192 protein-coding genes, 1 tRNA gene, 1 other RNA gene and 11 pseudogenes (2 of these 205 only partly in view) are annotated in these 230686 nt (G+C 61.4%); 117 read left to right on the forward strand and 88 right to left on the reverse strand.

Translation table 11 applies throughout. The annotated features are described in order from the left end of the window. The 12 genes from ftsW to ligA all read left to right on the forward strand — a co-directional run. Positions 1-1070, forward strand: the 3' portion of a protein-coding gene (ftsW, locus tag V1290_RS28340) for a putative lipid II flippase FtsW (RefSeq protein WP_334367425.1). It extends 82 nt beyond the left edge of the window; the window shows 1070 of its 1152 coding nt (coding positions 83-1152); the start codon falls outside the window, past its left edge; it ends in the stop codon at positions 1068-1070. A gap of 38 nt (positions 1071-1108) precedes the next feature. Beyond that, positions 1109-2209: an undecaprenyldiphospho-muramoylpentapeptide beta-N-acetylglucosaminyltransferase gene (murG, locus tag V1290_RS28345; protein ID WP_334367426.1), complete on the forward strand. Its 1101-nt coding sequence runs from the start codon at positions 1109-1111 to the stop codon at positions 2207-2209. A gap of 186 nt (positions 2210-2395) precedes the next feature. Then, positions 2396-3799 (forward strand): UDP-N-acetylmuramate--L-alanine ligase, encoded by a 1404-nt coding sequence (murC, locus tag V1290_RS28350; RefSeq protein ID WP_334367427.1) that lies wholly within the window; start codon positions 2396-2398, stop codon positions 3797-3799. A gap of 301 nt (positions 3800-4100) precedes the next feature. Then, on the forward strand, positions 4101-5021 hold the full coding sequence (murB, locus tag V1290_RS28355) for a UDP-N-acetylmuramate dehydrogenase (RefSeq protein WP_334367428.1): 921 nt from the start codon (positions 4101-4103) through the stop codon (positions 5019-5021). Positions 5022-5075: 54 nt separating this feature from the next. Continuing rightward, positions 5076-6068, forward strand: a complete 993-nt coding sequence (locus V1290_RS28360) for a D-alanine--D-alanine ligase family protein (protein ID WP_334367429.1) — start codon at positions 5076-5078, stop codon at positions 6066-6068. Between the two features lie 310 nt (positions 6069-6378). After that, positions 6379-7368, forward strand: a complete 990-nt coding sequence (locus tag V1290_RS28370) for a cell division protein FtsQ/DivIB (RefSeq protein WP_334367430.1) — start codon at positions 6379-6381, stop codon at positions 7366-7368. After that, positions 7365-8684 carry a cell division protein FtsA gene (ftsA, locus tag V1290_RS28375; RefSeq protein WP_065749606.1) on the forward strand — a complete coding sequence of 440 codons (1320 nt, stop codon included), beginning with the start codon at positions 7365-7367 and terminating at the stop codon, positions 8682-8684. Before V1290_RS28370 ends, ftsA begins: the two co-directional genes overlap by 4 nt. Before the next feature lie 88 nt (positions 8685-8772). Further along, positions 8773-10563 (forward strand): cell division protein FtsZ, encoded by a 1791-nt coding sequence (ftsZ, locus tag V1290_RS28380; RefSeq protein WP_334367431.1) that lies wholly within the window; start codon positions 8773-8775, stop codon positions 10561-10563. 351 nt (positions 10564-10914) lie between these two features. Then, positions 10915-11874: a UDP-3-O-acyl-N-acetylglucosamine deacetylase gene (gene lpxC / locus V1290_RS28385; protein WP_334367432.1), complete on the forward strand. Its 960-nt coding sequence runs from the start codon at positions 10915-10917 to the stop codon at positions 11872-11874. A gap of 298 nt (positions 11875-12172) precedes the next feature. Further along, entirely contained in the window at positions 12173-13081 is a 909-nt protein-coding gene (locus V1290_RS28390; RefSeq protein ID WP_442894073.1) for an outer membrane protein assembly factor BamD, read from the forward strand. A gap of 179 nt (positions 13082-13260) precedes the next feature. Further along, complete coding sequence (gene recN, locus V1290_RS28395) at positions 13261-14949, forward strand: DNA repair protein RecN (protein ID WP_334367434.1); 1689 nt, start codon at positions 13261-13263, stop codon at positions 14947-14949. A 191-nt stretch (positions 14950-15140) separates the two neighbouring features. Beyond that, a complete protein-coding gene (gene ligA / locus V1290_RS28400) occupies positions 15141-17291 on the forward strand; it encodes an NAD-dependent DNA ligase LigA (RefSeq protein ID WP_334367435.1) in 2151 nt (716 codons plus the stop codon). 220 nt (positions 17292-17511) lie between these two features. Here the strand turns inward: ligA and V1290_RS28405 are convergent, their stop codons facing one another. The 3 genes from V1290_RS28405 to V1290_RS28415 all read right to left on the reverse strand — a co-directional run bounded on the left by V1290_RS28405 (position 17512) and on the right by V1290_RS28415 (position 21651). Continuing rightward, the gene (locus V1290_RS28405) at positions 17512-18246 is read right to left on the reverse strand and encodes a WG repeat-containing protein (protein WP_334367436.1); all 735 of its coding nucleotides are present in this window, start codon (positions 18244-18246) and stop codon (positions 17512-17514) included. Position 18247: 1 nt separating this feature from the next. Then, positions 18248-19525: a multidrug effflux MFS transporter gene (locus V1290_RS28410; protein WP_334367437.1), complete on the reverse strand. Its 1278-nt coding sequence runs from the start codon at positions 19523-19525 to the stop codon at positions 18248-18250. A 290-nt stretch (positions 19526-19815) separates the two neighbouring features. Beyond that, entirely contained in the window at positions 19816-21651 is a 1836-nt protein-coding gene (locus V1290_RS28415) for an aminopeptidase P family protein (protein WP_334367438.1), read from the reverse strand. 189 nt (positions 21652-21840) lie between these two features. On the opposite strand from V1290_RS28415, the gene V1290_RS28420 reads away from it, so the two are divergent. Further along, positions 21841-22029, forward strand: coding sequence for a hypothetical protein (locus tag V1290_RS28420; RefSeq protein ID WP_334367439.1), 189 nt, complete (start codon positions 21841-21843; stop codon positions 22027-22029). A gap of 4 nt (positions 22030-22033) precedes the next feature. Here the strand turns inward: V1290_RS28420 and V1290_RS28425 are convergent, their stop codons facing one another. Then, positions 22034-22924, reverse strand: coding sequence for a 50S ribosomal protein L11 methyltransferase (locus V1290_RS28425; RefSeq protein WP_334367440.1), 891 nt, complete (start codon positions 22922-22924; stop codon positions 22034-22036). A gap of 259 nt (positions 22925-23183) precedes the next feature. Beyond that, positions 23184-24785, reverse strand: a complete 1602-nt coding sequence (locus V1290_RS28430; RefSeq protein ID WP_334367441.1) for a phytoene desaturase family protein — start codon at positions 24783-24785, stop codon at positions 23184-23186. 245 nt (positions 24786-25030) lie between these two features. Here V1290_RS28430 and V1290_RS28435 point away from each other — a divergent pair, with 245 nt between their 5' ends. From V1290_RS28435 to V1290_RS28445, 3 genes are all read left to right on the forward strand, one after another. Beyond that, positions 25031-27292, forward strand: a complete 2262-nt coding sequence (locus V1290_RS28435) for a fused MFS/spermidine synthase (protein ID WP_334367442.1) — start codon at positions 25031-25033, stop codon at positions 27290-27292. A gap of 63 nt (positions 27293-27355) precedes the next feature. Continuing rightward, on the forward strand, positions 27356-27775 hold the full coding sequence (locus V1290_RS28440) for a YeeE/YedE family protein (protein ID WP_334367443.1): 420 nt from the start codon (positions 27356-27358) through the stop codon (positions 27773-27775). 9 nt (positions 27776-27784) lie between these two features. Next, positions 27785-28243, forward strand: a complete 459-nt coding sequence (locus V1290_RS28445; protein ID WP_334367444.1) for a DUF6691 family protein — start codon at positions 27785-27787, stop codon at positions 28241-28243. Between the two features lie 46 nt (positions 28244-28289). On the opposite strand, the gene V1290_RS28450 is transcribed toward V1290_RS28445, so the two are convergent. The 4 genes from V1290_RS28450 to V1290_RS28465 all read right to left on the reverse strand — a co-directional run bounded on the left by V1290_RS28450 (position 28290) and on the right by V1290_RS28465 (position 33819). Then, the gene (locus V1290_RS28450) at positions 28290-29066 is read right to left on the reverse strand and encodes a L,D-transpeptidase (protein ID WP_334367445.1); all 777 of its coding nucleotides are present in this window, start codon (positions 29064-29066) and stop codon (positions 28290-28292) included. A 310-nt stretch (positions 29067-29376) separates the two neighbouring features. Then, entirely contained in the window at positions 29377-30138 is a 762-nt protein-coding gene (locus tag V1290_RS28455) for an ABC transporter permease (protein WP_334367446.1), read from the reverse strand. Next, positions 30135-31067 (reverse strand): ABC transporter ATP-binding protein, encoded by a 933-nt coding sequence (locus V1290_RS28460; protein ID WP_334367447.1) that lies wholly within the window; start codon positions 31065-31067, stop codon positions 30135-30137. The genes V1290_RS28455 and V1290_RS28460 overlap by 4 nt, the downstream gene beginning before the upstream one ends. 130 nt (positions 31068-31197) lie before the next feature. Beyond that, complete coding sequence (locus V1290_RS28465) at positions 31198-33819, reverse strand: ATP-dependent helicase (RefSeq protein ID WP_334367448.1); 2622 nt, start codon at positions 33817-33819, stop codon at positions 31198-31200. A 291-nt stretch (positions 33820-34110) separates the two neighbouring features. On the opposite strand from V1290_RS28465, the gene V1290_RS28470 reads away from it, so the two are divergent. Continuing rightward, positions 34111-34284, forward strand: coding sequence for a DUF1328 domain-containing protein (locus V1290_RS28470; protein WP_028350352.1), 174 nt, complete (start codon positions 34111-34113; stop codon positions 34282-34284). Positions 34285-34360: 76 nt separating this feature from the next. Here V1290_RS28470 and V1290_RS28475 read toward each other — a convergent pair whose 3' ends face one another. Next, positions 34361-35203 carry a class I SAM-dependent methyltransferase gene (locus V1290_RS28475; protein ID WP_334367449.1) on the reverse strand — a complete coding sequence of 281 codons (843 nt, stop codon included), beginning with the start codon at positions 35201-35203 and terminating at the stop codon, positions 34361-34363. A 161-nt stretch (positions 35204-35364) separates the two neighbouring features. On the opposite strand from V1290_RS28475, the gene V1290_RS28480 reads away from it, so the two are divergent. Further along, positions 35365-36900: a helix-turn-helix domain-containing protein gene (locus V1290_RS28480; protein WP_334367450.1), complete on the forward strand. Its 1536-nt coding sequence runs from the start codon at positions 35365-35367 to the stop codon at positions 36898-36900. Positions 36901-36908: 8 nt separating this feature from the next. Here the strand turns inward: V1290_RS28480 and V1290_RS28485 are convergent, their stop codons facing one another. Beyond that, positions 36909-37433, reverse strand: coding sequence for a thioesterase family protein (locus V1290_RS28485; protein WP_334367451.1), 525 nt, complete (start codon positions 37431-37433; stop codon positions 36909-36911). A 105-nt stretch (positions 37434-37538) separates the two neighbouring features. Between V1290_RS28485 and V1290_RS28490 the strand changes: the two genes are divergently transcribed. Beyond that, positions 37539-38933, forward strand: a complete 1395-nt coding sequence (locus tag V1290_RS28490) for an FAD-binding oxidoreductase (protein ID WP_442895079.1) — start codon at positions 37539-37541, stop codon at positions 38931-38933. A 50-nt stretch (positions 38934-38983) separates the two neighbouring features. On the opposite strand, the gene V1290_RS28495 is transcribed toward V1290_RS28490, so the two are convergent. Then, positions 38984-40177 carry a lanthionine synthetase C family protein gene (locus tag V1290_RS28495; protein ID WP_334367454.1) on the reverse strand — a complete coding sequence of 398 codons (1194 nt, stop codon included), beginning with the start codon at positions 40175-40177 and terminating at the stop codon, positions 38984-38986. A 445-nt stretch (positions 40178-40622) separates the two neighbouring features. Between V1290_RS28495 and V1290_RS28500 the strand changes: the two genes are divergently transcribed. After that, positions 40623-41321 carry an outer membrane protein gene (locus V1290_RS28500; RefSeq protein ID WP_334367455.1) on the forward strand — a complete coding sequence of 233 codons (699 nt, stop codon included), beginning with the start codon at positions 40623-40625 and terminating at the stop codon, positions 41319-41321. A 66-nt stretch (positions 41322-41387) separates the two neighbouring features. Here the strand turns inward: V1290_RS28500 and V1290_RS28505 are convergent, their stop codons facing one another. The 9 genes from V1290_RS28505 to V1290_RS28545 all read right to left on the reverse strand — a co-directional run bounded on the left by V1290_RS28505 (position 41388) and on the right by V1290_RS28545 (position 49271). After that, a complete protein-coding gene (locus V1290_RS28505; protein WP_334367456.1) occupies positions 41388-42374 on the reverse strand; it encodes a hypothetical protein in 987 nt (328 codons plus the stop codon). Further along, positions 42371-43159 (reverse strand): creatininase family protein, encoded by a 789-nt coding sequence (locus tag V1290_RS28510; protein WP_334367457.1) that lies wholly within the window; start codon positions 43157-43159, stop codon positions 42371-42373. The genes V1290_RS28505 and V1290_RS28510 overlap by 4 nt, the downstream gene beginning before the upstream one ends. Before the next feature lie 17 nt (positions 43160-43176). Further along, entirely contained in the window at positions 43177-43962 is a 786-nt protein-coding gene (locus V1290_RS28515) for a DNA-binding domain-containing protein (RefSeq protein ID WP_334367458.1), read from the reverse strand. After that, positions 43959-44864: an MNIO family bufferin maturase gene (bufB, locus tag V1290_RS28520; RefSeq protein WP_334367459.1), complete on the reverse strand. Its 906-nt coding sequence runs from the start codon at positions 44862-44864 to the stop codon at positions 43959-43961. Before bufB ends, V1290_RS28515 begins: the two co-directional genes overlap by 4 nt. Positions 44865-44973: 109 nt before the next feature. Next, the gene (bufA2, locus tag V1290_RS28525) at positions 44974-45231 is read right to left on the reverse strand and encodes a BufA2 family periplasmic bufferin-type metallophore (protein WP_057846977.1); all 258 of its coding nucleotides are present in this window, start codon (positions 45229-45231) and stop codon (positions 44974-44976) included. 195 nt (positions 45232-45426) lie between these two features. Next, positions 45427-45690, reverse strand: coding sequence for a BufA2 family periplasmic bufferin-type metallophore (gene bufA2, locus V1290_RS28530; protein ID WP_334367460.1), 264 nt, complete (start codon positions 45688-45690; stop codon positions 45427-45429). A gap of 385 nt (positions 45691-46075) precedes the next feature. Further along, entirely contained in the window at positions 46076-47860 is a 1785-nt protein-coding gene (locus tag V1290_RS28535; RefSeq protein WP_334367462.1) for a thioredoxin domain-containing protein, read from the reverse strand. A 90-nt stretch (positions 47861-47950) separates the two neighbouring features. Further along, complete coding sequence (locus V1290_RS28540; protein WP_334367463.1) at positions 47951-48415, reverse strand: DoxX family protein; 465 nt, start codon at positions 48413-48415, stop codon at positions 47951-47953. A 124-nt stretch (positions 48416-48539) separates the two neighbouring features. Further along, positions 48540-49271 (reverse strand): cytochrome c biogenesis CcdA family protein, encoded by a 732-nt coding sequence (locus tag V1290_RS28545; protein ID WP_334367464.1) that lies wholly within the window; start codon positions 49269-49271, stop codon positions 48540-48542. Positions 49272-49469: 198 nt separating this feature from the next. Between V1290_RS28545 and V1290_RS28550 the strand changes: the two genes are divergently transcribed. Next, a complete protein-coding gene (locus V1290_RS28550; RefSeq protein WP_334367465.1) occupies positions 49470-51512 on the forward strand; it encodes an adenylate/guanylate cyclase domain-containing protein in 2043 nt (680 codons plus the stop codon). 104 nt (positions 51513-51616) lie between these two features. Then, positions 51617-52594 (forward strand): hydroxyacid dehydrogenase, encoded by a 978-nt coding sequence (locus V1290_RS28555; protein WP_334367466.1) that lies wholly within the window; start codon positions 51617-51619, stop codon positions 52592-52594. A gap of 71 nt (positions 52595-52665) precedes the next feature. On the opposite strand, the gene V1290_RS28560 is transcribed toward V1290_RS28555, so the two are convergent. The 3 genes from V1290_RS28560 to V1290_RS28570 are packed head-to-tail and all read right to left on the reverse strand — an operon-like array spanning position 52666 to position 54492. After that, entirely contained in the window at positions 52666-53202 is a 537-nt protein-coding gene (locus V1290_RS28560; protein WP_334367467.1) for a hypothetical protein, read from the reverse strand. 11 nt (positions 53203-53213) lie between these two features. After that, entirely contained in the window at positions 53214-53399 is a 186-nt protein-coding gene (locus V1290_RS28565) for a PqqD family protein (RefSeq protein ID WP_334367468.1), read from the reverse strand. A 49-nt stretch (positions 53400-53448) separates the two neighbouring features. Then, a complete protein-coding gene (locus V1290_RS28570; protein ID WP_334367469.1) occupies positions 53449-54492 on the reverse strand; it encodes a radical SAM protein in 1044 nt (347 codons plus the stop codon). Positions 54493-54615: 123 nt separating this feature from the next. Between V1290_RS28570 and V1290_RS28575 the strand changes: the two genes are divergently transcribed. Both V1290_RS28575 and V1290_RS28580 read left to right on the forward strand, forming a co-directional pair. Continuing rightward, positions 54616-57960: an adenylate/guanylate cyclase domain-containing protein gene (locus V1290_RS28575; RefSeq protein WP_334369201.1), complete on the forward strand. Its 3345-nt coding sequence runs from the start codon at positions 54616-54618 to the stop codon at positions 57958-57960. 146 nt (positions 57961-58106) lie between these two features. Next, entirely contained in the window at positions 58107-59408 is a 1302-nt protein-coding gene (locus V1290_RS28580) for an MFS transporter (protein ID WP_334367470.1), read from the forward strand. Between the two features lie 19 nt (positions 59409-59427). Here the strand turns inward: V1290_RS28580 and V1290_RS28585 are convergent, their stop codons facing one another. Next, entirely contained in the window at positions 59428-60453 is a 1026-nt protein-coding gene (locus V1290_RS28585) for a M23 family metallopeptidase (protein WP_334367471.1), read from the reverse strand. A 101-nt stretch (positions 60454-60554) separates the two neighbouring features. Further along, positions 60555-61166: a TetR/AcrR family transcriptional regulator gene (locus tag V1290_RS28590; RefSeq protein WP_334367472.1), complete on the reverse strand. Its 612-nt coding sequence runs from the start codon at positions 61164-61166 to the stop codon at positions 60555-60557. A gap of 108 nt (positions 61167-61274) precedes the next feature. On the opposite strand from V1290_RS28590, the gene V1290_RS28595 reads away from it, so the two are divergent. Together V1290_RS28595 and V1290_RS28600 are read left to right on the forward strand one after the other, a co-directional pair. Beyond that, a complete protein-coding gene (locus V1290_RS28595; RefSeq protein WP_334367473.1) occupies positions 61275-62507 on the forward strand; it encodes a cytochrome P450 in 1233 nt (410 codons plus the stop codon). Between the two features lie 182 nt (positions 62508-62689). After that, the gene (locus V1290_RS28600; RefSeq protein ID WP_334367474.1) at positions 62690-66331 is read left to right on the forward strand and encodes an AsmA family protein; all 3642 of its coding nucleotides are present in this window, start codon (positions 62690-62692) and stop codon (positions 66329-66331) included. Here the strand turns inward: V1290_RS28600 and V1290_RS28605 are convergent. Further along, positions 66328-67905: an ABC-F family ATP-binding cassette domain-containing protein gene (locus tag V1290_RS28605; RefSeq protein ID WP_334367475.1), complete on the reverse strand. Its 1578-nt coding sequence runs from the start codon at positions 67903-67905 to the stop codon at positions 66328-66330. The two genes, V1290_RS28600 and V1290_RS28605, sit on opposite strands and share 4 nt — an antisense overlap. A 390-nt stretch (positions 67906-68295) precedes the next feature. On the opposite strand from V1290_RS28605, the gene V1290_RS28610 reads away from it, so the two are divergent. After that, positions 68296-68874: a tetratricopeptide repeat protein gene (locus V1290_RS28610; protein WP_334367476.1), complete on the forward strand. Its 579-nt coding sequence runs from the start codon at positions 68296-68298 to the stop codon at positions 68872-68874. Positions 68875-68926: 52 nt separating this feature from the next. Here V1290_RS28610 and V1290_RS28615 read toward each other — a convergent pair whose 3' ends face one another. The 5 genes from V1290_RS28615 to ssrA form a co-directional block, all read right to left on the reverse strand. Further along, positions 68927-69184 carry a ribbon-helix-helix domain-containing protein gene (locus tag V1290_RS28615; RefSeq protein WP_028350320.1) on the reverse strand — a complete coding sequence of 86 codons (258 nt, stop codon included), beginning with the start codon at positions 69182-69184 and terminating at the stop codon, positions 68927-68929. Then, the gene (locus V1290_RS28620; RefSeq protein ID WP_334367477.1) at positions 69181-69369 is read right to left on the reverse strand and encodes a DUF4169 family protein; all 189 of its coding nucleotides are present in this window, start codon (positions 69367-69369) and stop codon (positions 69181-69183) included. Before V1290_RS28620 ends, V1290_RS28615 begins: the two co-directional genes overlap by 4 nt. Before the next feature lie 269 nt (positions 69370-69638). After that, positions 69639-71054 (reverse strand): class II fumarate hydratase, encoded by a 1416-nt coding sequence (gene fumC, locus V1290_RS28625; protein ID WP_334367478.1) that lies wholly within the window; start codon positions 71052-71054, stop codon positions 69639-69641. 71 nt (positions 71055-71125) lie between these two features. After that, on the reverse strand, positions 71126-71641 hold the full coding sequence (locus V1290_RS28630; RefSeq protein ID WP_334367479.1) for an SspB family protein: 516 nt from the start codon (positions 71639-71641) through the stop codon (positions 71126-71128). Between the two features lie 144 nt (positions 71642-71785). Then, positions 71786-72143, reverse strand: a transfer-messenger RNA (tmRNA) gene (gene ssrA, locus V1290_RS28635). A gap of 396 nt (positions 72144-72539) precedes the next feature. On the opposite strand from ssrA, the gene V1290_RS28640 reads away from it, so the two are divergent. From V1290_RS28640 to V1290_RS28685, 10 genes are all read left to right on the forward strand, one after another. Beyond that, complete coding sequence (locus V1290_RS28640; RefSeq protein ID WP_334367480.1) at positions 72540-73040, forward strand: tripartite tricarboxylate transporter TctB family protein; 501 nt, start codon at positions 72540-72542, stop codon at positions 73038-73040. Between the two features lie 7 nt (positions 73041-73047). Next, positions 73048-74613: a tripartite tricarboxylate transporter permease gene (locus tag V1290_RS28645; protein ID WP_334367481.1), complete on the forward strand. Its 1566-nt coding sequence runs from the start codon at positions 73048-73050 to the stop codon at positions 74611-74613. Positions 74614-74725: 112 nt separating this feature from the next. Continuing rightward, positions 74726-75706, forward strand: a complete 981-nt coding sequence (locus V1290_RS28650; RefSeq protein WP_334367482.1) for a tripartite tricarboxylate transporter substrate binding protein BugD — start codon at positions 74726-74728, stop codon at positions 75704-75706. Positions 75707-75881: 175 nt separating this feature from the next. After that, entirely contained in the window at positions 75882-76676 is a 795-nt protein-coding gene (locus V1290_RS28655; protein WP_334367483.1) for a thymidylate synthase, read from the forward strand. 19 nt (positions 76677-76695) lie between these two features. Then, complete coding sequence (locus V1290_RS28660; protein ID WP_334367484.1) at positions 76696-77181, forward strand: GNAT family N-acetyltransferase; 486 nt, start codon at positions 76696-76698, stop codon at positions 77179-77181. After that, positions 77181-77693 carry a dihydrofolate reductase gene (locus tag V1290_RS28665; protein ID WP_334367485.1) on the forward strand — a complete coding sequence of 171 codons (513 nt, stop codon included), beginning with the start codon at positions 77181-77183 and terminating at the stop codon, positions 77691-77693. Before V1290_RS28660 ends, V1290_RS28665 begins: the two co-directional genes overlap by 1 nt. 171 nt (positions 77694-77864) lie before the next feature. Beyond that, positions 77865-79004, forward strand: coding sequence for an FtsH protease activity modulator HflK (gene hflK / locus V1290_RS28670; protein WP_334367486.1), 1140 nt, complete (start codon positions 77865-77867; stop codon positions 79002-79004). Beyond that, a complete protein-coding gene (gene hflC / locus V1290_RS28675) occupies positions 79001-79909 on the forward strand; it encodes a protease modulator HflC (protein WP_334367487.1) in 909 nt (302 codons plus the stop codon). Before hflK ends, hflC begins: the two co-directional genes overlap by 4 nt. 98 nt (positions 79910-80007) lie before the next feature. After that, positions 80008-80208 (forward strand): DUF2065 domain-containing protein, encoded by a 201-nt coding sequence (locus V1290_RS28680; RefSeq protein WP_213287716.1) that lies wholly within the window; start codon positions 80008-80010, stop codon positions 80206-80208. A gap of 278 nt (positions 80209-80486) precedes the next feature. Further along, positions 80487-81992, forward strand: a complete 1506-nt coding sequence (locus tag V1290_RS28685; protein WP_334367488.1) for a Do family serine endopeptidase — start codon at positions 80487-80489, stop codon at positions 81990-81992. Positions 81993-82152: 160 nt separating this feature from the next. On the opposite strand, the gene serB is transcribed toward V1290_RS28685, so the two are convergent. Then, entirely contained in the window at positions 82153-83058 is a 906-nt protein-coding gene (gene serB, locus V1290_RS28690) for a phosphoserine phosphatase SerB (protein ID WP_334367489.1), read from the reverse strand. On the opposite strand from serB, the gene miaA reads away from it, so the two are divergent. From miaA to ilvC, 8 genes are all read left to right on the forward strand, one after another. After that, positions 83057-83986: a tRNA (adenosine(37)-N6)-dimethylallyltransferase MiaA gene (miaA, locus tag V1290_RS28695; RefSeq protein ID WP_334367490.1), complete on the forward strand. Its 930-nt coding sequence runs from the start codon at positions 83057-83059 to the stop codon at positions 83984-83986. The genes serB and miaA overlap by 2 nt on opposite strands. A gap of 337 nt (positions 83987-84323) precedes the next feature. Next, positions 84324-86099: an acetolactate synthase 3 large subunit gene (locus V1290_RS28700; protein WP_334367491.1), complete on the forward strand. Its 1776-nt coding sequence runs from the start codon at positions 84324-84326 to the stop codon at positions 86097-86099. A 197-nt stretch (positions 86100-86296) separates the two neighbouring features. After that, positions 86297-87283: a threonine dehydratase gene (locus V1290_RS28705; RefSeq protein ID WP_334367492.1), complete on the forward strand. Its 987-nt coding sequence runs from the start codon at positions 86297-86299 to the stop codon at positions 87281-87283. Positions 87284-87309: 26 nt separating this feature from the next. After that, positions 87310-87852 (forward strand): acetolactate synthase small subunit, encoded by a 543-nt coding sequence (gene ilvN, locus V1290_RS28710; protein ID WP_334367494.1) that lies wholly within the window; start codon positions 87310-87312, stop codon positions 87850-87852. 2 nt (positions 87853-87854) lie between these two features. Then, positions 87855-88550 (forward strand): class I SAM-dependent methyltransferase, encoded by a 696-nt coding sequence (locus tag V1290_RS28715; protein WP_334367495.1) that lies wholly within the window; start codon positions 87855-87857, stop codon positions 88548-88550. A gap of 5 nt (positions 88551-88555) precedes the next feature. Further along, positions 88556-89446, forward strand: a complete 891-nt coding sequence (locus V1290_RS28720) for an EamA family transporter (RefSeq protein WP_334367496.1) — start codon at positions 88556-88558, stop codon at positions 89444-89446. 7 nt (positions 89447-89453) lie between these two features. Beyond that, positions 89454-90056, forward strand: a complete 603-nt coding sequence (locus tag V1290_RS28725) for a LysE family translocator (RefSeq protein WP_334367497.1) — start codon at positions 89454-89456, stop codon at positions 90054-90056. A gap of 146 nt (positions 90057-90202) precedes the next feature. Next, a complete protein-coding gene (gene ilvC / locus V1290_RS28730) occupies positions 90203-91222 on the forward strand; it encodes a ketol-acid reductoisomerase (RefSeq protein WP_334367498.1) in 1020 nt (339 codons plus the stop codon). Between the two features lie 487 nt (positions 91223-91709). Here the strand turns inward: ilvC and V1290_RS28735 are convergent, their stop codons facing one another. Beyond that, on the reverse strand, positions 91710-92813 hold the full coding sequence (locus tag V1290_RS28735) for a DUF2336 domain-containing protein (RefSeq protein ID WP_334367499.1): 1104 nt from the start codon (positions 92811-92813) through the stop codon (positions 91710-91712). 456 nt (positions 92814-93269) lie between these two features. Here V1290_RS28735 and V1290_RS28740 point away from each other — a divergent pair, with 456 nt between their 5' ends. Together V1290_RS28740 and V1290_RS28745 are read left to right on the forward strand one after the other, a co-directional pair. After that, a complete protein-coding gene (locus V1290_RS28740; protein ID WP_334367500.1) occupies positions 93270-94121 on the forward strand; it encodes an SDR family oxidoreductase in 852 nt (283 codons plus the stop codon). Positions 94122-94140: 19 nt separating this feature from the next. Further along, a complete protein-coding gene (locus V1290_RS28745; RefSeq protein ID WP_334367501.1) occupies positions 94141-94380 on the forward strand; it encodes a hypothetical protein in 240 nt (79 codons plus the stop codon). Here V1290_RS28745 and V1290_RS28750 read toward each other — a convergent pair. Then, the gene (locus V1290_RS28750) at positions 94377-94994 is read right to left on the reverse strand and encodes a hypothetical protein (RefSeq protein ID WP_334367503.1); all 618 of its coding nucleotides are present in this window, start codon (positions 94992-94994) and stop codon (positions 94377-94379) included. The genes V1290_RS28745 and V1290_RS28750 overlap by 4 nt on opposite strands. A gap of 152 nt (positions 94995-95146) precedes the next feature. On the opposite strand from V1290_RS28750, the gene V1290_RS28755 reads away from it, so the two are divergent. From V1290_RS28755 to V1290_RS28765, 3 genes are all read left to right on the forward strand, one after another. After that, on the forward strand, positions 95147-95845 hold the full coding sequence (locus V1290_RS28755; RefSeq protein ID WP_334367504.1) for a TetR/AcrR family transcriptional regulator: 699 nt from the start codon (positions 95147-95149) through the stop codon (positions 95843-95845). Positions 95846-96025: 180 nt separating this feature from the next. Continuing rightward, positions 96026-97735, forward strand: a complete 1710-nt coding sequence (locus V1290_RS28760) for a sulfatase-like hydrolase/transferase (protein ID WP_334369202.1) — start codon at positions 96026-96028, stop codon at positions 97733-97735. A gap of 35 nt (positions 97736-97770) precedes the next feature. After that, the gene (locus tag V1290_RS28765; protein ID WP_334367505.1) at positions 97771-99498 is read left to right on the forward strand and encodes a sulfatase-like hydrolase/transferase; all 1728 of its coding nucleotides are present in this window, start codon (positions 97771-97773) and stop codon (positions 99496-99498) included. Between the two features lie 35 nt (positions 99499-99533). Here the strand turns inward: V1290_RS28765 and V1290_RS28770 are convergent, their stop codons facing one another. The 3 genes from V1290_RS28770 to V1290_RS28780 all read right to left on the reverse strand — a co-directional run bounded on the left by V1290_RS28770 (position 99534) and on the right by V1290_RS28780 (position 102295). Next, positions 99534-101093, reverse strand: coding sequence for an ABC transporter permease/substrate-binding protein (locus V1290_RS28770; RefSeq protein WP_334367506.1), 1560 nt, complete (start codon positions 101091-101093; stop codon positions 99534-99536). Then, a complete protein-coding gene (locus V1290_RS28775) occupies positions 101090-101878 on the reverse strand; it encodes an ABC transporter ATP-binding protein (RefSeq protein ID WP_334367507.1) in 789 nt (262 codons plus the stop codon). The genes V1290_RS28770 and V1290_RS28775 overlap by 4 nt, the downstream gene beginning before the upstream one ends. Before the next feature lie 147 nt (positions 101879-102025). Then, positions 102026-102295 (reverse strand): hypothetical protein, encoded by a 270-nt coding sequence (locus V1290_RS28780; RefSeq protein WP_334367508.1) that lies wholly within the window; start codon positions 102293-102295, stop codon positions 102026-102028. 191 nt (positions 102296-102486) lie between these two features. Here V1290_RS28780 and V1290_RS28785 point away from each other — a divergent pair, with 191 nt between their 5' ends. The 10 genes and pseudogenes from V1290_RS28785 (at position 102487) to V1290_RS28830 (ending at position 111797) form a co-directional block, all read left to right on the forward strand. After that, positions 102487-103314: an ABC transporter ATP-binding protein gene (locus V1290_RS28785; RefSeq protein WP_334367509.1), complete on the forward strand. Its 828-nt coding sequence runs from the start codon at positions 102487-102489 to the stop codon at positions 103312-103314. Continuing rightward, positions 103314-104102 carry an ABC transporter permease gene (locus V1290_RS28790; protein ID WP_334367510.1) on the forward strand — a complete coding sequence of 263 codons (789 nt, stop codon included), beginning with the start codon at positions 103314-103316 and terminating at the stop codon, positions 104100-104102. Before V1290_RS28785 ends, V1290_RS28790 begins: the two co-directional genes overlap by 1 nt. Before the next feature lie 209 nt (positions 104103-104311). Continuing rightward, positions 104312-105340, forward strand: a complete 1029-nt coding sequence (locus tag V1290_RS28795) for an ABC transporter substrate-binding protein (RefSeq protein WP_334367511.1) — start codon at positions 104312-104314, stop codon at positions 105338-105340. Between the two features lie 38 nt (positions 105341-105378). Further along, positions 105379-106095, forward strand: coding sequence for an NUDIX hydrolase (locus V1290_RS28800; RefSeq protein WP_334367512.1), 717 nt, complete (start codon positions 105379-105381; stop codon positions 106093-106095). A gap of 101 nt (positions 106096-106196) precedes the next feature. Next, positions 106197-107507: an ABC transporter substrate-binding protein gene (locus V1290_RS28805; RefSeq protein WP_334367513.1), complete on the forward strand. Its 1311-nt coding sequence runs from the start codon at positions 106197-106199 to the stop codon at positions 107505-107507. Between the two features lie 33 nt (positions 107508-107540). Further along, the gene (locus V1290_RS28810; protein ID WP_334367514.1) at positions 107541-108308 is read left to right on the forward strand and encodes an ABC transporter ATP-binding protein; all 768 of its coding nucleotides are present in this window, start codon (positions 107541-107543) and stop codon (positions 108306-108308) included. 2 nt (positions 108309-108310) lie between these two features. Continuing rightward, the gene (locus V1290_RS28815; protein WP_065749526.1) at positions 108311-109015 is read left to right on the forward strand and encodes an ABC transporter ATP-binding protein; all 705 of its coding nucleotides are present in this window, start codon (positions 108311-108313) and stop codon (positions 109013-109015) included. 12 nt (positions 109016-109027) lie between these two features. Continuing rightward, positions 109028-109909, forward strand: a complete 882-nt coding sequence (locus V1290_RS28820; RefSeq protein WP_334367515.1) for a branched-chain amino acid ABC transporter permease — start codon at positions 109028-109030, stop codon at positions 109907-109909. Continuing rightward, positions 109906-110917, forward strand: a pseudogene (locus tag V1290_RS28825) (branched-chain amino acid ABC transporter permease). The gene V1290_RS28820 and the pseudogene V1290_RS28825 overlap by 4 nt, the downstream one beginning before the upstream one ends. After that, complete coding sequence (locus tag V1290_RS28830) at positions 110883-111797, forward strand: polyphosphate kinase 2 family protein (RefSeq protein WP_334367516.1); 915 nt, start codon at positions 110883-110885, stop codon at positions 111795-111797. Before V1290_RS28825 ends, V1290_RS28830 begins: the two are co-directional and overlap by 35 nt. 387 nt (positions 111798-112184) lie before the next feature. Here V1290_RS28830 and V1290_RS28835 read toward each other — a convergent pair whose 3' ends face one another. Beyond that, the gene (locus V1290_RS28835; RefSeq protein WP_334367517.1) at positions 112185-113699 is read right to left on the reverse strand and encodes a CYTH and CHAD domain-containing protein; all 1515 of its coding nucleotides are present in this window, start codon (positions 113697-113699) and stop codon (positions 112185-112187) included. A 449-nt stretch (positions 113700-114148) separates the two neighbouring features. On the opposite strand from V1290_RS28835, the gene V1290_RS28840 reads away from it, so the two are divergent. The 9 genes from V1290_RS28840 (at position 114149) to V1290_RS28880 (ending at position 122574) form a co-directional block, all read left to right on the forward strand. Beyond that, complete coding sequence (locus V1290_RS28840) at positions 114149-115711, forward strand: 2-isopropylmalate synthase (RefSeq protein ID WP_334367518.1); 1563 nt, start codon at positions 114149-114151, stop codon at positions 115709-115711. Between the two features lie 349 nt (positions 115712-116060). Further along, positions 116061-116453 carry a thioredoxin family protein gene (locus V1290_RS28845; RefSeq protein WP_334367519.1) on the forward strand — a complete coding sequence of 131 codons (393 nt, stop codon included), beginning with the start codon at positions 116061-116063 and terminating at the stop codon, positions 116451-116453. A 51-nt stretch (positions 116454-116504) separates the two neighbouring features. Then, entirely contained in the window at positions 116505-117227 is a 723-nt protein-coding gene (locus V1290_RS28850; protein WP_334367520.1) for a cytochrome c biogenesis CcdA family protein, read from the forward strand. Between the two features lie 72 nt (positions 117228-117299). Further along, on the forward strand, positions 117300-117761 hold the full coding sequence (locus V1290_RS28855; protein ID WP_334367521.1) for a DUF302 domain-containing protein: 462 nt from the start codon (positions 117300-117302) through the stop codon (positions 117759-117761). 845 nt (positions 117762-118606) lie between these two features. Further along, positions 118607-119608 carry a TRAP transporter substrate-binding protein gene (locus tag V1290_RS28860; protein ID WP_334367522.1) on the forward strand — a complete coding sequence of 334 codons (1002 nt, stop codon included), beginning with the start codon at positions 118607-118609 and terminating at the stop codon, positions 119606-119608. Between the two features lie 117 nt (positions 119609-119725). Further along, entirely contained in the window at positions 119726-120301 is a 576-nt protein-coding gene (locus tag V1290_RS28865; RefSeq protein WP_334369204.1) for a TRAP transporter small permease, read from the forward strand. Next, positions 120298-121623, forward strand: coding sequence for a TRAP transporter large permease (locus V1290_RS28870; RefSeq protein ID WP_334367523.1), 1326 nt, complete (start codon positions 120298-120300; stop codon positions 121621-121623). The genes V1290_RS28865 and V1290_RS28870 overlap by 4 nt, the downstream gene beginning before the upstream one ends. A gap of 130 nt (positions 121624-121753) precedes the next feature. Then, a complete protein-coding gene (locus V1290_RS28875) occupies positions 121754-122320 on the forward strand; it encodes a Spy/CpxP family protein refolding chaperone (RefSeq protein ID WP_334367524.1) in 567 nt (188 codons plus the stop codon). A 178-nt stretch (positions 122321-122498) separates the two neighbouring features. Then, positions 122499-122574, forward strand: a tRNA-Lys gene (locus V1290_RS28880). Between the two features lie 397 nt (positions 122575-122971). On the opposite strand, the gene V1290_RS28885 is transcribed toward V1290_RS28880, so the two are convergent. Further along, entirely contained in the window at positions 122972-123871 is a 900-nt protein-coding gene (locus V1290_RS28885) for a LysR family transcriptional regulator (RefSeq protein ID WP_334367525.1), read from the reverse strand. Between the two features lie 158 nt (positions 123872-124029). Here V1290_RS28885 and V1290_RS28890 point away from each other — a divergent pair, with 158 nt between their 5' ends. After that, a complete protein-coding gene (locus V1290_RS28890; RefSeq protein WP_334367526.1) occupies positions 124030-125031 on the forward strand; it encodes an NmrA/HSCARG family protein in 1002 nt (333 codons plus the stop codon). 88 nt (positions 125032-125119) lie between these two features. Here the strand turns inward: V1290_RS28890 and V1290_RS28895 are convergent, their stop codons facing one another. Further along, positions 125120-125269 carry a hypothetical protein gene (locus tag V1290_RS28895; protein ID WP_334367527.1) on the reverse strand — a complete coding sequence of 50 codons (150 nt, stop codon included), beginning with the start codon at positions 125267-125269 and terminating at the stop codon, positions 125120-125122. A gap of 309 nt (positions 125270-125578) precedes the next feature. Here V1290_RS28895 and V1290_RS28900 point away from each other — a divergent pair, with 309 nt between their 5' ends. The 4 genes from V1290_RS28900 to V1290_RS28915 all read left to right on the forward strand — a co-directional run bounded on the left by V1290_RS28900 (position 125579) and on the right by V1290_RS28915 (position 129280). Continuing rightward, positions 125579-125875 (forward strand): putative quinol monooxygenase, encoded by a 297-nt coding sequence (locus V1290_RS28900; protein ID WP_334367528.1) that lies wholly within the window; start codon positions 125579-125581, stop codon positions 125873-125875. Positions 125876-125962: 87 nt separating this feature from the next. Continuing rightward, on the forward strand, positions 125963-126457 hold the full coding sequence (locus tag V1290_RS28905; RefSeq protein ID WP_334367529.1) for a hypothetical protein: 495 nt from the start codon (positions 125963-125965) through the stop codon (positions 126455-126457). Between the two features lie 128 nt (positions 126458-126585). Then, complete coding sequence (locus V1290_RS28910; RefSeq protein WP_334367530.1) at positions 126586-127578, forward strand: substrate-binding domain-containing protein; 993 nt, start codon at positions 126586-126588, stop codon at positions 127576-127578. A 97-nt stretch (positions 127579-127675) separates the two neighbouring features. Continuing rightward, positions 127676-129280 (forward strand): sugar ABC transporter ATP-binding protein, encoded by a 1605-nt coding sequence (locus V1290_RS28915; protein WP_334367531.1) that lies wholly within the window; start codon positions 127676-127678, stop codon positions 129278-129280. A 687-nt stretch (positions 129281-129967) separates the two neighbouring features. Here the strand turns inward: V1290_RS28915 and V1290_RS28920 are convergent. Then, on the reverse strand, positions 129968-130846 hold the full coding sequence (locus V1290_RS28920; RefSeq protein ID WP_334367532.1) for a LysR substrate-binding domain-containing protein: 879 nt from the start codon (positions 130844-130846) through the stop codon (positions 129968-129970). A 136-nt stretch (positions 130847-130982) separates the two neighbouring features. Between V1290_RS28920 and psrA the strand changes: the two genes are divergently transcribed. The 6 genes from psrA to phnY all read left to right on the forward strand — a co-directional run bounded on the left by psrA (position 130983) and on the right by phnY (position 137538). Further along, complete coding sequence (gene psrA, locus V1290_RS28925) at positions 130983-132074, forward strand: iron-containing alcohol dehydrogenase PsrA (protein ID WP_334367533.1); 1092 nt, start codon at positions 130983-130985, stop codon at positions 132072-132074. Positions 132075-132156: 82 nt separating this feature from the next. Next, the gene (gene phnD, locus V1290_RS28930; RefSeq protein ID WP_334367534.1) at positions 132157-133032 is read left to right on the forward strand and encodes a phosphonate ABC transporter substrate-binding protein; all 876 of its coding nucleotides are present in this window, start codon (positions 132157-132159) and stop codon (positions 133030-133032) included. A gap of 50 nt (positions 133033-133082) precedes the next feature. Further along, positions 133083-133904 carry a phosphonate ABC transporter ATP-binding protein gene (gene phnC, locus V1290_RS28935; RefSeq protein WP_334367535.1) on the forward strand — a complete coding sequence of 274 codons (822 nt, stop codon included), beginning with the start codon at positions 133083-133085 and terminating at the stop codon, positions 133902-133904. Positions 133905-133917: 13 nt separating this feature from the next. Further along, positions 133918-134715, forward strand: coding sequence for a phosphonate ABC transporter, permease protein PhnE (gene phnE / locus V1290_RS28940; RefSeq protein ID WP_334367536.1), 798 nt, complete (start codon positions 133918-133920; stop codon positions 134713-134715). Positions 134716-134830: 115 nt separating this feature from the next. Beyond that, a complete protein-coding gene (gene phnA / locus V1290_RS28945; RefSeq protein ID WP_334367537.1) occupies positions 134831-136075 on the forward strand; it encodes a phosphonoacetate hydrolase in 1245 nt (414 codons plus the stop codon). A gap of 11 nt (positions 136076-136086) precedes the next feature. Continuing rightward, a complete protein-coding gene (gene phnY, locus V1290_RS28950; protein ID WP_334367538.1) occupies positions 136087-137538 on the forward strand; it encodes a phosphonoacetaldehyde dehydrogenase in 1452 nt (483 codons plus the stop codon). A 190-nt stretch (positions 137539-137728) separates the two neighbouring features. Here the strand turns inward: phnY and V1290_RS28955 are convergent, their stop codons facing one another. After that, positions 137729-138001: a hypothetical protein gene (locus V1290_RS28955; RefSeq protein ID WP_334367539.1), complete on the reverse strand. Its 273-nt coding sequence runs from the start codon at positions 137999-138001 to the stop codon at positions 137729-137731. A gap of 88 nt (positions 138002-138089) precedes the next feature. On the opposite strand from V1290_RS28955, the gene V1290_RS28960 reads away from it, so the two are divergent. Further along, positions 138090-139142 (forward strand): IS630 family transposase, encoded by a 1053-nt coding sequence (locus V1290_RS28960; RefSeq protein WP_334369205.1) that lies wholly within the window; start codon positions 138090-138092, stop codon positions 139140-139142. Between the two features lie 376 nt (positions 139143-139518). Here the strand turns inward: V1290_RS28960 and V1290_RS28965 are convergent, their stop codons facing one another. After that, a complete protein-coding gene (locus V1290_RS28965) occupies positions 139519-140337 on the reverse strand; it encodes a Crp/Fnr family transcriptional regulator (protein ID WP_334367540.1) in 819 nt (272 codons plus the stop codon). A gap of 893 nt (positions 140338-141230) precedes the next feature. Here V1290_RS28965 and V1290_RS36615 point away from each other — a divergent pair. Together V1290_RS36615 and V1290_RS28975 are read left to right on the forward strand one after the other, a co-directional pair. After that, positions 141231-141308 (forward strand): annotated as a pseudogene (locus V1290_RS36615) (zinc-ribbon domain-containing protein); the annotation flags it as partial. Between the two features lie 150 nt (positions 141309-141458). Beyond that, a complete protein-coding gene (locus tag V1290_RS28975; protein ID WP_334367542.1) occupies positions 141459-144599 on the forward strand; it encodes an AAA family ATPase in 3141 nt (1046 codons plus the stop codon). Positions 144600-144891: 292 nt separating this feature from the next. Here the strand turns inward: V1290_RS28975 and V1290_RS28980 are convergent, their stop codons facing one another. Both V1290_RS28980 and V1290_RS28985 read right to left on the reverse strand, forming a co-directional pair. Continuing rightward, positions 144892-145473 carry a hypothetical protein gene (locus V1290_RS28980; RefSeq protein WP_334367543.1) on the reverse strand — a complete coding sequence of 194 codons (582 nt, stop codon included), beginning with the start codon at positions 145471-145473 and terminating at the stop codon, positions 144892-144894. Between the two features lie 73 nt (positions 145474-145546). Further along, on the reverse strand, positions 145547-147001 hold the full coding sequence (locus tag V1290_RS28985; RefSeq protein WP_334367544.1) for an acetamidase/formamidase family protein: 1455 nt from the start codon (positions 146999-147001) through the stop codon (positions 145547-145549). A gap of 1007 nt (positions 147002-148008) precedes the next feature. Between V1290_RS28985 and V1290_RS28990 the strand changes: the two genes are divergently transcribed. Together V1290_RS28990 and V1290_RS28995 are read left to right on the forward strand one after the other, a co-directional pair. Next, positions 148009-148569, forward strand: coding sequence for a phosphatase PAP2 family protein (locus V1290_RS28990; RefSeq protein WP_334367545.1), 561 nt, complete (start codon positions 148009-148011; stop codon positions 148567-148569). Positions 148570-149053: 484 nt separating this feature from the next. Then, positions 149054-149407, forward strand: coding sequence for a DUF2200 domain-containing protein (locus V1290_RS28995; RefSeq protein ID WP_334367546.1), 354 nt, complete (start codon positions 149054-149056; stop codon positions 149405-149407). A 567-nt stretch (positions 149408-149974) separates the two neighbouring features. On the opposite strand, the gene V1290_RS29000 is transcribed toward V1290_RS28995, so the two are convergent. Further along, positions 149975-150253 (reverse strand): hypothetical protein, encoded by a 279-nt coding sequence (locus tag V1290_RS29000; RefSeq protein ID WP_334367547.1) that lies wholly within the window; start codon positions 150251-150253, stop codon positions 149975-149977. 475 nt (positions 150254-150728) lie between these two features. Here V1290_RS29000 and V1290_RS29005 point away from each other — a divergent pair, with 475 nt between their 5' ends. From V1290_RS29005 to V1290_RS29040, 9 genes and pseudogenes are all read left to right on the forward strand, one after another. Beyond that, positions 150729-151286, forward strand: coding sequence for a hypothetical protein (locus tag V1290_RS29005; protein ID WP_334367548.1), 558 nt, complete (start codon positions 150729-150731; stop codon positions 151284-151286). 326 nt (positions 151287-151612) lie between these two features. After that, a complete protein-coding gene (locus V1290_RS29010; RefSeq protein WP_334367549.1) occupies positions 151613-152452 on the forward strand; it encodes a substrate-binding periplasmic protein in 840 nt (279 codons plus the stop codon). A gap of 218 nt (positions 152453-152670) precedes the next feature. Continuing rightward, a complete protein-coding gene (locus tag V1290_RS29015; RefSeq protein ID WP_334367550.1) occupies positions 152671-153108 on the forward strand; it encodes a hypothetical protein in 438 nt (145 codons plus the stop codon). A gap of 114 nt (positions 153109-153222) precedes the next feature. Next, positions 153223-154254 carry an IS110 family transposase gene (locus tag V1290_RS29020; RefSeq protein ID WP_334367551.1) on the forward strand — a complete coding sequence of 344 codons (1032 nt, stop codon included), beginning with the start codon at positions 153223-153225 and terminating at the stop codon, positions 154252-154254. A gap of 422 nt (positions 154255-154676) precedes the next feature. Then, positions 154677-155507, forward strand: a complete 831-nt coding sequence (locus V1290_RS29025) for a class I SAM-dependent methyltransferase (RefSeq protein WP_334367552.1) — start codon at positions 154677-154679, stop codon at positions 155505-155507. A 170-nt stretch (positions 155508-155677) separates the two neighbouring features. After that, on the forward strand, positions 155678-157117 hold the full coding sequence (locus V1290_RS29030; protein WP_334367553.1) for an IS1182 family transposase: 1440 nt from the start codon (positions 155678-155680) through the stop codon (positions 157115-157117). 211 nt (positions 157118-157328) lie between these two features. Next, positions 157329-157685, forward strand: a pseudogene (locus V1290_RS36620) (adenylate/guanylate cyclase domain-containing protein); the annotation flags it as partial. Between the two features lie 99 nt (positions 157686-157784). After that, positions 157785-158687, forward strand: a pseudogene (locus tag V1290_RS36625) (tetratricopeptide repeat protein); the annotation flags it as partial. A 257-nt stretch (positions 158688-158944) separates the two neighbouring features. Further along, on the forward strand, positions 158945-159397 hold the full coding sequence (locus V1290_RS29040; RefSeq protein WP_334367554.1) for an SgcJ/EcaC family oxidoreductase: 453 nt from the start codon (positions 158945-158947) through the stop codon (positions 159395-159397). A 139-nt stretch (positions 159398-159536) separates the two neighbouring features. Here the strand turns inward: V1290_RS29040 and V1290_RS29045 are convergent, their stop codons facing one another. From V1290_RS29045 to V1290_RS29055, 3 genes and pseudogenes are all read right to left on the reverse strand, one after another. Then, positions 159537-160376, reverse strand: coding sequence for an alpha/beta hydrolase (locus V1290_RS29045; RefSeq protein WP_334367555.1), 840 nt, complete (start codon positions 160374-160376; stop codon positions 159537-159539). Between the two features lie 215 nt (positions 160377-160591). Beyond that, a pseudogene (locus V1290_RS29050) lies at positions 160592-162246 on the reverse strand (amidase). A 609-nt stretch (positions 162247-162855) separates the two neighbouring features. Beyond that, on the reverse strand, positions 162856-163614 hold the full coding sequence (locus V1290_RS29055) for a winged helix-turn-helix transcriptional regulator (protein ID WP_334367556.1): 759 nt from the start codon (positions 163612-163614) through the stop codon (positions 162856-162858). A 113-nt stretch (positions 163615-163727) separates the two neighbouring features. On the opposite strand from V1290_RS29055, the gene V1290_RS29060 reads away from it, so the two are divergent. Next, a complete protein-coding gene (locus V1290_RS29060) occupies positions 163728-164204 on the forward strand; it encodes a cupin domain-containing protein (protein ID WP_334367557.1) in 477 nt (158 codons plus the stop codon). 895 nt (positions 164205-165099) lie between these two features. Further along, complete coding sequence (locus V1290_RS29065) at positions 165100-165315, forward strand: hypothetical protein (protein WP_334367558.1); 216 nt, start codon at positions 165100-165102, stop codon at positions 165313-165315. 606 nt (positions 165316-165921) lie between these two features. Here the strand turns inward: V1290_RS29065 and V1290_RS29070 are convergent. Then, complete coding sequence (locus tag V1290_RS29070) at positions 165922-166953, reverse strand: IS110 family transposase (RefSeq protein WP_334367551.1); 1032 nt, start codon at positions 166951-166953, stop codon at positions 165922-165924. A gap of 360 nt (positions 166954-167313) precedes the next feature. On the opposite strand from V1290_RS29070, the gene V1290_RS29075 reads away from it, so the two are divergent. Both V1290_RS29075 and V1290_RS36630 read left to right on the forward strand, forming a co-directional pair. Continuing rightward, positions 167314-167673, forward strand: coding sequence for a cupin domain-containing protein (locus tag V1290_RS29075; protein ID WP_334367559.1), 360 nt, complete (start codon positions 167314-167316; stop codon positions 167671-167673). A gap of 981 nt (positions 167674-168654) precedes the next feature. After that, a pseudogene (locus V1290_RS36630) lies at positions 168655-169095 on the forward strand (Mom family adenine methylcarbamoylation protein); the annotation flags it as partial. A 190-nt stretch (positions 169096-169285) separates the two neighbouring features. Here the strand turns inward: V1290_RS36630 and V1290_RS29080 are convergent. The 4 genes from V1290_RS29080 to V1290_RS29095 form a co-directional block, all read right to left on the reverse strand. Further along, the gene (locus V1290_RS29080; RefSeq protein WP_334369206.1) at positions 169286-170065 is read right to left on the reverse strand and encodes a Crp/Fnr family transcriptional regulator; all 780 of its coding nucleotides are present in this window, start codon (positions 170063-170065) and stop codon (positions 169286-169288) included. 325 nt (positions 170066-170390) lie between these two features. Beyond that, positions 170391-170672 (reverse strand): hypothetical protein, encoded by a 282-nt coding sequence (locus tag V1290_RS29085; RefSeq protein WP_334367560.1) that lies wholly within the window; start codon positions 170670-170672, stop codon positions 170391-170393. Between the two features lie 15 nt (positions 170673-170687). Continuing rightward, on the reverse strand, positions 170688-173255 hold the full coding sequence (locus V1290_RS29090) for an MASE1 domain-containing protein (protein WP_334369207.1): 2568 nt from the start codon (positions 173253-173255) through the stop codon (positions 170688-170690). A gap of 739 nt (positions 173256-173994) precedes the next feature. Further along, positions 173995-174369 (reverse strand): hypothetical protein, encoded by a 375-nt coding sequence (locus tag V1290_RS29095; RefSeq protein WP_334367561.1) that lies wholly within the window; start codon positions 174367-174369, stop codon positions 173995-173997. 281 nt (positions 174370-174650) lie between these two features. Here V1290_RS29095 and V1290_RS29100 point away from each other — a divergent pair, with 281 nt between their 5' ends. Next, positions 174651-174974, forward strand: coding sequence for a hypothetical protein (locus V1290_RS29100; RefSeq protein WP_334367562.1), 324 nt, complete (start codon positions 174651-174653; stop codon positions 174972-174974). 73 nt (positions 174975-175047) lie between these two features. On the opposite strand, the gene V1290_RS29105 is transcribed toward V1290_RS29100, so the two are convergent. Together V1290_RS29105 and V1290_RS29110 are read right to left on the reverse strand one after the other, a co-directional pair. After that, positions 175048-176487 (reverse strand): IS1182 family transposase, encoded by a 1440-nt coding sequence (locus V1290_RS29105; protein ID WP_334367563.1) that lies wholly within the window; start codon positions 176485-176487, stop codon positions 175048-175050. 241 nt (positions 176488-176728) lie between these two features. Further along, a pseudogene (locus tag V1290_RS29110) lies at positions 176729-177957 on the reverse strand (serine hydrolase domain-containing protein). A 703-nt stretch (positions 177958-178660) separates the two neighbouring features. Here V1290_RS29110 and V1290_RS29115 point away from each other — a divergent pair. Next, a complete protein-coding gene (locus V1290_RS29115; RefSeq protein WP_334367564.1) occupies positions 178661-179269 on the forward strand; it encodes a hypothetical protein in 609 nt (202 codons plus the stop codon). Positions 179270-179331: 62 nt separating this feature from the next. Continuing rightward, a complete protein-coding gene (locus V1290_RS29120; RefSeq protein ID WP_334367565.1) occupies positions 179332-179790 on the forward strand; it encodes a nuclear transport factor 2 family protein in 459 nt (152 codons plus the stop codon). Positions 179791-180149: 359 nt separating this feature from the next. Here the strand turns inward: V1290_RS29120 and V1290_RS29125 are convergent, their stop codons facing one another. Continuing rightward, positions 180150-180620, reverse strand: coding sequence for a cupin domain-containing protein (locus tag V1290_RS29125; protein ID WP_334367566.1), 471 nt, complete (start codon positions 180618-180620; stop codon positions 180150-180152). A 381-nt stretch (positions 180621-181001) separates the two neighbouring features. On the opposite strand from V1290_RS29125, the gene V1290_RS29130 reads away from it, so the two are divergent. Continuing rightward, entirely contained in the window at positions 181002-181190 is a 189-nt protein-coding gene (locus V1290_RS29130) for a hypothetical protein (RefSeq protein WP_334367567.1), read from the forward strand. Between the two features lie 584 nt (positions 181191-181774). Then, positions 181775-182029 (forward strand): hypothetical protein, encoded by a 255-nt coding sequence (locus tag V1290_RS29135; protein WP_334367568.1) that lies wholly within the window; start codon positions 181775-181777, stop codon positions 182027-182029. A gap of 174 nt (positions 182030-182203) precedes the next feature. Here the strand turns inward: V1290_RS29135 and V1290_RS29140 are convergent. Then, positions 182204-182281, reverse strand: a pseudogene (locus tag V1290_RS29140) (transposase); the annotation flags it as partial. 403 nt (positions 182282-182684) lie between these two features. Between V1290_RS29140 and V1290_RS29145 the strand changes: the two are divergent. The 3 genes from V1290_RS29145 to glgX all read left to right on the forward strand — a co-directional run bounded on the left by V1290_RS29145 (position 182685) and on the right by glgX (position 186048). Next, a complete protein-coding gene (locus tag V1290_RS29145; RefSeq protein WP_334367569.1) occupies positions 182685-182897 on the forward strand; it encodes a hypothetical protein in 213 nt (70 codons plus the stop codon). Positions 182898-182972: 75 nt separating this feature from the next. Further along, complete coding sequence (locus V1290_RS36635; protein ID WP_442895080.1) at positions 182973-183167, forward strand: putative zinc-binding metallopeptidase; 195 nt, start codon at positions 182973-182975, stop codon at positions 183165-183167. Positions 183168-183816: 649 nt separating this feature from the next. Continuing rightward, complete coding sequence (gene glgX / locus V1290_RS29150) at positions 183817-186048, forward strand: glycogen debranching protein GlgX (RefSeq protein ID WP_334367570.1); 2232 nt, start codon at positions 183817-183819, stop codon at positions 186046-186048. Here the strand turns inward: glgX and V1290_RS29155 are convergent. The 3 genes from V1290_RS29155 to V1290_RS29165 all read right to left on the reverse strand — a co-directional run bounded on the left by V1290_RS29155 (position 186045) and on the right by V1290_RS29165 (position 190169). Then, a complete protein-coding gene (locus tag V1290_RS29155) occupies positions 186045-187628 on the reverse strand; it encodes a putative maltokinase (protein ID WP_334367571.1) in 1584 nt (527 codons plus the stop codon). The genes glgX and V1290_RS29155 overlap by 4 nt on opposite strands. Further along, the gene (locus tag V1290_RS29160) at positions 187616-189550 is read right to left on the reverse strand and encodes an alpha-1,4-glucan--maltose-1-phosphate maltosyltransferase (RefSeq protein ID WP_334369208.1); all 1935 of its coding nucleotides are present in this window, start codon (positions 189548-189550) and stop codon (positions 187616-187618) included. The genes V1290_RS29155 and V1290_RS29160 overlap by 13 nt, the downstream gene beginning before the upstream one ends. Before the next feature lie 283 nt (positions 189551-189833). Continuing rightward, positions 189834-190169 carry a hypothetical protein gene (locus V1290_RS29165; protein WP_334367572.1) on the reverse strand — a complete coding sequence of 112 codons (336 nt, stop codon included), beginning with the start codon at positions 190167-190169 and terminating at the stop codon, positions 189834-189836. 716 nt (positions 190170-190885) lie between these two features. Between V1290_RS29165 and V1290_RS29170 the strand changes: the two genes are divergently transcribed. Together V1290_RS29170 and V1290_RS29175 are read left to right on the forward strand one after the other, a co-directional pair. After that, complete coding sequence (locus V1290_RS29170) at positions 190886-192295, forward strand: phenylacetate--CoA ligase family protein (RefSeq protein ID WP_334367573.1); 1410 nt, start codon at positions 190886-190888, stop codon at positions 192293-192295. A gap of 62 nt (positions 192296-192357) precedes the next feature. Then, the gene (locus V1290_RS29175; protein ID WP_334367008.1) at positions 192358-192741 is read left to right on the forward strand and encodes a hypothetical protein; all 384 of its coding nucleotides are present in this window, start codon (positions 192358-192360) and stop codon (positions 192739-192741) included. 335 nt (positions 192742-193076) lie between these two features. Here the strand turns inward: V1290_RS29175 and V1290_RS29180 are convergent, their stop codons facing one another. From V1290_RS29180 to V1290_RS29215, 7 genes are all read right to left on the reverse strand, one after another. Further along, positions 193077-193565: a hypothetical protein gene (locus V1290_RS29180; RefSeq protein WP_334367009.1), complete on the reverse strand. Its 489-nt coding sequence runs from the start codon at positions 193563-193565 to the stop codon at positions 193077-193079. A gap of 17 nt (positions 193566-193582) precedes the next feature. Further along, positions 193583-193810 carry a hypothetical protein gene (locus tag V1290_RS29185; RefSeq protein ID WP_334367010.1) on the reverse strand — a complete coding sequence of 76 codons (228 nt, stop codon included), beginning with the start codon at positions 193808-193810 and terminating at the stop codon, positions 193583-193585. 222 nt (positions 193811-194032) lie between these two features. After that, complete coding sequence (locus V1290_RS29190) at positions 194033-194755, reverse strand: metallophosphoesterase family protein (RefSeq protein WP_334367011.1); 723 nt, start codon at positions 194753-194755, stop codon at positions 194033-194035. Continuing rightward, complete coding sequence (locus V1290_RS29195) at positions 194745-195539, reverse strand: hypothetical protein (RefSeq protein ID WP_334367574.1); 795 nt, start codon at positions 195537-195539, stop codon at positions 194745-194747. Before V1290_RS29195 ends, V1290_RS29190 begins: the two co-directional genes overlap by 11 nt. A gap of 742 nt (positions 195540-196281) precedes the next feature. Further along, on the reverse strand, positions 196282-196461 hold the full coding sequence (locus tag V1290_RS29200; protein WP_334367205.1) for a hypothetical protein: 180 nt from the start codon (positions 196459-196461) through the stop codon (positions 196282-196284). A 1187-nt stretch (positions 196462-197648) separates the two neighbouring features. After that, entirely contained in the window at positions 197649-198617 is a 969-nt protein-coding gene (locus tag V1290_RS29210) for a metallophosphoesterase (RefSeq protein WP_334367575.1), read from the reverse strand. 246 nt (positions 198618-198863) lie between these two features. Next, positions 198864-198989, reverse strand: a complete 126-nt coding sequence (locus tag V1290_RS29215; RefSeq protein WP_334367576.1) for a hypothetical protein — start codon at positions 198987-198989, stop codon at positions 198864-198866. A gap of 87 nt (positions 198990-199076) precedes the next feature. On the opposite strand from V1290_RS29215, the gene V1290_RS29220 reads away from it, so the two are divergent. Continuing rightward, positions 199077-199856, forward strand: a complete 780-nt coding sequence (locus V1290_RS29220) for a class II aldolase/adducin family protein (protein WP_442895081.1) — start codon at positions 199077-199079, stop codon at positions 199854-199856. A gap of 355 nt (positions 199857-200211) precedes the next feature. On the opposite strand, the gene bfr is transcribed toward V1290_RS29220, so the two are convergent. Next, positions 200212-200694 (reverse strand): bacterioferritin, encoded by a 483-nt coding sequence (gene bfr, locus V1290_RS29225; RefSeq protein WP_334362650.1) that lies wholly within the window; start codon positions 200692-200694, stop codon positions 200212-200214. Positions 200695-200926: 232 nt separating this feature from the next. Here bfr and V1290_RS29230 point away from each other — a divergent pair. From V1290_RS29230 to V1290_RS29240, 3 genes and pseudogenes are all read left to right on the forward strand, one after another. Then, positions 200927-201250: pseudogene (locus V1290_RS29230) on the forward strand (VOC family protein). An 82-nt stretch (positions 201251-201332) separates the two neighbouring features. After that, positions 201333-202082: a cupin domain-containing protein gene (locus tag V1290_RS29235; RefSeq protein WP_334367578.1), complete on the forward strand. Its 750-nt coding sequence runs from the start codon at positions 201333-201335 to the stop codon at positions 202080-202082. Positions 202083-202197: 115 nt separating this feature from the next. Then, the gene (locus V1290_RS29240; RefSeq protein WP_334367579.1) at positions 202198-202503 is read left to right on the forward strand and encodes an SDR family oxidoreductase; all 306 of its coding nucleotides are present in this window, start codon (positions 202198-202200) and stop codon (positions 202501-202503) included. A gap of 746 nt (positions 202504-203249) precedes the next feature. Here V1290_RS29240 and V1290_RS29245 read toward each other — a convergent pair. From V1290_RS29245 to V1290_RS29255, 3 genes are all read right to left on the reverse strand, one after another. Then, positions 203250-204689 carry an IS1182 family transposase gene (locus V1290_RS29245; protein ID WP_334367580.1) on the reverse strand — a complete coding sequence of 480 codons (1440 nt, stop codon included), beginning with the start codon at positions 204687-204689 and terminating at the stop codon, positions 203250-203252. A gap of 354 nt (positions 204690-205043) precedes the next feature. Continuing rightward, positions 205044-205742: a universal stress protein gene (locus V1290_RS29250; protein ID WP_334367581.1), complete on the reverse strand. Its 699-nt coding sequence runs from the start codon at positions 205740-205742 to the stop codon at positions 205044-205046. Positions 205743-206355: 613 nt separating this feature from the next. After that, complete coding sequence (locus V1290_RS29255; RefSeq protein ID WP_334367582.1) at positions 206356-207489, reverse strand: M20 family metallopeptidase; 1134 nt, start codon at positions 207487-207489, stop codon at positions 206356-206358. Between the two features lie 297 nt (positions 207490-207786). Here V1290_RS29255 and V1290_RS29260 point away from each other — a divergent pair, with 297 nt between their 5' ends. Next, entirely contained in the window at positions 207787-208146 is a 360-nt protein-coding gene (locus tag V1290_RS29260; protein WP_334367583.1) for an NUDIX domain-containing protein, read from the forward strand. Between the two features lie 647 nt (positions 208147-208793). Here V1290_RS29260 and V1290_RS29265 read toward each other — a convergent pair. Then, entirely contained in the window at positions 208794-209141 is a 348-nt protein-coding gene (locus V1290_RS29265; protein WP_334367584.1) for a hypothetical protein, read from the reverse strand. A gap of 1685 nt (positions 209142-210826) precedes the next feature. Then, positions 210827-211621 (reverse strand): hypothetical protein, encoded by a 795-nt coding sequence (locus V1290_RS29270; protein ID WP_334367585.1) that lies wholly within the window; start codon positions 211619-211621, stop codon positions 210827-210829. Between the two features lie 720 nt (positions 211622-212341). Here V1290_RS29270 and V1290_RS29275 point away from each other — a divergent pair. Continuing rightward, positions 212342-212938 carry a hypothetical protein gene (locus V1290_RS29275; protein ID WP_334367586.1) on the forward strand — a complete coding sequence of 199 codons (597 nt, stop codon included), beginning with the start codon at positions 212342-212344 and terminating at the stop codon, positions 212936-212938. Positions 212939-214244: 1306 nt separating this feature from the next. On the opposite strand, the pseudogene V1290_RS36640 reads toward V1290_RS29275, so the two are convergent. The 3 genes and pseudogenes from V1290_RS36640 to V1290_RS29290 all read right to left on the reverse strand — a co-directional run bounded on the left by V1290_RS36640 (position 214245) and on the right by V1290_RS29290 (position 220568). Beyond that, a pseudogene (locus tag V1290_RS36640) lies at positions 214245-215605 on the reverse strand (tyrosine-type recombinase/integrase). Between the two features lie 287 nt (positions 215606-215892). Beyond that, a complete protein-coding gene (locus tag V1290_RS29285) occupies positions 215893-217362 on the reverse strand; it encodes an MATE family efflux transporter (protein WP_334367588.1) in 1470 nt (489 codons plus the stop codon). After that, the gene (locus V1290_RS29290) at positions 217359-220568 is read right to left on the reverse strand and encodes a condensation domain-containing protein (protein ID WP_334367589.1); all 3210 of its coding nucleotides are present in this window, start codon (positions 220566-220568) and stop codon (positions 217359-217361) included. The genes V1290_RS29285 and V1290_RS29290 overlap by 4 nt, the downstream gene beginning before the upstream one ends. Positions 220569-220656: 88 nt before the next feature. On the opposite strand from V1290_RS29290, the gene V1290_RS29295 reads away from it, so the two are divergent. The 3 genes from V1290_RS29295 to V1290_RS29305 all read left to right on the forward strand — a co-directional run bounded on the left by V1290_RS29295 (position 220657) and on the right by V1290_RS29305 (position 222119). Continuing rightward, on the forward strand, positions 220657-221187 hold the full coding sequence (locus V1290_RS29295) for a hypothetical protein (RefSeq protein WP_334367590.1): 531 nt from the start codon (positions 220657-220659) through the stop codon (positions 221185-221187). Positions 221188-221204: 17 nt separating this feature from the next. Further along, complete coding sequence (locus tag V1290_RS29300; protein ID WP_334367591.1) at positions 221205-221444, forward strand: YybH family protein; 240 nt, start codon at positions 221205-221207, stop codon at positions 221442-221444. Between the two features lie 240 nt (positions 221445-221684). Then, positions 221685-222119 (forward strand): hypothetical protein, encoded by a 435-nt coding sequence (locus V1290_RS29305; RefSeq protein ID WP_334367592.1) that lies wholly within the window; start codon positions 221685-221687, stop codon positions 222117-222119. A gap of 94 nt (positions 222120-222213) precedes the next feature. Here the strand turns inward: V1290_RS29305 and V1290_RS29310 are convergent, their stop codons facing one another. The 10 genes and pseudogenes from V1290_RS29310 to V1290_RS29355 form a co-directional block, all read right to left on the reverse strand. After that, entirely contained in the window at positions 222214-223191 is a 978-nt protein-coding gene (locus V1290_RS29310; RefSeq protein ID WP_334367593.1) for a tripartite tricarboxylate transporter substrate-binding protein, read from the reverse strand. A gap of 51 nt (positions 223192-223242) precedes the next feature. Further along, positions 223243-223959 carry a GntR family transcriptional regulator gene (locus tag V1290_RS29315; protein WP_334367594.1) on the reverse strand — a complete coding sequence of 239 codons (717 nt, stop codon included), beginning with the start codon at positions 223957-223959 and terminating at the stop codon, positions 223243-223245. Positions 223960-224039: 80 nt separating this feature from the next. Beyond that, complete coding sequence (locus V1290_RS29320) at positions 224040-224141, reverse strand: hypothetical protein (protein WP_334369209.1); 102 nt, start codon at positions 224139-224141, stop codon at positions 224040-224042. A gap of 143 nt (positions 224142-224284) precedes the next feature. Further along, positions 224285-224809, reverse strand: a pseudogene (locus V1290_RS29325) (SDR family NAD(P)-dependent oxidoreductase); the annotation flags it as partial. Positions 224810-224826: 17 nt separating this feature from the next. Next, positions 224827-225210, reverse strand: coding sequence for a 4-carboxymuconolactone decarboxylase (gene pcaC / locus V1290_RS29330; RefSeq protein WP_334367595.1), 384 nt, complete (start codon positions 225208-225210; stop codon positions 224827-224829). A 32-nt stretch (positions 225211-225242) separates the two neighbouring features. Beyond that, the gene (locus V1290_RS29335; protein WP_334367596.1) at positions 225243-226463 is read right to left on the reverse strand and encodes an ABC transporter substrate-binding protein; all 1221 of its coding nucleotides are present in this window, start codon (positions 226461-226463) and stop codon (positions 225243-225245) included. Between the two features lie 40 nt (positions 226464-226503). Next, positions 226504-227763 carry an ABC transporter substrate-binding protein gene (locus V1290_RS29340; RefSeq protein WP_334367597.1) on the reverse strand — a complete coding sequence of 420 codons (1260 nt, stop codon included), beginning with the start codon at positions 227761-227763 and terminating at the stop codon, positions 226504-226506. 33 nt (positions 227764-227796) lie between these two features. Next, positions 227797-228504 (reverse strand): ABC transporter ATP-binding protein, encoded by a 708-nt coding sequence (locus V1290_RS29345; RefSeq protein ID WP_334367598.1) that lies wholly within the window; start codon positions 228502-228504, stop codon positions 227797-227799. After that, positions 228491-230263, reverse strand: coding sequence for a branched-chain amino acid ABC transporter ATP-binding protein/permease (locus V1290_RS29350; protein WP_442895082.1), 1773 nt, complete (start codon positions 230261-230263; stop codon positions 228491-228493). The genes V1290_RS29345 and V1290_RS29350 overlap by 14 nt, the downstream gene beginning before the upstream one ends. Positions 230264-230265: 2 nt before the next feature. Further along, positions 230266-230686 carry the 3' portion of a branched-chain amino acid ABC transporter permease gene (locus tag V1290_RS29355; RefSeq protein WP_334367600.1) on the reverse strand. Its footprint extends 530 nt past the window's final position, so 421 of the gene's 951 nt are visible here — the last part of the coding sequence; its start codon lies off the right edge, out of view; its stop codon occupies positions 230266-230268.

Consider the following 230686-nt stretch of genomic DNA (forward strand, 5'->3'; position numbering starts at 1 on the left):
TGATGTTGGGCGGCGTCATCCTGTCGCTGGCGGCGAGTCCGCCGGTGGCGACGCGGATCGGGCTTGATCCGTTCCACTTCTTCAGCCGGCACATGCTGTTCCTGCTGCCGTCCCTCCTGGTGCTGATTGGGGTATCGTTCCTGTCGCCCAGGCAGGTCCGCCGTCTTGCGCTATTGGTGTTCGTGGTGAGCGTTCTCTTGATCGTCGCGACGCTCGTCTTCGGTGCGGAGGTGAAGGGATCGCGGCGCTGGATCACGCTGCTCGGCGTCAACATCCAGGCTTCCGAATCCGCCAAGCCTGCCTTCGTCGTTATGGCGGCTTGGCTATTTGCGGAATCGACCAAGCGGCCGGAAATGCCGGCGACCTCGATGGCGATGGTGCTGCTGCTGACGCTGGTGTCGCTGTTGGTGATGGAGCCGGATTTCGGCCAGACCATGCTGATTCTGATGGTGTGGGGCGCGCTGTTCTTCATCGCAGGCATGCGGATGATCTGGGTGGCCGGCCTAGCTGGCGTCGCGATGGCCGGGTTGTTCAGCGCCTATCTGTTGGTTCCGCACGTCGCGGGCCGCATCAGGCGCTTCCTGAATCCGGCCTCCGGCGACACCTTCCAGGTCGACATGGCAATGGAAGCTTTCTGGAACGGCGGCTGGTTCGGGCTCGGCCCCGGCGAAGGCATCGCCAAGCGCAGCCTGCCGGACAGCCATACCGATTTCGTGTTCGCGGTGGCGGCGGAAGAATTCGGCATCATCCTGTGCCTGGCGCTGGTTGGGCTGTTCGCCTTCGTCGTAATCCGCACGTTGACGCGCGCCTATGCCAGCGAGGACATGTTCTCGCGCTTTGCGGCATCGGGACTTGCGATCCTGTTCGGCATGCAGGCTGCCATCAACATGGCGGTCAATCTGCAACTGATCCCCGCCAAGGGCATGACGTTGCCCTTCATCTCCTATGGCGGTTCGTCGATCATTTCACTGGCCTATGGCGTCGGCATGATGCTGGCGCTGACGCGGCAGCGCCCGCGCACCGAAGTGGAATCGATGAACGCGGCCGGCGTGGCGCGCGGCTACGCCTGAGGGCGTGACTAGCGCCGCGGCGTCGGCTATTTGAAGCCATGGACAACACGCCCCTCATTCTGCTGGCTGCCGGCGGCACCGGCGGCCATTTGTTTCCCGCTGAAGCGCTCGGGGTTGAGCTCATCAAGCGGGGCTTGCGCGTGCGGCTTGCGACCGATGCCCGCGCGTTGCGCTATAGCGGGCTCTTTACCCGCGACAATATCGACGTGGTGCCGAGCGAGACCGTGCGCGGCCGTAATCCGTTGTCGCTGGCGCGCACCATTATCATGCTCGGCTATGGAACGGGCGTAGCGCTCAACCTGGTGCGGCGGCTGAAGCCCGCGGCCGTGGTCGGCTTCGGTGGCTATCCGACGCTGCCGCCCTTGATCGCGGCACGGCTGCTCGGCGTGCCCGGCATCATTCATGATGCCAACGCCGTGCTCGGCCGCGCCAACCGTTTTCTCTCCAGGCGCGTCAATGCGATCGCGACCTCGCTGCCCGGCGTGCTCGATCGTGATCCCTCGCTCGCGGGAAAGACCACGACGGTCGGCACGCCGATGCGCCCGGCGATCCTTGCCGCCGCCGCGCAGCCGTTTGCGTCTCCGGAACCGAACGGGCCGCTGCGCTTGCTGGTGGTCGGCGGCAGCCAGGGCGCGCGGGTGATGAGCGACATCGTGCCGGGCGCGATCGAACGGCTCGAACCGGTGCTGTGGAGCCGCATCGCCCTGACGCAGCAGGTGCGCGAGGAAGACATGGCGCGGGTGCGGGCGATCTACGACCGGCTCAAGATCAAGGCCGAACTTGCGCCGTTCTTTACCGATCTGCCGGCGCGGCTGGCGTCCAGCCATCTCGTGGTCTCGCGCTCCGGCGCCGGCACCGTGGCGGAACTCGCCGCGATCGGCCGGCCCTCGATTTTGGTGCCATTGCCCGGGGCGATCGACCAGGACCAGTTCGCCAATGCCGGCGTATTGGCGAAGGTGGACGGCGCTTTGCGGATTCCGCAAGGAGAATTCACCCCCGACCGGCTGGCCGCCGAAATCTCTGCCTTTGCCGCCGAGCCCGCCCGGCTGGCCGCGATGGCCGCCGCTGCCCGCCAGGTCGGCCGGCTCGATGCCGCGGAACGGCTGGCCGATCTGGTCATGAAAACGGCCGGAATTTGACGTCCACGATGGCCCAAAAAGCGCTTGTCATGCCCCGCGAAAGCGGGGCATCCAGTATGCCGCGGCGCCTGATTTGAGCCTTGGCTCTGGAATACTGGCTCTTAGGAATACTGGCTTCGCGGAATACTGGATCGCCCCTGTGCGCAATTGCGCACATGGCGGGCGATGACGGCCAAGGACAAACCCATGAGACTGCCGCGCGAGATCGGACCCATTCACTTCGTCGGGATCGGCGGCATCGGCATGAGCGGCATCGCCGAAGTGCTCGTCAATCTCGGCTACATCGTGCAGGGCTCGGACGCTTCCGAAAGCGGCAATGTCGCGCGGCTGCGGGAGAAGGGCGTCAAGGTCTCGGTCGGCCACAAGGCCGAGAATGTCGACGGCGCCGACGTGGTCGTGGTCTCGACCGCGATCAAGCGCGACAATCCCGAACTGATGGCGGCTCGCGCGCAGCGCATCCCGGTGGTGCGTCGCGCCGAAATGCTGGCCGAACTGATGCGGCTGAAAAGCTGCGTCGCGATTGCCGGCACCCATGGCAAGACCACGACGACATCGATGGTCGCGGCGCTGCTCGATGGCGGCAATCTCGACCCGACCGTCATCAATGGCGGCATCATCAACGCCTATGGCACCAATGCGCGGCTGGGAGCGGGCGACTGGATGGTGGTGGAAGCCGACGAGAGCGACGGCACGTTTTTGAAACTGCCGACCGACGTGGCCATCGTCACCAATGTCGATCCTGAGCATCTCGATCATTTCAAGACCTTCGAGGCGATCCAGGACGCGTTCCGCAATTTCGTCGAGAACGTGCCGTTCTACGGCTTTGCGGTGATGTGCATCGATCACGCGGTGGTGCAGAGCATCGTCGGCCGGATCGAGGATCGCCGCATCATCACCTACGGCGAAAACCCGCAGGCCGATGCGCGGCTGATGGACCTGACGCCGATCGCCGGCGGATCGAAGTTCAAGGTTGCGATCCGCAACCGCAAGACGGAGGCCACGCACGAGATAACGGACATAGCGTTGCCGATGCCGGGCCGGCACAATGCGTCGAATGCGACCGCGGCGATTGCGGTGGCGCACGAACTCGGCATCTCCGACGAAGCGATCCGCAAGGCAATCGCGGCATTCGGCGGCGTCAAGCGGCGCTTCACCCGCACCGGCGAGTGGAACGGCGTCACCGTGATCGACGACTATGGCCATCACCCCGTCGAGATCGCTGCAGTGTTGAAGGCTGCGCGTGACTCCTATAGCGGCAAGATCATCGCCGTGGTGCAGCCACACCGCTTCACCCGCCTGCAGTCGCTGTTCGAGGAGTTCTGCACCTGCTTCAACGACGCCGATGCGGTCATCGTCGCCGAGGTCTATCCGGCAGGTGAGGCGCCGATCGAAGGCATCGACCGCGACCACTTTGTGCTCGGCCTGCGCGCGCATGGCCACCGTGAAGTGGTCCCGCTGCCGAGTTCGACGGAACTCGCAAAAGTCGTCCGCGGCATCGCCAACCCCGGCGACCTCGTGGTCTGCTTAGGGGCCGGCAACATCACGCAATGGGCCTACGCACTGCCGGGCGAATTGAAGGCGTTGGGGTGATGATGATTACTGTCGCTGCGGAGGTTGAAGGGGCGCGTAGCTACGAGGGCCGGCGTGTGCGGCTAACCCTCTCCCGCAAGGGGAGAGGGAACCCTACCGCTGGTGCGTCCCTGACTGAGCCAATCGATGTAGCTTTTCCTGCGTGTGAGGTGAGCACGCTGGTCAGGCTCCCTCCCCCCTTGCGGGGTCCGAGGCGAGCGAAGCTCGCTCTCGAGGTTGGGGAGAGGGGTAAGCCCCGGGCGTTGGTGCAAGCCGAAACGCGATACGCTCTCAAATCATGTTGCGAGACGGTTGGCGCGGCATGACCTTCCCCGACATCACGTCCGATCTGAAAGCCGCGATGCCGCAATTGCGCGGCCGGCTGTTGGCGAACCAGTCGCTCGCCGAGTTGACCTGGTTTCGCGTCGGCGGGCCGGCGCAGGTGTTGTTCACGCCGGCGGACGAAGACGATCTCGCGTATTTCTTAAAGCTGCTTCCGAAGGAGTTGCCGGTCTATGTGGTCGGCGTCGGCTCCAATTTGATCGTGCGCGACGGCGGTATGCCGGGCGTGGTGATCCGGCTGTCGCCGCGGGCGTTTGGCGAGACCAGGGCCGAGGGCGATATCGTGAGCGCGGGCACGGCTGCGCTCGACAAGCGCGTGGCGGAAACGGCGGCGGCGGCCGGCATCGGCGGCATGGAATTCTTCTTCGGCATTCCGGGCAGCATCGGCGGCGCGTTGCGGATGAATGCCGGCGCCAATGGAAGCGAGACCAAGGACGTGCTGGTCGAGGCGACCGGCATCGGCCGCGACGGCACGAAGCATGTCTTCTCCAATGCCGACATGAAGTTCGTCTATCGCAACAGTGGCGTCGATCCCTCAGTCATTTTCACCTCCGCGCGCTTTCGCGGGCAGATCACGGACGCCGAAACCATCCGCGCCCGGATGAACGAGGTGCAGACCCATCGCGAAACCGCGCAGCCGATTCGCGAAAAGACCGGTGGCTCCACCTTCAAGAATCCGCCCGGCAACAGCGCGTGGAAACTGATCGACGCCGCCGGCTGCCGCGGGCTTCGCGTCGGCGGGGCGCAGGTCTCGGAAATGCACTGCAATTTCCTCATCAACACCGGCAACGCCACCGGGCATGATATTGAAACGCTGGGCGAAACCGTGCGCGAGCGGGTTAAAGCGAATTCTGGAATCGAGCTGCACTGGGAAATCAAGCGGATCGGGATTTCCGCATAGATTGCGGGGTTCGATGCTTCGCATCGCCCCGGAATGACGGATAGGTAAAGGCTGATGCGAACGACCATTCTCTTTGGCGGCACCAATAAAGAGCGGCTGGTTTCGGTGGCGACCGCGCAGGCGCTGCACCGCGCGTTGCCGGAAGCCGATCTCTGGTTCTGGCATGTGGTAGACACCGTTCACGAGGTCAGTTCAAAGGCGCTGCTCGAGCATTCGCGTCCCTTCGAGGATGAATTCAAGCCGGGCAATCGCGGCATCGCGCTGGAAGCGGCGCTCGACAAGGCGAAGGCGGAAGAACGTGTGCTGGTGCTCGGGCTGCACGGCGGCCGTGCCGAGAACGGCGAACTGCAGGCGATGTGCGAAATGCGCGCCATTCCCTTCACCGGATCCGGCTCGGCGTCTTCGAACCTCGCTTTTGACAAGGTCGCAGCGAAACGGTTTGCGGCGATTGCCGGTGTCGCGGCTCCGGCCGGCGTAGCCCTGGAAAACCTTGACGCAGCGTTTGCCGAACATGGCAGGCTGATCGCAAAGCCGGCGCGCGACGGTTCGAGCTACGGCCTGATTTTCGTCAACGCCAAGCAGGACCTGGTCGCGGTCCGCAACGCCGCTAGAATCGAAGAATATCTGATCGAGCCCTTCATCGCGGGCGTCGAAGCAACTTGCGGCGTGCTGGAGCAGTCGGATGGTACGTTGATGTCGCTGCCGCCGATCGAGATTGTCCCGGGGGAGGGCACCTTCGACTACACGGCCAAGTATCTGCTCAAATCGACTCAGGAGATCTGCCCGGGGCGCTTTTCTCCTGACATCACTGCGCAACTGCAGGATCAGGCGCTGCGGGCGCACAAAGCGCTCTCCTGCAGCGGCTATTCCCGGACCGATTTCATCGTCTCGGCGAACGGGCCGGTTTACCTCGAAACCAATACCTTGCCGGGGCTGACTGCGGCCTCGCTCTACCCGAAGGCGCTCAAGGCCCAGGGGATCGAGTTTCCGGATTTCCTGCGTGACCAGATCGCCTTGGCCGAACGACGCAGCCGGGGGCGGGCGTGACCGGCCGGACGGCCCGTTAACAGCCCGTTAACCCGGAACTAACCTCGCCACGAGAAATGTTGCTAAAATCCTAAGAATTGTCCGGCAAACCACTCAAAAGACGGGTCAAAGCGCATCACCAGCCCCCCGTTTTTACACTTTGTTTACCAGGAAGAACGAAGGTTAACGCTGGCGGCGCATGTGGCGCTTGGCTGCCGGGGTGCGCTGTTCCGACTTCAGGTCAGCACTTAAGTCCGGCACAGCCGAGACGTCATCTGGGCCAGGACCCGTAAAAAAGCTTGCGGGAACAACACTTGGACAGGCTCGTGCAATGGATGGTGCAGGACGCCTCACGCGGTCGGTGAGATCGGTGGGGCCCCAGGCTGACCTGAAAGCAGCCGCTATTGGAGCGGTCGTGCTGCTACGTGAGCGGCTGGGCCGTCGCGCCCGCGTCCCGGCGAAGCCCACGATCGATCGCGAGCGGCCGAATCGCCTGGTCCGTCTAGTTGAGCGTTATCTGCCGAATCGTCTCGGCGTTACCCTGACCGTGCTGATGCTGCTCGGCAGCGCCGGTCTTGGGATCGTCAAGGGCGGTCATGTTGACGAATTCATGGTTGCGCTCGGCGATACCCGCAACGCGCTGGCCAATTCAGCCGGGTTCCGCATCACTGAGGTTGCCATCAACGGCCGCAAGCAGTTGAGCCAGGACGAAGTGCTCGCAATCGGCGGCGTCAATGGCCGCTCCTCGCTGCTGTTCCTCGATGCCGCCACCCTGCGCGACAAGCTCAAGGCGAATCCGTGGATCGCGGACGCGACCATCCTGAAGCTTTATCCCGGCCAGTTGCAGATCGACATCGTCGAGCGCACGGCGTTCGCGCTGTGGCAGCAGGACGGCCGGCTGTCCGTGATCTCCGAGGACGGCGCGGTGCTGGAGCCCTATGTGTCGCGCCGCTTCGTGACGCTGCCGCTGGTGGTGGGCAAGGGCGCCGATGTCAGGGCCCGTGATTTCCTCGCGCTGCTCGACCGCTATCCGCAGGTCCGCTCGGTGACCAAGGCTGCAATCCTGGTCGGCGAGCGGCGCTGGAATTTGCGGCTGAAGGACGGCCTCGACATTCGCCTGCCGGAGAACGACGTCGGCAACGCGCTTGCCATGTTGAGCAAGCTCGACAAGGAGGACAGGCTGTTCTCGCGCGACATCGTCGCAGTCGACATGCGCCTGCCGGACCGGCTGACGGTGCAATTGTCGGAAGACGCGGCCAAGGCCCGCGAAGAACTGTTCAAGGACAAGAAGACCAAGAAGAAGGCCGGTGATTCAGCATGACCGGCCTCGATCGCAACCAGACCCCGAAGACACGTCCCGTCGACCACAAGCGGACGGCGCTGGTGGCTTCGCTCGATGTCGGCACCAGCAAGATCGCCTGCATGATCGCGCGGCTGAAGCCGTCGCCGCCGAGCGACGCGCTGCGCGGCCGTACCCATGCGGTGGAACTGATCGGCTACAGCCAGATCCAGTCGCGCGGCGTCAAGGCGGGCGCCGTGGTCGATCTCGCCGAATGCGAGCAGGCGGTGCGGCAGGCGGTGGCGCTGGCCGAGCGCATGGCCAAGGTCCGCGTTGAATCAATATTGCTGTCGGTTTCCGGCGGCCGGCTGCAGGGGCAGCTTGTCGAGGCGGCCGCTGACATCAGAGGCGGCGCGGTTACCGCTGATGACGTCACCCGGGTGACCTCCACCGGCATGCGCCATGCCACCGGCGAGGGCCGCACGGTGCTGCATGCGCTCCCCGTCGGCTACGCGCTGGACGGCGTCAAGGGCATCCGCGACCCCCGCGGCATGGTTGCGCGGCAGTTCGGCGTCGACATGCAAGTCGTTACGGCGGACGCCACCGTCGCCCGCAACCTGATGCTGGTGGTCGAGCGCTGCCACCTCAATGTCGAGGCCATGGCGGCGAGTCCTTATGTCGCAGGCCTGTCCGTGTTGACCGACGACGAGGCCGATCTCGGCGCCGCCGTGGTCGAAATGGGGGCCGGATCGACCACGATTGCGACCTATTCCGGCGGCCGCTTCGTGCACGCGAGCGGATTTGCGCTCGGCGGGCAGCACGTGACAATGGATCTTGCACGCGGCGTCGGCGCATGCATTGCGGATGCCGAGCGAATCAAGACGTTATATGGCACCGTGCTGACCGGCGGGTCCGACGCGCGCGAGCTGATGTCTGTACCGACTGCGGGCGAGGAACACGATGCGCCGCAGATCGTCTCGCGCGCCACGATTGCCAACATCGTCCGGCATCGCGCGGAGGAGATTTTTGAAATGGTCCGGGACCGGCTCGCGGATTCCCCCTTTGCGGCAGAGCCGAGGGCGCGGGTTGTGTTGAGTGGCGGGGCTTCTCAGCTTACCGGCACCGTCGAACTCGCCACGCGCATTCTCAACCGGCCGGTCCGGATCGGCCGCCCGCTCGGTTTCGGCCGGCTGCCCAACGAGGCCAAGAGCGCCTCGTTCGCGGTTCCCACCGGCCTCCTGGTCTATCCGCAATACGCTCATCTTGAACACGTCGAACCGCGGCATACGCGGCAGCTCAAGACAGGGACAGACGGCTATTTTGGCAAGGTCGGACGATGGCTTCGCGAGGGCTTCTGATGACCGGTCCTGTGACCAAACGATTTTCACCAAATCCCGCGGCCGCCGGCCGGGGCGAACCAACGCGCGCGTCGTAAGAGAGGCAACCATGGCACTCAATCTGACCCCCCCTGACATCAGTGAGCTGAAACCGCGGATTACCGTCTTCGGCGTCGGTGGAGCAGGCGGCAATGCCGTCAACAACATGATCACTGCCGGGTTGCAGGGGGTCGATTTCGTCGTCGCCAACACCGACGCGCAGGCGCTGACCATGTCGAAGGCCCAGCGCATCGTGCAGATGGGCACCCAGGTGACGCAGGGCCTCGGTGCGGGGTCCCAGCCTGATGTCGGCGCGGCGGCGGCGCAGGAAGTGATCGACGAGCTGCGCGACCATCTCTCGGGCGCCAACATGGTGTTCGTCACCGCCGGCATGGGCGGCGGCACCGGCACCGGCGCCGCTCCGGTGATTGCCAAGACCGCGCGCGACATGGGCATCCTCACGGTCGGCGTCGTCACCAAGCCGTTCCACTTCGAAGGCCAGCGCCGCATGCGCACCGCCGAGTCCGGCATCGCCGAGCTGCACAAGGTGGTCGATACGCTGCTGATCATCCCGAACCAGAACCTGTTCCGGGTCGCCAACGAAAAGACCACCTTCGCCGACGCCTTCGCGATGGCCGACCAGGTGCTCTATTCGGGCGTCGCCTGCATCACTGATCTCATGGTGAAGGAAGGCCTGATCAATCTCGACTTCGCCGACGTAAGGGCGGTGATGAGGGAAATGGGCAAGGCGATGATGGGCACCGGCGAGGCGACCGGCGAGAAGCGCGCGCTGACCGCGGCCGAAGCCGCGATCGCCAACCCGCTGATCGATGATTCCTCGATGAAGGGGGCGCGCGGCCTGTTGATCTCGATCACCGGCGGCAAGGACCTCACTTTGTTCGAAGTCGACGAAGCCGCGACGCGGATTCGCGAGGAAGTCGACCAGGACGCCAACATCATCGTCGGCGCCACCTTCGACGAATCGCTCGACGGCATCATCCGCGTCTCCGTAGTCGCCACCGGCATCGACCAGTCGCAGATTGCGCGCAACGCGGGCACCGCCGTCGCTGCCACCACCACCGCAACCACCGCCTCTGCCACGCCGTCTTCGCCGGACAACCGGCTGGCCGAACTGACCGCTCGCCTGCGCGCCGACAATGCGCGCCTGGCCGAACGCGCCCAGAAGCTCGAGCCGGCGGCTGCGCCGCACGCGGTTGCTCCGGCACCTGCCGCTACGCCGGCGCAGCGCGGCAACGTCGAGCGCGCGGCGCTTGCCGCGATCGCTGCGGCGGTTGAGACGCCGCAACAGGCCCCGATCCAGCCAGCCTCCTATGGCGACGTCACGGTTCGCCCGATCGCGCAAAAGCCGACGCTGTTCCCGGATCACAAGGAGGCCGCCCGCGTCGAGCCGGAGGCGCCGGCGCCCGAAACCTTCATCCCGCAGGCGGCCGAACGTCCGCCGGCCCGCACGCCGCGGATGCCGAAGTTCGAGGACCTCCCGATGCCCGCCCAAGCCGAGATACGGCACGCCCGCGGCGAGCCTGAGGAGGAGCATCCGCAGAAGACGCGGCTGTCGCTGTTGCAGCGGCTCGCCAATGTCGGCCTCGGCCGCCGCGACGAAGAGACCGAGCCGCCGATCGCGGCACGTGCCTCCGGCCCGTCGATGGCGCCGCTGCCCGAACGCAAGCCGCAGCGCACTGTCGCCCAGCAAACGGCGAATCACGAGCCGGTATCGGAGTATGCAAAGCGCTCGGCACCGCAGGGTCTGGATGTCCATGGCCGCCCAGCACCTGTTGCACCGGCGCCACAGGGTGACGACCATCTTGATATCCCGGCCTTCCTCCGACGCCAGGCCAACTGAGCTTTTGTTACAATCGAGGTGATCCAAGGGGCCCCGGCTGGAACAGTCGGGGCCCTTCTCTTGGGCTTGGTGCCGGGGTTCAGCGGCCTAGCCAACCAACTGATTTTAAATCATTAATTATTCATTTCGTGACCAAACACCGAAGCTCGAACAGCGTCTGGCCGTGTCGGAGTTTGGTTAACCCTTGGCGCGAATGCGGCAGAGATAGGGTAACAATCCGTAAAGAAGCGTGAGTTGTGCGCCTTAGGGCAATGTCTATGGTCTGCCGTGACTTGGGGATTCCTAGAACGCGAATCGGCGCTAGCGCGCGGTTCCCGTCTTTGGGTTAAGTCGGGTAGTGGGCAGTTATCGATGAAATTCAGCCGCCAAACCACGCTTCGGTCGCAAGCCACCGTAACGGGCGTTGGCGTTCATTCCGGATTACCTGTCAGCCTGACGCTTGGACCTGCTCCTGTGGATGCGGGTTTTGTTTTTGTCCGTACCGGCCTGGATGAGGCCGATCGCGAGGTCCGCGCAGTAGCCACCTCCGTAACCGCCACCGATCTTGCTACCGTTCTTGGCGACCGCGAAGGTCCGCTGGTTTCCACCGCCGAACATGTCCTTGCTGCCCTGCGCGGCATGGGTGTCGACAACGCCATCATCGAAGTCGACGGCCCCGAAGTTCCGATCATGGACGGCAGCGCGGCGGCTTTCGTTGCCGCTATCGACCAAGCCGGTATCGTCACCCAGTCGGCCTCCCGCCGCTTCATTCAGGTGCTCAAGCCGGTGCAGGTCGCGATCGGCGACAGTTTTGGCGAGTTGCGCCCGCATGGCAACGGGTTCCGCGTCGAGGTCGAGATCGACTTCGACAACGCCATGATCGGTTGCCAGAAATATTCTATCGATTTAAGCCCCGAAAGCTTCCGCCGCGAGATTTCCCGCGCCCGGACCTTTGGCTTCATGAACAACGTCGCACGGCTCTGGGGCGCCGGTTATGCGCGTGGCGCCTCGTTTGAGAATACGGTGGTGTTCGACGAAACCCGCCTACTCAACACCGAAGGGCTGCGCTTCAGCGACGAGTGCGCCCGCCACAAGGCGCTGGATGCGGTCGGTGATTTGACCCTGGCTGGTCTGCCGCTGCTCGGCGCCTACCGTTCGGTACGTGGCGGTCACAAGCTGAACCACGCCGTGCTGACCGCCCTGTTGGCCGATCGCAGCGCCTGGCGGGTGGTCGAGGCCGAACCGGCACGCCGTCCCCGCGCCCATGTCGAGGCCGGCGCGGGCATGGTGGGCGGCATGATCGCCCCCGCCTATGGTCCCGACGTTTCCTGACTTTCGTCTTTGCAAAACCTCCGAATTTTGAGCTGTTTTGCGCCGCTCGGGCGAGTTTTGCGTAGTAACCACAGTGGTAACGTGGGCGTTCAGCCGCCTTAATCCGGGCGAATTGGCTGCGTATTCGGTTGGTCGAGGACCATTTTTCGGCTAGAGAAGCCCGCGGTAGCACCACAAGGCGCAACGCGTATTGGGCTCAAGAAATTTGGGGCACGGGGAATATGGCATCCATGACCGCGGTTCATGGACGGGCGGGCTCAGTCATCAACCGCATCAAAGGCGTCAGGTCACAGATTCCATGTCGGCACAGCGTATGACGCTCGAACCAGGCAAATCACTCGGGCGCCTCAGCCTTGCTCGCGCCGCACGGTCGTTGCGGCTGGCGGCTGGCCTGATTGCGCTCGCCATTCCCTTGAGCGGCTGCGGCACCGGTGCGCTGTGGGACAAGTTCACCGCCAAGGACGACACCTTCAACGAAGAGCCGGCGGACAAGCTCTACAATGAGGGCTTGTACCTGATGAACCAGCGCAAGGATCTGAAGGGGGCATCGAAGAAATTCGAGGAGGTCGATCGCCAGCATCCTTATTCCGACTGGGCGCGCAAATCGCTCTTGATGTCGGCCTACTCCTTTTACAATGCCGGCGATTACGATAGCTGCATCGGCGCAGCGACGCGTTACGTCACACTGCATCCCGGCAGCGCCGATGCGGCTTACGCGCAATATCTGATCGCGGCCTCGCATTATGACCAGATCCCGGACATATCTCGCGACCAGGGCCGCACTGAAAAGGCGATTGCGGCGCTGGAAGAGGTGATTCGCAAATATCCGACCTCGGAATACGCCAACTCCGCCAAGGCCAAGCTCGAAGGCGCGCGCGACCAGCTCGCCGGCAAGGAAATGGACGTCGGCCGCTATTACATGGAACGGCGCGACTACACCGCCGCCATCAACCGCTTCAAGACCGTGGTCACCCGCTACCAGACCACGCGGCATGTTGAGGAAGCGCTGGCGCGACTCACCGAGGCCTATATGGCGATCGGCATCGTCGGCGAGGCGCAGACGGCGGCAGCCGTACTTGGGCACAATTTTCCTGACAGCCGCTGGTACAAGGACGCCTATAATCTTGTAAAGTCGGGCGGGCTCGAGCCGAGCGAGAACAAGGGTTCCTATATTTCCAGGGCCTTCAAGAAGTTGGGTCTCGGGTAGTGGAGCGGATTTGACATTCGCTCGATACTTGCCGCGACTTCGTGAAGCGAATGTCAAATCCGTAAAGCTCCACTACCAGCTTTATATTTGCTAGTGGTCCTTTTGATTCTAACATTCGCAAAGTGGCTCCCCGAGCGGGGAGCGAATGTTAGAACTGGACCACTAGGAATTGACTTCGCATGCTGGCGCGTCTGTCGATCCGTGACATCGTCCTGATCGAACGGCTCGATATCGAATTCTCCCGTGGCCTCGCGGTGCTGACCGGCGAAACCGGCGCGGGCAAATCCATCCTGCTCGATGCCTTCGCGCTGGCGCTCGGCGGCCGCGGTGATGCGGGCCTGGTTCGCCATGGCGCGGAGCAGGGCCAGGTGACCGCCACCTTCGACGTTCCCAAAGGCCATCCCGCGACAAAGATCCTTTCCGAGAACGGCCTCGACGACGCGAGTTCTCAAGATGCTTGCGAAATGATTCTTCGCCGCGTGCAGCTCGCCGACGGCCGCACCCGCGCCTTCATCAACGACCAATCGATCAGCGTGCAGACCCTAAAGGCGGTCGGCGCGGCGCTGGTCGAAATTCACGGCCAGCATGACGAGCGCGCGCTGGTCGACGCCTCGACGCACCGGCAGTTGCTCGATGCCTTTGCCGGGCTCGAGAAAGAAGTCGCCGCGCTGGAGACGCTGTGGGAGGCGCGGCGCACCGCCCACCAGGCACTCGATGAGCATCGCGCCAGCATGGAACGCGCCGCGCGCGAGGCGGATTATTTGCGCCACGCCGCCGACGAGCTCAAGGCGCTGAAGCCGAAGGACGGCGAGGAGACCGCACTCGCCGAACGCCGCACCACCATGATGCAGGGCGAGAAGATCGCCAGCGACCTGCGTGAGGCGCAGGAGGCGGTCGGCGGCCAAAACTCGCCGGTGCCGGCGCTGGCAGCGGCCGTGCGCCGCCTCGAGCGCCGCGCCGCCAATTCGCCGGCGCTGGTCGAGCCGGCGGTGAAGGCGATCGACATCGCAATCAATGCGCTGGAGGAGGCCGACCAGCATCTCAGCGCCGCGCTGGTTGCGGCCGATTTCGATCCGGCCGAGCTGGAGCGGATCGAGGAGCGGCTGTTTGCGCTGCGCGCTGCCTCGCGCAAATATTCCACACCGGTCGATGGGCTCGCAGCACTGGCTGCCAAATTCGTCTCCGATGTCGCACTGATCGACGCCGGCGCCGATCGGTTAAAGAAGCTGGAAGCGGCGGCTGCCGAGGCCGACCAGCGCTACGGCGCGGCGGCGGCGAAGCTGTCGGCGGCCCGAGCTAAGTCCGCCGAAAAACTCAACAAGGCCGTCAACGCCGAACTCGCGCCGCTGAAACTCGAGCGCGCGAAATTCATGACGCAGGTCGACACCGATGCGAAGTCACCGGGGCCGCAGGGCATCGACCGCGTCGAGTTCTGGGTCCAGACCAATCCGGGGACAAAGCCGGGACCGTTGATGAAGGTCGCCTCCGGCGGCGAGCTGTCGCGGTTCCTGCTGGCGCTCAAGGTGGTGCTGTCCGATCGCGGCTCGGCGCCCACGCTGGTGTTCGACGAAATCGATACCGGCGTCGGCGGCGCGGTGGCGGATGCGATCGGCGCGCGGTTGTCGCGGCTCGCCGGCCAGGTCCAGGTGATGGCGGTGACGCACGCGCCGCAGGTTGCCGCAAGGGCGAACCAGCATCTTTTGATTTCCAAGGACGCGCTCGACAAGGGCAAGCGCGTCGCCACCCGCGTCAACGCGCTCGCCGCCGACCACCGCCGCGAGGAAATCGCCCGCATGCTGGCGGGGGCGGAGATCACAGCCGAGGCGAGGGCGGCGGCGGAACGACTGTTGCGCGCCGCGACGGCGTAATCTGCTCGTGTCCCGGATGCGGTGCAGCGTGAAACGCTGCGCCGCAGAGCCGGGACCTACCGTGCGGATGGACTCCGGATCAGCAGCGCACCGTCCGCACGATTCTGCGCATCGCCGAGCGCGCTGCAGCATCGGGGAACGATGTCCGCCACCGCCTTTTCTCCGAGCGACGTTCGTCGTATTCAACCTACATGGCCAAGACAGCGAAAACAAAGACCCCCACCGACGTCGGAAAACTCACCAAGGCGCAGGCCAAGGTCGAGCACATGCGGCTGGCGCTGGAGCTCGAAGAGCACGACAAGCGCTATTACCAGGAAGATGCGCCCAGCATCAGCGATGCCGAATACGACGCCCTGCGGCAGCGCTTCAATGCGATCGAGAAGCGGTTTCCCGAACTCGTTACAGCGGAATCGCCATCGCAAAAGATCGGCGCGACGCCGTCGGGCCGCTTCAGGAAGGTCCGCCATGCGGTGCCGATGCTGTCGCTCGACAACGCCTTTGCCGAACAGGACGTGCTCGACTTCGTCGGCCGCATCACGCGTTTCCTGAAGCTGCCGGATGACAAGATCAACTTTTCCGCCGAGCCGAAGATCGATGGGCTGTCGATGTCGCTGCGCTATGAGGGTGGCGAACTCGTTACCGCAGCTACCCGTGGCGACGGCGCGGAAGGCGAGGACGTCACCGCCAACATCCGCACGCTCGAAGACGTGCCGCAGAAGCTGAAAGGCCGCAACGTTCCTGACATATGCGAGGTGCGCGGCGAGGTCTACATGACCAAGAAGGCGTTCCTTGCGCTGAACGAGCGCCAGAAGGCCGCAGGCGATACCATTTTTGCAAACCCGCGCAATTCGGCTGCAGGCTCGCTGCGTCAGAAGGACCCGAGCATTACGGCCTCGCGCCCGCTTGGCTTCTTCGCCTATTCCTGGGGCCAGATGAGCGCGATGCCCGAAAAGACTCAAACCGACATGATCCACTGGTTCGAGCGCTGCGGCTTCAAGACCAATCCGCTGACAAAACTCTGTCACTCCGTCGAGCACTTGATCGCGTTCCATCACGAGATCGAGGAGCAGCGCGGCGAGCTCGACTACGACATCGACGGCGTCGTCTACAAGATCGACCGTATCGATTGGCAGGAGCGGCTCGGCTTCGTCTCGCGCACGCCGCGCTGGGCCGTCGCGCACAAATTCCCGGCCGAGCGGGCCATGACGGTGCTGCGCGACATCGAGATCCAGGTCGGGCGCACCGGCTCGTTCACGCCAGTCGGCAAGCTCGAGCCGGTCGGTGTCGGCGGCGTCATCGTGCAAAACGTCACGCTGCACAATGAGGACTACATCAAGGGTATCGGCAACAAGGGCGAAGTGCTGCGCGAGGGCCGTGACATCAGGCTCGGCGACACCGTCGTGATCCAGCGCGCCGGCGATGTGATCCCGCAGGTGGTCGATGTCGTCATCGACAAGCGGCCGAGAGGCGCCAGGGAATTTCACTTCCCGAAGAAGTGCCCGTGCCCGCTGCATACCGACGTGGTGCGCGAGGAGACGGCAACTGGCGAGGAAGGCTCGCGCGCCCGCTGTACCGGCGAGTTCGCCTGTCCGTTCCAGAAGATCGAGCATCTGAAACTGTTCGTGTCGCGCCGGGCGTTCGATATCGACGGGCTCGGGGAGAAGCAGCTCCAGTACTTCTTCGACCGCGAATGGGTGCGGGAGCCGGCCGACATCTTCACGCTGCCGAAACGTAACGCCAGGCTGAAGCTCGAGGAGATCGAGGGCTACGGTGAAACCTCGGTGCGCAACCTGTTCGCCGCGATCGAGAACCGCCGCCGCATTTCGTTGGAGCGCTTCATCTACGCCCTCGGCATGCGCCATGTCGGCGAGACAACCGCGCTGGCACTGGCGCGCGGCTACGGTTCCTGGGATGCATTCCACGATGCCTGCCTCAAGGTCGCCAAGGGCGACGAGGACACCATCGCCGAGATGGATGCGCTCGACCAGATCGGCGACACCGTGATCAAGAGCGTCGCCGCCTATTTCGGCGAAAGCCATAACCGCGGCATCGTCGAGCGGCTGGTCAAGGAGCTCAGCGAGATCATTGACGCCGAAAAGCCCAAGAGCAATTCGGCCGTCGCCGGCAAGACCGTGGTGTTCACCGGCTCGCTGGAAAAGATGACGCGGGACGAAGCCAAGGCCACCGCCGAGCGGCTGGGCGCCAAGGCCGCCGGTTCGGTGTCGAAGAAAACGGACTACGTCGTTGCGGGGCCGGGCGCGGGTTCAAAACTCGCGGAAGCCAAGAAGCACGACGTGCCGGTGCTGACGGAAGATGAGTGGCTGAAGCTGATCGGGGAGTGAGAGGTTCTCCTCCCACCGTCATTGCGAGGAGCGACGCGACGAAGCAATCCATCTCTCAGCTTGTCGCGCTATGGATTGCTTCGCTTCGCTCGCAATGACGGGGTTAGGCCGCCGTTCGCGGCATTGGTACACAGGGGCCACCGCTCCCGGATGTCGCTCCGCTTATCCGGGCTATGGCATTGCCGAATCCGCCGAGCAGTTCCTCGCAAGTGTTCGGCCGTCAGTCGAATTCGAGGCGTCTAGCTTTCTCCCAAGGCCGGAAGGGCGACACTACGCGGCCCTTGCGATCAATGCGTCCCCACTGTCCGCCCTCGTACCAGCTATGCTCGCCGTCGCCGGCAATCGTGCAGGCTGTGCAGACGACGGCAACCCCATCCTCGAATGGATAGGCTCCGTCATACGTTGCCGGTATCACGAGATTGAGTTTGCGGTCGATGTACCCGATCTTGCCTCCGACCCGCGACCGCGCGAGACCATCCTTGAAATAGTCCGGGCCGTTGTCCATGAATTCAACCGGCATCGGGATGACGCCTCGTCGAACGTAGAACCATTGGCCTTTTCGTGTGTCAGTCCGATCCATCAACAAGACGGAAGCCAGCCCATCACGGTCATATCGAAGTCGAGCCAAATAGGATGGCTTCAAGCGCGGCCGCCCGTCGGCGCCGGTTGCCGCGCATTGCTTGAAAATGCGCTCGGGCTCCCAGCAATCGAAGACCACTGGCGCAACCGTGCCTTGATCCATTGCCATGACCGGTTTTGACGAGAGTGTGAGCAGGGCGCTCAGCGCAAGAATCTTGAGAAAATCAGGCATGATGCATGCGTTTGTTCCAGCCGTCATTGCGAGCGTAGCGAAGCAATCCATTGCGGCGTAACAAAGTATGGATTGATTTCCTTTGTGCGGCCAGGTGGATTGCTTCGCTTCGCTCGCAATGACGGGGCCGGCCACTTCGCGCATCTCACAACATCCGCGATTCTTCCTCCTCCGCCTTCTTTACCAACTCCTCGCCGACCACGACACTTCGCCGCGGCACGATGAAGAACATCACCGAGATGCAGGCAATCGACAGTGCGAAGATCGCCGCCGTCAGCGGCAGCGTGGTCGTGGAGTGGCCGCCGAGATAGGCGCCGAATTGCGAGACCAGCGCGCCGATGCCCTGTTGCAGAAAACCCATCGCGCCGGAGGCGGTGCCGGCGGCCTCGGGACGCGCGCTGATGGCGCCGGCCGCGGCGTTGTTCATGACGAAGGCGTTCGCGACCATCACGATCATCTGGGTGCCGAACAGCCAGAGCGGCGCCTGGTTGATCCCGGCAACGCTCAAGACGAGGTTCAAGAGGGCGCCGCCGAATTGCACCGCGAGCCCGAACCAGATCAGCTTCTCCAGCGAATGCCGCGGCGCGAAACGGACGCAGAACACATTGCCGATCAGATAGGCAAATCCCGTCGTCGCGAACCACGCGCCATATTCCGCCGTGGTTCGGCCCATCTGCGTCACCACGATGTAAGGTCCGCCGCCGGCGAACATGAAAATAATCTGGGAAGCCAGCACCTGGCACAGCACATAGCCGATGAAGGCGCGGTTGCGGATCAGCTTGCCGACGTCGCCGCGGAAGCTGCTGCTCTCGCTGCGTTCGCCGCGCGTCTCGGGCAGCGCCAGCGCGATCAGGACCGCGACGCTGAGCGAAGCCGCCGTGATGAAATAGAAGATGGCGCGCCAGCCGAACGCGGTCTCCAGGAGGCCGCCGACCAGCGCGCTGAGCATCTGCGCCATCATCATGACGGCAATCACGAGGCTGATCATCGAGCTGATGCGGTCGCGGCTGTAGAGATCGCGGATGATGGCGCGGCTCACCACCATGCCGGTCGCGCCGCCGAGTGCCTGCAGGAAGCGCGCGGCAATCAGTTGCGGCAGCGTCTGCGCCAGCGAGCAGCCGACGCTCGCCGCCACCATGAGCGCAAGGCCCGCGAGCAGCACCGGCCGGCGTCCGAACTTGTCCGACAGCGGTCCCATGATGAGCTGCGAGCAGGCGATGCCGACCATGTAGAGCGACACCGTCATCTGCGCGACGGAGATGTCGCCGCCGAACGTCGTCGCCAGCACGGGCAGCGCCGGCACCAGCATGTAGAGCGAGATCGGCGCGACGCCGGTCATCGCCACCAGCATCAGCAGCATGATCTTCGAGATCGCGGCAGCGTTCGCCGCCGCGTCGGGCGGCTTGCCCACGACGCCGTGCATTCAGTTCAGATCCTGTTTTGGTTGAAACGGACTGTAGCGCGGTGGCTGATGGCGAATACGGTAGATTCGGCATGCGGCCATGCCGAATTGGGGAGGCGGTACGAGCCTGGGCCGCTGGATTCTACTTTGCATGGGGTTGTTTTCGCGATTTTGTGTCCGGCGCGCGCCGTATCGCTATAGGGGGCGGGCAACGGCGTACCGGATCCTCCGCCGTCGCCGGGGCGGCTGGTGGAAAGTAGGATGGGTATCGCTGCGCTCCACCCATCCTACGGCTGCATGAGGCACAGTGACTAAATCGGCAGCAGCGCTGCCGTCGCTTCGTCCAGCCACAGCTTCGTGGTGTTGTCGTCAAGGTGCGGGCGCACCGCGCGGTTGACGCGCTCGTGGTAGTCGTTGAGCCATTTCAGTTCGGTTGCGCTCAGCATGTTCACATCGATCAGGCGGCGGTCGATCGGCGCCAGCGTCAGCGTCTCGAACGCGTTCACCGGCTTCTCGGCGCCGGGTATATCGGTGCCGATGACGAGTTCGAGATTCTCGATCCGGATGCCGTAGGCGTCGGTCTTGTAGTAGCCAGGCTCGTTGGAGAGGATCATGCCGCGCTTCAAGGGCGTGGTGCCGAGTTTCGAGATGCGCGCCGGGCCTTCGTGCACCGAGAGATAGCTGCCGACGCCGTGGCCGGTGCCGTGCTCGAAATCGAGGCCGGCCTGCCACAAAAATTGCCGCGCAAAGGAGTCGATCTGCGCGCCGGTGGTGCCGTCCGGAAACACCGCGCGTGCAATCGCGATGTGCCCACGCAGCACGCGGGTGAAACGATCGCGCATTTCGTCGGTGGGATTGCCGATTGCGATGGTGCGGGTGACGTCGGTGGTGCCGTCCTCATATTGCGCGCCGGAATCGATCAGCAGCAGGTCGCCAGGCGAAATTCGCCGGTTGCTCTTGCGGGTGACGCGGTAATGCACGATGGCGCCGTTCGGCCCGGTGCCGGCGATAGTCGGAAACGAAACATCCTTCAGCGCGCAGGTCTGGCGGCGGAACGTTTCCAAGGCCTCGACGGTATCGATCTCCGTCAACGCGCCCGACGGCGCCTCGCGGTCGATCCAGGCGAGGAAGCGCGCCAGCGCCACCGCGTCGCGCTGGTGCGCGGTCCGCGTGCCCTCGATCTCGGTGATATTCTTCACCGCCTTCAACAGGCTCACCGGATCGTTGCCGCGTACCGGTTTTCCGCCGGCGCCTGCGATCAGCCGGCTCAGCGCGTCCGCGGCGGTGGCGGCATCAAGCGCAATCGCGGCCCCGCTGCGCGCAAGCTCAGTCAGATCAGGCACCAGCGCGTCGGGCTCCCGCACATCAGCGGATTGTTCGAGATGGTCGCGCGTCAGGTTGGACAGCTTGCGATGGTCGATGAAGATGGTGGGGCGGCCGTCCTTCGGCACCAGCGCGTAGGACAAAGGCAGCGGCGTGTGCGAGACGTCGGCGCCGCGGATGTTGAAGGTCCAGGCCACCGCGTGGCTGTCCGACAGCACCAGCGCGTCGACGCCGAGCTTGTTGATCTCCAGCCGGATGCGCTTGAGTTTTTCGGCTTCGATCTCGCCGGAAAACTGCACGCCGTGAGTGGTGACGCGGCCGAGCGGCGGGGCCGGGCGCTCGGTCCAGATCGAATCCAGCGGGTTGGTTTCGACCGCAATCAGTTCAGCGCCCGCCTTGGTGCAGGCGGCGGCCAGACGCTCGGCTGCCGCCGACGTGTGCAGCCACGGGTCGAAACCGAGCCGGTCGCCGGCCGCAAGGTGCTTGGTCAGCCACTGCTCCGGCGGCGGATCGGCCAGCGGCTCGATTTGCCAGGCGTTGCGGTCGACCTGCTTGGCGGCCTGCAGCGTATAACGGCCATCGACGAAAACCGCGGCATCGCGCGTCAGAACGATCGCCATGCCTGCCGAACCAGTGAAGCCGCTCAGCCAGGCCAGCCGTTCTTCGGCGGCCGGGACATATTCGTTCTGTTGCTGATCGGCGCGCGGAACCACGAATCCCGTCAGCTTCCGCCGCGCCAGCTCCTCGCGGAAGCGCGCCAGCCGCGCGGTCAGCGCCACGCCGCCTTCGGGTTCTTCGAATGTCTGGAAATGGGCTTCGAACATTGCCTGGTCACTTTAGGGTTGGGTGGAGCGGTCCGCAATGCGGCAGTCTCCGCCACAATTTGGCATAATCTGTGCTTCAATATGTCGGTCCGCGCTAGTCGGACGGAGCGGATTGCGGTGTAGCCGCTCAGCTCAGGATACCGGGAGAAGCTCCAGGAGTGTTTCAACTCAACGAAGAGGGGATACACCATGCCTGCTTTCACGTTTGAGAAGATTTCACCGCCGGAACGTCGCGGCCCCGTGCCGCCCGTCGCCAACAAGAAGCAGCGCGGCGTCATCGTCCAGATCCTCGACCGGTTCGCGGAAGCACGCGTCAAGCGGTCGTTGAAGAAAGAGAAGGGCGCGGTCGCCCGCAAGGGGCCAAGATCAGCCGATTAGAATTTCAGTTCACCTTGCGCAGCAGGAGGCTGCTCCAGCCTTCGATGCGCAGATGCCGCACGGGAACCAGCCCACGGGCGCGATAGGCGGCGATGACGGCGGGCGCTTGATGCGTCAGCAGCCCTGAGAGAATGACCAGCGCGCCGGGCGCCAGATGCCGCGCCATCGGCCCTGCCAATTGCCGCAGCGGATTGGCCAGAATATTCGCCAGCACCAGATCGAACGGCGCGGCTTGCGCAAATTGCGGCGCCGAGAAGCCGGTGGCGCGGACCGCCCGCACCAGATGTCCCGATACGTTCAGCCGCGCATTGTCGCGCGCGACCTGCACCGAGGGCGGATCGATATCGCTGGCCAGTATCTTGTCGTGCAGCGCTTTCGCCGCCGCAATCGCCAGCACGCCGGTGCCGGTGCCAAGATCGAGCACGCGGCGCGGGCGCCAGGCTTTCAGGACATGATCGAACAACAGAAGGCAGCCGCGCGTGGTGCCGTGATGGCCGGTGCCGAAGGCCAGCGCCGCCTCGATCTCGATGCCGAGCTTGTTGGGCGAGATCCTATCGCGGTCATGCTGGCCGTGGACCACAAAGCGTCCGGCCGGCACGGGAACAAGGTCTTCGAGGCTGGCCTTGACCCAATCCTTGGCCTCGACCGTATCGAAGGCGATGCCGGCTGCGATTTCCGCGCCGGCCGCATTGGCCACGAGTTCGCGGACCAGCAGCTGATCAGGCGGCTCGCCAAAATGTACCGTGACGTCCCATCGGCCATCCGGCCGTTCGAACGCGGCGATTGCGGCCTGGCCCTCAAAGAAAACTTCGGTCAGGGCGTCGACGACGCCCTTGGCTGTGTGCTCGTCGCCGACGGCAAAATGAACGCGATGTGTGGGGGCGAGAGAAGTCATTGAAGAACCTAGGAGAAAGTGGGGAGCGATTGGGAGTGGGCGTTTCGTTCAAATTTGAGCAAATTTCATGTCGGGCCACTCGGAACAGTTGCATGCTTCCACCGCCTATCCACAGCCGAGCGGGGAAGTTGCCAACCCGTTATCGACGGAAGCATACCGATGTCTTCCACAGCCGTGCCGCGGGTTATCAACAGGTAATCCACAGGCTTCTCCCGTCGTTGCCCACCGGCTTTACCCCATATTGTCCACTGCGTTCTGCCTATCCGAACAGGGCGCGGTGATCGCCCAGGATCACCTTCGCGGCGTTGTGGCCGGGGGCGCCGGTGACGCCGCCGCCAGGATGCGCGCCCGAGCCGCAATGGTAGAGGCCCTTCAGCGGCCCGCGATAATCGGCATGGCCCAGCATCGGCCGTGCCGAGAACAATTGATTGAGCGTTAGCGCCCCATGAAAGATGTCGCCGCCGAGCAGGCCGAACTGGCGCTCGAGATCGAGCGGCGACAGCACCTGACGGCCGATCACGCTTGCCCCAAAGCCCGGCGCGAACTTGTCCACCGTCGCGATCATGAGGTCGGCGACCTCCTCGCGGTGATCGTCCCATGACTTTCCATCCGGCAATTCCGGCGCGACGTGCTGGCAGAACAGGCTCGCGACATGCCGGCCCTCCGGCGCAAGAGAGTCGTCGAGCGTCGAGGGGATCAGTATTTCCACCACCGGCTCGCGGCTCCAGCCATGGCTGCGCGCGTCCTGCCAGGCGCGATCCATGTAACCGAGGCTGGGTGCGAGAATGATGCCGGCAGTGAGGTGATCGCCGGCGCCGGGCAGGGCGGTGAAGGAAGGCAGCGCGTTCAGCGCGACATTCATCCGGAACGTGCCGGACGCGTTGCGCCAGCGCGCGATGCGTTCGAGGAATTCCGGCGCCAGCGCCCCCGACGGCACGAGCCGCGTATACAGCAATTTCGGATTGACGCCGGAGACGACGTATTTGGCACGGATGGTCTCGCCATTGTCGAGCACGACGCCTGCGGCGCGCCCGCCCTCGACGATCACCTCGCGCACGCCGGCGTTCGTTTCGATCTCGGCGCCGTAGCCGCGGGCCGCGCGCGCCATGGCTTGCGTGATCGCGCCCATGCCGCCGATGGCGTGGCCCCATACACCCTTCTTGCCGTTCACCTCGCCGAACGCATGGTGCAGCATCACATAGGCGGAGCCGGCGGCGTAGGGGCTGGCGTAATTGCCGACGATGGCGTCGAAGCCGAACAGCGCCTTCACCAGGTCGCTCTCGAAGCGCTCGTCCAGCATTTCGCCGGCCGAGCGCGTGAACAGGTCGAGCAGGCTGCGCTGCTGTTCGAGCGAGAGCTTGCGCAGGATGCCGGCCGTGCCGACTGCGTTGAAGGCCTCGCGGATCGCGCCGATCCCAAAACCCTCGACGATGTTCGGCGGCGCGCGCAGCACGAATTGCCGGAGCACGTCGGAGATGGCTTCCAGTTCGCGCGAGAAGGCCTCAATCGTGACGGCATCGCGCTCGCTGAGTTTTGCCACCGATTGCCGGGTGCGGCCCTCGCCGGTCAGGAGATAGCTGCCGTCGGGGGCGGGCAGAAAATTCTGCGCGCGGCGCTCGACGATGCGCAGGCCGAGTTCGGCGAGTTTCAGGTCGGCGATGATCTGCGGGTTGAGCAGGCTGACGGTATAGGCGGCCACCGAATTGCGGAAACCGGGATGGAATTCCTCGGTCACCGCGGCGCCGCCGACCGTCTTGCGGCGTTCGACCACTTTCACGCGCAGGCCGGCCATCGCGAGATAGGCCGCGCAGGTGAGGCCGTTATGCCCCGCACCGATGATGACGATTTCGGTTTCGCTCATGTCCGCTTCAAGAAGGTTTGATTATTTTGAACCCGTCATTCCGGGATTGTCCGAAGGACAAGACCCGGAATCGCGAGGTTCCACAATGTGCAATTGCACATTGGGGTTCGATGCCTTGCATCGCCCCCGGAACGACATCTCATCCCGCATTGCCCGTCATGTTGCCATATGCTCTATCTGCGCTTCTGGCACAACCTGCCGGAATGCTCGCCGCCGGCTCCCGCCGGGTTCAAGCCGGAGCTTTCATGATTTCTGAGCCGTCTGCCTCGCGAAACCGGCTGGTGCTGGCCGTCTATACCGCTGCGATCTTCGTCAGTGCGTTGTTGTTGTTTTCGGTGCAACCCCTGTTCACCAAGATGGTGCTGCCGCGGCTCGGCGGCTCGCCGGCGGTTTGGTCGGTGGCGATGGTATTCTTCCAGTCGCTGCTGCTCGGCGGCTATGCCTATGCGCATTTTTTGATGCAGGCGCGCAATCGCACGATTCCCGTGGCGGTTCATCTTGCGCTGCTCGCAGTTGCGATGCTGACGATGCCGCTGTCGATCGCGAGCGGGTGGGGCGATCCGCCGAATTCAGGCTATGCGCTCTGGCTGCTCGGCTTGTTTGCGGTTTCGATCGGCCTGCCGTTCTTCGCGCTCGCGGCCAACAACCCGCTGCTGCAGGCCTGGTTCGTCCGCACCGGCCACCCCAACGGTCCCGACCCGTACTTCCTCTACGCTTCCTCGAATGTCGGCAGTTTCCTGGCGCTGTTGTCCTATCCGGTGCTGCTGGAGCCGATGTTCACCCTGCGCATGCAGAACCTGATCTGGACCGGCGGCTATGGCCTCTTGATCGTTCTGATTGCCATCTGCGGGGTGTTGCTGCTGCGCTCGCCAGTGAGGGCGGCGGAACGGAACTTGGCGCCCGACGATAGCGACGTGCGGGCGCCGTCATGGATTTTGCGCGCCCGCTGGATATTCCTCGCGGCCGTGCCGTCGGGGCTGCTGATCGCAGTAACGGCCCATATTTCCACCGACGTCGCCGCAGCGCCGCTATTGTGGGTGCTGCCGTTGTCGCTCTACCTCCTGACCTGGGTGCTCGTCTTCCAGTCGCGCCCGCTATTGCCACACAAATGGATGTTGCTGGCGCAGCCGCTGGCGATCGCCGGCATCGTGGTGCTGCTCGCGTTCGGCGGCGAACAGAATCTGCTGCTGACGCTCGGCGGGCACCAGTTCTGCTTTTTCGTGATTGCGATGGCTTGCCACGGCGAACTGGCGCGCACGCGCCCGGCGGCGAAATATCTCACCGGCTTCTATGTCGCGCTATCGTTCGGCGGCATGGTCGGCGGCCTCTTTGCCGGCCTGATCGCGCCGTTCACCTTCTCATGGGTTGCGGAGTACCCGATCCTGCTGGCGCTCGCGGCGCTGTGCCGGCCGACCGGCGGCGAACGGCTGCCGCGCTGGAGCGCCTGGTACTGGCCGTTTCTTGCGGTGCTGGCGGTGGCGTTGATAGCGCCGGCCTGGTCGACGGGCAAAACGTTCAACTGGTTCGAAGGTCATCGCGTCTGGGTGATCGGCGCAGTCGGAGTGCTGGCGGCGTTGCTGGCGCTGGCGCTCAACGCCAACCGCTGGAAGATCTTTGCGACCGTCGTGGTGGCGCTGGTATTGCTGCGCGCCTATCCTTCCGACGACGGGCGGGTCGAGACGGTGCGCAGCTTCTTCGGCGTCCACAAGATCGTGGTGACGCCGAACGGCCAGTATCACGTGCTGATGCACGGCACCACGATCCACGGCGCCGAGAAATTCAAGAACGACGACGGCACGCCGGTCACCGGCCAGCCGGAGCCGATCACCTACTACTACAGGGACGGCGGCATCGGCCAGGCGATCACGGCGATCCGGGAACGCAAGGGCGCGCCGCTGCGCGTGGCCGTGATCGGGCTCGGCTCCGGCACGCTGGCCTGCGCCTCGGAGCCCGGCGAGGAATGGAAATTCTTCGAGATCGACCAGACGATGGTCGATACCGCGCGCGACCCGAAATATTTTACCTATATCCAGGTCTGCGAACCGAACATGCAGCCCGTGATCGGCGATGCGCGGCTCACCTTCGCGCGCGAGCCCGACGGCGTCTATGACCTGATCATCGTCGACGCCTATTCGTCGGATGCGATCCCGGTTCACCTGGCGACCGAAGAGGCGATGGAAATCTACAAGTCCAAGCTGGCGCCGCAGGGGGCGGTCGTGATGCACGTCTCCAACCGGCATCTGGAGCTGTCGAGCGTGGTCGTCGGCATCGCCGATGCCAACGACTTGAAGAGCTGGGTCTACAGCGAGGATTCCGGGCGCGACAGTGAATACATCTTCTCGACCTCGGTCGTGGTCTCGGCGAGGGAAGAGACTGACGTCGGCAAGCTGGCATCGTCGGAGCAATGGGCGCTGACGGAAGCCAGAGAAAACCAGCGGGTCTGGACCGACGATTATTCCAATGTGCCAGGCGCGGTATGGCGGCGGCTTAGAAAAGGCGAGGAATAGGCGAGTTGCAGCCGGGCAGGGTGCGCCTATGTTCATGGTCTGCCCTGAACCGATGGAGCGACGATGGCCAATTTCACTCCCGTATCGGCCGCAATCGGCGGCGCCCTGATCGGGCTTTCCGCCGTGCTGCTGATGTTGTCAACCGGCCGGATCGCCGGGATCAGCGGCATCTTCAGCGGCCTGTTGAATTTGCGCGGCGAGGACAAGGGCTGGCGTATCGCCTTCGTCGCCGGGCTCATTCTGGCGCCCATCCTCGCCGGCCTGATCGGTTACGGAATGGCGCAACCCAAGCTGCCATCGAGCTGGGCCGTCATTGTCGTGGCGGGCCTGCTGGTCGGCTTCGGTACGCGTCTCGGTGGCGGCTGCACCTCCGGTCACGGTATCTGCGGCATAGGGCGGCTGTCGCCGCGCTCCATCGCCGCCACGGTCGTCTTCATGGTGACGGCGGTCATCACCGTCGCGATCACCCGTCACGTACTGTGAGGTCAGGCCATGTGGATCATTGCTCCTCTGATTTGCGGCCTGATCTTCGGCGCGGGCCTGTTGATTTCGGGCATGGTGCAGCCGACCAAAGTCCTCGGCTTCCTCGATATCTTCGGCGCGTGGGATCCGAGTCTCGCGGTGGTGATGGCCGCGGCGCTGGCTGTGTCGATACCCGGCTTCATGCTGGCTGACGGCCGTGCGCGGCCGTGGTTTACCGGGCAATATTTTCGGCCGGGCAAATCGGGAATCGATCTGCCGCTGGTTGCAGGCGCCGGGCTGTTTGGAATCGGCTGGGGCCTCGTTGGGTTGTGCCCGGGGCCGGCGCTGGAAAGCCTGGCGACGTTGTCGCCCGGAATCATCGTCTTCGTCGCCGCAATGGCCGCAGGGATGATTGCTCACGACGCTTGGCAACAGTCACGGCTGACCGCGCAACGCGACCGGCAGCTTGCGAGCGCGACGGACGGCTGAGAGATCGCTGCGGCCGTACATCCTGCGACCGCAGTGAAGTCGCCGGCTAATCCTGATAGCTGAACAGCCCGCGCTGCTGATAGTAAGGCCGCGGCTGATAGTAGCCTTGGGGCGCGGGCGCATAGCCGCGGTTGTCGTAATATTGCTGTTGCTGCTGATAGGCCTGGGTGTCGTAGACGCGGCGGCCGGGCGCGGGATATCGCGCTTCGTTGGAAGAACCATCGGCCGGATAGATATAGCCGTCGTCGGCCCGCGCCACGGGTGCGACGCGCTGCTGCGGCGTGATCACGACGGGGTCGCCGGCTGCGGAGTCGTATTGCTGTTCATATTGCGGCTGCGGGGCGCGGCGCGCGACGGCCGTATTGCCGCGACGCGGATTGCGCGCCAGCGCCACCTGGGATGAGCCGGTCAATGTCACCGTGGTGTTGAGAACGCCTTCCTGCTTCACCAGATCCCACAGCTTCGCGGCATTCTCGCGCGACAGCCGTACGCAGCCATGCGAGGCCGGGCTGCCGAGACGGCTCACTGAATCGGTACCGTGGATGGCATGGCCGATCTTGGTGAAAAAGATCGAGTGCGGCATCGGTGCCTCGTCGAATTCCTTGGAGTAATGATCCTCTTCCATCCGGAAAGCGCGGAAACTGCCGTTCGGTGTTTCATAGGAGGGAAGACCCGAAGACACCGGCCAGCGGTACCGCTCGACGCCGTCGACGGCGACGGTCATCTGCTGGTTGTCCTTGTCGACTGTTATGGCGATCTTGGCGTGGGCGGTGCCCGAGGCGAACAGCGTCAGGGCGGTGACGGCAATGAGGAAGGAACGCATTTTACCTTTGGCCTCCAGGCCCCTGATGAAGCGCCGGCTCTCCGTCCCCGGCATCCAATATGCCCGGAAACCGGCACTGGTTCCAGTGGCCTGCGTCCGCAATCGTTAACGCGTCCCGCGGCGCAAACAAGGCGTCACGGCGGCGCAATCGGCGGCAAAGTGCTGACATTTTCGCGAGCGGCCGCGCGCTGCGCGTCTTGTCATCGACAGAGTTGCAGGCCGTCATTCCGGGATGGTCCGTTAGGACCAGACCCGGAATCTCGAGATTCCCGGTTCGGCTCTGCGAGCCGCCCCGGAATGACGTTGCGTGTCAATTCTTGAGCCGGTACCCGGTCCTGAAGATCCACCACACCAGCACCATGCAGATGGCGAGGAAGGCGAGCGTCATGCCGAGGCTCAAGGCCACACTGACGTCGGCGATCTCGTAAAAGCTCCAGCGGAAGCCCGAGATAAGGTAGACGACCGGATTGAGCAGCGTGATGGTGCGCCAGCCCGACGGCAGCATGTCGACCGAGTAGAAGCTGCCGCCGAGAAAGGTCAGCGGCGTCACCACCAGCATCGGGATCATCTGCAGCTTCTCGAACCCGTCGGCCCAGATGCCGATGATGAAGCCGAACAGGCTAAACGTCACCGCCGTCAGCACCAGGAAGGCGAGCATCCACAGGGGATGTTGGATGTGCAGCGGCACGAACAGCGCGGCGGTCGCCATGATGATCAAGCCGAGGATGATGGATTTGGTCGCGGCCGCGCCGACATAGCCGATCACGATTTCGATATAGGAAACTGGCGCCGACAATATCTCGTAGATGGTGCCGACGAACTTCGGAAAATAAATTCCGAACGAGGCGTTGGCGATGCTCTGGGTCAGTACCGACAGCATGACGAGGCCCGGCACGATGAAAGTGCCGTAGCTGACGCCCTCGACCTCGGTGATGCGCGAGCCGATCGCGGCGCCGAACACCACGAAATAAAGCGAGGTGGAAACCACGGGCGAGACGATGCTCTGCAGCAGCGTGCGCCAGGTGCGCGCCATTTCGAACAGATAGATGGCGCGGATCGCACGGTAATTCATGGCGCCCTCACCAGGCTGACGAAGATGTCTTCCAGCGAAGACTGAGTGGTATCGAGGTCGGAGATATGGATGCCGGCATTGCGGAGGTCGCTCAGCAGGCTGGTAATCCCGGTGCGCTCGCCCTTGGTGTCGTAGTCATAGGTCAACAGCCGGCCATCCTCGGACAGGTGAAGTTTGTAGGGCGCGAGGGCGGGCGGAATGGCGTCAACTTTCTGCTGCAGGTGCAACGTCAATTGCTTCTTGCCGAGCTTCTGCATCAGCCCGGCCTTGTCCTCGACCAGGATGATCTCGCCCTTGTTGATGACGCCGATGCGGTCGGCCATCTCCTCGGCTTCCTGGATGTAATGCGTGGTCAGGATGATGGTGACGCCGGAGGCCTGCAAGCCGCGCACGACGTCCCACATGCCCTTGCGCAATTCGACGTCGACGCCCGCGGTCGGCTCGTCCAGGAACAGGATCTGCGGCTCGTGCGACAGCGCTTTTGCGATCATCACGCGGCGCTTCATGCCGCCGGAGAGCGTGATGATCTTGGAATCCTTCTTGTCCCACAGCGACAGGTCCTTCAGCACCTTTTCGATATGCGCCGGGTTCTTCGGTTTGCCGAACAGGCCGCGGCTAAAGCTGACAGTCGCCCAAACGGTTTCAAACGAATCCGTGTGCAGTTCCTGCGGCACCAGGCCGATCAGCGACCGCGCCGCGCGATAGTCGCCATTGATGTCATGCCCGCCGACGGTGACGCGACCCTCGCTTAGGTTGGCAATGCCGCAGATGATGCTGATCAGCGTGGTCTTGCCCGCGCCGTTCGGCCCGAGCAGCGCGAAGATCTCGCCGCGCTTGATGTCCAGATTGATCTTGTTCAGCGCCTTGAAACCGGAGCCGTAGGTCTTTGAGAGATTGGAAACGGATATGATGGGAGGTTGCGCGAGCATGACAGTCTGAGACGCGATCTAGCCAACGACAAAGCGGCGCGTCGGCCGGGTCGAGGCGGGAGAGGGGTGGGAACCGGGAGATAGGAACGCTTTGCCACTTATGCAATCGCGCGGGGAAAAATTATCGCCCCTACACCCGCTCCACAAAACTATCGACCACCTTCTTCTCGCCGGCCTTTTCAAATGCGATCGTCAGTTTGTTGCCGTCGATCTTCACCACGTGGCCATAGCCGAACTTCTGGTGGAAGACGCGATCGTCGAGCGAGAATTCTGAAACCGTGCCGGTGGATTTCGCGACCAACTCGCCTTCGATCACGATCGGGCCGCGCTTGTTGCGCGAGAAACCGCCTGAAAATGACGAGTGGCTTTCCTCAAACCCGCCGCGGGCCTGACCGCTGCGGCCGCCCTGACTGCGGTTGCGATTGGCCTGCGCGCGCTGCCAGCCTGGCGTCGTGTAGCTGGAGCCGAAGGATTCGACATTGTCGAAGCGCGAGGGGCCGTAGCCGCCGGCGCCGCCCCAGCCGGAGCCGCCTTTCGACTCGGTGATCTCCACATTGGCCGACGGCAGTTCGTCGAGGAAGCGCGACGGGATCGTGGTCGACCAGGTGCCGTGGATGCGGCGGTTGGTGGCGAAATAGAGTTTGGCGCGGCGGCGCGCGCGCGTCAGCCCGACATGGGCGAGGCGGCGCTCTTCCTCCAGGCCGGCACGGCCTTGTTCGTCGAGCGTGCGCTGGCTCGGAAACAGGCCTTCCTCCCAGCCGGGCAGGAACACGTTGTCGAATTCGAGCCCCTTGGCCGAATGCAGCGTCATCAACGACACCGCCTCGTCGCTGGCATCGCCGTCGCGGTCCATCACCAGCGAGATATGCTCGAGGAATCCTTGCAGGTTCTCGAACTCCTCCATCGAGCGCACCAGTTCTTTCAAGTTGTCGAGCCGGCCGGCGGCATCGGCCGAGCGGTCCTTCTGCCACATTTCGGTATAGCCGCTCTCGTCGAGCACGATTTCGGCCAATTCCGTATGCGCGGTGACCTCGCGCTGGGCGCGCCAGCGGTCGAATTGCAAAATGAGGTCACGCAGGGCGCCGCGCGCCTTCGGCTTCAATTCGTCGGTTTCGACCACCGCTCGTGCCGCCTCGAACAGCGGCATGCGCCGCTTGCGGGCGTGATCATGCAGCAACTGAACGGTGGCGTCGCCAAGCCCGCGCTTTGGGACATTGACGATGCGCTCGAAGGCGAGATCGTCGGCGGGCGAATTGATCACGCGCAGATACGCCAGCGCGTCGCGGATTTCGGCGCGCTCGTAGAACCGCGGACCGCCGATCACGCGATAGGGCAGGCCGAGGGTAACAAAACGATCTTCGAACTCGCGCATCTGGAACGAGGCCCTCACCAGTATCGCGACCTCGTTGAGGTTTTCGCCGGCGCGCTGCAACTCCTCGATCTCCTCGCCGATGGCGCGGGCTTCCTCTTCCGAATCCCGGGAGCCTGTGACGGTGACCTTCTCGCCGTCGACATCCTCGGTGCGCAGCGTCTTGCCGAGCCGGCCTTCGTTGTGCGCGATCAGATGCGAAGCGGCGGCAAGGATGTGGCCGGTGGAGCGGTAATTGCGTTCAAGGCGGATGACTTTTGCGCCGGGAAAATCGTGCTCGAAGCGCAGGATGTTGTCGACCTCCGCGCCGCGCCAGCCATAGATCGACTGGTCGTCGTCGCCGACGCAGCAGATGTTTTTGGGGGGTGAGGAGGCAGTGGGAGTCGCAGTCTCCGTCATTCCGGGATGCGCTGAAAGCGCAGACCCGGAATCTCGAAGTGAGTCCTCATCATCTCCAGATTCTTCGATGTGCGATTGCACATCGGAGTTCGCATCTTCGATGCGCCCCGGAATGACGTGGGGGGCGATGTTCCCCGGGATGATCGCCGACAGCGGTGCGCCCGGGCGCGACGGTGCCTGCGACAAGAGCCGCAGCCACAGATACTGCGCGACGTTGGTGTCCTGATATTCGTCGACCAGAATGAACTTGAAGCGGTTCTGGTATTGCCTGAGCACATCAGGGTTTTCGCGAAACAGCCGGATGTTCTCGAGAAGCAGATCGCCGAAATCGGCGGCGTTGAGGATTTTCAGCCGCTCCTGATAGCTGGCGTAGAGCTTGCCGCCCTTGCCGTTGCCGAACATCGCGGCTTCCCCCGACGGCACCTGGCTGGGCGCCAGCCCGCGGTTCTTCCAGCCGTCGATCAGCCCCGCCAGCATGCGCGCCGGCCAGCGCTTGTCGTCGATGTTCTCGGCCTGCAGGAGCTGCTTGAGCAGGCGGACCTGATCGTCGACGTCGAGCACGGTGAAATTGGATTTGAGCTGCACCAGCTCGGCGTGGATGCGCAGGATGCGCCCGCCGATCGAGTGGAAGGTGCCAAGCCACGGCATGCCTTCGACGGCCTGGCCGAGCATCTGGCCGAGGCGGAGCTTCATCTCGCGCGCGGCCTTGTTGGTGAAAGTTACCGAGAGGATTTCATGCGGCCGCGCGCGGCCCTGGCTCAGGATATGGGCGATGCGCGTGGTCAGCACGCGGGTCTTGCCGGTGCCGGCGCCCGCCAGCACCAGAACCGGCCCATCCAGCGTCTCGACAGCCTCGCGCTGCTCCGGATTGAGCCCGTTGAGATATTGCGGGCCGGTGGCGGCCCGCGCACGCGCGGCGATGCCGCCAGCCGCCGGCTGGTGCTCGGGGACGCCGTGATGGGGCAGTTTGCTCGGCTCGGTCATTTCTCGAATCGTCTTGGCCCCACGATGGCACCGTGAGGCAGCAAAGGGGAGCCTTCATAGCAGGGATCAAGGGCGATATAGGGCCTGTCCGGCCGTTTTGACAGGTTTTATCCGGTCGCGGTTGCCGGCCTGATTTCGCGGCTTTGCGGCGATTTTGTTCCGCCCGAAACGTCAAATTTCGCGCTTTTGCCGCCCGGAACCATCGTTCCCAGCCCGGATTGGTCCCACAGGCGATGTGCGACGCCTCAATCCGCCGCCATCGAAGGAGCAATGGGCAATAGAGGTCGTGACATGCTGAGTTGGGTCGTTACGTTCCTGATCATCGCGCTGATCGCGGGTGTTCTTGGCTTCGGCGGTATCGCCGGCGCTTCGGTCGAAATCGCCAAGGCGATCTTCTTTATCGCCGTAATTCTGTTCCTGATCTCGGCCGTGGTCGGACTGGTGCGCGGACGAAGCAACGTCTAGCCAGCCGGCACGGCTGCGCAAAAATTGACGGCGACGGCCAAGGCGGGCCGTCGCCGCAGGGGCTCTCCCGATTCCGTCAGCGTTTGACGATGACGATTTCCAGGTACTCGCTCGGCAGCACCATCGTGCCGTCCTCGGCGCGGTTCATCGACGCGATCAGCGTCAGGATGTCGTCGGCGAGGCGGCGCTGGTTGGTTTCATCAAGTGCGGCAAAGGCTTTCAGCGTCGGGCCGTAGTAATTCCTGAACACGTCGAGAAAATGCAGCGGCGAGCGATAGCGGAACATGAAGTGACGCTTCTCGGCCTTGATAGAAGCGGCCGATGTTCCGAACATCTCGGTGATGCGCGCCTGGGTGCCCCACAGCGCGGGCGATTTCGCGCCCGCCGGCGGCGGCAGGTATTTGCCGAGCGTCTTGAACAATTGCCCGATGAAGCCCTCCGGCGTCCAGTTGGCGAGACCGATCTTGCCGCCGCTCTTGCATACCCGCAAAAGTTCAGATGCCGCGCGGTCCTGGTCCGGCGTGAACATCACGCCGAAGGTAGACAGCACCGCGTCGAAGGTCGCGTCGACGAAGTCCAGCGCTTCTGCGTCCGCTTCCTTGAATTCGACTGATAGGCCTTCGGCTGCGGCACGCGACCGGCCGCGGTCGAGCAGGCTCGGCACATAATCGGTCGAAACGACGTCGCACCAGCGGCGCGCCGCGGCAAGCGTCGCGTTGCCGTTACCGGCGGCGACGTCGAGCACCTTCTGGCCGGCCCGGAGGTCGAGCGCCTCGCACAGCTCTTCGCCGACGATCTGCAGCGTGGTGCCGACGACGGCGTAGTCGCCGGACGACCAAGCGCCGTGTTGCTTGGTTTTCAGGGCGGAAAGATCGATCTGGCCGGGTTGCAGGGTTTGAGCGGCGGCGGATGTAGCCATGTTCTACTCCTTTGGGCGGGGGTGAATTTGCCGATTTCAGCGTGCTGCCGGCTTAGACTTCGGGCCCGCCGGATGCCTATCCAGTTCGCGACATGGCTATCCGGAACGTGAACCTTTCCGCTGTTCCCAGGACTCAACCACCAGGGCCTTCGGAGTTGCGGATGATTGCTGGCCAGACCGCTTTACCGGCGACATCGGTGCTGCCGCGCGGCGTCAGGCGCGCGCTGGACGCCATGCGTGGCAATGTCGGCCGCAGTTGGCGGCTGACGGAGCTTGCCGCGATCGGCGGCGTATCCGGCAGAACCCTGCAGCGGCAGTTCCTTAGCTTTGTCGGCAAGACCCCGCGTGCCGCGCTTCGCGAGATCGGGCTCGAACGCGCCCGTCGCGAGCTGTTGCAGGGTACGCCTGATCTCAAGATCATGGACGTGGCGCTGCGCTGCGGCTTTCCGCATTTCGGGCGGTTTTCAATCGAGTATCGCCGCCGCTATGGCGAAACGCCGTCGCAGACGCTGAAGCGGCAGGAGGTGCTCACCGACGCGCTCGGTGCGACGCCCTCGCTGTTCTCGCCGGCGCGGGACCGGCCGGCGGTTGCGTTGGGCCCGATCGAGGCGGCAACGGAAAATCTGGTCGTCGCGGCTGACATCGCCAATGATCTCGTCACCGCATTGACCCGGGCCGGGATCGCGGTCGCGGCGCGCTCGATGGCCGCGCCCTATCATTTGGGCGGTGCCATCAGGGGATCGGGTACGCAGACACACCTGACGATCAGGCTGATCGACACCGAAACCGGCTGCCAGCTCTGGGCGCATCGCGCCGATGGCGTCCTGCGCGGCGAAACGTCAACGACGGAACATCTCGCAGCCAGGATCGCGGCGGCGCTGCAGCCATGCTTGCGGCTGGCCGAAATCGATCGCGCGCTGCGCAAGCCGACGAATTGCCTCGGTGCCCAGGATCTGGCGCTACGGGCGATGCCGGGCGTTCTCTCGCTCGACGCCAATGGCAATGCCCGCGCGCTGGAATTGCTCGATCGCGCGATGGATCAGGACCCAAACCATCCGCTTGCCATCGCGCTGGCGGCCTGGGCGCATGTCCAGCGCGTGGTCTATCACTTCACCCATGCGCCGCTGCAAGAGCGCGCCCGAAGTCTCGAACTGGCGCATAAGGCAAGGGCGCTGCGCGGCGATGCGACTGTGCTGGCGATCCTCGGCAACGCGCTGTCGCTGCTCAATGAGTTCGATGTCGCCGATCTCGTCACGCGCAAGGCGCTTGCGATGGACGGCGGATCCGCCTGGGCTTGGAGCCGCAGCGGGTGGATCGATGTCTACAAGGGCGATCCGCAATCGGCGGTCGAGCGCTTCAAGATCGCGCTTGATCTCGCGCCCCACGATCCCCTGGCCTTCAACAGCATGGTCGGGATCGGCTGTGCGCTTTTCACCGCCGGTCAATACGCCGAAGGCGCGGTTTGGCAGGAGCGCGCATTGGTCGAACATCCCTCGGCGAGCTGGGTGCATCGAACGCTGTGCCCGGCCTATGTGCTCGCCGGACAGGCGCCCCAGGCCCGCCGCAGCCTTGGCGCGCTGCGCCAGCACTACCCCGATCTCACGGTAACGGAAGTCCAGCGCGGCATGCCGCCGCTGCCGCCAAGCCAGTGCGATCTGGTCCTCGGCGCGCTGCAGGAGGCCGGACTGCCGGTCTGAATGGGCCGCTATCTCTCAGGCATCGCGACCTTGCGGCCGATCCCGTCGGGCCGCGGCACGGCGGCATGCGAATCCGTCACCGCCCGGATGCGCGCGCGAATGTCGGGCGGGAAGGGCGCAACCTTCCGCTGCTGCATGTCCATATGCAGCGTCATGTTTTCCGAAGTCGCGGAAAGCCAGCCTTCGGTCGCGTGGCGCAATTCCTCGAACGTGTGCAACCGCTTCTCGTCGGCACCCAACAGATAAACTGAAATCTGAACGGGATCGCCGAGGTGAATTTCTCTGACGTAGCGCACGTGAGCTTCGGCGGTGAAGGTCGAGCAGTGACGCTCCTTCATGTAGGCCGGCCCGATCCCGAGCTGCAGCCACATTTCGTCGATGGCCCGATCCATCATCACGTTGTAATAGGCCATGTTGAGATGGCCGTTATAGTCGATCCATTGCGGCTCGATCTGCATCACCGAGGACAGAAACGGGGCCGGCGGCAGCGGTATATCTTTCAGTTTTTCCCCGGCGGCGGCAGCGGTCGTCATCATCCATCCCTTTGTCGTTTCGCTATCTTGACCCCATTTATATCCTTTGCCACGGTCCGCTCAAATTCGGGAGGAATTGGCGTGGCGACGACGATATCGGGTAGTATGAAGCGGCCGGAACCGCAGGCTTTGGCAAGCGCCGTGGAGGCGCTGGCGGCGCGGTTCGGCAACCGGCTGATCACCTCGCAGGCGGTGCGCGAACAGCATGCCCATACCACCACCTGGCTGCCGACCCAGCCGCCCGACGCGGTGGTGATGGCGCAGGAAACCGCCGACATCCAGGACGTGGTGCGGATCTGCGCTAAACACGGCGTGCCCGTGATCGCTTTCGGAACCGGCACCTCGCTGGAAGGCCAGGTCAATGCGCCGGCCGGCGGCATCTGCATCGATCTGCGCGACATGAACCGGATTCTTGAAGTTCATGCGGAGGATCTGGACTGCGTGATCCAGCCCGGCGTCACCCGCAAGGCGCTGAACGAGCACCTGCGCGACCAGGGATTGTTCTTTCCGATCGATCCGGGCGCCGATGCTTCGCTCGGCGGCATGACCGCGACGCGGGCGTCCGGCACCAATGCGGTGCGCTACGGCACCATGCGCGAGAACGTGCTGGCGCTGAAAGTGGTGCGCGGCGACGGCGAGATCATCACGACGGGCACGCGGGCGAAGAAATCCGCGGCTGGCTACGACCTGACGCATCTGTTCGTCGGCGCCGAGGGTACGCTTGGCATCATCTCTGAGCTCACCATCAAGCTCCGCGGCATTCCCGAGACGATCGCGGCCGCTGCCTGCTCGTTCGAGACGGTGCGCGGCGCCTGCCAGGCCACGATCCTGGCCATCCAGACGGGCATTCCGTTGGCGCGGATCGAGCTGCTCAACGCCGAGCAGGTGCGCGCCTGCAACGCCTATTCCAAGCTGACCCTGCCGGAGACGCCGCTGCTGCTATTGGAATTCCACGGCAGCGAGGTCGAGGTCGCCGAACAGTCCAGGAATTTCGGCGAAATCGCCAAGGAATGCGGCGGCGGGGATTTCACCTGGACGACCAAGCCCGAGGACCGCACAAAACTTTGGCAGGCGCGGCATGACGCCTATTGGTCGGTCAAGGCGCTGCGGCCCGGCGCGGGCGTGGTGGCGACCGACGTCTGCGTGCCGATTTCACGGCTTGCGGATTGCGTTACCGAGACCGAGGAGGACCTGAAACGGCTGAACCTGCTGTCGCCGATCGTCGGCCATGTCGGCGACGGCAACTTCCACTGTTCGCTGGTTTGCGACGTCGACAACAAGGAAGAAATGGCGCGCGGCGAGGAGTTCATGCATCGCCTGGTCGAACGCGCGCAGTCGATGGGCGGCACCTGCACCGGCGAGCACGGCATCGGGCAGGGCAAGCAGAAATACCTCAAGGCCGAGCTCGGCCCCGAGGCGATCGACGCCATGCGCGCGCTGAAGCAGGCGCTCGATCCGCAGAACATTTTCAATCCCGGCAAGATCATGCCTGTGGGGTAGGACCTGGAGTCGTTACCACGCTGGCCCAAAGCGGTCTCAGGTCGCTAGAGTCAGAACACATCGATAGTCGGGAACCGAGCATCCCCTGTGATGCAATCCCAAAGGTAGATTGCAAGACCGATGTCGCCGGTCCAAAGCGAATACCGACCGCGGCCAGCAACCATCTGAGCGCCGCGATACTGGACGATGGCAGTCATGGCGAACTGGCGCGCGCGGTCGAGCCAAATGGGGTCATTTGTACGTCGGTACAGCTTGAGGAATGCGTAGCCATTTCCACCCGTACCGTGGCAAAGGTTCGAGCCCTTTGTTAGCGGTCCGGCGGCCCAGGCAAAGCGCCCGCCATCCAGCAGGAGCGCGTCAAATTGTGACGTAGTGAAAGGCGCGTCAGCAAAAGTCGTCACCATTCCCGGCGCACCGTGACAGTGCTGACATATGAAAAGCCGCTTCTCGCGCTTGCTTCTCGGGCCCCATGTTGTTCCAACTTCGTACTGCCACGCATTCGCTTCAAGCGCCTTCGGCACAAATTCGGCTACGTGCGCTTGCTGCGCCGCCGTCAACCAATCCCATCCGAGCAATAACGGGATAACGTTGCCGGCGAAGCCGTGAACGGGCCCGAGAAAGCGATCTTTGGCACCGTAAAGATCCTGCGTCCAAAGTGGACCTTGCGGCGTGTCCTCCAGTTCGGCCAACAGCCGCGCTGCCTGCACTTCGAAGAGGCCGCGCCATCGCGATTCCTCCGTCATCTCGCCCATGTGGATTGCGGCTACCATCGATCCGGGCATACCCCACATGAGTTCTCGGATTGGCAGTCCATTATTTGCTTCGGCGCGCCCATAAACCAGGTCGGCGAGGCTCGATGTTGGCTCAAGGCGCATTGCGAGAAGTGCCGCACCCATGTCGCCGCGAAGCAGCGAGCCATGCTTCTCATAATCGGTCGGCGAACTGGCTTCGTGGTCAATGATTGTCCGTTCAATCAGCTTTGGCAGCACAGAGCGAAAGTCTCCCGCGACGCGGGTAGCCCCTATGCGATGTAAGTAATCTAGTGCCCAAATGACCCCTGCCGCGCCCTTGTAGAAGCTGGGGTCGCCATCTCCCACCCCGTCGTCACTCGGGTGAGCCGGCCAGAAGATGTCGGGATTGAAATGGGCGATCGCATCGGCCGCAATTTCTTCAATCGTGACCCGAACAGCCGATTCATTCCAGTCGTCCTGGGCAAGCGGACGATGACGTCCGGGGGTAATCATGGCGTAGGGGCTCCTGGGCGGTGTCCATCTGTACTTCAGATGATGCAAGTAGGGATCGCACGATTGAACGAAAACTATCTAAAAGCGTGCCGCGCAGCAAACCAACTGCCCACCCGAAATAGTTCGACGCGGCGCAGCAATGATGCGTCAATGTCCGCCTCTGGCAAGCGGACATCAGGCGGACGCTGATCCAAGCGCCCGATCTATGAGTTCACGAACCAGGCGCTCCGAGGCCTGCATTGAAACCGCCGGTGGCGGACGAAGGCTTGCGACGACGTTATTCAATCAAAGATTGTACATTGTGGCGGCCGTCGCAGTTTGGTTCCAAACATAGCCTCGTTTCAACACGGCGCCGCCAGACTTAAACATTGTCGCGCCCGAACTGACCTCTTCAGCTTGTTCCCGCAACATGTGTTGCGTGTGTCGTGCGTGATGAGGTGCGTTAATGCGTTTTATTTCCTGGGGGATCGTTGCCGCGTGTGGCTTTTTACTGGCAGGTTCGACGGCGAAGGCTGCCGAAATCCGTATTCCGGACCTGCCGTCGCCTCACTACAACTGGACCGGATTCTATGCGGGCGTTTACGGCGGCGGTGCGTATGCGGCGTGGGCCGCCGATTACTGCCGAAACGGTGCGTGCCGCCATGCGGAGGGACAGGCGAGCGGCTTCGCCGTCGGCGTTTACGGCGGCTACAATTATCAATTCGCCAGCCGCTTTTTCATCGGCGCCGAATTCGATTGGGGCAAGTCCACTTCGTCACAGGACGAACTCGTCTTTGGCGACAGTGCGTTGCTATCGAGATTCGGCGCGTTCGGCTCCGCTCGCCTGCGCGCCGGCTACGCGTTCGACCGCCTGCTGGCCTTTGGTGCGGTCGGTGTCGGCGTGGCCAGCATCAGCAACGGATATCGCTATACGGTTCAGAGAGGGTGTGACACGCTGGAGCAGGCGATCTGGGACGAGCAGGTCAAGGCAGGGCTGATAGCAGGCGTGGGCATCGAGTATGCTTTCACCAAGCATCTGGTCGCGCGCGGTGAATATCTCTATGCCGATTACGGCAGCGCCACGCTGTCCAGCCGGGACCGCACCCGGGCTGAATTCCGCAACGAGATGCACTTCGTGCGCGTGGGCGCCAGTTATCGGTTCTGATGCTTCGCTCAGGATGGTCCGGCGGCGTTGGCTGCCGGATCATCATGTCGCGATTCTCCATCCGTCTTATCGTGCGCGCGGCGCGGTGATCGCCTTGCGGGTTGCTGCGAGTGGCGCGGTGTCGTCGAACTCGAGATCTTCGCCAACCCGCCTCAATCCGAGGTCGCGCCACAGCGCCGCGAGATCGGGCGTCACCGGCTTCGGCCCCATCTCGTTGTGAAGCCGGGTCAGCACGTCGACGCCGACGGCTTTGTCGGCGGTTGCAAGGATGCGCTCGATCGGCCAGTCCTGTTCGTGATTGCCGCCGGCGGCGAGCACGCCGCGCATCGCGTCCTGCAGGCCGAGGCGATTATTGGTGGCCTTGCGGATTTCGATATCGGCGAGCAGGCAGAACATCGCGCCGCCCCAATATTTCCGCCCCCAGGTGCCGGTGTTGTCGAGGCCTTGGTCGCCGGCCTGCGGCAGGCCCTTCGGCATGTCGCGCATCATCGCCTGCCAGATTTCCCGCGCGCTGAGGTCTCCGGCCTGCACCCGCGCGACCGGCTCGACATAGACCGCCAATCCTTCCGAGAGCCACGCGTAGCGGTCGGGCATGTCGGGCAGGGCGGTATGCACCATCTCGTGCACCATCACCCAGTCGCGGCGCAGCACATCCTCGCTTGAATCGCGGCCGAGCGGAATGCGAATGGCGGCGCCGCGATAGCCCCACGTCGTGCCGCCGCGAATGCGGCCTCCATCGACGGGCACCAAGAGCAGCCGGAGCGAGTTGACGGGAAATCGCCCGTAATAGGTCGTCACGGCCCGAGCCGACATCCTGATCCAGTCGAGCAGTTTTTCCCTGGGCAGCATGAAGTCGCCCGGGGCGAACGCGGCATGGATGATGCCGCCGGGCACTTCGATATCGGTTTTGGGCAGCCGGTCGAAAGCGTCGTAGGGCATCCGGTCGCGCATATATTCCGATTGCGCATCGGCGCGGAACGAAATGGCGCTTGCCAGCATCGCGGTGATGACGGCGGCGGCAACGATCCAGCGAAAGGCGCTGGCGACCTTCATCTCAGCACGGTCTGGACCGCAACCGACCGGTCGTGGCCCGGGCGTTGCGCAATGAACGAGGCGGCCTGTTCGTGGAGATCGCCGAGCATGGCGGCGAGCAAGGCTTCGCCCTTGGCCGGCGTCGCCCGTGTCGGATCGCCATAGCTGCCGGAGCGGCTGTAGTTTGGCGAATACGGATCCGACGGCGTCAGTGCGCCCGGCGTCTCCTGGTTCAGGGCGGGGCTGGCTTCGGCGCGCGTCATATCGACCAGATGCGGTGCCAGCGCCAGCATCAGCGACGTTTCCAGTTCATCCGCATGGCTGCCATGGCTCTGTTCGGCCAATTGCCTCGCCACGCGCGGATAGCGCGGACCCTCATGGATCCACAGATGCCTGATCCGCTCGCTGTCGAGGCGCGCCAGTGCGCGATCGACCGGGGCTAACGTGCTGATCCCGGTATTGAGCACCAGCAGCTTTGGAATTCCGCCGGCGAGAATTTGCCCCGCAATCTCGCGCACCAGCGCCTCGAAGGTTGAAATCGACAGGCTGCTGCTGCCGGCATATTCGACGAAGGCGGGATAATGGCCGTACGTCAGCGTCGGCCAGATCAGCGCGTCGATCTTTTCCGCCATCTTGGCCGCGAGCCATTCGGCCTGGATGCGGTCGGTGTTGAGCGGGAGGTGGAAGCCGTGCTGCTTGGCGGCGGCGCCGATTGGCAATATCGCCACCGCGCCACTACCGATGCGCCGCGCGACTTCGTCCCAGTGCATGCGCTCGATGAAGTGGCGATCGGTGTCTATTCCCATTCGCCGAGCGCTCCCCTTCATGAGCCGACGGAAACATCCGTCAAAAGTCCCGCCGTGATCCAGCCGCGCAGATAGCCGGCGCCGCGGCCTGCCGCGCCGTCGGGGTCGTCATAGGTCGCGAGCATTTCGCAGAGCACGCCGAACGGAATGCCGTTCGCGGCCTCATCCCACATCATCGCCTCTTCCGTCGAAAGCTCGCGGAACATCGGCGTGACGTCCTGACGCCAGACCAGAAGATGCGCCGGCTGCTCCAGTGCGGTCGCATCCGGCGGCGTTTCGTCGTTCTTGAGCGCGAGCCAGATCGCAGCCGCATTGGTTGCAAGATCGAGCCTGAAGACACTGGGATGCGGCTGAAACCTCAGGCCCGACCATGTTTCGGGCGCAAAGCGTGCCATGTCGGTCAGTTCGACCACCTTGCTTTCCGCCGCGTCGAAGGCGTCGTTGAGCGCCTTTTCCAGCGCGGCCAGATCCGACAGTACGGGATGGTCCGAGTAAGGCTTCGCCGATTTCAAAAACTCCGGCAGGCCTTGCGAGAACCAACGCAGGTTCGGATGCGCGGACGGGCGCGCCTTGACATAAGCGTACCCCATCTCGTCGAACATTTCGTCGCCGAGATAAAGGTGCAGCAGTTCGTGGTCGTTGCGCATTGCCTCGACCAGCCGCGAACCGTAGGCATGGCGATAGACCCCGAATAGCGTTTCGCGCTTCTCGCGCGGGCTGTCGAGGATTTCAGCCAGCACCGTATCGTCGCCATCAAGGATGCCGCGCTGAAACTCGGCTTGCTGTCGCGCAAAATCGCTCATTCCGCCTGCGTGCACCTCGGCAAGATTTTTTCGGCCATCTCACGGGTCCTGACAACCTCAAGCAGCAATTCGTCGAGCGGCGGGATGTTGTCGTCGCGCTCGATCATGGTCGAGACCCGGCCAAAACGCTTCAACGCCGCGGCATAGAGATCCCAGACATCCTCGCACACCGGATGGTCGTGGGTGTCGATGATATGGGTGCCCATGTGGCTGTGGCCGGCCATGTGAAACTGCACCACGCGATCCGCCGGAATGCCGTTGAGGAAAGTCATGGGATCGTAGCCGTGGTTGAAGGCGCTGACATAGACATTGTTGACGTCGAACAGGAGCCAGCATCCGGAGCGGCGCGACAACTCGGAGAGGAATTCCCATTCCGTCATCTCGGAATTGCTGAACTGCACGTAGGTCGAGACGTTCTCGAGCACGATGGCGCGGCCGAGAAAATCCTGCACCAGTTGGACACGGCTGACGACGTGATCGAGCGCTTCCCTGGTGTAGGGGATCGGCAGCAGGTCATGCAGGTTCTTGCCGTGCACGCCGGTCCAGCACAGATGGTCCGATACCCATTTCGGCTCGACGCGCCGGGCAAGATCCTTCAGAGCCTGCAGATATTCGAAGTTCGGCGGGGCGGTTGAGGCGATCGACATCGACACGCCATGCATGACCACGGGGTAGCGTTCGCATATCCGGTCCAGCGTGCGCAGCGGCTGGCCGCCGGGCAGCATATAGTTTTCGCTGATCACCTCGAACCAGTCGATCGGCGGATTGCCGCTCAGGATTTCGTCGTAGTGCTGGTGGCGCAAGCCGAGGCCGAAGCCGAGGAACGGCGGCTTGGCCGATGTCACCGGGCGGTCTGCAAGCGCAGCCGCCGAAGTATCTGGCAATCTGCTTGCGACGTTCATCTCGTCTCCGCTCGAACGGCGCCGCAAACGGCGGCGTGTCCCAAACTGCACCGTCAACCTAGCATGGATGCGAGGCCCGGCCTACACCGGGCCTCGATTGGACCGCGACTTAAGACGGCATATACTTGCCCTTGGCGGCGTCGCACTTTTCCTTGGTCATGGCCGAGAAGCCCTGCCCCTTGCAGGCGTTCTGGCCCTTGCAGGCATTGCTGGCACCCTTGCAAGCGCTCTGGCCCTTGCAGGCATTGGCGCCGACGCACTTACCTTCGCCGGCGGCATAGGCCACGGTCGACACGGTGGCGCCGGCCAGGAACAGGGTGGCTGCAGCGGCAGCGAGGGTGGCGCCGGATTTCGAGGTCATCTTCATTTGTATCCTCCAAAGGAAGTGTGAGGGTGCATCGCCCGCAAGCCGCTACAGTTCCGGCCGACAAACTGCACCCGGAGATAGCTACGTGGCGGGTCTGGATTTAGTTACACGCGAGGCCGATTTTAATTCAGCCGCAGGGTCGAAACAACGAGGGCCCGGCAAGCGCTGGGCCCTCGTTGCACCTGATCAGAACGATCAACCCTTGACGAACTTGGCTCCCAAGGCGGCGCAAGCCTTCTCGGAGGTCGCCGAGAAGCCTTGGCCCTTGCAGGCGTTCTGGCCCTTGCAGGCGTTGGCCGCGCCCTTGCAGGCGCTCTGGCCCTTGCAGGCATTGCCGGCCATGCACTTGCCCGCGGCGGCGTTCGCAGGCGTCGATACCGTCGACACCACCGAACCGGCGAGGAACAGGGTGGCGGCGGCAGCGGCGAGCGTCGCGCCGGACTTCGAATTCAACTTCATGACGATCTCCTCGATGATTGTTTGAAGACAAAAAATGACGCCATGAGACCTGTTGATCGTTCGATCACAGACCCGCTGACGCAGGGAGGGACGGATGGCAATCAGATCGCGGTGGCTTGCCGGAGGACGTCAGGTCTCCGTGATTTGAGTGCTCATCCGAAACCAGCTACGGGGGATGGGGCGATTTGGTTACAGAGTTTCAAAAGAAAATTTTCTTTTTTGAGGTTGGACATCCCGTCCATGTCTAACCCCGGCGGCTTGAGAGTATTTCATTTGCGTGCAGCAGTGATCTCCGCAAGCGCGCGCCGCGCAGAAAGCGCGGCGCTTCAAGGGATTAGCGCAAGCATCGGCGGTCGTTTGCGTTGCACAACGAAATTCGATCCAGCTACCCCCGCACAGGCTTCAGCTTCGCCATCTGCGTGACCGTGGCCCGCAACTCCTCGGCGCTGAAGGACGGAAACGAGCAGATGCGGTTGCTGCAGGCGAACGCCGCCGGTTCGCCGGGATCGGGATATTCGACGTCGGGGTTGGGCAGCTTGCCCTCGCGCAGATCGAGCCACTCCAGTCGCTTGTAGCGGGCCGGCAGCGCGCGAGCCAGCACATGCAGGTTTTTCGCGCGGGCGTCGTCCTTGTGTCCGACGATTGTCACGTGGGTGGGCTCGACCGCGAGTTCTTCGTCGGCGAGCAGAACGCCGGGCAGGGGACGCATCATCCCGGCCGAAGCGCTGGCGAGATAGCTCATCGCATGCGTGGCCTCTTCGCGATAGGCCTCGTTGCCGAAGTAGCGGTTGAGCAGGTTCATGAAGCGGGCGACCGCGACCTGATCGTCGATCAGCTTGGTGGGCTTGGCGAGCACACCGGTTTTGCCTTCCGCCGTCTTCGAGGTCACGAAGCCGCCGGCCTCATCATGGAAGGTCGCGACGAATTCGCCGGCCTTGGCGGCTCTGGTGAGCCAGTCGCGATTTCCCGTGGCGGCATAGAGATCGAGAAAGGCATGGCCCATCGCCAGCGTGTCGCCGATGAATGGCCCGCCGCGATCCTTCTCGCCATGACGGAAGCCGCCATCGGGGAGCGCGCGGTTGTCGATCACCCATTTCGCCGCGCGTTCTGCGGTCGCCAGCATCTTCGGATCGTTGGTGACGTTGTAGTAGGCCGAAAGCCCCGAGATCGCCCAGCCGTTTTCGCGCGCATACAGATTCTTGTCGATGCGCGGCATGCCAAGCTTGCGTCGCTCGCCGTCCGATAGCGCGTAGTATGTGTGCCCATCGGTGTCGTGATCGAGATCGGCATCCTGGCTGACATAGAACGCGCCGTTCGGGCTCTTGAGAAACTCGGCGAGATAGCGTTCGATGTTGCGTGCGGCGGCAAGATATTTCGGATCCTTCCACAGCGCATAGGCCTGGCTGTATTGCCGGAGATATTGCGCCTGGAACGACATGATCTTTTCGAAATGCGCCTGCGTCCAGGAGCCCGCTTCGGAATACTGGTACACGCCGCCCCAGACCGGATCGATCAGCGCGATGGCGGCATCGAGCGTCTGCTGGGCGCGCTTGGCCGCCATGGCGTCGCCGGACTCGGCGCGGGTGATCGCAAGGTCCATGCTGTCGGCGTCGATGTATTTCTGGTTCTCGCCCCAGCCGCCGAGTTTTTCCTCATAGGATTCATCGACATTCGTCGTCAGCGCAGCGCGCTGTTCCTTGTCGAGGAAGGCGGAGGTCGATGGCTTCACCTCAAAGGCTTCGCCGACTGACGGTCCGGGCGAGGGATCGTCGATGATCGCCTTGAGCAGCGCCTGCATCCGCTCGGGCTCGATATATCCCCTGATCTTGGCGATCTCGGTGCCGTCGGGGCCGAACACGATGGTCGCCGGCCAGCCCCAGTCGCCATAGCGGCTCGACAGATCGGGGTTGGCGTCCTGATCGACCCGCACCGGAAGATATTTCGCGGCGAGCAATTCCCTGACCTCGGGATTGGCATAGGTCGTCTTCTCCATGACGTGGCACCAGTGGCACCACACCGCCTCGAGATCGAGAATGACGAAACGCTGTTCGGCCTGCGCGCGCGCGAACAGATCGTCGCTCCAGTCGCTCCATTTGGGCCCGTCCGAAGCAAACGACGGCGATGCCGCTAGCGCGGCAAGTGCGAAGGCGGCAATGCGGACGAATTTCATGGTAGCTCCCGGAAGCGTGGCGTTTTCTCCAGCTACGCAGCCAGCGAGATCAGGGCTCAAGCATTGGCCGATGTCACGGGATTGTGAGTGTCAGGTTGAAGCTTTGGGCTGACCGCTGGCATTCAGCAGCAGCCGATCCAGTGAAGCCGCGCCCGGGCCGGCAATCGCAAGCCACATGAAGCCGGCGAAGTAGGCAGCTTCCTCAAAACCGAGCAGCGTCTCCAGCGAGTCGACATCGCCCCATTTCGCCGACTGGATGGCGACGACCATGACCACCGCCAGCATCGCGGCCGGGATTCGCGCGAACAGGCCGAGGATCAGCATCGCACCGCCGAAGAATTCGACACCCGCCACAAAGGGGGTGAGGATGTTGGGAAACGGAATGCCCCAGCCGATAAAGTTTTCGGTGACCTGCGCCAGATGATTGAGCTTGCCCCAGCCGGCCAGCATGAAGGTGTAACCGACGATGAGCCGCATGATCAGGGGGCCGGCCCAGGAAAAATGCGAGGCGATCTGCGCGGGCAGCAGGATGAGCAGATTGACGACGGAATACATGCGAACCCCCTTCAAGTATTTTTGGCGCCGCGAAGCCGCGACCTGCGGCTACGTCGCGGCCGCGGTGGCCGCAGTCTGGTCCTGACAGGAATTTCGTTGGCGCCGGCCCGCTTGTTACGGGGCCTTAGCCGAAATTTTGCAAGGCGGGGAAAGTCTCCAGCAGCCAAATGCTGACGTTGGTGACGGCGCCGGTCAGGAAGCCGATGCCGGTGATCACCATCAGGATCCCCATGGCATGCTCGACCTTGGCGAGGTGTCGCTTCATCCGCGCAAACAGCGAGGAGAACTGCTCGATCATGAAGGCTGCCAGCAGGAACGGGATTCCGAGCCCGGCGGAATAGACCGCGAGCAGGCCCGCGCCCTTGGTCACGGTGGCCTCGGCGGCCGCAATCGACAGGATCGCCGCCAGAATGGGGCCGATGCAGGGGGTCCAGCCGAAGGCGAAGGCGAGCCCCATGGCATAGGCGCCCCAGAGGCCGACCGGTTTCGGCATCGGCATCCGCCCCTCGCGCATCAACAGTCCGATCCGGGTCAGGCCGAGGAAGTGCAGGCCCATGATGATGATCACGATGCCGGCCACGATCGAGAGCTCCGCCGACCAGGCGCGGATCAGGCCGCCGATCAGCGAGGCGCTGGCGCCAAGCGCCACGAAGACGGTGGAAAAGCCGAGCACGAACATCAGCGCCGAAGCCATCACCGCGCGCTTTGATGCCTGCGTCGTCTCGGCATTGGCGACCTGCTCGATGGTCGCGCCGGTGAGATAGATCAGATAGGGCGGCACCAGCGGCAGCACGCAGGGGGACAGAAAGCTGACGAGACCGGCAATCAGGGCCGCCGGGATGGAAACATCGTGCATTGCATGACCTTCGAGAATTGCCGCAAGGCATAGCGCCGTCTTCGCTTGTACGGAACAGGCAATCGATAAGTTTCGTCGTCATTACGGCTCAACTGCGGTCACAGAGCCGTGTCCGGGGCGCCGAAATTGCCTCGCTGGCGAAACAGACGCTGGTATGGTCCCGTATTGCGGTAATCAGACCATCATCGGGACCCCTGTATGCGCCTCGGCATCCGCACCGCCATTTCCGCCCTCGTGCTGACGTCGATCGTCGTCAGTGCCGTCGGCGTGCATCTTTTGTGGTGGCGCACCGCCCATCAGGTCAGCCAGACGCTGGCCAACACCATCAACGACCAGATCGTATCCGCGGTCGGCGACGAACTGCAGTCGGTCACGACCGAGGCGCGCTCCTCCATGATGGCGGTGCGAACGCTGCTGGCCGAAAAAGTGTTCGACCCGCGCGACGCCCGAAAACGCGAGATCGTTTTCCGCTCGCAGTTGCTGTCGCAACCGACGATCTCCTGGGTGGCATTTGGATGGCCGGACGGCTCGTTCTTTGCCGGGCACAAGCTCGGCGACAACGTCATCGAAATGCTCGAAATCACGCCCGACCGAAATTTGCGCATCAATCGCTACGAATTCGTCGGTAACGATCTTCGGCTTAAGGCGAGCTGGTTCGAAGACACCGACTATTCCGTGCTCGAGCAGGAATGGTTTCGGGTCGCCAAGGAGACCAACGACGAACACTGGTCGACGCTGACGACGCATCCGCGCGGGGAGCGGCTGGCGGCGGCCTTTTCTGCCCCGATCGAAATCGATCAGAAACCGGCCGGCGTCGTTGCGATCATCATTGAGCTGACACGCGTCTCGAATTTTCTGTCGCAGCTCACGGTCGGCAAGTCCGCGGGCGCCTTCATTCTCGAGCGGGACGGCAAGGTGGTGGCTTCGCCCGATCCTGATGCCAGCGAACTGGTGGCGCTGAAGACCGATCATCCGCTGTTTCCGGTCGCCGTCGAAGCGATCCGGAATGCGGGCAGCGCCTACGAACCCGGCGAGGGCCAGCCGTTCAACACGACGGTGACGCGGGACGGCAAGGCCTATCAGGCCGTGATTACGCCAATATCGTTTCCGGGCTGGTCGCTGGTGACGGTGGTGCCGGAATCGGAATTTCTCGGACCGGTTCAGATGACGATCCGAAACCTGCTGATCGGGCTTGCGGTGCTGATCGTTTTTGCCGGGCTATTGTCGGCATGGCTCGCCCAGCGCCTGATCGCAGCTCCCCTGATCAAGGTGGTGAACGAGATCAGGCATGTGGAGCGTTTCGACCTCGACAAGGTGCAGCGGCATCCGTCGCGGCTGGCCGAGATCGGAAACCTGTCGGGCGCGATCGGCGACATGGCGCAAGGGCTTGCCGCTTTCGGAAAATACATTCCGGCCGACCTGGTCAAACGGCTGATCAGCGACGGCAGCGGCGCGCGGCTTGGCGGCGCGGTGCGGCCGATGAGCGTGATGTTCATCGATCTGGCCGGCTTCACCGGCATATCGGAGCGGCTCGGCGACCGCATCATCCCGCTGCTGTCGCGCTATTTCGATTGCGTCTCGGCGCAGATTCAAAACCAGAACGGCACCATCGACAAATTCATCGGCGACGCCGTGATGGCGTTCTGGGGTGCGCCGTCGCCCAATCCCGATCATGCCGTCGATTGCTGCCGGGCGGCCTTGGCGTGCCGGCGCGCGGTGGAGGAGGCAGGTCTCGTCGACGACTACGGTCGGCCGGTCAGGATCCGCATCGGCATCAATTCCGGCGACATGCTGGTCGGCAATATCGGATCGGAGGTGCGGCTGAACTACACCGTGATCGGCGATGCCGTGAATATTGCGAGCCGGCTGGAGAGCATCAACAAGGCGTACGGCTCCACGATCATCATCGGCCCCGAAACGCGCCGGCTTGCGGGAAAAAGCATCGTGGTTCGCGAACTCGACCGGCTGGCGGTCTATGGCCGTGTGGGCGGTTTGCAGATCTATGAATTGCTTGATATGGCCGGCGATATCGGTGCACCCGCCTGGGTGGCTTCGTACGAGGCCGGCCTTGCCGCCTGGCGGGCGCGGGATTTCTCGGCTGCAATCGGCGCGTTCGAGAAGGTGCTGGAAATCCGCGAGCACGATGCAGCGTCGGCGACGATGATTGAGCGCTGCAGGCAGCAGCTCGAAAATCCGGCCGGCGAAGATTGGGACGACACGACGGTGGCGCGGACCAAGTAGCCCGACGCGGCTTTGCCGCCTTGCCTACGAGGGCGGTTTGGCCATAGAGAAGTGCCGGCCTTGACGCTGCATTCGCCAGCGATCGATAGGGAAGCCGTTCCGCGTTGAAAGTGCTGTTGACCCATACGCCGCAGTCGCGCGCCCAGTACTACGGCGACCGTAGTCTTGCCGGGCTGCAGGCCGTCGCGCAGGTGAAGTTGCATGAAGCAAGCGACGCGCTCGACGCGGCTGGCCTGATCGAGGCCGCCCGCGATGTCGATATCATCGTGGCCGACCGGCTCACCGCGGGTCCGGGCGAGATATTTTTGAAGCTGCCAATGCTGCGCGCCTTCGTTCGTTGCGCGGTCGACATCCGCAACGTCGACGTCGAAGCCGCTTCGGCCGCCGGCGTTCTGGTCACACGGGCGGGACCCGGTTTCATTCAATCGGTCGCCGAACTCGCGCTCGGCTTCATGGTCGATCTGTCGCGCGGGGTTTCACGTGCGACCGCCGACTACCATGCCGGGCGCAAGCCGGAGGTCATCATGGGCCGGCAACTGGCCGGTAGCCGCCTCGGCATCATCGGTTATGGCAGCATCGGCCGTTACCTGGCTGATATCGCCAAGGTGTTGGGCATGGAGATCATGGTCGCCGATCCCTTTGCGACCGTCAGCGATGCCGCGATCCGGCATGTGCCGCTCGACGAACTGCTGGCGCGCTCTGACTATGTCGTCTGCCTCGCGGTCGCCAATGAGCAAACCGAAAACCTGATCGGGCAGGCGGCGCTGGCGCGCATGCAGCCGCACGCCTTCTTCATCAACCTGTCGCGCGGCAATCTCGTCGACGAGGCGGCGTTGTCAGCGGCGCTCCGCGAGAAGCGCATCGCCGGCGCCGCGATGGATGTCGGCCGCGCGCTGGACCAGATGCCGTCGCCGGAGATCGCAAGCCTGCCGAACGTCATCGCAACCCCACATGTCGGCGGCCTGACGCCGCCGGCGATCGAGAGCCAGTCGCTGGAAACGGTGCGGCAGGTGGAAGCCATCATTGCCGGCGAGGTGCCTGCCGGCGCGGTCAATACGGATTGTTGGAGGCGACGCCCCTGATGCCGCGATGATCGCAATGCTCGGCCGTGCGGGCGGCCGATCTTAGCCGGCCGGCCGCAGATCCACCGATTTCAACCGAAACGATGAGCGCAACGCACCGGCTGGTAGATTTCCTGACTGTTATCTGCGCCGCGCTCGCGGTCGCGATAGGAGCACAGTTTGTTAACAAGTTGAGCAAAGTCCGATCCGGTATGCATGGCGTCGCTGAATGTCTCCAGCGCATGAAGTGTCTTGAACGACCAGATTGTGCGATACAACCCGCTGTGCTTTTCGCTAGTTGCTGAAACTGCATAGGTGCCGCGGTAGCTGACGTCATCTGGCTCATATTGTACAATTTTCGTCTCATTGACGATCAGCCAGTTTTTAAACTCTTCGTGCTTGTCGAATGGAACGTCGTAACCCCATTCAATCACAAGCGCGCCCAGCAGGGTGCTGTCCGCGAGGAGCTGTGTAATCTCTGCCTGGTTCGCATCATGCTTGAGGAGATCGCAGAAAGGGAAATAGCCTCCCGATCGCACCTCCGGCTCGATTGGCTTAACGGTTGGAGTGGTTAGCCGGTTGCCTGCGATAAGGTCGGCAACGAGCCGTGTCGGATCGACGTTGCTCATTTCAGTCCTCCTCAATCTGTTACGTTCAACTCAATCAAGCCCTGGTCATGCAAATTCTTGATACCAATTGTGAGATGGCGATCGGCCTCGCGCTCGGACATCTGATCCGCTACGCTTTTTCGATACCTTTGCGCAACGTGGTCGGGACTGCTGCCATCGCAAAGCTCAAATATGAGCCAAGCATTGAGGTTCAGCATGAAGAGTTTCGGCGGATTAGGCCGAAACACCACGCAACTCTTCATCTCTTCAACGGGGCGGACCCGGAGGTTTGGGGTGTGGCTGTAGCAGCCATTCGGGGAGGACACGCAAGTCGACTCCATGGTTGAGCGTTCGGTCAAATGGATCCGGCGCGTCCCACGCGCCATGAAATGCGTAAGCAGTAGAACGGCATCCACCGTGAGACCCTTGGCTCGATGAGCAGCTAGGGCACGTCTCCTTAACCCGGCCTGCTCTCAACTCGCGGTACAGCGGATGTTCCCACGTCTCCATAAAGGAGACATTCTTGATATTTCCGTAGTCAACGTACTCCCGGAGATAAGCGCATCCTATCGAGTCCCCGAAGGCATTGACCGCGGCCATTTGCCAGCACGAGTTGCCGTCATTTGGATGCCATGACTGCATCAGTTTCATGCCGGCAGGCAATCGCAGTGCGTCGAGCGCCGCATGCATTTCGTCGAGCGACAGGGAAAATTCGTTCCAGCGGTATTTAAAGCGACCAAGCGGATAAGGCCGCAAAACGCCGGCCGTCTTCACGCCGAGCCGGTGAGCAAGGTCAATGTAGCCTTGCAGGTCATCGACATTCTTGCGGTTAAGGATGGTGAGCAGTTGCGTTTCAATCCCTGCTTCCACCAAGTATGTGACTGCTTCACAGGCGCGCGCATGGCTGCCCTGCGTGCCGGTGAAGTAGTCGTGCACCTTGGCATGTGGGCTAAGAATATCGACGAGCACGATCGCAACGCCGATCTCCTTGAGTCTGGCGGCGACATCGCGCGTTATGAGTGTGCCGTTGGTCCGAATCTCAGTGAAGAAGCGGTTCGATGCGGAAGCGAGGAAGGGCAGGAAGTCCGGCCGATGAAATGGTTCGCCTCCTTCAATGTAGAGATAAACCACGCCCAACTCGGCAATTTCATCAAGGAAGCGACTCCACTCCTCACTGTTCAACTCGGACGACGCCTTCTCCGATGAACAATCGGCATAGCAATGTTGGCAGCAGAGATTGCAGGTCTCGGTGTAGCAAATTGTAAGCTTGAGCGGCTTCTGAAGCGCAAAGGGATTTTGTATGGGGCCCATGACGGTTGACCCTGCTTCTGCGCTGCGATCCGATCGCGTCGTGGGCCTATCTCGCGCAAGATTGTAATGCTAAGCTGGCATAAGATATTCAAATTGGCAAGCCTTAAGCCTGCAGTCATTCATATGCAATGCCCTGGTTGCGGTCGTTCGAATCCGGAAACAGCGCGCTTCTGCTCCCAATGTGGCGCGAGGCTGCATCTGGTCTGCGAGGCCTGTAGCTTCGAAAGCCCAGCTGGGTCTCGATTTTGTGGCCAGTGTGGTGCGCCACTTTCAGATCCCTTGGATGCTCAGCGCCTGGATCATCCCACATCAACAGGGCCGTCTGGCGCGACGAGCCATGATCAGCGCCCCGAGCGACGGCAGGTCACCGCGCTTTTCATTGACATGATCGGGTCGACCGATCTGTCGGTTCAACTCGATGAGGAGGAGTTCAGAGATATCATCTTCAGCTATCGGGACACCTGCGCAAACGCGGTACGACGCTTTGATGGCACCATCATTCGCTATGTCGGAGATGGGCTTCTTGTATGTTTCGGTTTTCCTGTAGCGCACGAGGATGATCCAGTTAGAGCCGTGCGCGCAGCCCTGTCGCTTCTGAACGACATGCGTCAACTTAATAGCCGGGAATCGTCGTCCAAGCCGCTGATCCACCTGCGCATGGGTATGCATACGGGCATTGTTATTGCCGGTGATTTGCGATCATCGGGAACGTTCGAGACAATGGGTATCCTCGGCGATACCCCCAACATCGCGTCCCGACTGCAACAAATCGCACCTCCGGATACCTTGGTAATTTCCGAAACGACCGCTCGGCTCGTCGGCAACCTGTTCGAACTTCAAGGCCTGGGACAGCACCTAATCCGCGGTACACAGGAAGCAACTAACCTTTACCAGGTTGTCGCTGAAAAGTTGGATTTCGGTCGTGATACGCTGCGCGCTGTCCACCCGATGGTTGGGCGCAGTCACGAGCTTGCCCTTCTGCAGGACCGTTTTGCTCAGACCATCGATGGAGAGGGACAACTAGTCCTCATTGCGGCTGAAGCTGGTGCGGGCAAGACACGCTTGGTACGCGAGTTCAAGGAAGCGCTTGCAGGCACGAAAGTATCGTCCGTCACCTGCTATTGCTCAGCGTACAATCAGTCGAGCGCGCTGTATCCAATTATTGAGTTGATCCGCCGCGCGCTGAGCTTGGATAGTATCGGAACCATCGAGGACAAGCTTGCGAGTATTGAAAAGGCCTTTGCCGGATTGGACTCCGTTACCCCCGCGGCCGCTGAGCTGATAGCTGAACTTCTCGAACTGCCAGTGTCGTCACCGATGCACGAATTGGCCCCTTCACAGCGTCGCGAGCTCTTGCTTGAGGTCCTCACACACTGGTTGCTTAGACAATCTGAACAGCTACCAGTCCTATTTATTGTTGAAGATCTTCATTGGGCTGATGCTTCGACAAGCAGCCTGCTCGCCCGGCTAATTCAGCGAATTTCGGCTCGGCAGGTAATGGCAATTTTCACGTTCCGACCGGAATTTAAGGCTGAGTGGATGCTGGAAGCGCAGGGGACGCGCCTCGGCCTCCGCCACCTCTCTCCGATCGAGGCTCGAACATTGGTCAAGCAAATCGTCGGGGCCGCGACCATCCCGACCGATGTGATCGAGCTGATCGTTACAAAGACGGGTGGCATACCGCTCTTCATCGAGGAGCTGACCAAGACGGTGGTTGAGGGCAATGTGTCCGCGAGCAGCGAGGATGATCTGCGACTTGCATCTGCCGTGGACAGCATTCCCTCGACGCTGAGGGGGTCACTGGCTGCCCGGCTGGATCGTCTTAAGGTCGCGAAACCGCTGGCGCAAATTGCTGCAACATTTGGCCGTGTTTTTGATGGGGAAGTTCTAAGTGCGATCACCGGCGAGAGCGAGGCGGAACTTCGCCATCGACTGGCTGAGCTCCTGCGCGAGGATTTCCTGCAGCAGCACGGAATACTCGGCCAAGCCAAGTATTCGTTCCGGCATGCGCTCATTCAAGACGCCGCATACGACTCGCTACTGAAAAGCGAGCGTCAGGCACTACATCGCAAGATTGCGGAGGTTCTGTCGAGCCGGTTTCCAGCCGTGGTCGCGGCGACGCCTGAAGTCGTTGCTCAGCATTACGCAGCCGCGAACCTCATTGAACCCGCCATATTGCATTGGGAAGCAGCGGGAAAAAAGGCTGCGGAGCGCTCGGCGAACGTGGAAGCCGCCAGTCACTTTGCGAGCGCACTGGCTGCACTGCGGCGCCTTCCTGATACAGTCGAGCGCGCGCGTCGCGAGCTCTCGCTGGAGATTGATCGGGGATCGCAGCTTCTCGCCACGAAGGGTAATGCTGCACCCGAGGTCGAAACGGTTTTCTCTCGCGCTTGCGAACTGAGCGAGCGGCTCGGGGAGCATCGCATGCTCTTTCGAGCCCTCTACGGACTCATGATGTTCTGCATCGTTCGAGGTCAGCTTGAGAAGGCGAAGACGCTGGGCGTGCGTCTGGTTGAACAAGCAGAACTGGCAAATGACCGCGATCTTCTGCTGCAGGCAAAGCGGCCGCTTGGGCTCACTCTTTTCTATCTTGGTCAATTCGCAGTTGCAAAAGCAACTCTTGAGGAGGCGCTCCGGCTCTATGATCCGGACCGGCACCATCATCACCGGTTTGAGTATGGTTCGGATCCTGCTGTTTTAGCCCAATGCAATCTCGCGTGGACTGAGTGGTTTTTGGGCTTGGCAGACAGTGCCGTGGTGGACAGTGCTCAGGCGATCGATAGAGCCGTTCAACTCGATCATCCCCACAGTCTTGGGTTTGCGTTGAGCTTCGAAGCTTCGATTCGACAGGCGCGAGGCGAGCCAGTCGAGGCCCTCGAAGCCGCCGAGCGAGCCATCAATGTCGGGCGTAAATATCGCTTTCCATATTGGAGTGCATGGGGCCAAATGCTGCGGGGCTGGGCCGTCGGCAAACTCGGCGACTTGCGAGAAGGCGCTGCAGAGATCGAGCAGGGTCTTGCGGACTATCGTGCAACGGGCGCAGAGCTCATGCGGCCATATGGCCTGATGCTGCTCGCCGAGACTGTTGCGGCAGACGGCGATGCGCAGCATGCACTTCATCTGCTCGATGAAGTCGTCGTGACCATATCGACGAACAAGACATTATTCTGCGAACCAGAATTACACAGACTCCGAGGCGAGCTGATTCTTGCTGGAAACCGCGGAAGTTCGAAGGCTCTCGATCTTATCCGAAGAGCCGCAGACCTCGCGCACGAAATGGGTGCCCAGGCGCTGGAATTGCGGGCGATACTCAGCTTGGCGTCGGCTACACAGGGCGATGAACGCGCCGCTATCTTGGAGAGGTTAAGCCGGCTCTACGGGCAAATGGCCGAAGGATTTGGCACGGCAGATATGATTTCGGCGGCTCGCCTGCTAAGTCTGACAACGGGACAGAATACGAACGCCTGATCCTGGGCCTCGAAGAACAGTACTCCGCACAGTCATTGATCGCCTCTGGCTCAGGCGACGAAAGATGAAATAGCCATTGGGCATCTTTCGGACATAGCCTTCGATAACAAGATCAACCACTTCCATTGCTCCAACAGAAATTCCCAATGCGTCTTCCCTTCTTCTACGGCTGGCTGATCGTTGTGGTGACGTTCGTCACCATGGCGATTGGCGTCAATGCGCGCACCGCCTTCTCGCTGTTCTTTCCGCCGATCATTGGCGAGTTCGGATGGGATCGCGGCGTCACCGCGGGCGCGTTTTCGTTCGGCTTCGTGGTTTCCGGCGGCGTCAGCCCGCTGATCGGCCGCATGATGGATCGGCTCGGGCCGCGTGCGGTGATGGAGCTCGGCGTTGCGCTGATGGGCAGCGGGCTCTTGCTGGCGCCGCTGACGACGCAGCCCTGGCATCTCTATCTCACCATCGGCGTGCTGGTCGGCGCGGGCAGCGTGTGCCTCGGCTATTCCGGCCAATCGCTGTTTCTGCCGAACTGGTTCATTCGCCGCCGCGGGCTCGCCATGGGGCTCGCCTTTGCCGGCGTCGGCATCGGCTCGGTAACGCTGCTACCGTGGGTGCAGCACATGATCGAGCAGACCGGCTGGCGCACTGCCTGCACCGCGATGGGTATTCTGGTGCTCGCCGTGCTTGCGCCGATCAACCTTCTGCTGCGAAAACGGCCCGAGGATATCGGGCTGTTGCCGGATGGCGACGCGGCGCCGTCGGCGACATCGGCTGCGCCTCGCTCGAACATTGTCGATCCCGTCTGGGCAGCCACCGACTGGACGCTGCGCCGCGCGCTGCGTACCGCGCGATTCTGGTGGATTTCGCTCGGCTATTTCGGTGGCCTGTATGTCTGGTACGCGGTGCAGGTGCACCAGACCAAATACCTGCTCGACATCGGCTTCAGCGCCAACGTGGCGGTATGGGCGCTCGGCGTCGTCAGCCTGCTCGGCATACCGGGCCAGATCTGGCTCGGGCATCTTTCCGACCGGATCGGGCGCGAATGGATCTGGGCCATTAGCTGTGCCGGCTTTGCGATCTGCTTCGCGGCGCTGATCGCCTTGAAGTTCGCGCCGGTACTGCCTTTGGTCTATCTCATGATCTTCACGCAAGGCGCGCTCGGCTATGGCCTGACCTCGATCATGGGCGCGGTGGTGCTGGAGATCTTTCAGGGCAAGCAATACGGCAGCATCTTCGGCACCATCATGCTGGCGGCGCTGGCCGGAGGCGCGGCGGGCCCATGGGTGACCGGGCTGCTGTACGACCTTTCAGGCAGCTATACGCTCGCCTTCGCGCTCGGCATCGCCGTCAGCATCCTGTCGGTAGTGGCGATCTGGCAGGCATCGCCGGGCAAGGTGAGGGCGGTCGCGGGACAAATGCACAAGATGCCGTTCAAGGACGACACGGGTTAGCCGCAACTGGAGGCACGGCTCATTGCAGGCGCGGTTCAACGTCGAACGTTTTGCGCAGCACTTCCGCACCGTCCCTGGTCACGCGATACGTCGCAGTGTAGCGGCCGGCCGGCCACGCTGCCTCCGTGCGCTTCTTTCCCGCGATGATGAGGAATTGCGCCTTGTCCCGGTCGAGCGCGGGAGGGCTGTTGGCCGCGACGGAAGCGCCGCCCGGTCCGTGCACCGTGAGGGATTGCAGGTCGCCGGCCTGCAAGCCGATGGCCCTCACATAAGCGACGAGCGCATCCGAACCCGACGTGACGGGCTGCCTGCCGATTTCGCCGGACTCGACCAACTCCATGGTCGGGGCGATGCCGGCAAAGCCGTAATCGATGATTTCGCGGGGCCGGTATTGCATCTGTTCGCCAAGCGAAGCGGCCCAGATCGACCGGCCGCCGCCGCAGGAATTCTCGGGCGCACCATAGGCAAAGGGATCCACGATCTTTCCGCGATGCCTTACCGTGAAATGAAGGTGAAAAAATTCGGTGTCGCCGGATAGTCCGACTAGGCCGATCGGCTGCCCCGTCGTCACTTGATCGCCGACCTTGATCCGAACGCTGCCTTTGGCCATGTGGCAATATTGCGTGCGCCAGCCGCCCTCGTGTTCGATGACCGCGCCGTTGCCGCATTCCTTTCCGGCGATGGCGGCCTTGCCCGCGGTCCTGATCGAGACGTCGTCCATATCGTTTCGCGTCCCGATGACGCGTCCCGGCGCCGCGGCGAGCACCTCTATCCCCTGTCTTTGTATTTCCAGGTTCGCAATCCTGACGTCGGTGCCGTCGTGACCGTCATAGCTGCGCCCGCCGCAGCGATAGTCACGGGCCTTGTCCGACGCGTCGTGATCGACATAGTTTTGAAAGAAGCAGGTCAGGCCCGGCTGACATTTGACAGGCAGCACGAGCGAGATGACTTCCTCGGCCTTGGCGCCGAGCGTGGTGGCAAAACACAGCGAAATCAGGATCAGGTATTTCAGGTGCGGCCATCCGGATGCTGCGAAGCGGCGCACAGCTTGGCGCGCGGAATGTGTCGAATATCTGGTTTCGGCGTTCGCGAGCATTCGCGAAAGGCAGCGATTGCGACGCGTCGCGCGAGAAAGATATTTTCGTCTCATGCCGATGAAATTCCCATCGCCCGTTGCAGGTCGCCGATGGCGCGAAAAAAGCTGTCGGGCGGCGTGGTCTCGGGATCGATCAGGCGGTGCAGGCGAAAACCATCCTCCAGCGCCAGCACCAGGGCGCCCGCCCAGGTCGGATTGAGAATGGTCGTCCTGCCGCTGTTCCTGGCCGTGGTCTCGATGATGTCGGTGACCAGCTTTCGCCGGGCGCGCAGCCGTTTGGCAAGTTCGGGCCGGCGCTTTTCGGCACGCGCCACGAACAGGATCATTTCCATGTGCAGCAGGGGCGAGCGGCCGAGCGGATCCTGCTGGCTTCTATTCATGGTCCTCAGCGCATCGATGAAGTCGGCAAGGTTCCTGTGCCGCTCGAGCAGATCGCGGATACGCCCGATCGATTGCTCGACGTGATCCTCGAGCATGGCGATGATCAGTTCGTCCTTGCTCTTGAAGTTCGAATAGAATGCCCCGCGCGTGAAGCCGGCCGCCGCCGCAATCGCCTCGATGCTGGCGCCGCCAATCCCCTGTTCCTCGAACACGCGCGCCGCCGCCTCGAACAGCTTTTCGCGGGTGTCGTCCCTTGTGGGTCTGGTTCGCACTCTTGACATCTGTCCAGTTTAGGCGAGAATGCAACTCAATACAATAATGTATCGAATTTCGACCAGTCGGCCCGGGGCAAGACGCGCTGAATGGCGCACAGCCAGCAGGAGGTCACCATGAACGAGCATGTTCAGGCTGCCAGTAGCGCGCCGTTGTTCAATCCGCTGGCTCCGGAATTCATTCGCAACCCCTATCCGCATTACGAGCGGATGCGCACCACCGATCCCGTGCATCTGACGCCGCTAGGGATGTATGTCGCAAGCCGTCATGCCGAGGTCAGCCTCGTCATGCGCGACAAGCGGTTCGGCAAGGATTATGTCGAGCGCACCGTCCGCCGCTACGGCCCCAAGATCATGGACGAGCCGGTGTTCCGCAGCATGAGCCACTGGATGCTGCAGCAGGATCCGCCGGACCACACCCGTTTGCGCGGCCTGGTGGTGAAGGCCTTTACCGCGCGCCGGGTCGAGGACATGCGCCCGCGCATCCAGCAGGTCGTCGACGAGACGCTGGATCGCGTCATCCCGCAGGGGCAGATGGACCTGATCGAGGATTTCGCGTTCCGCCTGCCGGTCACCATCATCTGCGACATGCTCGGGATCCCTGAGGACCATCGCGAGGCGTTTTATACCGGTTCACGCGACGGCGGACGCCTGCTCGATCCGGTGCCGCTGTCGCCGGAGGAGATCAAGCAGGGCAACGCCAGCAACGCGCTGGCCACGATGTATTTCCAGCAACTGTTCGATCTCAGGCGCAAAAGCCCGGGCGACGACCTGATCACCCAACTGGTGCAGGCCGAGGAAGACGGCAGCAAGCTTACCAATGAGGAACTGACCGCCAATATCATCCTGCTGTTCGGAGCCGGCCACGAGACCACCGTCAACCTGATCGGCAACGGCTTGCTGGCACTGCACCGCAATCCAGACCAGCTCGCGCTGCTCAAGGCGAGGCCCGAGCTCATCACCAACGCCATCGAGGAATTCCTGCGCTACGATTCCTCGGTGCAGTTGACCGGGCGGGTGGCGCTGGAGGATATCGACGATCTCGGCGGAAAACGCATTCCGAAGGGCGAGAGCGTGCTGTGCCTGCTCGGCTCGGCCAACCACGACCCGGCGGTCTATCCTGATAACCCGGAGCGGCTGGATATCACCCGGCCCAACGTGAAGCCGCTATCGTTCGGCGGCGGCATCCACTTCTGCCTCGGGGCCCAGTTGGCGCGGATCGAGGCCGAGATCGCGATCTCGACCCTGTTGCGTCGGCTACCGGACCTGCGGCTCGATGACGCTGTCAATGCGGAATGGCGGCCGACCTTCGTGTTGCGCGGCCTGAAGCGCCTGCCGGCGAGTTGGTAAGGCTCTGACAACTCCCATGGCCGCCGGTTTTGAGCCCCAGGTTCGGTGGGCACAGCCTGGCGAGGCTGTTGTCAGTATGCCGCTGTGACTTCGCCATACTTCTCTCTATATTCCGGGCAGCTCCGGGGCAGGGTTCCGGCATGGCGCGCGGCCTGCGCCGGGGCGGTTCAAGGGGAAGCACCGTGCAGACGACACTGCTCGGCCTGGCAATCGCCTTCATCGTTGCGCTGATTGCCGCGCTGGTCGGGCCGTATTTTATCGACTGGAACCAGTTCCGGCCGCAGTTCGAGGCTGAGGCGAGCCGGATCATTGGCGCGCCGGTGCGCGTCGGCGGCAAGCTCGACGCGCGCCTATTGCCGGCGCCGTCGCTGCAATTGCACTCGGTCGTGGTCGGCGGCGTCAACGATCTCGGCAAGGTTCGCGCCGACAAGCTCGACGTGGAATTCAGCCTGGGCTCGCTGATGCGCGGCGAGGTGCGCGCCACCGAGTTGACGATCAACCGCATGTCGCTCGATCTCGGCCTCGATACCAGAGGACGGATCGACTGGCCGGCATCGACCGGAACGTTCAATCTGGGTTCACTGGCGATCGATCGGGTCAATCTGACCGGCCGCATCGCCCTGCATGATGCGCTCAGCCGCTCTACGCTCGAACTGAACGACATCGCTTTCAGCGGCGACGTGCGTTCGCTGGCCGGTTCGATCCGCGGCGACGGCAATTTCATGCTGTCGGGCACGCGCTATCCGTTTCGGGTCTCCTCGGGGCAGGGTCCCGAGGGCAACGGCACCCGCGTTCATCTCAATATCGACCCGGGCCAGCGTTCGCTCGCCATCGATCTCGACGGCCTGCTGAACTTCGATTCCCGCGCGCCGCGGTTTGAAGGCGCGATAACGCTCGTCGCTCCTCCCGGCCAGAAGGGCAAGGGCAACGATCCACCGTGGCGTATCGCGGCGAAGGTCAAGTCCGATTATTCGGCGGCACGGCTGGAACAGGTTGAAGTGACTTATGGCGCCGAGGAGCGCGCCCTGAAGCTTGCGGGCGGCGGCGACATCCGTTTCGGCGCTACGCCGCTGTTGCGTGCGGCGCTGTCGGCACGTCAGCTCGATGCCGACAGGTTCGTTGCCAAGGAAAATGGCAACTCGACTGAGCCGGCTCGCGCGCTGCCGGCGCTGCAGGCGCTCAGCTCCGTCATTCCGCATCTGCCGATCCCAGCGCAAATCGAGCTCGCCTCCGAGCAGGTCATGCTTGGCGGGCGCCCCTTGCAGGACATCGCTGCCGAGCTCGAAGGCGATGCCAAGTCCTGGCGAGTCCACAGGCTGGAGTTCCGCGCGCCTGGCGCGACCAGGGTTTCGCTCGCCGAGGCCGGCGCGAAGACCGCTGTACCGGACCGCTTCAAGGCCGCGCTCAGCGTCGAATCCTCCGATCCCGACGCGCTCTTGACCTGGCTGCAGGGCCGCGGCGACACCGCTTATCGCAGCCAGAAGCCGCTTCGCCTGCGCGGCGACATCACCGTGTCGCCCGAAGGCTTTGCCATCGACACCATGAAGGCCGACATCGATGGCGGCACGGTGGAGGGACGGGTGGTGGTGTCGCACCGGCAAGCCGTTCACGGCTCCAGGATCGATGCCGACCTGAAAGCGGCGCGTCTTGATCTGGATGCCGCCACGGCCTTTGCGCGGTCGCTTGTAGGGCCGCAAGACGAGTGGCCGGACGAGGGGAAGCTCTCGCTCGATATCGGCCGCGCCACCTCCGCCGGCCAGGAGCTATCCCCGCTGCTCGCCAGGCTGGCTTACTCGCCGGCAAAGATATCGCTCGAGCAGTTGAAGATCGGCGAGCTTGAAAACGTGACGCTGGACGGCGCCGGCAATTTCGACCGCGTCAACGCGACCGGATGGTTCGCGCTCAATTCGAGCGCTGCCTCGCTCGGCCGGCTGACCAGCCTGATCGTTCCCTTTTCACCGCCGCTGGCCGCGCGGCTCAGTGCGATGGGGACGAGCCCGGGTCCGGCGCGCCTGAAACTGGCGCTTGACCTCACCAAAAATGCCGGGCCGTCCGATCGCGTCCAGGCGCGCGCCACGGCCGAACTCGACTCGCCACTGCTCAAGGGCACCAGTACGATCACCGCCAGACCCGCCGTCGCGGCGATCCAGGGCATCGATCTGGCCGCGCTCCAGCGCAGCGAGGTCTGGATCGATTCGAAATTGTCGTCGGAGCAAGGACGCACCTTGCTGGCATTGCTCGGCTTCGATCGCGCCATCACGGCGGGCGATGGTCCCGCGCAATTCGAGAGCACCGCGACGGGTGCGTGGGGTGCGCCGTTGCGGCTCAAGGCCAAGATCTCGGGAACAGGACTCGACGCCGAAGCGGAAGGCTCCGCCGAACCATGGGCGCCGGAGGCAAAGGCAGTTCTCGGCCTGAAAGTTCGCAGCGCCGATTTCGCCCCGCTGCTCGATCTCAAACCGGCGGATACGCTGGCGCAGAACATCGGCCTGTCCTCGCGCGTGCAGCTTGCGGGCAATCGGCTGACCTTCGACGATCTCGACAGCAGCGTCGGCGGCTCGCGCCTGCGCGGCCGCGTGGCGGTGACGCTCGGCGAGGAAAAGGAGTTCGAGGGTGAGATCGGCGCCGACCAGCTCGCGCTGACGCCGGCCCTTGCCCTGGCGTTCGGTGCCGCCGGACACGATGCCACCGAGCCGCTCGGCCCCGGGCTTGCGAAGGGTTGGCGCGGCAGCATCGCGTTTCAGGCGTTGCGCGGCCTGCTTCCGGGCGGAAGCGAATTGCAGCCGGTGAGCGGGGTGATCAAGAGCGACGGCAAGTCGCTGACCTTCGATGCCATCAAAGGCAAGATCGGCGGCGGCGATGTCACGGCCACGATCGATGCAAGGCCGGGCGCGCACGGAATTGCCTTGAACGCGAGCGTCCAGCTTTCCGGTGTCGACGGCGCGGCGCTGCGCTATCGCAATCTCGCGATGCCTGCCGGCCGCGCGTCGATGCAGGTGACACTGACGACCCAGGGCCGCAGCGCCTCGGCGCTGGCGGGCGCGCTGTCCGGCAGCGGAACGCTGACGCTGGACGCGGCCAGGATATCAGGCCTCGATCCGCGCGCTTTCGAGGTGGCGGTGCGCGCCAATGACAACGGGCAGGCCAAGGACGACGTTCGATTGAAGCAGATCGTCGAATCCGCTCTTCCGGCCGGCGCGCTTGCGGTGCCTTCGGCGCAAATCCCGTTCACCATCAGGGACGGCCGGCTTCGCGTCGGGGCGACGACGCTGGACGGCAATGGCGTGCGGGCCATCGTCTCCGGCGGATACGATATCGCCGCCGATCAGGCCGATATCCGCGCCGCCCTTTCGCTGACGATGACGACCGGGCGTCCGGAGATTCAACTGCTTGCCGTGGGGACGCCCGATGCGCTGAGCCGCAGCGTCGACGTTGCCCCGTTGTCTTCGTGGCTGGCGGTGCGTGCGATCGATCACGAAACGCGAAGGCTCGATGCCATCGAGCGCGGCGAGCCGCCGCCGCCGTCGCCGCCACCAATCGTGCTGCCTACGGAGGGGCAGTTGCCGATTCCGGAGGTGGTGCCGAGCGCGCCGGTCGTCGCGCCAAAGGGGCGCGATCCACGGCGACCTCCGGCGAAGAAGACGACCGCGCCGCGTCCGCCCGTCGTGAACGCGCCGCCGGCGCCTGTCGCAGGCCAGCCGCAGGTTGCGCCGCTGCCGCCGCCGATCGACGTCAGGCCCGCGCCCGGCGCCGCCAAGCCGAAGCCGCGTCCGCCACTTGCGCTGACGCCGCAGTTCGCCAATCCGCCGCCGCGCTCCAATTAGCCGAGCGCGATCTCCCGGCCGATCCCGATCGCCCGCAAAAATGCCTCGTCGTGGCTGACGGCGATCAGCGCGCCGTCGAATCCTTTTAGTGCACTCTCCAGTTCCTCGATCGAGGCGAGATCGAGATGGTTGGTCGGCTCGTCCAGCAGCAGGAGCAAAGGCGGCTGCGGTCGCGCGAATACGCAGGCCAAACCCGCGCGCAGCCGCTCGCCGCCGCTCAGCGTCGCCGCGATCTGCAGCGCTGCCTTGTTACGGAACGCAAACCGCGCCAGGGCGGCGTGCGCCGCGTTGGCCGAGAGTTCCGGATTGAGGCGCCGCAGATTGTCGAGAATGCTTAAGCCGGGATCGAGCAGGCCGACATGCTGATCGAGCACGGCAATACGGTCGGTGAGGCGGCTGATATCGCCGCCCGCCGGTTTCAACTCACCGGTGAGCAGGCGGAACAAGGTGGTCTTGCCAGAACCGTTGGCGCCGCGGATGGCGATCCGCTCGGGTCCGCGAACCCCGAACGACAGCGGTCCGAACAGATGACGCTCGCCAAAGCCCATCACAACGTCCTTCAAGGCGACGAGTTCGCGGCCGCCGGGCAGATGGGTGCGCGGTAGATCGATCGAAAGCGGCGTCAGGATCTCGACGTGCGCCTTGGCGATTTCCAGCGCCTCGGTGCGCTCGCCGAGCAGGCGGCTGGCGAGCCCGCTTTCGCGCGCGGCGCTGTTCTCGGCGCGCTCCTTCTCGCGGTCCATGAACATCTTGTCCTCGATGCCCTTGGCGCGCCAGGCGCGGCCGGCCTTGTCGCGGCGCGCCTTCTTTTCCCGCGCCTTCTGCACTGCGCGCTCGGTATTGCGTAAGGCATCCGAGGCGCGGTCGAGGTCATCGGCGGCGCGGGCCCGCGCCGCCTCACGCGCCTTGGCAAATTCCGGCCACGCGCCGCCGAACAGGGTGACGCCCACCGGCGTCAGTTCGACGATGCGGTCGACGCGTTCAAGCAGCGTGCGGTCGTGGCTGGCGACGAGGACGCCGCCCTGCCAGCGTTCGAGCATCTGCGCCACGGCCTGCCTTCCGTCAGTATCGAGATTGTTGGTCGGCTCGTCCAACAGCAGCAGATCCGGTGCCTCGATCAAAAGCCGCGCCAGCGCCACCCGCGTTCGCTCGCCGCCGCTCAAGGAGACGATCGGGCGATCGAGCGGCAGCGACGGCAGCCCGGCCTCGACCAGCGCCGCCTGTATTCGCGCTTCCAGCGTCCAATCCGCTTCCGTCGCGTCATCAAGCGATCCTTCGCCGCGTTCGAGCCGGCGCAGGCGGGCGAGGCCGCCGGCGACGCCGAGCGCCTCGTCGGTCGTTAGCCGTTCGTCAGTCAGTTGTGCGAGCATGCCGATCGAGCCGATGCGTTGCAGCGATCCGCCGGCAGGTTCGATCTCGCCCGCAACCAGGCGCAGCAATGAGGATTTGCCGCAGCCGTTGCGGCCGACAAGGCCAGTGCGCTCGCGCCCTATGGCGAGCGTCAATCCGTCGAACAGCGGGCGTCCGTCAGGCGTGGCGAGGCAAATGGAATCCAGAACGAGAAAGGCAGGCATGGAGAGCTTCCGAAAATGGACTGGGGTCGCGAGGCGCGGTCAGCTTTGCGATGTCCATTTCTCTCTCCAGGGGGTCTCTACGCTTCTTCAGCCGTTTTCGCCGGGTTCCGTCCGTCGCTTTTGCGCGGACTGCAACGACCGTCGATTAGATACGCATTGCCGTCATTCGTCCAGCTAGAGCGTTTTCAAGCGAAGTGGACACCGGTTGCGTCAAGAAAACGCGTCAAAACAAGAATCTAGAGCCCGGTTCTGATTCAATCAGAACCGAAAAGGCTCTAGGCAGGGTGCAAACGGTTTGCGCGCGGCTTGGCGGGAATACTTCATTCGCGGCGGGGTCTCTACTTCCGGCTGGAACATAGATGCGCTCACGCAGGAAACCCGGAGGTTTGCATGATGAAGTCGGCAATCAAGTTCGCTACGCTGGCGTTGTTTTCAATGGCTATGATCGCATCGCCGCCATCCGTTCCGGCCTTTGCCGCAGGAGGCGGCGGTGATCCGCCTTCGGCCAGCCCGCCGCCGCCAGACACCAGATCCGCTCCCAAATCAACCTCGAAGTCGAAGAAGAAGGCCCCCAAACAGTCGAGCGCCGACGATGATGCGTTTCGGCAGGGGTATCGTGCCGCGCATGCGACGATCTATGAGCGCAACGACTTCGCTGGGGCCATCGAGCAGCTAAAGGCGCTCGGCCGTGACGATAACGCTGATGTTGCCAATCTGATCGGTTATTCCTATCGCAAGCTCGGCGACTACCGGCTGTCGCAGGCTTGGTACGAGCGCGCGTTGAAGGCGGATCCGAACCACGTGCTGACCTGGCAGTATTACGGCCTGTGGCAGGTCGAGCAGGGCAATCGCGATCAGGCGTCGTATCATCTGACGCGGATCGCGGCGATTTGCGGCACGGCTTGTGAGGAGTATCGATCGCTGGCCGCGGCGCTCGAAAAGCCGCCCGGCACCGGACTCGTTTATTGAGCTTATGACCTAACAGGGCGGGTGCGTTGCGACGCGCTCGCCTGATCGAGGCTCACGCCTGCGGCCGCGGTGCGTCCGGCGCGGCGGCCGGCATGGCGCGGGTACGGAAATAGTCGAGCACGAAAAGCCGGATCGCCGAGGACAGGTTGCCCTGCTGGCGATTGCTGTCGATCTCGCCGACCAGTTCGGACAGCGTCATGTTCCGCAGACCCGAGATTTCCTTCATCCCGTTCCAGAAAGCTTCTTCGAGGCTGACGCTGGTCTTGTGACCGGCAACGACGATCGAGCGTTTGACGACGGGCGACTTCATGATGCCTCTCCGTCCTCGAGCTTGTGCTGGTCCAGAAGATCGCCGGCGCGATCCTTGCGACGTTCATCGAGCGTGCGTTCGGCCTTGGTTCGGCCAAAGCGTGCGCGGTTGGTATCGGCTTGCTTTGCCGATTGTTCCCGTTCGATGCGCTTCTTGAATCGCTTCAGATTGATCACGTCTCCCATGCTCGCCTCCATCATCCGGCGACTCGAAGACATGATGATTCATGGGGCGGAAAAACGTCGCGTCGTGCGCAAGCAAATTTGATGGTCATTCGGAATCCCCGTCTACCGGCTCTGATAGCATCAAAAAATACATTTCGCTCTGCGAAAAATCGAATAATTCCTGCTCCTACCATGCGTCAACACAACGGCGATAGATGATCCACCTCATTCTTCAGTATCGTCCATAGTTTATATCTCTCATCCGTAGTTTCCCGGGGCCCAAGCGGCGATCAGCCCGGGTGTGTCATTTTGTCCGGCTGCATCAGGCGTTCGAATTCGGCGGCGTCCACAAACCCGAGGCGCAGAGCTTCTTCTTTCAATGTCGTTCCGCGCGTGTGCGCCGATTTGGCGACCTTCGCCGCGTTGTCGTATCCGATCCTGGGGGCCAGTGCAGTGACCAGCATCAGCGAGCGCTCCATCAATTCGCGGATTCGCTTTTTGTCGGCGCGGATGCCCACCACGCAATGTTCGGTGAACGAGCGTGCCGCGTCCGACAGCAGTTGAATGGAATGCATCATACAATATGCCAATACGGGTTTGTAAACATTCAATTCGAAATGCCCCTGGCTGCCGGCGACGGTGACGGCGGTCTGGTTGCCGAACACCTGACAGCAGACCATGGTCATCGCTTCGCACTGAGTCGGGTTGACCTTGCCGGGCATGATCGACGAGCCCGGTTCGTTTTCCGGCAGGATCAATTCTCCGAGACCGGAACGCGGGCCCGAACCCAACAGGCGAATGTCATTGGCGATCTTGAACAGGCCGGTCGCCGCCGAATTGATCGCGCCATGCACCAGCACATAGGCGTCGTTGCAAGCCAGCGCCTCGAACTTGTTGGGTGCGCTGGTGAACGGCAGCCTTGTGATTTTCGCGACATGCTTGGCGAACAGCTTTGCAAATTTCGGCTTCGAGTTGAGACCGGTTCCAACCGCGGTGCCGCCTTGCGCCAACGGGAACAGTTCCTTCACCGCGGCTCGCAGCCGCGCGATCCCGCTCTCGACCTGCGCGGCGTAGCCCGAAAATTCCTGCCCCAGCGTCAATGGCGTTGCGTCCTGGGTGTGGGTTCTCCCGATCTTGACGATTTTGGCGAACGCCTTTTCCTTCTTGCGCAATTCGCGATGCAACTCGTCGAGCGCCGGAATCAGGTCGGCGACGATGCGTCCGGCGGCAGCGATATGCATCGCCGTCGGGAATGAATCGTTCGACGACTGACTCATGTTGACGTGGTCGTTGGGATGAACCGGTTTCTTGGCGCCGAGTTCGCCGCCCAGCATCTGGTTGGCGCGGTTGGCGATCACCTCGTTGAGATTCATGTTGGTCTGGGTGCCCGAGCCGGTCTGCCAGACGACCAGCGGGAAGTGATCGTCGAGCTTGCCTTCGATCACCTCGCGTGCGGCGCGGATGATGGCGCTGGCTCTGCGCGCATCGAGCAGTCCGAGCTCCCGGTTGGTTTGGGCGGCGGCGAGCTTGACGATACCGAGCGCATGGACGATCGCGATCGGCATACGGTCCTGGCCGATCTTGAAATTCTGTCGCGAGCGCTCGGTTTGCGCGCCCCAATAGCGGTCAGCGGGAACGTCGATCGGACCGAAGCTGTCGGTCTCGCTACGGGTAGATTTGTTTCCGGATGTTTTTGCTCGAGCCATGCGTATGTCCGTTGCGCCGTGAAAGGGCGGAACGCGTACACTACAGCGTAGCGGATTTTCTCGCGCTTAGATTATTTCTTGCGGAAACGATCCAGTCGCACCACTTCAGCGCCTTCGCTCGTCTTTGCCGGCTCGTCCTCGATTTCCGCTGCGGGCTCCGGCGCGGCGACGGGCAGGGCGGACGGCGCGGAAACCGCCGGCACCTTCGCCGCGGGCGCCTCTGGCACCGTTTCCGACGGCTCGAATTGCAGGCCGAACTGTACCGACGGATCGAGGAAGCTCTTGATCGCCGCGAACGGCACCACCAGCCGCTCGGGGATGCCGCCGAACGACAGGCCGACCTCGAAACGATCCTCCGTCACCACCAGATCCCAGAACTGATGCTGCAGGATGATCGTCATCTCTTCCGGATATTGCGCCAACAGCCGCGGCGACAGCTTCACGCCGTCGGCGGTGGACAGGAAGGTGATGAAGAAATGATGCTCGCCGGGCAGGCCGTGTTCGGCCGCGTCAGCCAGCACGCGGCGCAGCACTCCGCGCAGCGCGTCGCGCGCCAGCACGTCATAACGGATGTGATCGGTCGCCATGGTCGTCCTGTCAGGTTTTATGGCCGCCGGTCCCCCGACTCGCCCCTTTGCCCCCATGCTACCCCGGCGGGAGCCGCAGGTCAGCAGGCGCGACGGATCGAATTTGCAGCAACGGCTCCCGTCGGCCGGAAATGAAAAGAATTAAGTGGAGGCTTCTGTTGCCAGGTGCCTCCGAACCCCGCCTAGCGGAGCTTAACCCGCTAGGACTTTAGATCGGTCTTTCAAACTGCGTTACGCAGCCTGAGCAACCGGAGCATAGTTGTCGTTTGCAACTATTGCATAGCCCGATAACGGCGGAACAATACCGGGAAAAAACTCGTCCTTTACGCCCTCGTCGATCCTGGTTCGCCCCCGCCGAAACCCACCACGGGAGGGGTGGGCTTGGGTGGAGGCGCCGGGTACTGCCCCCGGGTCCGAATGGTTTATTGCGACGGTCATTTATTTCCATAGCCGGCGAACCGGCACCTCCAATATAGGGTGCAGGTACGGAGAAAAACAGGGCCAAAGGCGCTGAACAGGAAGGGAACATGGACCCCAACTTTCGGTTTGCTGTCGCTCAGTTGCGGTTTCGCCACGGATTCGACGATTCCAAAAGGTGCGTCCACGTCCATTGCACGAATTATGCGCAGTTCACCGCCATCCCCAGCGCTCGACCCGCGGTCGTAACGCGATCGGCAATTCACTCGCGTGTGTTGCAGGCTCCGACCGCAAAAGTTGCGAACTGCGCGCCCTTCATGGGGTTTGATGGCGGCTTTGGCCGCTCCGTTTACCGTCGGCTCTGGAGTGTTTGGGTTTTGCTGGCGTTGTCTGAGGAAAGTCGCTAGGCAGTTTCCGGGACAAGTATCCAGGTTATCCAAGCAAACGGGCGAGAAGCCTGTCTTGGGGAGGAGAGATATCCATGAATGCTACGCCGGGCCATGCGCCGGTCAAATCCATCATGCCGAAATGGGTTCGCAACCCGCAGGAGTTTGTCGGCGGAATTGCCCTGATGGCGATTGCCGTGTTCGCCCTCTGGGCGTCCAGCGACCTGCAGGGCATGCGCGGATTTTCGTTCGGCGCCGGCACCGCGCCGCGGATGTTCGGATTTTTGCTGCTGGGACTAGGCGCCCTCATTACCGTCGTCGGCGTTGTCACCGAAGGTCCCCATCTCGCGAAATACCATTGGCGGGGACCGTTTTTCGTGACGATCGCAATTTTGACGTTTGCCTTCACGATCAGACCCATGGGAATGATCTTTGCCGCCATGGCCGCCTTCTTGATCGCGGCATGCGGGTCACCGGAAACCCGGTGGAAGGAGACGCTGATCGTTGCCGTCTGCCTGACGGCGTTTTGCAGCCTGCTGTTTCCATATGCGCTCGGACTGCCGTTGCAGCTCCTGCCGACTTTCATGATTCGGTGAGGGTGCGATGGGAGATATCTTCTCAAATCTTGGACTCGGCTTCGGCGTCGTTTTCCAGTTCGTGCAGTGGACACCCGCATTCCTTGGCGGAATTTCCATTCCGATCCCGGTCAATATTCTGCTGTGCCTGATCGGCGCACTGGTCGGTACGCTGGTTGGCGTGCTGCCCGGCATTGGCACCATCGCTACGGTGGCCATGCTGCTGCCGATCACCTTTGGCCTGCCCCCGGTAGGCGCACTGATCATGCTGGCCGGCATCTATTACGGTGCGCAATATGGCGGCTCGACCACGTCGATCCTGGTCAATATTCCAGGTGAGGCCGGCTCGGTGGTCACTGCGCTTGACGGCTTCCAGATGGCGAAGAGAGGCCGCGCCGGCCCGGCGCTCGCGATCGCCGCGATCGGATCGTTCTTCGCCGGCTGTGTCGCGACCGTGCTGATTGCCCTGCTGGGCGCGCCGCTCACCAAGATTGCGCTGGCGTTCGGTCCTGCAGAATACTTCTCGCTGATGGTGCTCGGCCTGATCTTCGCGGTTGTGCTCGCGAAAGGCTCGGTGCTGAAGGCGATCGCGATGATCGTGATGGGCCTGCTGCTTTCGATGGTCGGGTCCGACATCGAGACCGGCGCGTCCCGCATGGCCTTCAACATTCCCGAACTGGCTGACGGTCTTGGTTTTGCTACGCTGGCGATGGGACTGTTCGGCTTTGCAGAAATCATTCGCAATCTCGATGCCGGCGGCGAAACCGATCGCAAGCTGGTCCAGGAGAAGGTGTCGGGACTGATGCCGACGCGGAGGGATCTCAAGGAGACGACCCCTGCGATCCTGCGCGGCACCGTGCTCGGATCGATTCTCGGCATTCTGCCGGGCGGCGGCGCCGTGATCGCATCCTTCGCGGCATACACGCTCGAGAAGAAGGTCGCGAAAGATCCTTCGAAGTTTGGTCATGGTGAAATCCGGGGCGTCGCAGCCCCCGAGAGTGCCAACAATGCCGCCGCCCAGACCTCCTTCATCCCGTTGCTCACGCTCGGCATCCCGCCCAATGCCGTCATGGCGCTGATGGTCGGCGCAATGACGATTCACGGCATCGTGCCCGGTCCCCAGGTGATGCAGAAGCAGCCGGACCTGGTGTGGGGCATGATTGCCTCGATGTGGGTCGGCAACCTGATGCTGCTGATCATCAACCTGCCTTTGGTGGGCATATGGGTCCGGCTGTTGCGCGTGCCGTACCGGTTGATGTTCCCGTCGATCGTGGTTTTCTGCTGTATCGGCATCTACTCCGTGAACAACGCGCCAACCGACGTCATGATCGCTGGTGCGTTCGGATTGGTCGGCTACTGGCTGATCAAGCACGATTTCGAGCCGGCCCCGTTGCTGCTCGGGATGGTGCTCGGGCCGCTGATGGAAGAAAACCTGCGCCGCGCACTCCTGATTTCGCGCGGCGACTGGTCCGTCTTCCTGACGCGACCATTGTCGGCGGTATTGATGGCGATTGCAGCCGCGTTGCTCATCCTTGCGGTGCTGCCGTCACTGCGCAAGAAGCGCGATGAGGTGTTCGTGGAATCGGAGAACTGACCTGCGTCGGTGCGCCGCAGCCCGAAGGCTGGTCGATTTCGGGCATAATTTTCTATGCCATGGAAAATGCCGGCCGGCGGGCTCGGCATTGCAACGGATCCGGGAGATCAAAATGAATTGGTACGGTCGCTCGCTTGCGGGCGGTTTTCTGGCAGTGCTTGCGGGGCTGGGCTTGTCTTCGCAGGTCCAGGCTCAGACTTATCCGACGCGCAACATCACCATGATCGTGCCGTTTGCGGCGGGTGGTCCGACGGACGTCATCGCGCGCATCGTCACCGGCCATATGGCGCAGACGCTCGGTCAAACCATCATCATCGAAAACGTGGTCGGCGCCGGCGGCACCACCGCCACCACCCGCGCCGCGCGCGCCGCCAATGACGGCTATACGCTGATCACGGGGCATATGGGCACGCATGCGGCTTCTGTGCCGCTTTATCCCAAGCTCGCCTATCACCCGGAAAAGGACTTCGAGCCGGTCGGACTGCTCGCCGGCACGCCGATCCTGATCCTGGCGCGCAAGGATTTTGCGCCAAAGGACCTCAAGGAATTCATCGCCTACGTCAAGGCGAACGAGTCCAAGGTCAACGCGGCGCATGCCGGCGTTGGCTCGGTCTCGAACGTATCGTGCGAACTGCTGAATTCGGTTCTGGGCGTCAAGCCGATCGGCGTTCCCTTCAACGGCACCGGTCCTGCGATGAACGCGCTGGTGGCCGGTCAGGTCGACTACATGTGCGACCAGATCGTCAATGCCGTGCCGCAGATCAACGGCGGCACCATCAAGGCCTACGCCGTGGCGACACCCGAGCGTAACCCGTCCTTGCCGAATGTTCCCACCACCGCCGAGGCCGGCCTGCCGGCCTTCCAGGCCCAGGCATGGAACGCGATCTTCGCGCCCAAGGGAACGCCCCCGGATGTCGTCGCCAAGTTGAACGCCGCGATCGTCAAGGCGCTCGACGACGAGAATGTACGCAAGCGCCTGCTCGAACTCGGCAGCGTCATACCGCCTGCCGCCGATCGTACGCCGGCGGCGCTGGGAACGCTGGTAAAGAGCGAAATCGCGAAGTGGACACCGGTGGTCAAGCCGGTGAATTAATCCCCTGTAATCAGACGGATAGGCGAGGGGCGGAACGCGGGTTCCGCCCCTTGTCGTTTGTTCGGAAAGGGATCATTTTTCCGGGTATAATCGGGGTGCAAAGCCGAATCGGCGTGTCGATCGGATGTTCCGGCCGCTAAATTCGCCGTTCCGACAAAGGCCTGAAGCACAACCCATGAACCAGTACCACGACCTGCTCGAACGTATCCTCAGCGACGGCGCGAAGAAGCACGACCGCACCGGCACCGGCACGCTGTCGATCTTCGGTCATCAGATGCGGTTCAATCTCTCGGCCGGCTTTCCGATGCTGACCACCAAGCGGCTGCCGCTGAAGGCGATCGTGCATGAATTGCTCTGGTTCCTGGCCGGCGACACCAACATCAAATATCTCAGGGATCACGGCGTTTCGATCTGGGATGAATGGGCCGACGCCAACGGCGATCTCGGCCCGGTCTACGGATCGCAATGGCGCTCGTGGCCGGCGCCCGACGGGCACAGCATCGACCAGATTTCCAACGTCATCGACATGATCAGACGTAACCCGGATTCACGGCGGCTGATCGTGACCGCCTGGAATCCGGCCGACGTCGACAAGATGGCGCTGCCGCCCTGTCACTGCCTGTTTCAGTTCTACGTTGCGAACGGCAAGCTCTCCTGTCAGCTCTATCAGCGCTCAGCCGACGTGTTCCTCGGCGTGCCCTTCAACATCGCATCCTATTCGTTGCTGACGATGATGGTGGCGCAGGTGACCGGACTGAAGCCCGGTGACTTCGTGCACTCCCTGGGTGATGCGCATCTCTACTCCAACCACCTCGAGCAGGCACGTCTGCAACTGACGCGGCCGACGCGGCCGTTGCCGGTCATGAAGATCAATCCTGACGTGAAGGATATCTTCGCGTTCCGCTACGAGGATTTCGCGCTCGAAGGCTACGATCCGCACCCGCACATCAAGGCCGAAGTGGCTGTATGACCAGCGGTGTGAGCATCTGATGTCGCTGACGATCCGCCGCGCGCGCCCGGGCGAAGCAGGACTTGTCCTGTCCTTCGTTCGCGAACTCGCCGAATACGAAAAGCTGCTGCACGAAGTGGAAGCGACCGAGGCCGGTATCAATGCGGCGCTGTTCGGCGCCAATCCGCGCCTGTTCTGCGAGATCGCCGAGTGGGACGGAGAGCCGACCGGCTTCGCGGTCTGGTTCGTGAATTTTTCAACCTTCAGCGGTCGCTCCGGCATCTATCTGGAAGATCTGTTCGTCCGCCCGGCGCTGCGCGGTAAGGGAATCGGCAAGGCGCTGCTGGTGCATCTCGCGAGGGAATGCGTGGCGAACGGCTGGTCGCGCTTGCAGTGGGCGGTGCTCGACTGGAACACGCCGTCGATTGAATTCTATAAGTCGCTCGGCGCGGTCTTGATGGACGACTGGACGGTGTGCCGGGTCGGCGGTCCGGCGCTGCGCGCGTTAGCGCAAGGGGAGCGGTGATGGAAATCGTTCTTATCGTCGCTGTCGCCGAGAACGGCGTGATCGGAGCCAGGGGGGCCATTCCGTGGCGGCTAAAATCCGACATGGCGCGCTTCAAGGCGCTGAGCTCGGGTAAACCTGTCGTCATGGGCCGGAAGACCTTCGTCTCGATCGGCCGGCCGCTCCCCGGACGGACCAATATTGTCGTCACCCGCGACGCTGGTTTTCGCGCCGATGGCGTGGTGGTTACCCATTCGTTCAGCGACGCGAAGGCGATCGCCACCGGCGATGCACTGCGACGTTTCGCCACTGAGATCGCCGTGATCGGCGGCGCGGAAATCTACGCGCAATGGATGGACAGCGCCGATCGCCTGGAGATTACCGAAGTGCACACCCGGCCCGACGGCGATACGCGTTTCCCGGCAGTCGATGCAACCGCATGGGAAGAGGCGGCGCGCGTACGGAATCCGGCCGGTCCGGACGATAGCGCCGATTTCTCCTATGTGACATTTCGTCGGCGCCGACAGGGTTAACCTCGCTAACCAATGTTTACATTGACAATTGTGGCGTCAGGCATAGCTGCTTCGTGCAGGAAGCTTGCGTTGTAAGGGACCTAGCCGTCCCCTATAAAGCCGGGCTGATAGGCGAGGCTGGGCATCCTGCCCAAAACAGGCGGACCCGGGCCCTCGCGGAGGAGAGTTTGCATGCCGTGGAAGAATCAGGGTGGGGGTCCATGGGGCCCGGGTCCGAAGGGACCGTGGGGTTCGGGTCCGCAGTCGGGCGGGCCGAGGCCACCTGATCTTGAGGATCTGCTGCGGCGCGGCCAGGACAAGCTGCAACAGCTTCTGCCGGGCGGCCATTTCAGCGGCATGGGCATCGCGCTGGTGCTGGCCGGTGCGCTGGTGATCTGGGGATTGTCCGGATTCTTCCGCGTGCAGTCGGAAGAACTCGGTGTCGTCTTGCGCTTCGGCAAGCATGTGCGCACCGTGGAACCCGGGCTGAACTATCATCTGCCTTATCCGATCGAAACCGTGCTGCTGCCGAAGGCGCTGCGCGTCTCCACCATTTCGATCGGCATGAGCCTGATCGACGACCCGGCGCGGCGCGGCCGCACCATGCGGGACGTGCCGGAAGAAAGCCTGATGCTGACGGGCGACGAGAACATCGTCGACGTCGACTTCACGGTGCTGTGGCGGATCAAGCCCAACGGCGTGGGCAATTTCCTCTTCAACATCCAGAATCCCGAAGGCACCGTGAAGGCGGTGGCCGAAAGCGCGATGCGCGAGGTGATCGGGCGTTCGCAGATCCAGCCGATCCTCACCGGCGCCCGCAATCTGACCGAGCAGGCCGTCCACGAGCTGATGCAGAAGACGCTGGATACGTACGGATCCGGCGTTCAGATCACGCAGGTGCAGATGCAGAAGGTCGACCCGCCCGCGCAAGTGATCGACTCGTTCCGCGACGTGCAGGCCGCGCGCGCCGACTTCGAGCGGCTGCAGAACGAGGCGCAGACCTATGCCAACCGCGTCATCCCCGACGCCCGCGGCCGCGCTGCGCAGATCCTGCAGGTTGCCGAAGGTTACAGGGAACAGGCGATCGCCGAGGCCAAGGGCCAGAGCGCGCGCTTCATGAAGGTGTACGAGGAATACAACAAGGCCAAGGACGTGACGCGGCAGCGAATTTACCTGGAGACGATGGAGCGGATTCTCGGCGGCTCCGAGAAGCTGGTCTATGACGGCGGCAATTCCGCACAGAGCATCGTGCCTTATCTGCCGCTCAGTGAGTTGACGCCGCGCCGTCCGGCGCCGACGGCCGGTCAGCAGCAGCAGGGGGGCACGCGATGAGGTCTCCGGTTACGGGTATTGTCACCCTGATCCTGCTGTTCGCCCTGGTGATCGTGGGCTACAGCTCGATCTTCACTGTGTCGCAGACCGAGCAGGCGCTCGTGGTCCGGCTCGGCCGGCCGGTCGACGTCGTGTCCGAGCCGGGTCTGAACTTCAAGGCGCCGTTCATCGACACCGTCATCAGCATCGACAAGCGCATCCTCGATCTGGAAAATCCATCGCAGGAAGTCATTGCTTCCGACCAGAAACGGCTCGTCGTCGACGCCTTCGCCCGCTACCGGATCAAGAACCCGCTGCGCTTCTATCAGAGCATCGGCTCGATCCAGGCCGCCAACATCCAGCTCACCACGCTGCTGAACGCGGCGCTGCGCCGCGTGCTGGGCGAGGTCAACTTCATTACCGTGGTGCGCGACGAACGGGAAACGTTGATGACGCGGATTCGGGATCAACTCGACAGAGAGGCTGACCAATACGGCATCCAACTGGTCGACGTGCGTATCCGTCGCGCTGATCTGCCCGAGGCCAACAGCCAGGCGGTCTATCAGCGCATGCAGACCGAGCGGCAGCGCGAGGCGGCGGAGTTCCGCGCCCAGGGCGGCCAGAAGTCGCAGGAGATCCGCTCTAAGGCCGATCGCGAGGCCACCGTCATCGTCGCGGAGGCCAATTCGACCGCCGAGCAGACGCGCGGCGTGGGCGACGCCGAACGCAACCGGCTGTTCGCCGAGGCCTATGGCAGGGATGCGGAGTTCTTCGCCTTCTATCGTTCGATGTCGGCCTATGAGACCGGGCTGCGCTCCAACGATACCCGTTTCCTGCTGCGGCCCGATTCCGAGTTCTTCCGCTTCTTCGCCAATCCGTCGGGCCACCCGCCGGCGGCCGCCGCTGCCGCGGCGCCGAAGCCTTAAACGGCCGGCCCGCACAATACGCACGTTACGGCGAAGCGGGGGGCCGCTTCGCCGGCACAAAAGCAAAAGGCGCTTGAATAGCGGGGGGATGCCATCCGATGAGGTCCATTGCGTTCGCCGACTTCCTCATCGGTGTGGGCATCCTCTTTGTGCTTGAAGGCCTGATGTTCGCAGCCAGCCCGGCCTGGATGCGCCGGGCGATGAAAAGCGCATTGGCGACGCCGGACAATATCCTGCGGATCGTCGGCATCGTCTCGGCGATCATCGGCCTGCTTCTGATCTGGTTCGTACGGCGGTAAGGTTCTTCCGGCATTCCGGGATGGTCCGAAGGACCAGTCCTCAGATGCGCAATTTCGCATCGGGAATCTCGAGATTCTCGGATGTGGAAATGCACATCTTAGTTCGCTTCGCGCCCCGGAATGACGGTAATCAACGGCCGCAACTAGCTCTGGCGCCAACGAAATCGTGAGCCGAGATCCGCCCGTTTTTCGCTGGAATGTCAGGCGCAGATGCTTGCGTCCAAGACCCGTTCGGGCGCACTGTGGGCCCAAATTTGAGCCTTTGGAGACGAGCCGACATGACCGGTGCCAGACCCGCCTTGAAAAGCCGCCTGCGCCTGATGGGGATTGCGATCTCGCTCGGTGCCGCCAGCATACTGGCTTCAGTGCCCGCCAGCGCGCGCGGGCCGGACGGTATCGCCGACATTGCCGAGAAGGTGATCGATTCCGTCGTCAATATTTCGACCTCGCAGAGCGTGGAAGCCAAGGGCGGCAGGGATACGATGCCGCAATTGCCGCCGGGCTCACCGTTCGAGGAGTTTTTTGACGACTTCTTCAAGAACCGGCGCGGCGGCCTGCCCAAGGGCGGCGACAAGAGCGGCGAAATGCAGCCGCCGCGCAAGACCAATTCGCTCGGCTCCGGTTTCATCGTCGATGCTGCCGGGGTCGTCGTCACCAACAATCACGTCATCGCGGATGCCGACGAGATCAACTTGATCATGAACGATGGCACCAAGATCAAGGCCGAACTGGTCGGCGTCGACAAGAAGACCGACATTGCGGTCTTGAAGTTCAAGCCGGTGAAGCCGGTGACCGCGGTGAAGTTCGGCGATTCCGACAAGCTGCGGCTCGGCGAATGGGTGATTGCGATCGGCAATCCGTTCAGCCTCGGCGGCTCGGTCACGGCCGGCATCGTGTCGGCGCGCAACCGCGACATCAGCCAGGGGCCGTACGACAGCTACATCCAGACCGATGCCTCCATCAACCGCGGCAATTCCGGCGGGCCGCTGTTCAACCTCGAAGGCGAAGTGGTCGGCGTCAACACGCTGATCATCTCGCCGACCGGCGGTTCGATCGGCCTCGGCTTCGCGGTGCCGTCGAAGACGGTGGCCGCCGTAGTTGATCAGCTCCGGCAGTTCGGCGAACTGCGCCGCGGCTGGCTCGGCGTGCGGATCCAGCAGGTCACCGAGGAGATCGCCGAAAGCCTCAACATCAAGCCCGCCCGCGGCGCGCTGGTCGCCGGCATTGACGACAAGGGGCCGGCCAAGCCTGCCGGCATTGAGCCCGGCGATGTCGTCGTCAAGTTCGACGGCAAGGAGGTCAAGGACCCGAAGGATCTCTCCCGCGTCGTCGCCGATACCGCCGTCGGCAAGGAAGTCGACGTGGTCATCATCCGCAAGGGCAACGAGGAAACCCGCAAGGTTACGCTCGGCCGCCTTGAGGATACCGAAAAGGTGCAGCAGGCCGCCGCCAAGACCAAGGAAGACCCTGTCGAGAAGCCGGTGACGCAAAAGGCGCTCGGCCTCGATCTTGCCGCGCTGAGCAAGGACCTGCGGACGAAGTACAAGATCAAGGAGAGCGTGAAGGGCGTCATCATCACCGGTGTCGACGGCTCCTCCGACGCCGCCGACAAGCGGCTCTCCGCCGGCGACGTCATCGTCGAGGTGGCGCAGGAAGCGGTCGCCAGCGCCGCCGACATCAAAAAGCGCGTCGATCAGCTCAAGAAGGACGGCAAGAAATCGGTGCTGCTGCTGGTGTCGAACGGCGAGGGCGAATTGCGGTTCGTGGCGCTCGGCGTGCAGTGATAGATCACGTAGCGGTTGACCCGAAAAACACTGTCGTCCCTGCGCACGCAGGGACCCATAACCACCAGCGCGGATTGTATCAAAGGCAACTGGCCCCATCGCATCATGGACGGGCCGCGGCGTATGGGTCCCTGCGTGCGCAGGGACGACGCAAGAGTTCTTATCCCCCCACAAACTCCTCGCGCCGATATCCCTGTGCATAGAGCAGCGCAGTGAGGTCGCCGTAGTCGATCCGCGCGGCGGCAGCGGCGGCCACCGCCGGCTTGGCGTGATAGGCGACCCCTAACCCCGCCGCCTGGATCATGCCGAGGTCATTGGCGCCGTCGCCGATCACCAGCGTGTCGATCTCGTCGAGATCGAAGGATTCGCGAAGCTCGATGAGCGTAGCCAATTTGGCGGCGCGGCCGAGGATTGGCTCGGCAACCTCGCCGCTGAATTTGCCGTCCCGCACCTTCAACTCGTTGGCGCGGTTTTCCTGGAAACCGATCTTGGCCGCGACCGCATGGGTGAACAGCGTGAAGCCGCCGGAGATCAGGCAGGTCCAGGCGCCGTTGGCGCGCATGGTGGAAACCAACTCACGGCCTCCCGGTGTCGGCGTGATGCGCTTTGCCAGGACTTCGTCGACCACGCCGACGGGCAGGTCCTTCAGGAGCGCGACACGCTCGCGCAGCGCCGGCTCGAATTCGATCTCGCCGCGCATCGCGCGCTCGGTGATGCCTGCGACATGCGCCTTCAGCCCGGCGAAGTCAGCCAGCTCGTCGATGCATTCCTGGCCGATCATGGTGGAGTCCATGTCGGCGAGAAAAAGCTTCTTGCGCCTGAACGCGGCAGGCTGCACGACGATGTCGATCGGCAGGTCACCGCGCGCCTGTTGCAGGCGGGTCTCGATCGCTTTGATCTCGTCCGGGCTCTTGACCTGGCTGTCGAAGGGAATGTCGACTGCCACTTCGTCGAACAGCCATTGCGCCGTTCCCGGCGACGGGAGAACGGCCAGCGCGCCGTCGACGACGGTGGTGTCGAGCGCGGGGTTGGCCGGATTGCAGATCAGGGTGGCGACCAGGGACATGCAGACGTATCAGCTAGATTTGAGCAAGGCCGTGCTTATCGCAGGGCCGACCGCCAGCGGCAAGTCGGCCCTGGCGCTCGAATTGGCCCAAAAGACCGGCGGCGTCGTCATCAACACCGATTCGATGCAGGTCTACCGCGATCTCTGCATCATCACGGCACGGCCGACGCCGGAGGAGGAGGCGCGCGTGCCGCACCGGCTCTACGGCCATGTCGACGCATCGGTCAATTTCTCGGCCGGAGCGTGGGTGACGGATGCGGGAAAGGTGCTCGCAGAGGCGCGCGCGGAAAAGCGGCTGCCAATCTTCGTCGGCGGGTCCGGCCTTTATTTCAAGGCATTGACGCGCGGTCTCTCCGCGGTGCCGCCGATCCCCGCCGAGGTTCGCGATGCCGTTCGGGCGCGGCTGGAACGCGACGGCGTTGAAGCGCTGCACACTGAGCTGACGCGGCGCGATCCCGTCTCCGCCGAGCGCCTGAAGCCGCGCGACCGCACCCGGATTGCCCGCGCCCTGGAAGTCGTGGAAGCCACCGGCCGCGCACTGCCGGACTGGCATCGCGAGGGCCTGCCGCCGCTGCTGCCTCGGAGCGAGTTCTCGGCGCTGTTCCTTGCGCCTGAGCGCGAAAAGCTTTACGCGCGGATCGATGCGCGATTCGGCGCGATGCTGGCCGCGGGCGCGCTGGACGAGGTCGCAGCGCTTGCCGGGCGAAAGCTCGATCCCCTGCTGCCGGCGATGAAGGCCCATGGCGTGCCGGCGCTGATCCGGCACCTCAGGGGAGAAATCACGCGCGAGGAGGCCGCCGAAATCGGCCGCGCCGACACCCGCCATTATGCAAAACGGCAGTTCACGTGGTTCAGGCATCAACTGCCGGAGTTCGAATGGGTGACGCCGGAGGCGGCGGGTCTGGTCCTTCGGACCATCCCGGAATGACGTCGGCTTAACGGCCTCGCATGGCTGCACGCATAAAATTCCCCCTCGCCGAATGCCCGGAACACCGCTACAATGCCTAAATCGCGCCGAGAGCGTCCGTCCCTTGACTTCCGGGGGCCGAACGGTATAACCCGCGCAACCTTTGGGAAGTCCGGGCCGCAAAATGCGTAACATTATTACCAAACTGCTTATCGTCGTCGTACCCAGGCACACCGCCGGGGATGGCTAGCGGCCATCCAAATTCAGGCGGTGTGCATGGGGCCTCTCGGGCCCTTTTTTATTTCCCAAAACAGACAACCGAAAGAAGCCGCGCCGACAAGCGCATCCGGAGCAGACCATGACCGACAAGAGCAACGACCCCAATCAGATGACCGGCGCCGCGATGATCGTGCGCGCGCTCATCGATCACGGTGTCCAGCACATCTTCGGCTATCCCGGCGGCGCGGTGCTTCCGATCTATGACGAGATTTTCCAGCAGAGCGACGTTGAGCACATCCTGGTGCGGCACGAGCAGGGCGCCGGCCATGCGGCGGAGGGCTACGCGCGCTCGACTGGCAAGCCGGGCGTGGTGCTGGTGACGTCAGGCCCAGGCGCCACCAACATGGTGACGCCGCTGACGGATGCGCTGATGGATTCGATCCCGCTGGTGTGCATCACCGGCCAGGTGCCGACGCACCTGATCGGCAACGACGCGTTCCAGGAATGCGACACCGTCGGCATCACCCGTCCCTGCACCAAGCACAACTGGCTGGTGCGCGACGTCAACGATCTGGCCAAGGTGCTGCACGAGGCGTTCTACGTTGCGACCACGGGCCGTCCCGGACCCGTCGTGGTCGACGTGCCCAAGGACGTGCAGTTTGCGGTCGGCACCTATCATCCGCCGCGCAAATCCGACGTGCATGTGTCCTATACCCCGCGGGTGAAAGGCGATGCGGCACAGATCCGAAAAGCGGTGGCGCTGTTGGCTGCCGCAAAGCGCCCGGTGATCTATTCCGGCGGCGGCGTCATCAATTCCGGACCCGAGGCGTCGAAGCTGTTGCGCGAGTTGGTCGAGGTCACTGGCTTTCCGATCACCTCGACACTGATGGGCCTCGGCGCCTATCCGGCAACCGGCAAGAACTGGCTCGGCATGCTCGGCATGCACGGCACCTACGAGGCCAACATGGCGATGCATGGTTGTGACGTCATGCTGTGCGTCGGCGCGCGCTTCGACGACCGCATCACCGGCCGGACCGACGCATTCTCGCCAGGCTCGAAGAAGATCCACGTTGATATAGATCCGTCCTCGATCAACAAGAACATCCGCGTCGACGTGCCGATCATCGGCGACGCCGGCAATGTGCTCGGCGACCTGCTGCAGGTGTTCAGGGCGGAGGCGAAGAAGCCTGACATCAAGAGCTGGTGGCAGGAGATCGCCACCTGGCGCGCGCGCAATTCGCTCGCTTACAAGAAGAGCAACGACGTCATCCTGCCGCAATACGCCATTCAGAAGCTGTTCGAGGCGACGCGCGGCCATGACACCTACATCACCACCGAAGTCGGCCAGCATCAGATGTGGGCGGCGCAGTTCTTCGGTTTTGAGGAGCCGCATCGCTGGATGACGTCGGGCGGTCTCGGCACCATGGGCTACGGCCTGCCGGCAGCGCTCGGCGTGCAGGTTGCGCACCCTGACAGCCTCGTGATCGACATTGCCGGCGACGCCTCGGTGCAGATGACGATGCAGGAGATGTCGACGGCGGTTCAGTTTGAACTGCCGATCAAGATCTTCATCCTGAACAACCAGTACATGGGCATGGTGCGGCAGTGGCAGCAGCTCCTGCATGGCAACCGGCTGTCGCATTCTTACTCCGAGGCGCTGCCGGATTTCGTCAAGCTCGCCGATGCGTTCGGCTGCGTCGGCATCCAGGCGATCAAGCCCGGCGATCTCGACGGTGCGCTCAAGGAGATGATCAAGGTCAAGCGTCCGGTGCTGTTCGATTGCCGCGTCGCCGCGCTGGAAAACTGCTTCCCGATGATTCCGTCCGGCAAGGCGCACAACGAAATGCTGCTGCCGGCGGAAGCAACCGATGAAGCCACCGCCGCGGCGTTCGCCGGCGGCAAGGCGCTGGTGTGAGAATGCGAGACAAGGGTTCGCTGTGAGGACGCGAGACAAAAATTCCGCTGTCATCGCCCGGCGAAAGCGCGAAGCGCGTCTTCACGCAGAAGTCCGGGCGATCCAGTACGCCGGAACGTCTCCGCTAATCTCGGGCGCCTCTGGAATACTGGATCCCCGCCTTCGCGGGGATGACGAGCCTATGAGAGGATCGAGAAGTGTTTGACCTCAGAGAGCTCGAACGCGCGCACGAGATTGTGGGGCAGGCGGTGCCGCCGACGCCGGCTCATGCCTGGCCGCTGCTCGGCGACCGGCTCGGCACCACGATTGTTGTCAAGCACGAGAACCATACCCCGACTAGCGCTTTCAAGGTGCGCGGCGGGCTGATCTACCTTGAACGCCTGAAGCGTGAACGGCCCAACACGCCCGGGATCATTTCGGCGACGCGCGGCAATCATGGACAGAGTCTCGCGTTTGCGGCGAGCCGTCACGGCGTGCCGGTGACGATCTATGTCCCGCACGGCAATTCGGTCGAGCAAAATCGCGCGATACGCGGATTTGGCGCCGAGCTTGTCGAGCACGGCGAGGATTTTCAGGCGGCGCGCGAGGAAGCCTATCGTCGCGCGGAGATCAATGGGCTGGAAATCGTGCCGGCCTTCCATCCCGATCTCGTCCTGGGTGTTGCGACCTATGCGCTCGAACTATTGCGAAAGGCGCCGGATCTCGACGTTCTCTATGTTCCGATCGGGCAGGGCTCCGGCATTTGCGGCTGCATCCTGGCGCGCGATCTGCTGGGTTTGAAGACGGAAATCGTTGGCGTGCAATCGACCGAAGCGCCCTCTTATGCGCTCTCGTTCGTGGCCGGCGGCGTCGTAACGACCGAAACCAGCAACACGCGCGCCGATGGCGTAGCGACACGCATTCCCGATGCCGACGCGGTCGCGATCATCTGCAAGGGCGCTTCCCGCGTCGTGCAGGTCACGGACGATGAAATCGCCTCGGCGATGCGGGCTTACTGGACCGATACGCACAATCTTGCGGAAGGCGCCGGCGCGGCTGCACTCGCGGCAGCCCTGCAGGAGAAGAAGAAACTTCAAGGTAAGCGCGTTGGCCTTGTTTTGAGCGGTGGCAACATCGATTTTGACCGATTTCACCACTGGGTCGGGCCGGATGCCGCTGCCGCAGATCAGCGGGCGATGACGTGACAAAGAAGGAATCCGAGGGGACGACAATGAATCAGCCCGCATCCGCCTACTTTCTGGAAGAGCGCCACGATCCCAACGAGACGCATACGCTCTCGGTGCTGGTGCAGAACGAGCCCGGCGTGCTCGCGCGCGTGATCGGCCTGTTTTCGGGGCGCGGTTACAACATCGACAGTCTCACCGTCTCCGAAACCGAGAGCCACAAGCATCTCTCGCGCATCACCATCGTCACGACGGGTACACCGACGGTGATCGAGCAGATCAAGCACCAGCTCGACCGCATGATCCCGGTCTACCGCGTCGTCGACATGACGATTACCGGCCGCTCGATCGAGCGGGAACTCGCGATGGTGAAGGTGCGTGGCCGCGGCGACAGCCGGGTCGAGGCGTTGCGGCTGGCGGACGCGTTCCGTGCCCGCGTGATCGACGCCACGACCGAGAGTTTTGTGTTCGAGATCACAGGCAATTCATCCAAGATCAGTGAATTTATCGACCTGATGCGCCCGCTCGGCCTTGTCGAGGTGTCGCGCACTGGCGTTGCCGCGATCGGGCGTGGGCCTGAGGGGATGTGAACATGCTGGCGCGGGACTGGTATTACACTCAAAGGCGGCGGCTCGGGCTCGATTCGGCGGTCGCCTCGATCTACGACCGGCATGACAACAGCGACGATCGCGCGCGGGCCGCGCTCACCATGCTCGGCGTGCAGCGCGGCTGGCGCGTGGCCGATATCGGTTGCGGCAACGGTGTACTGGCCTGCGAAGCGGCGTTGATGGGGGCCGAGGTCGATGCAATAGATATTTCGCCGGCGATGCTGGCGCTCGCCAATATCCAGGCCCGCGACCGCAAGGTTGCGATCCGCACCCAGCCGGCAGGCTTGCTGAGCTTTGCCTACCAGCCCAATTCCTACGACCTGATCGTCAGCGAATTCACGCTGCACCATCTGCCTGACTTCTGGAAGGCGGTGGCGCTGGCAAGGATCTATGCCGCGCTGAAGCCCGGCGCGAATTTCTACCTGCGCGACATCGTATTCGTCAGCATGCCCGACGGCACCGAGCGCGATGTCGAGCAGTGGGCCGATTTCACCATCAAGAACCACGATTTCCAGCGCGACGGCGTGGTCACCCATATGCGCGACGAGTACTCGACCTTCGGCTGGGTGATCGAGCGCATGCTGACCGATATCGGCTTCACGCTGGAATCGGTCGACTACCACGCGCCGCTGCACGGCACCTATATCCTGCGCAAACCAAAGCCGGATCAACAGAGCTAGAAAAAATGAAACCGGCCGATGTTTGCATCGCCGTATTGGTGGCGGTGATCTGGGGGCTTGCTTTTGTGGCCAGCCGGATCGCGCTCGACGAGTTTTCGCCGGAATTGATGACGACGCTGCGCTTTTCCATTGCGGCCTTGCCCTGCCTGTTCGTGGCGCGGCCCAAGGTTTCCTGGACGGTGCTGGTCGCGATCAGCTTCACCCTGTTCCTCGGCCAGTTTCTCGCCCAGGCCTTTGCCATTGCGCTCGGCGTTCCGGTCGGTCTCTCCAGCGTGATCGTGCAGAGTCAGGCGCTGTTCACGATCGGCTTTGCCGCGCTGTTGTTTCGCGAGCGGCCGGGCGCGGGGCAGACAGTCGGCATTGCCATCGCCACCGCAGGCCTGCTGATGATCTGCGGCACCGTCGGCTACGATTTCAGCGTCAGCGCCTTCGCGATATTGATGATCTCGCCGCTCAGCTTCGCGGCCGGCAACCTGCTGCTGCGGCATGCGCAGGGCGTGCCGATGTTCGACCTGTTCGCGTGGCTGTGTCTGGTCGCGGCTGTTCCGCTGTTTGCGCTGACGCTGGTCAGCAATGGCCCGCAGCCGACCTGGTATGCGCTGACCCACATGTCGCTGAGCGGCTTGCTGTGCATGATTGGCCTCGGCGGCGTCTCCACCAGCATCGCCTACTGGCTGTGGGGCCGGCTGCTGCGGGATTACCCGGCGGCGCAAGTGGTGCCGTTCGCGCTGTTGGTGCCGTTCGTCGGTTCCGCTGCATCGAGCGTCGTGTTCGGCGAAACCTTTGGGCCGCTACGGCTTGGCGGCATGGTCACCGTGGTCGGCGGCATCGCCGTCATGTTGCTCTCCAAACCTACCAAGGCTTCAGAAAAACAAGTTCTGCCAAAGATCGCATGAGGCCCCCATGTCGCAATCCCTGCTGATCGCCTTCATCATGTTCGCCACCGTGATGTTCTTCACGCCGGGGCCGAACAACATCATGCTGCTGTCGTCGGGGCTCACCTACGGCTTCCGTCCGACCATCCCCCACATCATGGGAATCACGGTCGGTTTTGCCTTCATGGTCGGCGCCGTCGGTCTCGGGCTCGGGACCATCTTCATCGCCTATCCGGTGCTGCAGACCATCCTGAAATATACCGGCGTGGCCTACCTGATCTATCTGGCCTGGGCGATTGCGATGTCCGAGCCGCCGTCCGCGGATCAGGACAGCCGGGGTCGTCCGATGACGTTCTGGGGCGCGGCGATGTTCCAGTGGGTCAACGCCAAGGGCTGGGTCATGGTGATCGGCACCATCACCGCCTATGCGGCGATCGCCGCCTATCCCTGGAATATCGCGATCCAGGTCGGCTTAAGCCTGCTCCTGGGCATCCTGTCCTGCACGGCCTGGGCCCTGTTCGGCACCGCCCTACGGCCGATCCTGACCTCCCGCCGGGCGGTGCGCGCCTTCAACATCGTGATGGCAGTGCTGCTCCTGGCCTCGCTCTACCCGGTCTTCATGGACGCATGATGCCGCACCGGGCCATGCATAAACGGGTTTCCCCTTCGAGGGAAAATGCTCTAGACAACGCCGGAAATTCGCGGGCGACCGGCGGTCCCACCTGTCCAAATGCCTGATTAACCGGCCCTTTTTGGCCATCGATTGAGGAAACGACCATGCGTGTTTATTACGATCGCGACGCCGACCTGAACCTGATCAAGGGCAAAAAGATCGTCATCGTCGGCTATGGCAGTCAGGGCCACGCCCATGCGCTGAACCTGAAGGACTCCGGCGTCAAGGAGGTGGCGATTGCGCTGCGCAAGGGCTCGGCCTCGGCCAAGAAGGCGGAAGCCGCCGGCTTCAAGGTGATGGAAGTCGCCGAGGCCGCGAAATGGGCCGACCTCGTGATGATGTTGACCCCGGACGAACTGCAGGGCGACATCTACCGCGAGCACCTGCACGACAACATGAAGAAGGGTGCGGCGCTGGTATTCGCGCACGGCCTCAACGTCCATTTCAACCTGCTCGATCCCCGCGCCGACCTCGACGTGCTGATGATCGCCCCGAAGGGCCCCGGCCATACCGTGCGCTCGGAATATCAGCGCGGCGGCGGCGTGCCCTGCCTGATCGCGATCGCCAAGGACGTCTCCGGCAATGCCCATGACCTGGGCTTGAGCTGTGCCTCGGCGATCGGCGGCGGCCGCGCGGGCATCATCGAGACCACCTTCAAGGAAGAGTGCGAGACCGATCTGTTCGGTGAGCAGGTGGTGCTCTGCGGCGGCCTGGTCGAACTGATCAAGGGCGGCTACGAGACGCTGGTCGAAGCCGGCTACGCGCCCGAGATGGCTTATTTCGAGTGCCTGCACGAGGTGAAGCTGATCGTCGACCTGATCTATGAAGGGGGCATCGCCAACATGAACTACTCGATCTCCAACACCGCCGAGTACGGCGAATACGTCACCGGCCCGCGTATCGTCACCGACGAGACCAAGAAGGAGATGAAGCGGGTGCTCAACGACATCCAGTCCGGCAAGTTCGCCCGCGACTGGATGCTGGAGAACAAGGTCAACCAGACCTCGTTCAAAGCGACCCGCGCCAAGCTCGCCCAGCACCCGATCGAGGAAGTCGGCGCCAAGCTCCGCGACATGATGCCGTGGATCAAGAAGGGCGCGCTGGTCGACAAGACGAAGAACTGACGGTGTCGTTCCCCGGATGCAGCGCAGCACGCTAGTGATGCGCTGCTGGTCCGGGGTCCATCGAAGCGGTCCCGGCTCTGCGGCGCATCGCACCGGACGATGCTTCGCATCGCCGGGAGCGCGCTGCAACGCGTCCGGGACACGAGAGCATTCAGTGGCCGGTTCGATGCATTACCGGCATACCAATTTTTAAGCCTTGCTCGGTATATCCGGCGAGATCGCACAAGCGTTCTCGCCGTTTCCTCGAAGGGTTGCTGCTTCAAGCACATTCTTCAACCCGCCGCTCGAAGCGCGCCAGCCGAGCCGAAACGAAGAACTGACGCCTAATGCACATTCTTGGGCAGGGAGCAGTTCAACAATTACATTAGCGACGGAAAGATCAGCGTTTACCGAGTCAAAGCTCGGTTGCCTAATGTGCATTCTCGTTCGTCAAACGAGAATCCAAGTTCGCCCCGATCCAGGCTCGGTGCCGTGACGACGGCGCCGCTCAATTCGTCCGGATGATTGGTTCTTTCTCGATCTTGTTGTGCAACTGCCAGAAGCGGACGGTGCGCTGGGCCGTCTCCATCGACAGCTTGCGGAAATCGCGCTGCGCGATCTCCAGCGTCTGCTCGCTGATCGGATGCGCCGGGCGGTTGCGCAGGATCGACTCGACCGTCGGCCAGTTCAGTCGTGCTGAGCGGCAGGGAATCAGGATTAGGTCGGCGCGCGGCCCTTCCATCAGCTTCGCTGTCATCTCGACCGGCATGTCGTTGAGGACGGCAAGTGCGACCGTCACTTCGTCGAACTTGTTCGACTCCGCGAATTTGTACACCGCCGCGTCGTCGAGCTCGTTCAGCCCCTTCATCAGCTTCACGAGTTCCTCGGCGACTCCGAAACTCCGGCTCGGTGGCGGGGCCTCGCGGGCGACCTCGTTCAGGACCCGCTTGATCTCTTCCTGGAGCGCGGGCGGCGCGATGGCCAGAAGCCGGGTGCGAACGGTCTCCTTGGCGCGGCGCAGCAGGTCCGCAATGAACTTTGCCGGGAAATCGGCGCGAAGGCCGAGGATTTCGACCAGTTCGTCGTCGGCGCCGGCGCGGGCGACGATGGTGGAATAGCCCTGGTCGGAAAACTTGGCGCCGGCATTGTTGGCGAGCTTGCGGATCACCTGGCCTTCGCCGCGGTCGACGATGACGTCGGTCACGGCCGCGGGCAGTTCGGCGCGGCCGGAAATGGCGAGCAGGTGATCCTGTCCCTTGCTGCTGGCGATCTCGACCAGCACGTCGGTGCCGAGCCGGCTGGAATGGGCCAGTACGTTGCCGGCGACCTCGATCTCGTCATCCCAGGCGAGATGCTGGATGACTTCGAACGGAGCGTAGTCGAGCGGCGCCAGCCGCTTGGAAAGCTCGGCCTTCGCCCGCGTCTCGACGCGCGCGATCAGGAGGCAGAGCACGTCGTCGAAGACCTTGACCTGGTCGTCGCTGAGGCGTTCTCCGTCATGGAGGAAGAGATCGGTGACCTGCCGCAGGGTCTCCACCCGCTTGGCGGATGAACCGCCTCTGACGGCATCTTCAAGTTCGGCAATGATCGAGTGCGCCGGCTGTTGCACCATTGTGGGCAGCCTGTCTGTTGTTGAAGGGTTCGCGCCCACAATGGCCGGCCGAGCCTTACACCCGCGTTAAAGGCGGGGACCCGGTAGAACACAGGTCGACTGCATTGGAATCGGGCAATGCATCGGCCGCGGTTGTTGTGGACAGGCGCATGTCGAAGCAGGCCGCGCATTGCAAATTTTGCGTTCTGAATTGCTTTACCAATCCGATCGGGACGTATGCCGTGATTTCGCGCGATAAATCGCCGATGTCGAACCGGATCGGCCATCTGCCGCGGCTTCCGGTACCCCGGTCCGGCTGCTATCCTCACCAAACCGTTCCCGGAAAAACTCGAATAGCAATCTGCCGAACAAGACGCCGTCAAGGCTGGCTGCACTCCGCGGAGGAAGCCCACGGAGCCGGCGCTTAAGCATTCCTTCACGACGAACTTCATTAGACCTCTTACAAGGGCTTAGGTCATGAGATCTGTTGTCATCACCGGCGCGTCCACCGGCATCGGCTGGGCCAGTGCGAAGCTCTTGCTCGACCGCGGCTTCCGCGTGTTCGGCAGCGTGCGCAAGCAGGCTGATGCCGACCGTCTCAAGGGTGAGTTCGGGGCGAACTTCACGCCGCTGATCTTCGATGTCACCGATGAAGCCGCGGTGCTGGCGGCTGCGCGCGAGGTCCGCACCGCGCTCGATGGCGAAACGCTCGCCGGCCTCGTCAACAATGCCGGCATTGCGGTCGCAGGTCCCGTGCTCGAACTCGCGGCGGGCGAATTCCGTCGCCAGATGGAGGTCAATTTCATCGGCCCGATCATTGCGACCCAGGCATTCGGGCCGCTGCTCGGCTCCGATCCGGCCCTGAATGGGCCGAAGGGGCGGATCGTGATGATCTCCTCGGTCGCCGGCAAGAACGGCAATCCGCTGACCTCGGCCTATTCCGCCTCCAAGCACGCCATCGAGGGGCTGTCGGAGAGCTTGCGCCGCGAACTGATGTTGTTCGGGATCGACGTCATCATCATTGCGCCGGGGGTGGTCAAAACGCCGATCTGGAGCAAGGCCGAGGAGGTCGATATCTCCGCCTACAAAAACTCGCCGTATTTCCCGGCGCTGGAGAAAATCCGCGCCTTCATGCTGCAACTCGGCGCGAACGGATTGCCGGCCGAGCAGATCGCCGAGAAGGTGTTCGAGGCATTGACGCGGCCCAATCCCAAGGTGCGCTACGTCATCGCGCCGGATCCGATGCGCCAGTTCATGGCGGCGGTGTTGCCCAAGCGCACCCTCGACCGGATCATCGCCAAGCGCCTCGGGCTGACGCCGCAAAGATGAGCAAAGGCACCGGCCACCAGTGACGACGGGAAAAAGCAGAGCCGAGCTGACGCAGATCGCCGACGCGGCGCTTCGCAGCCAACCGGGATGCGAAACGGCGTCCGTCCCCGCCGTGCGTGCGCTTCCCAACATCCGCGAAGGGCGGAACTGGGAAATCCCCAACGTCGTTCTCGGCGACAGCCTGATCAGCGACGTCGACCGGGCCGTCCTGTCAGTGCACCGCCGTCTCGGACGGAAGTTTTACCTGAAGGACGACTAGCCCGCCCGTGCCGGCGCCTGGGCACGCGGCGCCATCGCGATCATCCGCAGCGCGAACACGGCCACGAGCGGAATCAGGAACAGCGCGTAGAGCGGCATGTCGGGAATCCGCTTGCCGAACGACACCATGAACTGGAACAGCAGATAGTAGCCGCCCACGAGATGCAGCCGGCGCCAGGCGCGTGCGCCGATCGCAGCGGCCGTGCGGTCGAACGAGGTCGCGGCCATCGCGACAATGAAGGCATAGCCAATGCCACCGAAGATATAGGACGCGATCGAGGTCGCCGCCGCATAGCCTATCGAGTCCATCACGGCGAAGCAGGCAATTGCGGCCGCATGGATGGCGTGCGAGGCCGCAAAGGTGACGCCGAGATAGCGGCGATTGCGGCGCAGCCACCGCGTCGAGGCGTTCGGCCATAACAGCGCCAGCGCGGCGGCTGCGAAAGCAAGGCAGAACAGCACCAGCGAGCTGCGTGCGGTGAAGCGGATCACCATGCGCACGCCGTCGACTTCGAACCCGCGCATGCCGGCGATCCCGATGCTCATGGCCAGCAGCGTCAACGCGAGCAGGGCGAACAGCCGCCAGCCTTCGAACCATTTTTGATGTGTCGGCATGTTCGTCCCCTTTTGTCTAAGCCGTCATTGCGACCCGTTGGCTCGCAATGGCGTGGATGGCAATGTAATCACCAGTTACATGCACTCTGCGGATCGGGTCAATCCGTGTAATCGGTGCTTACATTCACGACCGGGTGATGGTAGGAGAGGGCATGCGTCCGTCAGCCAAGCCTTCCGTCGCAAAATCCCCCACCACCAAGTCGCGCCGCCGCGTTGCGCGAGCGGCCCCGCCAAAACCCTACCATCACGGCGACCTGCGGCGCGTCCTGATCGAAGCCGCGCTGCAACTGATCGGCGAGGGCGGGGCGGAGGCGGTCAGCGTCCGGGAGGCCGCCCGCCGTTCCGGCGTATCGCCAGGCGCGCCGTTCCGGCATTTTCCGAGCCGCGATGCCCTGATCCAGGCGGTGGCGGAAGAGGCGCAGCGGCGGTTCCGGGCCGAGATCGAGGCGGCGCTTGCCGCGGCACCAGCCAGCGATCCGCTCGGCCGCTTTCGCTGCCTCGGGCTCGCGTATCTGCGCTGGGCTATGCGCAACCCGACCCATTTCGAAATCATTTCGAGCCGCCGCCTGTTCGATCACGACCAGTCGGCCGCCATCGCCAGCGATAACGCCGAACTGATCGCGCTGACCGAGCAAACGCTGGCCGAAGCCTTTGCGGCGGGTCAGCTCCGCAGCGCCGACCTCAAGCAGGTGCAGATCGCCGGCCGGGCGCTGGTCTATGGTTTTGCCCGGATGAATATCGACGGCCATTTCACGCGCTGGGGCGTGGCCGGCCCCGAGGCCGAGCGGACCGCCGAGGCAATACTGGATCTTTTCATCGAGGGGATAGCCAGCCGGCCACGGCCGGCCTGATCATGGCGCTCAACGGCCGTACGACTACCGGCAAACGTCCGACCGAGGGCAAATTCATTGCCTGTTCATGACGATTCCACTACGTTTTTGTGACACGGCTCAGGTTCCGGATGGGTCGTGCGTCTCCTGGTCGTCGCCAGCCAAGGCTATGTATTGCGCCGGGTCATGTTGCGTTCCCCCATGGCGCCCGCGCCAAATCCAGGGCCCTCCGCCACCACCCTTGCTGCCGGGCTTGCCGCGATCGGTTTCTGGCGGCTTTCGGCCGTTGCTGCACCGCACATATCGGCGCTGGCGCTCCTGCTGCACACCGAAAGCGATTTCGGCGGCCGCATGGGTTTTGCCCTGGCCTGGGGCATCCTGAACTTCCTTTTTGTCGCGCTGCTACGGCGTCCGGCGCTATCGGGCGCGCTGTCGCTCACGCTGGTCGTGCTGCTGGTGCTGCTGTCGCGGCTCAAGCACGACGTCGTGCAGATGACCGCGAACTTCGTCGACCTGATGGTGATCGACCGCGACACCGCGGCGTATCTGTTCACGATCTTTCCGAACTTGCGCTGGAGCGTGGTCGGCGCATCCCTTGTCATCCTGCCGCTGATGTACGCGCTGTGGTGGCTCGACCCGTTCCGCATCCGCCGCCTGCCGGCCACTGCTGGCCTGCTGGCCTGTCTCGCAAGCCTGGCCGGTTATTCCGTCGTCTGGCCCGATGAAGCCTGGCGCGGCTATTACGACGATGGCTATCTCTCCAAATTCGCCCGCTCGGGCGTGACCGCGGTTTCCGATTTCGTCAATTACGGCTTCATGGAATCGGAAGCCGTGACCGCCGAGCGGCTGAAGGTGCCGCTGGTCGATTCCTGTCATGTGGCCGGTCGCCGTCCGCACATCATCATGATCCATGACGAGTCGAGCTTCGACATCCGCCAGGCCGCCGGCGTCAAGGTGCCGCCGGGCTATGGCAGCCATTTCAAGTCCTTTGACGGCCGCGAGCGCAAGTTCATGGCGGAGAGCAGCGGTGGCGCAAGCTGGATGGCCGAGTACAACGTGCTCGCCGGCCTGTCGTCGCGGTCGTTCGGCCGCTTCTCCTATTTCGTCACCCGCATCGCCTCGGGCCGGGTCGAACGCGGATTGCCGCTGGCGCTGCGCCGCTGCGGCTACAACACCATCTCGCTCTATCCGGCCTACGGCGCCTTCATGGGCGCGCGTGGCTTCCAGACCTCCACCGGCATCCAGCACTTCTATGACGCGCGCGCGCTCGGCGCCAAGGGCATCGAACCCGACAGCTTCTTCTACGACAAGGCCGTGAACCTGATCGCCGAGCAGCCGGCCAACACGCCGCTGTTCACCTTCGTCTATCTCGCTGCCAACCATTTCCCCTGGGAAACCAAATTCCGCCCCGACCTGCTGCCGTCCTGGCGCGCCCCCGGCAACGAGCCTGTGGTCGACGAATATCTGCGCCGCCAGACATTGAGCGCCGGGGATTATGCGGCGTTTGTCGCCAGCCTGAAAAAGAAATTCCCGGCGCAGCCATTCCTGATCGTCCGCTACGGCGACCATCAGCCGGAGTTTTCCTCGAACCTGCTGGATCCCGGTCTGGATGAAGCCAGGGTCGCCCGCAAGTTCGATACCCACGACCCGCGCTACTTCACCACCTATTACGCGATCGACGCCGTCAACTTCGAGCCGGTGAAGAGTTCCGCGATCATGGACACGATCGACGCGCCCTATCTGCCGCTGGTGATCCAGGAGGCCGCCGGCATTCCGCTCGACCCCTCGTTCGAGGAGCAAAAGAACATCATGCTCCGCTGCAAGGGGGTATTCTATGCCTGCAAGGATGGCGCCGAGGCGCGCAGGTTCAACCGGTTATTGATCGACGCAGGTTTCATCAAGGGGCTCTGAGGAGCGATATGTCTGCTGCCGTCGCCGAATCCGGAATGAGCGAAACCGCCGTCGCGAAAGCGCGCGGCGTCCGGTTCTTTGCCGCGGCTGGCCTGATCGTTGCCGTCCATCTGGCGGGGCTGGCGGTCCTGCTCACCACCGAATACGGACCGTTCGCGATCACGCTCTCGGTGCTGGCGTGGGTGTTCGTGAACTGCTTCCTGCTGGTCGTGCTGCAGCGGCCCGGCGTCTGTGCGGCGCTGGCGCTGGCCATCATCGTGATCCTGATCGCGCTGTCGCACTTCAAGTTCGGAATTCTGCAGCTAACGCTGACGTTCCTCGACTTCCTGATCATCGACCGCGATACGTTTTCGTTCCTTCTCTCGGTGTTCCCACGCTTGCAGTTGCAGTTGGCCTTGGCAGGCCTCGTTGCGGTTCCGCTGTTGTGGCTGGTCTGGCATTTCGATCCCTTCCGCGTGCGCCGCCGCTTTGCCTTGACGGGGCTGGCTGTGACGACAGCATTGATCTCGGCGATGTCGGTAGTCTGGCCCGAGCAGGCTTGGGAGCCGTTCCAAGGGGTCAATCATGTTTCCAGTTTGGCGCGCTCGGGCGTGGTGGCGGTGTCGCGGCTGGCTTCGACGGGATGGATCGAGGTCGATCCGCCGACGAATGGCCCGCTTCGCCTTGCGGGAGCGCACGCTGCCGGCCCGCCCATGCTGCCGCCCGCCGAGACCTGCGACGCCACGGCAAAGCCACCGCACATCATCATGCTGCTCGACGAGTCGAGCTTCGACATCTCGGCCGCGCCTGGCATCAAAGTGCCGCAAGGGTACTCCGATTACTTCAAGTCCATCGACGGCAAGCAACGGACCATGATCGCGGAGGCAACCGGCGGCCCGACGTGGTACACTGAATTCAACGTCCTGACCGGCATGTCGGCGCGGTCGTTCGGCGATCTGAAGTTTTATGTCACAAGGATCACCGCGAACCGTGTTGCGCGCGGGTTACCGCAAGCGCTTAAGCGTTGCGGATACAAGACCTTCTCGCTCTATCCGACCTATGGCAACTTCCTCGGCGCGCGCGCATTCCAGAAGGGTGCTGGCGTCGGCCACTTCATCGACATGGCGGATATGGGCGTCGCCCAGGATATGCAGCCCGACAAGTTCTACTTCGATCAGGCCTTGAAGGTGTTTGCGCGGGAGCAGCCGCAGCACGCGCCGGTCTTCATGTTCGTCTACCTCACGGCCAACCATTTTCCCTGGACCGACGTCTATCGGCCCGATCTGACACCGCCGGACTGGACGCCACCGGGAAACACGGCGGAGACCGACGAATATATTCGTCGCCAGGTCATGACGCAGAACGACTACCGCGAATTCATCGCTGCCCTTAAGCGCGACTATCCGGATCAGTCGTTTCTGGTGTTGCGTTTCGGCGATCACCAGCCGGCTATCTCGCAAAAGCTGCTTGAGCCCGGCATCGATCAGAAATTGCTGGCGAAACGCTTGATGGCAGCCGATCCGCGCTACTTCTCAACCTATTACGCGATTGACGGCATCAACTATCGGCCGGACGACCTCTCGTCGGCGCTTGATACGCTCGATGCGGCCTACATTCCGCTCGTGATCCAGGAAGCCGCCGGCGTCCCGCTCGATCCGTCGTTCGAGGAGCAGAAGAAGATCATGCTTCGCTGCAACGGCGTGTTCTATGCCTGCCGAAAGGGCGCGGAAGCGAGACGATTTAATCGACTCCTGATCGACGCCGGGATGATCAAGGGACTGTAACTCTCCGCTCGCCATGGCCGCGCATGACGACGGGGTTACTTCCTCCCCACCTTCTCCCACAGCCACTGCGCTACCGCATCCGGCGAGCTCGCCGCGTCGTTGCCGGATGCGCGCAGATTCGCTTCGCGCATGGTGGCGATGTCGATCTTGCCGAGCAGCTCGGTCAGCGACTTGCGCAAGGCCTCGTCATTGGTGCGCTTTGGCGCGAGCAGCACGATCGCATCATAGGGCGGGATTGCGTGCCTGGGATCGCCGAGCGTCACCAGATCGTATTTCGCGATCAGCCCGTCGCTGGTGTAGCCGGCGATGACGTCGACTTCGCCGGAGGCGACCGCCGCATACATGAAGTCCGGCTGCATCTGACGTTGGCCGCGGAACGACAGGCCGTAGGCCCTGCGTAGCGCGGCCCATTCGGGGCGCGAGAAGAATTCATAGTCGCCGGCGATCGACATGTTCGCCGCGCGCGAGGCGAGATCGGCGACGGTGCGGATACCCAACTGCTCGGCGCGTTTGCGCGGCATCACCAGCGCATAGGCGTTCTCGAAACCGAGTTCGCCGAGCAGTGTGATGTTCTGCTTCGCTAGTATCGTCTTCAGCTCGGCCACGAGCTCCTGACGCGGCTTGATGTCGGTGCGGTGAAACTGGTTGGCCCACAGCGTGCCGGAATAGTCGATGTAGAAGTCTATATCATCAGCCGCCAGCGCTTCGAAGATCACGTTGGAGCCGAGACCTTCGCGCTTCGTTGCCAAGAGGCCGGCCGCCTTCAGCCGCTGCGCCATCAAGGCAGACAGGACATACTGCTCGGCAAAAGTCTTGGCGCCGATGATGTAGTTCGTCTGCGGCCGCACCAGGTTAGGCGCCAGCGTAGCAACGACGAGCGCCGCAATGCCGACGCTGCCCAGTGTCGCGCGAAAACGGCTGCGGTTGCGCAAGCCGTTTTCGATCAGCGCCAGCAGTTGATCGACCAGCAGCGCCAGCACGGCGGCGGCAATGCAGCCGAACAGCACGAACACCCAGTTCTGGGTCTGCAGCCCTGCAAAGATGTAATTGCCGAGGCTGGTCTGGCCGATCGGCGTTGACAGCGTCGCGGTGCCGATCACCCAGACCGCCGCGGTGCGGATGCCTGCCATCATCACCGGCAGCGCCAGCGGCAGTTCCACCGTGAACAGCGATTGCCGCGGCGTCATGCCGACGCCCTGCGCCGCTTCCAGGATCGCGGCATCGACACCTTGCAGGCCAGTGATGGTGTTGCGCAGCACCGGCAGCATCGAATAAAGCGCCAGCGCCAGCACCGCGGGCAAAAATCCGAACGCGGAAAAACCGACGCCGAACCATGACAGCGACAACGCCGCGAGCGCCAGGAGCAGCGGATAGAACAGCGCCAGCAATGCCAGCCCCGGCACGGTCTGCACGATGCTGGCAAGCCCAAGCAGCGCGCCGCGCATCACCGGCCGATGGCGTGCGATGATCGCGAGCGGCAGGCTGACGAGTAACCCCAGCGCCAGCGCGGCGACGCTGACGCGGACGTGATTGCCGAGATAGTCGGGCAGGTGGCCCAATGCCTCGCCCCAGCGTGGATCGGCGAAGATGCTCATGCCGCACCCTCGCGAGGCAGCAGGGCGCCGAGCCGCTCGGCTTGCCGCCGCGGCGTGCGCAGGAGTTCGCCGACGTAAGCGTCGTCGGATTTGGAAAGCTCGGCCGGCGTGCCCTGCGCCAACAGCCGCCCGTCGCACATGATCGCGATGCGGTCGGCGAGCAGGATCGCTTCCGTCATGTCATGGGTGATCATGACGGTGGTCAGGTCGAGTTTCTTGTGCAACTCGCGAAAATCGTCGCCGAGCGCGTCGCGGGTCAAGGGGTCGAGCGCCCCGAATGGCTCGTCCATCAGCATGATGCGCGGACGTGCGGCGAGCGCCCGCGCCACGCCGACGCGCTGGCGCTGGCCGCCGGAGAGTTCATGCGGCAGCCGGTCGCGATATGGCGTGCGGTCGAGCCTGACAAGGTCGAGCAATTCATCCACCCGCACGGAAATCTCGGCGGGCCGCGTGCCAAGCAGCCTTGGCGTGATGCCGATATTGCCGGCGACGGTCAGATGCGGAAACAGCCCGCCGCTCTGAAAGACATAGCCGATCCGCCGCCGCAACAGGATCGGATCGACGTTGCGGACGTCCTCGCCTTCGACCGTGATGGTGCCGGAGTCAGCCTCGATCAGGCGGTTGGCGAGCCGCAATAGCGTGGTCTTGCCCGAGCCGGAGCCGCCGACTATGGCAAGGAATTCACCCTCGGCGACGTTAAGCGAGACGTCATCGACGGCCACCACGCGGCCGGCGTCGAACGTCTTGCCGACATGCGCATAGGCGATCAGTGGCGTGGCGGGCATTCGGCGCGGTCCCAACCTTGGCGGTTCCTGAAGGGTATAGTGATAGCCGATAAATGGCCCGGTCGCGAATGTGGGACTTCAAGTCCCCCGTTGTTGTGAAGCAATTGGTTCGAGATGGTCCACGGATTTTCAGCGATACGGGTTCAGTCAGCGGGAGAACACATTCTTCAACTGCACCAGGAATGTTACCAGCCATGCGCACGCATACATGCCGGCGAGACCAAGCGCCGTCCTGCGATCAATCAAAGACAGGCCGGTCCACCACCATATCCGGTAGAGCCATAGTCCTGCCGTGCCTATACCAAGCAAGCAGACCAGCATCTTGAGAAAGGACGAGTTCGCAACACCTAAAGCGCCAAACAAAAGCGTTGCCGGAACGAGAAACATGGTGCAGGCGGATATCAAAGTCTCGTTCATGGCTCCCCAAGACATCTACGAATCGCAGGCTACATCTGCAGTTTGCAGCAACCTTTACCCTTCTGGAAGGCATGCTGGGCGACTGATATCTGGCTTGCGCTGCTCACGTTCGACGGCCGCGTTGCAGCGCCGCGTTGAACTTATCCTTTGTAACGGCTAAGGCATCCGTCCAAATCTTTGGGGAAGAAAACATGGCGGATACCGCACAGCCAACGGCGGTCGCGCTTGGCGATGCGACAGTGGCGTTCCGCGTCGCCGGCGACCGTGTCTATACAGCCGTGGAGAAGGCCAATCTGTCCGTCGCGGATGGCGAGTTTGTCGCCATCGTCGGCCCGACGGGCTGCGGAAAATCGACGCTGCTCAATGTCGCGGCAGGGCTCCTGAAGCCGGCGGCGGGATCGGTAAAAATCTTCGACCAGCCGCTGACGGGGTTGAATCGCGATGCCGGCTATCTCTTCCAGGCCGATGCGCTGTTTCCCTGGAAGACCGCACTCGACAACGTCGCCATCGGGCTCGAGATCAAGGGCGCGCCGCGCGAGCAGGCGTTGCAGCGCGCGCAAGGCTGGCTCACATCGGTCGGCCTCGGCGCCTTCGGTAACCGCTATCCGCACATGCTGTCCGGCGGCCAGCGCAAGCGCGTCGGCCTCGCGCAGGTTTTGATCCGCGATCCCAAGATACTCTTGATGGATGAGCCGTTCGGTCCGCTCGACGCCCAGACAAGGCAGATCATGGGTAATCTGCTGCTCGAATTATGGAACGCCGACCGCAAGGCGGTGCTGTTTGTGACCCATGATCTCGAAGAGGCGATCGCGCTGGCCGATCGCGTCGTGATCATGTCGGCAGGGCCAAGCGCGCGCATCATCGGCGACTGGCGGGTAAAACTGCCGCGGCCGCGCGATATTTCGGAAGTCCGCATGGAGAAGGACTTTCACGAACTGCACCGGGAGATCTGGAGCGTGTTGAAGGACGAAGTGATGAAGGGCTACGTGCAATCCACGCGAAGTGCGGAGGCAGGCTGATGTCCCGCTCGACGCTGCTCCTGTTGCAATTGCTGGTCGCCGTCGTAGCCCTGGCGGTGTGGCAGTTCCTGACTACCGTGCCGGTGTTCGGAAAAATCCTGCTGCCGCCGTTTTTCTTTTCCAACCCGATCGATGTCGGCAGCCAGATCATCAAATGGTTTTCGTCAGGCGTGATCTGGAAGCACCTGATCATCACGCTGTGGGAATCGATTCTCGCCTTCGTGATCGGCTCAATCAGTGGCGTGCTGGTCGGCTTCTGGTTCGCGCGCCAGCCGCGCGTCGCCGCGGTGTTCGATCCCTATGTGAAAATGATCAACGCGCTGCCGCGCGTGGTGCTGGCGCCGATCTTCACGCTGTGGCTGGGGCTCGGCATCTGGTCCAAGGTGGCGCTCGGCGTTACGCTGGTGTTCTTTATCGTGTTCTTCAACGTCTATCAGGGCGTCAAGGAAGTCTCGAACACCGTGCTCGACAATGGCCGCATGCTCGGCATGAACGAGCGGCAGTTGATGCGGCACGTCTACTGGCCCTCGGCGCTGTCGTGGATGTTCTCCTCGCTGCACACGTCGGTGGGTTTTGCGGTGGTCGGCGCCGTGGTCGGCGAATATCTGGGCTCGGCCGCCGGTCTCGGCTACCTGATCCAGCAAGCCGAAGGCGTGTTCGACGTCGCCGGCGTCTTCGCCGGCATGTTCGTGCTGTCGGCTTTCGTCATATTGATCGATATGGGCGTGACGCTGGTCGAACGGCGGCTTCTGGTATGGCGGCCAGCGGCGGCGGAGGGCAGGGGGTAAGCATTCCGGCCTCTCCACCGTCATTGCGAAGAGCGTAGCGACGAAGCAATCCATGGCTCCGCGTGTGGCGGCATGGATTGCTTCGCGGAGCCTGTCATCGGGCGCGCATTCGCGCGACCCGTTGGCTCGCAATGACGGAGATGGTTCGAAGTGCGTCTTCTCAAGCCCCAGCCGCTGCTCTATCTTGCCGCCAACGAATGGAGGAACTCATGAAGAAACTGTTCGGCCGGCTGGCCGCTACGCTGCTGGCACTGACGCTGACCTCGGGATTTGCCGCAGTGCAAAGCAAGGTCACCATCGCCATCGGCGGCGGCGCCTGCCTGTGCTATCTGCCGACCGTGCTCGCCAAACAGCTCGGCGAATATGAAAAGGCGGGCGTGGCGGTCGAGCTGGTCGACCTCAAGGGCGGCTCGGACGCGCTGAAAGCCGTGCTCGGCGGCAGCGCCGACGTGGTCTCGGGCTATTTCGACCATTGCGTCAACCTGGCCGCCAAGAAGCAGGAGCTGCAGTCCTTCGTGATCTACGACCGCTATCCCGGCCTGGTGCTGGTCGTGTCGCCCGCGCACACCAGCGAGATCAAATCGATCAAGGATCTGGCCGGCAAGAAGGTCGGCGTCAGCGCGCCGGGCTCCTCGACCGACTTCTTCTTAAAATATCTGTTGAAGAAGAACGGCCTCGACCCGACCAGCGCCGCGGTGATCGGCGTCGGCTTAGGGGCCACCGCGGTGGCGGCGATGCAGCAGGGCCAGATCGATGCCGCCGTGATGCTCGATCCCTCCGTCACCGTTTTGCAGGGCAGCCATCCGGATTTGAAGATACTGGCCGACACCCGCACGCAAAAGGACACGCTGGCCGTGTTCGGCGGCGAGTATCCGGGCGGTGCGCTCTACACCACGGCGGCCTGGATCAACTCGCACGAGAAGGAAGTGCAGGCGCTGACCAACGCGATCGTCAACACGCTCAACTGGATCCATTCGCATTCGCCGGAAGAGATCATGGCGAAGATGCCGGAGGGAATGGTCGGCAAGGACAAGGCGCTCTATCTCGCCGCGCTGAAGAACACGATCCCGATGTACTCGCAAACCGGTTTGATGGACCCGAAGGGCGCCGACGCAGTGCTCGCCGTCTTCAGCGAAGGCTCGCCCGAGGTGGCGAAAGCCAATATCGACGTGACCAAGACGTATACCAACAAATATGTCGAGCAGGCCAAGAAGACCACGGGCGCCAATCCGAAGTGAGGGGATAGGATCGACGTGAAATCGGGCGATGTGAAGCTATGAGTGGCACGAGGCCTCCGGCCATTCATCGCGTCAGCACGCTCGATCTTGTGGTCGAAACGTGGGCGTGGCCGTTTGCGGAAGCGCGGCGCGCGGACATCGATGCGCATTTTTCCGAGAAGCAGCGCGAAAGGCCTACACTGTGGAACGGCCGCGTTCTGCTCGGGCGCAACCCGGTGTTTTCCGGCGACCGTTTGAGCGCCAGCTATTTCGAAACCGACTTCGCCAGTTTTCTGGCCTGGCGCGACTGGGGCTTTCCCGACGCGAGCGTGTTCAACGGTTTCGGCATGGGCGCGCTACTCTGCGCCGACGGCGCCCTTGTGCTCGGCGAGATGGGTCCGCACACGGCGAATGCCGGGCGCATCTATTTTCCGTCAGGCACGCCGGACCTCGACGATATCAGGGACGGGACGGTCGATATCTCCGGCAGCGTCACGCGCGAGCTAGAGGAAGAGACCGGCCTTGCCCCCGGCGAATACGACAGCGAGCCGCATTGGCATTGCTTCCACACCGGGCCTGCGCTCGCGATGATCCGCGTTCTGCGCGTCGATATGCCGGGCGACGCGCTGCGCGAGCGGATCGAGCGCAATCTTGCCTCGCAGCGTCAGCCGGAACTGTCGGCCATTCACGTCGTGCGCAGCGCGCGCGATCTGAATTCGGCAATGCCGCGTTTTGTCACGGCGTTCATCGAGGCGCAGCTCGCTTCCCGGCCGTGACGCGCGCAATGCGCTTGACATCTGGTCGCGCTACCAATGTGATAGGCGCCAACCAAGAACAAGAAAATGCAGTGCACAAAAAATAATCCAGGGAGGATTCCATGCCGGGGCGCAAAACTGCACGCCTTCTCGTCGGGCTGTCTGCCGCAATCGCGGTGCTGGGGATGGCGGTTTCCGCCGAGGCTCAGGAAAAGAAAATCAAGATCGGCGTCATCTACGATCTGACTGGCCCGCTCGCCGGCGGCGGTTCGGAGCTGCAATATATCGGCGCCAAGATCATGCTCGACCAGTACGTCAAGACCGGCGTCGAGGGTTACAAGGTCGAAGCGGTTTATGCCGACGCCCAGAGCAAGCCCGACGTCGCCATCAACGAGGCAGTGCGGCTGATCGAGCAGGAAAAGGTCGACATGCTGCTCGGCTTCTACTCGTCGGCGCAATGCGTGCCGGTGGCCGGGCGCGTCGAGCAGCTCAAGAAGTTCATGTGGATCACCACCTGCATTTCTTCCGCCGTGCTCGACAACAAGAACTTCAAATACGTATTCCGGCCGCAAGCCTCCGGCGACCAGTTCGGCCTGATGACGATGGATTTCATCGCGCAGAATTCCAAGGCCAAGCTCGGCAAGGAGCCGAAGGATCTGCGCGTTGCCATCATCCACGAGGACGGCGCCTACGGCGTCGACGTCTCCAAGGGCAACGAGGCCGGCGCCAAGAAGGCCGGCTTCAACATCGTGTTGAAGGAAGGCTATTCCGCCACGGCGCCGGATCTTTCTTCGTTGGTGACGAAACTGAAGCGCGCCCGGCCCGACGTGGTCTTCCACACCGGCTACAACCCCGACATCACCTTGTTCGGCCGCCAGGCGCGCGAGCAGGGCCTGAAATTCGCTGCTCTGGTCGGCCACGGCGCAGGCTATGGCGTCTACGAAAAGCTGAAGGAAGGTCTGGGCTCCGACGTCAACTACGTCTTCAACACCGATCCGATCTCGATCTGGCTCGCCAACCAGAAATCGATGGATCCGAAGCTGCCGCCGGTCATCAAGATGGTCGGCGAGGAGTTCGACAAGGCCAAGCCGGGTGTCGCGATTCGCTCCGCGCATGTCGGCATGGCGGCGTCCAACACCTATCTGTTCCTGACCGAGGTGTTGCCGCGCGCCATCAAGAAATATGGCGGGGTCGATCCCGATGCGTTGCGCAAGGCCGCGCTCGAGACCGATATTCCCGAAGGCGGCACCATGCTGGGCTTCGGCGTCAAGTTCCACGGCGAGGGCGCCCAGATGGCCGGCCAGAACGAACGCTCGTTCCCCGTTGTTATCCAGTATGTTGACGATAAGTCGTATGTGGTGTGGCCGAAGAGCCAGGCGCAGCGCGAGGCCGTGCTGCCGCTACCGAAGGGAACCACGTTCAGCAACCAGTAAGAGCCGGGCAAACGGCTAAGCGGAGGTTCTGGAGTGCTGACGGTAGACGGATTGGTGAAACGCTTCGGCGGCTTCACCGCTGTTAGCAACGTGTCGTTCCGGGTCGAGCAGGGCGAGATTCTCGGCCTGATCGGGCCGAACGGCTCCGGCAAGAGCACGATCTTCAACATGCTGTCGGGCACGCTGATCCCGACGGCAGGATCGATTGTGTTCAACGGAACGGAGATCGCGGGCAAGGCGCCGCACCGCATCATCAACGGCGGCATTGGCCGCACCTTCCAGATCCCACGGCCGTTTCACCGGCTCACGATATTCGAGAATGTGGCGCTCGCAGGCTATTACGGTCAGGGCAGCCACAGCCGCGCCCGCGCGGACGAGGCCGCCGAACGCGCGCTGGCCATGGTCGGCCTGCCGACCAACCGCCACGCCGGCGTCGATGGCTTGGGTGCCGCCGGCCTGAAAAAACTCGAACTCGCCAAGGCGCTCGCCACCGGGCCGAAACTTCTGCTCGCCGACGAAAGCCTCGGCGGGCTCGACGAGCACGAGATGGATCAGGCCGCCGACATGCTGCGCAAGATCCGCGACGAGCTCGGCATCACCATCATCTGGGTCGAGCATATCATGGGCGTGTTGATGCGGGTGGTCGACCGCGTGATGGTGCTCGATCACGGCGAGAAGATTTCGGAAGGCCTGCCGAGCGCGGTGGCGAGCGATCCAAGGGTGATCGAGGTCTATCTCGGGACGGATGCGGATTCGAGCCAGGCTGCGGCGGCGGAAGCGCGCCGGCGGGCAGGGGTGTAAGTATGCTCGAACTCAGATCGCTCGACGCGGGTTACGGCAGCTTCCAGGCATTGTTCGGCATCAATCTCGAGGTCAGGGCGGGCGAGGCTGTCGGCGTGATCGGCCCGAACGGCGCCGGCAAGACCACGCTGATGCGCGTGATCTCGGGCTTGATCCGCCCCACGGAAGGTTCGATCACGATGGAAGGCCGCGACGTCGTCGCGACGCCGGCGCATCGAATCGTCGATCTCGGCATTGCCCACGTGCCGGAGAACCGCCGGCTGTTTCCGCGGCTCACCGTCGACGACAATCTGAAGATGGGCGCCTACATGCCCGGCGCGCGCGCCAAATATGCCGAGCGGCTCGAATTCGTGTTCGATCTGTTCCCGCGCATGAAGGAACGGCGCAGCCAGATGGCCGGCACGATGTCGGGCGGCGAGCAGCAGATGTGCGCGATCGGCCGCGCGCTGATGTCGGATCCGAAATTGCTCCTGCTCGACGAGCCTTCGGCGGGGCTCGCGCCGGTGGTGGTGCAGCAGGTGTTCGAGCTGGTGAAGCGAATTCGCTCTGGCGGGCTGACGGTTCTGATCGTCGAGCAGAACGTACAGCAGGTGCTGAAGGTGGTCGATCGCGCGTACCTGCTGGAGGCCGGCACCATCCGAGCGTCCGGCACGTCGGAAGAGATGATGAAGACCGATACGATCAAGCAGGCATATTTGGGCGTTTAGGGCAAAGTGAGCATGCAGGCATTCCTCGAGACCTTCGACATCTACCTGCTGGAAGCCGTGGTCAACGGCATCCTGCTCGGCGGCGTGCTGGCGCTCTTGGCGCTCGGGCTCAATCTGATCTTCGGCGTCATCGACGTCACCTGGATCTGCTACGCCGAGCTGGTCATGATCGGGATGTACGGCATGTACTACATGGTCCAGGTGTTCGGCCTGCCGTATTGGGTCGCAGCGCCGATCGCGATCCTGCTGGTCGCAGCCCTTGGCGCGCTCCTGCATTACATCGTCATCGCGCCGCTGCTCACCGCGCCGCCGATCAACCAGTTGCTCGCGACCGGCGGCGTGCTGTTCATCCTGCAGAGCTTCGCCACGGTCGCGTTCGGCATCGACTTCCGCAACCTCGGTATTCGCCTGCCGGTGCTGGCGATCGGCGACATGCATTTCAGCTATTCGCGGCTGCTCGCCTTCGTCGCCGCCTTGCTCGGCATGCTGGCGATCTACTTCTTCATGAAGCGCACCTATACCGGCACGGCGATCCGCGCCGTTGCGCAGGACCGCCAGATCATGTCGCTGATGGGGGTCGATACCAAGCGTATCTATCTCATCACCTCGGCGATCGGCGGCGCGCTCGCCGGCCTCGCCGCCTGCCTGCTGGTGCTGCAGTATGACGTGCATCCGTTCGTCGGGCTGTCGTTTGGGCCGATCACGTTCTTGATCTGCGTGCTCGGCGGGCTCGGCAATTTCGTCGGCGGTTTCATTGCGGCGTTCGTGTTCGCCCAGATCATTTCGCTGGGCGGCCTGTACTCCGACCTCGAATGGGGTTACGTGCTGGCCTTTGCCTTCTTCATCGTCATGATGTTCATCCGGCCCGCGGGCCTTTTGGCGAGGCGCTCGTGAATTCCCGCTACACCGCCTGGGCCGTTGGACTAGCTGCGCTGATCGCGCTGCCCTTCGTCTATCGTGAGCCTTATCACCTGCACATCCTGGTGCTGATCCTGATCTGGTCGTTCGCCTACACTTCGTGGTCGATCATGGGCCGCTTCGGGCTGGTGTCGCTGGGCCATGGCGGCTTCATGGGCGTCGGCGCCTATGTCACGGCGCTGTTGTGGAACCACCTCGACATCACGCCCTGGATCGGCATTCCGCTCAGCATGGTGGCGGCGGGCTTGCTGGCGCTGGTGGTCGCCTATCCCTGCTTCCGCTTCCGCATCACCGGGCACTATTTCGTGCTGGTGACGCTGGCGCTGTCCGGCATCGTGCTGCAGGTCATCACCGCGACGCGTGATTACACCGGCGGTTCGCTCGGCTACACGCCGAACCGCGCGCCCAGCGGCCGGGGGCTGCTGGCGCTGCAGTTCGACGACAAGACGACGTGGTATCTGATCGCGCTCGGCGTCTGGGTGGTGGGCCTTCTGATCTGGCGCTGGGTCGACCGCAGCATGAGCCGCTACGCCATGGAGGCGATCTCGGAGGACGAGGACGCGGCGGCTGCGGCCGGTGTCAACGTGACAGCCGAAAAGCTCAAGATCACGCTGATCTCTGCCTTGATGACCGCGCTCGCCGGCGCGCTGTACTGCCAATACCAGATGTTCATCTCGCCGGACACGGTTAGCGGCATTGCGGTGTCGCTGCAGATGGTGTTCGCCGTCATCGTCGGCGGGCTCTATGTCTCGCTCGGGCCGACGATCGGCGCCATCATCACCATCCTGCTCGCGGAAGGGCTGCGGATCGGCTTCGGTACCAAGGCGGTCGGCTGGGACAACCTGGTCTACGGCGTTTTGCTGGTGGTCTTCATCATCTTCCTGCCCAAGGGCATTCTGGGTAGCGTCCTCGACAAGCTGAAGGCGCAACCGAAAAAGCCCAAGACCACATGAGCAAGAAGCCGCAGCCATCGCTGGCAGATGAACTAAAACCCTATGTCGCCCCGTTCCGCTACGACAGCTCGGGCGAATTTCACCTCAAGTCGCACAAGACCAATGAGAAGGGCGGTCTCGACAAGGAGGGGGCGACCAGGATCATCGAGGCCAATCGTAAGCGACTGAACGATTTCCAGGAAAAACTCTACGCCCAGGACCGCTGGTCGCTGCTGCTGATCTTCCAGGGTATGGATGCCGCCGGCAAGGACAGTGCGATCAAGAGCGTGTTCGAGGGCGTCAACCCGCAGGGCTGCGAGGTCACTTCGTTCAAGCAGCCGTCGACCAAGGAACTCGACCACGATTTCCTCTGGCGCAGCATGATCGCGCTGCCGGAGCGCGGCCGGATCGGTATCTTCAATCGCTCTTATTATGAAGAATGCCTGGTGGTGCGGGTGCACCAGGAAATTCTCGGCAGGCAGAAGTTGCCGCCGCAACTCGTCACCAAAAACATCTGGAAGGAGCGCTTCGAAGACATCTCTTCGATGGAGCGCTACCTGGCGCGCAACGGCACCGTGATCCTGAAGTTTTTCCTGAATGTATCGAAGGAAGAACAGCGCGAACGCTTCCTCGAACGGCTGGAAGAGCCCGCCAAGAACTGGAAGTTTTCGACGGCCGATATCGGCGAGCGCGCGCTGTGGGCGAAATACCAGGCCGCCTACCAGGATATGATCCGCCACACCGCCTCGCAGGCGGCGCCCTGGATCGTCGTCCCCGCCGACCACAAATGGTTCGCCCGCGTGGTGATCGGCTCGACGATCGTTAGCGCGCTCGACAGACTCGATCTGCATTTTCCAAAGGTCGACAAGACCGACCGCAGCGAATTCGCCAAAGTGCGCGAGGCGCTGCTGAATGAGGGGAACGCGAAGTAGGGTGGGCAAAGGCGCACTTGCGCCGTGCCCACCAATGGTGCCGAGTGAGGTGAGCACGCTGGTCAGGCTCCCTCCCCCCTTGCGGGGGAGGGTTGGGGAGAGGGGTAAGCCCCGGGCGAGATGGTCGATGAGCACATCGGCTTTTCAATTTCGGTCGCTCGTTGTGGCATTCACACTGGGAGAGCACGTCGTGTGGCACCCCTCTCCCTAACCCTCCCCCGCAAGGGGGGAGGGAACCCTGCCGCCGGTGCGTCCCTCACTCACGAGATGCGATGGTTTCGCTAGGCTCTGTGTCCTTCCCGCCACCGGGTCTCGCCTTGCGACCCCGATGGCAGGCTCCGGCGAATCCAGCGCGCTGCGGCCGGCTCGAATGCGGGTGAGGTAGTATCAGCCAAGTGCGGACAGATGGCGAAGCGCCCGCAGTTCCTTTGCAGCCGCTTGCATGAGCGGCCTTGCCTGCTCATCCTCGCGGCCAACGATGATGCCGGAAACATAGGCGCGGGCGCGCCGGTCTTGTGGTGGCGCCTTGAGCGCGGCTTCTGCCGCCATCTTTCGGTCCGCAATGAAGTCGTTGAGCGAGCCCAGAGCATCCTGGATCTTCTTCGTGTGTTTCGATAGACGCGCGAGCGCCTTTCGATCGCGCTTGCTGCGGAAAAGGCTTTCGAAGAACTCGGCCGCATATCTCAGCTTCTTCATCCTGATCCGGAATTTGTGCCGCTCGGGTGCCGTCATCTTCTGCAATTTTCCCGCGTCCTTGTGTGCCCTTCTCAGCCGCCGATTCAGCAGCTCTGCGGCGAACTGGCCAAGTTTGCTGTTGGCGACGTCCGTCTGGCCGGGCTGCGCCTCGATCCACTCGAGCACATCGACGAGCAGCGCGCGGCATCGCGGCAAATCGACAGCCCTTCTGGCCTGCGCGAGCGCCTCAGCGCGTTTCTCGGCAAACTGCTTCGCGATGGCTTTGCCACCCCGTTGCGGCGTGATTTCGCGGGCGACGGGACCAATCTTCTCCTCCAGGAAGACATCGAGTTCGCGCGCGCGAGCAAGTTCGTTTGTCAGCCACCTGAGCTCTGTCTTGATCTCCTCGGTTTTCGTCTGCGGCAATGCGTTCGAAAACAGCGAGATGGCCGCACGCAGGCGGCGCAAGCCCACGCGCATCTGATGCACGCCTTCCGGATCAAGCTGGCGGACGGCGTCGACATTTCCGGAAAAATGGCGAAGCGCGGAGCGGGCGATGACCTTAAAGCCCTCGATGACGGTCATTCGCTTCCCAAGTTCGATTGGCTCGGCAAAAACAGCTTGAGCGCGCTTGCCGTCGACGAGATCGTAGCCCTCGTCAGCCTTCGCCCTCAAACAAAGCTCAGCCGCAAGCTTTCGCTCCAGCGCCTTCGCGACGCGAAACAGATCGCTTGGTGGACCGCTTTTCAGTTCAAGTTCAACCTCCTCGATGCGGCTTGTGTGGCCAGCCGCGACAAGCCTGCCGCGATCGATGGCAAGTTCCAGTTCGCTCCGTTTGGTGTGGACCGGCATGGTGATGCGATGCACCGAGGTCTCGAAGATCGGCTTCAACTTGCGGCGCAGCTTCTTCGAGGCAAACCGCTGAAGCGGCGTGCCGTTCACCTCGGCGAGATCGGGGGTACGGCCTGCTATTTCGGTTTCCCACTCGCCACGGCCGAACTGCGCGCCGGACGTCTGCTTGATTGTTTGTATGTGCTTGCCGTCCGCCTGCCTGACTCGGAGCAGAAGTCCGCGCCGCTTCAGCTTGTGTTTTCGCGTGTCGAAATAGGTCGACAGCAGATCGTTCTCCGAGCGCTTGCCGATTTTGCAGCCGGGCACCGTCAATCTGGGATTGGATCCGAGATTGCGCTTAGGCATACGGAACTTGATTTCGGTCTCAACGCCCATCGGCTGATCACGCTGAGCTATGGGCTGGTAACGCCGAAGGGTGTTTTCTGCTCCCGGGTCGTTCTGCCGACTTTCCTCGGCCGTTAGGTCACCCTTTCTGACCCTCTTTTGGCATTGCGGCGGGCGGCAATTCTCGTCTAGAACAGCCCGGAACGCCGTCCCGGCAACGAACCGTCAATGGTTTTGGCCGAGACTTGAGCGTCCTTAAGGGTCTGGCAATGCTGATTCGCAGCGAAAGGTACGGAGTTCGGGGTGGAGCGGCCAAGGCTGCCCCTGCGATTCCGGCTGCGTCCGCGCCCACCCTGCTTCTTGGCGGGCTTCTGCTTCTTATCGGCCCCTGAGGGCCGTCTGGGCGTTTGCGCCTGGGCACTCAGGGGTTTTGAGCGAGATCACCAGACCCTTCAGCGTCCATGAGAGATGGCGCTACGACCCCAAAAGGAATTCAGCATATGACACCAGCGAATAAGTCCGAGAAGGACCGCGTCGTTATTTTCGACACCACCTTGCGCGATGGCGAGCAGTGCCCGGGCGCGACCATGACGTTCGAGGAAAAGCTCGAGGTCGCCGAAATGCTCGACGACATGGGTGTCGACGTCATCGAGGCGGGTTTCCCGATCACGTCGGAAGGCGATTTTCAGGCGGTCAGCGAGATTGCCCGCCGCTCCAAGAACGCCGTGATCGCCGGCCTGTCGCGCGCGCATCCCAAGGACATCGACCGCTGCGCCGAAGCGGTGAAGTTCGCAAAGCGCGGCCGCGTCCACACCGTGATCGCGACCTCGCCGCTACATATGCGCGTCAAGCTGAACATGACACCGGAGCAGGTGATCGAAACCTCGATCGCCAACGTCACCCGCGCCCGCAACCATATCGACGACGTCGAATGGTCGGCCGAGGACGGCACCCGCAGCGAGATGGATTTCCTCTGCCGCATCGTGGAGGCCGTCATCAAGGCCGGCGCCACCACGGTGAACATTCCCGATACCGTCGGCTACACCGTGCCGGAGGAATACACCCACTTCATGAAGACGCTGATCGAGCGGGTGCCGAACTCCGACAAGGCGATTTTCTCCGTCCACTGCCATAACGATCTCGGCATGGCGGTAGCGAACTCGCTGGCCGGCATCGCCGGCGGCGCGCGCCAGGTCGAATGCACAGTCAACGGCATCGGCGAACGGGCGGGCAACGCTGCGCTCGAAGAGATCGTGATGGCGATCAACGTGCGCAACGACAAGTTTCCGTGGTGGAATAAGATCGACACCACGCAGTTGACGCGCGCCTCGAAGCTGGTATCGGCGGCGACCTCGTTCCCGGTGCAGTACAACAAGGCGATCGTCGGCCGTAACGCGTTCGCGCACGAAAGCGGCATCCACCAGGACGGCGTGCTGAAGGACGCCTCTACCTACGAGATCATGCGGCCCGAGATGGTCGGCCTGAAGCAGTCGTCGCTGGTGCTGGGCAAGCATTCCGGGCGTCATGCGTTCATCCACAAGCTGGAAGAGATGGGCTACAAGCTCGGCCCGAACCAGCTCGAAGATGCCTTTGCGCGGATGAAGGCGCTGGCCGACCGCAAGAAGGACATCTACGACGAGGACATCGAGGCGCTGGTCGACGAGGAAATGGCGGCCTCGCACGATCGCATCAAGCTCACCTCGCTGACGGTGATCGCCGGCACCCACGGCCCGCAGCGCGCCACCATGAAGCTCGACGTCGAAGGCCAGACCAGGATCGAGGAAGCCGAAGGCAACGGCCCGGTCGATGCCGTCTTCAATTGCATCAAGCGGCTGGTGCCGCATGAAGCGAAACTGGAGCTGTATCAGGTTCACGCCGTGACCGAAGGCACCGACGCGCAGGCCGAAGTGACGGTGCGTCTCTCCCATGAGGGGCGCTCGATGAGCGCCCGTGCAGCGGATCCGGATACGCTGGTCGCCTCGGCAAAGGCCTATCTCGGCGCGCTCAACAAGATCGTCATGAAGCGCCAGCGCGACATGCCGGCAGCGGCGGTGGCAGGCTGAGGCCACGCCGGTGGTGGGGTGGGCAAAGGCGCTCTTCGCGCCGTGCCCACCATCCATCATCGAGCGCGCTTCCTGATGGTGGGCACGCTTTCGCTTTGCCCACCCTACGAAACTTCCAAGCAAAACGCGGCTCGTTGGTGTCGCGTTTTTTTTGGCGTCTACAAGGCGCACAAGCGCCGACCATTGCCCGCGGGAACCCCGCCCGGTGAATGACGGGCATACGAACCGGCCGCGGCTGCCTGGAACCTCCCAGCCTTGGGCCCTGCGAAATATATGCCGCTACGGGTGCAGGCGCGTAACATTTGCGGCCTCCAAACCGTAACTCATCCCGATCAACCAGGAGAATACCATGCTGACCCGCCGATCCGTTCTTGGAGCCGTGCTCGCCGCCGGAACACTCGCCGCTTCGCCGGCGTTCGCCGATAACGCGCATGCCTTCGATGCCAAGGCGTTCGCCGCCGCCCAGAAGGCCGGCAAGCCAATTCTGATTGCGGTTCATGCGCCGTGGTGCCCGACTTGCAAAGCGCAGGCCCCGATCCTGAGTGATCTGAGGAACGATCCAAGGTTTAAGGATCTCGTCTATTTCGTGATCGATTTCGATAGCCAGAAGGACCTGCTCAATCGGTTCGGCGTCCGTGCGCAATCGACGCTGATTGCCTTCAAGGGCGACAAGGAAGCGGCCCGCTCGGTCGGCGATACCAAGCGGGACTCGATCTTCGCCATGGTCGGAAAAACCGTCTGACTTCGTCGTCGAGCGTGCCGGCAAAGGTGACCTGGAAATGGGGAAGCTGCGATGACGATCGGCAGTGCGGTTCTGGCGTTTCTCGCAGGAATCCTTTCGATCCTTTCACCTTGCGTGCTCCCGATACTTCCAATCGTGCTGGCTTCCGCGGCATCGAGCCATCGTCAGGGACCTTTGGCGCTTGCTGCCGGGTTGTGCCTCTCGTTTGCCGGCATCGGATTATTTCTGGCGACGGCCGGTCACTCGATCGGATTGGATGCCGACCGGCTACGCTATGTCGCGGCGATGCTGATCATGCTTGTCGGCATCGTGCTTGTTGCTCCGCGGCTACAGGCGCAGATCGCGGTTGCAGCGGGCCCGATCGGAAATTGGGCCGACAGCAGGCTGGCAACGAGCCGCGCAAGCGGTGTGGCCGGACAGTTTTGGATCGGGGTCCTGCTGGGCGCCGTATGGAGCCCTTGCGTAGGGCCGACGCTTGGCGCAGCGTCGTTGCTGGCCGCCCAGGGCAAGGATCTTGGTCAGGTGGCACTGACAATGCTCGCGTTTGGCATCGGCGCGGCGTTGCCATTGCTGGGGTTGGGATGGCTTTCCCGGGAAACGATGGCGCGCTGGCGCGGCCGATTGCTGGCCGCGGGTAGCGGAATGAAATCTGCGCTCGGTCTTTTGCTGCTCGTCGCAGGCATGCTCGTCATCTCGGGAGCGGACAAGGCGCTCGAAGCATTCCTGGTCGATGTTTCGCCGGAATGGCTGACTAATTTGACCACGCGGTTCTAGACCTGTCGGCGAGTTGCATACAAAGGGTGGTGCCGGTTACCTGAAATTGGAAACCCAGTTAGGAGAAGTCCGATGAGACTCATTGTCGCTTTCTTGACACTCCTGTTTGTAACACCCGCTTTCGCGGATGACGGTATCATTACGAAGTCGAGCAACTATTCGGTGAACGATACGATTTCCCGATTTGCGGCGGCGGTCAAATCAAGGGAAGGCGCAGGTTTCATTGTGTTCACCGAGATCGACCACGCCGCTGCGGGAAAGAAGTTCGGCATCGATATGCGCCCGCGCACGGTACTCATCTTCGGCAATCCGGAACTCGGCACGCCGGTAATGGCGAAGACGCCATTGCTGGCGATCGACAATCCTCCGAAGGCGCTTGTTTGGGAGGATGACCAGGGCAAGGTATGGCTGTCTTATAATTCAGCCGACTATCTGTATAAGACAATCTATCCGCGGCATGGACTGGAGACCCCACCCAACTACGCGGCGTTTGCGAAGGTTTTGAACGACATCACGGACGAGGCGACGAAATAGAAGGTCCTGCGATCTGCAAAACGCTTTGCGTCCTACGCAAGCGGAATGTCAATTACACGTCTGCGACCAATTGGCACGACGGCAAATCACTTCTGATTTTCAGAAATCGTGTCAAGCCCGGAATCAAAAATATTTCGCTTAACGCGAGAGGCAAATCAGTCGCATAACTCCGCCCGTCTCACCCGATGGAGGGGCGGCTCGCGATCGTCACGAACGTGCGGTGAGGTGCGATGGACGCGGAAGGCGCGCTGGACGTGCGCGCAGGAAGCGGCGAAGTCTGTGGTTCGGGCGCCGCGGTGCTGGCGTTAAGTCTGCGGGAATTATCCCGTCGGCGACGGAGGCAAAAGAGCCGTTCTCCGGGAGCACGAAGTAAGCCGTAAAGCCATTGCGCAGGGAAGGCCGGGATGCTCCCGCTGTACCTGTATGCTCGTGTGCGCTTTTGCTATGCGCAATTGCACACGAGACCGCGGGTGCGGCCAGCACCCGGTCTTCCCTGCGCCCTCTGTTTGGAGAGGGCGGGAAGTGAAGAGCAAACCTCGGGCGCATCGTGCCGCGCGGACTATCCCCATCTCCGTCGTCCCTGCGGACGCAGGGACCCATACGCCGCGGCGGATGTTGTCTTGCGCGGATGGTCGACGACTTTCCCTCAACGATCAGCAGCGGTGGCTATGGGTCCCTGCGTTCGCAGGGACGACGAGTGGCCGATTTTGCAACGCAGCAAATCCCGGCGGTAGGCCCCTGCTAACGGGCAATGGCAATTCGGCAGGCTTGTCTGTATTGATGCAACTGGCATGCAAGCAGCGGAACGTCTCATTCGCGTTCGGCAAAAAAGTCTGGGAGGATACATGCGCAAACTGATTTTGGCTGCGGCATCGATCGCGGCATTGACTCTGGTCGGACCGGCCGCGGCGCAGTCGCCGATCGTGATCAAATTCAGCCACGTGGTGGCGACCAACACGCCGAAGGGGCTCGCGGCGGAGAAATTCAAGGAACTGGCCGAGAAATACACCGACGGCAAGGTCAAGGTCGAAGTCTATCCGAACTCGCAGCTCTACAAGGACAAGGAAGAGCTGGAGGCGCTGCAGCTCGGCGCGGTGCAGATGCTGGCGCCCTCGAACGCCAAATTCGGCCCCATCGGCGTCAAGGAATTCGAGGTGTTCGATCTTCCCTACATCCTGCCCGACCTCGCCACGGTGCGTAAGGTCACCGACGGCCCGCTGGGCACCAGGCTACTCAAGCTGCTCGAGCCGAAGGGCATGATCGGTCTCGCCTACTGGGACAACGGCTTCAAGCAGATGAGCGCCAACAAGAAGCTCATTTCGCCGGCCGACTATCGCGGCCTGAAATTCCGCATCCAGTCCTCGAAGGTCCTGGAAGCTCAGTTCCGTGGCCTCGGCGTGGTCCCGCAGGTGATGGCGTTCTCGGAAGTCTATCAGGCGCTGCAGACGGGCGTAGTCGACGGACAGGAGAACACCTGGTCGAACATCTATACCCAGAAGATGCACGAGGTGCAGAAATACATCACCAACACCAATCACGGCTATATCGGCTACATCGTGGTTGTGAACAAGAAGTTCTGGGATGGCCTGCCTGCCGACGTCCGTGCCCAGTGCGAGAAGGCGATGAAGGAAGCCACTGCCTACGGCAACGGCCAGTCGCAAAAGGAAAACGACGACGCGCTCGCCGAGATCGTCAAGACCGGCAAGAGCGAGATCATCAAGCTGACGCCGGAACAGGACTCGGCCATGCGCAAGGCGATGGAGTCAGTCTACAAAGACGTCGCCGGTCGTGTCGGCCAGGGGCTGATCGACGAGTTCATGAAGGAAGCCAAGGGCGCAACCAACTGAGACGACGTTGTCGGGCTTCCGTGCCAAGGCACGGAAGCCCTTGTATGTTGGGGGCTCGGCAACACACAGCCGCGAAGGAAGGTGAGGCGTCAAGCCTGACCTGAAGGGGGGACATTGATACTGCTTCGCATCCTCGACCGGCTTGAGGAGATATTGATCGCGACGCTGATGGCGCTCGCGACCTTGATCATCTTCCTCGCCGTCTGCCACCGCTATCTGCTCGGCGTCCCCTTCCTGTTTCCGATCCTGTTCCCGATCAACCTGTCCTGGGCGCAGGAACTCTGCATCTACATGTTCGTGTGGGTCGCCAAGTTCGGCGCCGCCTATGGCGTCCGCACCGGCATCCATGTCGGCGTCGACGTCGTGGTCAACCAGATCAAATCGCCCTGGAGGAACGCGATCGTGCTGTTCGGACTGCTTTGCGGGGCCTTCTTCACCGCCGTCATCGGCACCATGGGCGCGCATTTCGTCTACGGGCTTTACTACACCGATCAGGTGTCGCCCGACCTCGAGATCCCGAGCTGGTTCGTCTATCTCTGCATTCCGCTCGGCTCCTATCTGATGTGCTTCCGCTTCCTGCAGGTCGCGTATCGCTACTTCTTCACGGGCGAACTTCCCCACCATGACCATGCTCATGTCGAGGGCGTCGACGTCGACGCGCCCGGTGCCGGCGTCGCGGAGGTGACGCGATGACCTCCTTCATCATCTTCGGACTGCTGATCCTGCTGATGCTGACCGGCATGCCGATCTCGATCGCGCTCGGTCTCACCGTGCTCACGTTCATTTATACGATGACGAATGTGCCGACCGAATCGGTGGCGCTAAAGCTGTTCACCGGCATCGACAATTTCGAGATCATGGCGATCCCGTTCTTCATTCTCGCCGGCAACTTCCTGACCCATGGCGGCGTCGCCAGACGCATGATCAATTTCGCGACCACCATGGTCGGGCACTGGTATGGCGGCCTGGGGCTTGCCGGCGTGATGGCTTGCGCGCTGTTCGCCGCGGTGTCCGGCTCGTCGCCCGCGACTGTGATCGCGATCGGCGCGATCATGTTGCCGGCGATGGTGAAGCAGGGATTCCCCAAGCGCTTCGGTGCCGGCGTCATCACCACCTCCGGCGCGCTCGGCATCCTGATCCCGCCGTCGATCGTGATGGTGATTTATTGCGTGGCCACCGGCGGCAGCATCGCGCTCGATCCCGCCGGCCAGCGGGTATCGTCGGCTTCCGTGGGCCAGATGTTCATGGCTGGCGTCGTCCCCGGCGTGATGCTGGCGACGCTGCTTGGATTGACCACCTTCTACCGCGCCTGGAGGAACGATTATCCGCGGCTGCAGCGCGCGAGCTGGAGCGAACGCTTCGCGGCGTTCCGCAAATGCATGTGGGGATTGCTGCTGATCGTGATCGTGCTCGGCGGCATCTACGCCGGCATTTTCACGCCGACGGAGGCGGCCGCGATCAGCGCGGTCTACGCCTTCGTCATTGCGGTGTTCGTTTATCGCGACATGTCGCTGAAGGATGTGCCGAAGGTGCTGCTCGGCTCTGCCAATATGAGCGCGATGATCCTCTACATCATCACCAATGCGGTGCTGTTCTCGTTCCTGATGGCGAATGAAAACATTCCGCAGCACATCGCAAACTGGATCACCTCGGTCGGCGTCAACTGGATTATCTTCCTGTTGATCGTCAACGTGCTGCTGCTGCTCGCCGGCAACTTCATGGAGCCGTCCTCGATCGTGCTGATCATGGCGCCGATCCTGTTTCCGGTGGCGGTCAAGCTCGGTATCCATCCGGTGCATTTGGGCATCCTGATGGTCGTCAATATGGAGGTCGGCATGTGCCATCCGCCGGTCGGGCTCAACCTCTACGTCGCCTCCGGCATCGCCAAGATGGGCATCACCGAGCTGACGATCGCGGTGTGGCCATGGCTTTTGACCATGCTGATCTTCCTCGGCGTCGTCACTTACGTGCCGGAGCTCTCGTTGTGGCTGCCGCGTGCGTTGGGGATGCTCTAGCAATATCGCATTGCGGTGGATCAAACGGTGTCACATTACATCTTGGTAAGGGAAGCCTCCCTTGCCAATCCTTAAGTTGAACGCCGACTGGCGCAGGATCATCTTCATGCAACCTTTCAAGGAGGTTCGCATGAGGAAATTCACCATCGCCGCCGTCGCGGTTCTTGCCATCGCCGGCTCGACCGCCGTCTATGCCCAGCACCGCCATTGGGGCTACGGCCATATGCGAATGAGCCCGGAGGATCGGGCGGCGTATGCCGATGCGCGGATCGCGGCCGTCCATGCCGGTCTCAAATTGACGGCCGACCAGGAAAAGCTGTGGCCGCCGATCGAGGCCGCGGTCCGGGAGCTCGCCAAGCTCAGGATCGATCGCGCCAATGCGCGGATGCGGGACGATTCCAGCCAGCAGGGGCCGGATGATCCGGTGACGCGGCTGCGCGAGCGCGCCGAGACCATGTCGGCAACGGCTACCGCGATGAAGAAGATCGCGGACGCGGCCGACCCGCTCTACAAGACGCTGGATGACAGCCAGAAACGCCGGCTTGCCGTCCTGACCCGTATGGACCGGGGCAGGGAAGGCTGGCGGCACCGCGAGCACTGGCGCATGGACCGCGACTTCGATCGCCATCGCGACTATGACCGGAACAGGTATGAGCGGGACGGCGGCCCGGACCGGGGTGGCCCCGAACGGCTCTGAGGCGCCCCTGATCGGCGCCCGATCCGAACACGGGCAAAAGCCGCTGAAATCCAGCGGCTTTTCGCCGTTCCGGCTCTCAGCCAAAGCCCGGGAAAACTCCGCCCAGTTTGCTGGACATCCCGGGATCGCTTTGCTAAACGACGCCCTCTCGCGAAGGCTTGCCGGACTTAAAACATCCGGGCGCATAGCTCAGTTGGTAGAGCAGCTGACTCTTAATCAGCGGGTCCCAGGTTCGAGCCCTGGTGCGCCCACCAAGCCTCGCAAGGACTTAGCCAGAGAAACCGTTTGAGAAGGCCGAATTAAAACAGTTTTTCAAACGGTGTTTTTTCGACCGGTCGAGCAGTCCGCTCTCTACAATGTGATCGGGATAGGAGCACACGGGCCGCCGCGAGGTCGATCATTCCAGGCCCGCGGGGCGACAAGGTGAAAGTGTCTTTCATCGCCGAACTCGCTTTGCGATGACCACCAAACGGTTCAGACTTGGCCCTATCAAGGCTGAAACAGGGGTTCGATTCCCCTAAGGGGCGCCAAGCTGCGATATCCTGCGATGATCCGCGATATTGTACGATGCAGGCCGGATCGGGCCCCTAGTTCGTCGTCAATGGCGAGCGAGTAGAAATACAGCGCGAAATATTCGGCTGCTGGCCTGACCTAAGCATTGATCAGTGAGGCGATAGTCTCCCGGACCCAGTGCTGGCCGCTGTGCCCGTGACTGCGCTCGTGCCATACCATCCCGACCGCGAACCCTTCCACGGGGAACGGACAGTCCATCACCTTGAGCTTGTCGGCACGGTCACGTACTAGCCGTTCCGGAACCAGGGCCACGAAATCCGAGCCGGACACGATTTCAGGAACGAACAAGAATGAAGCCGCGGACAGCACTGCATTGCGCCTGTGTCCGAGAGCAGCCAACGCGCTATCGACTGGTGTCACGAAACTGCCGTCGCCAAGCGAAACGACCACATGCTCCAGTTTGGCAAATTCTTCGACCGTGATTCCATCTCGTAGTCGTGGATGCTTCCGGCGGCCGATCAGCACGTAGCGCTCGTCGAACAAGTGCCTCGTACGAAGACCAGGCGGCGCCACTTGTGGCGTCATGAGCACCAGGTCGACATCACCGCGTGCCATCTGCGCCTCCAACTGCGGCATGTCCAGATTGCGCAGGGCTACGCGAACTCCGGGCGCCCGCGTCCTGAGTTCCACGACGAGCGGTTTCACCACCGCTGCCTGCAAATAGTCTGTGCAGGCGATGGTGACGGTTAGCTTGGCTTTGACAGGGTCGAAGTTTCTGTGCGTGGCAAGGGTTGCGCGCACCTGGTCGAGGGCTTGGCGCAATGGGTCGAGCAGTTCGATTGCCTTGGCGGTCGGGGTCATCCCTCGCTGTGCAGGGATTAACAGCAGGTCATCGAACTCATGCCTGAGACGGTTTAGCTGAGCGCTGACCGCTGGTTGACTCAGATGCAGGCGGACGGCCGCCTTGGTCACGTTCTGCTCTACCAGCAACGTCTCCAGAGTGACCAACAGATTCAGGTCAAGGCGCTTGCTATCCATTGGATGGATAGTAGCCGAACACTTCCACGATTTCAAATATAGCTCTGAGCGGCCGATACTTCGTGGCTTAGGGCAGATGGTCGCCACGCTCATGCTTTGCCAGCTTGGTGGAAGGAGATCGCGCGGAAACCGCCTAGCTCTCAAACCAGGAGAAGCAGATGATCCAAGCCGATACCTCCAAACCCCTGATCACTGTTGTCGGCGCCTCGAGCAAGCAAGGCCGAAGTGTCGCCGAGGCCTTGCTCGACAGCGGGCGCTACCGGGTGCGCGCCCTGACCCGGCGACGCGATAGCCGGCCCGCGCAAATCCTGGCGCAGAAGGGTGCCGAAGTCGTGGTCGCGCCGCTTCAACCCGGCATGCAGGCCGAGCTGACCGCGGCCATGCGCGGTTCGGCGGGGGCGTTCTTGATGACTCCGCCCATCGTCAAGGTACCGCCCGCCGAACTTGAGTTTACCCTCGGCAAGGAATTGGCCGATGCGGCGCTCGCCGCTGGCGTCGAGCACGTGGTTTTCAGCGGGCTTGAAAATGTCGAAGCGCGCACCGGCGGCACCAAGTGGGCGCCGCACTTTACTGATAAGGCGAAGGTGGCAGACTATATTCGCAGCCTGCCCATTCGCAGCTCGTTCGTGTACCTAGCGTTCTTCTACACCAACTTCCTTGAATATTATGTGCCGCAGCGCGGGGACGACGGCATAACGTTTGCCATATACTTGCCGCCGCACATCCCCATGCCGTTCTGTGATCCGCTCACCGCGGCCGGGCCGGCGGTGCGCGAGATTTTCGACCACCCGACGCAATATGCCGGCAAGACCTTGCCGGTCATCGGCGAGTTTCTCTCGGCCCAGGACATGGTAGACACGTTTGTGCGCGTCACCGGGCAGCGGGCACGTTATGCCTCCGCTTACTCGCGCGAAGATCTGCTGCGCCACTTTCCGAGTTTTGCGACCGACGAGCATCTCGTGCGCGAGTTGGTGGGGATGGTGGAGTATGCCGTCGAGTATGGCTATTACGCCCCGGAGCGCGACCTGACATGGAGCCGGAAAATCGATCCGCATGCATTGACCTGGGAGCAATTCCTGAAGCGCAGTAGTTGGCAAGGCGACTGGCTGTCGTATGGCGCGGCGCCTGAGCCCGACCGCGCCCAGCTTGCACCCACGTGACAGCGGCGACACTGCGTCGTCGACGCGGGAGGGCGCCACGGCACCGCGGCGCCATCAGCCGCGACTCTGTCATCGAACTCATCGTCCCTTAGACGACCCAACTTGGCACTGACGACCGCTGGCTGGCCAGGCAGGCCAGCGGCGCCTTTGTCATGATCTGCTCCACCAAGAACGCCGCCGGTGCGACCAGAAGATTGAGGATGAGGCGCTTGCTATCCATCAGATGGATGGTAGCCAAAAATTTTTGCGATTTGAAATATGGCTCGGAGCAACGGAAATTTCACCGGCCCGCAACGCCAAAAAAAAGCGCGAGTGAAGCACATGGCGCTCCTGCAGGAGGAGACAACGCGATGCCCCCGATTCCAGATCGGCCGCGATCATCAAGTGATGCTCGCAACAAGACAACCCCGGACCGTTGAACCCACATCGGTCGCTGCCATCGTCTTGCGAGACTAACGCAACCCGGCGGGGCCGTCTCGCGGCTGCCTGCACAAAACGCAAGTGTGGCCTCTCTCTCTTCCAAACGAACCATCAGGAGCATTCATCCATGTCCACCCTCGTCATTATCGGCAGCGCACAGGCCAAGCCCGGCAAGGCCGACGAGGTGCGCCCGATCCTCAAGTCGTTGCTGCTCCCCACGCTCGCCGAAGAAGGCTGCCTTCGCTACGAGATGAACGAAGCCGAGGACGGGCAGAGTTGGGTCTTCACCGAGTTATGGGAAAGCCGCGCCCTTTGGGAACGGCACATGGAGTCGGCGCAGGTGGCGCGCTTCAGGGCGGTGGCGGGCGAGATGACGGAGTACTGGCAAATCTTCAAGGGCCATCTGGTGCGCCCGGGTAGTTGAGCCTGCGCCGCCAGCCAACACGATCGAGCCACACGAAGCGACCCTGCGCCCTCCTATCGACCGTCACCACATACGCCGGAGCCAGTCATGCCAGCCACCAGCCTCTTTCACATCGCCATCAAGACCGGCAAACCCGAAGCGACCAAGCGCTTTTACGAACAGGTTTTCGGCATGGCCGAGTCGCCACGGCCGCCTTTCGAGTTTCCGGGCTACTGGATGCAGCTCAACACGCCATACGGCGGCTCGATCTTCCACATCTACACCGGCTCGGCGGCTCTCGGCAACGACGGGCGCATACCGACGGGCAGCGGAGCCATCGATCACATCGCGCTGTCGGCCTACGGATTTGGCGAGACGCGCGAGCGCTGTCGGATCCTGGGCATTCCCTACCGCGAGCGGTCCGTGCCCGGTTTCCCGCTTTGGCAACTCTTCTCCTACGACCCGAACGGCATCCAGTTCGAGTTGAACTTTCACTCCGCCTTCGAAGAGCGTCAGGGGGTGGCCGTGGATCCAAACAATTTCCTCAAGGCGGGGCTCGAGTGGTTCGATCCCGAGGCCTACCGGCAGTTCGAGACGGCGTGACTAGTCGCTCAATACACGGACCGTGACGAAGCCAACCACGAATAGACGCACCACTGGCTGCGTTGGGTTCGATCTAAACAAGAAGCACTTGCCGGTGACGGCAGAGTTCAAGAAGGGAGGGGACGCGGATGAATGCGAGATCAAGGTTATTGCGCGCGATCGCAAGCGGGATGTTGCGGGGCTTGTCGGGTGTCGTCGCGCTTGGTGCCGCAACGGCTGCGTTGGCGCAAGCGGACAAGCCGCTGACGATCGGTGTGATCGAGTTGTTTCCCAATCCTCACTTCGCCCATGCGCGCAAGGGGATCGAGGATTTCGCGAGAAAGCACAACGCCAATGTGATCATCCAGAACGCGAACCTGGACGCGACCAAGGAAGCGCAGTTCATCCAGACCTCCATCACCCGCAAGGTCGACGCGATCCTTGTGTCGGCGGTCTCGCCGACCGGCTCGTTGGCGGCATTGCGTTTCGCCAAATCCGCCGGCATTCCGGTCATCTGCTACACTACCTGCGTCAACGCCCCGGAGGACAAGGAGCTGGCGCAAGCCTTCGTCAAGAGCGACAATACGATCCTCGGCGTCACGACGGGCAAGCAAGCCGCGGCCTACATCAGGGACGAACTGGGCGGCAAGGCGAAGATCCTGATGCTGACTTGCGAGTCCTATGACGTCTGCAAGGAGCGGCGCAAAGGACTGAACGAGCAACTCGCCGGCCTGGACGTCAAGATCCTGGCGGAGCAGGAGGGCTTCGTGGTCGACAAGGCCCGCCCGATCGCGGATTCGATGCTGGCCGCAAATCCGGACGCCAATGTCTTCATTGCCGAGAACGAGGACGGGATCATCGCAGCGGCGCAAGCAATCAAGGCCAAAGGTCTGGCTGGCAAGATTGCCGTGTTTGGCATCGATATCAATACCCAGGTTGCGAAACTGATCGCGTCGTCCGACGGCATCGTCCACTGGACCACCGGGCAGGACCCGCGCTGCTTGGGCGCGCGTGGTCTGGAGGCCGCCATTAATGCCGCTCGCAAGCGACCGGTAGGTGACTTCTACCAGTTGTGTCCTTCCCCGACATTCAGCAAGGGCGGTGCGGCCGCGGCACTGAAGTATATCGCCGACAACCGGTGAGCCCCCGCGGACGCCGGTCGCAGGATGTGTCCGGCCGCGAGACGACGATCGATCCGCGCGTCTTCCCCGCAGCACAGGCAAAAATGGGAGGGAGGAGATGTCGAGCGTGGTCAAGACCAGCGCGGTCACGTCGATCTCGACGCGCACGCCACTTGCATTCCGAGCGGAAACGTCGTTGGCCGTCGGCGCGATCGAATCGGCGGGGCTGAGGAAGTCCTACCCCGGCGTGCAAGCCCTGAAGGGCGTGAACTTCGCCGTGGCGGCGGGCGAGGTGCGGGCGCTGCTCGGCAAGAACGGCGCCGGCAAGTCCACGCTGGTCAAGATCCTCTCCGGAGCCGAAGCGCCCGACGCTGGCACGCTCAAGATCGGCGGACGCCGGATCGACATCTTCGCGCCCGGGCACGCCAATGCCCGGGGAATTGCCACGGTACATCAAGAACTGAGTCTGGTGCCGGAATTGAGCGTCGCCGAAAACATCCTGCTCGGTCGCTGGCGCAGCCACCGGCGCGGGTGGTTCATCGACCAACCGGCCGTGCATCGCGAGGCCGCTGCCGTGCTGGCCGAATTCGGTGCGCAAATCGACCCCGCGGCCAAGGTGCGCAAGCTGTCGATCGCCCAGCAGCAACTTGTGGAAATCGCGCGCGGCCTGTCGTTCAAGCCCAGGGTTTTGATCCTGGACGAACCGACCAGTTCGTTACCGGCCTCGGAAGTCGAAATCCTGCTGCGGACCATCGGCGTGTTGTCGGATCGAGGCGTGGCGGTGGTGTATGTCTCGCATCGCATGGACGAGATTCAGCGGATCGCGCACAGCGTCACCGTACTGCGCGACGGACGCCACATCGATACCCTGCCGATTGCAGCTGCTCCCACAGCCGAGATCGTGAGGCTCATGACGGGTGAAGCGAGCGGCGCGACGCCTCGCAAGCGTGCGCAGCGGCCGCCAGGCGATATTGCCCTCAAGGTGCGCGGACTCACCACCGTCACCAAGCTTGGGGGACTGAGCTTCGAGGTCCGCCAGGGCGAGATTGTCGGTCTGGCGGGACTGCTTGGCTCCGGCCGAACCGAGTTGTTGCGCGCCGTCTATGGCCTCGACCCGGTCGCCACAGGCCGGATCGAGATCTTCGGCAAGGGAGCGGCGGACCGATCTCCGCGCGCCATGATCCGGCGGGGAGTCGGTCTGGCGCCGGAGGATCGCAAGAAGGAAGGTCTCGTGCTCGACATGAGCATCTCCGAGAACCTTGTTCTGTCGTCGATGCAGAAAATCGTGCACGGGGTGGCGCTGCTGTCGTACCGCAGGCAGTCGCAGCTGTCGCAGCGAGCCGCCTCGCGCATGTCGGTCAAGCTGGCGAGTCTCCTGGACCCGGTTCGCACCTTGTCCGGCGGCAATCAGCAGAAGGTCGTCCTCGGCAAGTGCTTGAACGCCGACGTGAAGGTGCTCCTGTTGGACGAGCCGACCCGCGGCGTCGATATCGAAGCCAAACACCAGATTTACGAGCTTCTCGAACAGTTGGCGGCACAGGGGACAGCGGTGCTCGTCGCTTCCTCCGAAATGGAAGAGCTGATGTTGCTCTGCGACCGTTTGCTGCTCATGAAGGACGGCAAGATCGTTGGCGAGCGCAGCGTCGCGCAAACCGATCTGGCCGACGTGATGGCTGTCGTGATGGGCACGACCCGCACTGATTCCCGACGAGTTGGCAGATGAACATGACCACCGAAACCACGACCACAAGCGACCGTGCTGGTGAGCTCGCGGTCTGCGGGCTGGGGAATGCGCAAGACAACGCTAAGAAGCGAGTGACTATTTCAGCAGGTCTGGTCTCGCCCTCGTTCGCGACGCGGGTAGATGCTATCAGTCATGGCCCTTAGGAATGTCAACGAGACGATTGACAGCTCGGTATTCGATCGTCGGCGCGAAGTGCCCCAGTATCGCCCGCCTAACTTAGATGACTGGGCAAAGCGTAAGTCAGTCAACCTTGCGAACGTCAGGCAGTCCGTGCGCACTGATGATCCAAATATAGGCGCGCCTGATTGAAATCGCGATTGCTGGCGCGGGCGGAGCTCGAACCTGCAACCAGACCGTTATGAGCGGGAGGACAATGGTCGGCTTCGTTGATTCTTCTACATTTTCATTCGAGTTCGGTTGCGTTCGCTGCGGTTTGTTCAAATCGTTTTTGGTGCGAAACTGGTGCGGTCCGCAGTCCCGCCTCGGATGTGTGAATCTTGGGGTGGGCGAACAATGCGTGGTGTAGGAAGCCTTCGCTATCGCGCGAGAGACGCAAGTCGCCTGCGCAAGCTAAGCCTCTTCTGTTTCTGAGCCAAAGCGGTCATTGCTCGGCCAATAGTGCTCTCCAGGCAATTACTCCCGCTCAACCCAATTACTCGAACGACGCTACTTTGTATTGGAAACCTTTGTCTTACGCACGACTTCGAGAAACGCGCGGATGATCCGGCTGGTTTCGCGTTTCCGCAAGATCACAACATGCGCATAGGTGAAGATTCCCGCATTACTGATTGGGATGAGGCGCAGAGAAGAGTCTGGAACGAACTCGGCTTCGGAGACGTAGCTTATGCCCAACCCGCGAATGACGGCTTCGCGGATCGCCTCGCGGCTTCCGATCTCCATGACGATGCGCGGCTTGATCTTTGCCTTAGCGAGCGCTTGCTCGAACGCGCGTCGCGTCGTAGAGCCGGTCTCACGGATAATTAGTGGTTCGCCTTCGAGTTCGGAGATCTTGACGCTCTTCTGCTTCGCCAGCGGATGATCGGTGCGCACAAAGACGCCGACTGGATGGCGTCTATATGGAAGAGTGAGAAGACGATCGTCCTCATCAATGTGCGCTAGCACCGCGATGTCGCTCTTGTAGTCAAGAAGATCATCGAGGACCTCGTGCGAGTTGCCGAGCTTCACGGCGAGTTCGATCCCCGGATAGGCGCGATTGAAGGCCGCAAGCATCTCGGTGACGTGATAGGGGCCGACCGCGCCAATCGAAAGCCGACCGGTCTTGAGCTCGCGCGACTGCTCCAGGAATGCGACCGCTTCTTCTTCCTCGGCAAACAGGCGCGACGTAATCGCCAGTAGTTGCCGTCCCGTGTCGGTCAACTCGCGGCGGCGGCCCTTCTTGATGAAGAGCTCGACGCCGTACTCCTCCTCCAGCGCGCCGACCTGGGCTGTCAGCGTCGGCTGCGTGATGTGAACTGCATCCGACGCGGCATTGAAGCCGCCTGCAGTCGCCACAGCATGGAAGGAGCGAATCTGGGTATATCGCATAGAACAAATCTATCTATTTCTCTGAAAAAATCAATTTGTCGATGTAACAGCGTTCAGCAATGGTCCGGACCACAACGAGCGCTCACGAGAAGCGCGGAAGTAGCAGCGCTTCAGGCGCGATCAAGGGTGGAACGTTATGCGGTGGGCCTACTGGAATCCCGTAAAAGTTCGCTTCGGCGCAGGGACATTCGATGAAGTCGGAGGTCTGATCGGCAAGCGCCGCTATGCCCTCGTGACCTATAATCAACCGATTTTCAACGACCTGGCGGCGCGCCTTACAAAGGTCGCGGGCGAGCCGGTTGCCGTCATCGACAATATCGAGACCAACCCGGACTGCGCCGATCTGGTGAATTCCTGCCGTGTCTTCGGCGCTGCAATGCAAGCGCCTGAAGTCATCGTTGCCCTCGGTGGCGGCTCGATGATGGATGCGGCCAAGGTGCTGGCTGCAAGCAAGGGCGACTTCGAGAATGTCCGCCGCCATCTTACCGAGAAGGTCCCGCTGGACACGTCGGCGATCGTGCCGATCATTGCGGTGCCGACTACTTCCGGAACAGGCAGCGAAGTCACCCATTGGGCAACCGTGTGGGACTCGGCCAACGGCAGCAAGTATTCGCTGGCGCATCCGTTGCTCTATCCCGAAGCCGCCGTGCTCGATCCGCAGCTTATCCTTGGGGCGCCGCGAGGGCTGACCCTGGCGACCGGTCTCGACTCCCTGTCACATGCGCTCGAGAGCATCTGGAACGTCAACGCCAACTCGGTCTCGGCCGGCTTCGCGGTCGAGGCCGCGCGCGAGATCATCGAAACGCTGCCGGGCCTGCTCGACAATCTCGGCGATATCGATCTGCGCACCCGTCAGGCGCGCGGCAGCCTGCTCGCCGGCTTCGCTTTCTCGCAGACCAAGACGGCTTTGGCCCACAACATCTCCTACGACATTACGCTGAAGATCGGACTGATCCACGGCATCGCCTGTTCGTTCTCGCTGCCGATCGTGATGGGGTGGGCAATAGGCAACAGCCCCGACTGCGACGCCGCACTGCGCCGCATCTTTGGCCCGGACCTCAGCGAAGGTGTCCGCAAGCTGCGGTCTTTCCTCGAGGGGATCGGCGTCAAGACTGATCCTGCCGCCTACGGCGTTTCGCCGGCGGAATGGACACGCCTGGTCGAGAAGGCGCTGGAAGGCGAGCGCGGCAGGAATTTCATTGGAAGGCAGACGGTCAAGGCAGCGTAGTGAAACAGACCTAGAGGCGAACGCGCCCATCACAAACCACCGGCAATGGTCAAAAAGACCAACGGAATCACAGGAGGAAAACATGAACATCACGCGTCGGAAAATGCTCGTCGGGTCCGTTGCTGTGGCCGGCGCCTTGGTCGCCATGCCGAATGTGTTGCGTGCAGAGGGTGTGATCCGCGTCGGTCTCATTCCATCAGAAGATTCTCGCGCGATGCTGGCGTCGAGCCAGCAGCTGCTCGATGCGCTCGAAAAGAATCTCGGCATGAAGGTGCAGGGGTTCGTTGCCGCCGACTACAACGGCGTCATCGAGGCGATGCGCGCCGGTCACATCGAGGTGGCCTATCTCGGCCCGTTCTCCTATGTGCTCGGCGCCTCCGTGGCCAACATCGAGGCGTTTGCTACCGCCGAGACACAAAAGTCCGGACGTACTTTCTATCACAGCCAGATCATCACACGGAAAGACAGTGGCATCAAGGACATCAACGATCTGAAGGGCAGGACCTTCGCGTTCGTCGATCCGTCTTCGACTTCCGGCCATCTCTTCCCCAAGGCCGGCCTGCTCAAGCTCGGAATCGACCCGGAGAAGTTCTTTGGCCGCGTTCTTTTCACCGGCTCGCACGATGCCAACGCACTGGCGGTCGCCAACAAGCGTGTCGACGCGGCCACCATCGCTGACCGCATCTTCGACGCCGCAGTGCAGAAGAATCTCGTCAAGCGCGAGGACATCCACGTCGTGTGGAGTTCTGACCCGATCCCGGAATCGCCGACGGTGTGGCGCAAGAATCTGACACCGGAACTGAAGGCAAAGATCAAGACCGCGTTCTTTAACATCAAGGACATCACCTGGGCCGACCAGGGCAAGCTCAACCGCTTCGTCGAAACCAACGATGCGGCCTACGATGTGATTCGGGATACCGCAAAGGCGCTCAATCTCGATCTGAAAAAGATGAAATGAGCCCGCTGCGCTGACCCGCCGTAACCACCCTCCGGCATAGGACTGCTCAGATGATCAAGATCGCAGGTTTGAAGAAATCTTACGGCGGGAAGCCGGTGCTCCAGGGCATCGACCTCGAAGTCAAGTCAGGCGAATTCCTCGTCGTGCTGGGGCCGAGCGGCGCCGGAAAATCCACCATGCTCCGTTGCATCAACGGCCTCACGCCGCCGGACGCCGGCCAGATCGTCATCGACGGCACGATCTTCGACTCCAAACGCGCGGCCGGCGGACGCTTGCGCCCGGTCGCGATGATCTTCCAGCACCACAACCTGGTAAAGCGACTCACCGTACTCAAGAACATCCTGGTCGGTCGCATGGCCGGGATGTCGTCGATCCTCTCGGCGCTTCAAATCTTCCCGACGAAGGACGTCGAGATCGCAATGGAATGTCTTCAGCGCGTCGAGCTGACACACAAGGCAATGGCGCGCGCCGACCAGCTCTCCGGCGGCGAGCAGCAGCGCATCGGCATTGCCCGTGCGCTGGCCCAACGCCCGGCGGTCATCCTGTGCGACGAGCCGGTGGCCAGCCTCGACCCGAAAACCTCGCGTGTCGTGCTCGGCTATCTCAAGGCGATCTGCAAGGAAGAAGGCATCGCCGTCATCTGCAATCTGCATCAGGTCGACTACGCAGTCGAATTTGGCGAGCGCATCGTTGGTCTCTCGGGAGGCAAAGTGGTGTTCGACGATACGCCGGACCACCTCACTGTCGACGTCGTGCACCAGATCTATCCGGGATTGGAAGATCCGGGCGTCGCCCGCGTGTTGCGGCCGAATGCCGGCCCACGCCTGGTGTCGAATTCGCTCGATCCCATCGCCCTTGCGGCATCCGCCTGAGCAGGAGACGACCATGTCCAGCTACCAACTCGTTCTTCGTCCGCCTCAGGGCCGCTTCGGCTGGTGGGGCACCGGCGTCCTCGGTCTGGTGATCGTGGGCTTCCTGTATTGGGCTGCAGTCGGATCGCAGATCAACGCGGCCAATCTCTGGAACGGCATCCCTTATATGTGGGACTTTCTGGTCCGCATGATGCCGCCGAATCTGGAGTTCATTGAGAAGCTCTGGCGGCCCGCGCTGGAAAGCCTGCAGGTCGCGATCTGGGGAACGTTGCTCGGCGTGGCGATCTCGCTGCCGATCAGCTTTTTTGCGGCTCGCAACCTTTCACCGCATCCGGCGATTTATCACTTCACCCGCCAAGTGCTGAACTGCATGCGCGGCATCAACGAGATTATCCTGGCGCTGATCTTCGTCGCCGCCATCGGCCTCGGCCCGTTCGCCGGCGTGCTCGCTCTCGCCATCCACGGCGCGGGTATGCTCGGCAAGTTCTTTGCCGAAGCCATGGAAGACATCGACGAAGGTCCGCTCGAAGCGTTCCGCTCGGCCGCCGCCGGCCCGTTCAAGACCTTCTTCTTCGGCGTGCTGCCGCAAGTGCTGCCGGCCTGGCTCGGTACCATCTTCTACCGTCTCGAGACCAACGTGCGCCAATCCACCGTGCTCGGCATGGTCGGCGCGGGCGGCATCGGTTTCGAACTCGTGTCCTCGATGAAGCTGTTCCAATATCAGGACACGGCGACCTGCATCCTGGTCATCCTTGCGATGGTGTTGGTCACCGACCTCCTTTCCTCCCGCGTCCGCTCGATGATCCGCTGACGCAACTCGGCCGGCACCGAACATTGCCGGCCACTTTATCCGCCTCTCGGTATTGCCGGGAAAAAGACACCCCTTAGAGCGTCACCGCGTGGCGCAACACTGGAAAGGATGAGCCATGCTCACACGTACTCCCGCTTCCGTGACGACGAATGGCCGCAGCTATCGCGTCCCCAATACCCCGACCGTCGTCATTTGTATCGACGGTTCCGAGCCCGGCTATATCGAGCGCGCTATCGAGAAGGGACTCTGCCCCAACCTCGAACGGATACTGAAGACCGGCACGAACACGCTCGCGCTGTCGGTGATCCCGAGCTTCACAAACCCGAACAACCTGTCGATCATCACCGGCCGACCGCCGGCCGTGCACGGCATCGCCGGCAACTTCTTCTATGACCGCGAGGTAAAGCAGGAAGTAATGATGAACGACGCCCGCTTCCTGCGCGCACCCACGATCCTCGCCGAGTTCCAGAAGGCCGGCAGCAAGGTCGCCATGGTGACCGCGAAGGACAAGTTGCGCACGCTGCTGGGGAAGGGCCTCGACTTCCAAAAGGGGACCGCCATCGCGTTCTCGTCGGAGAAGGCCGACAAGGCCAACATGGCCGAAAACGGCATCGAAAACGTGCTCGAATTCGTCGGTATGAATTTGCCGGAAGTCTATTCGGCCGATCTGTCGGAGTTCGTCTTCGCGGCCGGCGTCAAGCTGCTCAAGACCTTCCGGCCGGACGTGATGTATCTTTCGACCACGGACTACGTGCAGCACAAGGCGGCGCCGGGTTCTGCGATCGCCGACAGCTTCTACAAGATGTTCGACCGCTACGTCGGAGGGCTCGATGCGCTGGGCTGCGTGCTGGTGATGACCGCCGATCACGGCATGAACGACAAACATCTGCCAAACGGCGAGCCGGACGTCATCTACCTGCAGGAGATCCTTGACGGGAAATTCGGTGCCGGGATGACGCGCGTGATTCTGCCGATCACAGACCCGTACGTCGCGCATCATGGTGCGCTCGGCTCATTCGCGACTGTCTACGTCGATAACGACAAGCGGCAAGCCGTGCTCGATCACATCAAGACTATCGCGGGGGTCGAGGTTGCGATCCCGGCGGAAGAGGCGTGCAAGCGGTTCGAGCTTCCGGCCGACCGTATTGGCGACGTCGTCGTGCTGTCGTCGAAACACAAGGTTCTCGGCACCTCCGCCGCCAAGCACGATCTGTCGGGACTAACTGAGCCGCTGCGTTCGCACGGCGGTCTCACGGAGCAGACCGTGCCGATGATCGCGAATCGAAAGATCGTGGTTCCTGCCGGCCGTACGCTGCGCAATTTCGACGTCTTCGACGTCGCGTTGAATCTCGTAGCCTGAGGATCGATGCCATGAACGTGCCTTTCAGTTACGCGGCAAAGCGAGAGTCGTTGCGCATTGCCGGCAAACACGTCACGACCGACGATGTGATCGAGGTCCGCAATCCCTACGACGGGTCGCTCGTCGGCACCGTGCCGGCAGCGCGCCCCGAACACGTGCGCGAAGCGTTTGGCAAGGCGAAAGCGTTCAAGCCAAAACTGTCGCGCTTCGAGCGTCAGCAAATTCTGCAGAAGGCTGCTGAACTGCTGCGCGGTCGGCGCGCATCCTTCGCGCGTATCATATCCGCGGAGTCCGGCCTCTGCTGGAAGGACGCGATCTACGAGTCGACGCGCGCCTACGACGTCTGGTCGTTCGCCGCACAACTCGCGGTCAAGGACGACGGCGAGTCCTATGCCTGCGACATCTCGCCGAACGGCAAGGCGCGCCGTATCCACACGCTGCGGACCCCGTTGCTGGGCGTCATCTCGGCGATCACGCCATTCAATCATCCGCTCAACATGGTGAGCCACAAGCTCGCGCCTGCGATCGCAACGAACAACCGGGTCGTTCTCAAACCGACTGAGCTGACTCCGCTGACCGCACTTGCACTCGCGGACGTGCTCTACGAAGCGGGACTGCCGCCTGAGATGCTCTCCGTGGTCACGGGTAATCCGTCCACGATGGGCGATGCGATGATCACGGATCCGGACGCAGACCTGGTTACTTTCACGGGCTCCGTTCGGGTCGGCAAGCACATCGCCCGCACCGCAGGCTACAAGCGTATCGTGCTCGAACTCGGCGGCAACGATCCGCTGATCGTCATGGAGGACGCCGACCTCGACAAGGCGGCCGAGCTGGCAGTGCAGGGCGCGACGAAGAATTCGGGCCAGCGCTGCACAGCCGTGAAGCGCATTCTCGTCGTCGAGAAGATCGCCGATGAATTCTCGAAATGCGTGCTCGAAAAGGCCAGGAAGCTGAAATGCGGTGACCCGGCCGATCCGGAAACCGATATTGGCACGGTCATCAATGAACGATCCGCTGTTCTGTTCGAGAACCGTGTCAATGACGCGGTGACGAAGGGCGCCGAGCTGCTTCACGGCAACGATCGCCAGGGCGCCCTCTATGCCCCAACCGTCGTCGACCGCGTGCCGTACAATTGCGAACTCGTGCATGAGGAGACGTTTGGACCAGTGATCCCGATGATTCGCTGTCCGAACGACATCGCAGAGGTGATCCGCATTTCCAATTCGACAGCCTACGGGCTGTCTTCCGGAGTTTGCACAAATCGCCTCGATTACATTACGCGCTTCATCAACGAACTTGAGGTCGGCACCGTGAACGTGTGGGAGGTGCCGGGCTATCGCACCGAGATGTCGCCGTTCGGCGGCATCAAGGACTCCGGGCAGGGCTACAAGGAGGGAGTTGTGGAGGCCATGAAAGGGTTCACCAACGTCCGGACGTACTCGCTGCCCTGGCAGGGTTAAGTTGTTGCGGAGCCGCTCATGCTTTTTTTGAGAGACTTGGCTCAACCCCCGATTGAAGGAGGTCGGGGCAATTCAGTTGTAGGTAAGGATTTTGCCTGCAATCGCGCCGAAGAGCCCGTTGTCGGGCAGGCCCATGGGCGTTTTTCAAATTGCGCGATCATTGAATAGTGCCCCTGATTTGCCCGACGTGTCAAAATGTTCTCGCGGGATTGCAAGCATCCATGCCCGCGACCACCATGCTACTTTGCATGGGGTTGTTTTCGATATTTTGGTTGGGACCGCGAACCACGTCGGCCTTGCGGCTGTCTTTCCCGTTGATGATCGCAGGATGGCTTGCCGAGCCGTAGAAGGCTGGTGGGCCCGGCAGGACTCGAACCTGCAACCAGACCGTTATGAGCGGCGGGATAACGATCGGCTTCGTTGTTTTTGCTGCGGTTTCGGTTGCGTTTGATCGCGTCTGCATTTCGTTCAGGCTGTTTCTGGTGCGAAACTAGTGTCCTCAATCAGAAGTATAGCGGACTCCAAATCGACTCGATGATAGCGGACCTTCACTGGGGCTCGACGATGTGGAACGCGCCGAGTTGACGTCGCTGGCATCGCGCCGGAGCACGGCGCAGGGCTTGGCGCTGCGGGCTCAGATCATCCTGGCATGTGCTGAGGGCGAGCAGAGCAAGGTCGTAGCGGCCCGCCTGGGTATTGACCCCGACACGGTCAGCAAGTGGCGTCAGCGCTTCGCCGAACGTCGGCTTGAAGGTCTTCGGGACGAGCCGCGATCGGGGACACCGCGCACGATCGAGGATGCCCGCATCGAGGCGATGATCGTTCGCACCCTTGAGACGAAGCCCCCCGATGCCACCCACTGGAGTTCGCGCGGCATGGCGCGGGCTAGCGGGCTGTCAGTCTCGACCGTACAGCGGATATGGCGCGCGTTCGGCCTGCAACCGCACCGGTTGGAGACCTTCAAGCTCTCGACCGACCCCGATTTCGTGGCCAAGGTTCGTGACGTCGTCGGCCTCTACGTGGCCCCGCCCGAGCGCGCCATCGTGCTGTGTGTCGATGAGAAGTCGCAGATTCAGGCGCTGGACCGCAGCCAGCCCATGCGACCTGGCCAGCCGGCGCGCCGTAGTCACGACTACAAACGTCACGGCACCACATCGCTGTTTGCTGCCCTCGACATCGCAACCGGTCGGGTCATCGGCAAGTGTTACGGGCGCCATCGCGCCAAAGAGTTCCGCAAATTTCTCGACGAGATCGAAGCCGCCGTACCCGACGGTCTGGACGTTCATCTCGTCATGGACAATTACGCAACCCACAAGACGCCGCTGATCCGCAACTGGCTGGCCAAGAGGCCGCGCTGGCACGTCCATTTGACGCCAACCAGTTCATCCTGGCTCAATCAGGTCGAACGTTTCTTTGCACTCATCACCGAGCGCAAGATCCGGCGCGGCATCTATCGCAGTGTGGCTGCACTACGCGCCGAGATCATGTCCTTTATCGAACACCATAACAACAACCCAAAGCCGTTCCGATGGACAAAATCAGCCGACGATATTCTCAGATCAGTCGAACGCTTCTGCGCTTACAATCTGCCAACCAGCGCTTAAAATGCCACGGACTTTTGGTTCAGGACACTAGTGCGGTCCAGAAATGCGGCCTTGGCGAGCAGGCAACGGGCTTGGTCAGGGACCTGCCGAGCCGGTGTGTCCCGCTTACCGTAACAACCGATTCTTCAATTCGGGCAGGGTTGTGCCCAGCAGCTCCTCAACGCACAGTTTTGCTCACGGTGAGTTCTTCGCATCCTGGCCCCTTTGAGACATGCCGACGGGCTCAGAAAACGTCTGCTTATCGGGGTAGACCGGAAGTGATTGACGCACGGTCGGAACGACGCGAATGACCCGAACCGGAAATTGTTGCCTCGCGAAACCCGCACTGCGTCGGGATGTCCTGTTACCAAAAGTGCGGGACATCAAGAGCCAAAGGTTAAGCTATGTCATCCGTGGCTAGAGTCTGCCGCGCGGCTTTCTCTTGTGCGATAATTCCTTCGAGCCGCGAGATGTTTTCCAGCAGGCGCTGGCTGGTCAGGACGAGAAAGTAATAGCCGAATTGCGGATTTTGAAAGTAGATTTCGAGCAGCCTTTCATAAGTTATGGTCAGGACTTGTCCGTCTTCTATGCATTCGACGGTCGCGGTTCGCCGTTTATTGGGAGTAAGGAAGCCAAGTTCGCCCATGAGACGTCCCGGCGGAATTTCGACGCTGATCTCCGTGACCAGGAACTTTCCAGTGACCGTCAGGAACATCTCGGTGGCCGCATCATCTTTCTTGAACAATTTATCGCCGCTGCGATATTTGCGCTCGGTCATGAACGGTTTGAGCCATTCCAATGAGGTATCGCCCTCCGTCGCGATGCGTGCCCTCTTGATCAGATTGAGCATCTGGCGGAGGCGAATTGCATTGATCGGCAGCAACAGCAGATACAGGATAAAAGTTCCGACGTTTCCGGAGAGCGCGCCAAAGGCGACGAAGAATGTGCAGCCGGCTATGTTCGCGACGCGCAGCGGCACCATTGTATGCATCAGCAAGGTAGCGACAAGAAAGATGGCGCCAACCAGGGCGAACATATTGGCAAGCGTGATGTTGGCCAGCACAATTTCCAGCAGCCGGTTGAATAGTGCGTCGTAGGTGATGTTGTTGGGATCGAGACCCATCTGAACCAGAATCTTTGCGATCCTGAGATTGTCCGCCGCCGCATCAAGAATGCGGTCTAGTATCGTTGAAGAATCTGCACTGCTGGACTCCATCGGATCATCCTCCGCGCAAAGCCGTCGGTATTCGTCGGATATCCCGGATACTGATAATTGAAGTCGGATAACGACCGTTTGAGTAAGATTACCAGCGGTCTCGGTGCAATCGATCGATTTTACCTCGGGCGGTGAATTCGGCAATTGCCCGCTCTCTAGTTCGCTTTGCCGTCGCATCTGCCCTGAGCTGAAGAGAGGTAACGCCGGCTCCCAGGCGGCTTTCGCAAGTGCAGGGCAATAGTGTCGCAAAAATCGGGAACTTCCGAGTCTGGCCCTCAGCCGAGCAACACTTAGGCCGTTGTCACGTCGGTTGTCTGCGGTAGATCGGACATCGATCCGCGCTGGCCTCCCCGCCGCATATGACCCACGCAAGGGACTGGGCTCGACATGTCCTGTCATTCATCGCCGACGTCGATTGAATTGCTGACCGTTTGACCGTTGAGTGTCTGGTTTGTCTGCCGACCGCCCATTTATCGGCGCGCAGTCCTTTGGAGGTTCATGCCTTCCATACAGCGCGTTGTCCATGTGCTCACTTGAACTGCGCACGATGCTCGGTTGGAGCCCGTGCAAGTTGAAGCCTAAGGCTGCCAGGAGCGGACAAACTGAATGATGTGAAACGGCGCACATTTGGTGCGAGCGGATTGGACTAAGATTATTGCTGGAAGTCGTGGTGCGATTGTCCCTGTTTTCTAGGGAGCTTGCCATGAACAAACTGTCCTTGATCGCGCAGGTCGCAGCTGCGTTCGAAATGGCAAATGCAACAACCAGGAAGCTTCCCAATTGCATTAGCCCGGAATTGCCGGAACCAAGGAGCAATGTCGCGCTCTGAAGGTTCGCTCTTAGAGGAAAACCGATGAGAGCTCATGTAGATCAGCAATTGGATCGGGTGCGACATGGATTGCCCGAGCTGCGGCAGAGTCAACCCAGAGGGTAAGAAAGTCTGCGGCGACTGCGGCGCGCCGCTATTCGTGCGCTGCCCTGCGTGCGGAGCCGACAACCCGTCGGGTAAAAGGTTCTGCGGCGACTGCGGCGCAGCGCTTACGCCGACGGAAGCCGCGCGAGTATCGGCAGCGGCTCGACCGGCGACGTCCACCGTGGTGCGGGTCACGGAGCCATCGACCTTGTCATCCGCGCCAAAATCTTCCGCCGAGCGCCGCCAACTCACAGTGATGTTCTGCGACCTCGTCGGCTCGACGGCGCTTGCGATCATGCTCGACCCGGAAGATCTACGGGAGGTCATCGCCGAGTACCGCGATGGTGTGGCGGCCATCGTCCGCAAGTACGGGGGCACGATCAGCCGCTACATCGGCGATGGCATGCTGATCCTGTTCGGTCATCCTTCAGCGCGTGAGGATGATCCCGAGAGCGCAGTGCGCGCCGCGCTTGAGATCGCCGCGGCCCGGCACGCGCCGAGCGCCCCACCGGATCTCGAGCTGCGGGTGCGGCTCGGGCTCGCGACTGGTCTGGTTATCGTGGGGGACCTCATCGGCAGTGAGGCCGCCGAGCCGCAGGCGGTGCTCGGCGAAACGCCGAACCTGGCCGCCCGACTGCAAGCGCTCGCCGAGCCCGACGGGGTGGTAATCGCCGAGGACACGCGGCGGCTCATCGGCGGGCTCTTTGATTACGAGGATCTCGGCGCGGTGATGCTGAAGGGCTTCGCCGCCCCGGTGCGCGCCTGGCGGGTGCTGCGTGAGGGAACGGCGGAAAGCCGCTTCGAGGCGTTCCACGCGGCAGAGCTCACGCCATTGGTTGGGCGCGAGGAGGAGCTTGAGCTGCTGGTACAGCATTGGCAGCGTGCCAGGACGGGCACTGGCCAGGTAGTGTTGCTGGCGGGGGAGCCGGGGATTGGCAAATCGCGCCTCGTCGCGGCTCTCCAGGAGCGCATCGGGGACGAGCCGCACACTCGCTTGCGATATTTCTGCGCACCGCATCATCAGGATAGCGCGCTGTATCCCTTCATTGCTCAGCTGCAGCGAACCGTCGATTTCGAGCGTGAGGACACGCCGGAGCACAGGTTCAGCAAGCTGCGGGCGGTGCTATCCCCAGCATTGCCGCCCGACGAGGACATAGCAATCCTTGCCGAGCTGCTATCGATCCCGACCAGCGAGCGATATCTGCTGATTGCCCTTACGCCCCAGCGAAAGAAAGAGAAGACCTTTGACGCCCTGTTTCGGCAGCTTGAAGGTCTGGCCCGGCGACACCCAGTCATGATGGTCTTCGAGGACGCGCAATGGATCGATCCGAGCTCGCGCGAGTTGCTGGACCGGACCATCGATCGGGTGGCGACCCTGCCGGTGCTGTCGCTGATCACCTTCCGCCCCGAGTTTCAGTCTGTATGGACCAGAAAGTCACACGTCAGCACGATGGTTCTGAACCGCCTTGATCAGAACGCTGGCGCCGCGCTGATCCGGAGCATGACAGGCGACCGGGGACTGCCGCCCGAGCTCGTCACTGAGATCGCCGAGCGAACGGACGGTGTGCCGCTGTTCGTCGAGGAACTGACCAAGGCTGTGCTCGAAGCGGGTGCCACCGGGGTCGAGCGCGCCGTCTCCACTGCACCGCTCCCGCGGCTCGCAGTGCCGCCCACCTTGCACGCTTCGCTGATGGCGAGGCTCGACCGTATTGGCCCGGTCGCCAAGGAGGTCGCGCAACTCGGCGCGGCCATCGGCCGGGAGTTCTCCTACGATCTGCTCGCCGCCGCCGCGCGCCGGAGCGAGAGCGAGCTGCGATCGGCGCTAGACCGGCTGACAGGTGCCGGGTTGGTGTTTCGGCGCGGCGAACCACCCGATGCCCACTTCCTCTTTAAACACGCATTGGTGCAGGACGCGGCATACGGCACGCTGCTGCGCGGCCAGCGTCGCGAGTTGCACGGCCGTATCGCTGGCGCACTGGAGGCGAAGCTCGCGACAACGGCAGAAGCACAACCCGAGATCCTCGCGCACCACTTTGGAAATGCCGGTCTGATCGAGAAGGCGGTTTCCTATTGGCAGGAGGCCGGCGAACGTTCCAAGGCGCGCTCAGCCACGGCAGAAGCGATCAGACAGATGCGGAAGGCGCTCGATCTATTGTCCGATCTACCGGACACCGCCGAGAGCCGCCGCACCGAACTCCAACTGCAACTCGCAATCGGCGGCGCACTGATCGCCGCAAGGGGCCATGCGGCCGAAGAGACCGGAAAGTCCTACGCGCGGGCGCGTCGTCTCTGCGAGCTTCTGAACGACACGCCGAACCTGCTCAAGGCGTTGTGGGGCGAGTTCGTTCATCACCACGTGCGCGCCGAGACGAAACTGTCGCATCGCGCCGCCGAAGAACTGCTTGAGTTGGCCGGACGACAAAACGACAGGGCCGCCCGGGTGGCCGGTCATCGGGCGGTCGGCGATAGTTGGCTCCATCGCGGAGAGTTGCGCCTGGCGCGCGCGCACCTCGAGCAGGGGCTTGCACTTTACGATCCCACGCAGCATCGATCTCTGACGCTTCTGTTCGCCGAGAACGCCCGGGTGGCGATGCTCTCCTTCCTGTCGCTGACACTCGGGCTTTTGGGCTTCGCCGATCAGGCCCGGGCGCGGAGCAGGGAGGCCCTGGCAGAGGCGCGCGAGCTGTCGCATCCCATCAGCCTCGCATTCGCGTTAAGCGTCGCCTGCCGGCTGCATTTCGTGCTCGACGATCCACGGACCGTGCGCCTGCTCGCGGATGAGCTCATCGCGCTTACTACCGAGCAGGGCTTTGCCTTCTTTCTCGCGATGGGAACGGCATATCGCGGCTGGACCTTGGTCGAGGCCGGCGAACCAGACGCCGGGATGGATCTGCTGCGGCTCGGGATCAAGGGATTCCAAGCATCCGGCGCGGCGTGGACTCTTCCGTTCTACCTCGCGCAGCTTGCCACGGCGCACGTGAAGACCGGAACGCCCGAAGACGGGCTCGGCCGACTATCTGAGGCTTTGTCTCTAACCGAGAAATCGGGCGTGCGGTGGTTCGAGGCCGAACTGCGATGCCGGCGAGGCCAGCTGTTGCGGACCATTCACCAGGACGCTGAGGCCGAGGCGGAGGCCGACTTTCTCCGCGCGATCGCGATCGCGCGCCAGCAGGAGGCGAAGCTCTGGGAACTCCGCTCCGCCATCAGCCTCGCCCGACTCTGGTGCGACCAGGACAGGCGCAATGAAGCACGCTGTCTCCTCGCGCAGGTCTACGGATGGTTCACCGAGGGCTTCGACACATCAGACTTCAAGAAGGCGAAGGCCTTACTCGACAAATTAGACGCATAGAAGTCCGTGCAATCGTCATTGCCAGACCTGAATTCTGACTGCCTTGAAGCAGACTAGCCGATGTGGCGGAGGAGGGGACTTGATTACTGCGGAGAACGACTCCGAGTTTGGCCCGTAGATGAAGTGGCGGCACGTTGCATTGAGGTCCGCTCATGGACGTGTAGCGGAGTAGGTTTGCTCACGGTGAGTTCTTCGCATTTTGCCCCTTTTCTGAAGTGCTGCGAGGGCGCGACGAGGCTCGCAATTGATGAAGAAGCAGAGGTCTGGGCGGCCTCCAGCTTAGGGCCGCGGCTCATTGCGGGACATCAACCTCGTGGGTGCGATCCTCATGGGCATGTGGCTCGAGGCCCGGCATGGGCGCGCCCGTGAAATAACCTAGAGCGCCAGGATGCAGCGGGATGCGCGAGTCGGGTGGCTCGGCGGACGAACCGCTCGGCAGCAGCAATTCGGGAAGGGCGCTGCGGCTCTTGTCCAACGCTTCGGCGATCAACCAGGCATGGCGTGCTGCAAAGTCATCGCGGCAGACGAACAAATACTCTCCGATGCCGACGACGGTGAACAGCTTGACTGGTCCGTGCTCGGCGAAGGGGGGCCTCCCTTGTCGAAGGGCTGCCGCATCGTCGCGCCGCATCAGCGCGACGTCCAACTGCTGCGAACTCATCAGACTGGCGATGCGCTCCTTGTGCGGCGCCCTGCTCACCTGAGCCTTGCTGCTCGGCAAGCGATCCGCGAGGACCTCAGCTACCCGCTTGCCGAGCTCGAACGAGGGAGGATCGGCGCGCGAAGTCAGGATCAGCAGGTGACGCCGGCGGTAGACGCCCCACTGGCCATAGGGTGCGTGGCCACAAAGGAACATGGCTGCGGCGCCGGCCACCGCCGTTCGGAGGAATTCCCGGCGGCTCGGCCTCCCGCCAACCTCAGGACCTTCGATCTTATGCCACACGCTACTACTTGCGGAATATGGTGGTCGGCAGGATGGCGGAGACTGCGTAGTTCGGCACGTCGACGACATTGCCGATACGCAGGTCGGCGGCCACGCTCGCCACGACATATGCCTGCTCCGGCGTGAGGCCCTTCTCGCTAACCATCCAGTCGATCAGCTCGATCAGGGCGTTGCGCGCCGCCAGCATCAGATCCTCCGAGAGGTTCTCGAGCGGGCCGATTTTCTGGCTGTCGAGGTAGGTATGGTAAGGCGGGATCTGGCCCTTGGCTTTCAGCGGGAAGCCGGTGGTGGCGTAGAACTCGGTCGGCGCCAACCGGATAAGCTGATCGCCGCCTTCGAAGTGCGGGACTTTGACTTTCGCGGCTTGCGCTTTGCGGATCTCGGTGACCAGCGTGACCGTCGCCCCCATCTCGATCGCCGTGCCGGAGACCTCGCCATCGCCTTGCGCGAAATGGACGTCGCCGACGAACAACCCGCACCCGTCCACGAAGCAGGGCAGCAGCAGCGTCGTGCCCACCACCATCTGCTTGATGTCCATGTTGCCACCGTTCTCGCGCGGCGGAATGGTGCGCAGGCACTCATTCTTGCTGCTTCCGTTCTGACCGCAGACATCGCTCGGCAGCGCACCGAGCGGCTGCGGAGTCAGCACGACGCCGCCCGCGCTCTGCAGCGCCGCCTCGCGCGTGAGGATCGTGGCCACCTCGGGCTGGCCCGGCAGCACCCCGACCGTGCCCATAAATCCGTTAAAGGGGATGACGACGCCCGGGATCTGGTCGGAGACCGCCTCCTTGCGGTTGAGTTTCCAATTGGCGATGAAAGGCTTGGTGAAGCGATCGCGCAGGAAACCGAAGCCCGGGACGATCACGGTGTAACCGTAGTCGTCCGGCTGTACGTCGAGGAGTGTCACCGCCAGTACGTCGCCGCGCTGGGCACCCTCGATGAAGACCGGGCCGGTCAGCGGATGGACGAGATTGAGATCGGCCGCCGACACATCCTCGGGCTTGGAGCCGAGGTTGAAGTCGGAGTCGAAGGCGTCGCGCGTTTCAAAGACGATATGCTGACTGGGGTTGGCGCGACTCACCGGCTTGATGGCCGGGTGCATGCGGTTCATGCAGTTCTTGTCGTCGACGCAGTGCGCACCGGTCTTCGCGACGCGCACAACCTGCCACGCCTTAACGGACGTCGTATCCGCATGCGCTGCGGTTGCGCTGAGCAGCAATGTCGCGGCCGCAGTGATGATCCAGAATTGCCCGGATTGCATCATTCGCTCCTCCCTCAGCAGAATCGTGACCCTATTCTGGTCGGGACGACGATCGGCAACGCCTTGGGCGCCCGGCGGCACGATGAGGAGATCAAGATCTCGTCCTGACGACCGTCCGGCGAAACTACTCCCCTTTGGGGTAAGTGCCAACCACCATGGGTCGAAAGGGCGGAAAAACAACGGCCTCTTCACCGCCATGGCGTTCTTGTCGGTCCAGCATTTCCTCGTCCTCAAAGTGCAGCGTTTTCAGTGTCGGCGCTGACACGAAGGCATATCCTTTGCGGTCAGACAACCAAACGAACGGCGCGAGACCGATCAGCAACAGGGCGACGCCGGTGGCACCTTCCAGGAGACGGGGGCAGATGGGCTAGGGTTGCGCCATGCCGGGTCCAGCTTCGCACGCGCCATTCGCGTGCGAAGATTGTCAGCAACGCCAACAACGCAGGGCGTCAGGGCGACGCCCAGCAGCATCGCCGCGGCGAAAGCAACGCCGGCCGGTGGGACACTGTTTGCCAGGGCGTAGACCATCGCGAACAACGTGAGGCGGGCACGATACGAGACCCGCCACAAGTCCCACGGACAAGCATCGTGACGGTGTGGCTCACCGCGGATTGCGCGAAAAAGCAGCCATGCGCCGATGGCCGCCAGAAGACCGCGGCTCAGCAGTTCGAGGGCGGGGGCGCCCGGCGCCTCTGGTCGAGTGTGAACGCATGAAGCCACCGGCGCCAACTCATAGCGACGTCCGCTTCTGGCCTTTGAGACATGCCGACCGGCCCTGACGATGTCCGTTCACCGGGGTACACCGGAAATCTTCGTCAGACGGTGAAAACGACGCTTTTGACCCATTGCAGACCTCATCATTCGATCAAATTTTAGCGTTTGGCTGGTTCTGTCGTTGACGCGTTCGGTCTATCCTTGGACGCGATCACAGAGCTATGTTTAAGGCGCGCCTATCTTGGTTGATTGGTTTGCGAGGAAGGTTGGATGCCCTCTCCAGACATAACTGCAAAGTTCGCACTGTACACTGGGCTGCTATCACCATTTGTCGCGATGATGATCCCGAATTCTAGATGGTTGTTCCGTGGCTTTCTGGTCGCAGCCGCACTCGTTGGCGCGGCGGTTTGGATCATCGGAGAGGCCGCCGATGCAGAGGCCTCTAAACTAACGGAAAATCTCGATGTCCAGCTTGGGTACGCGATAAATTTTTGGACAGTGATTCTTGGCGGATCGTTGTTCGCTGCAAGCTTTGCTGTGAAGGCGGCTTGGTTTCATCTCCGCAAAAGAAAACAAGCCGCCCCAAGACCGCGGTGCTTGCACTGCTGGTCACGATCGTAACCACGTTCCTTTTTACCACAGGAAAACGTCACGCCGGTTTGTTCGTCCTGACGACGGTCCTGAGCGGCGCCTTTCTCAATACCCTGCTCAAGCTTGCGTTTGCGCGAGTGCGCCCCGATCTCGTCGCTCCACTCACTCCGGTCTCTACGCTGAGCTTTCTGAGCGGGCACGCAGCGATTTCGGCTGTCTGCTATCTGACGCTCGGCTTGATGCTCACTCAGACGCAAGCTTCCCGCTCAGTTCGCATTCATCTTATAATGACCGCGGCGATCCTGGCCCTGTTGGTCGGAGTCAGCCGCATATATCTCGGAGTTCATTTTCCGAGCGATGTGCTGGCGGGGTGGTGCTTCGGCACTTCGTGGGCGCTAATTTGCCAGATGCTCATGTCGTATTTTCAGCGCACCGAAAGGATCGAGCAGCCGAGTAACTAGTCCGCGTTGCGCCGCTCAATTGAATTTCAGACATAATTAAAAGCCGTGCCCCATGCGCCGGGGTCACGCTCTGGCGGCGGAAAGAGCGGCAATTTTGCTCACCCGCACCGGCACCTTTGAGACATGCCCGCTTATCCTGAGAATGTCCGTTCACCGGGGTAGACCGGAAGTCGCCGTGGTCTGGCCAAACCGACGGGAATGAACCCAAAGCAGAACGTTCTCCCGTCACCGTCAGTGCCCATCTGAATATCGGTTTTCTGCGCCAGCGCACGTAGGCAGTCACTTTCGTGACGAAAGCGGTGCACCGTACATGCTGTACCGTTACTTTTCGTCGCACCCGAATTTGAGCACGTTGCCTCAATAGCGTCTGAGGCAGTACCTTGCGCTGAGCCCGGGAATAGTGATGCACGGCTTCTGTGTGCCTGGGGGCGGCCTGATGGTCTCAGGCCTTACATGCTTTAATACGGGACCCCCTGGCGCACTCATGGCAAAACACCGAATCTATACCACGAGCTTCGCAAGCATTTACCCACTTTACGTTGCGAAAGCAGAGAAAAAAGGACGCACAAAAACAGAGGTCGATCAGGTCCTCTCTTGGTTGACAGGCTATCAGCAGAAGGAGCTAGAAGCTCAACTGGAAAAGCAGACTGACTTTGAAACATTCTTTGCAAAGGCCCCTAAAATCAATCCTTCGCGAGCCTTGATTAAAGGCGTAGTTTGCGGTGTCCGAGTGGAGGATATCAAAGAACCAACTATGCGAGAAATTCGTTACTTAGATAAACTAATCGATGAACTGGCCCAGGGAAAAACAATGGATAAAATTCTGCGAAAAAAATGATCCTGAGCGACCAACCTCCGTCCACTTGGCTCGGCGACGTTGCGCGAGTTGGCCGGTGCACCGCCCATTCTTTAACTAAGCCTCGGCGTTCAAAGCTTGAGCTCGCACCGATATTTACGTGCGGCTCGACCATGCTTAGCTCGCGGTCGTCCCGACGATCTTTCAACCTATCCGTTGCGCATTTCATGCGCCTGCATCGCACGCTGCCCCCAGCTGCATATGATCTACATGGCGTCATGCGGAGGTGGGTGTTTACTTCAGGTTCGGTTTGTATGGTTTTCGCTTCTGGCCCATCAGCGAAGTGGCGACCCGCCTCATTGAGGTCCGCTCAGTGAGGCATGGCGGACTAGATTTGCTTACCTTGAGTTCTTCGCATTTTGACCAAGAGCCGACATGGAGCAAACCGCGCACTGACCTCCGCACGCAGCCATGATAAAAACTCTGACGGCGGGGGTGAAGCGGGCAAAAGAAGTTTTCTCATGAATTGTACGGTTATACGCGTGAGCAGCAAAAAGGCCCGGCACACATTACGTTGCCGAGCCATTCCTTTTGCCTCGAAGATAGAGCTTACTTCTTCTTAGTCGTCGTGGAAGAACCGGTCGTTGTCTGATGGCCCGGCGCGTATTCAGAGGCACCCGGTCCGGCAGATTTTGCTCCGGTCTTCTTGGAGGCCTTCATCTTGTGGCCCGGTGTATATTCCGAAGCGCCCGGACCCGTGGACGGCTTGCCGGTTTCCTGTGCTTTCTGCATCTGCTGGCCGGGAGCGCTCTTCGTGGTCGCCGACTGCGCGAACGCAGACGAAGCGAACAGTATGGTGCCGGCGACGATCAAGAATTTCTTTAACACGTGATTTCTCCTCCATTGGTGGATGAGCGCAGTCAACGTTTCAAGAACTCCACACGTTCCAGTAAAAGGGGAATAGTTTCCTGAACAGCCGTTCAGATAGGCGTCGAAGCCATATGCGAGAACCGGTTGGGCGCGCCGGCGCGATGGTCCGCGACAAGTAATGATTGCCGTCGCCAGTCATCCACGCCATCGCGGCGGTCGTATCGAGCCTGGATGGAGCGGCAGTAGCGACAAAGACGTGATTGACTAGCGCGCCCAACTTCCGATGTTGGCACCTTTGAGACATGCCGAAGCTTGGTAGGGATGTCGGCTTTCAGGGTGAAAGCGGAAATCGCCCGGACATCGCCAAACTGTCGCGGATGACTCGAAGCGGACGTGGTTGGGGTACGGGCCGACTGTCATCTTTTGATCATTTCGCACGTCAGATTTCTGGCCTAGGCTTGTGACGAGCGGCGAGCAACATAGGGGCCACGGGTTGAACGAAGTTGATTTCGAAATACTTGTGGGATTGCCGGCATCGGGACCGGTTGCGGTAACGTTTCCGGCGAGCAATCTGGGCTTTAGCGAGGGCCTCGTCATAAGGTTTCGACCTACATCAACCGAGGCGTGGACCGGAAATTTTCAATGCGGCGAGAATGATCACACCGCTGTCTACATCCACCCTGATGGAAAGAGGCTCATCGTGATCGCGGGCGGATCGGACTATCTTGTCGATCCGCGCACGAAGGAACTCATGGGACAAACGACGGACAATATATCCTTTTCGTGTGAGGTGCCCGAGCTAGAGATCATCGTGTTTGGAGATCACATTCGGTTTTGGGCGGAGGGCAAAGACGGAAGGAGATGGACCACGCCGCGATTATCTTGGGACGGCTTTGCCGGGATATGCGTCACAGGAGATATACTGATTGGGAAGTGGTACTCAGCAATAGACGAGAAGTGGCACGAGTTCAGGATGGACTTAGCATCTGGCGAAGTAGCGGACCCGACATTCGAAGCCGATTTCCGTCGAGTAAAGCGCGTAAGCGAATAATGAGCTTCCTCTCCGGGTGAACGCACGCGCGTCTCGTGGATGAACTGTTGTTGGCAGACATGGCGACCGACCCTGACGATGTCCGTTTCCAGGGGAAGACCGGAAGTAGTCGGCCGACGACCAAAATAACGCGATTGACCCTAAGGCGACCTAGGCAGCGCGCTTCCGAGCGCGCCTAGATGCGAACCTCAGATGTGAGGAGCGGGGCAACTGATCGTGTTGACGGCAGGCGGCAGTACTCGGGTTGTCGCCTGACGACACCGCTACTATTTAAGGTGGGTGAATACTTGCTTCGGCGCGCGGCTTTGGAATCTGGAGCCTCGTTGATGCATCATGGTCTGATCCCTGGCAGTGCTGCTATCGCCATACTCGCGACGCTCATCGCCCAAGGCACAACACACCGTGCGGACGCTGCATCACTAGCAGAGGTGCGGCAGAATGGTATCCTACGCCTCTGCGCCAACCCATCCGCACTCCCTTATTCGAACCTCACCGATAGAGGCGGTCTTGCCGGGTTCAAAGTCGAACTCGCGGAGGTGTTGGCGCACGAGATGGGATTTGAGCTCGGTGTGACCTGGGTTCGAAATGCCGGGGATATTAAGAACTCGGATTGCGATGTCTTGATGGGCGTCGTCGCCTCCGCAGCAAGCTACGATCGGGAGGGACTTACCGGGCCGCTGACAACGCATCTACCTCTTCGCTTTTCGAGACCTTACGCAGACAGCGGTGTTGTCCTCGTCATTTCATCTCGATCTTCGGTTCGTCGGCTTGAGGATTTGCACGGTCAGAAGATTGGCGTCATGGTTGGCACCGTCGAGCACGAGTGGCTGGCCAAAAACGGCTTCCGCGTTTCGGTCTTCGCCTCTCAAGAAGACATAATTGCCGCGATCGAGACAGGCGAAATCGAAGTCGGCGCCACCAACCCCGTGATTGTCGGCTGGTATCGGCACGAACACCCCAGCACGGCAGTAAGGATACCCGACGGATACGAGCCAGAACCGGCACTGCGCTGGAGTGTTTCAGTCGGGCTTCGCCGAGCGGACGATGCGCTGCTTGGAGCCGTGGATGCTGCGGTGTCACGAGTTGTCGAGCAGCGGATACCAGCGCAGATCTACGCGAAGTATGGCATTACTTATCTACCCCCTTCCGGCGCAGGTCTCCAGTAAGGGATGCAAAGCCTGGTGCGACTGACACTACGCTCACTGCTCTATCCTCACGGTGCAAGCAAGGCTAGATGCATGAATGTTAAGGCGTCTGCTCACGGACAGGAAGTCGCACTGTGCTACTGAACAGTTCTTCCGCTTATGGCCCAACTCTGACCTAGCCAGATGTCCGCTTTTGTGCTGCTTTTGGGGGAAGAAGCGGTCTACAAGGCGAGAATGGTATGACTTCTCAGTGGCAGTATCAGGTTAGGTTCGATGTGAACGATTCTGCTACGGCGGAATCGGTACGCCGAAAACTCCGTGTTCCGGCACTGGCGCCGCTGTTCGATACCCTCGCCAAGCATCGAGCTGCGCCGAAATGCCAGTTCGACGCCTTTGCGGAGTATGTCGCCGCAGCAGAAGAGCACGGCGTCGAAAACTATCCGCTCTACCAGTGGACGAAGGCGACGATCGAGAATCCGGCGAAGAAGGAAAAGTATTTGAAGTCCTTTACCCTCTACGTAGACGACCGGGAGGTCTATGCCAAGGAGATTGCTGACGCGCTGGAAACGGACTTGGAGCCGCTCGCCACTAGCGGGCTCATCACGCGAATATCTAAGTACGATACCAATCCCGCCAACAATCCTCAGCCGCCGCAGGGCCCCCGTGAGCGGAGCTAGCCCATTCGCGAGGCCGAATGTCCGCTCCTGATGCTGTGGACGGCTCCTCCATCGGCACGCAAGTGCCACGGATTCGGGAGCTGCTAGGGCTCCCACAATCTGAAGGAGCTATCCATGCAGATGATCACGACAATTGGACTGGACATCGCCAAGTCGGTTTTTCAGGTTCACGGCATTGACGCCGCTGGACAGGTGGTGATCCGCCGTCAGTTGAAGCGCCGTTTCGTGCTGTCCTTCTTTGAGAAGTTGCCGTCATGCCTGGTTGGGATTGAGGCTTGCACGTCATCCCATTATTGGTCCCGCGAGCTGCAGGCGTTGGGGCATACGGTGCGGTTGATGCCTCCGGCCTACGTGAAGCCCTACGTCAAGCGGCAGAAGAACGACAGCACCGACGCGGAGGCAATTTGCGAGGCGGTTACGAGGCCCAACATGCGGTTCGTGCCGACCAAGACGGTCGAGCAACAGAGCTGTCTAATGCTTCATCGGGCGCGCCATCTCTTCATCCGCCAGCAGACGGCTGTCATCAACTCAATCCGCGCCTATCTGGCCGAGTTTGGGATTGTCGCCCCAGTCGGGCGCAGGGGTGTCGAGCAACTCCTGGAAGTCGTCGCCGATACAGCCGATGATCGACTGCCCGAGGTCGCCCGCGCGTGTCTTGCTGCTCTCGGCAGTCAATTGCGTGCACTGAAGGCCCAGATCCTGGAGTTCGATCGACGCATCATCGCCTGGCATCGATCAAGCGCGACGAGCAAACGGCTGGACGCGATCCCCGGTGTCGGGCCGGCGCTGGCGACAGCTCTGGTCGCCAGCATTGCGGATCCCAAGGCTTTCCGATCGGGACGAGACTTCTCGGCCTGGGTTGGACTTGTGCCGAAGCAGAACTCGAGCGGTGGCAAGGACAAGCTTGGCAGCATCAGCAAGCAAGGCGACCGCTATTTGCGCAGCCTGTTCACGGCTGGCGCGCTCGCCGTAATCCGCTATGCCAAGATCCATGGCACCGGGCATCGGCCCTGGCTTACAGGAGTGCTGGCGCGGCGACCAACCAAGGTTGCCGCCATCGCGCTCGCCAACAAGCTCGCCAGGATGGCTTGGGCGATGATGGCCAGGAACGAGCGCTACCGGGAACCGGCAGCGCTGGCGGCCTAAACGGGATCGTGACGGACATTTCCGGCGCGTTGTAACGGTTGGGAGGGCGAACAGCACGTAATGCAGTGCCGGTCGATCCGGCGATCAGGACACCCCACTAGGGCCATGGCATTTTCGAATGCGTGCTTTTGACCGGGACCTGATCCGCGGAGGGCATTATGGCCAGCGGTCATGTGAACCGCGCAAACAGGCCGAACACATGGCTGCTCCGACCAATGCTGCAACGTGAAGATTCTTCTTGCCAACCTGGAGCCGTCCACACATGGCCCAAAGCTGAGACGTACAACGTGTGCTCTTGCGTCCCATCAGTGGGATAAAGCGGGCGCGTTTTGCTCAATGTGAGTTCTTCGCTGCTTGACCCCTAGCAGAAATCAGCGGCCACCGATGCTATAAGGCTGGTCAGGAGCTGGGAGGGCCTTGCAATGGTTGATCTCCACCATTGGCAACTCGACGGCAGCGCGCCGGAGCTTTACGAAAAATACCTGGTGCCAGCGATTACGGCAAAATGGGCAAACGACCTCGTAGGCCGAGCGCAGCCTCGTGCCGGAGAAAGCGTTCTCGACATAGCCTGCGGAACCGGGATTGTTGCCCGCATCGCAAGTCGGCGGGTGCGCCCGGGGCACGTCACCGGCTTGGACCTGAACAAGGGGATGTTGGCAGTCGCACGGAGTGTTTCGAGCGAGGGGGCGCCAATCGATTGGATCGAAGGCAGTGCGCTGGATTTGCCGTTTGAGTCAGGAGCATTTGACGTGGTCCTTTGCCAATTGGGCCTGCAATTCTTTCCAGATCAGGAGCGAGCTCTCAATGAAATGCGCCGCGTGCTGTCGCCGATAGGCCGTCTCGCGCTAAGCGTCTATAGCCCGATAGAGCGAACCCCCGGTGCGAACGCGTTCGTATCGGCTCTCGATCGTGTCCTCGGGCCGGGTGCTTCGCAGATCAAACGCGGCGAGCATGCTTTCAAACTGCCAAAGGAGCTTCGAGACCTGTTGACCGGCGCGGGATTTGCCAATGTCGAGGTCTACACCGTCGTTCAGCAAATCGCATTTCCTTCGGTTCTCGACTATGTGAGCTTCCAGCTTCTTGCGACGCCTATGGCGGCTCTGTTGAGTGATCGTACCACGGATGATCGAGAGGCCGCCATCGAGACGATCGCGTCGGAAACCGCAAGGCTTTCTGATCCGACGATGCTGGAAGACGGCCGGTTCTCCTTCCCGCAGGAGGCATATGTGGCTACAGCCACCCCTTCAAGCTGATCACGTCGGCTTATGGCCCCAAGCCGACCAACTTCGTCGCTTGCGGCTGGTCTGGTATTGAGGGCAGTCCCGACTTCGCATCAGCGATCCTTCGACCGCAGCTTGTGACCCTGGCTGTGTGAAAACGCCGTGCCGCTGTTATGATTCTCCCGTGATTCTAGGGGGGATCGATGAGGCGCTTCGTTGAGGAGGCCGATCGTGGGCAATGGACGCTACTGCCCGAGTGCCTCGATGATTTCATTGACGAGGGCAACCCCGTCCGCGTCATCGACGTGTTTGTCGGTGCGCTCGATTTGGCGGAGATGAGCTTTGAAGGAGTGGAGCCGGCGGCGACTGGTCGGCCCTCGTACCATCCCTCGGTTCTGCTTAAGCTTTACATTTACGGCTACCTAAACCGGGTGCAGTCGAGCCGCCGGCTCGAACGAGAAGCCGGACGCAATGTCGAGGTGATGTGGCTGCTGGGCCGGCTCGCTCCCGATCACAAGACGATCGCGGACTTCCGGAAGGATAACGGCTTGGCGCTGCGCAAGGTCTGTGCGCGCTTCGTCGAACTTTGCCGCGAAATGGGGCTTCTTGCGACGGCGAGCGTCGCCATCGATGGCAGCAAGTTCAAGGCCGTGAACAACCGGGACAGGAACTTCACAAAGGCGAAGGTGCAACGGCGGCGTGCCCAGCTGGAGGAGAGCGTCGCGCGCTATCTGAGCCAACTTGACACCGCCGATCGACAGGAGCCGAGCGAGGCGCTGGCCGCAAAGGTAACAAGGCTCACCGAGAAGCTGACGAAGCTGAAGGAGGAAATGGGCAAGCTTGCGGTTTACGAGAAGCAGATGCTGGATTCGCCAGACCAGCAAATCTCCCTGACCGATCCGGACAGCCGCTCGATGGCGACGAGCGGCCGCGGTTCCGGCGTCGTCGGCTACAACGTGCAGGTCGCCGTGGATACCAAGCACCACCTGATTGTGACGCATGAGGTAACGAACAACGGTTCAGATCGGGCACAACTTGCCAATATGGGCAAGCAGGCGAAGGCTGTTCTACAAACCGAGACGCTCGAGGCCGTTGCCGATCGCGGCTACTTCAGCAGCGCGGAGATCCTCGCCTGCCACGAGGCCGGCATCACAGTAACTCTGCCCAAGCCGCAGACGTCGGGCGCCAAATCGGATGGACGCTTCGGCAAGCAGGACTTTGTCCATTTGCCGGAGGAGGACGCCTATCGCTGTCCGGCTGGAGAGCAACTGCCATATCGTTTTACGAGCGAGGAAGATGGCAAGCGGATAAGGCGTTACTGGACCAGCGCCTGCCAAAATTGTTCGCTCAAGTCTCAGTGCACGACAGGGCCAGAACGGCGGATTCCACGATGGGAGCATGAGGCCCTGCTCGATGCCGTGCAGCAGCGCCTTGATGCGAACCCGCTCGCCATGCGCCAGCGTCGCGAGACGGTCGAGCATCCGTTCGGCACGATGAAGGCCCGCATGGGGGCGACACACTTCCTCACCAAAACGCTTCCAAAAGTAGCCGCCGAGATGGCTCTCTCGGTCCTGGCCTATAATCTGACACGGGTCATGAACATCGTTGGAGCCAAGCCGCTGATGGCTGCGATCGCAGCCTGAGACTGAACCGATCCTGGCCTCTCATCGACTTCCTGGAAGGGCGTTTTTACACGGCCCATCTCGGACGTGGGGCTTAGTCCGACATCAGCGCATTTTTCTGCTAAACTGGTACTCGATTTTCCCGGGCCGAGGGTGCGTCTTGAGCGACGAGCGCGTGGAACGGAGACTGGCGGCGGTGCTGGCGGCGGATGTCGCGGGTTATAGTCGGCTGATGGGGACCGACGAAGAAGGCACGCTGACCCGGCTAAAGGCTGTCAGGAAGGCCATCCTTGACCCCGCGATAGCCTCCTACCGAGGCCGCGTCGTCAAGACGACCGGCGACGGCATGTTGATCGAGTTTGCCAGCGCCGTCGATGCGGTGCGCAATGCGGTTGAAGTCCAGCGCAGCATGGCCGAGCAGAATGCCACCGTGCCTCAGGATCAAAGGATCGAATTCCGCATCGGTATCCATGTCGGTGACATCATTTTTGATGACAACGACATTTTCGGCGACGGGGTCAACATTACTGCCCGCCTTGAAGGCATCGCCGAACCGGGCGGGGTCTGCATGTCCGATGATGCCTATCGGCAGGTTCGGGGCAAGGTCGAGATTGCCTGTGATGATATGGGACCGCAGTCCCTCAAGAATATTGCTGAGCCTATGCGAGCGTGGCGAGTTCGGCTGACTGGGCAAAACCCCGCCGCAGTAAGATCAGGTTTGGCTGCGAGCCAGCCTCGGGCGCTCCCGCTCCCCGACAAGCCGTCCATCGCTGTCTTGCCGTTCCAAAACATGTCCGGCGATCCCGAACAGGAGTATTTTGCCGATGGAATTGCTGAAGACATAATCACCGCCCTCTCGCGGTTCAAAGCGTTGTTTGTCATCGCCAGGAATTCAAGCTTCACCTACAAGGGGCGCGCGGTCGACGTGAAGCAGATCGGTCGCGAACTTGGGGGGTCGTGCCGCCTTTTGCTACGTCTGGGCCAAGACCAGTGGCTGGTTTTCAGACACAGCGAACGAGATTGCCGAAGTGACGAGGCTCGCCCAGCGGGCGGTTGAGTTGGGCAATGATGACGCGATCGCGCTCACCACCGGCGGGTATGCATTAGCATTTGTTGTTCGGGATCTTGAGCTAGGCGCCGCCTTAATCGACCGCGCGCTTGTGCTCAATTCCAATTCGGCCGGGGCATGGAATTGGGGCGGCTGGGTAAAAAATTGGCTCGGCGAGCCGGAACCGGCGATCGAGCGCTTCGCGCGTGCCATGCGCCTGAGCCCACTTGATCCGCGGGTGACAGCAATGCGAGCCGGGACCGCATATGCCCATTTCCTCCTGGGCCGCTATGACGAAGCGGCATCGTGGGCGGCAATGGCATTGCAGGACAATCCGGACCATCAAACTGGATTACGTATCTCCGCCGCAAGCAACGCAATGGCCGGACGACCGGAGCAAGCACATAAGGCAATGGCTCGGCTGCGGCAACTCAATCCCGCGCTACGTATTTCCAATCTCAAAGACGTGCTCCCCCTATTCGGCGTGCCGAAGACCTCTCGCGATTGGAAGAAGGATTGCGACAAGCCGGACTGCCCGAATGACCAAAAGCAGCCAGGCTCGACCGTTTGCAACGAAGTGATCGAAAGAATGCGACGTCCGGTGTTGGCCCTGAGCTGAAGAAGCTCGAAGTCTCCCGCACGTCCGCTGTGACGGCTAGACCGGACCTCTCATCGCACCGCTTCCTACCGCCGCTTGTGACCCAACTCGGAAGTCGCCGGAGCGTGAGGTCTTGCTTACGACGGGGCGTGAATGACATAATCGGAAGCCAACCGTTCTCTGATGACATCGGGAGGAAGCCATGCTCGCATTCGGACGAGTCTTGTTGGTGGCGCTGTTGGCGATGGCTCCAACTCAGGTGTTCGCAGGTCCCGAGGAGGAAGCGGACGCTTTGTTTGCCCGCTGGAAAGCTGCTTACGACGCCAACGATAATGTCGCCGTCGCTAAGCTGCATGCGACCGACGCGATCCTACATGGCACCAGGAGCAGAGATCTAACGTTGGGGCGTGAGGCAATTGCGCAATACTTTACCGTGGTAGTCGGCACCGGCAACAAGGTCGAGTTCGTGGAGAAGCAGCTGAGGGTGATCAATCCCACAACCATACTGGCAGTCGGCTTCAACGATTTCATGCGCAACCGCGAGGGCAAACTCGTGCCAGAGCCAGCACGCTTCACAATGGTTCTTGTCAAAGAGGGTAACGACTGGGTCATAGCCCATCATCACTCGTCATTGCGCCCACCGCCTAAGCAGTGAAGTTCGGCTCTTGGCCCCGAGCCGAAGAGGCACGAGATGCCGCGTAGGTCTGCTGCCACGGGTAGATCGGACTTGCCTACTCATAACCCCGACCGCCGCTGCTGATCCGAACCTGACGTCGGCCGCTCGCCGATCAATGTCACAGCCTAGGCTGCAAGAACGCACCGATGCGCTCGATCGCTGCACGTGCTTCTGGCAGGATGCGCGCGAACATATGCCAGACGTGGAACATGCGCGGCCACAACTCGAGTTCGACATCGCAGCCGGCTGCTCGCAAGCGCTCGGCCATTCGCACCGCATCATCGCGCAGTGCCTCATCGCTGGCGGCAAGAACCAGAGTCGACGGCAGGCCCACCGGATCGCCATAGAGTGGAGAGGCATAGGGCGAGCGCGGATCCGTATTGCCGAGATAAAGCTCAACCGCCTTCGGCATCAGCTCTACCGGCACCATCGGATCGGAAGAACCGTAATCGGTGAGCGATTGGCCCGTCAGGGCGAGATCGGTCCACGGCGAGACCACGACGGCAGCGGCCGGCAAGGATGATCCCTCATCGCGCAAACGCATCATGCTCGCCAGCGCAAGCCCGCCGCCGGAAGACTCCCCGACAAACGCCACGTGACGCGGTTCGGCGCGCTGCGAGATGAGCCATTGATAGGCGGCCGTCACATCCTCGACCGCCGCTGGAAACGAATGCTCGGGCGCAAGCCGGTAGTCGATGCATAACACCCGCGCGCCGGTCACGTCGGCGATGCGCCAGTTAAAATCGCGAAACAGTGCCGGAAAGCCGAGCAGATAGGCGCCACCGGGAAGGTGGACGACGTATCGGTTTGGAAGCGAGCGGGGCGTCGCGATCCGCTCGGCTTTGACGCCGCCGGCGTCAACTACAACCAGCTCGGTCCCGCGCGGTACGCGCGGCACGAGCTGCGCGAAGCGGGCCACCTGTCGACGGGCATCCTCGATCTGAATGTCCGATTGCAACCGTGGCCGCATGAACCAAGGCAGACAGAAGCGGACAAGCTAGGCGCGCAAACTCATTTGCTCAAGCCAACAAAGTGGACGCGTAGCCGGAGGCGATTTGTGACAGTCCCTGCGTCGTAGCCCGAAACGGGAGGCTCGCGTCAGATAGCGCGCGGGGCCTGTTTCCGAACCTTGCACGCCGGCGTTGCAGTTAGCCGGCAATTCGCTGCTGCCGTCTACCCGACGATCTGGAACGCGTCAGCCGCACGCAACGCGGTGCCGTCCTCCCAGTGGCGTCCGATCAGCATCATCCCAACAGGGAGCCCCGCCGACATGCCTGCAGGAACCGTGGCCGCAGGATGGCCAGTGACGTCGAACGGGCAAGTGTTGGAAATCATCTCGAGTGCCCGCGCAACGTAGTCCTCGCGGCTCGCGTCCGGGGCCGGGAGTAGCGTGGCCTTCAAAGGTAACGTCGGCATGAGCAGGAGATCGACGCCTTTGAGTTGCTCATCGTAGGCGGCGCGGAGCACGCGCGCGAGGTTTTGGGCCTTCGCGTAGTAGCGGCCCTGATAATTGTCCTGCATGTACTGGCCGAGCAGGACGACGAGTTTGACGGTCCCCGAAAGGTCGTTGGCGCGCACCCGCCGGCTCCGGCCGTAGAAGTCCAGCAGCGAAGTCGTGTAGTGCCCTTTCCAGTTGGTTCCCATGCTGTTGCCCGCGACCATCAGCGCCGTGGCGCCCTCGACGGCGATAGCGTTCCAAATATGGATGCCATCGCGGTGGAGAGGGATCGATACCTCGCTCACGGCTCCCCCCGCTCGCGTCAAGCGCTGTGCCGCCTCGCGTACCATGGTGTCGACATCGGGCTCGGAATTGGGCCAGCCAAACCCCTCCTTAACGATCCCGATCCGCAGGCCGCGGGCGTCTCCGGTGAGCTGCTTGCCATACGCTTCCGTGCGCAGTCCCGCCGGTTGGCGCGGGTCGAGGCCATCGGCGCCGGCGAGCACCTCGAGAAGCCGGGCGGCATCGCCGGCGGTACGGGCAATGGGTCCGGTATGATCAAGTGTTAATTCAATCGGGAAGATACCTGTGTAGGGCACAAGCCCGTGGGTGGGCTTGTGGCCAACCGCTCCGCAGAAAGAGCTGGGAATTCGGATCGACCTCCCTGGTCGCCCCCGATGGCCATGTCGCACTCGCCGGCGACGACGAGCGCCGCGCTGCCGCTGGAGGAGCCTCCGGCAGATCGCTTCGGATCGTGCGGATTGAGTACGGGCCCAGTGTCGGAGGTATGGCTACCGCCCGAGAAGCAAAGATGCTCGCACACGGCCTTGCCGACGACCTCCCCACCGGCGTCGAGGATGCGGGTCACAATGGTCGCGTCCACGTCAGGGACGTAACCCTCCAGCACGTTGGAACCGTTCATCATCGGGATTCCGGCAACGCACACATTGTCTTTGATGGCGATTTTCTTGCCCGCGAGAGGCCCCGAAGTTGCGCCTTTGATCGAGCACCTCCAGTACCAAGCGTTGAGTCGATTGTCCGAGGCACCTGGACGGAACCCCGCGTCCCGCGGGTACTTCACCGCCAATGTCGGCTCCGCGAACTGGTCCAATCGACGGTACGACGCGAGCACACCGTCCATGAGGTTGCGGAACGACGTCAGATCGTCGCGGCTGAGAGCCAAGTTGTAAGATTTGGCGATGCGCTCCAATTCAGGCAGCGGTGGCTTGCGCAGAATCCGCGGCGCCGTCGCGGTCGGGGGTGGCGGTTGCGTACCCGCCTCGGCGGCCGCACGAACGGGCGTTGTCGCCGCGGCGACAACGGTTGCTGCTGCGCCGGCCGCGCCGGCATGAAGGAACCGACGACGCGAATAGTCTGGCGAGGCTCTCATAGCACATCCTCCCTCGACCAATGGGCTGACTTCTCAAATCCACCGCTCGCCCTAAAGTGTCGGGGCCGTCTGGTGGTCGGTAGCCGCGACGGTCGCCAAGCGGGGCCGCCGACGCTGCGGCCGGCGTGCCAAGCTGCAACATCACAATGAACTCTTGCATCCGGACAGGGCTGAGGCGCAGCAGCCGCATGAGGTCGGAACGTGAGGCGGCCGAGCAGATCGGTAACTAAGGCCTCTACTGGATGCCTCCAGCATCCTCGCGCGGACTGCGGAGCGACGCGCCGTCCAGCAGGCAGATTATCGTGCAGCCACCGGCGATCTTCAAGAGCTTGCATCTTTCCCGGTCTGCGCTCGTCAGCCACGTCGCGGGCACCTCGACCTTCGCGACACACGCACAGTCGAGCCACGCGCGCGATGTCCAGGCGTCTTTGACGCCGACGGGCTCTCAGAATGTCTGCTTATTGGGGTAGACCGGAAGTGATCGGCAGAGGGCCAAACCGTCGCTTCTGACCCAAAGCGGTCTTGGAGCGTGGTCACCTCCGTCGGGCGGCGATGGCGCTATGCAAGAAGCCTTAAGGTGGGTTGCTTGACGGACAAGACTGAGGCGGCTCACGAGGCTATCCGGGGCGCGAGGGCCTTCGTCTCCGACCTTGGTCGTCGAGATTGCCCGATACGCGTTATACGACGGTCCGCTACTGCCGCGCGCACCGTCTCTGCCATGGGACTCCAGGTGAACCAGGTTGGGAAGGCGCGGATATCAGCCGGCGCACCGTCAAGATAAACGAGGTTTTTGCGCACGGCGTCCGGCAAGGACAAGTGGCCGAGCCAGACCTGGTAAAAGCTCTTGATGTTGGCGGTTACGATCACATCCACGTCGAACTTGGGATGCTTCAGGCAAACCGAGATGTCGCTGGGATCGATAACTAGCCAGTAGGTGCGCTGCGGTGCGCCGCGAAATTCGAACTGGATGACGCGACGGCGTGAAAAACGATCCACAGCGACCCGCCGGCGCATCCACCACAGGAGAATGATCGGATCAAGCTCGCTCGGTCGCGGAGGACCGAAGGCCCAGCGCGCTCCCCACTCGCCGAATAGATCGATGATCCGCTGGAGCTCGCGTCCAGCCGGTGTCAGACGATATTCGGACGGCTTACCGCGCGATGCACCCAGCCGTTCCAGTACGCCTGTTTGCTCGAGCCGCCGCAGCCGTTCGGTAAGCAGCGTGCGCGACATGTGAGGAAGACCGCGCTCGAGTTCGTTGAAGTGTTTTACGTCCGCGAGAAGCTCACGGATGATGAGCACGGTCCAGCGATCGGCAATAATCTCGGCGGCGCGTGCTACCGGGCAATATTGGCCATACAGGTGCATGTCGCAAAGTAGCACAGAGCGTGCCCGCGCAGTAGTACGGTTTTTGGACTAGCCCCCGGAGCGGAGTGCGTGATTAGTTCGGTCGCCACTGTCGATCCCAACAGGAGGTCCTTATGCCCAGCGACGAACACAAGAGGCGAGACGTTTTGCAGGCGCTCGCGACGTTGCCGTTGATGGCCTTGGCCATGCAACCGGGCGAAGCGATAGCGCAAACCCCAGGCAACGCGGTAAAAGTCGATACCAAAGGCCTGGTTGCCAAAATCAAATTCGAGGCGCCGCTCGGCGGCTTCCTCACCGAGATCAACGGAAAGTACAAGCTACGGGTTACGGAGCTCACGCTTGCTCCCGGGGGTCAGGTGGGCGAGCATAACCATGTCGGGCCTGGCATCCGGCAGGTGACGTCCGGCTACATGACTTATGTCCTGCCTAATGAGACAATCGTCTACGGACCGGGCGACTTCTTCTTCGAGACGGGCGACGTCAATCACACTGTCTTCAATAAGACCGACGCGCCGATGGTGCATGTGCTGTTCGAGATATTGCCCGTTGACCACAGCGGGCCGTCGTTGATTCCAGTCAAGCACCATTGACGGCGAATCGGTCCTCCGTTCCGTCTGAGGGTAGTCGCAGGCCGCTTTCCCCGGACTCATCCGTGTGGCAAGCGAAACACGCGCGGCACACCGCAAGGCGGCGTCGCAAGTCCATTGCTGGCCAACATCTACATGAGGCGATCAACTTCAATACGGCGTTTGCTGATTGCGCGCCCGAGCCCGTCCGAGGGGCTAGGGTCCTCCTACGCTCTGGAACCATTTGTGAGAGTGCCCGGTTAGTTTGTGGGACCGATGGAGGACCATCGCCATGAGATATCCCGCTGTGATTGCGATAGCTGCCTTTGTCACTGCTGCTGGGCTGGCAGTCTATTCTGTCGACTCATTGCCATCCGTGAAGCAGTCCACGCCGGCCACTACCCAATTGGCGGTCCGGTTAGCTGAGGCCGTGGATCCGTTTTTGCCGCGGTCCGGTAGCTAAAGCCGGCGCAACGCAAAACGCATTGGCGGCGCTGCCTTAGCCATGGCGGGCATCGTGTTGCTGACATCCACCGCGCAAAATTGAATTGGCTGTCAGCGCCCACCTAAAAGCTTTCTGCAGCCCGAAACGAAATTAATTTGAGCTAGATCGCGTCATCCATGCGGTGAGCACAGCGGTGGACAGGCAGCCGAGATGGCGGAGCCGCTTTCCGCCGGCTTTCGATACCGAATTTTTCCCAACAACCGTTGCCATGCCCAAACCGGTAAGGAGTTGCCGCCGGTGACGCGGTGAAAAGGGACATCATTGCTGCCAATTCTATTCGATTTCCGGATTTCCTGCTCTGCAGGAATGAACCGGCCCCAAGGATGGCGATTAAGATCATGGGAATTTGAGCGTCCACCCAAACTGGGCGCAACTCATGCTTATGGTGGGTGGAGAGTAGTAGGACAGATATCGGTGAAGAACGCTATCGAGCGCATCGTGGATGCCTACGTGCGGTTAAACGACCGACAAGCGCTAGAGGATTTGATCGCGCATCGCCGAAAGCTCGCGGCCGATCTTGCAGGACGGTGGAATTACAACATCAGCGTGCCTCTTGGACAAATCGATGATGAGATCGCGGTGATTGAAGCCGGGCTTGAAAGGTTAGAGGCGGTCACACTGAGCGAATGAGAGGGAAAGCAGTAAGGTCAAGCCGCCGCCTCATCCTCTGTGTTAGCGCCGTGAAGCCGCAAAGCAGGCCTGTGAGATGGATCCTGGATTTCCAGTAATCTACGGTACTGCGGCGGAGCAATGGGCTTCGCAGTGGGTTCCTGCTATCGTAACCGAAAGAGGCGGATACGATCCGACTCCTCACCTTCGATACCGATCTGCCTGATGCTGGTTGACAGTCTGATGCGGCGTCGCAGTTAGTTTGTGGGAATTACGAATGTCTGTAAGCTGCCCTCACGGGAATGGCCGCTTCTGGCGGCGCAAAGCGGCCATTCGGCGGGATCAGCACGTCGCAGAAGGGCCATGTGTGGACGGCTCCAGGTTGGCAAGAAGAATCTTCACGTTGCAGCATTGGTCGGAGCAGCCATGTGTTCGGCCTGTTTGCGCGGTTCACATGACCGCTGGCCATAATGCCCTCCGCGGATCAGGTCCCGGTCAAAAGCACGCATTCGAAAATGCCATGGCCCTAGTGGGGTGTCCTGATCGCCGGATCGACCGGCACTGCATTACGTGCTGTTCGCCCTCCCAACCGTTACAACGCGCCGGAAATGTCCGTCACGATCCCGTTTAGGCCGCCAGCGCTGCCGGTTCCCGGTAGCGCTCGTTCCTGGCCATCATCGCCCAAGCCATCCTGGCGAGCTTGTTGGCGAGCGCGATGGCGGCAACCTTGGTTGGTCGCCGCGCCAGCACTCCTGTAAGCCAGGGCCGATGCCCGGTGCCATGGATCTTGGCATAGCGGATTACGGCGAGCGCGCCAGCCGTGAACAGGCTGCGCAAATAGCGGTCGCCTTGCTTGCTGATGCTGCCAAGCTTGTCCTTGCCACCGCTCGAGTTCTGCTTCGGCACAAGTCCAACCCAGGCCGAGAAGTCTCGTCCCGATCGGAAAGCCTTGGGATCCGCAATGCTGGCGACCAGAGCTGTCGCCAGCGCCGGCCCGACACCGGGGATCGCGTCCAGCCGTTTGCTCGTCGCGCTTGATCGATGCCAGGCGATGATGCGTCGATCGAACTCCAGGATCTGGGCCTTCAGTGCACGCAATTGACTGCCGAGAGCAGCAAGACACGCGCGGGCGACCTCGGGCAGTCGATCATCGGCTGTATCGGCGACGACTTCCAGGAGTTGCTCGACACCCCTGCGCCCGACTGGGGCGACAATCCCAAACTCGGCCAGATAGGCGCGGATTGAGTTGATGACAGCCGTCTGCTGGCGGATGAAGAGATGGCGCGCCCGATGAAGCATTAGACAGCTCTGTTGCTCGACCGTCTTGGTCGGCACGAACCGCATGTTGGGCCTCGTAACCGCCTCGCAAATTGCCTCCGCGTCGGTGCTGTCGTTCTTCTGCCGCTTGACGTAGGGCTTCACGTAGGCCGGAGGCATCAACCGCACCGTATGCCCCAACGCCTGCAGCTCGCGGGACCAATAATGGGATGACGTGCAAGCCTCAATCCCAACCAGGCATGACGGCAACTTCTCAAAGAAGGACAGCACGAAACGGCGCTTCAACTGACGGCGGATCACCACCTGTCCAGCGGCGTCAATGCCGTGAACCTGAAAAACCGACTTGGCGATGTCCAGTCCAATTGTCGTGATCATCTGCATGGATAGCTCCTTCAGATTGTGGGAGCCCTAGCAGCTCCCGAATCCGTGGCACTTGCGTGCCGATGGAGGAGCCGTCCACAGCATCAAAAGCGGAAGTGAGGTGTCAACGGGGCGATTGTTGCATGCCGAGTCGGTCTGTTGCGAAACCGAAAAACGCACTACTGATTGGCGCGCTGGGCCAGCGCGGTTAAACCCTGCCAAGCCCGTTGACAGTGAGGGGCCATAAATAAGTATCGCCCAGCGCAGGCGGACGCCCGTGAGGCGGCTCACTCGTTTTCACCACCACGGTCGCGGAAATCCTTACAGCCGAAGGTAAAGACTCAGGAGACTGGGGGCGCGTATTCTGTACTCGAATCAGTCGTGCAGCCCTCCACTGGGCCCGAGCCGCATCGGCACAGCCGCGAAGACGAAGGTTTTTATATTCTTGAAGGTCAGTACGAGTTTCGCGTGGGGACTCAGGTTATCAAGGCCGGGCCGGGTGACTTCCTATTCGCGCCGCGGAATGTTCCGCACACCTACAAGAACGTAGGTACCACGCCGTCGCGTCATCTGACAATCATCTCGCCTGGCGGCCTCGAATCATTCTTCGAAGAGCGAGCAGCGCTTCAGAAGGAGACACCGCCATCTCATCCCGAATACCTAGCAAGATACAAGGCTCTTCAGGAAAAGTACGGGCTGGAGTACAGCACGGAATGGCAGTTCTCGCCGCGACCACGATAAGGCATAACTCGCTGCTGCAGCCGACGCACTGAAGTGGGCGGTTGAGCGTAACGTTATACAGTCGCTGCGGTAATGAGTCCCACTCCCTAGTCCCAGGCCATAAACGGCCCTCAGGCGGCGAATCATGGATGCTTTAGCGCGCAAACCGGCCGTGGAAATCAGCGAGGACGAGCTATCAAAGCTATCCGTCGGCGTTGGCGAGTTAGAGCAGATGCCGGAATTGCCGGATGGCGATCGGTCGCCTTTTCGGGACATGACATTCATTCTCTAAGGCGAGCAGTGGGATATCGTCGAGCGCGCGATCGCTAGGGCGACTAAGCCGCGCGCTCCGGACAATCCCAATCGATCACCGCAAGGCAATGCGCTCGCCGCGATCTGCGCCGAATATTTAGGGAGCATAAATCGAGATTGATTGTTCGCGGGCGAGGCGCAGCCTTGCAACAAAACAGTGCAAAGCTAAACCACGATTTTCACCTCTTGCCGCTTTCGTGTTGAGCGGGAACCCTTGAGTCTCGACCCAAGCTCAAGGCCAAGAGCATGCGCAATGTCCTCGGGCGTGCCTCTGATGGTGCGTTTCCGAATTGTCCGCCCGCGCAACTCCTTCGGGACTATGACGCGGCGTCCCCACGCTTTCTGCAGGGCTTCCGCACACGCCGCTAGATCACCGGCGAGCGTCACATGCGGGTGCTTTGGGGGACTCGGCGGGGTAAAACCCTCCCCATTAAATACCGTGCCGTCACATTTCACCTGCCAACGACACCCGTAGGAACCGCACCAGCAGGTGTAAGCGCACTCGCTGGGGTACCTAATGGTAACGGAGCCGCATTTTTCCACGTTCTCAACCATTTATCGCTCCTGTCTGAAAGTTCTCGTGCAATAAAAAGGGAGATCGGAAGTGTCCCTCTTGGTATCACAAGCAGCGGTCTAGACATTTGGACTCTGCCGGTTTCGCGCGAAGACAAATGAGTAAATCACACAGCCATGGGACAGGCTAAGGAAATCCGAGCCGCGCCGATCGCGAAGAAGGATGCAGACGCGCTGATCATTCGGCTGCACTACAGCCATAAGACGGTCAATAACGGCCTCCGCGCAATTCCGAAAGCCGCGCAGCTCTCGATCGCTCTGCGGATGATCAAAAAGCATTATCCGCACATCGAATGGGTGATCTCGTTCGCCGATGGATGCCAGTGCGGCGACGGGACGATCTATCGCGCGGCCGGCTTTGTGCTCACCGGGATCAAGTTGAATAAAAGCTTATTGCGATTGCCCGATGGTTCAGTTACGCACAAGATGACGCAAGTAACCGGAAAGAACCGCGCGGCGCATTTCGCCAAAACCGGCGGTTCATGGGCGGGCCAGGGTATGCCGCTCGACGGCTACCAGATGCGATATATCTATTTTCTCAATTCCGAGGCGCGCGCGGCTCGCTTGCAAAGAAATCCCATATGCGGAGATCGAGCGGCGCGGCGCCGGCATGTATCGCGGAATTGCGCGTGGCAAGCAGGCGATGGCCGATCACCAATCGGCACAGCGGCGCGGCAGCGGCGACCGCCACGCTCCATTTTGACCAACGACAGCTTGCAGGCGCCCCGCTGCCGCGACCGCACGACGCTCACTTGGCATCGCCAAATTCAACGCCCGAGATGCGCTCATCATCAGCCAGAATCGCCCGACGAGATCGGGCCGTATTCTTCGAGAAGATCTCCTCAACTTCGAGACGCATGTTGCCGTGGCATTCGCACGCTGCCGCGGCGAGCCGCGACCGGTCGATCTCGATCCTGCCTCGTTGCTCAGACCTGATCGCTCCGCGCGCTCGCAGATTGCGCATCAGGAGCGTCACTGTCGTTCGTCGCACACCGAGCATTTGCGACAGCGCCTCTTGGGTGAGCGGGAGGACGTCGTCGTCAATGCAGTCGCGAATGTGGAGCAGCCAGCGCGCCATCCGGGCTTGCACCTGATGCAGCGCATTGCAGGCTCCACTCCGCTGAAGCTGTACCTGCATCGCCTTGACGTGACACTGGATCATGTGCCGGATCGCAGGGCTCCGGTTAAATGCGGCGTGAAATCGCGGCGCCGGGATTCGCGAGGCAGTGCCCGCCGCACGGACGATGGCGGTAAGGGCCGAAGTTGACGGTCCAAACACGGAAAGCGTACCTAATGCTCCCTCGCGCCCGACTACCGCCGTAGCTACCGTGTGACCGTCTGCCATGTCGATCATCAGCGAGATGGCACCGCTATGGGGGAACAAGACATAGTCGACCTGGTCGCCCTCTCGCGAGATCACTGCGTCCTGATGGAGCGCGACCACGTCCAGCTCGGGCGCGAGCAGATCCACGTCAACTTGCGGTAGCGCTGCCAGAAGGCGGTTACCAATGCCGCCGGGAGGCGTCACTGCGCCGAACCCGCGGTGAGGCATCCGCGGCTCGCTCCATCTGGAGCGTCGTGAAAAAGCGGTCTTAACAAATGCCTAGCTCTGCTTTCTTTCTCTACGCGCATCGAGACCCAACTCACTTAGAGACGCTTTCACCCTCAAAAACGAATTCCAAAAACCTCTGCGCGAGAAGGGTTTTCCTGCTCGCGGCGTCGTGGGGTTAGACGCAAATAGCTGCCGGACAAAATCCGCATGGGTAACACCGTTAGACGTTCGGAAACGCTGGTTCCAATTCCCGATGCACGGCAAACAAGCGACGTCGAACGTGCTAATCCAACGTCCCGATTTATGAGCACGCGCCCCGGTTCTTTGCTTTCGATTGATTGGCGAGGATGCGGAGTTTTTCGATCAGGGCGGCGGTCAGCAGCGTGGGGTGGCCGTACTGAGCGATGGCGTGAATGAGCGCACGCCGGGTATACGCGCCCGGCTCGGTTTCGAGGGTGCGCGCGGCGCGCACCGCATCAAAAACGGTCGCGGCCTTTTCGACGCGGTACTGACCGCGCCCGACAAAGACCGACGCAGTGAAGTGATCGGCGGCCCGGATTGCATCGATGGCGCCGCTGGTCAACTTCCGCGCAAAGCCTCAGCCGTGCCTGACGCCAGAGGCCGGCCGGATTAATCTCTGAGGCGTAACGTCCTGGATAAAATCTCTTAGTGCCTCGGTATCGAACGGCTTGCGTAGTATCCTTAAATTTGGGCCAGCTGCTTTTGCCGCATCGCTGTAGCCCGTCGTAAGGGCCACCGGCAAATTGGGATACCGCGACCGGATTTCTCTCGCGAGACCGACGCCGTCGATGGTCCCGGGCATGACGATATCGCTGAAGACGAGATCGATCTTGGTTCCGGCTTCGAGCAGTTTTAGCGCCGCTTCGGCCGAATCTCGATAGATAGTCTCATAACCCAGGTGCTCGAACAGCGAGGACGTCACTTCCGCAACCTCCGCGCTGTCGTCGACAACGAGAACCGTCTGCCGCTGTGAATATAGTGCTTTTGCAGCGGAGTTGTCTTTGCTGGTGATTTGCTCGTCCGCACAATAGGGCAAATAGAGTGTAATCGTTGTTCCTTGTCCCACCTTGCTGTCGGCCGTCACCGTTCCGCCGGCCTGGTGTGCAAAACCATAGACCTGCGACAAACCGAGCCCGGTTCCTTTGCCGACCTCCTTGGTTGTGAAGAATGGATCGAACATTCGGGACAGAAGATTTGGCGGAATACCAGTGCCCGTATCGCTAAACGCTATCGCAAAGAAGACTCCCCCAGGGCGACTATCGCCGATTTCATGGTCTGCTGTCACCTCGTTGACGGATAGCGTGAACGTACCGCCGTTCGACATTGCGTCGCGGGCATTAACGGAGATATTGACAATCGCTAGTTCTAGTTCGGCGAGGTCAACCTTAACCGGCCAAACGTCCTCACCAATATGTTCGTTGTACACGATATTCCCGCGCAGCGAACTTTCAATCATGGTCCGCATGTTTTTTATAGAAGCATTCAAATCAACGACGGTCGGGCTAAGATGCTGATGACGAGAGAATGTCAGCAATTGGCGCGTGAGACTTTCTCCACGTTTGGCCGCGGTCTGTATGGCTTCGATCGCTTTTGGCAATTTCGGATCAAGTAGGCGTGCAAAGATCTGAGCGCTACCTCCAATGATCATCAGTAGATTATTGAAGTCGTGCGCAATCCCGCCAGTCAGTTTACCGATCGCCTCCATTTTCTGCGACATCGCGAGCTGTTCGCGCGCCTGGACCAGTTTCTCCTCCGCGTCGCGTCGCTCGGTTGCGTCCCGGAGTATACTGATAAAGCCGATCAGATTTCCTGCGTTATCACAACTCGAAAAGACCGAGCCGGTGATGAAGAACGGCGTGCCATTTTTTCTGATACGCCAACCCTCAACGTCGTGCTTGCCTGTTTGGATTGCCAACTCTAATGCACGGTTTGGAGAGCCAGCACGGCGCTCATCCGGTCGGTAAAATATTCCAAAATGCTTGCCGATAATTTCTTCCGGACCATACCCCATGATTTTTTGTGCGGAGCTATTCCAACTTGTAACATGCCCTTCTTTATCGAGCGCAAAAATTGCATAGTCGACAACACCTTCGATCAGCGTCTGGAAGTGACGCCTAATGCTGTCGAGCGCCACATTTTTCCGATCAATCCGACTGTTCAATTGCTCCTGCACCGAAAGCAAATTGGCTTCGATGCTTTGGCGTGTCGCAATTGCTGCAGCTAAAGCAAGGGGCGCCACTGATACGCTGATCGAAAGCACGAGCAACGATAACAGGGCTCCGTTCAAATCCGTTTTCGGAAATGGATCGTTGCCCACCGAGAAACCCCACACGGCCATTCCGAAGAAAAGGAGCGCGGATGTAGCGACATTGCATCGCTTGCCGCGCAAACCAGCCCACATCAACGGTAGCAAAACCAGAAAGCCAAGAAGGCTCCGATACGGCAGCAGCACGTTGAGGTCATCGCTTATGAGGTCGCTGCCGATGAGCGGGCTGTAAGCCACGATTCCGATGATGCTCACGAGAATGGAGACCGCGACCGATTCCAACAGATGCCATTTGGAAGACCTACGCAAAGGCATTGTCGCCCAAAGCACGATGACCGGAGCAATCACCAAGGTTCCAGCCGCGTCTGCAAGCCACCAGGTTAACCACGTGACGAAAGAATCGGAAAGAATTAGCTTATTGGCGAGAATGAATCCTGCAACGACGATGGTTGAACTAATTATCGTGGTCGGTGCAAAGGAAATGATTGCAAACTTTGCGACAGTAAGGGGGGTGCCAAGCGTCTGGCGACCGTTAGACCAGCGATTGATCAGCCATGTTCCGGCAACCGCAGCGAGGAGCGTACCGAGCCCGACGGAGCCAAACTCCAAGACTGATTGGCTGGCCAGGAGGTGAGAAACGGACCCCACTAAAATCGCGGGCCAAATGCGATAGCCGCGCAGCAGGACCAGCGCGAGCGCGAACCCGGTTGGTGGCCACAACGGTGTCGCGGCCGGACCAATCGCAGGCAGTAAACGTGCCGACTCGGCAAAGCCAATGTAAATCGCGGCGACTATTAAAATCTCGACCAAGTAAGTTGCGGCACTCCGAGCGCTGCCAAATTCGAAAATCTTGGCTAGACCAAACCTTGTCCTTTCCATCACGAGCCTTTGCGGTGGGACCTAAAAAATGCGGTGGGGACCGTCCAATGTTACCCGAAAGAGAGCAGTCGCATTTCCATTACGTCAACGAACCCGTCAAACACGCAATGCAGATTTGACCAAAGCATGGCCGCACGATGGTGTGTGGAGGGCCCGCCGGGCAAGTTTCGGAACTCGTGGCCTCGGACAACACCATTGACCTATGCGGCCGCGCCTGGGTGAGCGAGATCATCAGCAAGGATCAGCTTTCGCTGTCGATCTAATGACAGCTTTGGGTCCAGCAACAGACCTAGACGCGCCCTAAAACGAAGTCCGCGGTGCCCTTAATGAACGGACATCGTTAGCCTGAACGCTGAGGTCCAAAAAAGGGCCAACAGCGGAAATTGGCTCTCGGCTCGGCCGAATGAGTCTTAATTCAAGCCAGCGGCCCTCCAAATATCCTCCTGATGACTTCCTCGCCATGAGATACAAAGCACCGGCCATGGCTAATCACAATGCGCTCCGGTCGCCAAGAGTGGATTTTTCGCTGCTGAAGTAACAGCGGCCGCCGCATGCCAAAGAATATTTGGCCCTGGGGATGGTACATCCCGCTGAGCTTTGTCGGCGTTCGCCAAGGTTCGGGCAGTTTATCCAACTCGATACTGATAATCGTGTCCGTGAGAACCAGCGTCTCCGACTTCTTGTGAAAGAAAATGAACTCTTTGAAGTACCGGCCCCCATTCTTCTGGCGGATTAAAGTCTAAGTCTCGTGCAAACGTGACATCGATGTGCCGGGCGCGCGCTCTTTGGCGTACACGCGGTGAAGCCATGGGATCGCATCAGGAAACACTTTCGACCATTCCCCGATATGAGCGTAGTGAAACTGGTTGGGTGACACCAGATGTCGGATTGTCCCCATCCGCTGCAGCTCGCTTGCTAGCCCCTCATCAAATTTGATCGGTGAGTGCAGGAACAGGTCACCACTCGAAAGGCGCACCACCGTCATCCGTGTAGTGAAAGGCAGCGGTAACGTGACGCCACCTACGGTCAAGTGTTCGAATGGCCCATCGACTATTCCGATGTCCGGCCCCATCGGCTTAAATACGTTTATTGGTTCGTAGAGAGAGGCGCCCACGGTTTATTTTCCCGTTAGCTTCCTGCACAGAGTATGTCTGATCAGGGGAGGTCTGCAACGGGTCAGAAGTCGAGGTCGCCCCAAGCCCCCTCCGCGACCGCCGAGGACCAGAGGGGGACGTCCGCAATGGAGTGCTCCGATGTTTAACCCACAAAATGCGCGCCAGGAATTCGAAGCAATCTTGCGCGGCAAAGACCTACATGAGCGTGACCTTAACCTGGTCGACGGCTGTGAGGCGTTTTTCGATTTCTACCGGGACCATAGGCCAAGCGGACGTGTATTTGAGCAACATGAAGACGCAGATATGCTTCTTTTCCAATGGGGGGACCTTCGATTGGGGAACGGGTGAGCAGTTTACCTTCAGCCTGACGCGGCAAATCATCGTGTACGAGGACGCTGAGGACGACGACATTTGGCAACTGAGTCTCACGTTCGAGTTCGAAGCGGACGATGATCTCAGGTCGTTAGATAATGGCGACAAATGGTGTCACTCCTTATCGGAGCTACCAGAATTTCGAGAATACGTGCGGCGATCCACCGCATTCACAGCCTGTGCTGAACATCAAGTCCGGCGGACCGTGCTTGAATACGGAATCGCAGGCTGATGTCCGCGCTGGGCCTTGGCCGTGTAAAAACGCCCTTCCAGGAAGTCGATGAGAGGCCAGGATCGGTTCAGTCTCAGGCTGCGATCGCAGCCATCAGCGGCTTGGCTCCGACGATGTTCATGACCCGTGTCAGATTATAGGCCAGGACCGAGAGAGCCATCTCGGCGGCTACTTTTGGAAGCGTTTTGGTGAGGAAGTGTGTCGCCCCCATGCGGGCCTTCATCGTGCCGAACGGATGCTCGACCGTCTCGCGACGCTGGCGCATGGCGAGCGGGTTCGCATCAAGGCGCTGCTGCACGGCATCGAGCAGGGCCTCATGCTCCCATCGTGGAATCCGCCGTTCTGGCCCTGTCGTGCACTGAGACTTGAGCGAACAATTTTGGCAGGCGCTGGTCCAGTAACGCCTTATCCGCTTGCCATCTTCCTCGCTCGTAAAACGATATGGCAGTTGCTCTCCAGCCGGACAGCGATAGGCGTCCTCCTCCGGCAAATGGACAAAGTCCTGCTTGCCGAAGCGTCCATCCGATTTGGCGCCAGAAGTCTGCGGCTTGGGCAGAGTTACTGTGATGCCGGCCTCGTGGCAGGCGAGGATCTCCGCGCTGCTGAAGTAGCCGCGATCGGCAACGGCCTCGAGCGTCTCGGTCTGTAGAACAGCCTTCGCCTGCTTGCCCATATTGGCAAGTTGTGCCCGATCTGAACCGTTGTTCGTTACCTCATGCGTCACAATCAGGTGGTGCTTGGTATCCACGGCGACCTGCACGTTGTAGCCGACGACGCCGGAACCGCGGCCGCTCGTCGCCATCGAGCGGCTGTCCGGATCGGTCAGGGAGATTTGCTGGTCTGGCGAATCCAGCATCTGCTTCTCGTAAACCGCAAGCTTGCCCATTTCCTCCTTCAGCTTCGTCAGCTTCTCGGTGAGCCTTGTTACCTTTGCGGCCAGCGCCTCGCTCGGCTCCTGTCGATCGGCGGTATCAAGTTGGCTCAGATAGCGCGCGACGCTCTCCTCCAGCTGGGCACGCCGCCGTTGCACCTTCGCCTTTGTGAAGTTCCTGTCCCGGTTGTTCACGGCCTTGAACTTGCTGCCATCGATGGCGACGCTCGCCGTCGCAAGAAGCCCCATTTCGCGGCAAAGTTCGACGAAGCGCGCACAGACCTTGCGCAGCGCCAAGCCGTTATCCTTCCGGAAGTCCGCGATCGTCTTGTGATCGGGAGCGAGCCGGCCCAGCAGCCACATCACCTCGACATTGCGTCCGGCTTCTCGTTCGAGCCGGCGGCTCGACTGCACCCGGTTTAGGTAGCCGTAAATGTAAAGCTTAAGCAGAACCGAGGGATGGTACGAGGGCCGACCAGTCGCCGCCGGCTCCACTCCTTCAAAGCTCATCTCCGCCAAATCGAGCGCATCGACAAACACGTCGATGACGCGGACGGGGTTGCCCTCGTCAATGAAATCATCGAGGCACCCGGGCAGTAGCGTCCATTGCCCACGATCGGCCTCCTCAACGAAGCGCCTCATCGATCCCCCTAGAATCACGGGAGAATCATAACAGCGGCACGGCGTTTTCACACAGCCAGGGTCACTAGGAGACATTGCCCCCACATTCAGCCGTGTCGCGAGGGAAAACCGGTGCCCACCCCGCTATCCAAGTGCGGGGCAGGATTTTCCGAATATGCGCTAAAGCCGATCGCCATCGCGGTTTGGCTAGTTGTTTGCGCATCTTTTCGGAAGTCCGGTGTCCACTTTTCCGGATCATGCGTCAGGCGATAGCGGCATAGAGACCGCTCTCGAACTTGGCGAACAGCTTCAGGACCTGATCGTCGGCGAACGGCAGGAGCTGCGTCATGATCGTGCCGGTCACACGCTTGTTCGGATCAACCCAGAAGTAGGTGTTGAACAGCCCGGCCCAGGCAAGGCTACCGCGCTGCGTCCGGCGGGGCCGGGTTCGGTGTTGATGTCGAACGACAGTCCCCATTTCTGGGTCATGCCGGGGAACAGGTTCGCATCGTTCGAGCTCTCCGGGCGCACTGTCTTCAACGTGGTCACGTTGAGATCCCCGATATGGTTCTGCCGCATGAGCGCCACGGTCTCGGGCTTCAGCACCTGCGCGCCGTTGAACGTGCCTTCGTGCAACAGCATCTGCAGAAACGCCATGTAGTTCCGCGGCGTGCTGAAGAGAGCACCGCCGCCCATGAAGAATTCGGGCCGCTGCGGCATTTCGAAGGCCATCGGCTTGAGCGAGCCGTCGCCTTGGCGGCTGAACATCGGCGCAACACGGGCCTTCTGCGAGGAGCTGATCAAAAAGCCGGTATCCGTCATGCCGAGCGGCGCAAAGATCTTCTCCTTGAAATAGACCTCCAATGACTGGCCGCTCACGGCCTCAACCGCCTTGCCTACCCAGTCTATATTGATGCCGTATTCCCAGCGATCGCCGGGATCGAACATCAGCGGCGCGTTGAAGGCGGCATTCTTGCATTGGCCGATGAAAGGAGTTCCCGTGACCTTCTCAAACTGCGCCATCGGCTCACTCCAGATACTGTAGGTGAAGCCTGCAGTGTGAGTGAGGAGGTGGCGCAGCGTGATCGCTCGCTTGGCGGGGCGAAGCTTCGGTGCGCCGTTGGCGTCGAATCCTTCGAGCACCTTGGGTTGCTCAAGTTGTGGAAGCAGCTTGCCCATCGGCTGATCGAGCTCCAGCTTGCCCTGCTCGACCAGTTGCATGCAGGCCGCGCCCGTGATCGCCTTGGTCATCGACGCGATCCAGAACACGCTGTCCGCAGTGATCGAGGGCCCAAACGAGCCCACGTAGACGATGCCCTTGTCGTTTGCCGCAATGGCGACGAGGCCGGGCACAGTCCGCGCGTTGACGGCCTGCCGCAGCGCCTGATCGACATCCCCAAGCGCGGGGCTCAGGGCTGGATCGGAGGCGGCGGCCTCTGCACGCCCAACGGTGATTTTTGCTATCGATGATGCCGCCGCCAGTAACGTCATGGCTTTCAGAATGGTTCGACGGTCTGGATTGCTGTATAGTATTGTTTCCTCCTTGGCCGTTGATGCTTTGATTGGCTACTAGAGGTAGTTGGTTGGCTACCAACAGCGCGAGACTAGGATTCGGCACAATGGTCCGCAACCACAATTCGCTTGCCGCCAGCGATGCCGACTGAACCAAACCTGGCGCCGCGGCGCCGAGGACGGGGGCATCCTCCCATTTCGAATCTGGCCAACAATGTACGGCGCGCGTCCGCGCGCTCACGGCGAAAGAGGGCTCAGGGAATGTCAGCTGCTTTGCCCTGTCCATTGCGTCGCACGCAGAATGGAATGAGCATATGAGCTTCGGTCGCAACGGGTACGCCACTTGCACCGGCATTCCCTACGCGATGCTTTCACTGACGTCGGCTTTGGGTCAAAATGCGACTTGGCGAGGACGGCAGCTCTTGGCACTTTTCGGACCTGCTGTGATGGCCCGATGATGTCTGCTCCTGAGGGTCGCACGGACATTCCTGTCACGAGGGCCAACTTCCGAAAATTGACTCATAGCGGTCATCCACGGCAATGGAGGCGCGCAATTACATTGGTTGCGGACGAAGATTGACAGGCGCCTGCGCACACCGCCGACATTGCCGCTAACGGTCGTCACGCATATCTCTCACGAGGTCTCGTCGTGTCGCGAACTCTTGAAGGATTGGAGATGACCATGAGCAACGAGTCCCGCCGCTTGGCCGGCATTCTGCTGATCGTCCTGCCGACCGTCATGTATGGTGGCGTACGCATCCTTTCTCTTCTGATCGGCGACCCGAAGTACTTGGACAACCCGTTGCGCCAGGATTTGTGGCGCGCGGGCCATGCACATGCGGGCGTTTGGCTCATCTTGGCGCTCGTGGCTCTGCGCTACGTGGATGAGGCCAACCTCTCAAATGCGATGAAGTGGATTGTGCGAGGTTCGATCCCCATCGCCGCAACCCTGGTGCCGGCTGCCTTTTCCTATCCGTCCTGTCGCCTGACGCTAAGGTCCCGAACGGGCTCATCTATCTGGCCTATGTTGGCGCAGTGGTGCTGGCAGTCGGCGTGTTCGTTCTCGGCATTGGCCTCGTCAGGCGTCCGGCACAACGATCTTGAGGTTCGCCGGCGTCGACTGATCCGCCGGTACAGAGGAAAACAGCGCCCTGTTGGCGCTGTTCCTCACTCAAGGAACGAAAGTTTAGTCGTTTGTTCGGCTAAGGGGACTAAACTCACCATCACGGGAAGTGTACCCATCACGCCGATCTGGAGGACCATCCCAGATCGTTATAACAGGCATCCGTGATGCGGTGTGGCCCGGCCTAGTGGCGAACCTGGCAGCATGTTCACGTTGGACGGAGAACGCGTATGCTATACAGCTACGTAGTAAAAAGATTAGTTCGGCAAAGCTTTGAGAACGTCAACAACCACAACTATGATGAGCTGCTCAAGGCGGTTGCACCAAATGTTCATCACCGTTTTGCCGGCGCCCATTCCATTGGTGGCGAGCGTCACGACAAAGAGGCGATGTGCCGTTGGCTAGGGCGCGTCGGCCGCGTCTTGCCGAACCTTCACATCAAGGTCAACGATATCTGGGTGAAGGGCGGGCCGTGGCACACCACGGTGTTCGTGCAGTGGGATGCGACGGCTACACTGTTGAATGGCGACCCCTCATACTTCAACCGCGGTTTTCATGTTATTACTATGCGATGGGGCAAAGTCTATTCGCTCGACGTATTTGAGGATTCCCAAGAGGTGGCGCGCGGGCTCGCCATTCAAGCCGAATCCGGCCTGAAAGAGGCCATTGCCGAACAAATCGTTAGCTAACTTGGGGCGGTTCGACTTAAGCGTGCGCGCTGGCTAATACGTGGTCCACTCGCCAAACGGCGCTTCTTTGAATGAGGAATTGAACTATATCCGGCGTGAACCGCTTATCCGCAGCGACGGGTGTCGAATGAGGAGCCGTTTGCTGCAGTGTATGAGTCCGGAAGTGGCACTTTCCGGACCTTCCGAAGCGGCCTGACTATGTCAGTTCATCGCGCCAAAGCCGATTTCGCAACTGCGCACGCCGAGGTCCGAGAGTGACCCCTTTGCGACATCAGCCGCGCGGGAATTTAGGAACGGCTAAAGCACTATGTATTCGTCGGAATGGCGCAGCCGGTCACTTGGGATATTGCGAGGGCCGATTATCTGTATTCCGTTGCATATTTGCTGGCGATCTCGTTGACCTGCTCCCGCGTCAGCTGCTTTGGCGGGACCCCGGGCGGATTGCAGGTGTCGCGGAAAAAGCCATCCAAGCCAGCAGGCGCCATGATCCAGAGCAGGAGCAATTCGTGATCGGGATTGGCGAACCCATGCCAAGCATTCCTGGGAATGAATATCGTTCCGCCCTTCTCGAAAGGGTGTCGTGTATCGTTCAATGTGAAAATTCCGCTGCCTTCCAGAACGTAGAAGGCTTCGTCCATCAGCAAGTGTCGGTGGATCGGAATACCCGCACCGACAGTCACCTGCTGAGTCCCCAAGGCAAGACTGTCCGAGCCCGTGGTAGGGCCGACCTTGATGAAGATATTGCCGACGTCGCGAAAATGAACGAGATGTTCGCCTTCGGCGGGGCCAAGTACATATCCTTGTGACGCCGCGGACTGAGCCTGGGTCATGCTGTTCCTCCGATCCGATGGATACTACTTGAATGGTATCATTCAGCACCTCATGCATCCAACGGCCTCCAACGTCGGTTCTTGGCACTTTTGCGAAGTGCCAATCGGCACGGAGAGTGTCTGCTTATCGGGGTAGACCGGAAGTGGTCGGCCTAAATTTTTGGGTCGCTGATTTCACGACATATTGGTCGACTTCTCTCCCGTAAAGGCGCACCGTTCCTGTGACGCTTGAACTGAAGCGTCACAACGTTTGCGTAAACTCATCTAACCACACTCAAGGCGGCCTAACATGCGCGCCCCAGACCCCGTCGTAACGTTTATTGTAGTTCTCGTAATCGGCCTTGCCGCTGGCTTTCTATTCGACCGGCTTGCGGGGCCGTCATGGCTTGCTCGTCATTCTCCGGATCAACCCGCGGCATCGTCACAAGCGCATTGGTGGGTACGGCTGGCGCGTTGATTGGCTATCACATCGCGGTGCTTCTCGCGCTCGGCGGCCGGATAGTGACGTCGGTAATTGCAGCGGCGCTCGGGGCGACTGTGGTGCTGTTCGGTTGGCGGATGGCGAAATAATAAAAATATTTCTGCTCGTGGCCACTTTCGAGACATGCCGAGCGCGCCGCACTGCAGCATTTCGCTCCCGCAAACCGACCGTCCCCTCGCGCCTTTTGATGATCAGGGCTATTCTTTCTCTCCGATCGTGGTTTCGGCGAAGCGCGTGAATGGCAAGAAATGAGCCGCACAGCTTTCGTTGGTGATCAAATGGCGCACAGCGGCCAAAAGGGCTTCGGCATGACCAAGCACGGCCGATCGGGGCACGCGACCCGATCGCCGCGTTTCCGCTTCCTGCAGAAGCTCGAAGCACAAAAGAACGATCGCAGGGACCGCTCTCGGATCAAGGACCCGAAACAGTCCGTCGAAGAGCTATTCCATCCCCGGAAGCCAACATGAACCTGACGAACTAGCTAAGTCCGGGTCTACGTCGGTTGCTGGAGGAAAAACGGACTACGTTTGCGCTGTTAGAGACTTCCGAGTCTGACCCAAAAGGAGACTGACGCGAGCGGGATCCCTAGGTGCGACGTGGAGTCAGGGCCAAGGCCCCAGGAACTAAGGTTTCACACGCCAGTTGCTTGAAGAGAAGCTAAGGGAGAACTCCCATGGACATGACCGACGCCTCTGCGATGACCGAAGCTTCCGGGCTGACGAGCGACCAGGAGCGGATCGAGCACGCTTCCGAGGCCATACGTGACATGACTGACGACATGACGGGCAATTCCGCACCGCTTGCGCCAAGGTCGCGATCGCTTACCGAACCCCTGGCCGATCACTTGCGCCGGATGACGCTTGCGGCTCCCCTACACTCGTTGGTGATAGCTTTCTTGCTCGGCACGTTTGTAGGTCGACGATACTGAACTGCGCGGTAGTAAGTCACGCGATCCCGCGGGGAGGGTAGCTTCTGGCGGATTGTGTTGAAGAAGTCCGCGAACTGGCAATTTGGGATCGGACAATGCGACCGGCGCACGGGTGCTTGATTGTGCCTAAGCGGGCTGGAGCGCAGGGATCGGGATCAGCTTTGCGAGTTTCCGGCCGAGCTGGCAGAACCAGCGATAAGCGAGGTTCAGGTGCACCTCCTCGCACAACTGCCGTTCGGAACGAATGCCGTATCTTGCACGACGGTTGCCAGAACTTTTCGTCTCCCGCCGGACACCCCGCCTTCTTCCTGCGGCGCACACAATTCTCCGCGGGCGCCACTTCGATTGACGAATTTGCCACGCCCATCAGTCGAGCGATTTCTCGAGCTTTTGTGCCGCCCGAAAGTCATCCATGTGATGTAGGTTCGGGCCGTATGCGGCCTCCTTCGTCAGGAGGTGATAGATCCTTCCTACCACGATCTGGAGGTGCCTCATCCGTCCGACGGGCATCGCCCGAGCCCGGCAAAGGGCTCGGACAGCATGGGCTCGGAAATAGTGAAAAGCGTCCGACATGCGGATCCAACGTCCGTCGGGGATTTTGGTTCTTCCAGCCGCCCCTCCAGGAACCCCTCGGAGATCACCTGGTTGAAAAGGCATGACAAGAATTCTCTACGAAAGCGCCAACGGTGACGTCTGGCGGCTGGTCCGTGATCCGCAATCGGGTGTCGCGATGGTGGAGCACAAGCCCAATGCCAGCTCCGGGGGACGTGCGTCCCTGATCGAAATCGGAAAATTCCTTCGAGCTGGCGCCAACGGTCCCGAACACCAGGCTCTACTCCAGTTGATTGGCACCCTGGTCAACGACTGACGAGCGTCAGGAAGGACGACTGGCCGCCGACTGCATTGGCGGTCTGCGCGCGATGGTCGAGTTCGACACCATGCGATCGAGGATTTCGATGCCGTGACGCGGGCGTGGTTTCTATTCGTACTCGCGATGGACAGTCTGTGCCGCACCATCGGCACCTCGGACATGTACGCATTCGTGTTGACGCGCCCGGTGATCGGCAAGATGGCGTTTATTCAAGAGCTTGTTCAACGCGAGCGGTCGGCGTTACCGCCGGCTCCGGCGGCGGGGTAGGGGGGACAGTCGCCCAGGTGACGTTCCCTTGAAACAAAGCCGGTCTAATCGCATTGTAGCACCATCACCAGCAATGGTCAGCCAAAGACGCGGGTGGAGATAGTGTGTGCTCCCGATATGATACAGGAGGTGCGCATGTGCGATTTGTGCCGCGAGCTGGACTATAAGATCGAAGCGTGTCGGAGATTAGAAAACTCAACCGATGACAAGCTAACGCGCGAAGCTCTCGCTGACCTCATCAGGGAATACGAGGAAGACAAAGCCAGGCTCCATCCACACCAGGCGGAGGAGGCATGGCGAAGTTAAGTTGCTTCGCAGTGTTCAATCGTGCGCAAGCCTTATGCTCGACCGATTGAGCGGCGAGTTGCAAAAGATGGCTCCGCGCTAACTCACCGGCACGCCGTCCGTAATGTCAGTATTGAACGTAGCGGATGGCCGGTAGAGTCCCTTCGCTTCAGACACGGGCCTGGATCGAGCGGCATACAAAGACTTTGGATCGCTAAAGCTGCGGGAGTTCAAGGGCCACTCCGAACAAGGGCGGCTGCTTTTTACGCCTGGTGGGTGACGGGAACCAAAGCATGGATAGCGCTTTTACTGGACAGCGTACAGCCGCCCTTGCGCGTTGCAGGGGATGCGTCCGGGATTGTTCATGAACAAGGTCAAGGATAAGAGACTAGCCCGGGCGGCGGCAAGCCTTCGGCGTGCTCCGGTGCTGGAAGGTAAGCCCTTTCCGCTTGGAGCCACCTGGGATGGCCTTGGCGTTAACTTCGCACTGTTTTCGGCTCATGCCACCAAGGTCGAGCTCTGCCTCTTCGATGACAGCGGAAAGAAAGAGATCGAACGCATCGAGCTGCCCGAATACACCGATGAAGTCTGGCACGGTTATATACCGACCGCACGTCCGGGTACAGTCTACGCCTACCGGGTCCACGGCCCTTACGAGCCAGATGCGGGACACCGTTTCAATCCCAACAAGCTCGTGATTGATCCTTATGCTAAGCAGCTTGTGGGCGCGCTGCGTTGGGGACCAGAATTATTCGGCTATGAGCTCGGTCACTCGGACAAGGACAAGTCCTTCGATTCACGCGACAGCGCGCATCTTATGCAAAAATGCCGCGTGATAGACGCCGCCTTCACCTGGGGCCGTGCGGCAAAGCCCGAGGTGTCCTGGGACCGCACCATCTTTTACGAGATGCACGTCAAAGGTTTTACCCGAAGCCATCCGCTTGTACCAGAAGGCGACCGCGGTACCTTCGCCGGACTTTGCCATCCGCATATCCCTCCTTATCTTCGCGCGCTTGGGATCACGAGCGCTGAATTTCTACCCATCCATGCATTTGTGGACGATAGTTATCTTACGGAGAAGGGCCTGCGTAACTATTGGGGCTATAACTCGCTTGCATTTTTCGCGCCCGAGCCGCGCTATCTCAAGACGCTTTTTGCGAATGAGTTCAAGGAAGCCGTCAACCAGTTCCACGCCCATGGTATCGAGGTGATTCTCGACGTCGTCTATAATCATACTGCCGAAGGGAACGAACTCGGGCCAACGCTTTCCTTCAAGGGCATCGATAATGCGAGCTATTATCGCCTGCTTCCGGACCAGAAGCGCTACTACATCAATGATACCGGTACCGGCAATACCGTAAACTTGTCGCACCCGCGCGTGCTCCAGATGGTCGCGGACAGCCTTCGCTACTGGGCGACCGAAATGCGCGTGGATGGTTTCCGCTTCGACCTTGCGACCATTCTTGCGAGGGAGCCCTACGGTTTCGATGAAGGCGGCGGCTTTCTGGATGCCTGTCGGCAGGATCCGATCCTTTCGTCTGTCAAGCTGATCGCCGAGCCTTGGGATGTAGGCCCGGGCGGCTATCAGGTCGGCCGATTTCCCCCGGGATGGGCGGAATGGAATGATAAATTCAGGGATGACGTGCGGCGCTTTTGGAAAGGGGATGAAGGCATGACACCCGAATTTGCGCGGCGCATCACCGCATCGGGCGACCTCTTCAACAAGCGTGGCCGCAGGCCATGGTCGTCCGTCAATTTCGTTACGGCGCATGACGGCTTCACACTGTACGACGTCGTTTCCTACAATGATAAACACAACGAGGCCAATGGCGAAGACAACCGCGACGGACACTCGGACAATCATTCGTGGAATCACGGCGCTGAAGGGCCGACTGATGATCCAGAGATCATCGAGCTTCGCGAGCAGCAAAAGCGCAATCTCCTAGCGACGACGCTGCTGTCGCACGGGACGCCTATGATTCTCGCGGGTGACGAGTTTGGCCATACCCAGGGCGGCAACAACAACGCCTATGCTCAGGACAATGACACGACATGGCTCAACTGGATCGGTATCTCGGCCGAAGGTCGCGCGTTGCGGGAATTCGTCCGCAAGCTAATCGCGACACGGCAGGCCTTTCCCATCCTGCATCGCTCAAGGTTCGTCATCGGCAACGTCAATGAAGAACTAGACGTGAAGGACGTAAGCTGGCTCGCTCCGAACGGCCTGGAGATGACAACGGCGGATTGGGACAATCCGGCCACGCGATGTTTCGGTATGCTGCTTGACGGAAGGGCCCAGGACACTGGCGTCAAACGGCAAGGCTCGGATGCGACGCTGCTGCTTATTTATAACGCGCATCATGATTTCGTCGAATTCGTCTTGCCCGAAGTGCCGCAGGGCCGCGCCTGGGCCGGGCTCATTGATACGCATGTACCGGATGTGACGGTGACGGTTTATCCTTTTGGCCATCGCTTAAAGGCCGCTGGTCGATCAATGCTGGCGCTCGGCCTCGCGACGGAAGAGACCATGACGCGACGGCTCCGCCAGGGTCTTGGTGCCATCATGGATATTGCCGAATTTCCACTTCCGGTCTAGGCCACGCCTCCTTCTTCGAGAACGCGCAGGACGCCTTGCAATGGCACGGAAATCCAAGCCGGCCGGTAGGAAAGCTCGTATTCGACCTCATAGAGCGCTTTTTCGAGCAGAAAGAAATTCAACATCGCTTTCGTATCCTCGGCGCGGTCAGGCCACAGAACCGAGGCGCCTATCGCTTCCTGATAAGCGCTCAGAAAGCCATCGGTGGACTGTTGGCGCCATGCGAATAAGGCTCGCGACGTCAGGGTGTTGAGCTTTTCTGACTTCTGCCTCTGCTGCCTCGAGGCCATGGCGGCGTAGTCCAGTGAGCGCAAAACACCTGCGACGTCGCGCGCAGCAGGAGCCTTGCGCCTCCGGTCGGCCAAGGGTCGGCTGGGCTCGCCCTCGAAGTCTATGATGACTGCGTCCTCATTGGCTACAAGCACCTGGCCCAAATGCAAATCGCCGTGATGGCGTATCTTGCAGCGGCCAAGCGAAGGACGGATAAGGTTAGCTGCGTAATCATACAGTCGGGGTTTGACCCGCAACAAGCGCTCCATGAGGGGGCGGTCGTTCACATCCAGCGGCGATTCCTCCAACCTCTTGAATATACGAGCAGCGCGCTCCATAACGTCGCCGATCCAGAAATCGAGATCGCCTTCGTCGATCGCCTCAGGCTTGAACGCCCCTATGTCATCGCGGCTCGCCAATGAGCGATGCATCTCCGCGACACGGCATCCCAGACGCCGCACCCACTGGAGATAATCCCGCCGTGCGGTGATCGCTTTGTCGCGTTCTTCAGAGCCTTTCCCCATAGAGTCAAGGTAAATGCTGAGGCGCTCAGCCGACCAGGTCCAGGCATCACCGCGGTTCGGCACAAATGCGTGGACGATACCAAGGGCATAACTCGCCGAAGCATGAGCAGCCTCGAGGTGGCCAAGCAGCGCGGGCGTATACGCAAAGTTCGCGGCCTCGGTCAGAAAGTGTCCCATCTCGATTTCGGAGTTTTCGCCAGGCTCGATTTGGCGGTACAGCTTCACGACATAGTCCTGATCAACCAGCGCCGTACTGTTAGATTGTTCGCCTTGAATTGCGCGGATCCGGGATGGAGTATTCGGTGGTTGGCTCCCGAGTTTGCTCGTGGGCTTGAAGTCTAGCCGCCAACCCGAGCCGGCGATGGAGGCCTCCCGTCGAAGGTGCTCAAGGATTCGTCGGATGAAAGCCGGGTCAGCAGCGACGTCGCACAGCAATCCTTCACGCTTACCCTGGTGCAAACGGGCCACGATGGATTTATCCAGTTCGGGAGCCGCATCAACGGACCAGTCGACCCGTAAGGGCAGGAGATAGCGCGCGTGATGGTTGGTTTCGATGATGGCGAAAGTGGTTGAGTCCGTGGTGAAAGGAAGGCGTGCAATGATCTTTGGCTTAATTCGCGTTTCAGAGTTACCAGGGAACCACCGGGCTTTGGCGAGATAGGCCGGAAGAAAATGTCTTTCGAGAGCTGCGGTCACCTCTCTGTTCGCAACCCATGAGGAACCTTCCGGTATGTCCAAGAACGCTAGTTTTTCACCGGCGGTTCCCATGTTCGTTAACCCAAGCATCGGAAAATAAGCACGGGATCGTGTATGGGATCGATCCAAAGCCGCATCCCGCCATAGGCGACGGGCGAGGTCGGACCGGATTTGAGGTTTTCGAGCGCGGTCACGGGCTTCAAGTCGCCATGGCCTGGCCGCACTTGCACATCACCGAGCGGGAGCCAGAATTCCCGGAAACCACCCGTTAACGCGATGACGGTCACGACTACGTTTGTCTGATCGGCGGAATGTTTGACGTAGGCTATGACCGAGTTGTCCTCCACGGGCAGAAACCGGATCGCGGAGGTCTGTTGCAGTGCCGGGTTTTCGCGTCGGATACGATTGATCTGGGCGATATAAGGCTTGATGTTTCCGGGCTTGTCCCAATCGCGGGATTTCAATTCGTATTTTTCGGAATTGAGATACTCCTCGCGGCCGGGTATCGGCTCATGCTCGAGGAGTTCAAAACCGTTATAGATGCCGTAGTTGCTTGATAACGTTGCGGCCAGCGCAAGCCGCGTCTTGAACGTCCATGGCTCGCCGCGCTGAAGATGGAACGGCAGGATGTCGGGCGTGCTAACAAAGAAATTAGGACGATAAAATTCGCGCTCGGGGTAACCCGCGAGCTCGTTCACATATTGCTCGATCTCCCATCTTTCCGTGCGCCACGTGAAGTACGTGTAAGACTGCGTGAAGCCGAGCTTGGCAAGCCCCTTCATGACTTTGGGCCTGGTGAATGCCTCCGAAAGGAACAGCACGTCAGGATCGCGCGCTTGTACTTCCTTGATCAGCCATTCCCAAAAGCGAAACGGCTTCGTGTGTGGGTTGTCGACACGAAAGATTTTGACGCCTTGCGAGACCCAGAACAGGATGACATCGCGCAACGCTCGGTATAACCCCTCAGCATCGTCTGATTCGAAATCAACATTCACGATGTCTTCGTATTTCTTTGGGGGGTTCTCCGCGTATTTCATCGAGCCGTCTGGACGGCGTTTGAACCACTCCGGATGCTGCTTGAGCCAGGGGTGATCCGGTGAACATTGAATAGCGAAGTCGAGCGCGACCTCCATGCCGGCGGCAGCGCATGCCGCAACAAACCGACGAAATTCATCCAGGCTTCCAAGCTGCGGGTGGATGGCATCATGTCCACCCTCATGTGAGCCAATCGCGTAAAAGCTGCCCGGATCACCGTCGACCGCCCTGAGAGCATTGTTGCGTCCCTTGCGGTTCGTGCGTCCAATCGGGTGGATGGGCGTCAAATACACGACATCGAAGCCCATGGCCTGGATGTCAGGAAGACGATCAATGCAGTCGTTCCACGTGCCGTGCTGTCCCGGGTGAGGACTCTGGCTGCGCGGCACCATCTCGTACCAGGAGCTGTAGCGAGCCTGGGGCCTATCCACCATGAGTGTAAGCGGCTTCGATCGGGTGAGATCCGTACGCTCTTGCCCTTCAGCCATCGCCTTTCTGAGGTCATCGGAGAGCAGGACCTCGCACTTGCCCGACTGTAAGAAGGCTTCGCATGTACGTGCAATCTTCACTGTAGCTTCCTGACCGCCGCTCACGGCGCGGGTAAGCAGGGAAGCTCCCTCCATGGCGTCAAGCTCGGTCGCCACATTGGCTTTCCGTTTTTGCTCAAAGCCATGTCGCCACGTCGCGAATTCGTCAGTCCACGCCTCAATCGCGTAGCTGTAGAGGCCGGTCTTCTCAGGCACCAAGGATCCCACCCAGCGGTCATTGCCATGGTGAATCATGGCGGTCCGCTGCCAATCGGATTCGGGCTCGCGGCGCCATATCAAGTCGGCGGCAACGACATCGTGGCCGTGGCGATAGATATCTGCCCAGACCTCGACGGCCTCGCCCACGATCCGTTTGACCGCAAAGCGGCCACAGTCAATTGAGGGGAAGATCTCCTCGATATGAAAAGCCTGTTTTACAGGAGCGCTCATGGCATGATGGGGACGCAGCAGCACAGAGACTTATGTACGAATGCCGGATGTGCCGGATTGGTTCCTGAGTGCTGCCGGCGCCTCGGGAAGGAACTGTTTGGGGATCACGCGGTTAGACTTCCGGACCATTTATCTTGGTCTTCGGCGACGCATTGATGCTACCAAGAGGCACTCGAATATTTCGAGTTGCCGCTACGAATCAGTGCTTATCCTCTTGCCACCACTCGTTCGAAACGGACTGGTTGCTAAACGTGCCGCGGCCAAAAGTGCGCGGCTGCGCGCACTAACGAGGAATGTCATCATGAGCCCGAATACGGAGCCAATCGGCATGAAAAAGGACCCGGATGACGCGCAGGCATAGTATCGACGAACAAGCCGACAACGCGCCTTGGGTTAAGGCTCTCGCGAAGGTGCAGCTGATGGCGGCGGGGAGGCGTACTGCTACCAGCACGTCCAGGTCATCGCGGTGGCCATCGACCAGTACGCGGAGAAGGCGCTGGGCAATCGCGAGTACTTCCTCAACAAACCCTACAGCATTAGTGGGGGCAGGAAGGATCACGTCCCCTGATTGTTCGAGATTCAGGGAAATAAGCAAAAATGCCCGCTCGCCCTCCAGCATGGCGCTCCGATCACACCGCCGCAACTCCGGTAAGCACGACAGTCCCTATTCGCCGGGGCAACTGGCGATGGGCGGCCGGAGGCGAGCCCCGCAGGCCATTGCTGAAAGCTAGGACCGCGGCCCAAGCTTATTAGTTTTTACGGATGGCTTAAGCCAAAGTCCGCATTTGGCACTTTTCGGACATGCCGCGATTTCCGAGTTGAGTCTGTTTTCGGGGGTAAAGCGGAAGTTGGATCTCGAGCCTGCCAAGGGCAGCTTTTGGCGCAAACCGGACATTCGGCCCGACCCGCTCCGCACGCGCATCAAAGAATGCACGTTGGCGTCATTCGAGCAGCCGCTGGCGTCTCGTCCATCCGGATGCGATAGGGCGCGACGCCCGTGGTCCGGTCGGGCGGATCAGCCCTAACCGGATCTCGGCTTTCACCTAGTCGTGAGTTGGGTCCGCTGCCTGCGCGGGTCTACATCAAGGGCGGGTTGATCGAGACGGTCTCTCGCGCCACGAGCGCCAGAAGGACCTGAGTCGACAGTGCCAGTGCCCGACGGGGCCAGCGCCGACAGTGCCAGCGTCCTAGCGGCCAGAGAAAGCGAGCATCAACCTCCGCGCCCCACGCGGCGCAAGCGCTTGCGCCGCGAGTTGGGCGCGGTTGGTTAGTTATAGGCCGTTTTCGTCTGATGATCCTGTAAGCCTTCGCGAGCATCTTGCGCGGTGGTGCGACGTGAATGTCATCGCCACGCGCTCGCCTGCTGTGGGTTCTGTCATGAGCGAAAGCATCTCATCGGTATTGCTCGATGCGCATTGCGCAAGAAGGCAAGGTCTCAATGCCATCGCCCAGCGACAACGCGCTCGGCTTGGCGAGGTCGTCGCCCTCGCTCGCGCCAACTCGCCCTATTATCGCGAACTCTATCAGGGTCTACCGGAGCGGATTGAGAGTTCGTCCGTGCTCCCGGTGGCTAATAAGCAAGAGCTAATGCGTCATTTTGACGACTGGGTCACCGATCGCGAAGTTAGTTTCGCGGCAGTGCGAGGGTTCGTCGATAACCCTGAGCTGATCGGGCAACGTCTCCTTGGCAAGTATTCCGTGGCAACCACTTCGGGCAGCACCGGGACACCTGGAATATTTCTGTTGGACACACACAATTGGACGGTCACTCTCGCTTTTTCGCTGCGCATGATGATGGGCTGGCTTCACGCCAGCGACATGTTTCGTCTCCTCGTCCGCGGCGGCCGCGCGGCGTCGGTGCTGGCGATGGGCGGCCATTACATCGGCGCAACCAGCTTTGCTGCAATCCGCACAAAACGGTCGGCCCGACGATTACGGGCGCTTCCGGCGCAGGCGCCGTTGCGCAATCTGGTCGCCGAACTCAATCGGTACCGCCCGGCTCTGCTCATCGGATACGCCAGCGTCATGGCACTATTGGCCGCCGAGCAGGATGCCGGTCGCCTGCATATTCAGCCGGTGCTGGTTCTTCCGACTTCGGAAGGGCTTTCGCAGGACGGATACGACCGGATCGCAAGGGCATTCCACGCCAAGGTCCGGACCGTTTACGTCGCGACGGAATGCCTGTTCATGGCCATCGGCTGTGAACACGGTTGGTATCATATCAACAGCGATTGGGTGATTCTCGAACCCGTCGATGCGAGCTATCGGCCGGTTCCGCAAGGCGAGGAGTCGCATACGGTCCTCGTGAGCAACCTCGCCAATCGCGTGCAGCCGATCCTCCGCTACGATCTAGGCGACCGCATCCTGCGACGACCTGATCCTTGTCCTTGCGGCAACCCGCTTCCGGCGATCCGCGTGCGGGGCCGCACTGCCGACATCCTCACCTTCCCAGCCGAACGCGGAGAGAAAGTCGCAGTGCCACCGCTCGCGCTTGAGATCGATCATGTACCCGGTGTGGAGTTGTTTCAGATAGTGCAGACTGCGCCAACACAATTGCGCGTTCGCCTACATCCCGCAGCCGACGCAGACCCAAACCGGGTTTGGCGGGCGGTGCATTCCGAATTGACCAAGCTGTTGAATGAGCATGGGCTTGGTCACGTGTCTGTTGAGTTGGCGGCCGAACCGCCAGTTCCATCTTCCGCCGGAAAGTGCCGCACCGTCATCCCATTGGTTTCGAGCGCTTGAAGACTGATGAGAGCTTAGGCGGATCGCGCTGCTGCTAAGTGGCCCTAACGAGAGCCAAGGTTATGAAACTAACCTATACGGATTCACGGGATGGAAGGGTGATTATTGGGTTCACCGATGAGCGCGGTGAACACGAAATCGCTCTAAGCACAGTAGAGACGGCAGACCTTATCGGTGCGTTGAGGACCTCGTTAGAGGAGGCGATTGGAAGTCCGGCCGCAGACAGCATGGCCCTTCCCAGCATTGAACGAGTGCAGATCGTTGAGACTGCGGAAGAAATGGTTTTCCGCGTTTATATGAATGATCGCATTTCCCATGATTATCCGGTTCCGAAAGGGACCGTTCTTGCGGATGAGCTTCGGATGCTGGCTGACCGGATGGAGGCGCGCAATTCGGCAAAGGCCACGCATCCATCGCCCGATGCCCAAAAGGGCAAACTGAATTAGCGGATGGCGCATGCTCACAATCGCGACCCTTCTGCAATTTCTAAGTGGTGTCTGCTTAGCTCCCACGAGCGGCGGAAAAGCGGAAATCGCGAGAGGTCCGGCCCCTGACGGCCATTCTCTCAGCCCAATAACACGACCATGTCATGACGACCACAAGCGCTGTCTTCGGCTCGATATCATTTACATACGCTCCACCTTTTATTTCGGGCGCTCCTCAACGCAAAGCGACCCCCACGAGAGACGGCGTCACTTCGGCGCGCATTCCGGGGTTACTACGTCCGAGTGCGATAGGTCAGTCCGAGCAACACGGAAGTTTGACCGCAAAGCGCGGACGCTCAGAACAGCGCGTAATTCGACAGCTCGATCGTGACGGCGTTGAAATCTCGGTCGAGCGTGCCGTCCGGATGGATCCTGAACACGCTGCGACGGCTGGGATATTTCAGTCCGTTGACGTCGACATCGTCGAATATGAAGTGCGCGGCGGGCGTGTCCGCCCATACATCAACCGTATAGTCGTGGCGGCGGAATAACCCATCCGAGCCGAAGTAGAACCGCTGTTCCCTTGTGTGGCTGTGGACGCCTTCCGGGAATCGCACGGCTACGCCACGAAGCGTCTCACCCTCATTCTCGATCGGAGCAACGTCGTGCGCTTCATAGCCCGGCTCGCCGAACACTAACGGCGTCGCATGGTAGGTCCACATGGCATAGCCGTTGAAGTAGGCGAGGTTCAGCGGATCCCATTTCCCGTCGAAGCTGCGATCGAATGCCTCGCGTCCATCGTCGCGAGCGCCGATAATCGAGCCATCTCCGACGGTGATCTCCACATGCAGGGGCGTCCAGGTCATCGTCCAATCCGGTTCGCCAAAAGGGGGTAACCTGTGTCCGCTGGCGGTGGAATTCGCTCGTCGCGCGTGCGCCGCGGCACCGGGATCAAAGGCGCGCCTTTCAGCTCCCAGAGCTTGCCGCCGGTCAGGATGGTCGATGCTATACCCTTGAACTTGACCCAGCGGTCGTGCCCACCATGCGCTTCCAGTGCTACTTTCAACAATGGGTGCAATGCGTCGCTCATCGCGCTTTTCCTCAGGTGAGATTCACGAAGGACCGTCTAATGTGCCTTAATGCTGGATGGTACGTCGTACATAATACCCTCGCGGGATGCAAAGTACTCTCCGGATTGCGACCGAAGGCCTGTTCGGCCTGGCGCGAATCCGAAAGTACGCGTGGACTTGGATGACTGACTGCCCAGAGACGACTCGCTCGATGCAAGGGGCTTTCAGGTGAACTCCTACCGTCAGACGGAAATGAGCGCATAGGGCAACCCTGAAGGCTTCTGCACGCCCATGGCGACGTTGTACACTCGCGCTCCGGCGGGCGTGCGGCCCTCATACTTCCCGCGATGCGCATGACCATGCACGACGGCGCATACTTTGAAGCGGTCAATGGTCTCTGCAAGGCGCGAGCACCCGAGGAAGGGATAAATTTCGAGAGGTTCACCCTCTACCGTGTCGACAATCGGAGCATAGTGAAGGACCACGACGGCGCGCCGGCTGTTCACCGTGCGCATGATGTTCTCCAGCCGCATCGCTTCATTCATCGCTTCGGCAACAAACGTCTTGATCGCCGGCTCGCCGAAAGAGCTCAGCATTCGTGGACCAAATCCGCCGGCAAAGCCTTTCACACCAATAAATGCCACGCCATTAACTTCGGCTGCCTGGCCATCGAGCAGGTGTACGCCCGCGTCACAAAGGATTCGTTTCACCTCGTCGGCATGTCCCGACTCGTAATCGTGATTCCCAAGGACGCCGATTACTGGGATAGAGCAGGCACGCAGCTCTTTAGCGAGGATTTCCGCCTGTGCCGGAGTTCCGGTATCGGTGAGGTCGCCGCAAAGGACCAGGGCACCGGCACTCTTCGAGATTGCTTGAAACAATTCACGAAGCGAGCCCGACTGCCCATCCTTCACATGAAGATCTCCGATGCTTGCAAATGTGAATGAACTTGCATCATCGTTCATTGCCGCACTCGTCTTCGACGTTCAGGAAGCCCCATTTCTCGGTCGCACTTCGGTAATCGGAGCCGGAAAGCAACCGACCGCGGCAGAGTTTCGTCGCCGGTGGCGGATCTTCCCGCTGCCGACTCAATCGTTCAAGAAGATCGTCAAGCAGCCAATCCGGAATGGCATCTCGCTCGCTCGGATAGATCCAACGATACGTGAGTAGATGACAAAGCAGTATCTCCCAATGTGGGTTCATGTACATGATCAGGCGCTGCCAATCGATTGCCTCTCGCTGCTTAAGAATGAGATGGACGATATCGACGCCATCATGACGGTTCCGCTTCTGGATGAACGCCTTGGACCAGATCAGCTCGGTGGGGTTGATCACAGGCACGCAATGCCCGAGCACTTGAGCCTGTGCTGCATACTGAAACCACTCTTCCTGAACCGGCACGGCGCCATTGCTGGAACCAAAGATGACGTCAACGAAATCGCGGCCGCGGTGAACTTTTCCCAGCCAACTCTCATCCGCCGATACCCGATTGTTCCGCTGCAGGTGAGAGAGCAGGCGGGGGAATTCCGCGGCAGTTGTAAAAATGTCCAAGTCCTTTGTCGGGCGCCGTGCGTGGGTATAAAGATTTACGGCGTACCCGCCTCCGATCATGAACGGAAGATCCGATTCGAGGAGATCCCTCAGGACATTTGAATAGAACTGCTCCCTTTGGGTAAGAGACGCGAGCTTGAACGCATCGACATCTGTCGAACGTTCCGTACCCGGCGCTGAGCGATCTCGCGCGAGCACTGATCACTCCATTTGTTCCTGAATATTAATCGGCGCGCATCGTGGAAGTTCCCTTGAGTTCCGAATTGAACGACTCGGCGCGAACGGCCGCGGCGGCAGCAGAAGGCGTGCGCGATCAAGACTATCGAGGCGTAACCGCAATGCCGCACCGACGCGGATTCCGTTCTATGTGGTCAGTATCGTACAGACGCAACTGGAATGAAGGGTAGGCTTCGCGTGTGTAGGGCAATGCAGCGGCGGTTGCGGACTCGTCGAGGAGCCTCCAAGCCTCGAACGAGTCCGCTCGCGCCGCTCTTCGACTAATTGCGCGTATCGACTGCGCCAAGCCATCAAACATTGGCTAGGAAGTTAGACGTTCTTCGGTCTATTTTTCTTGCGCTTATCGTATACTGAACGACCGGTATTGGCGCAAAGCGGACATTCGCCAAAACCGTGAAGTCAGCTAGTTGCCATGACGGACGTTGGCTCACTGTTGCGCGCTCAGACGATGAAGCTACGATAGAAACCAAAGGGAGACCGCAATGGCTATCTCGGGTGCCATCTTAGTGGTCGCAGGAAGCGCGATTGTACTCGTGTGCGCTATCTTTTGGGCTTGGTCTGCTTACCGGCAGAAGGGATTGAGCCCAGACGAGGGGGATCATCCACCCGAGGTCCCAACACCGTAATACATCCTGCGCCAACGTGAAGCGCTATCGGGGCAGGATGTTGGGTCAGAAAATAGTTTTTGAAAGCGGGCAAGTTCTTAGTCGCGCATCGATAGGGATATCCCAAGCTTTGCTGCCATGACAGTCGTCGCACTGGGAGTCCGCTTCAACGCTTTTGCGATCTTGGCGACGCCTGACTTTGCCTTTGCCATGGTCTTCATTGTTCGAACATCGTCCTTTGTCCACGCGCGGCGAACTACTTTCTTAGCTTTTGCCATTCTTTCTCCGAATCGTACGGGGGGCGGAGCCGGGCTTCTATCATGACCGTCTACGTTGGCGATAATGAACAAGACTACATTGCGAGAATGTGAATGCGACTTCGCCACGTGAAATTCAAATGTGTGAACTAGATTACTGTTTCGGCCGGAAAAAACGGGCATGTAACCTCGCGTTTCGAGGGGACATTCCAGCATGGATGACCGATTTTATAGGGATAGAGCGCGCGTCCTGCGGGATATTGCGGATGAGGCGGACCCGTTGATTAAGCAACGGCTTTTGCGTCTTGCGAACAATTACGACGATATGGTCACAACAAAGACGATACGTAATAACGCGGAAGAACGGCCTGAGCTAGGTCGTGACGTAAATTAGCCGATACCCGGGGGGCGTTCGATTGGTTTAGGGGCTTCGACCGGTGGGTGGTAAAAACGACGCATCTGCAAATGGGTGAAATCAAGTATCCGACACCGACCGCGCTTCCAGACACAGTAGTGACCCAAGCATTGCATTTCGCGGTCGAGAATTGATCGGCCCGTTCGGGCTTTCAGAGCCGCCAAAAGGGAAGAAGTCGTACACGCGGTGCTTTCGATGCGTGGCATGTAGCGGCGGGTTCTGCAAACATCGATGGCGAAGCCGTGTGCCCGCTAAAGATAGGACGACAGATTTTTCAAATCTGCAAAACGAGCTGAAAGGGCGACCTACCAAGATCGTGCTGGTTGTCTTTGATTTGCTCCATCGCAAATAGCTCATCGCGGCATTTGCGGTTGAGCCGCAGTTGCTTGCCGAAATTGAACTTCGGGCTCAGTGGGCGGAGGGCGTTGCGGCATCCGTTCTTCAAAGGGACCGGAGAGGAGGCGTAACCGCAATGCCACATCGACGCGGATTCCGTTCCTTTGTGGTCAGTATCGTACATACGCAACCGGAATGAAGGGTAGGCTTCGCGTGTGTGGGGGCAATGCAGCGGCGGCGGTTGCGGACTCGTCGAGGAACCTTCAAGCCTCGACGAGTCCGCTGGCGCCGCTTTTCGACTGATTCCGCGTATCGACTGAGCCACCAAGCGCTCGGTCAATCCAGCATGATGGCGCGCGCGCCGCCGCTATTGGCGCAAAGCGGTCATTCCTTGGATACCGCGACGGGATATTTTGATACCGCGTTTCGTTTTTTCGGCAACGGACTTGCTCGTGAGCTAGAGCTGCTGCCCATAGCGCAAGGTATGCAGAGTTATCTCCGGCGGGCAGTTTAAGCGGACCGGCAGAAGGCTCGTGCCAGCGCCCACCGAGGTATATCCGACCATGGCGCCATGGTGCCATGGTCCAGCGCCCATGAATCTAGGTAATGCTGCCTCCAGCTTGATCGGAATTCCACCGGGTAGGCAAAGCTGGCCTCCGTGGGTGTGTCCGCATAACATGAGATCGAATCTGGCGCTCATCGCTCGATCGTAAACTTCCGGCGTGTGCGCCAACAAAATCGAAAAGGCATCTGAAGGAATTTGCAACGCGGCTTTCTCAATGTCGTCTGCCCGATAGAAATGCGGATCGTCAACGCCGGCCAGGAAAATACGTTGTCCATCACGAACAATCGGTTCGCACTCGTTGAACAGCATGCAGATTCCCATGGCGTCCATTGAAGGGGCCATACGGATGCTGTCGTGGTTACCAAGCACCCCATAAACTGGCCCCTTCAATTGGGCCTGCAGTTCATCGATGATTTCTAGACTTTTTTCGAATGGACCATATGTCTTGCCGCGATAGTCGCCGGTTAAGACGCAAATGTCGTATTGAAGGCCGCCGACCACGCTAACCAGATGCCGCATCGCGCCTACACTTATGTCGGCATGCAGATCGCTGATGTGAAGGATAGTGAAATTGTCAAATGCCGGGGGAAGATTGGCGAAAGCCACGCTATGTTGTTTGACAACGACGTGGTCAGCGTTTCGACGCGCACGGCCATAAAGTCCAGTCAGCTTCAGCGCAGTTCTGACAATCCACGGCGCTGCGTACCAGTTTTCAAGATTAAAGAAGATCAGTCCCTGTCCAAACAGCTGGGCCTCATGCTCGACTTCGATTTTCAGTCGCCGCTCAACATGTTCTGAGCCAATTCGCTCGATCAGGTCTTGCAGAGATGTTCCGGTCGCAACGTTCGAAGTAGGATCCAAATTCTAGTCTCTCCGGTTGGGAGGCCGTTCCAAACAAAAGCATGAATGGCATGATAGGTCCATTGTAGTCGGGCCTCAGGCGGCGCGCCATTTCAGGCCATGGTTAGATTGAGGCAGGCTAATTGGAAGTGGTCGGTTAGCCGGCAAACTCTGCCCATGTCCGTTTTACCCACAGTAGCAGACCTAGCAGAGCGCTGGTTCGACATCCGCTAAGGGCCTTGAACGGACATCTCGTCATTCATTCGATTACCTCGTGCGGGCAAGGAGTGCCTGCGGCACGGTAATGCCGAGCGCCTTAGCGGTCTTGAGGTTTATCAGCTCGACTTTCGCCGTCAGCAACTCCAGCCGCTTCGATCCGAGTTCGACATTCAACGAGGTCACACCCGTGAGATTGCCTGATTTTTTGCGTTCCAAGCCGTGCTAAAGTGTACCTGCAACTTCCGCATGAAGGAGAGTGCCATGAGCGTCGCTAACTCCAAGAGCTCCCTCAACGTCCGCGATCAAGTCAGCAAGGATGAATGGGATGCGCGCGTCAACCTCGCTGCAGCCTACCGCCTCGTCGCGCTATACGGGTGGGATGATCTCGTCTTTACCCACATCTCCGCTCGCGTGCCGGGACCCGAGCACCATTTCCTCATCAATCCATACGGGTGGATGTTCGAGGAGATCACCGCGTCTTCGCTCGTGAAAATTGATCTTGAGGGCCGCAAGGTGATGCCCTCGGAATATGACATCAATCCCGCCGGCTTTACCATTCACAGCGCAGTGCACGCTGCGCGCCAGGACGCATTATGCGTGATGCACACTCATACGCCCAATGGCGTCGCGGTATCCGCGCAGAAGAACGGCCTGCTGCCGATCTCGCAACAGTCGATGTTCGTCCTTTCTTCACTCTCCTATCACGACTACGAGGGCCTCGCGCTCAACGAGGATGAAAAACCGCGCCTCGTGCGCGATCTCGGCGACAAGAACTTCCTAATGCTGCGCAATCACGGCCTGCTCACCGCGGCCGCCTCGATCGCCGACGCATTCGCATTCATGTACACTTTTGAAGCGAGCTGCATGATTCAGGTCCGCGCGCAATCCGGTGGCAGCGAGCTGATCCCCATCCCCAAACCCATTCTCGACGGCATTCAAATGGCTCGGAATAAGGTCACTCGGGGGGTCGGCCCCGGCGCACTCGCCTGGCCAGCACTGCTTCGCAAGTTGGAGCGGTTGGATCCGTCATTTCGGGACTAGCTAATTGCGACTAGCTTGCCCGCTCGGCAGATTCCAGTGTCCTTGTGCAAGAGCAGGCCGACTCTCCGCGCCTGATGCCCTGGGTAGGCTGCCTGCCCGCCCGGCTTCAAACAGTTGAGCCAACGGCCAAGGGTGCACTAAATTGAATCACGAGGTCCGTTCCGGGTCAAAATGCGAAGAACTCAACGTGAGCAAATCTAGTCGGCCATGCCCCACTAAGCGGACGTCAATCAGGCGCGCCGCCACTTCGCGGATGGGCCAACAACGGACATTCCTCATCTGGCTCTGGCTCGCGAGAGCTATCGATAGTTGGCCGAGTCTGGCTTGGCTGCTCGCACGTATCGACCTCAACACCTCAGTCTTCGCCAAGTTCTCCGATATGATGTTGGGCATAGAGCTCGGGGCCGATTTTCGTGACGAGATCGACCTGGGTTTCCAGAAAGTCGATGTGCTCTTCCTCATCGTGCATCAGGGTCTCAAACAGGCTTCGTGTCCCGTAATCTTTGACCGAATGGCAATGCGTCGCGGCTTCAGCGTAGAGGGAGTGCGCTGACAACTCGGCCTTCAAGTCGCTATCGAGCACAGCCTTCACGGTTTTCCCGATATGAAGGGACTCCAGCGTCTGCATATTGGGAAATCCATCGAGGAAGATGATGCGTTCGATGAGCTTGTCAGAATGCTGCATCTCTTCAATGGATTCCTTGCGCCATGTCTTGGCGAGCTCTTTGTAGCCCCAATTGTCGAGCAGACGGTAATGCAGCCAGTACTGGTTCACCGCGGTGAGTTCGTGGCGCAGCGCTTTGTTGAGGTATTCGATAACGTCTTTATCGCTCTTCATACTCTGCTCCTTTCGCGGGTGCGACTTTGAGTGATTTATCCACGCTCTAGCTTACCACACACGGCAGGCTCAAAAATCGGGAAAGCGGACGCGGCCGCCTCGCACCGGCTCGCCGTTCAGCGGGATCCCTGCTTTCGCAGGGAAAAGTATCGACTACAAACGGCGCAGGAAAAAACAGGAGAGTTCTGTCCATGATCGAGGGATCAGCGCAGTCACACTGTGCACCCGCGAAATGCGACGAGCTGTCCGGTTCTACCGCGCGCTAGGGTTCGAGGTCCTGCATGGCGGCGAGGAGTCATCATTCACAAGCTTTCGAGCGGGACGAGCTATCTCAACCTCATCGCCCAACCTACCGAGCGGCGCTGGTCCTGGTGGGGCGGGTAATCTTCTACGTCGCCGATGTTGACGCACTTTACGACCGTGCGCTCGTACGGGATTGCAGCCAGCTACCGTGCCCCGCGACGCCGAATGGAGTGAGCGCTTCTTCCACCTCGTCGACCCCGACGGCCACGAACTCAGTTTCGCTCGGCCTTTGCACCCGGATTCCGTCCAATAGCAGCCCAAAGCGAACCGCCATTCCAAGAGGCGCCGGGAGGGCGTATGGTGCTCCGATTTTCCGCTGACCCTGGGAGGCAATCATGCAGTTCAGGACAATCGGACTAATGTTGCTCGGCGCATTGGCGCTTCCCGCCTCCGGGACCGCACAAACCACCCCTGCTCAACCGGCAATTACACGAACGGTGGTCGCCGCAACCAAACTGGCGACCGTCACGGACGTGCCGCTCTATTTCAAAGCGATGAGCGTCACCCTTCAACCGGACGCGATGAGCGCCATCTCGGCGGCCGACGGCATCCTCTACCAGATGTCAGGTACGACCCAGGTCGCGCTCGATGGTGGGGCCAAAAGGCTCAACCCCGGTGAGGGGGTGTTTATCGCCCGCGGAAAGATCGCGGCGCTAAGGGCAGGCGCCAACGGGCCATCTACTTTCCTCCACTTCTTGCTCGCTGCCGCCGCAGACCTGGATCGGCCTGCCGAAGCGGCACCTGCGGCCGTGACAGAATTATATCGCTCAGCGAACCCAATTCCCGACCTGAAGCCAGGTAGTTATGATCTCAATCTCACGCGAGTCATATTTCCGGCGGGGATGCCCTCCAACCCGCCACACCATCGGTCGGGCGCGGCGCTATACTTTATCGTCTCTGGCACCGGGGCCAACACGGTCGATGGCAAGACGGAAGCAAGGGGACCGGGTTCCTTGATCTATGAACCGTACGCCCTCGTGCACCAATGGGGAAACCCAGGCAACGAGCCGTTGATATTCCTGGCCTTCAACATCAATCCGGAAGGTATGGCAGCCGTGCTTCCGAGCTCGCCTGCAAAGAATTAATAGCGACTTTGTTCAGGAAGTTGGGGGGCTTGCTGAGACAGAAGGGCCGTCACCCTGACATCAGCTTCGGCTGGGGCTATGCTACGGTCTCTCTGAGCACCGAGAAAATCAAAGGATGGCAACGAACGGTCGCACCGTCACCGTGTTCGGCGGAACCGGCTTTCTCGGCCGCCGCATCGTTCGGCATCTGCGCTCTCGCGGATTTCCCGTTCGGATCGCGTCAATGCATCCGGATCAGGGGCACAGGCTGTTTAGTCGTGATGATCCGCAACTTCAATCCGTAGGGGCCAACATTCACGACGAGCGATCAGTCGCGGATGCGCTTGCCGGCGCCTGCGGCGTTGTAGATGCGGTAAGGCTTTACGTCGAGCACGGACAGGGGACTTGTCATCCGTTCACATCGATTCTGCCCAACGGGTAGCGGCTCAAGCGCACCGTACCGGAGTCGATCGGCTCATTCACATCTCAGGAATCGGCGCCGATGCCGTTTCGCAATCACGGTACATCCGAAAGCGCGGCGAAGGCGAACTGACGGTCCGGGCCGCGTTCGTCGAGACACTTTTCATCCGCCCGGCCGTGATGTTCGGACCGGATGACGCGTTTCTCACGACCATCCTCAAGCTCCTCCGCCACCTTCCAGTCTATCCGATGTTCGGCCGCGGCGTGACCAGATTGCTGCCGGCCTATGTGGAAGAAGTGGCGGAGGCGATTGCTCGGGTCATGCAGCGAGCAGAGACGCCTTCAACGACTTCGAGTTCGGCGGCCCTCGCGTCTACACTTACGAGGAGTTTCTCAGAGCCGTTGCGCACCAGGCTGGACTTGCGCCCCGACCGATTCAAATCCCGCTTGCCGTTTGGCATGCACTTGCGTGGGCGTCCGAAATGTTGCCGAGTCCGCTCCTCAGGCGCAATCAACTGGAACTGATGCAGATCGACACCCTGTCTTCGCCGAAGATGCCCGGATTTGGTGAACTTGGGATTTCGCCGCACTCGGTCGAGACCACACTCTAGGAGATGCTGTCAAATTGCGGATGAGGAGGCTCCTCGGTCAATCCGCTTCAACGGATGACGGTGTCACGCGCTACATCCGCCGGCATTCCGCATTGGGCCTTGGCCGTGTAAAAACGCCCTTCCAGGAAGTCGATGAGAGGCCAGGATCGGTTCAGTCTCAGGCTGCGATCGCAGCCATCAGCGGCTTGGCTCCAACGATGTTCATGACCCGTGTCAGATTATAGGCCAGGACCGAGAGAGCCATCTCGGCGGCTACTTTTGGAAGCGTTTTGGTGAGGAAGTGTGTCGCCCCCATGCGGGCCTTCATCGTGCCGAACGGATGCTCGACCGTCTCGCGACGCTGGCGCATGGCGAGCGGGTTCGCATCAAGGCGCTGCTGCACGGCATCGAGCAGGGCCTCATGCTCCCATCGTGGAATCCGCCGTTCTGGCCCTGTCGTGCACTGAGACTTGAGCGAACAATTTTGGCAGGCGCTGGTCCAGTAACGCCTTATCCGCTTGCCATCTTCCTCGCTCGTAAAACGATATGGCAGTTGCTCTCCAGCCGGACAGCGATAGGCGTCCTCCTCCGGCAAATAGACAAAGTCCTGCTTGCCGAAGCGTCCATCCGATTTGGCGCCAGACGTCTGCGGCTTGGGCAGAGTTACTGTGATGCCGGCCTCGTGGCAGGCGAGGATCTCCGCGCTGCTGAAGTAGCCGCGATCGGCAACGGCCTCGAGCGTCTCGGTTTGTAGAACAGCCTTCGCCTGCTTGCCCATATTGGCAAGTTGTGCCCGATCTGAACCGTTGTTCGTTACCTCATGCGTCACAATCAGGTGGTGCTTGGTATCCACGGCGACCTGCACGTTGTAGCCGACGACGCCGGAACCGCGGCCGCTCGTCGCCATCGAGCGACTGTCCGGATCGGTCAGGGAGATTTGCTGGTCTGGCGAATCCAGCATCTGCTTCTCGTAAACCGCAAGCTTGCCCATTTCCTCCTTCAGCTTCGTCAGCTTCTCGGTGAGCCTTGTTACCTTTGCGGCCAGCGCCTCGCTCGGCTCCTGTCGATCGGCGGTATCAAGTTGGCTCAGATAGCGCGCGACGCTCTCCTCCAGCTGGGCACGCCGCCGTTGCACCTTCGCCTTTGTGAAGTTCCTGTCCCGGTTGTTCACGGCCTTGAACTTGCTGCCATCGATGGCGACGCTCGCCGTCGCAAGAAGCCCCATTTCGCGGCAAAGTTCGACGAAGCGCGCACAGACCTTGCGCAGCGCCAAGCCGTTATCCTTCCGGAAGTCCGCGATCGTCTTGTGATCGGGAGCGAGCCGGCCCAGCAGCCACATCACCTCGACATTGCGTCCGGCTTCTCGTTCGAGCCGGCGGCTCGACTGCACCCGGTTTAGGTAGCCGTAAATGTAAAGCTTAAGCAGAACCGAGGGATGGTACGAGGGCCGACCAGTCGCCGCCGGCTCCACTCCTTCAAAGCTCATCTCCGCCAAATCGAGCGCATCGACAAACACGTCGATGACGCGGACGGGGTTGCCCTCGTCAATGAAATCATCGAGGCACTCGGGCAGTAGCGTCCATTGCCCACGATCGGCCTCCTCAACGAAGCGCCTCATCGATCCCCCTAGAATCACGGGAGAATCATAACAGCGGCACGGCGTTTTCACACAGCCAGGGTCAAACTCTGAAGTCCGAATGCTCAACAAGGAGGTCGGCTTTGCTCTCAACAACGGACATAAGCCAAGCCTGTCAGGTCCGAAAAGTGCCACAAACCGACATCCGATCAAATCAACCCGACCACGATCTGCCATAAGTGCCGAACTCGGGAGACCCAATTCGCTGGGGAGGAGGGTGATGCGTTTGGCAGCATCGGTGCGTTAATCGCACGGCTCCCCAACCCGCCGTCGGCGAGTGAGGCCATAGCGTTGGCGTCGGCGGCAACCTGAGCTGGGATTGCGCTCTGACGAGGGCTAATGCGCCAAGAGAACGGGGCGCGCCGAAGCGTTCTTAAGGATGTGGCGCGTGGCCCCGCCCAGAAGCATCTCGCGCAGGCGGCTATGGGAATAGGCGCCTATGATCAGCAGGCCGGCTTCATGCTCTGCCCCCGCCGCGAGGAGCGTATCGCCCACCGAGCGCAATTCCGGTGCAACCACCTGCCCGGTCGCACCGATGCCATGACAGCGCAAATAGGCAAGCACCTCCGCCTGCGAGGCTTGGCGATTGCTGGCGTCCCGATCAACGCTTATGACCTGCACTGATTTGGCGAGTTGCATGAACGGTATGGCAGCCGAGACCGCGTGCCAGCATTCCGGGCTCTCGTCCCAGGCGATCATCACGCTGTCGGTCAGATCACTCTGCGGGCGAGCCGGCGCCAACAGCACGGGACGACGGGTCTGCAGCAGCGATTGCTCGGCAATTGCCATGAGCGATTCCATCACGGTGGCGCTTGCGGCGACCATTAGGTCGAAGGCAGCGGCCCGTTGCACCGCGATTTCCACATACGATCCCTCGGCTTCGCGCCAGGATGCTGCGAGCGGGCTGCCGGGCTCGTCGCTCGCCGATAGCATCGGGATGCCGACTACCGCGCAGGCCTGCGCGAAAACCTCATGCGCATCCCGCGCAGTTCGCTCCCGTTCCTCGGCGTGCCAGTTCATAACTCCCGGAATCACCCCAAAGTTCCGGAGACCAGCAGGTGCCGGTTGCCGACTTGGTCGTCGATGTCCGGTGTGGGGTCAAAAGCGCCGCTGACCGAACGTCTGGTTCCGGCGCAAAGCGGCCGTTCGTTGCTTGCGACCGATAAGGTCAGCCTGAATATCTGCATCGACTCTTGGAGGACGCGGGCTATGGCAACCGTGATGTCTGCTTCTAGGGAAAAAGCGAACCTGGTTAGGCCGTCTGAATGTCGCCTTGTGGCCAAACTGGAAGTGGCTATCACGCAGTGCGATGTCTGCTGTTGAGGCAAAACCAGGCGCAGTCTCAGTCGTCGTCTCGGCCATTGGCCGGCTTATGTCATAACATCTGATTTGCGTATTGCGGCAAGTGTGAGTAAGAGACAATTTGCGGTACCGCGCGCCGGAAATAAAGCCGACTCCGGGACGCGTGAGGCGGGACGTCTTTGATCGGGAGCCCGTTCCGTCTAGGATCGTTGCATCGTACCGCGAAACATCGCTTCGTTTGTCGTAAGCCCCTCGCAGAATTGTAAACGAAGGTCCTAGAATATTTGCCGAGCCTTTCAGTCCATTAATGGGCGGAAAATTGGAAGTGTCCGCGGCGGCTCTCTGCCTAGTCGGACCTTCCGGACCATCGTGCAGCAAGCCGCGAGTAGATATCCGCCGCGTCGCGAATGCGTTGAACCGAACAATATTCATCTGTTTGATGAGCCTTCGCTGCTTCGCCTGGGCCTAAGATGACGGTCGGAGGATTGCCGAAGGCGGGGGTCAAGGCTGAAGCGTCCGTAAAATAGGGCGCCGTTCGGGGTTCGGAGCCGGCGTCTTCACCAGTGACACCACGGACGATCTCGTACACGTCCTCTATCCAAGGCGAGGACGGATCGGTCCAGACAGCGCCGACGTCGACCGTGGGCTCCAGCGAAATGTCGTCTCCAAGCTCCGCCTTCAAATGCTCCTGAATGCGTGAGTGATCCAGTCCTGGAATGCTACGGATATCGATACCGATTTCCGCGCGATCGGGCACAGAATTGACATTGAGGCCGGCGTGAACGGTGCCGACATTGAGCGTCGGCGATCCCAGATAAGGATGTGGCGCTACGTTGAACTGAAAAGTTTCCAGAGCCGTGAGCACGCGCGCGGCTTTGTAGGCGGCGTTGACGCCGAGATGAGGCATCGATCCATGGGCGGTGATGCCCTTGAGGATCAATCGGAGCCAGAGCGCGCCCTTGTGTCCGACCAGGGCTGCATTTGAGGTGGGCTCCGCCACGACGATTGCGCCCGCACGTCCGAGATTACCAGCGCGCGCGAGATGGAATGCGCCCTCGCAGCCGATTTCTTCTCCCGCGGTGATAACGAGAAGCGCGCCGCTGGTGCCTTCTAACTGCTCGGTCATGTTACCGATGGCCGCGACGAAAGCTGCTACGCCGCATTTCATATCCGTCGAGCCGCGGCCATACATCTTCCCGTCAATGATCTCGCCGGCAAACGCATCGACGGTCCATGGCGCATTTCCAAGCGGAACCGTATCGACATGACCGGTGAAGCACAGCGGAGGCTTGCTGCCGACCCCGCCAATTCTTGCGATCAAATTTGCGCGGTCTGGAGCGAAGGTATGGAGCGAGGTTTCCAATCCAGCGCCAGCAAGGATTCTTTCCAAGTGACGAATGCAACTTAGCTCATTACCTGGCGGGTTGATTGTATTGAAGGCAATGAGTTCGCGTGAAAGTTCGATGGGATCAATCGGCATGGTTACGTCACAGGCCTCCGCTTGATGCGATTGTACCATCAACGCCTCTGCACGCCAGACTCCGCCGGTGTATCCGTTCAAGTACGGTTCAAGGTGCGTGTCGTGGAGCAGAGGGTTCCCGCATTGTCACCGGCCCACCTTACGGGGTGAGTCATGATGCTGCTTGGAGGGCGCGCGCAGGCCTCAACCCATGATTGGTCGGTTCACCAAGTGGGCTTTTTATAGACGGGAAATCGCGCCTGGTCGGGAGTTGACCCTAGCGAATGCGAATGTTCCAGTTTCCCACGGTTTGCGTCGATGGCTGTCCGTGCCTCTTCCAAAATACACAGTGCAGGCCTCTTGCTGTTCCGCCAAAAGGACAAGGACGTTCAAGTCTTGCTCGGGCACCCGGGCGGTCCGTTTTGGAGCCGTAAGGATCAGGGTGCCTGGACCATTCCGAAAGGCCTGATCGCACCTGGCGAGTCCACGCGTTCGGCTGCGCAGCGTGAGTTCGAAGAAGAGACCGGGCATTGTCCGGCCGGCCAAGCCATTCCGCTTGGCAGTGCTAAACTACCAGGTGGCAAGGTCGTGCACGTGTGGGCAATTCAAGATGACTGGGACCCAGAAGGCCCCAAAGCAAGCAAAGCGGATCATCATGGCGGCTCCTCGTTGTCTTAAGTGCACGGCTTAACATTGGCGCCGGGAATATCGTTCCTTTGCTCTGCTCGGATCCAAGCTCCCGCCGGTTCACGTTGGCCGGCCTTATCTTCCGATCGAGCTGATCACGGCAGCCGCGCCAAGCGCAAGCCGTCAAGTCAGTTAAAACCTTGCACGCCTTACTCGGAACGACTTCTGCATGATGCGTTATCGTGGATGCAGCCAGCAAACATGGAGGCAACGGGACATGGACAATCGGATCATTGCCGGTGTTGTCGCGGCCGTTATCGTTGTTCTTGGGCTGATAGGTTGGACTGGCGGCTGGTTCGGGGGTGAGACACCGGCGCCAACGACGCCACCAGCCGGGCAACAACCACCGAAGTAAGATCACGGATATTGCGGATCGCCCGGCCGGTTGCCGGGCTTTTCGTTTTCGGAGTGAAACGGCCCCAGCGCCTCGGGGAAGAAACGCTGGGGCCGATGAGGGTGAATGTGCACCCCGGGGCAATAGATAGAGGCGCGCCGCCACCCCAAAAAACGACCCCGGCGCCGCGCGCGCTGGGGCCGTAAAGTTTCCTTCATAGCAAACTGCTTAATTTTCCCGACCGGGCTTTGTTCCCGGTTAGTGGCTCAATTAGAAAGCCCCCATTGGCTGCGGCCAATGCGGTTCATTCCAGAACCTCATACGCAAACGCGACGCCCTCGGGGTCGTTTTCCTCAAACCATTTTTTCCGCGGCATCCACATTGGCGAACACCTTGATGTGCTCAAGGTCGCCGACCTGCTTGCTGGTGTTGACGTAGAGAAAAACGGCCATTGATCCCTCTTCAGCTTACGCTTGCCCCAATCGTGACTTTTGCGATCGGGATTAATGACCCGTTCGACGTGACGGTTCATCGCCCGCATGACGCCGATCCGGGCCAACATCGTGGGGCCGCCTCTCTCTGCAACGAGGATCAGCGCCTCCATGGCGGCTTGCCATTCCGGCGCCGAGTGCTCGGCCTTCGGCAGCTCCATGATGTAGCTGGCAGCATCCCGCAAGGTGAGGAGCCGGCGGCCATTCGGAAGCGGTATAGGATCGATCCTCACACGAGGCGGACCAGGGCACGGAAAAGACTTTTTCAAAATGGGGGCGGGGCCGCCACGAGGGCGCGGGGCGGCCCCTAATCGCGCAGTGCGCAGCGGGGCTATCGCCATCTCTGCGCGACCCGCGGCCACGCTAGACCTGTTTTGATCGGCCGCAATGAAACTCGAGCGTTAAGCTTGATGTTCGCTGCGGGGGTTAATTCTGGAACCTTCATAGCACGCTTATTGCTTTGGCCTGCTTGCGGGCACTCTGGAAGTCTGGCCTGACGTCGGCGCCCCTTGCCGCAAACCTGACAGACGAACTGAGGTTCGATATCAGAGAGCCGCACATGATCAGGCCAGCGGTCGGCGGGCAGGCGAGTGAAGTGGCTGCAATGGTAGTCACTGCAGGACGACGCCGAACACGCCGGACTCGCGCATCTCGCCGAGAGTAATCTTCTGTTCCCGCTGCATCGCACACCATTAGCAGGAGAGTGGCGCCTGGTGGAAAACTGTTCGGATCGCATAAATGCCTGAATATCGGCATCGACAAGTCAAGATTTGAGCTGTCAACTCCAATGGTCGCGGGTTGGAATTTGGGGAACGATCCATGACCACTTTGCAAGCCATAGCATTTGGAGCCATGCTCGCGTGGACGCCATCGCTCATCATCCTGGCGGTTTCGCTATGGGATGTTCGCGAGCTTGAGGGAATGGAATAGCCGGGCATCCTGCATCAGTTCGCGAAGTGCGAACAGCTCACCGGCGCGACGATTGCTGGACGGGTCGGCTCTTGGCCGGGCCCTGCGGCCTCCGCTGATCGTACCATCTCTCTGAGTTTCTGAATTTCAGCCATGCGGTTGTGAAGATCGGTCGAGATTTGGAGAAGGCTGTGCATACGCACTTCAAATGGCTGTTCCATGTTGCACCTCTTACGCCCACACAACGCCGATTACGCCAACACAACACCGGCCCCACCACGCTATTCCTTCTCGTTCGCGACAGTCTGTGTTCATATGTCTGGAAAGGGCGCCCCCAGCAGGATCTTCTGTTCGCGGCAAGTGCCAAATTCTGCCAAGAATCGAACCCAGCTTGAATTAGCCATTTTAGGGGATGACCCTCAGTGGTGAGGAGCCCGGCGTGTGTCGTCCGGGAACGTCGCGCGCCGAGCCGCCTAATTGGAAGACGGTCGGGATCACGTTATTCGCTCTACGCGCCCCCGCTGGCAGTCCTGGATAGCATCGACGCGAGCGCGCCGGGCCGCTCATGTTCGGGCAGGGAAGGGCGGCTACTGGGGTTGGTCGAAGCCCAAGCGGGAATTCGATGAGGCTGTCCCACTCAAGAAACCGTAGACCCGCTGACCGGCGCAGTTATTAAGCACAATCGCTGGCTCGTGCGCACGGCCATTGTACGACGGCTCCTCGCCTGAGCCAGTGCTCGAGCCCCTGCCAGGTCGCGCCTCCGGGCCTCTCTCTACCACAAGCCGGTAGATTGACACTCCTCTGCCTTCGAGCGGCCGCGACTCGCTCTGCATCTGCCGGCGCAATCACGCGCTCGATGGGAGATGCCGATGTCATGCGACGAGCTACAATGCTAGCGCTACCTCTCATCACGTCGCAGGAAGCAAGGTAGACGGCATTAGCGCACTGACCACGGCCATGCCAATGGCGATTGCGGTTTATTGGCTTGCGGCCGGGCCGGGGTTGGCGACGGCTTTTGCGCCTGGGCGACATTGGCCGACTGCCGCGGACGCGGCAGTGGTACCTTGGGCATTACCCTTGGCTCTTCGGGGCTCACCTTTGGCTCTTCAGGCATCACCTTTGGCTCTGAAGCGTTGGCGATGACGCGGGCGAGTTGTTCCTCGCTTGCGTTGAGCCGCTCGGTGAGCGTCTGGCTTTCGCGCGCCATCTGGATCTGGGTCGCTTTGATCTGCTCGATGATACTGTTGTTGCGTGCCATTTCTTCCTGGCTAGCCTTGAGTTGGCTCGCGACATTTTCATTGTCGCGGACCAATTGTTCTTGCCTCACATTGAGCTGTTCGACCGCTTGCCTCAAGGCAGCGAGATCGCGCGTCATCGGTTGGAGTTGCTGCGCCAAGTCGGAAGACAGGGCGACGGCAGTCGGCGCGGCGTCTTTAGGCACGACGGCTCCTGGGGCGGCCTGTGTCAGAGGTGCTGGGTCCGAGGGGGCTATCATCGCTGTATGAGCGGAGGACGACCACCACCAAGCAGCGCCACCAATGGATGCTGCCACCAGAGAGCCGACGAAAACCACATAGCGCCGACTCGCCGATCGATGACTCGTTGCCCGCGGGGGGCGAGACGTCTTCATGGTGGTCGGCGGGGCCGAAGGACTCACTCCCGCTTCGCTTAGCAGGTTCGAAAGACAGCTCTCGATCTGCCCTTCCGCGAACTTGTTGTCCAGCGAAACCATTTGGTGCTCCGTGTCAAATGCAATGGCACCCGCCTGAGAGCGATCCGCGCATCTGCGCTACGACGAACTAACATTCGACGGGACGGTTTTGAGCCTACGAAGCTTCCCGTGGATGAGCATGCAACTGCACGTCACGTCGTCATTTTTACCAACTGACCCCAGACTGTACCGGCGTTTTTAACGCAACCGAGAAGGCGGAACTATGTTCACGGCCGGAGAACTACGGAAGGAGCCCTGACCCTTCAAATGCAGGCGCCAGCGGCGCGCAGCCTTTTCGGGATCGGCGTAGGGCGCGATCCGCAATAGATCGAAGGCGAGCGCGAGGTAATCCAAACATGGCGCGCGGCGGACGCCGCCGCGATTGAGTTCTTGAATGTCACCACAATGGCCGGCCTGTGCGCCCTTATAGAGCAGCCGTAACCCACATGTCGACGGGCATCAGTGGCCAGAGGACTTGGTGAGCGGGGGCATAATGCGCTCGTGGCAACACCTGCTGCTCGAGAACATCTCCGAAGCGCTCAGGCAGGGGAGCCTACTCTGATGCTGCGTTACGATCTCGAATGCGCGAATAGGATCCGATCAATCGCGGTGAGACATCCCCGCGGGCAGTAATGCGTAGAGCCGTCGCTGTCCCCCAGCGGCGGCTTTTTAGCGCTTGCCGGTTCAGGCTGGCTTGCCACTTATCGACGTTCAGCTAACCTCGGTGCAGCGGGGTGTCCGATGAATTGGCGATCTGGGGCAAGGAAGGCAAGCTTATGGATCCTTGGGTCTCTTGGCGTCGGTACATTGATTGCAAAAGCTATTGAAAAATGGGCGGGCCGAAGCGGATATCTCAACGACCCTTCAAAGGGTCTTCAGTGGGCGCTCGCAGAAGCCGCTGCAATCACGGAATACTGGTTTTTCTATCCAGCTTTGACTTTCTTGATCGGATTGGCAATCGGCCTCTGGGCTGATGCGTTGTTGCGTAGTAGAGATGCCGAAAGGGAAGCGGAGCTTGCACTGCTTGGATACGACCTGAGGGAATTTTCAGGCTTCATTGTGGACCGGGCTGGCCAGATCAACCAACGGTGGCCGACGTGCATAAGTGACCGCATGCCCGACCTGCAAGCCTTACTGAATCGGGCGCAGGGCGCTGGGCTACCCGCTCCTCCGCCAGAGGTCATGCGGCTAAGTGACGATGGCGAGCACCTTGCCCGTTACCTCCAGCACGTGGGCACGTTTCTAATCAACAATCAGTTTGCGGAAGCGAAGAACGCTGCCCTTCATTGGAATGCAGAGATCGAAAGATATGCTGCAAGCCGTTTGGGCGGCGTTTGATGGCCTGATGGAACGATAGGGCGCCGCAGAGCCCAAACCGCAAGGGTTCCATTGCTGCTTGGAACCCCGCGCAAGGTTGGCAATTGAGCTTTTATGAAGATGGCCTAAGCAATCCGCCATCAGGCAGTCACCGCAGAGCGCGCGGCGGCGAACGTGGCTGATGAGTTTGTGGCTGATCAAATGAAATCTTTGGCCCAGGCCTTCAGAGCTCAGGCCGAAGTCATGAAGAAGAACAAAAAGAACAAGAAAAAGAAGAAATGAGTTTCTCGATAAAGGCGAAGTGCAAGGACGGCGAAATCCTGCATCGGAGGAAGACCCCTGAGGCTGCGCTGAAGAAGGCTCGCGAAATGTCGCAAACTGGGTGCTACGACATTCACATCACCACGCCGGAAGGAAGAGACTACCATTCGTCAGAGTTTGCAGACCTACCTCGCACGCCCGTTGCGCGGCGACCATCTCACCCGTCCCGGATCGGAGGGCGAATCCGCTGAACCGATTGCGACCAAGAATGCCGCCCGGTCTCATGGCCGGGCTTTTTCTTGCAGCGCGCCTTCGACTTCGCCCAGGGCCCGGCCCTGCACAACTGCTTATTCCTCGAGCCGCGCCATTTCCGTCGCGCAACGCTGCTACGGCGCCGGGCCAGTGAAATTGAAGAGCAGCAGAGCGGTTCCAAGAAAAATCGCCGCCACGAGCAAGTTCCCCGCCAGCCGTTTCCCGCCGCCCAAACAGACGATAATCAGGATCGTGCAGCCGATTATGACCCAGACCATTTGAAGGCCCACAAAATTGTGCAACCCGGGATGCTATCCTGCGGGACATGCTCGCGGCACGTCAAGCGGACTTTGAGAACAAAGCACGAAGCGCCGTGTACGATCCGTGTATCATCGACAAGGCGGGACTAAACGGAAAAGCCTGAAACTAAAGAGTTTTCTTCAAGACAAGATGAGACACGGAAAGCGAAGGAACAGAACGCGTAAAGCGTTGAAAACTTTGGCGATCCCAGCAGGAATTCGAACCTGCAACCCACGGAGTAGAAATCCGCTACTCTGGTTTTGAAAGAATCGCCCGACCACCGGTTGACCACCGATACCCCATGAACAAACAGCGATAAAAGTGGTCAAGCTCGGTCAAACGCCATTGTTATTCAGGGACGCAAGGGGCGCGCCCTCGGTCAGATTGCGACTTGAATCGAATGTCGGTATCGGTGGTTGCGCCTCCAGGATTTGAATTCAGCCTTTTCGGATTCGAAGAGTCGCTATGCTGCCCGCGGCGCCGAGCAACTATGCTCTCCGGCCTGCGAGTGCATTCAGGCTGCACGCCGAATTCCGTGGTCATCCTCACCCAGATCGCCTGGTTTCACTTGAAGCCCGCGAGTTACACGCCGGCTTGCGCCCCGGCCGAGCCAATCTCGCAAAGCGGGGTCTTCCGTGAGCGTTTTAGCGATAGCGGAGAACACAGCGGTGCTGATCGCTTGCTGCTGGCTGCGCAGGTGGTCCCCAAGTAGTTTGTGGCGAGTAACGTAGCCGGCATTCACGCCTGGAATTGAATGGTTCATTAGGAGTTTCGCGTCGAATTCCGAGACCCCAGCAGCCGTTGCAATGGTGCGGAATGTTTGACGAAGATCGTTACCCCACTTCGAGAGGGTATCGCGATCTTCCTTTGTTTCAGCAAGATGCCCCGACTCACTGTCGCCGGGAAAAACCCATTTCTGCGCCTGCAACGGATACATTTGCCTGCCGAAGCGGATTGCCCGGATGAGACACTGAATCATTTCGTGGGAGAGGGGGATGTCGAAAGCTCGCTTCTTGCCACCCTTCGGCTTTTCGATGTGCAGAGTTCGGCGGCGAAAATCGATGTGACTTAGCTTTACTTGCTGTAACGCGGTAGTCCGAGAACCACAGAGCAGCGTGAGCAGATGAAATTCACGGCGGACCGGATTTTCGAGGGCAGCCAACTCCCGGAACCATTCGGTCAAGTCGCTGACGCCCATACCGGTATCTCGGCGCTTCTCCTCATTCCAGTCGACGGCGTCTGCTGGATTGTCGCGGGGCAGTGATCTGTTGGTCTTGCGAGCATGATTGTAAACTGCGCGCAGCGTTCGCATACAGCCATTCGCAATATAGGGACCGTTCTCCTTCGTAATATCGTCGTGCTTCTTGGCAACGCGAGGAGGGTCCATCGCGAGTTCGCCTAATGAAGTATCAAGCCAGACCGCAAAGAGACGTTCTACGTGGTCGCGATAACCACTTATAGTCTTTCACTGCGGCCCTTCCGGATCAGGTGGGCTTCCAGAAATCGCTGCCACGCTTGCCTAAGGGTAACCGTCGCGACGTCCGTATTCGTCTCGTTCCCAACCTTGCCAGGGTCGGTGTCTCCGTCTTGCTTTGCCGTCTTCGGGTGCTGTCCCCTGCTGATCTGAGCCAGATATTCCTTCGATCGCGCGCGCCGCTCGGGTCGTCAACTCGCGCGTGTCGCCGATAGATATCTGATCGAAGACGCCCGCTTACCTCCCTGCCGAAGATCGCCTTGGACGGCGAAGGTTCTTTTCCTCTTCCCAACGACCACGAAGAAGCCCTTCTCGGTGTCGCGGGCTAGATACCAGCCGTCCTTCGGGGTGGGTAACTGAGCGATGCTCTTATCACTCAGGGGAACGCGAATGTCGTTCATTGGAGTGAGCCAGTCGACTAAAACGGTTTTCAAACGGTTTTGGCGAACCGGGATGTTTGGATGTTTGGGTTCGACCTACAGCGAAGCTATCCGACAAAACCCCATAAAACAAAGAACTTCTGAAGGGTCGTCGTAGCGACGAGCAGATTCAGAAATCGCAGCGAAGCGTTCGTTTTGAACTCTTAATCAGCGGGTCCCAGGTTCGAGCCCTGGTGCGCCCACCAAGCCTTTCAAAGGCCTGGAGACCTCTCGCGCGACGGCCATTCAAGACCCTGCTTGACGTTCGCTCATTGGTGGGGCCGATGCCGCCAAACCAATCCATAGTAGATCACTTGAGCAAGCAGCGCGGCAATGAAGCCGGCCGGGTAGCCGATCCAGATGCCGTCCAGCCCGATCCAGCGGGAGAGCAGATACGCGATGGGCAGTTGGACCAGCCAGATCGCGGCAATCGTAATGCCCGCCGGCCACACCACCACGCCGGTCGATCGCATGACGCCCGCGAGGACGTTGCCGATTCCGAACAACAGATAGCTCCAGAGCGCGATCAGCAGGGCGCGGCTGGCGATCGACAGCGTATCGGGATCGGTTATGAACCACGAAAGGACAATCTGCGGGAACAGGCAGATGACGCAGATCACCGGCGCGCCAATCAGAACGTTCAGCACCGTCGCAATCCGCGTGATCGCTCCGAGCCGGTCGGCTCGTCGCGCACCGATCGCCTGCGCCGCAAACGTCGTGGCGGCAAGCGCGACACCCTGCATCGGCGCAAGCAGATATCCGACCACCTGGTTGACGGCGCCGTAAGCGGCCGTCGCGCTCGATCCGAAAGCGTTAACGAGAAAGACCACTGCCACTTCGGACAACGAGGCCATCGCCATCTGGACACCGGCGGGAACACCGATGGCCAAGAACGAGCGGGCGATCGCCGGGTCGATCCGAACTCGGCGCAACATCTCCCGGTCGAACGCCATTGGATGTCGCCGGACCGCAAGGTAGGCCATGAGGGCCGGAAGCGATATCGCGCAGGCCACGAGATTGGCCCACGGGGCGCTCGTCACCGCAAGCTTCGGCAGCCCGGACCACCCCTCGATCAGGGCCGGCGTCAGTAGCAGGCTGATGGCGATGCACAAGGCCGTCGCCAGGAACGGCGTCCGTGCATCGCTGGTGCCGCGCAGAAGATAGGTGTAGGCGAAAAATAATGTCATGATCGGTAAGGAGACGAACGTCACGCGCGCGTAGGCAACGGCAGGCGATAGAATATCCGGCGGCGTTGCCATCACGGCCAGCAGTTCGGGAGCGAAGCGATAGCCGACTGCCGCGATGGCAATGCTGACCAAGGCGCAGACGCACAGGGTGGTTCCGGTCACGCTCTTGATCTGCTGCGTATCGCCCGCGCCATAGGCGCGACCGACGAGAACGATGCCGCCGGTGATGACGCCGATCAAAAACGAGACCAGCAGAAGGAAGATCGGAAAGAATATCGAGGCCACGGCCAGTGCCCATGGGCCGAGAAGCTGTCCGAAATAGATCGCCGTGATGGTGCCGGAGAACAATTGAAGCACGGCATTTGCCGTCTGGGGCACGACGAACCACGCCATTGCCCGCCACAACTGTTTTTCGTCGAATTGATGAAGTTGCGGCGGGGGCGCCGGCTCCCGGGCTGACGCCGGCGGCACCGGCGCTTCATGGGTGGTGCCGCTGGGATCGGCGGGAGCGCGATGCCGGCGCACGCGCGATGGCGGGTTCTGCAGATTCACGGCGGGCTCACCGGGTTCGGCGGATCGATCGTGTCGATCGGCGCCGTCCGATAGGGTGGCTCAGCGCCTGCAGCGCCCGACCATAGCGCGGCCAACCGTTGCCCGGGATCGGCAGCGACCGCCGTCAGCAGGCTCACGAGGTCATCCGCGAGTTGACTGATCGCTGCTGCATCGAAGCGTCGACGACCGAAGATAAGCCGCAACTTTATCCGCGCGCCGGGCGCTGCGACCAGGCATAGCGGAAAGTGAACGCCCTCCTCGAAGCTCGCTATGGCACCGACTCGCAATTCGGTCGCCGATAGAGCCGCCTGGTCCGCAAGCGTTGGTCCAACCGGATAATTCTCGAAGACAATCACCGACTCGAACAGCGCCTTGTCGGTCGGAGCGCCGCTCCAGCGTCGGATGTCGATCAACGAGCAGCCGTCATGGCTCTGCTCCTCGGCTTGTTGGGCCTGCAGATCCACGAGCCAATCCGTCACCCGTGCCGTCGGGTCCAGTCGTACGCGGCGCGGCAGCGTGTTGATGCACAACCCGATCATCCGCTCGACGCCTGGGAGCTCGCCGGGGCGGCCTGCGGTGGTCATCCCGAAGATCACGTCGCCATCCGCTGTGTGGCGCCCTAGTGCCAAGGCCCATGCCCCCTGAATGAGCGTGTTCATTGTCAGCCGCTGTGCCTGCGCCAGCGCCTGCAGTTGCGCGGTTAGCTGCTCCGAGAGAGACGCACGATGCTCGCCCGTCGCATCGGGCGATGCGTCGGATTCTCCCGCCGGCAGATCGAGCCGGTGCGGCGCGACCAGGCCCGCCAGGCGGTTGCGCCAGAACGCTTCGCTGGCGGTTCGATCCGCCGCAGCAAGCCATGCCAGGTAATCGCGATAAGGTCGCGCCGGCGGTAAGGCCATCGGTCGACGCTGCCGCGCAGACTGATAGAACGCCAAGAGCTCGCGCAGCATGATCGGGATCGACCACCCGTCCAATAGCAGGTGGTGAAAGCTTAGGATCATACTGTGGCGCACACGCGAGTGACGCAGCAGACAGACCCGCAGCAGCATGCCAGAGGCAAGATCGAAACCTTGCGCCCGGTCCTCCGCGAGCAGGTTCTGCAGGCGACGCTCGGCGACCTGCGCATCGAGCCCCGACCAGTCGTCGGCGCGCCACGGCAGCTTGGCATCCCGTCGCACCACCTGCAGCGGTGCTTCCTCGACGTCGTCAGCGATGGCGACGCGCATTGCGGCATGCCGGATCGTCAATTCCCGCCACGCCGCTTCCAGCGCCGCTCGGTCGAGATCCCCCTCAAGCGTCAGGCACAATTGCTCATGGTCGGCGACACTGCTCGGTGACCGGCGTGCATGCGAGAGCATGACGTGCTGCATGGGAGCCAGCGGCCAAATGTCTTCGAGATCCGGATAGCGCTGCTGCAAAGCGGAGAGACGGGTCTCGTCAAGCTGAGCCGAAGCAAAGTCGGAAGGCGTATAGCCGCCGATACCACGGGTCGTGCAATGGCGGATCACGCCGCGCAGCGCCGCCACGAAGCATTCCGCCAGGTCGACGATCGAAGCTCGATCGTGCGCGGCAGGCCACCACCGCCACTGGATCTGCAGCGTGCCGCCCTTTACCAGCGCCACGACCTCGATCAGATGATCCCTGCAGCGATTCGGCGCGATCGTCAGCCCGGAACTTTCAGCCGGCAAGCGCCATCCGGAATCGGGCCCCTCATCAAAACGGCCCAGATAATTGAAACTTATCTTGGCGCGTGGCAGCGACCGCAATGCTTCGGCGGTCTGCTCATTGAGGTAGCGCAACAGGCCCCAGCCGATGCCGCCATGCGGCACGGCGCGCAGATGCTCCTTGATGCACCGGAGTGCTGCGCCGGCCGCGGGCCCGCCGGCCATGACCTGTTCGAGGTCCAGCCGCCCGGCATCGAGTCTGACAGGAAACATGGTGGTGAACCAGCCGACGGTCCGCGACAGGTCGACTGCGGCGAACAAATCCTCGCGACCGTGACCCTCGAGATCGACGAGCGTGGCCGTTTCGGTTTCTCCGCGCGCGGCGCGCCAGCCGGCCAGGGCGACGGACAACGCGGTGAGGAGCGCATCGTTGATCCGGCTGTGATAGGCCTGCGGCACGGCGGTCAGCAGCGCCTGCGTCTCCTCGGTCGTGAGCAGAAGCGTCAGCCCCTCCGTTTGACCGTAGGTGGCGTTGCGCAGATCAACGGCGTGGTCGATCGGCAGTTCCGGCGCCTCGTGGCAAGCGGCGTTCCAGAAATCAAGTTCGCTCGAGACCGCAACATCCTCGGCATGGTTCAGAAGTCGTGTCGCCCAGCTCTTGAATGATGTGGTCTTGTCTGGAAGCTCGACGGTCTCGCTGCGTTCGAGTTGGCCGTAGCCTGCGATCAAGTCTTCGATCAGGATCCGCCAGGACACGCCGTCCACGACAAGGTGGTGGATGGCCAACAGGAGGCGGCCCGGCGTATCGGCGCCGAAGTCGAACCATCCGGCCGCAACCAGACGACCGGCCGCCGGATCGAGGCTCTGCTGCAACGTCGTCGCGGCAATCTCCATCTGTTCGATCCGCGCATCAGGCATGAGCTCAGCCACGTCGAAATGCGCAACCGCGATGGGCGCCACCTCGTCCACAGCCAGATATTCCTGCTGCCAACCCGCCGGGCCGCGAACAAATCGGCTGCGGAGTGCATCATGATGGATCAAAAGGGATGCGAGTGCGCGTTCGAGACGAGCATGTCGGATATAGGCAGGGACTTCCAGCAGCACCGCCTGGTTGAAATGTTCGATCGGCCCGGGCTGCTCAAAGAACCAGCACTGGATCGGCGTCAGCGGCGCTGCGCCGCTGGTGACGTCCACCTCGGTTGCTGCCGCCGGCTGCTCGGCGACGTGGGCCAGCGTTGCCACCGTCTGGTATTGGAAAATCTGCCTCGGAGTAATCGCCACGCCCGCGGCTCGCGCTCGCGATACCACTTGAATGGACTGGATCGAGTCGCCGCCGAGTTCGAAGAAGTTTTCGTTGATGCCGACGCGTTCGAGGCCGAGGACTTCGGCGAACAGTCCGGCGAGCACGGTCTCGACCGGATTGCGTGGCGGCTGGTGGTCTGCTTCGCGGTGGCGGTCGGGGGCCGGCAGGGCGTTGCGGTCGAGCTTGCCGTTGGGGGTGAGCGGTAGCTGGTCGAGTTTCACCAGGACGGCCGGCACCATGTAGTCGGGCAGCCTGTGCTGGAGCTGGCGGCGCAGCTCGCCGAGTCCACTCTGGGTCGATACGATCCACCATGTCTGCGTCTTCTCCGTGCTGTTTCGGCTTGCGGCGTTCCTTGGCAAGAACCGGAGGTTCAGTCAGGTGGTCCTGTTGCATCAGGGTCAGCGGCCCGAGCCGCGGCTGCGCATCATCGCCGACCTGTTGCGCCGGGCGCACGGCATCGCGCTGGTGTTGCTCCCGCTCCAAGGGCACTGGCTTCCACGCCTCGCGCGCCTCACGACGCCAGACACAATCATCTACTATCTGACCGATATGCCGCCGGAGGCGTTCGCCCAAGCGGTAATAAGGAAAGAGCGCGGCCGAACGCGCCTCCTGCTCACTCATGGGCCTCGAGCGGCGCTCCAGGTCGAAACGATCTCCGGCTCGCAGAGCTTTGCCCGTCGGCTCGGAGCGACGCGCATTGTGCTCGACTACCCGTCGCCGGATAGCGTGCGCATCCGATCAGCCGGCGTGGACGAGGCCATCACGCCGCTCTGTCCGCTTGAGGACTGGGTATTCTGGCCTCTGCTTGGCGTAGCACAGCAGCAGGCCGCAGCGCTCGATGATTTCGCACACAGATGAGGGAGAAATCGTCAATCATGCAGCAACAGACGCAAGCCCTCGTCGATGAGTGGGCTCACACATTCAACTCAGGCAAGGTCGCCGATCTGGCCCGCCTCTACACCCCGGACGCCCGGATCGTGCCGCCCGGACGATCGACCGTCGTCGGCGCGGAGGCGATCTGCGCGTTCTTCGCCGATATCCGTGCGCAAGGCTTTCGCGACTATGTCGTCGATCTTGGTGACGTGTTCGCGAAGGATGCCTCTCTGGTCGCGTAGGGCCGCTGGGCACTTCGGGGACTCGGCGGCGGCGGTCCTTACAAGGGCAACTATTCGCGCGCGAACGCACGGGCTGGCTTATCGCCGTTCATATGTGGAACTGATTCAGCTCCGATTTGAGAAATGGGGCGAACCTGCACATCAGGAATGCGGGAGATGCCAAGATGACTTTGGTACGGTGCGGATTGTGGCCGGGAGATCAGCGGACAGGCGACGGCCTGTCCCGAATGCGGCAGGCCTTTGCAGGAACGAAGTTCCGCGGCGAGCGGTGCGTGGGCAGGACGGCCGCCGTACTTCTATGAATACAAGTCACAGACAATTCTGCTCGGTCTGCCGCTCATCCACGTCATGCTCGGCCCGACGTGGCTTGTCGGCTTCAGGCCTGCCCGCGGCATCATTGCGGTGGGTAATATCGCGGTCGGTTTCGCCGCATTTGGTGGGGTGGCGATGGGCTTGGTGGCGTTCGGCGGCATCAGCCTCGGCATCGTGTGCGTTGGTGGAATGGCGCTGGCGCTGGGCCTCGGGGCCGGCGGAATCGCCACGGGATATTGGGCCGTCGGCGGGATTGCGATCGGCGTCTACGCGCTCGGGGGCCTCGGGATTGGCGCTCACACCCTGCAGAACGATCCCAATTTGCTTCGCATCCTCGGCGCCCCGCCCAGTAGTTCTCGATGACGCGCGATAGGGCGCCAATGTCTTTGCGATGCGGCCTAGCCGTTTTGCGTGATGAGCCGGCCTACTCTGCGATTGAAGGCTGAAGGGAGTTGGGTCATTGGGGCTCAATACCCGCCTGCTTGATGATGCGCGACCATTTGGCAGTTTCTGCCCGAAGGAAGGCATCGAGCGCCGCCGGCGTGGCCTGCTCCTGCTCGACCGGCGTCATGCTCAGCTCGGCGAAGCGGTTGACCAGCGGCGGATCCTTGAGCGCCTTTTGCAAGGCAGCGACCAGCGCATCCACGATGGGCTTGGGCGTGTTGCGCGGCGCATACATTCCGTACCAGGTGGTAACGTCGAACGCCGGTAGACCGGCCTCTGCCGAGGTCGGCACGTTCGGCAGGGTCGCCGCCCGCTTCTTGCTGGTAATCGCGTAGCCAGGAATGGTACCGGCCTGGATATGCGGCGTCGGCCCGGTTGCAGGATCGCAATAGACGTCGATGTGACCGGCGATGATGTCGTTGAGCGCCGGTCCGCCGCCCTTGTAATAGATCGGAGTGAGCTTTGCGTCGATCGCGTTCATGAACATCAGCCCGCAAAGATGCGAGGCGGAGCCGAGGCCCACATTGCCGTAGGTGACCTTGTCGCCTTGGGCACGCACATAGGCGACAAGTTCCTTCAGGTCCTTTGCTGGAAAATTCGCTCGCGCCACCAGAAGCATCGGAACATCAGTGACGAGACCGATCGGCGCGAAATCGCCAATCGGATCGAACGGCAGCTTGGCATAGAGCGCCGGTGCGGTGGCCTGGCCGACATGCATCAGCAGCAGCGTGTATCCGTCCGGCGCTGCCTTGGCAACGCGATTGGTGCCGAGCGTGCCGCCGGCGCCCACGACGTTCTCGATGACAATCGACTGCTTCAGCGTCGCGCTCATCGATGTTCCAAGCAGTCGCGCAATCACGTCGCCGGGTCCGCCGGCCGAGAACGGAACGACAAGGGTGATCGGCCGGTTCGGGTATTCCTGTGCGAAAGCCGGCGGCGCTTGCAACGACAACATTAGCGGCAACAGCAAAATCGTTTTGAAGAACTTCATTGCAATTCCCTATCTGCCGTCCGTCTCTCGAGAAGCGTTGGCCGGGTCCGGCTATTCCTCCGCCACTGCTTTTTCCTTTGGAGCGGATGATTGCTCGATCATGCTGAGCGCGGCCACCGCTGCCGCCTTGACGTGGTCGACGCAACACTGCTCGGCGAGATCCGGATCGCCATTCTGGATCGCGCGCCAGATCGCGGTGACCTCGCGCAAGCTCTTGTTGATACGTTTCGGATGCGACATCGAAGTAATTCGCAGCAGCGTAATGCGGTCGTGCAGCGGTCTGAGCATTCGCTCGATGAAGGCGTTCTGGCAGCCGCCAATCATTGCCGCATAAAAATCCGTCTTGGCTTCCAGGGCGGCGGTCAAGTCGCCCTCGGCGAATGCCGCCTTCAGCCGCGCCAGCGCTTCCCCGATTCTGCGTACCACGTCCGGATCGCGGAGACGGGCGCATTCACGGCCGGCAAATCCTTCGAGCACGGCGCGCGCCGCGTATAACTGCTTTGCTTCCTCGAGACTGATGGTGCTGACCACCGGACCGCGGTGAGGGACCGTCCTGACGAGACCATCCGCCTCCAACACCCGGAGCGCCTCGCGGATGGACGGCCGGCTCACGCCCATCATTTCGCAAAGCTCCCGTTCGACCAGGCGCTGGCCCGGCTTCAGCCTTCCCGACATGATCGCTTCGCGCAGCTTTTGCGCGACCATCGAGCGAACGGTCGGAACGTCCTCGATTCGAAGCGTGAATTGCAATTCACCGCGTTTGTTCATCGTCTACCGCCCTGGTACCGGCATTGGTTCAATAGCGATTTACGGGCAGAATCATCATCTCCGCAATCGGACGTTTGTGCTCATGCGGCGGCCCAGCCTCCATCGATCGGCAGGGTCGCGCCGGTGATGTCCTGTCCAGCCGGGCTGGAGAGGAAGACAACCATCGCTCCGACGCTTTCCATGCCGACGAACCGTCCGCTCGGCTGGCGCGCCGCCAGATAGTCCCGCGTCGTCTCGTCAACGGCCCGGCCTTCATCGTTGCAATCGATGCAATCTTTCGTTGGATCGCCGGCGTTGGCAGGGTGCCTGGGCTGATCGCGTTGCAGGTGATTCCGCTCGTTGCCGTCTCGATCGCGACGGCCCGGGTCATGCCGAGGATGGCGGTCTTGGTCGTCACGTAGTCGATGCGATCGGCAACGGCGCGGGTCGAGTAGATCGAGGCCATATTGATGATGCGGCCCCAATTGCGTGCCTTCATCGCAGGTAATGCCAGACGGATCAGGTGAAACGGCGCCGACAGATTGACGGCCAGCGCTTCGTCCCATCGCTCCGGTGCGAAATTCTCAACCGGCGCGAAATGCCGGACCACGGCGTTGTTCACCAGGATGTCGATTGCGCCGAGCCCGAGCAAATCGGCCATCATGGCTTCGATGGATGCGCGCTGCGACAGGTCCGCGGCAACGCTCGTCACCTCGACATCAAGGCGAGACCGCAGCTGGTCTGCCGTCGCTTTCGGTTCGACCAGATCATGAAGGATGATGTTGGCGCCCGCACTGGCAAGGCTTTCCGCCACGGCAAGTCCCAGTCCTGCCGTCGCGCCGGTCACGAGTGCCCGCTTTCCCTTCAGCATCGCGGTTGCGGCTCCGGTCACTTCTTCTGATCCAGCTCGGCGAAGACTTCCCGCGCATTGCGAAAGGCATCGACGCCAGCGGGCACGCCGCAATAGATTGCGACCTGCATGAACACTTCGCGTATTTCCTCGCGGGTGGCGCCGTTGGTCAGCGCGCCCCGAACGTGGGTCTTGAGCTCGTGCGGGCGATTGAGCGCGCACAGCATTGCGAGGTTGAGGAAACTGCGGGTCTTGTGCGAAAGGCCGTCACGGCCCCACACATAACCCCAGCAGTATTCCGTCGTGAGGTCCTGCATCGGACGATTGAAGTCATCGGCCGTCGCAATGGCTTTGTCGACGAATTCATCACCGAGAACGCTTTTGCGAATTTTCAGTCCGCGGTCGTAGATTGCTTTGTCCATGACGATTTCCAGATCATTACGGTTTGGGTGGGCTAGTTCTTGGGCCAGAACGGCTGGGCCAAGGCAAGTTGCGGCGGGAAGACGGTGACGGGTACGCCGGACTGCCACTGCACGATGGTCATGCCGGCGCCGACACGACGGCCCTTTTCGTCGAACTTGATCTCGCCGAGCGGATAATATTTCGAGGGGCCGCCATCCATGGAGCGTAACGCGTCGGCGACCGCGATCCGGTCGGCCTTGCCGGCTTTCTCCAGCGCGTCCTTGATGATCCACATGTCGCCGTAGGTGGAGATCGCGTTCTGCGTCATCCACGGTTCCTTGTAGCGGGATTTGAGCTCGGCGATCAGCGCCTCGTGGCCCTTGGCGCCCCAGCTCGCGACGCAGGTGAGCACGCCCTGCAGCAGGTCCGGGCTGACGGTCTGCAGCATGTCGGGCTCGGCGATGGCGATGCCGAACGAAATGGTCGGGATCTTGCCTTGTCCCAGGCCAAACTCGTTCATCTTCTCGAGCAGCAGTTTTGCGTCGGAAATCACGGTCGGCAGGAAGAAGAGCAGGTCGGGCCGGGCCGCTCGAACCTTTTGAACCAGCGAGGTGGCGTCGGCGAGCGGCGGGGTGAAGGTTTCGTCGACGATCAGTTGCAGCCCATTTTCGGCGAGCAGGCCTTCCCGCATCGACTTCGCCGAGGCGACCGATGCACCGGTGTTGTCGGTGACGATCGCAACCGTCTTGGGCTTCTTGCCGGAAGCGGCCTCCGCAAGCTTCACGATTTGCGGCAGGGCTTGCTTGGCCTGAGAGCCGGCGGTCGCGGACGTCTGGAAGACGTATTTGAAGCCGCGATCGGTGATCAGATCGGAGTAGGAGAGGGTGAGGACCGGCAGATTGGCGCGCTCCGTCACTTCGGTGACCGCGAGCGTAAACGAACTCAGGTAAGCGCCGCTCGCCGCCACCAGATCTGGCTCCTGCGCGACCATGCGCTGCGCCGCGTTCTTCGCCTTTTCCGTGGTGTCGCCGGAATCGAGCACGACAAGCTTGAGCTTGGCGCCGCCGAGCGACTTCACGCCGCCCTGCGCATTGATGTGATCCACGGCCATCTCGGCCCCATGGCGCATCACGAGTCCCGGCCGTGCATAGAGGCCGGAGACCGGCACCAGCAATCCAACTTTCACTTCCGATGGTGCTTGCGCCCACGCACGGGGCGCCACTAGTCCGATCGAGGCGCCGGCAAGCAGCGTTCGTCGCGTAATCTTGCTCATGACAATGACTCCTTGAAAATCTCGGAGAGGCTTGTTCAGATCAGGAAGACTTCTTCGGCCAGAAAGGCGCGGCCTGCGCGAGATCGGGCGGATAGACGGTGACGGGCACACCCGACTGCCACTGCACGACCACGACGCCGGCGCCGACCCGACGGCCCTTTTCGTCGAACTTCAACTGGCCGCCGGGGTAGTGTTTCGAGGGGCCGCCATCCATTGTCCGGAACGCGTCCGCAACCGCGCGCCGATCGGCCTTGGCGGCCTTCTCGAGCGCCAGCTTCATCAGCCACATGTCGCCATAGGTTGAGATGACGTTCTGCGTCATCCAGGGCTCCTTGTACTTGGCCTTGAGCTCGGCGATCAGGTCCTCATGGCCCTTCGAACCCCAGTTCGCGACGACCGTCATGATGCCCTGGACGACTTCGGGGCTGACGCTTTGCAGCATGTCGGGTTCGGCGATCGTGATCGAGAACGAGACGGTGGGAATCTTGCCCTGGCCCAGTCCGAACTCGTTGATCTTCTCGAGACCGAGTTTGGCGTCGGATACCGCATTGGGCATGAAGAGCAGCAGGTCGGGACGGGCCGACCTGACCTTCTGGATCAGCGGCGTGGCGTCGGAAAGCGGCGGCGTCCAGACTTCCTCCAGGATCAACTGAAGGCCTTCCTGCGCGAATATCTTCTCCTTCAGCGCCTTCGCGGTCGCAACTGACGTCGCCGTATTGTCCATCAGCATCGCGACCTTCTTCGGACGCTTGCCCGATGCGTTCTCGGCGAGCTTCATCAGCTCGGGTAGGCCGAGTTCCGACTGCCGGCTCGCGGGTGCCGCGGTCTGGAAGATGTATTTGAAGCCACGCTCGGTGAGCAGATCCGAATAAGAGAGCGTGAGCATCGGCAGTTCGGCGCGCTCGGTGACTTCGGTCACCGCCAGCGTGAAGGAACTGAGATACGATCCGGTCGCGGCGACCAGATCGGTCTCCTGCGCCACCATGCGCTGCGCGGCGTTCTTGGCTTTCTCGGTGGTATCGCCGCAATCGATCACGACCAGCTTGAGCTTGGCGCCGCCGAGCGACTTGATGCCGCCCTGTGCATTGATGTGCTCGACGCCCATCTCCGCGCCCATGCGCATGACTTGGCCGGGGCGGGTATAGATGCCGGAAAGCGGCACGATCAGGCCGACCTTGACCTCGGCCGGCGCTTGCGCCCGCGCGATCGTCGATAGTCCCATGGCGGCCGCGCCGGAAAGCACGGTGCGGCGCGTGAGCGACTTTTTGGACGCCTTGTTGGCTTCTCTTTGCTGGCTCATTTTTCCTCCCAATGGCTTGTTGATCGTTTCTTGTCACATGCCGAGATAGGCCTTGCGTACGCGGTCATCCGCTCTCAAGGTTTCGTTGTTGCCTTCGAGCGCGACGCGGCCGGCTTCGAGGACGTAGCCGTGATCGGCAGATTCCAGTGCTTCCGCCACGCGCTGTTCGACCAGCAGGATTGTCAGCTTCGACTGCCGGCGAATCTCGATCAGCCGTTCGAAAATGAAATCGGCCACCGTGGGCGCGAGCCCCATCGAAGGTTCATCCAGCATCAGAAGCTTTGGCGAAGACGCCAATCCCCGGCCGACCGCCAGCATCTGCTGCTGTCCGCCTGACAACGTTCCCGCGAACTGGTCGCGGCGCTCGGCGAGCACGGGCAGCCATTCGAAGATGCGCTCGATGTTGCGCTTCCAGTCGCGGTGGCCGGCTTCGGTCATCGCGCCCATCTCGAGATTCTCCATCACGGTGAGCGAGGGAAAAACCTGGCGGCCTTCGGGAACATGGGCGATGCCGAGATGGGGCCGTCGCGCGGGATGAACCGACAACAGGTCGGTCCCCTCGAACGTGATCGTACCGGCGCTTGGCCGTACGATTCCGGAGATCGTCTTGAACAGCGTGGTCTTGCCGGCGCCGTTCGGGCCGACAATGGCGACGAACTGACCCTGTTCAACCTTGATCGAGACGCCATTCAGAACTGGAATTGCCGAGTAGCCGGCCGTCAGCCCTTCAATGTGGAGCATGGGCCACCCATTTCTTGCCGAGATAGGCCTCGATGACGCGGCTGTCGCGCGTGACGGCTTCCGGCTCGCCCTCCACAATGACGGCGCCATGGTCGAGAACGAGGAAACTGTCGACCAGGCGGACCATGGCCTGCATCGTGTGCTCGATGATCGCGATCGTCATGCCGTCGCGGGCGAGACGCTGGATCACCGCCACGACCTCGTTGGCTTCGTCATGCCCGAGGCCCGCCAGTGTTTCGTCGAGCAACAGGATTTGAGGCTGTCCGGCGAGCGCGCGGGCCAATTCCATCAACCGCAGCTCCTTGGTCGTGAGCTCGCCGGCAATGCGGTCGGCAATGTCGGACAGACCGACACGCGCGATCGCCTCGGTCGCCAGCCGCCTCGCTTCGGCGTCCGTCCTGGCGCGGACATAGGCGCCCACCACGACATTGTCCGAGATCGACATACGCAAGAACGGACGCATGATCTGGAAGGTCCGGCCGATACCGACCTCGCAGAGCTCGTGCGGCTTGCGGCCTGACATGTCGCGCCCGTCGAGGAGAATCTCGCCGGTGCCGGGTCGCAGGAATCCGTTCAGCAGGTTGAACAGTGTGGTCTTTCCGGCGCCGTTCGGACCGATGATTCCAAGGATCTCGTTGCGCCGCAGTTTGAAGCTGACGTTCTGGACGGCTTTCAGCCCGCCAAAGGAGCGCGACAGGTTGCGGACTTCGAGCACCACTTCGCCCGCGCCCCTGGATCGTTCCGGACGGGACGGATTGGCCATGGCGGCAGCAGGCTGAACTGGCGCGCTCGGGGTCGCTACAGCAGCTGAGATCACTCGCTTCCGCAGGAAATCGCGTAGTTTCCAGAACAATCCTTCTGGCGCGACCAGGATGACGGATATGATCGCAAGGCCGAAGATCACGCCTTGAATGCCGGGAAAGCGCGAGCCCGCCTCGGCGTTGAGCGTTTCGGCAAGCGGAATCAGGATCACGGAGCCGATCACCGGTCCCCAGACCGTTCCGACCCCACCGAACATGGCGACCGTCAGCGCCTGCGCTGATACCAGCATGCCGAACACCGATTGCGGGGTCACCACCAGCAGCACGACGGCATAGAACCCGCCGATCGCCCCGGCAATCGCTCCGCTCAGGGCGATGGCGCGCAGCTTCCAGGCCAGCGTGTTGATGCCGGCTGCTTCGGCCGCGGCTTCGTTCTGCTTGATCGCCAGCAGCGCCATGCCGAACCGCGATTTCTCGATGAGCCGCGTGAGCAGGATCGTCCCGAGCATCATGGCGAGCGCCAGCAACGTGTAGAGACGGGGATCGGCAAATTGCATGTAGGCGATCGGATTGTCGCGCTTGATCGGCAACGTGACTTCCTGGAAGCCGAGCCATTCGAACACGTAGAGAATGGCGAGCGGATAGGCGAGCATCGCCAGCGCGAAGTAGTGTCCCGACAGCCGGAATGTCGGAAATCCGATCAGGAACCCGGCGATGCCGCCGAGCATGGCTGCAATCGGGATCAGCACCCACGGCGAAAGATCGAAATAGATCTGACCGAGCGCAGTGGTGTAGGCGCCAATTCCGAAGAACGCGGCGTGGCCGAACGAGATCAGGCCGGTGTAGCCGCTGAGCAGATTCCACGACAGGCCGAACACCGCCCACACCGGCACGAGTGTCATCACCAGTTGGTAGTACGAATTGGTGACGCTCAACGACAGCACGCCATAGAGCGCGGTGAAGGCCAGAATGGGGAGGAGCGATCGCAGGTTTTGCATCATCACGTCCTCTCGACCATGCGTCCGAAGAAGCCTTGCGGACGGAAGAAGATGATCAGGAGGAAGACGACGAAGATCGCGGCGTTCTGCAGTTGCGTCGGCAGCACCAGCGTCGACATCTGCTGCACCAAGCCGATGGTCATGCCGCCCCAGAAGGCGCCGATGATGCTGCCCATGCCGCCGAGCACGACGCCGGCATACATGACGATGACGTATTCGACGCCGACAAAGGGATGAAAGGGATAATTGGTGGCGAGTAGGCCACCGGCAATCGCGGTAATGCCGGTGCCGAGCGCGAAGGCAACGCGGTGCGCGCGATCGACGTCGATCCCCATATAGGTTGCCGCCGTCGGATTGTCGGCTGCGGCCCGCAGCGACTTTCCGAGCCGAGATCGCGTGATCAATAGGGTCAGCAGCATCATC

Source organism: Bradyrhizobium sp. AZCC 1578, assembly GCF_036924675.1.
In the GTDB taxonomy this organism is placed as follows: Bacteria; Pseudomonadota; Alphaproteobacteria; order Rhizobiales; family Xanthobacteraceae; genus Bradyrhizobium.

What these genes read in the sequence shown, in the direction of transcription:
- murG (WP_334367426.1), top strand. Translation starts at nt 1,109, where the DNA reads ATGGACAACACGCCCCTCATTCTGCTGGCTGCCGGCGGCACCGGCGGC.
- murC (WP_334367427.1), top strand. Translation starts at nt 2,396, where the DNA reads ATGAGACTGCCGCGCGAGATCGGACCCATTCACTTCGTCGGGATCGGC.
- murB (WP_334367428.1), top strand. Translation starts at nt 4,101, where the DNA reads ATGACCTTCCCCGACATCACGTCCGATCTGAAAGCCGCGATGCCGCAA.
- V1290_RS28360 (WP_334367429.1), top strand. Translation starts at nt 5,076, where the DNA reads ATGCGAACGACCATTCTCTTTGGCGGCACCAATAAAGAGCGGCTGGTT.
- V1290_RS28370 (WP_334367430.1), top strand. Translation starts at nt 6,379, where the DNA reads ATGGATGGTGCAGGACGCCTCACGCGGTCGGTGAGATCGGTGGGGCCC.
- ftsA (WP_065749606.1), top strand. Translation starts at nt 7,365, where the DNA reads ATGACCGGCCTCGATCGCAACCAGACCCCGAAGACACGTCCCGTCGAC.
- ftsZ (WP_334367431.1), top strand. Translation starts at nt 8,773, where the DNA reads ATGGCACTCAATCTGACCCCCCCTGACATCAGTGAGCTGAAACCGCGG.
- lpxC (WP_334367432.1), top strand. Translation starts at nt 10,915, where the DNA reads ATGAAATTCAGCCGCCAAACCACGCTTCGGTCGCAAGCCACCGTAACG.
- V1290_RS28390 (WP_442894073.1), top strand. Translation starts at nt 12,173, where the DNA reads ATGTCGGCACAGCGTATGACGCTCGAACCAGGCAAATCACTCGGGCGC.
- recN (WP_334367434.1), top strand. Translation starts at nt 13,261, where the DNA reads ATGCTGGCGCGTCTGTCGATCCGTGACATCGTCCTGATCGAACGGCTC.
- ligA (WP_334367435.1), top strand. Translation starts at nt 15,141, where the DNA reads ATGGCCAAGACAGCGAAAACAAAGACCCCCACCGACGTCGGAAAACTC.
- V1290_RS28405 (WP_334367436.1), bottom strand. Translation starts at nt 18,246, where the DNA reads ATGCGCGAAGTGGCCGGCCCCGTCATTGCGAGCGAAGCGAAGCAATCC.
- V1290_RS28410 (WP_334367437.1), bottom strand. Translation starts at nt 19,525, where the DNA reads ATGCACGGCGTCGTGGGCAAGCCGCCCGACGCGGCGGCGAACGCTGCC.
- V1290_RS28415 (WP_334367438.1), bottom strand. Translation starts at nt 21,651, where the DNA reads ATGTTCGAAGCCCATTTCCAGACATTCGAAGAACCCGAAGGCGGCGTG.
- V1290_RS28420 (WP_334367439.1), top strand. Translation starts at nt 21,841, where the DNA reads ATGCCTGCTTTCACGTTTGAGAAGATTTCACCGCCGGAACGTCGCGGC.
- V1290_RS28425 (WP_334367440.1), bottom strand. Translation starts at nt 22,924, where the DNA reads ATGACTTCTCTCGCCCCCACACATCGCGTTCATTTTGCCGTCGGCGAC.
- V1290_RS28430 (WP_334367441.1), bottom strand. Translation starts at nt 24,785, where the DNA reads ATGAGCGAAACCGAAATCGTCATCATCGGTGCGGGGCATAACGGCCTC.
- V1290_RS28435 (WP_334367442.1), top strand. Translation starts at nt 25,031, where the DNA reads ATGATTTCTGAGCCGTCTGCCTCGCGAAACCGGCTGGTGCTGGCCGTC.
- V1290_RS28440 (WP_334367443.1), top strand. Translation starts at nt 27,356, where the DNA reads ATGGCCAATTTCACTCCCGTATCGGCCGCAATCGGCGGCGCCCTGATC.
- V1290_RS28445 (WP_334367444.1), top strand. Translation starts at nt 27,785, where the DNA reads ATGTGGATCATTGCTCCTCTGATTTGCGGCCTGATCTTCGGCGCGGGC.
- V1290_RS28450 (WP_334367445.1), bottom strand. Translation starts at nt 29,066, where the DNA reads ATGCGTTCCTTCCTCATTGCCGTCACCGCCCTGACGCTGTTCGCCTCG.
- V1290_RS28455 (WP_334367446.1), bottom strand. Translation starts at nt 30,138, where the DNA reads ATGAATTACCGTGCGATCCGCGCCATCTATCTGTTCGAAATGGCGCGC.
- V1290_RS28460 (WP_334367447.1), bottom strand. Translation starts at nt 31,067, where the DNA reads ATGCTCGCGCAACCTCCCATCATATCCGTTTCCAATCTCTCAAAGACC.
- V1290_RS28465 (WP_334367448.1), bottom strand. Translation starts at nt 33,819, where the DNA reads ATGACCGAGCCGAGCAAACTGCCCCATCACGGCGTCCCCGAGCACCAG.
- V1290_RS28470 (WP_028350352.1), top strand. Translation starts at nt 34,111, where the DNA reads ATGCTGAGTTGGGTCGTTACGTTCCTGATCATCGCGCTGATCGCGGGT.
- V1290_RS28475 (WP_334367449.1), bottom strand. Translation starts at nt 35,203, where the DNA reads ATGGCTACATCCGCCGCCGCTCAAACCCTGCAACCCGGCCAGATCGAT.
- V1290_RS28480 (WP_334367450.1), top strand. Translation starts at nt 35,365, where the DNA reads ATGATTGCTGGCCAGACCGCTTTACCGGCGACATCGGTGCTGCCGCGC.
- V1290_RS28485 (WP_334367451.1), bottom strand. Translation starts at nt 37,433, where the DNA reads ATGACGACCGCTGCCGCCGCCGGGGAAAAACTGAAAGATATACCGCTG.
- V1290_RS28490 (WP_442895079.1), top strand. Translation starts at nt 37,539, where the DNA reads ATGAAGCGGCCGGAACCGCAGGCTTTGGCAAGCGCCGTGGAGGCGCTG.
- V1290_RS28495 (WP_334367454.1), bottom strand. Translation starts at nt 40,177, where the DNA reads ATGATTACCCCCGGACGTCATCGTCCGCTTGCCCAGGACGACTGGAAT.
- V1290_RS28500 (WP_334367455.1), top strand. Translation starts at nt 40,623, where the DNA reads ATGCGTTTTATTTCCTGGGGGATCGTTGCCGCGTGTGGCTTTTTACTG.
- V1290_RS28505 (WP_334367456.1), bottom strand. Translation starts at nt 42,374, where the DNA reads ATGAAGGTCGCCAGCGCCTTTCGCTGGATCGTTGCCGCCGCCGTCATC.
- V1290_RS28510 (WP_334367457.1), bottom strand. Translation starts at nt 43,159, where the DNA reads ATGGGAATAGACACCGATCGCCACTTCATCGAGCGCATGCACTGGGAC.
- V1290_RS28515 (WP_334367458.1), bottom strand. Translation starts at nt 43,962, where the DNA reads ATGAGCGATTTTGCGCGACAGCAAGCCGAGTTTCAGCGCGGCATCCTT.
- bufB (WP_334367459.1), bottom strand. Translation starts at nt 44,864, where the DNA reads ATGAACGTCGCAAGCAGATTGCCAGATACTTCGGCGGCTGCGCTTGCA.
- bufA2 (WP_057846977.1), bottom strand. Translation starts at nt 45,231, where the DNA reads ATGAAGATGACCTCGAAATCCGGCGCCACCCTCGCTGCCGCTGCAGCC.
- bufA2 (WP_334367460.1), bottom strand. Translation starts at nt 45,690, where the DNA reads ATGAAGTTGAATTCGAAGTCCGGCGCGACGCTCGCCGCTGCCGCCGCC.
- V1290_RS28535 (WP_334367462.1), bottom strand. Translation starts at nt 47,860, where the DNA reads ATGAAATTCGTCCGCATTGCCGCCTTCGCACTTGCCGCGCTAGCGGCA.
- V1290_RS28540 (WP_334367463.1), bottom strand. Translation starts at nt 48,415, where the DNA reads ATGTATTCCGTCGTCAATCTGCTCATCCTGCTGCCCGCGCAGATCGCC.
- V1290_RS28545 (WP_334367464.1), bottom strand. Translation starts at nt 49,271, where the DNA reads ATGCACGATGTTTCCATCCCGGCGGCCCTGATTGCCGGTCTCGTCAGC.
- V1290_RS28550 (WP_334367465.1), top strand. Translation starts at nt 49,470, where the DNA reads ATGCGCCTCGGCATCCGCACCGCCATTTCCGCCCTCGTGCTGACGTCG.
- V1290_RS28560 (WP_334367467.1), bottom strand. Translation starts at nt 53,202, where the DNA reads ATGAGCAACGTCGATCCGACACGGCTCGTTGCCGACCTTATCGCAGGC.
- V1290_RS28565 (WP_334367468.1), bottom strand. Translation starts at nt 53,399, where the DNA reads ATGCTGAACCTCAATGCTTGGCTCATATTTGAGCTTTGCGATGGCAGC.
- V1290_RS28570 (WP_334367469.1), bottom strand. Translation starts at nt 54,492, where the DNA reads ATGGGCCCCATACAAAATCCCTTTGCGCTTCAGAAGCCGCTCAAGCTT.
- V1290_RS28575 (WP_334369201.1), top strand. Translation starts at nt 54,616, where the DNA reads ATGCAATGCCCTGGTTGCGGTCGTTCGAATCCGGAAACAGCGCGCTTC.
- V1290_RS28580 (WP_334367470.1), top strand. Translation starts at nt 58,107, where the DNA reads ATGCGTCTTCCCTTCTTCTACGGCTGGCTGATCGTTGTGGTGACGTTC.
- V1290_RS28590 (WP_334367472.1), bottom strand. Translation starts at nt 61,166, where the DNA reads ATGTCAAGAGTGCGAACCAGACCCACAAGGGACGACACCCGCGAAAAG.
- V1290_RS28595 (WP_334367473.1), top strand. Translation starts at nt 61,275, where the DNA reads ATGAACGAGCATGTTCAGGCTGCCAGTAGCGCGCCGTTGTTCAATCCG.
- V1290_RS28605 (WP_334367475.1), bottom strand. Translation starts at nt 67,905, where the DNA reads ATGCCTGCCTTTCTCGTTCTGGATTCCATTTGCCTCGCCACGCCTGAC.
- V1290_RS28610 (WP_334367476.1), top strand. Translation starts at nt 68,296, where the DNA reads ATGATGAAGTCGGCAATCAAGTTCGCTACGCTGGCGTTGTTTTCAATG.
- V1290_RS28615 (WP_028350320.1), bottom strand. Translation starts at nt 69,184, where the DNA reads ATGAAGTCGCCCGTCGTCAAACGCTCGATCGTCGTTGCCGGTCACAAG.
- V1290_RS28620 (WP_334367477.1), bottom strand. Translation starts at nt 69,369, where the DNA reads ATGGGAGACGTGATCAATCTGAAGCGATTCAAGAAGCGCATCGAACGG.
- fumC (WP_334367478.1), bottom strand. Translation starts at nt 71,054, where the DNA reads ATGGCTCGAGCAAAAACATCCGGAAACAAATCTACCCGTAGCGAGACC.
- V1290_RS28630 (WP_334367479.1), bottom strand. Translation starts at nt 71,641, where the DNA reads ATGGCGACCGATCACATCCGTTATGACGTGCTGGCGCGCGACGCGCTG.
- V1290_RS28640 (WP_334367480.1), top strand. Translation starts at nt 72,540, where the DNA reads ATGAATGCTACGCCGGGCCATGCGCCGGTCAAATCCATCATGCCGAAA.
- V1290_RS28645 (WP_334367481.1), top strand. Translation starts at nt 73,048, where the DNA reads ATGGGAGATATCTTCTCAAATCTTGGACTCGGCTTCGGCGTCGTTTTC.
- V1290_RS28650 (WP_334367482.1), top strand. Translation starts at nt 74,726, where the DNA reads ATGAATTGGTACGGTCGCTCGCTTGCGGGCGGTTTTCTGGCAGTGCTT.
- V1290_RS28655 (WP_334367483.1), top strand. Translation starts at nt 75,882, where the DNA reads ATGAACCAGTACCACGACCTGCTCGAACGTATCCTCAGCGACGGCGCG.
- V1290_RS28660 (WP_334367484.1), top strand. Translation starts at nt 76,696, where the DNA reads ATGTCGCTGACGATCCGCCGCGCGCGCCCGGGCGAAGCAGGACTTGTC.
- V1290_RS28665 (WP_334367485.1), top strand. Translation starts at nt 77,181, where the DNA reads ATGGAAATCGTTCTTATCGTCGCTGTCGCCGAGAACGGCGTGATCGGA.
- hflK (WP_334367486.1), top strand. Translation starts at nt 77,865, where the DNA reads ATGCCGTGGAAGAATCAGGGTGGGGGTCCATGGGGCCCGGGTCCGAAG.
- hflC (WP_334367487.1), top strand. Translation starts at nt 79,001, where the DNA reads ATGAGGTCTCCGGTTACGGGTATTGTCACCCTGATCCTGCTGTTCGCC.
- V1290_RS28680 (WP_213287716.1), top strand. Translation starts at nt 80,008, where the DNA reads ATGAGGTCCATTGCGTTCGCCGACTTCCTCATCGGTGTGGGCATCCTC.
- V1290_RS28685 (WP_334367488.1), top strand. Translation starts at nt 80,487, where the DNA reads ATGACCGGTGCCAGACCCGCCTTGAAAAGCCGCCTGCGCCTGATGGGG.
- miaA (WP_334367490.1), top strand. Translation starts at nt 83,057, where the DNA reads ATGCAGACGTATCAGCTAGATTTGAGCAAGGCCGTGCTTATCGCAGGG.
- serB (WP_334367489.1), bottom strand. Translation starts at nt 83,058, where the DNA reads ATGTCCCTGGTCGCCACCCTGATCTGCAATCCGGCCAACCCCGCGCTC.
- V1290_RS28700 (WP_334367491.1), top strand. Translation starts at nt 84,324, where the DNA reads ATGACCGACAAGAGCAACGACCCCAATCAGATGACCGGCGCCGCGATG.
- ilvN (WP_334367494.1), top strand. Translation starts at nt 87,310, where the DNA reads ATGAATCAGCCCGCATCCGCCTACTTTCTGGAAGAGCGCCACGATCCC.
- V1290_RS28715 (WP_334367495.1), top strand. Translation starts at nt 87,855, where the DNA reads ATGCTGGCGCGGGACTGGTATTACACTCAAAGGCGGCGGCTCGGGCTC.
- V1290_RS28720 (WP_334367496.1), top strand. Translation starts at nt 88,556, where the DNA reads ATGAAACCGGCCGATGTTTGCATCGCCGTATTGGTGGCGGTGATCTGG.
- V1290_RS28725 (WP_334367497.1), top strand. Translation starts at nt 89,454, where the DNA reads ATGTCGCAATCCCTGCTGATCGCCTTCATCATGTTCGCCACCGTGATG.
- ilvC (WP_334367498.1), top strand. Translation starts at nt 90,203, where the DNA reads ATGCGTGTTTATTACGATCGCGACGCCGACCTGAACCTGATCAAGGGC.
- V1290_RS28735 (WP_334367499.1), bottom strand. Translation starts at nt 92,813, where the DNA reads ATGGTGCAACAGCCGGCGCACTCGATCATTGCCGAACTTGAAGATGCC.
- V1290_RS28740 (WP_334367500.1), top strand. Translation starts at nt 93,270, where the DNA reads ATGAGATCTGTTGTCATCACCGGCGCGTCCACCGGCATCGGCTGGGCC.
- V1290_RS28750 (WP_334367503.1), bottom strand. Translation starts at nt 94,994, where the DNA reads ATGCCGACACATCAAAAATGGTTCGAAGGCTGGCGGCTGTTCGCCCTG.
- V1290_RS28755 (WP_334367504.1), top strand. Translation starts at nt 95,147, where the DNA reads ATGCGTCCGTCAGCCAAGCCTTCCGTCGCAAAATCCCCCACCACCAAG.
- V1290_RS28760 (WP_334369202.1), top strand. Translation starts at nt 96,026, where the DNA reads ATGGCGCCCGCGCCAAATCCAGGGCCCTCCGCCACCACCCTTGCTGCC.
- V1290_RS28765 (WP_334367505.1), top strand. Translation starts at nt 97,771, where the DNA reads ATGAGCGAAACCGCCGTCGCGAAAGCGCGCGGCGTCCGGTTCTTTGCC.
- V1290_RS28770 (WP_334367506.1), bottom strand. Translation starts at nt 101,093, where the DNA reads ATGAGCATCTTCGCCGATCCACGCTGGGGCGAGGCATTGGGCCACCTG.
- V1290_RS28775 (WP_334367507.1), bottom strand. Translation starts at nt 101,878, where the DNA reads ATGCCCGCCACGCCACTGATCGCCTATGCGCATGTCGGCAAGACGTTC.
- V1290_RS28780 (WP_334367508.1), bottom strand. Translation starts at nt 102,295, where the DNA reads ATGAACGAGACTTTGATATCCGCCTGCACCATGTTTCTCGTTCCGGCA.
- V1290_RS28785 (WP_334367509.1), top strand. Translation starts at nt 102,487, where the DNA reads ATGGCGGATACCGCACAGCCAACGGCGGTCGCGCTTGGCGATGCGACA.
- V1290_RS28790 (WP_334367510.1), top strand. Translation starts at nt 103,314, where the DNA reads ATGTCCCGCTCGACGCTGCTCCTGTTGCAATTGCTGGTCGCCGTCGTA.
- V1290_RS28795 (WP_334367511.1), top strand. Translation starts at nt 104,312, where the DNA reads ATGAAGAAACTGTTCGGCCGGCTGGCCGCTACGCTGCTGGCACTGACG.
- V1290_RS28800 (WP_334367512.1), top strand. Translation starts at nt 105,379, where the DNA reads ATGAGTGGCACGAGGCCTCCGGCCATTCATCGCGTCAGCACGCTCGAT.
- V1290_RS28805 (WP_334367513.1), top strand. Translation starts at nt 106,197, where the DNA reads ATGCCGGGGCGCAAAACTGCACGCCTTCTCGTCGGGCTGTCTGCCGCA.
- V1290_RS28815 (WP_065749526.1), top strand. Translation starts at nt 108,311, where the DNA reads ATGCTCGAACTCAGATCGCTCGACGCGGGTTACGGCAGCTTCCAGGCA.
- V1290_RS28820 (WP_334367515.1), top strand. Translation starts at nt 109,028, where the DNA reads ATGCAGGCATTCCTCGAGACCTTCGACATCTACCTGCTGGAAGCCGTG.
- V1290_RS28830 (WP_334367516.1), top strand. Translation starts at nt 110,883, where the DNA reads ATGAGCAAGAAGCCGCAGCCATCGCTGGCAGATGAACTAAAACCCTAT.
- V1290_RS28835 (WP_334367517.1), bottom strand. Translation starts at nt 113,699, where the DNA reads ATGGGCGTTGAGACCGAAATCAAGTTCCGTATGCCTAAGCGCAATCTC.
- V1290_RS28840 (WP_334367518.1), top strand. Translation starts at nt 114,149, where the DNA reads ATGACACCAGCGAATAAGTCCGAGAAGGACCGCGTCGTTATTTTCGAC.
- V1290_RS28845 (WP_334367519.1), top strand. Translation starts at nt 116,061, where the DNA reads ATGCTGACCCGCCGATCCGTTCTTGGAGCCGTGCTCGCCGCCGGAACA.
- V1290_RS28850 (WP_334367520.1), top strand. Translation starts at nt 116,505, where the DNA reads ATGACGATCGGCAGTGCGGTTCTGGCGTTTCTCGCAGGAATCCTTTCG.
- V1290_RS28855 (WP_334367521.1), top strand. Translation starts at nt 117,300, where the DNA reads ATGAGACTCATTGTCGCTTTCTTGACACTCCTGTTTGTAACACCCGCT.
- V1290_RS28860 (WP_334367522.1), top strand. Translation starts at nt 118,607, where the DNA reads ATGCGCAAACTGATTTTGGCTGCGGCATCGATCGCGGCATTGACTCTG.
- V1290_RS28870 (WP_334367523.1), top strand. Translation starts at nt 120,298, where the DNA reads ATGACCTCCTTCATCATCTTCGGACTGCTGATCCTGCTGATGCTGACC.
- V1290_RS28875 (WP_334367524.1), top strand. Translation starts at nt 121,754, where the DNA reads ATGAGGAAATTCACCATCGCCGCCGTCGCGGTTCTTGCCATCGCCGGC.
- V1290_RS28885 (WP_334367525.1), bottom strand. Translation starts at nt 123,871, where the DNA reads ATGGATAGCAAGCGCCTTGACCTGAATCTGTTGGTCACTCTGGAGACG.
- V1290_RS28890 (WP_334367526.1), top strand. Translation starts at nt 124,030, where the DNA reads ATGATCCAAGCCGATACCTCCAAACCCCTGATCACTGTTGTCGGCGCC.
- V1290_RS28900 (WP_334367528.1), top strand. Translation starts at nt 125,579, where the DNA reads ATGTCCACCCTCGTCATTATCGGCAGCGCACAGGCCAAGCCCGGCAAG.
- V1290_RS28905 (WP_334367529.1), top strand. Translation starts at nt 125,963, where the DNA reads ATGCCAGCCACCAGCCTCTTTCACATCGCCATCAAGACCGGCAAACCC.
- V1290_RS28910 (WP_334367530.1), top strand. Translation starts at nt 126,586, where the DNA reads ATGAATGCGAGATCAAGGTTATTGCGCGCGATCGCAAGCGGGATGTTG.
- V1290_RS28915 (WP_334367531.1), top strand. Translation starts at nt 127,676, where the DNA reads ATGTCGAGCGTGGTCAAGACCAGCGCGGTCACGTCGATCTCGACGCGC.
- V1290_RS28920 (WP_334367532.1), bottom strand. Translation starts at nt 130,846, where the DNA reads ATGCGATATACCCAGATTCGCTCCTTCCATGCTGTGGCGACTGCAGGC.
- psrA (WP_334367533.1), top strand. Translation starts at nt 130,983, where the DNA reads ATGCGGTGGGCCTACTGGAATCCCGTAAAAGTTCGCTTCGGCGCAGGG.
- phnD (WP_334367534.1), top strand. Translation starts at nt 132,157, where the DNA reads ATGAACATCACGCGTCGGAAAATGCTCGTCGGGTCCGTTGCTGTGGCC.
- phnC (WP_334367535.1), top strand. Translation starts at nt 133,083, where the DNA reads ATGATCAAGATCGCAGGTTTGAAGAAATCTTACGGCGGGAAGCCGGTG.
- phnE (WP_334367536.1), top strand. Translation starts at nt 133,918, where the DNA reads ATGTCCAGCTACCAACTCGTTCTTCGTCCGCCTCAGGGCCGCTTCGGC.
- phnA (WP_334367537.1), top strand. Translation starts at nt 134,831, where the DNA reads ATGCTCACACGTACTCCCGCTTCCGTGACGACGAATGGCCGCAGCTAT.
- phnY (WP_334367538.1), top strand. Translation starts at nt 136,087, where the DNA reads ATGAACGTGCCTTTCAGTTACGCGGCAAAGCGAGAGTCGTTGCGCATT.
- V1290_RS28955 (WP_334367539.1), bottom strand. Translation starts at nt 138,001, where the DNA reads ATGCAGACGCGATCAAACGCAACCGAAACCGCAGCAAAAACAACGAAG.
- V1290_RS28965 (WP_334367540.1), bottom strand. Translation starts at nt 140,337, where the DNA reads ATGGAGTCCAGCAGTGCAGATTCTTCAACGATACTAGACCGCATTCTT.
- V1290_RS28985 (WP_334367544.1), bottom strand. Translation starts at nt 147,001, where the DNA reads ATGGCGGTGAAGAGGCCGTTGTTTTTCCGCCCTTTCGACCCATGGTGG.
- V1290_RS28995 (WP_334367546.1), top strand. Translation starts at nt 149,054, where the DNA reads ATGGCAAAACACCGAATCTATACCACGAGCTTCGCAAGCATTTACCCA.
- V1290_RS29010 (WP_334367549.1), top strand. Translation starts at nt 151,613, where the DNA reads ATGCATCATGGTCTGATCCCTGGCAGTGCTGCTATCGCCATACTCGCG.
- V1290_RS29015 (WP_334367550.1), top strand. Translation starts at nt 152,671, where the DNA reads ATGACTTCTCAGTGGCAGTATCAGGTTAGGTTCGATGTGAACGATTCT.
- V1290_RS29020 (WP_334367551.1), top strand. Translation starts at nt 153,223, where the DNA reads ATGCAGATGATCACGACAATTGGACTGGACATCGCCAAGTCGGTTTTT.
- V1290_RS29025 (WP_334367552.1), top strand. Translation starts at nt 154,677, where the DNA reads ATGGTTGATCTCCACCATTGGCAACTCGACGGCAGCGCGCCGGAGCTT.
- V1290_RS29030 (WP_334367553.1), top strand. Translation starts at nt 155,678, where the DNA reads ATGAGGCGCTTCGTTGAGGAGGCCGATCGTGGGCAATGGACGCTACTG.
- V1290_RS29040 (WP_334367554.1), top strand. Translation starts at nt 158,945, where the DNA reads ATGCTCGCATTCGGACGAGTCTTGTTGGTGGCGCTGTTGGCGATGGCT.
- V1290_RS29055 (WP_334367556.1), bottom strand. Translation starts at nt 163,614, where the DNA reads ATGCACCTGTATGGCCAATATTGCCCGGTAGCACGCGCCGCCGAGATT.
- V1290_RS29060 (WP_334367557.1), top strand. Translation starts at nt 163,728, where the DNA reads ATGCCCAGCGACGAACACAAGAGGCGAGACGTTTTGCAGGCGCTCGCG.
- V1290_RS29070 (WP_334367551.1), bottom strand. Translation starts at nt 166,953, where the DNA reads ATGCAGATGATCACGACAATTGGACTGGACATCGCCAAGTCGGTTTTT.
- V1290_RS29090 (WP_334369207.1), bottom strand. Translation starts at nt 173,255, where the DNA reads ATGGAAAGGACAAGGTTTGGTCTAGCCAAGATTTTCGAATTTGGCAGC.
- V1290_RS29105 (WP_334367563.1), bottom strand. Translation starts at nt 176,487, where the DNA reads ATGAGGCGCTTCGTTGAGGAGGCCGATCGTGGGCAATGGACGCTACTG.
- V1290_RS29115 (WP_334367564.1), top strand. Translation starts at nt 178,661, where the DNA reads ATGAGCAACGAGTCCCGCCGCTTGGCCGGCATTCTGCTGATCGTCCTG.
- V1290_RS29120 (WP_334367565.1), top strand. Translation starts at nt 179,332, where the DNA reads ATGCTATACAGCTACGTAGTAAAAAGATTAGTTCGGCAAAGCTTTGAG.
- V1290_RS29125 (WP_334367566.1), bottom strand. Translation starts at nt 180,620, where the DNA reads ATGACCCAGGCTCAGTCCGCGGCGTCACAAGGATATGTACTTGGCCCC.
- V1290_RS29130 (WP_334367567.1), top strand. Translation starts at nt 181,002, where the DNA reads ATGGCTTGCTCGTCATTCTCCGGATCAACCCGCGGCATCGTCACAAGC.
- V1290_RS29135 (WP_334367568.1), top strand. Translation starts at nt 181,775, where the DNA reads ATGGACATGACCGACGCCTCTGCGATGACCGAAGCTTCCGGGCTGACG.
- V1290_RS29145 (WP_334367569.1), top strand. Translation starts at nt 182,685, where the DNA reads ATGACAAGAATTCTCTACGAAAGCGCCAACGGTGACGTCTGGCGGCTG.
- glgX (WP_334367570.1), top strand. Translation starts at nt 183,817, where the DNA reads ATGAACAAGGTCAAGGATAAGAGACTAGCCCGGGCGGCGGCAAGCCTT.
- V1290_RS29155 (WP_334367571.1), bottom strand. Translation starts at nt 187,628, where the DNA reads ATGCTTGGGTTAACGAACATGGGAACCGCCGGTGAAAAACTAGCGTTC.
- V1290_RS29160 (WP_334369208.1), bottom strand. Translation starts at nt 189,550, where the DNA reads ATGAGCGCTCCTGTAAAACAGGCTTTTCATATCGAGGAGATCTTCCCC.
- V1290_RS29165 (WP_334367572.1), bottom strand. Translation starts at nt 190,169, where the DNA reads ATGCTGGAGGGCGAGCGGGCATTTTTGCTTATTTCCCTGAATCTCGAA.
- V1290_RS29175 (WP_334367008.1), top strand. Translation starts at nt 192,358, where the DNA reads ATGAAACTAACCTATACGGATTCACGGGATGGAAGGGTGATTATTGGG.
- V1290_RS29185 (WP_334367010.1), bottom strand. Translation starts at nt 193,810, where the DNA reads ATGAGCGACGCATTGCACCCATTGTTGAAAGTAGCACTGGAAGCGCAT.
- V1290_RS29190 (WP_334367011.1), bottom strand. Translation starts at nt 194,755, where the DNA reads ATGAACGATGATGCAAGTTCATTCACATTTGCAAGCATCGGAGATCTT.
- V1290_RS29200 (WP_334367205.1), bottom strand. Translation starts at nt 196,461, where the DNA reads ATGGCAAAAGCTAAGAAAGTAGTTCGCCGCGCGTGGACAAAGGACGAT.
- V1290_RS29220 (WP_442895081.1), top strand. Translation starts at nt 199,077, where the DNA reads ATGAGCGTCGCTAACTCCAAGAGCTCCCTCAACGTCCGCGATCAAGTC.
- bfr (WP_334362650.1), bottom strand. Translation starts at nt 200,694, where the DNA reads ATGAAGAGCGATAAAGACGTTATCGAATACCTCAACAAAGCGCTGCGC.
- V1290_RS29235 (WP_334367578.1), top strand. Translation starts at nt 201,333, where the DNA reads ATGCAGTTCAGGACAATCGGACTAATGTTGCTCGGCGCATTGGCGCTT.
- V1290_RS29240 (WP_334367579.1), top strand. Translation starts at nt 202,198, where the DNA reads ATGGCAACGAACGGTCGCACCGTCACCGTGTTCGGCGGAACCGGCTTT.
- V1290_RS29245 (WP_334367580.1), bottom strand. Translation starts at nt 204,689, where the DNA reads ATGAGGCGCTTCGTTGAGGAGGCCGATCGTGGGCAATGGACGCTACTG.
- V1290_RS29255 (WP_334367582.1), bottom strand. Translation starts at nt 207,489, where the DNA reads ATGCCGATTGATCCCATCGAACTTTCACGCGAACTCATTGCCTTCAAT.
- V1290_RS29260 (WP_334367583.1), top strand. Translation starts at nt 207,787, where the DNA reads ATGGCTGTCCGTGCCTCTTCCAAAATACACAGTGCAGGCCTCTTGCTG.
- V1290_RS29265 (WP_334367584.1), bottom strand. Translation starts at nt 209,141, where the DNA reads ATGGAGCTGCCGAAGGCCGAGCACTCGGCGCCGGAATGGCAAGCCGCC.
- V1290_RS29270 (WP_334367585.1), bottom strand. Translation starts at nt 211,621, where the DNA reads ATGGTTTCGCTGGACAACAAGTTCGCGGAAGGGCAGATCGAGAGCTGT.
- V1290_RS29275 (WP_334367586.1), top strand. Translation starts at nt 212,342, where the DNA reads ATGAATTGGCGATCTGGGGCAAGGAAGGCAAGCTTATGGATCCTTGGG.
- V1290_RS29290 (WP_334367589.1), bottom strand. Translation starts at nt 220,568, where the DNA reads ATGGTGCCGGCCGTCCTGGTGAAACTCGACCAGCTACCGCTCACCCCC.
- V1290_RS29300 (WP_334367591.1), top strand. Translation starts at nt 221,205, where the DNA reads ATGCAGCAACAGACGCAAGCCCTCGTCGATGAGTGGGCTCACACATTC.
- V1290_RS29310 (WP_334367593.1), bottom strand. Translation starts at nt 223,191, where the DNA reads ATGAAGTTCTTCAAAACGATTTTGCTGTTGCCGCTAATGTTGTCGTTG.
- V1290_RS29315 (WP_334367594.1), bottom strand. Translation starts at nt 223,959, where the DNA reads ATGAACAAACGCGGTGAATTGCAATTCACGCTTCGAATCGAGGACGTT.
- V1290_RS29320 (WP_334369209.1), bottom strand. Translation starts at nt 224,141, where the DNA reads ATGGAAAGCGTCGGAGCGATGGTTGTCTTCCTCTCCAGCCCGGCTGGA.
- pcaC (WP_334367595.1), bottom strand. Translation starts at nt 225,210, where the DNA reads ATGGACAAAGCAATCTACGACCGCGGACTGAAAATTCGCAAAAGCGTT.
- V1290_RS29335 (WP_334367596.1), bottom strand. Translation starts at nt 226,463, where the DNA reads ATGAGCAAGATTACGCGACGAACGCTGCTTGCCGGCGCCTCGATCGGA.
- V1290_RS29340 (WP_334367597.1), bottom strand. Translation starts at nt 227,763, where the DNA reads ATGAGCCAGCAAAGAGAAGCCAACAAGGCGTCCAAAAAGTCGCTCACG.
- V1290_RS29345 (WP_334367598.1), bottom strand. Translation starts at nt 228,504, where the DNA reads ATGCTCCACATTGAAGGGCTGACGGCCGGCTACTCGGCAATTCCAGTT.
- V1290_RS29350 (WP_442895082.1), bottom strand. Translation starts at nt 230,263, where the DNA reads ATGCAAAACCTGCGATCGCTCCTCCCCATTCTGGCCTTCACCGCGCTC.